Origin of the sequence: Ensifer sp. BR816, assembly GCF_000378985.1 — a bacterium.
Classification (GTDB): Bacteria; Pseudomonadota; Alphaproteobacteria; order Rhizobiales; family Rhizobiaceae; genus Sinorhizobium.
This window is the reverse complement of the sequence record NZ_KB905370.1, coordinates 4,839,880-5,061,814: the sequence shown is the minus strand read 5'-3', so window position 1 is coordinate 5,061,814 and position 221,935 is coordinate 4,839,880. Positions and strand designations below refer to the sequence as shown.

The 221,935-nt window shown below is 63.0% G+C and carries 221 protein-coding genes, 3 tRNA genes, 1 pseudogene and 1 riboswitch (2 of these 226 running past the window's edge); of the genes and pseudogenes, 103 read left to right on the top strand and 122 right to left on the bottom strand.

Annotated elements, in window-relative coordinates; translation table 11 throughout:
- A protein-coding gene (locus RHIBR816_RS0124280) for a cyclopropane-fatty-acyl-phospholipid synthase family protein (protein ID WP_026187379.1) crosses the window boundary here: on the bottom strand, positions 1-920 show its 5' portion. Its footprint begins 337 nt before the window's first position; the window shows 920 of its 1,257 coding nt (coding positions 1-920); the start codon lies at positions 918-920; its stop codon lies beyond the left edge, outside the window.
- A gap of 368 nt (positions 921-1,288) precedes the next feature.
- Positions 1,289-2,287 carry a glutathione S-transferase family protein gene (locus tag RHIBR816_RS0124275; protein ID WP_018239202.1) on the bottom strand — a complete coding sequence of 333 codons (999 nt, stop codon included), beginning with the start codon at positions 2,285-2,287 and terminating at the stop codon, positions 1,289-1,291.
- 180 nt (positions 2,288-2,467) lie between these two features.
- Between RHIBR816_RS0124275 and RHIBR816_RS0124270 the strand changes: the two genes are divergently transcribed.
- A complete protein-coding gene (locus RHIBR816_RS0124270) occupies positions 2,468-3,466 on the top strand; it encodes a glycerophosphodiester phosphodiesterase family protein (protein ID WP_018239201.1) in 999 nt (332 codons plus the stop codon).
- 29 nt (positions 3,467-3,495) lie between these two features.
- Here RHIBR816_RS0124270 and era read toward each other — a convergent pair whose 3' ends face one another.
- The 8 genes from era to rpoZ all read right to left on the bottom strand — a co-directional run bounded on the left by era (position 3,496) and on the right by rpoZ (position 10,247).
- Entirely contained in the window at positions 3,496-4,425 is a 930-nt protein-coding gene (era, locus tag RHIBR816_RS0124265; RefSeq protein WP_018239200.1) for a GTPase Era, read from the bottom strand.
- An 8-nt stretch (positions 4,426-4,433) separates the two neighbouring features.
- Positions 4,434-5,150: a ribonuclease III gene (gene rnc, locus RHIBR816_RS0124260; protein WP_018239199.1), complete on the bottom strand. Its 717-nt coding sequence runs from the start codon at positions 5,148-5,150 to the stop codon at positions 4,434-4,436.
- Positions 5,150-5,893, bottom strand: coding sequence for a signal peptidase I (lepB, locus tag RHIBR816_RS0124255; protein ID WP_018239198.1), 744 nt, complete (start codon positions 5,891-5,893; stop codon positions 5,150-5,152). The genes rnc and lepB overlap by 1 nt, the downstream gene beginning before the upstream one ends.
- Before the next feature lie 102 nt (positions 5,894-5,995).
- Positions 5,996-6,415, bottom strand: coding sequence for a holo-ACP synthase (gene acpS, locus RHIBR816_RS0124250; protein ID WP_018239197.1), 420 nt, complete (start codon positions 6,413-6,415; stop codon positions 5,996-5,998).
- Positions 6,412-6,963, bottom strand: coding sequence for a DUF2062 domain-containing protein (locus RHIBR816_RS0124245; RefSeq protein WP_245262656.1), 552 nt, complete (start codon positions 6,961-6,963; stop codon positions 6,412-6,414). Before RHIBR816_RS0124245 ends, acpS begins: the two co-directional genes overlap by 4 nt.
- A gap of 231 nt (positions 6,964-7,194) precedes the next feature.
- A complete protein-coding gene (locus tag RHIBR816_RS36410; RefSeq protein WP_018239195.1) occupies positions 7,195-7,347 on the bottom strand; it encodes a DUF3563 family protein in 153 nt (50 codons plus the stop codon).
- A 165-nt stretch (positions 7,348-7,512) separates the two neighbouring features.
- Positions 7,513-9,738 (bottom strand): bifunctional (p)ppGpp synthetase/guanosine-3',5'-bis(diphosphate) 3'-pyrophosphohydrolase, encoded by a 2,226-nt coding sequence (locus RHIBR816_RS0124235; RefSeq protein WP_018239194.1) that lies wholly within the window; start codon positions 9,736-9,738, stop codon positions 7,513-7,515.
- 104 nt (positions 9,739-9,842) lie between these two features.
- A complete protein-coding gene (rpoZ, locus tag RHIBR816_RS0124230) occupies positions 9,843-10,247 on the bottom strand; it encodes a DNA-directed RNA polymerase subunit omega (protein WP_018239193.1) in 405 nt (134 codons plus the stop codon).
- A 466-nt stretch (positions 10,248-10,713) separates the two neighbouring features.
- Between rpoZ and RHIBR816_RS0124225 the strand changes: the two genes are divergently transcribed.
- Complete coding sequence (locus tag RHIBR816_RS0124225) at positions 10,714-11,292, top strand: NYN domain-containing protein (RefSeq protein ID WP_018239192.1); 579 nt, start codon at positions 10,714-10,716, stop codon at positions 11,290-11,292.
- Positions 11,293-11,413: 121 nt separating this feature from the next.
- On the opposite strand, the gene smpB is transcribed toward RHIBR816_RS0124225, so the two are convergent.
- Both smpB and dapA read right to left on the bottom strand, forming a co-directional pair.
- Positions 11,414-11,893: an SsrA-binding protein SmpB gene (smpB, locus tag RHIBR816_RS0124220; RefSeq protein WP_018239191.1), complete on the bottom strand. Its 480-nt coding sequence runs from the start codon at positions 11,891-11,893 to the stop codon at positions 11,414-11,416.
- Positions 11,893-12,777: a 4-hydroxy-tetrahydrodipicolinate synthase gene (dapA, locus tag RHIBR816_RS0124215; protein ID WP_018239190.1), complete on the bottom strand. Its 885-nt coding sequence runs from the start codon at positions 12,775-12,777 to the stop codon at positions 11,893-11,895. The genes smpB and dapA overlap by 1 nt, the downstream gene beginning before the upstream one ends.
- Positions 12,778-13,180: 403 nt before the next feature.
- Between dapA and RHIBR816_RS0124210 the strand changes: the two genes are divergently transcribed.
- The 4 genes from RHIBR816_RS0124210 to RHIBR816_RS37230 all read left to right on the top strand — a co-directional run bounded on the left by RHIBR816_RS0124210 (position 13,181) and on the right by RHIBR816_RS37230 (position 18,454).
- Positions 13,181-15,244: a lytic transglycosylase domain-containing protein gene (locus RHIBR816_RS0124210; RefSeq protein WP_018239189.1), complete on the top strand. Its 2,064-nt coding sequence runs from the start codon at positions 13,181-13,183 to the stop codon at positions 15,242-15,244.
- 56 nt (positions 15,245-15,300) lie between these two features.
- Positions 15,301-16,200, top strand: coding sequence for an alpha/beta fold hydrolase (locus RHIBR816_RS0124205; RefSeq protein ID WP_026187376.1), 900 nt, complete (start codon positions 15,301-15,303; stop codon positions 16,198-16,200).
- Between the two features lie 128 nt (positions 16,201-16,328).
- Positions 16,329-17,354: a porin gene (locus RHIBR816_RS0124200; RefSeq protein WP_018239187.1), complete on the top strand. Its 1,026-nt coding sequence runs from the start codon at positions 16,329-16,331 to the stop codon at positions 17,352-17,354.
- Positions 17,355-17,518: 164 nt separating this feature from the next.
- The gene (locus RHIBR816_RS37230) at positions 17,519-18,454 is read left to right on the top strand and encodes a site-specific integrase (RefSeq protein WP_018239186.1); all 936 of its coding nucleotides are present in this window, start codon (positions 17,519-17,521) and stop codon (positions 18,452-18,454) included.
- Positions 18,455-18,753: 299 nt separating this feature from the next.
- Here the strand turns inward: RHIBR816_RS37230 and RHIBR816_RS0124190 are convergent, their stop codons facing one another.
- Positions 18,754-19,815 carry a porin gene (locus RHIBR816_RS0124190; protein WP_018239185.1) on the bottom strand — a complete coding sequence of 354 codons (1,062 nt, stop codon included), beginning with the start codon at positions 19,813-19,815 and terminating at the stop codon, positions 18,754-18,756.
- 656 nt (positions 19,816-20,471) lie between these two features.
- Positions 20,472-20,561: transfer RNA gene (locus RHIBR816_RS0124185), tRNA-Ser, on the bottom strand.
- Between the two features lie 212 nt (positions 20,562-20,773).
- Between RHIBR816_RS0124185 and RHIBR816_RS0124180 the strand changes: the two genes are divergently transcribed.
- From RHIBR816_RS0124180 to RHIBR816_RS0124170, 3 genes are all read left to right on the top strand, one after another.
- The gene (locus RHIBR816_RS0124180) at positions 20,774-21,127 is read left to right on the top strand and encodes a hypothetical protein (RefSeq protein ID WP_018239184.1); all 354 of its coding nucleotides are present in this window, start codon (positions 20,774-20,776) and stop codon (positions 21,125-21,127) included.
- A 227-nt stretch (positions 21,128-21,354) separates the two neighbouring features.
- Positions 21,355-21,801: a PilZ domain-containing protein gene (locus RHIBR816_RS0124175; protein ID WP_018239183.1), complete on the top strand. Its 447-nt coding sequence runs from the start codon at positions 21,355-21,357 to the stop codon at positions 21,799-21,801.
- Positions 21,802-21,884: 83 nt separating this feature from the next.
- On the top strand, positions 21,885-23,006 hold the full coding sequence (locus tag RHIBR816_RS0124170) for a pyridoxal phosphate-dependent aminotransferase (RefSeq protein ID WP_018239182.1): 1,122 nt from the start codon (positions 21,885-21,887) through the stop codon (positions 23,004-23,006).
- Between the two features lie 126 nt (positions 23,007-23,132).
- Here the strand turns inward: RHIBR816_RS0124170 and RHIBR816_RS0124165 are convergent, their stop codons facing one another.
- Complete coding sequence (locus RHIBR816_RS0124165) at positions 23,133-23,399, bottom strand: sel1 repeat family protein (protein ID WP_018239181.1); 267 nt, start codon at positions 23,397-23,399, stop codon at positions 23,133-23,135.
- A 573-nt stretch (positions 23,400-23,972) separates the two neighbouring features.
- Between RHIBR816_RS0124165 and RHIBR816_RS0124160 the strand changes: the two genes are divergently transcribed.
- The gene (locus tag RHIBR816_RS0124160) at positions 23,973-24,314 is read left to right on the top strand and encodes a DUF2147 domain-containing protein (RefSeq protein ID WP_026187375.1); all 342 of its coding nucleotides are present in this window, start codon (positions 23,973-23,975) and stop codon (positions 24,312-24,314) included.
- Positions 24,315-24,469: 155 nt separating this feature from the next.
- Here the strand turns inward: RHIBR816_RS0124160 and RHIBR816_RS0124155 are convergent, their stop codons facing one another.
- A complete protein-coding gene (locus RHIBR816_RS0124155; protein WP_018239179.1) occupies positions 24,470-25,171 on the bottom strand; it encodes a glutathione S-transferase family protein in 702 nt (233 codons plus the stop codon).
- A gap of 175 nt (positions 25,172-25,346) precedes the next feature.
- On the opposite strand from RHIBR816_RS0124155, the gene RHIBR816_RS36400 reads away from it, so the two are divergent.
- The 4 genes from RHIBR816_RS36400 (at position 25,347) to RHIBR816_RS0124135 (ending at position 27,725) form a co-directional block, all read left to right on the top strand.
- Complete coding sequence (locus RHIBR816_RS36400; protein WP_012707384.1) at positions 25,347-25,520, top strand: hypothetical protein; 174 nt, start codon at positions 25,347-25,349, stop codon at positions 25,518-25,520.
- Positions 25,521-25,531: 11 nt separating this feature from the next.
- Positions 25,532-25,705, top strand: a complete 174-nt coding sequence (locus tag RHIBR816_RS36395; protein ID WP_018239178.1) for a hypothetical protein — start codon at positions 25,532-25,534, stop codon at positions 25,703-25,705.
- Positions 25,706-25,836: 131 nt separating this feature from the next.
- Positions 25,837-26,157, top strand: coding sequence for a YnfA family protein (locus tag RHIBR816_RS0124140; RefSeq protein WP_026187374.1), 321 nt, complete (start codon positions 25,837-25,839; stop codon positions 26,155-26,157).
- A gap of 65 nt (positions 26,158-26,222) precedes the next feature.
- Positions 26,223-27,725 (top strand): AMP nucleosidase, encoded by a 1,503-nt coding sequence (locus tag RHIBR816_RS0124135; RefSeq protein ID WP_018239176.1) that lies wholly within the window; start codon positions 26,223-26,225, stop codon positions 27,723-27,725.
- A gap of 6 nt (positions 27,726-27,731) precedes the next feature.
- Here RHIBR816_RS0124135 and RHIBR816_RS0124130 read toward each other — a convergent pair whose 3' ends face one another.
- Entirely contained in the window at positions 27,732-28,688 is a 957-nt protein-coding gene (locus RHIBR816_RS0124130; protein WP_018239175.1) for a lysylphosphatidylglycerol synthase domain-containing protein, read from the bottom strand.
- A gap of 97 nt (positions 28,689-28,785) precedes the next feature.
- Here RHIBR816_RS0124130 and RHIBR816_RS0124125 point away from each other — a divergent pair, with 97 nt between their 5' ends.
- Positions 28,786-29,805, top strand: coding sequence for a glycosyltransferase family 2 protein (locus RHIBR816_RS0124125; protein WP_018239174.1), 1,020 nt, complete (start codon positions 28,786-28,788; stop codon positions 29,803-29,805).
- A complete protein-coding gene (locus RHIBR816_RS0124120; protein ID WP_018239173.1) occupies positions 29,798-31,282 on the top strand; it encodes a glycosyltransferase family 39 protein in 1,485 nt (494 codons plus the stop codon). Before RHIBR816_RS0124125 ends, RHIBR816_RS0124120 begins: the two co-directional genes overlap by 8 nt.
- Before the next feature lie 12 nt (positions 31,283-31,294).
- On the opposite strand, the gene RHIBR816_RS0124115 is transcribed toward RHIBR816_RS0124120, so the two are convergent.
- Positions 31,295-32,197 carry a diacylglycerol kinase family protein gene (locus RHIBR816_RS0124115; RefSeq protein ID WP_018239172.1) on the bottom strand — a complete coding sequence of 301 codons (903 nt, stop codon included), beginning with the start codon at positions 32,195-32,197 and terminating at the stop codon, positions 31,295-31,297.
- A gap of 128 nt (positions 32,198-32,325) precedes the next feature.
- Complete coding sequence (locus RHIBR816_RS0124110) at positions 32,326-32,796, bottom strand: Lrp/AsnC family transcriptional regulator (RefSeq protein ID WP_018239171.1); 471 nt, start codon at positions 32,794-32,796, stop codon at positions 32,326-32,328.
- A 145-nt stretch (positions 32,797-32,941) separates the two neighbouring features.
- Here RHIBR816_RS0124110 and RHIBR816_RS0124105 point away from each other — a divergent pair, with 145 nt between their 5' ends.
- Entirely contained in the window at positions 32,942-33,844 is a 903-nt protein-coding gene (locus tag RHIBR816_RS0124105; RefSeq protein WP_018239170.1) for a DMT family transporter, read from the top strand.
- A gap of 73 nt (positions 33,845-33,917) precedes the next feature.
- Here the strand turns inward: RHIBR816_RS0124105 and RHIBR816_RS0124100 are convergent, their stop codons facing one another.
- From RHIBR816_RS0124100 to RHIBR816_RS0124090, 3 genes are all read right to left on the bottom strand, one after another.
- Positions 33,918-34,805, bottom strand: a complete 888-nt coding sequence (locus RHIBR816_RS0124100; protein ID WP_018239169.1) for a proline/glycine betaine ABC transporter permease — start codon at positions 34,803-34,805, stop codon at positions 33,918-33,920.
- A 202-nt stretch (positions 34,806-35,007) separates the two neighbouring features.
- The gene (locus tag RHIBR816_RS0124095) at positions 35,008-36,006 is read right to left on the bottom strand and encodes an ABC transporter substrate-binding protein (RefSeq protein WP_018239168.1); all 999 of its coding nucleotides are present in this window, start codon (positions 36,004-36,006) and stop codon (positions 35,008-35,010) included.
- Between the two features lie 485 nt (positions 36,007-36,491).
- Complete coding sequence (locus tag RHIBR816_RS0124090) at positions 36,492-38,156, bottom strand: electron transfer flavoprotein-ubiquinone oxidoreductase (protein ID WP_018239167.1); 1,665 nt, start codon at positions 38,154-38,156, stop codon at positions 36,492-36,494.
- Between the two features lie 262 nt (positions 38,157-38,418).
- Between RHIBR816_RS0124090 and RHIBR816_RS0124085 the strand changes: the two genes are divergently transcribed.
- From RHIBR816_RS0124085 to RHIBR816_RS36385, 4 genes are all read left to right on the top strand, one after another.
- On the top strand, positions 38,419-39,708 hold the full coding sequence (locus RHIBR816_RS0124085; protein ID WP_018239166.1) for an Hsp70 family protein: 1,290 nt from the start codon (positions 38,419-38,421) through the stop codon (positions 39,706-39,708).
- Positions 39,709-39,758: 50 nt separating this feature from the next.
- Positions 39,759-40,643: a uracil-DNA glycosylase family protein gene (locus RHIBR816_RS0124080; RefSeq protein ID WP_018239165.1), complete on the top strand. Its 885-nt coding sequence runs from the start codon at positions 39,759-39,761 to the stop codon at positions 40,641-40,643.
- A gap of 242 nt (positions 40,644-40,885) precedes the next feature.
- Positions 40,886-41,065 carry a hypothetical protein gene (locus RHIBR816_RS0124075; RefSeq protein ID WP_018239164.1) on the top strand — a complete coding sequence of 60 codons (180 nt, stop codon included), beginning with the start codon at positions 40,886-40,888 and terminating at the stop codon, positions 41,063-41,065.
- Positions 41,066-41,120: 55 nt separating this feature from the next.
- The gene (locus tag RHIBR816_RS36385) at positions 41,121-41,258 is read left to right on the top strand and encodes a hypothetical protein (RefSeq protein ID WP_018239163.1); all 138 of its coding nucleotides are present in this window, start codon (positions 41,121-41,123) and stop codon (positions 41,256-41,258) included.
- Between the two features lie 67 nt (positions 41,259-41,325).
- On the opposite strand, the gene RHIBR816_RS0124065 is transcribed toward RHIBR816_RS36385, so the two are convergent.
- Complete coding sequence (locus tag RHIBR816_RS0124065) at positions 41,326-42,264, bottom strand: DMT family transporter (RefSeq protein ID WP_018239162.1); 939 nt, start codon at positions 42,262-42,264, stop codon at positions 41,326-41,328.
- A 370-nt stretch (positions 42,265-42,634) separates the two neighbouring features.
- On the opposite strand from RHIBR816_RS0124065, the gene pepN reads away from it, so the two are divergent.
- Complete coding sequence (gene pepN, locus RHIBR816_RS0124060; protein ID WP_018239161.1) at positions 42,635-45,289, top strand: aminopeptidase N; 2,655 nt, start codon at positions 42,635-42,637, stop codon at positions 45,287-45,289.
- 270 nt (positions 45,290-45,559) lie between these two features.
- Positions 45,560-47,887 carry an ATP-binding protein gene (locus RHIBR816_RS0124055; protein WP_026187373.1) on the top strand — a complete coding sequence of 776 codons (2,328 nt, stop codon included), beginning with the start codon at positions 45,560-45,562 and terminating at the stop codon, positions 47,885-47,887.
- Between the two features lie 33 nt (positions 47,888-47,920).
- Here RHIBR816_RS0124055 and RHIBR816_RS0124050 read toward each other — a convergent pair whose 3' ends face one another.
- The 13 genes from RHIBR816_RS0124050 to RHIBR816_RS37645 all read right to left on the bottom strand — a co-directional run bounded on the left by RHIBR816_RS0124050 (position 47,921) and on the right by RHIBR816_RS37645 (position 62,740).
- The gene (locus RHIBR816_RS0124050; protein WP_018239159.1) at positions 47,921-50,878 is read right to left on the bottom strand and encodes a bifunctional [glutamine synthetase] adenylyltransferase/[glutamine synthetase]-adenylyl-L-tyrosine phosphorylase; all 2,958 of its coding nucleotides are present in this window, start codon (positions 50,876-50,878) and stop codon (positions 47,921-47,923) included.
- 69 nt (positions 50,879-50,947) lie between these two features.
- Entirely contained in the window at positions 50,948-52,345 is a 1,398-nt protein-coding gene (locus RHIBR816_RS0124045; RefSeq protein ID WP_018239158.1) for a HAMP domain-containing sensor histidine kinase, read from the bottom strand.
- Positions 52,342-53,043, bottom strand: a complete 702-nt coding sequence (locus RHIBR816_RS0124040; protein ID WP_026187372.1) for a response regulator transcription factor — start codon at positions 53,041-53,043, stop codon at positions 52,342-52,344. The genes RHIBR816_RS0124045 and RHIBR816_RS0124040 overlap by 4 nt, the downstream gene beginning before the upstream one ends.
- 185 nt (positions 53,044-53,228) lie before the next feature.
- On the bottom strand, positions 53,229-54,794 hold the full coding sequence (locus RHIBR816_RS0124035) for a Do family serine endopeptidase (protein WP_018239156.1): 1,566 nt from the start codon (positions 54,792-54,794) through the stop codon (positions 53,229-53,231).
- Positions 54,795-55,112: 318 nt separating this feature from the next.
- Complete coding sequence (locus RHIBR816_RS0124030; protein WP_018239155.1) at positions 55,113-55,568, bottom strand: cytochrome c-type biogenesis protein; 456 nt, start codon at positions 55,566-55,568, stop codon at positions 55,113-55,115.
- A complete protein-coding gene (locus tag RHIBR816_RS0124025) occupies positions 55,565-57,550 on the bottom strand; it encodes a heme lyase CcmF/NrfE family subunit (RefSeq protein WP_018239154.1) in 1,986 nt (661 codons plus the stop codon). The genes RHIBR816_RS0124030 and RHIBR816_RS0124025 overlap by 4 nt, the downstream gene beginning before the upstream one ends.
- Entirely contained in the window at positions 57,547-57,999 is a 453-nt protein-coding gene (ccmE, locus tag RHIBR816_RS0124020) for a cytochrome c maturation protein CcmE (protein ID WP_018239153.1), read from the bottom strand. Before ccmE ends, RHIBR816_RS0124025 begins: the two co-directional genes overlap by 4 nt.
- On the bottom strand, positions 57,996-59,141 hold the full coding sequence (gene ccmI, locus RHIBR816_RS0124015) for a c-type cytochrome biogenesis protein CcmI (RefSeq protein ID WP_018239152.1): 1,146 nt from the start codon (positions 59,139-59,141) through the stop codon (positions 57,996-57,998). The genes ccmE and ccmI overlap by 4 nt, the downstream gene beginning before the upstream one ends.
- A 140-nt stretch (positions 59,142-59,281) precedes the next feature.
- Complete coding sequence (locus RHIBR816_RS0124010) at positions 59,282-59,728, bottom strand: lipA protein (RefSeq protein WP_018239151.1); 447 nt, start codon at positions 59,726-59,728, stop codon at positions 59,282-59,284.
- 247 nt (positions 59,729-59,975) lie between these two features.
- Entirely contained in the window at positions 59,976-61,361 is a 1,386-nt protein-coding gene (locus RHIBR816_RS0124005; protein ID WP_018239150.1) for a HAMP domain-containing sensor histidine kinase, read from the bottom strand.
- Positions 61,351-62,022, bottom strand: coding sequence for a two-component system response regulator FeuP (feuP, locus tag RHIBR816_RS0124000; RefSeq protein WP_018239149.1), 672 nt, complete (start codon positions 62,020-62,022; stop codon positions 61,351-61,353). The genes RHIBR816_RS0124005 and feuP overlap by 11 nt, the downstream gene beginning before the upstream one ends.
- Positions 62,023-62,062: 40 nt before the next feature.
- Entirely contained in the window at positions 62,063-62,314 is a 252-nt protein-coding gene (feuN, locus tag RHIBR816_RS0123995; RefSeq protein ID WP_018239148.1) for a two-component system FeuPQ modulator FeuN, read from the bottom strand.
- 210 nt (positions 62,315-62,524) lie between these two features.
- Positions 62,525-62,740 carry a hypothetical protein gene (locus tag RHIBR816_RS37645; RefSeq protein ID WP_157628229.1) on the bottom strand — a complete coding sequence of 72 codons (216 nt, stop codon included), beginning with the start codon at positions 62,738-62,740 and terminating at the stop codon, positions 62,525-62,527.
- 181 nt (positions 62,741-62,921) lie between these two features.
- On the opposite strand from RHIBR816_RS37645, the gene RHIBR816_RS38065 reads away from it, so the two are divergent.
- Both RHIBR816_RS38065 and RHIBR816_RS0123985 read left to right on the top strand, forming a co-directional pair.
- A complete protein-coding gene (locus tag RHIBR816_RS38065; protein ID WP_018239147.1) occupies positions 62,922-63,062 on the top strand; it encodes a hypothetical protein in 141 nt (46 codons plus the stop codon).
- Positions 63,063-63,191: 129 nt separating this feature from the next.
- Positions 63,192-63,527 carry an MmcQ/YjbR family DNA-binding protein gene (locus RHIBR816_RS0123985; RefSeq protein ID WP_018239146.1) on the top strand — a complete coding sequence of 112 codons (336 nt, stop codon included), beginning with the start codon at positions 63,192-63,194 and terminating at the stop codon, positions 63,525-63,527.
- A 22-nt stretch (positions 63,528-63,549) separates the two neighbouring features.
- On the opposite strand, the gene RHIBR816_RS0123980 is transcribed toward RHIBR816_RS0123985, so the two are convergent.
- Positions 63,550-64,017, bottom strand: coding sequence for a YcgN family cysteine cluster protein (locus tag RHIBR816_RS0123980; RefSeq protein WP_018239145.1), 468 nt, complete (start codon positions 64,015-64,017; stop codon positions 63,550-63,552).
- A 143-nt stretch (positions 64,018-64,160) separates the two neighbouring features.
- On the opposite strand from RHIBR816_RS0123980, the gene RHIBR816_RS0123975 reads away from it, so the two are divergent.
- The 3 genes from RHIBR816_RS0123975 (at position 64,161) to RHIBR816_RS0123965 (ending at position 67,684) form a co-directional block, all read left to right on the top strand.
- Positions 64,161-66,377, top strand: a complete 2,217-nt coding sequence (locus RHIBR816_RS0123975) for a transglycosylase domain-containing protein (RefSeq protein WP_018239144.1) — start codon at positions 64,161-64,163, stop codon at positions 66,375-66,377.
- Positions 66,378-66,555: 178 nt separating this feature from the next.
- Positions 66,556-67,143 (top strand): DUF1214 domain-containing protein, encoded by a 588-nt coding sequence (locus tag RHIBR816_RS0123970; RefSeq protein WP_018239143.1) that lies wholly within the window; start codon positions 66,556-66,558, stop codon positions 67,141-67,143.
- Entirely contained in the window at positions 67,136-67,684 is a 549-nt protein-coding gene (locus RHIBR816_RS0123965; protein ID WP_018239142.1) for a membrane protein, read from the top strand. Before RHIBR816_RS0123970 ends, RHIBR816_RS0123965 begins: the two co-directional genes overlap by 8 nt.
- Before the next feature lie 90 nt (positions 67,685-67,774).
- Here the strand turns inward: RHIBR816_RS0123965 and RHIBR816_RS34575 are convergent, their stop codons facing one another.
- From RHIBR816_RS34575 to RHIBR816_RS0123950, 3 genes are all read right to left on the bottom strand, one after another.
- Entirely contained in the window at positions 67,775-67,945 is a 171-nt protein-coding gene (locus RHIBR816_RS34575; protein ID WP_018239141.1) for a hypothetical protein, read from the bottom strand.
- Between the two features lie 293 nt (positions 67,946-68,238).
- Positions 68,239-68,520 carry a hypothetical protein gene (locus RHIBR816_RS0123955; RefSeq protein ID WP_018239140.1) on the bottom strand — a complete coding sequence of 94 codons (282 nt, stop codon included), beginning with the start codon at positions 68,518-68,520 and terminating at the stop codon, positions 68,239-68,241.
- Positions 68,521-68,700: 180 nt separating this feature from the next.
- Positions 68,701-69,465 carry an SH3 domain-containing protein gene (locus RHIBR816_RS0123950; protein ID WP_026187371.1) on the bottom strand — a complete coding sequence of 255 codons (765 nt, stop codon included), beginning with the start codon at positions 69,463-69,465 and terminating at the stop codon, positions 68,701-68,703.
- A gap of 257 nt (positions 69,466-69,722) precedes the next feature.
- Here RHIBR816_RS0123950 and RHIBR816_RS0123945 point away from each other — a divergent pair, with 257 nt between their 5' ends.
- Positions 69,723-70,799 (top strand): DUF2336 domain-containing protein, encoded by a 1,077-nt coding sequence (locus RHIBR816_RS0123945; RefSeq protein ID WP_018239138.1) that lies wholly within the window; start codon positions 69,723-69,725, stop codon positions 70,797-70,799.
- 133 nt (positions 70,800-70,932) lie between these two features.
- Here RHIBR816_RS0123945 and RHIBR816_RS0123940 read toward each other — a convergent pair whose 3' ends face one another.
- From RHIBR816_RS0123940 to RHIBR816_RS0123930, 3 genes are all read right to left on the bottom strand, one after another.
- Positions 70,933-71,289 (bottom strand): DUF1491 family protein, encoded by a 357-nt coding sequence (locus RHIBR816_RS0123940; RefSeq protein WP_018239137.1) that lies wholly within the window; start codon positions 71,287-71,289, stop codon positions 70,933-70,935.
- A 175-nt stretch (positions 71,290-71,464) separates the two neighbouring features.
- Entirely contained in the window at positions 71,465-72,445 is a 981-nt protein-coding gene (locus RHIBR816_RS0123935) for a peptidoglycan-binding domain-containing protein (RefSeq protein ID WP_018239136.1), read from the bottom strand.
- Entirely contained in the window at positions 72,417-73,982 is a 1,566-nt protein-coding gene (locus RHIBR816_RS0123930) for a HAMP domain-containing sensor histidine kinase (protein ID WP_034815639.1), read from the bottom strand. The genes RHIBR816_RS0123935 and RHIBR816_RS0123930 overlap by 29 nt, the downstream gene beginning before the upstream one ends.
- A gap of 615 nt (positions 73,983-74,597) precedes the next feature.
- On the opposite strand from RHIBR816_RS0123930, the gene RHIBR816_RS0123925 reads away from it, so the two are divergent.
- Positions 74,598-75,035 (top strand): DUF5330 domain-containing protein, encoded by a 438-nt coding sequence (locus tag RHIBR816_RS0123925; RefSeq protein WP_026187368.1) that lies wholly within the window; start codon positions 74,598-74,600, stop codon positions 75,033-75,035.
- A 240-nt stretch (positions 75,036-75,275) separates the two neighbouring features.
- Positions 75,276-75,698, top strand: coding sequence for a SufE family protein (locus RHIBR816_RS0123920; protein WP_026187367.1), 423 nt, complete (start codon positions 75,276-75,278; stop codon positions 75,696-75,698).
- Positions 75,699-75,810: 112 nt separating this feature from the next.
- Here RHIBR816_RS0123920 and mucR read toward each other — a convergent pair whose 3' ends face one another.
- From mucR to RHIBR816_RS0123880, 8 genes are all read right to left on the bottom strand, one after another.
- Complete coding sequence (gene mucR / locus RHIBR816_RS0123915; RefSeq protein ID WP_012707336.1) at positions 75,811-76,242, bottom strand: exopolysaccharide biosynthesis transcriptional regulator MucR; 432 nt, start codon at positions 76,240-76,242, stop codon at positions 75,811-75,813.
- Positions 76,243-76,648: 406 nt separating this feature from the next.
- The gene (mnhG, locus tag RHIBR816_RS0123910; protein WP_018239132.1) at positions 76,649-77,008 is read right to left on the bottom strand and encodes a monovalent cation/H(+) antiporter subunit G; all 360 of its coding nucleotides are present in this window, start codon (positions 77,006-77,008) and stop codon (positions 76,649-76,651) included.
- On the bottom strand, positions 77,008-77,382 hold the full coding sequence (locus RHIBR816_RS0123905) for a cation:proton antiporter (protein ID WP_026187366.1): 375 nt from the start codon (positions 77,380-77,382) through the stop codon (positions 77,008-77,010). Before RHIBR816_RS0123905 ends, mnhG begins: the two co-directional genes overlap by 1 nt.
- Positions 77,379-77,855: a Na+/H+ antiporter subunit E gene (locus RHIBR816_RS0123900; protein WP_018239130.1), complete on the bottom strand. Its 477-nt coding sequence runs from the start codon at positions 77,853-77,855 to the stop codon at positions 77,379-77,381. Before RHIBR816_RS0123900 ends, RHIBR816_RS0123905 begins: the two co-directional genes overlap by 4 nt.
- Entirely contained in the window at positions 77,852-79,411 is a 1,560-nt protein-coding gene (locus RHIBR816_RS0123895; RefSeq protein ID WP_018239129.1) for a Na+/H+ antiporter subunit D, read from the bottom strand. The genes RHIBR816_RS0123900 and RHIBR816_RS0123895 overlap by 4 nt, the downstream gene beginning before the upstream one ends.
- Positions 79,412-79,417: 6 nt before the next feature.
- Positions 79,418-79,795 (bottom strand): Na+/H+ antiporter subunit C, encoded by a 378-nt coding sequence (locus RHIBR816_RS0123890; protein ID WP_018239128.1) that lies wholly within the window; start codon positions 79,793-79,795, stop codon positions 79,418-79,420.
- A complete protein-coding gene (locus RHIBR816_RS0123885; RefSeq protein WP_018239127.1) occupies positions 79,795-80,214 on the bottom strand; it encodes a Na(+)/H(+) antiporter subunit B in 420 nt (139 codons plus the stop codon). The genes RHIBR816_RS0123890 and RHIBR816_RS0123885 overlap by 1 nt, the downstream gene beginning before the upstream one ends.
- Positions 80,211-82,580 (bottom strand): putative monovalent cation/H+ antiporter subunit A, encoded by a 2,370-nt coding sequence (locus RHIBR816_RS0123880; RefSeq protein WP_018239126.1) that lies wholly within the window; start codon positions 82,578-82,580, stop codon positions 80,211-80,213. Before RHIBR816_RS0123880 ends, RHIBR816_RS0123885 begins: the two co-directional genes overlap by 4 nt.
- A gap of 493 nt (positions 82,581-83,073) precedes the next feature.
- Here RHIBR816_RS0123880 and RHIBR816_RS0123875 point away from each other — a divergent pair, with 493 nt between their 5' ends.
- Complete coding sequence (locus RHIBR816_RS0123875) at positions 83,074-83,568, top strand: hypothetical protein (protein WP_018239125.1); 495 nt, start codon at positions 83,074-83,076, stop codon at positions 83,566-83,568.
- A gap of 33 nt (positions 83,569-83,601) precedes the next feature.
- On the opposite strand, the gene RHIBR816_RS0123870 is transcribed toward RHIBR816_RS0123875, so the two are convergent.
- From RHIBR816_RS0123870 to RHIBR816_RS0123860, 3 genes are all read right to left on the bottom strand, one after another.
- Positions 83,602-84,264, bottom strand: coding sequence for a hemolysin III family protein (locus RHIBR816_RS0123870; protein ID WP_018239124.1), 663 nt, complete (start codon positions 84,262-84,264; stop codon positions 83,602-83,604).
- Between the two features lie 282 nt (positions 84,265-84,546).
- Positions 84,547-84,891: a TraR/DksA family transcriptional regulator gene (locus RHIBR816_RS0123865; protein WP_018239123.1), complete on the bottom strand. Its 345-nt coding sequence runs from the start codon at positions 84,889-84,891 to the stop codon at positions 84,547-84,549.
- 56 nt (positions 84,892-84,947) lie between these two features.
- The gene (locus RHIBR816_RS0123860) at positions 84,948-85,370 is read right to left on the bottom strand and encodes a universal stress protein (RefSeq protein ID WP_018239122.1); all 423 of its coding nucleotides are present in this window, start codon (positions 85,368-85,370) and stop codon (positions 84,948-84,950) included.
- Between the two features lie 364 nt (positions 85,371-85,734).
- On the opposite strand from RHIBR816_RS0123860, the gene RHIBR816_RS0123855 reads away from it, so the two are divergent.
- The 6 genes from RHIBR816_RS0123855 (at position 85,735) to RHIBR816_RS0123830 (ending at position 94,744) form a co-directional block, all read left to right on the top strand.
- Positions 85,735-86,622 (top strand): VOC family protein, encoded by an 888-nt coding sequence (locus RHIBR816_RS0123855; protein WP_018239121.1) that lies wholly within the window; start codon positions 85,735-85,737, stop codon positions 86,620-86,622.
- A 108-nt stretch (positions 86,623-86,730) separates the two neighbouring features.
- A complete protein-coding gene (locus RHIBR816_RS0123850; RefSeq protein ID WP_018239120.1) occupies positions 86,731-88,839 on the top strand; it encodes a S9 family peptidase in 2,109 nt (702 codons plus the stop codon).
- Between the two features lie 11 nt (positions 88,840-88,850).
- Positions 88,851-89,378, top strand: coding sequence for a DUF1697 domain-containing protein (locus tag RHIBR816_RS0123845; protein ID WP_018239119.1), 528 nt, complete (start codon positions 88,851-88,853; stop codon positions 89,376-89,378).
- A 203-nt stretch (positions 89,379-89,581) separates the two neighbouring features.
- Positions 89,582-90,538, top strand: a complete 957-nt coding sequence (locus RHIBR816_RS0123840; RefSeq protein ID WP_026187365.1) for a homocysteine S-methyltransferase family protein — start codon at positions 89,582-89,584, stop codon at positions 90,536-90,538.
- Between the two features lie 124 nt (positions 90,539-90,662).
- Positions 90,663-92,168, top strand: coding sequence for a YdiU family protein (locus RHIBR816_RS0123835; RefSeq protein ID WP_018239117.1), 1,506 nt, complete (start codon positions 90,663-90,665; stop codon positions 92,166-92,168).
- 239 nt (positions 92,169-92,407) lie between these two features.
- Positions 92,408-94,744, top strand: a complete 2,337-nt coding sequence (locus RHIBR816_RS0123830) for a glucose/quinate/shikimate family membrane-bound PQQ-dependent dehydrogenase (RefSeq protein ID WP_018239116.1) — start codon at positions 92,408-92,410, stop codon at positions 94,742-94,744.
- A gap of 51 nt (positions 94,745-94,795) precedes the next feature.
- Here the strand turns inward: RHIBR816_RS0123830 and bla are convergent, their stop codons facing one another.
- Positions 94,796-95,680, bottom strand: a complete 885-nt coding sequence (gene bla, locus RHIBR816_RS0123825; RefSeq protein ID WP_018239115.1) for a class A beta-lactamase — start codon at positions 95,678-95,680, stop codon at positions 94,796-94,798.
- A gap of 227 nt (positions 95,681-95,907) precedes the next feature.
- Between bla and RHIBR816_RS0123820 the strand changes: the two genes are divergently transcribed.
- Together RHIBR816_RS0123820 and RHIBR816_RS0123815 are read left to right on the top strand one after the other, a co-directional pair.
- Positions 95,908-96,321 (top strand): helix-turn-helix domain-containing protein, encoded by a 414-nt coding sequence (locus RHIBR816_RS0123820; protein ID WP_018239114.1) that lies wholly within the window; start codon positions 95,908-95,910, stop codon positions 96,319-96,321.
- 204 nt (positions 96,322-96,525) lie between these two features.
- Complete coding sequence (locus RHIBR816_RS0123815; protein WP_018239113.1) at positions 96,526-97,029, top strand: GNAT family N-acetyltransferase; 504 nt, start codon at positions 96,526-96,528, stop codon at positions 97,027-97,029.
- Positions 97,030-97,036: 7 nt separating this feature from the next.
- Here the strand turns inward: RHIBR816_RS0123815 and RHIBR816_RS0123810 are convergent, their stop codons facing one another.
- The 3 genes from RHIBR816_RS0123810 to RHIBR816_RS0123795 all read right to left on the bottom strand — a co-directional run bounded on the left by RHIBR816_RS0123810 (position 97,037) and on the right by RHIBR816_RS0123795 (position 99,322).
- Positions 97,037-97,951: a cytochrome c gene (locus RHIBR816_RS0123810; protein ID WP_018239112.1), complete on the bottom strand. Its 915-nt coding sequence runs from the start codon at positions 97,949-97,951 to the stop codon at positions 97,037-97,039.
- A gap of 71 nt (positions 97,952-98,022) precedes the next feature.
- Entirely contained in the window at positions 98,023-98,469 is a 447-nt protein-coding gene (locus tag RHIBR816_RS0123805) for a cytochrome c (RefSeq protein ID WP_026187364.1), read from the bottom strand.
- 214 nt (positions 98,470-98,683) lie between these two features.
- The gene (locus tag RHIBR816_RS0123795; protein ID WP_018239109.1) at positions 98,684-99,322 is read right to left on the bottom strand and encodes a LysE family translocator; all 639 of its coding nucleotides are present in this window, start codon (positions 99,320-99,322) and stop codon (positions 98,684-98,686) included.
- A 134-nt stretch (positions 99,323-99,456) separates the two neighbouring features.
- Between RHIBR816_RS0123795 and RHIBR816_RS0123790 the strand changes: the two genes are divergently transcribed.
- Positions 99,457-100,170, top strand: coding sequence for a YafY family protein (locus tag RHIBR816_RS0123790; RefSeq protein ID WP_018239108.1), 714 nt, complete (start codon positions 99,457-99,459; stop codon positions 100,168-100,170).
- A 99-nt stretch (positions 100,171-100,269) separates the two neighbouring features.
- Here RHIBR816_RS0123790 and RHIBR816_RS0123780 read toward each other — a convergent pair whose 3' ends face one another.
- On the bottom strand, positions 100,270-100,872 hold the full coding sequence (locus RHIBR816_RS0123780) for a superoxide dismutase (protein ID WP_018239106.1): 603 nt from the start codon (positions 100,870-100,872) through the stop codon (positions 100,270-100,272).
- Between the two features lie 244 nt (positions 100,873-101,116).
- Between RHIBR816_RS0123780 and RHIBR816_RS0123775 the strand changes: the two genes are divergently transcribed.
- The gene (locus tag RHIBR816_RS0123775) at positions 101,117-101,527 is read left to right on the top strand and encodes a VOC family protein (protein WP_018239105.1); all 411 of its coding nucleotides are present in this window, start codon (positions 101,117-101,119) and stop codon (positions 101,525-101,527) included.
- 75 nt (positions 101,528-101,602) lie between these two features.
- Here the strand turns inward: RHIBR816_RS0123775 and RHIBR816_RS34570 are convergent.
- Positions 101,603-102,150, bottom strand: a pseudogene (locus tag RHIBR816_RS34570) (glyoxalase superfamily protein).
- A gap of 206 nt (positions 102,151-102,356) precedes the next feature.
- Entirely contained in the window at positions 102,357-103,238 is an 882-nt protein-coding gene (locus RHIBR816_RS0123765; protein WP_018239103.1) for a branched-chain amino acid aminotransferase, read from the bottom strand.
- Positions 103,239-103,396: 158 nt separating this feature from the next.
- On the opposite strand from RHIBR816_RS0123765, the gene RHIBR816_RS0123760 reads away from it, so the two are divergent.
- The 5 genes from RHIBR816_RS0123760 to RHIBR816_RS0123740 all read left to right on the top strand — a co-directional run bounded on the left by RHIBR816_RS0123760 (position 103,397) and on the right by RHIBR816_RS0123740 (position 107,579).
- Positions 103,397-104,437 (top strand): zinc-dependent alcohol dehydrogenase family protein, encoded by a 1,041-nt coding sequence (locus RHIBR816_RS0123760; RefSeq protein ID WP_026187363.1) that lies wholly within the window; start codon positions 103,397-103,399, stop codon positions 104,435-104,437.
- A 71-nt stretch (positions 104,438-104,508) separates the two neighbouring features.
- A complete protein-coding gene (locus RHIBR816_RS0123755) occupies positions 104,509-105,060 on the top strand; it encodes a phosphatase (RefSeq protein ID WP_018239101.1) in 552 nt (183 codons plus the stop codon).
- A gap of 155 nt (positions 105,061-105,215) precedes the next feature.
- Complete coding sequence (locus tag RHIBR816_RS0123750) at positions 105,216-105,878, top strand: haloacid dehalogenase type II (RefSeq protein ID WP_018239100.1); 663 nt, start codon at positions 105,216-105,218, stop codon at positions 105,876-105,878.
- Positions 105,879-105,889: 11 nt separating this feature from the next.
- Entirely contained in the window at positions 105,890-106,663 is a 774-nt protein-coding gene (tam, locus tag RHIBR816_RS0123745; protein WP_018239099.1) for a trans-aconitate 2-methyltransferase, read from the top strand.
- An 85-nt stretch (positions 106,664-106,748) separates the two neighbouring features.
- A complete protein-coding gene (locus tag RHIBR816_RS0123740) occupies positions 106,749-107,579 on the top strand; it encodes an aldo/keto reductase (RefSeq protein ID WP_018239098.1) in 831 nt (276 codons plus the stop codon).
- A 64-nt stretch (positions 107,580-107,643) separates the two neighbouring features.
- Here the strand turns inward: RHIBR816_RS0123740 and RHIBR816_RS0123735 are convergent, their stop codons facing one another.
- Positions 107,644-108,036, bottom strand: coding sequence for a DUF2780 domain-containing protein (locus RHIBR816_RS0123735; protein ID WP_018239097.1), 393 nt, complete (start codon positions 108,034-108,036; stop codon positions 107,644-107,646).
- 267 nt (positions 108,037-108,303) lie between these two features.
- Between RHIBR816_RS0123735 and RHIBR816_RS0123730 the strand changes: the two genes are divergently transcribed.
- Positions 108,304-109,857, top strand: coding sequence for a helicase HerA-like C-terminal domain-containing protein (locus RHIBR816_RS0123730; protein ID WP_026187362.1), 1,554 nt, complete (start codon positions 108,304-108,306; stop codon positions 109,855-109,857).
- 93 nt (positions 109,858-109,950) lie between these two features.
- Positions 109,951-110,163, top strand: coding sequence for an alkylphosphonate utilization protein (locus tag RHIBR816_RS0123725; RefSeq protein WP_018239095.1), 213 nt, complete (start codon positions 109,951-109,953; stop codon positions 110,161-110,163).
- 53 nt (positions 110,164-110,216) lie between these two features.
- On the opposite strand, the gene RHIBR816_RS0123720 is transcribed toward RHIBR816_RS0123725, so the two are convergent.
- The gene (locus RHIBR816_RS0123720) at positions 110,217-110,639 is read right to left on the bottom strand and encodes an organic hydroperoxide resistance protein (RefSeq protein ID WP_018239094.1); all 423 of its coding nucleotides are present in this window, start codon (positions 110,637-110,639) and stop codon (positions 110,217-110,219) included.
- A gap of 117 nt (positions 110,640-110,756) precedes the next feature.
- On the opposite strand from RHIBR816_RS0123720, the gene RHIBR816_RS0123715 reads away from it, so the two are divergent.
- On the top strand, positions 110,757-111,248 hold the full coding sequence (locus RHIBR816_RS0123715; RefSeq protein WP_026187361.1) for a MarR family winged helix-turn-helix transcriptional regulator: 492 nt from the start codon (positions 110,757-110,759) through the stop codon (positions 111,246-111,248).
- Between the two features lie 28 nt (positions 111,249-111,276).
- Here the strand turns inward: RHIBR816_RS0123715 and RHIBR816_RS0123710 are convergent, their stop codons facing one another.
- A complete protein-coding gene (locus RHIBR816_RS0123710; protein ID WP_018239092.1) occupies positions 111,277-112,038 on the bottom strand; it encodes a L,D-transpeptidase in 762 nt (253 codons plus the stop codon).
- Between the two features lie 340 nt (positions 112,039-112,378).
- Positions 112,379-113,314: a LysR substrate-binding domain-containing protein gene (locus tag RHIBR816_RS0123705; RefSeq protein ID WP_018239091.1), complete on the bottom strand. Its 936-nt coding sequence runs from the start codon at positions 113,312-113,314 to the stop codon at positions 112,379-112,381.
- 180 nt (positions 113,315-113,494) lie between these two features.
- Between RHIBR816_RS0123705 and RHIBR816_RS0123700 the strand changes: the two genes are divergently transcribed.
- Both RHIBR816_RS0123700 and RHIBR816_RS0123695 read left to right on the top strand, forming a co-directional pair.
- Positions 113,495-113,692 (top strand): hypothetical protein, encoded by a 198-nt coding sequence (locus RHIBR816_RS0123700; protein WP_018239090.1) that lies wholly within the window; start codon positions 113,495-113,497, stop codon positions 113,690-113,692.
- Between the two features lie 52 nt (positions 113,693-113,744).
- Positions 113,745-114,110, top strand: coding sequence for an MmcQ/YjbR family DNA-binding protein (locus RHIBR816_RS0123695; RefSeq protein WP_018239089.1), 366 nt, complete (start codon positions 113,745-113,747; stop codon positions 114,108-114,110).
- A gap of 3 nt (positions 114,111-114,113) precedes the next feature.
- On the opposite strand, the gene RHIBR816_RS0123690 is transcribed toward RHIBR816_RS0123695, so the two are convergent.
- Positions 114,114-114,731 carry a glutathione S-transferase family protein gene (locus tag RHIBR816_RS0123690; RefSeq protein ID WP_026187360.1) on the bottom strand — a complete coding sequence of 206 codons (618 nt, stop codon included), beginning with the start codon at positions 114,729-114,731 and terminating at the stop codon, positions 114,114-114,116.
- Between the two features lie 146 nt (positions 114,732-114,877).
- Between RHIBR816_RS0123690 and RHIBR816_RS0123685 the strand changes: the two genes are divergently transcribed.
- On the top strand, positions 114,878-115,609 hold the full coding sequence (locus RHIBR816_RS0123685; protein WP_018239087.1) for a DUF4198 domain-containing protein: 732 nt from the start codon (positions 114,878-114,880) through the stop codon (positions 115,607-115,609).
- 63 nt (positions 115,610-115,672) lie between these two features.
- Here RHIBR816_RS0123685 and RHIBR816_RS0123680 read toward each other — a convergent pair whose 3' ends face one another.
- Complete coding sequence (locus tag RHIBR816_RS0123680) at positions 115,673-116,680, bottom strand: asparaginase (protein ID WP_018239086.1); 1,008 nt, start codon at positions 116,678-116,680, stop codon at positions 115,673-115,675.
- A 71-nt stretch (positions 116,681-116,751) separates the two neighbouring features.
- Here RHIBR816_RS0123680 and RHIBR816_RS0123675 point away from each other — a divergent pair, with 71 nt between their 5' ends.
- Entirely contained in the window at positions 116,752-117,489 is a 738-nt protein-coding gene (locus RHIBR816_RS0123675) for a DUF3750 domain-containing protein (RefSeq protein ID WP_018239085.1), read from the top strand.
- 246 nt (positions 117,490-117,735) lie between these two features.
- Here RHIBR816_RS0123675 and RHIBR816_RS0123670 read toward each other — a convergent pair whose 3' ends face one another.
- The 3 genes from RHIBR816_RS0123670 to RHIBR816_RS0123660 all read right to left on the bottom strand — a co-directional run bounded on the left by RHIBR816_RS0123670 (position 117,736) and on the right by RHIBR816_RS0123660 (position 121,280).
- Entirely contained in the window at positions 117,736-118,737 is a 1,002-nt protein-coding gene (locus tag RHIBR816_RS0123670) for an NAD(P)H-quinone oxidoreductase (protein WP_018239084.1), read from the bottom strand.
- A gap of 79 nt (positions 118,738-118,816) precedes the next feature.
- On the bottom strand, positions 118,817-120,613 hold the full coding sequence (locus tag RHIBR816_RS0123665) for a GGDEF domain-containing protein (RefSeq protein WP_026187359.1): 1,797 nt from the start codon (positions 120,611-120,613) through the stop codon (positions 118,817-118,819).
- 118 nt (positions 120,614-120,731) lie between these two features.
- Complete coding sequence (locus RHIBR816_RS0123660; protein WP_018239082.1) at positions 120,732-121,280, bottom strand: HdeD family acid-resistance protein; 549 nt, start codon at positions 121,278-121,280, stop codon at positions 120,732-120,734.
- 40 nt (positions 121,281-121,320) lie between these two features.
- Between RHIBR816_RS0123660 and RHIBR816_RS38060 the strand changes: the two genes are divergently transcribed.
- The 5 genes from RHIBR816_RS38060 to betA all read left to right on the top strand — a co-directional run bounded on the left by RHIBR816_RS38060 (position 121,321) and on the right by betA (position 126,880).
- On the top strand, positions 121,321-121,473 hold the full coding sequence (locus tag RHIBR816_RS38060; RefSeq protein WP_198294155.1) for a hypothetical protein: 153 nt from the start codon (positions 121,321-121,323) through the stop codon (positions 121,471-121,473).
- On the top strand, positions 121,427-122,029 hold the full coding sequence (betI, locus tag RHIBR816_RS0123655; RefSeq protein WP_018239081.1) for a transcriptional regulator BetI: 603 nt from the start codon (positions 121,427-121,429) through the stop codon (positions 122,027-122,029). The genes RHIBR816_RS38060 and betI overlap by 47 nt, the downstream gene beginning before the upstream one ends.
- On the top strand, positions 122,026-123,561 hold the full coding sequence (gene betC, locus RHIBR816_RS0123650) for a choline-sulfatase (protein WP_018239080.1): 1,536 nt from the start codon (positions 122,026-122,028) through the stop codon (positions 123,559-123,561). Before betI ends, betC begins: the two co-directional genes overlap by 4 nt.
- Before the next feature lies 1 nt (position 123,562).
- On the top strand, positions 123,563-125,026 hold the full coding sequence (gene betB, locus RHIBR816_RS0123645; RefSeq protein ID WP_018239079.1) for a betaine-aldehyde dehydrogenase: 1,464 nt from the start codon (positions 123,563-123,565) through the stop codon (positions 125,024-125,026).
- 204 nt (positions 125,027-125,230) lie between these two features.
- Positions 125,231-126,880: a choline dehydrogenase gene (gene betA, locus RHIBR816_RS0123640; protein WP_018239078.1), complete on the top strand. Its 1,650-nt coding sequence runs from the start codon at positions 125,231-125,233 to the stop codon at positions 126,878-126,880.
- 250 nt (positions 126,881-127,130) lie between these two features.
- On the opposite strand, the gene RHIBR816_RS0123635 is transcribed toward betA, so the two are convergent.
- Both RHIBR816_RS0123635 and RHIBR816_RS0123630 read right to left on the bottom strand, forming a co-directional pair.
- Positions 127,131-127,610, bottom strand: coding sequence for a DUF6644 family protein (locus RHIBR816_RS0123635; RefSeq protein WP_018239077.1), 480 nt, complete (start codon positions 127,608-127,610; stop codon positions 127,131-127,133).
- Entirely contained in the window at positions 127,610-127,996 is a 387-nt protein-coding gene (locus tag RHIBR816_RS0123630) for a DUF6152 family protein (protein WP_018239076.1), read from the bottom strand. The genes RHIBR816_RS0123635 and RHIBR816_RS0123630 overlap by 1 nt, the downstream gene beginning before the upstream one ends.
- A 234-nt stretch (positions 127,997-128,230) precedes the next feature.
- Between RHIBR816_RS0123630 and RHIBR816_RS0123625 the strand changes: the two genes are divergently transcribed.
- From RHIBR816_RS0123625 to cysN, 3 genes are read left to right on the top strand one after another with little or no spacing between them, the layout of a single operon-like run.
- Positions 128,231-129,043: a phosphoadenylyl-sulfate reductase gene (locus RHIBR816_RS0123625; protein ID WP_371259073.1), complete on the top strand. Its 813-nt coding sequence runs from the start codon at positions 128,231-128,233 to the stop codon at positions 129,041-129,043.
- Between the two features lie 47 nt (positions 129,044-129,090).
- Positions 129,091-130,044, top strand: coding sequence for a sulfate adenylyltransferase subunit CysD (gene cysD, locus RHIBR816_RS0123620; protein WP_018239074.1), 954 nt, complete (start codon positions 129,091-129,093; stop codon positions 130,042-130,044).
- Positions 130,044-131,540 (top strand): sulfate adenylyltransferase subunit CysN, encoded by a 1,497-nt coding sequence (cysN, locus tag RHIBR816_RS0123615; RefSeq protein WP_018239073.1) that lies wholly within the window; start codon positions 130,044-130,046, stop codon positions 131,538-131,540. The genes cysD and cysN overlap by 1 nt, the downstream gene beginning before the upstream one ends.
- A gap of 248 nt (positions 131,541-131,788) precedes the next feature.
- On the opposite strand, the gene RHIBR816_RS0123610 is transcribed toward cysN, so the two are convergent.
- A tRNA-Pro gene (locus RHIBR816_RS0123610) sits at positions 131,789-131,865 on the bottom strand.
- Positions 131,866-132,155: 290 nt separating this feature from the next.
- On the opposite strand from RHIBR816_RS0123610, the gene RHIBR816_RS0123605 reads away from it, so the two are divergent.
- Positions 132,156-132,569, top strand: a complete 414-nt coding sequence (locus tag RHIBR816_RS0123605) for a hypothetical protein (RefSeq protein ID WP_018239072.1) — start codon at positions 132,156-132,158, stop codon at positions 132,567-132,569.
- A gap of 189 nt (positions 132,570-132,758) precedes the next feature.
- Here RHIBR816_RS0123605 and RHIBR816_RS36370 read toward each other — a convergent pair whose 3' ends face one another.
- Positions 132,759-132,935, bottom strand: a complete 177-nt coding sequence (locus tag RHIBR816_RS36370; protein ID WP_018239071.1) for a YegP family protein — start codon at positions 132,933-132,935, stop codon at positions 132,759-132,761.
- A gap of 152 nt (positions 132,936-133,087) precedes the next feature.
- A tRNA-Gln gene (locus RHIBR816_RS0123595) sits at positions 133,088-133,162 on the bottom strand.
- A gap of 229 nt (positions 133,163-133,391) precedes the next feature.
- Here RHIBR816_RS0123595 and RHIBR816_RS0123590 point away from each other — a divergent pair.
- Positions 133,392-133,688 (top strand): cupin domain-containing protein, encoded by a 297-nt coding sequence (locus RHIBR816_RS0123590; protein WP_018239070.1) that lies wholly within the window; start codon positions 133,392-133,394, stop codon positions 133,686-133,688.
- An 11-nt stretch (positions 133,689-133,699) separates the two neighbouring features.
- Positions 133,700-134,614, top strand: coding sequence for an MBL fold metallo-hydrolase (locus RHIBR816_RS0123585; RefSeq protein ID WP_026187357.1), 915 nt, complete (start codon positions 133,700-133,702; stop codon positions 134,612-134,614).
- Between the two features lie 112 nt (positions 134,615-134,726).
- Here RHIBR816_RS0123585 and RHIBR816_RS0123580 read toward each other — a convergent pair whose 3' ends face one another.
- Entirely contained in the window at positions 134,727-135,635 is a 909-nt protein-coding gene (locus tag RHIBR816_RS0123580; protein ID WP_018239068.1) for a DUF1499 domain-containing protein, read from the bottom strand.
- A gap of 249 nt (positions 135,636-135,884) precedes the next feature.
- Here RHIBR816_RS0123580 and RHIBR816_RS0123575 point away from each other — a divergent pair, with 249 nt between their 5' ends.
- Positions 135,885-136,274, top strand: coding sequence for a hypothetical protein (locus tag RHIBR816_RS0123575; protein WP_018239067.1), 390 nt, complete (start codon positions 135,885-135,887; stop codon positions 136,272-136,274).
- A 214-nt stretch (positions 136,275-136,488) separates the two neighbouring features.
- Positions 136,489-136,737 carry a hypothetical protein gene (locus RHIBR816_RS0123565; RefSeq protein WP_018239065.1) on the top strand — a complete coding sequence of 83 codons (249 nt, stop codon included), beginning with the start codon at positions 136,489-136,491 and terminating at the stop codon, positions 136,735-136,737.
- Between the two features lie 19 nt (positions 136,738-136,756).
- Here the strand turns inward: RHIBR816_RS0123565 and ppdK are convergent, their stop codons facing one another.
- The 5 genes from ppdK to RHIBR816_RS0123540 all read right to left on the bottom strand — a co-directional run bounded on the left by ppdK (position 136,757) and on the right by RHIBR816_RS0123540 (position 145,202).
- A complete protein-coding gene (gene ppdK, locus RHIBR816_RS0123560; RefSeq protein ID WP_018239064.1) occupies positions 136,757-139,447 on the bottom strand; it encodes a pyruvate, phosphate dikinase in 2,691 nt (896 codons plus the stop codon).
- A gap of 147 nt (positions 139,448-139,594) precedes the next feature.
- The gene (gene smc / locus RHIBR816_RS0123555) at positions 139,595-143,056 is read right to left on the bottom strand and encodes a chromosome segregation protein SMC (protein ID WP_018239063.1); all 3,462 of its coding nucleotides are present in this window, start codon (positions 143,054-143,056) and stop codon (positions 139,595-139,597) included.
- Positions 143,057-143,312: 256 nt separating this feature from the next.
- Positions 143,313-143,684, bottom strand: coding sequence for an endonuclease domain-containing protein (locus RHIBR816_RS0123550; protein ID WP_026187356.1), 372 nt, complete (start codon positions 143,682-143,684; stop codon positions 143,313-143,315).
- 80 nt (positions 143,685-143,764) lie between these two features.
- Positions 143,765-144,574 carry a DsbA family protein gene (locus tag RHIBR816_RS0123545; RefSeq protein ID WP_018239061.1) on the bottom strand — a complete coding sequence of 270 codons (810 nt, stop codon included), beginning with the start codon at positions 144,572-144,574 and terminating at the stop codon, positions 143,765-143,767.
- Between the two features lie 121 nt (positions 144,575-144,695).
- Positions 144,696-145,202 carry a DUF721 domain-containing protein gene (locus tag RHIBR816_RS0123540; RefSeq protein WP_018239060.1) on the bottom strand — a complete coding sequence of 169 codons (507 nt, stop codon included), beginning with the start codon at positions 145,200-145,202 and terminating at the stop codon, positions 144,696-144,698.
- A 90-nt stretch (positions 145,203-145,292) separates the two neighbouring features.
- Between RHIBR816_RS0123540 and mutY the strand changes: the two genes are divergently transcribed.
- The 3 genes from mutY (at position 145,293) to RHIBR816_RS0123525 (ending at position 148,261) form a co-directional block, all read left to right on the top strand.
- Positions 145,293-146,381: an A/G-specific adenine glycosylase gene (mutY, locus tag RHIBR816_RS0123535; protein WP_018239059.1), complete on the top strand. Its 1,089-nt coding sequence runs from the start codon at positions 145,293-145,295 to the stop codon at positions 146,379-146,381.
- A gap of 50 nt (positions 146,382-146,431) precedes the next feature.
- On the top strand, positions 146,432-147,094 hold the full coding sequence (locus RHIBR816_RS0123530; protein WP_018239058.1) for an HAD family phosphatase: 663 nt from the start codon (positions 146,432-146,434) through the stop codon (positions 147,092-147,094).
- 129 nt (positions 147,095-147,223) lie between these two features.
- Entirely contained in the window at positions 147,224-148,261 is a 1,038-nt protein-coding gene (locus RHIBR816_RS0123525; RefSeq protein WP_018239057.1) for a calcium-binding protein, read from the top strand.
- Positions 148,262-148,451: 190 nt separating this feature from the next.
- Here RHIBR816_RS0123525 and RHIBR816_RS0123520 read toward each other — a convergent pair whose 3' ends face one another.
- The 4 genes from RHIBR816_RS0123520 to RHIBR816_RS0123505 form a co-directional block, all read right to left on the bottom strand.
- Positions 148,452-149,582, bottom strand: a complete 1,131-nt coding sequence (locus tag RHIBR816_RS0123520) for a site-specific DNA-methyltransferase (protein ID WP_018239056.1) — start codon at positions 149,580-149,582, stop codon at positions 148,452-148,454.
- 185 nt (positions 149,583-149,767) lie between these two features.
- A complete protein-coding gene (locus tag RHIBR816_RS0123515; RefSeq protein ID WP_018239055.1) occupies positions 149,768-150,130 on the bottom strand; it encodes a DsrE family protein in 363 nt (120 codons plus the stop codon).
- Positions 150,131-150,240: 110 nt separating this feature from the next.
- Positions 150,241-150,636 carry an antibiotic biosynthesis monooxygenase gene (locus RHIBR816_RS0123510; protein WP_018239054.1) on the bottom strand — a complete coding sequence of 132 codons (396 nt, stop codon included), beginning with the start codon at positions 150,634-150,636 and terminating at the stop codon, positions 150,241-150,243.
- Between the two features lie 4 nt (positions 150,637-150,640).
- Positions 150,641-150,961 (bottom strand): NIPSNAP family protein, encoded by a 321-nt coding sequence (locus RHIBR816_RS0123505; protein WP_026187355.1) that lies wholly within the window; start codon positions 150,959-150,961, stop codon positions 150,641-150,643.
- Positions 150,962-151,032: 71 nt separating this feature from the next.
- Between RHIBR816_RS0123505 and RHIBR816_RS0123500 the strand changes: the two genes are divergently transcribed.
- Entirely contained in the window at positions 151,033-151,713 is a 681-nt protein-coding gene (locus RHIBR816_RS0123500; protein ID WP_018239052.1) for a winged helix-turn-helix domain-containing protein, read from the top strand.
- On the opposite strand, the gene RHIBR816_RS0123495 is transcribed toward RHIBR816_RS0123500, so the two are convergent.
- Both RHIBR816_RS0123495 and RHIBR816_RS0123490 read right to left on the bottom strand, forming a co-directional pair.
- Entirely contained in the window at positions 151,667-152,158 is a 492-nt protein-coding gene (locus RHIBR816_RS0123495) for a DUF1284 domain-containing protein (protein WP_026187354.1), read from the bottom strand. The two genes, RHIBR816_RS0123500 and RHIBR816_RS0123495, sit on opposite strands and share 47 nt — an antisense overlap.
- 56 nt (positions 152,159-152,214) lie before the next feature.
- Positions 152,215-152,883 (bottom strand): GntR family transcriptional regulator, encoded by a 669-nt coding sequence (locus RHIBR816_RS0123490; protein ID WP_018239050.1) that lies wholly within the window; start codon positions 152,881-152,883, stop codon positions 152,215-152,217.
- 172 nt (positions 152,884-153,055) lie between these two features.
- On the opposite strand from RHIBR816_RS0123490, the gene RHIBR816_RS0123485 reads away from it, so the two are divergent.
- Positions 153,056-153,751 (top strand): HAD family phosphatase, encoded by a 696-nt coding sequence (locus RHIBR816_RS0123485; RefSeq protein ID WP_018239049.1) that lies wholly within the window; start codon positions 153,056-153,058, stop codon positions 153,749-153,751.
- Positions 153,752-154,031: 280 nt separating this feature from the next.
- On the top strand, positions 154,032-155,138 hold the full coding sequence (locus RHIBR816_RS0123480) for an ABC transporter substrate-binding protein (protein WP_026187353.1): 1,107 nt from the start codon (positions 154,032-154,034) through the stop codon (positions 155,136-155,138).
- 103 nt (positions 155,139-155,241) lie between these two features.
- Here the strand turns inward: RHIBR816_RS0123480 and RHIBR816_RS0123475 are convergent, their stop codons facing one another.
- Positions 155,242-155,790, bottom strand: a complete 549-nt coding sequence (locus RHIBR816_RS0123475; protein WP_026187352.1) for a hypothetical protein — start codon at positions 155,788-155,790, stop codon at positions 155,242-155,244.
- A 401-nt stretch (positions 155,791-156,191) separates the two neighbouring features.
- Between RHIBR816_RS0123475 and thrC the strand changes: the two genes are divergently transcribed.
- The 4 genes from thrC (at position 156,192) to RHIBR816_RS0123455 (ending at position 162,757) form a co-directional block, all read left to right on the top strand.
- Positions 156,192-157,598: a threonine synthase gene (gene thrC / locus RHIBR816_RS0123470; protein WP_018239046.1), complete on the top strand. Its 1,407-nt coding sequence runs from the start codon at positions 156,192-156,194 to the stop codon at positions 157,596-157,598.
- Between the two features lie 18 nt (positions 157,599-157,616).
- The gene (locus RHIBR816_RS0123465; RefSeq protein WP_018239045.1) at positions 157,617-158,918 is read left to right on the top strand and encodes a pitrilysin family protein; all 1,302 of its coding nucleotides are present in this window, start codon (positions 157,617-157,619) and stop codon (positions 158,916-158,918) included.
- 315 nt (positions 158,919-159,233) lie between these two features.
- Positions 159,234-159,845, top strand: coding sequence for a GNAT family N-acetyltransferase (locus tag RHIBR816_RS0123460; RefSeq protein ID WP_018239044.1), 612 nt, complete (start codon positions 159,234-159,236; stop codon positions 159,843-159,845).
- Positions 159,845-162,757 (top strand): EAL domain-containing protein, encoded by a 2,913-nt coding sequence (locus RHIBR816_RS0123455; protein WP_018239043.1) that lies wholly within the window; start codon positions 159,845-159,847, stop codon positions 162,755-162,757. Before RHIBR816_RS0123460 ends, RHIBR816_RS0123455 begins: the two co-directional genes overlap by 1 nt.
- A 16-nt stretch (positions 162,758-162,773) precedes the next feature.
- Here RHIBR816_RS0123455 and RHIBR816_RS0123450 read toward each other — a convergent pair whose 3' ends face one another.
- Positions 162,774-163,379 carry a YqgE/AlgH family protein gene (locus RHIBR816_RS0123450; RefSeq protein ID WP_026187350.1) on the bottom strand — a complete coding sequence of 202 codons (606 nt, stop codon included), beginning with the start codon at positions 163,377-163,379 and terminating at the stop codon, positions 162,774-162,776.
- A gap of 245 nt (positions 163,380-163,624) precedes the next feature.
- Between RHIBR816_RS0123450 and RHIBR816_RS0123445 the strand changes: the two genes are divergently transcribed.
- Together RHIBR816_RS0123445 and RHIBR816_RS0123440 are read left to right on the top strand one after the other, a co-directional pair.
- Positions 163,625-164,467: a protein-disulfide reductase DsbD domain-containing protein gene (locus tag RHIBR816_RS0123445; RefSeq protein WP_018239041.1), complete on the top strand. Its 843-nt coding sequence runs from the start codon at positions 163,625-163,627 to the stop codon at positions 164,465-164,467.
- Positions 164,468-164,540: 73 nt separating this feature from the next.
- Entirely contained in the window at positions 164,541-165,026 is a 486-nt protein-coding gene (locus RHIBR816_RS0123440) for a peroxiredoxin (protein WP_018239040.1), read from the top strand.
- Between the two features lie 50 nt (positions 165,027-165,076).
- Here RHIBR816_RS0123440 and rnhA read toward each other — a convergent pair whose 3' ends face one another.
- From rnhA to coxB, 13 genes are all read right to left on the bottom strand, one after another.
- A complete protein-coding gene (rnhA, locus tag RHIBR816_RS0123435; RefSeq protein WP_018239039.1) occupies positions 165,077-165,538 on the bottom strand; it encodes a ribonuclease HI in 462 nt (153 codons plus the stop codon).
- On the bottom strand, positions 165,535-166,515 hold the full coding sequence (locus RHIBR816_RS0123430) for a homoserine kinase (protein WP_018239038.1): 981 nt from the start codon (positions 166,513-166,515) through the stop codon (positions 165,535-165,537). Before RHIBR816_RS0123430 ends, rnhA begins: the two co-directional genes overlap by 4 nt.
- 60 nt (positions 166,516-166,575) lie before the next feature.
- Positions 166,576-167,586 carry a 4-hydroxy-3-methylbut-2-enyl diphosphate reductase gene (gene ispH, locus RHIBR816_RS0123425; protein WP_018239037.1) on the bottom strand — a complete coding sequence of 337 codons (1,011 nt, stop codon included), beginning with the start codon at positions 167,584-167,586 and terminating at the stop codon, positions 166,576-166,578.
- Between the two features lie 3 nt (positions 167,587-167,589).
- Positions 167,590-167,955, bottom strand: coding sequence for a DUF1304 domain-containing protein (locus RHIBR816_RS0123420; protein WP_018239036.1), 366 nt, complete (start codon positions 167,953-167,955; stop codon positions 167,590-167,592).
- A 12-nt stretch (positions 167,956-167,967) separates the two neighbouring features.
- Positions 167,968-168,726 (bottom strand): SURF1 family protein, encoded by a 759-nt coding sequence (locus RHIBR816_RS0123415; RefSeq protein ID WP_018239035.1) that lies wholly within the window; start codon positions 168,724-168,726, stop codon positions 167,968-167,970.
- Positions 168,719-169,102 (bottom strand): DUF983 domain-containing protein, encoded by a 384-nt coding sequence (locus RHIBR816_RS0123410; protein WP_018239034.1) that lies wholly within the window; start codon positions 169,100-169,102, stop codon positions 168,719-168,721. The genes RHIBR816_RS0123415 and RHIBR816_RS0123410 overlap by 8 nt, the downstream gene beginning before the upstream one ends.
- Positions 169,099-169,596 carry a murein L,D-transpeptidase family protein gene (locus tag RHIBR816_RS0123405; RefSeq protein WP_018239033.1) on the bottom strand — a complete coding sequence of 166 codons (498 nt, stop codon included), beginning with the start codon at positions 169,594-169,596 and terminating at the stop codon, positions 169,099-169,101. The genes RHIBR816_RS0123410 and RHIBR816_RS0123405 overlap by 4 nt, the downstream gene beginning before the upstream one ends.
- 82 nt (positions 169,597-169,678) lie before the next feature.
- Entirely contained in the window at positions 169,679-170,557 is an 879-nt protein-coding gene (locus tag RHIBR816_RS0123400; RefSeq protein ID WP_018239032.1) for a cytochrome c oxidase subunit 3, read from the bottom strand.
- Positions 170,558-170,618: 61 nt separating this feature from the next.
- Positions 170,619-171,218 (bottom strand): cytochrome c oxidase assembly protein, encoded by a 600-nt coding sequence (locus RHIBR816_RS0123395; protein ID WP_018239031.1) that lies wholly within the window; start codon positions 171,216-171,218, stop codon positions 170,619-170,621.
- A 10-nt stretch (positions 171,219-171,228) separates the two neighbouring features.
- Positions 171,229-171,369, bottom strand: coding sequence for a hypothetical protein (locus RHIBR816_RS0123390; RefSeq protein WP_018239030.1), 141 nt, complete (start codon positions 171,367-171,369; stop codon positions 171,229-171,231).
- Entirely contained in the window at positions 171,369-172,325 is a 957-nt protein-coding gene (locus tag RHIBR816_RS0123385; RefSeq protein WP_018239029.1) for a heme o synthase, read from the bottom strand. The genes RHIBR816_RS0123390 and RHIBR816_RS0123385 overlap by 1 nt, the downstream gene beginning before the upstream one ends.
- A 98-nt stretch (positions 172,326-172,423) precedes the next feature.
- A complete protein-coding gene (ctaD, locus tag RHIBR816_RS0123380) occupies positions 172,424-174,112 on the bottom strand; it encodes a cytochrome c oxidase subunit I (RefSeq protein ID WP_018239028.1) in 1,689 nt (562 codons plus the stop codon).
- A gap of 20 nt (positions 174,113-174,132) precedes the next feature.
- Positions 174,133-175,017: a cytochrome c oxidase subunit II gene (coxB, locus tag RHIBR816_RS0123375; RefSeq protein WP_018239027.1), complete on the bottom strand. Its 885-nt coding sequence runs from the start codon at positions 175,015-175,017 to the stop codon at positions 174,133-174,135.
- A gap of 393 nt (positions 175,018-175,410) precedes the next feature.
- Between coxB and RHIBR816_RS0123365 the strand changes: the two genes are divergently transcribed.
- Positions 175,411-175,941, top strand: a complete 531-nt coding sequence (locus RHIBR816_RS0123365) for an invasion associated locus B family protein (RefSeq protein ID WP_018239026.1) — start codon at positions 175,411-175,413, stop codon at positions 175,939-175,941.
- A gap of 79 nt (positions 175,942-176,020) precedes the next feature.
- Here RHIBR816_RS0123365 and ribB read toward each other — a convergent pair whose 3' ends face one another.
- Positions 176,021-177,121 carry a 3,4-dihydroxy-2-butanone-4-phosphate synthase gene (gene ribB / locus RHIBR816_RS0123360; protein WP_026187349.1) on the bottom strand — a complete coding sequence of 367 codons (1,101 nt, stop codon included), beginning with the start codon at positions 177,119-177,121 and terminating at the stop codon, positions 176,021-176,023.
- A 19-nt stretch (positions 177,122-177,140) separates the two neighbouring features.
- Positions 177,141-178,238 (bottom strand): chorismate synthase, encoded by a 1,098-nt coding sequence (gene aroC / locus RHIBR816_RS0123355; protein ID WP_018239024.1) that lies wholly within the window; start codon positions 178,236-178,238, stop codon positions 177,141-177,143.
- A 514-nt stretch (positions 178,239-178,752) separates the two neighbouring features.
- Here aroC and RHIBR816_RS0123350 point away from each other — a divergent pair.
- Positions 178,753-179,013, top strand: a complete 261-nt coding sequence (locus RHIBR816_RS0123350; protein ID WP_012707100.1) for a DUF1344 domain-containing protein — start codon at positions 178,753-178,755, stop codon at positions 179,011-179,013.
- Positions 179,014-179,078: 65 nt separating this feature from the next.
- Here RHIBR816_RS0123350 and RHIBR816_RS0123345 read toward each other — a convergent pair whose 3' ends face one another.
- The 4 genes from RHIBR816_RS0123345 to RHIBR816_RS0123330 all read right to left on the bottom strand — a co-directional run bounded on the left by RHIBR816_RS0123345 (position 179,079) and on the right by RHIBR816_RS0123330 (position 182,631).
- Complete coding sequence (locus RHIBR816_RS0123345) at positions 179,079-179,663, bottom strand: histidine phosphatase family protein (RefSeq protein ID WP_026187348.1); 585 nt, start codon at positions 179,661-179,663, stop codon at positions 179,079-179,081.
- Between the two features lie 132 nt (positions 179,664-179,795).
- Positions 179,796-180,614, bottom strand: a complete 819-nt coding sequence (gene fabI / locus RHIBR816_RS0123340) for an enoyl-ACP reductase FabI (protein WP_018239022.1) — start codon at positions 180,612-180,614, stop codon at positions 179,796-179,798.
- Positions 180,615-180,818: 204 nt separating this feature from the next.
- Positions 180,819-181,865, bottom strand: coding sequence for a DnaJ C-terminal domain-containing protein (locus RHIBR816_RS0123335; protein WP_018239021.1), 1,047 nt, complete (start codon positions 181,863-181,865; stop codon positions 180,819-180,821).
- A gap of 313 nt (positions 181,866-182,178) precedes the next feature.
- On the bottom strand, positions 182,179-182,631 hold the full coding sequence (locus tag RHIBR816_RS0123330; protein WP_026187347.1) for an RT0821/Lpp0805 family surface protein: 453 nt from the start codon (positions 182,629-182,631) through the stop codon (positions 182,179-182,181).
- A gap of 139 nt (positions 182,632-182,770) precedes the next feature.
- On the opposite strand from RHIBR816_RS0123330, the gene pdxH reads away from it, so the two are divergent.
- Positions 182,771-183,391: a pyridoxamine 5'-phosphate oxidase gene (gene pdxH, locus RHIBR816_RS0123325; RefSeq protein WP_018239019.1), complete on the top strand. Its 621-nt coding sequence runs from the start codon at positions 182,771-182,773 to the stop codon at positions 183,389-183,391.
- Positions 183,392-183,397: 6 nt separating this feature from the next.
- Here the strand turns inward: pdxH and RHIBR816_RS0123320 are convergent, their stop codons facing one another.
- On the bottom strand, positions 183,398-184,450 hold the full coding sequence (locus tag RHIBR816_RS0123320; RefSeq protein ID WP_018239018.1) for a polysaccharide deacetylase family protein: 1,053 nt from the start codon (positions 184,448-184,450) through the stop codon (positions 183,398-183,400).
- A gap of 242 nt (positions 184,451-184,692) precedes the next feature.
- Between RHIBR816_RS0123320 and RHIBR816_RS0123315 the strand changes: the two genes are divergently transcribed.
- A complete protein-coding gene (locus RHIBR816_RS0123315; protein WP_018239017.1) occupies positions 184,693-185,946 on the top strand; it encodes a D-alanyl-D-alanine carboxypeptidase family protein in 1,254 nt (417 codons plus the stop codon).
- On the opposite strand, the gene RHIBR816_RS0123310 is transcribed toward RHIBR816_RS0123315, so the two are convergent.
- Positions 185,943-186,584: a TetR/AcrR family transcriptional regulator gene (locus RHIBR816_RS0123310; protein ID WP_018239016.1), complete on the bottom strand. Its 642-nt coding sequence runs from the start codon at positions 186,582-186,584 to the stop codon at positions 185,943-185,945. The genes RHIBR816_RS0123315 and RHIBR816_RS0123310 overlap by 4 nt on opposite strands.
- Before the next feature lie 155 nt (positions 186,585-186,739).
- Here RHIBR816_RS0123310 and RHIBR816_RS0123305 point away from each other — a divergent pair, with 155 nt between their 5' ends.
- Entirely contained in the window at positions 186,740-187,138 is a 399-nt protein-coding gene (locus RHIBR816_RS0123305) for a RidA family protein (protein WP_018239015.1), read from the top strand.
- 64 nt (positions 187,139-187,202) lie between these two features.
- Here the strand turns inward: RHIBR816_RS0123305 and RHIBR816_RS0123300 are convergent, their stop codons facing one another.
- From RHIBR816_RS0123300 to RHIBR816_RS0123290, 3 genes are all read right to left on the bottom strand, one after another.
- Positions 187,203-187,706, bottom strand: coding sequence for a GNAT family N-acetyltransferase (locus tag RHIBR816_RS0123300; protein WP_018239014.1), 504 nt, complete (start codon positions 187,704-187,706; stop codon positions 187,203-187,205).
- Positions 187,707-187,715: 9 nt separating this feature from the next.
- On the bottom strand, positions 187,716-189,131 hold the full coding sequence (tldD, locus tag RHIBR816_RS0123295; RefSeq protein WP_018239013.1) for a metalloprotease TldD: 1,416 nt from the start codon (positions 189,129-189,131) through the stop codon (positions 187,716-187,718).
- A gap of 70 nt (positions 189,132-189,201) precedes the next feature.
- Complete coding sequence (locus tag RHIBR816_RS0123290) at positions 189,202-190,401, bottom strand: winged helix-turn-helix domain-containing protein (RefSeq protein ID WP_018239012.1); 1,200 nt, start codon at positions 190,399-190,401, stop codon at positions 189,202-189,204.
- 133 nt (positions 190,402-190,534) lie between these two features.
- Between RHIBR816_RS0123290 and RHIBR816_RS0123285 the strand changes: the two genes are divergently transcribed.
- The 5 genes from RHIBR816_RS0123285 to RHIBR816_RS0123265 are packed head-to-tail and all read left to right on the top strand — an operon-like array spanning position 190,535 to position 195,085.
- A complete protein-coding gene (locus tag RHIBR816_RS0123285) occupies positions 190,535-191,215 on the top strand; it encodes an energy-coupling factor ABC transporter ATP-binding protein (RefSeq protein ID WP_018239011.1) in 681 nt (226 codons plus the stop codon).
- The gene (locus RHIBR816_RS0123280) at positions 191,209-191,814 is read left to right on the top strand and encodes an energy-coupling factor transporter transmembrane protein EcfT (RefSeq protein ID WP_018239010.1); all 606 of its coding nucleotides are present in this window, start codon (positions 191,209-191,211) and stop codon (positions 191,812-191,814) included. Before RHIBR816_RS0123285 ends, RHIBR816_RS0123280 begins: the two co-directional genes overlap by 7 nt.
- A gap of 32 nt (positions 191,815-191,846) precedes the next feature.
- Entirely contained in the window at positions 191,847-192,410 is a 564-nt protein-coding gene (locus RHIBR816_RS0123275; RefSeq protein WP_018239009.1) for a biotin transporter BioY, read from the top strand.
- A gap of 4 nt (positions 192,411-192,414) precedes the next feature.
- The gene (locus tag RHIBR816_RS0123270) at positions 192,415-193,911 is read left to right on the top strand and encodes a class I adenylate-forming enzyme family protein (RefSeq protein WP_026187346.1); all 1,497 of its coding nucleotides are present in this window, start codon (positions 192,415-192,417) and stop codon (positions 193,909-193,911) included.
- Positions 193,895-195,085 (top strand): thiolase family protein, encoded by a 1,191-nt coding sequence (locus RHIBR816_RS0123265; RefSeq protein WP_018239007.1) that lies wholly within the window; start codon positions 193,895-193,897, stop codon positions 195,083-195,085. Before RHIBR816_RS0123270 ends, RHIBR816_RS0123265 begins: the two co-directional genes overlap by 17 nt.
- On the opposite strand, the gene RHIBR816_RS0123260 is transcribed toward RHIBR816_RS0123265, so the two are convergent.
- Positions 195,073-195,474, bottom strand: a complete 402-nt coding sequence (locus RHIBR816_RS0123260) for a thioesterase family protein (RefSeq protein ID WP_026187345.1) — start codon at positions 195,472-195,474, stop codon at positions 195,073-195,075. The two genes, RHIBR816_RS0123265 and RHIBR816_RS0123260, sit on opposite strands and share 13 nt — an antisense overlap.
- Positions 195,475-195,488: 14 nt before the next feature.
- Between RHIBR816_RS0123260 and RHIBR816_RS0123255 the strand changes: the two genes are divergently transcribed.
- From RHIBR816_RS0123255 to RHIBR816_RS0123225, 7 genes are all read left to right on the top strand, one after another.
- A complete protein-coding gene (locus tag RHIBR816_RS0123255) occupies positions 195,489-196,457 on the top strand; it encodes a zinc-dependent alcohol dehydrogenase family protein (RefSeq protein ID WP_018239005.1) in 969 nt (322 codons plus the stop codon).
- A gap of 63 nt (positions 196,458-196,520) precedes the next feature.
- Positions 196,521-197,450 carry a histone deacetylase family protein gene (locus RHIBR816_RS0123250; RefSeq protein WP_018239004.1) on the top strand — a complete coding sequence of 310 codons (930 nt, stop codon included), beginning with the start codon at positions 196,521-196,523 and terminating at the stop codon, positions 197,448-197,450.
- A gap of 3 nt (positions 197,451-197,453) precedes the next feature.
- Positions 197,454-197,708 (top strand): exodeoxyribonuclease VII small subunit, encoded by a 255-nt coding sequence (locus RHIBR816_RS0123245; protein WP_026187344.1) that lies wholly within the window; start codon positions 197,454-197,456, stop codon positions 197,706-197,708.
- A gap of 192 nt (positions 197,709-197,900) precedes the next feature.
- Positions 197,901-198,824 carry a pirin family protein gene (locus RHIBR816_RS0123240; protein ID WP_018239002.1) on the top strand — a complete coding sequence of 308 codons (924 nt, stop codon included), beginning with the start codon at positions 197,901-197,903 and terminating at the stop codon, positions 198,822-198,824.
- 161 nt (positions 198,825-198,985) lie between these two features.
- Positions 198,986-200,899 carry a 1-deoxy-D-xylulose-5-phosphate synthase gene (gene dxs, locus RHIBR816_RS0123235; RefSeq protein ID WP_018239001.1) on the top strand — a complete coding sequence of 638 codons (1,914 nt, stop codon included), beginning with the start codon at positions 198,986-198,988 and terminating at the stop codon, positions 200,897-200,899.
- A 55-nt stretch (positions 200,900-200,954) separates the two neighbouring features.
- Complete coding sequence (locus RHIBR816_RS0123230) at positions 200,955-201,710, top strand: TlyA family RNA methyltransferase (protein ID WP_018239000.1); 756 nt, start codon at positions 200,955-200,957, stop codon at positions 201,708-201,710.
- A complete protein-coding gene (locus tag RHIBR816_RS0123225; RefSeq protein ID WP_018238999.1) occupies positions 201,707-202,954 on the top strand; it encodes a class I SAM-dependent RNA methyltransferase in 1,248 nt (415 codons plus the stop codon). The genes RHIBR816_RS0123230 and RHIBR816_RS0123225 overlap by 4 nt, the downstream gene beginning before the upstream one ends.
- A gap of 54 nt (positions 202,955-203,008) precedes the next feature.
- On the opposite strand, the gene RHIBR816_RS0123220 is transcribed toward RHIBR816_RS0123225, so the two are convergent.
- The 3 genes from RHIBR816_RS0123220 to RHIBR816_RS0123210 form a co-directional block, all read right to left on the bottom strand.
- Complete coding sequence (locus RHIBR816_RS0123220) at positions 203,009-204,100, bottom strand: mechanosensitive ion channel family protein (protein WP_018238998.1); 1,092 nt, start codon at positions 204,098-204,100, stop codon at positions 203,009-203,011.
- A 319-nt stretch (positions 204,101-204,419) separates the two neighbouring features.
- Positions 204,420-205,172 carry a crotonase/enoyl-CoA hydratase family protein gene (locus RHIBR816_RS0123215; RefSeq protein WP_018238997.1) on the bottom strand — a complete coding sequence of 251 codons (753 nt, stop codon included), beginning with the start codon at positions 205,170-205,172 and terminating at the stop codon, positions 204,420-204,422.
- Between the two features lie 69 nt (positions 205,173-205,241).
- Complete coding sequence (locus RHIBR816_RS0123210; RefSeq protein ID WP_018238996.1) at positions 205,242-207,023, bottom strand: acyl-CoA dehydrogenase; 1,782 nt, start codon at positions 207,021-207,023, stop codon at positions 205,242-205,244.
- Positions 207,024-207,207: 184 nt separating this feature from the next.
- Between RHIBR816_RS0123210 and RHIBR816_RS0123205 the strand changes: the two genes are divergently transcribed.
- Together RHIBR816_RS0123205 and RHIBR816_RS0123200 are read left to right on the top strand one after the other, a co-directional pair.
- Positions 207,208-208,197, top strand: a complete 990-nt coding sequence (locus RHIBR816_RS0123205) for a transporter (protein WP_018238995.1) — start codon at positions 207,208-207,210, stop codon at positions 208,195-208,197.
- Positions 208,198-208,358: 161 nt separating this feature from the next.
- Entirely contained in the window at positions 208,359-209,420 is a 1,062-nt protein-coding gene (locus RHIBR816_RS0123200) for a glycoside hydrolase family 25 protein (protein WP_018238994.1), read from the top strand.
- A 45-nt stretch (positions 209,421-209,465) separates the two neighbouring features.
- Here the strand turns inward: RHIBR816_RS0123200 and RHIBR816_RS0123195 are convergent, their stop codons facing one another.
- Positions 209,466-210,566 (bottom strand): hybrid-cluster NAD(P)-dependent oxidoreductase, encoded by a 1,101-nt coding sequence (locus RHIBR816_RS0123195; RefSeq protein ID WP_026187342.1) that lies wholly within the window; start codon positions 210,564-210,566, stop codon positions 209,466-209,468.
- Positions 210,563-211,807, bottom strand: coding sequence for an aromatic ring-hydroxylating dioxygenase subunit alpha (locus RHIBR816_RS0123190; RefSeq protein WP_026187341.1), 1,245 nt, complete (start codon positions 211,805-211,807; stop codon positions 210,563-210,565). The genes RHIBR816_RS0123195 and RHIBR816_RS0123190 overlap by 4 nt, the downstream gene beginning before the upstream one ends.
- Positions 211,808-211,910: 103 nt before the next feature.
- Positions 211,911-212,113, bottom strand: a riboswitch (cobalamin riboswitch).
- Positions 212,114-212,406: 293 nt separating this feature from the next.
- Between RHIBR816_RS0123190 and RHIBR816_RS0123185 the strand changes: the two genes are divergently transcribed.
- The 3 genes from RHIBR816_RS0123185 (at position 212,407) to RHIBR816_RS0123175 (ending at position 215,551) form a co-directional block, all read left to right on the top strand.
- The gene (locus RHIBR816_RS0123185) at positions 212,407-213,003 is read left to right on the top strand and encodes a DUF6656 family protein (protein WP_018238991.1); all 597 of its coding nucleotides are present in this window, start codon (positions 212,407-212,409) and stop codon (positions 213,001-213,003) included.
- Between the two features lie 79 nt (positions 213,004-213,082).
- Positions 213,083-214,057 (top strand): L-threonylcarbamoyladenylate synthase, encoded by a 975-nt coding sequence (locus RHIBR816_RS0123180; protein ID WP_018238990.1) that lies wholly within the window; start codon positions 213,083-213,085, stop codon positions 214,055-214,057.
- Between the two features lie 60 nt (positions 214,058-214,117).
- On the top strand, positions 214,118-215,551 hold the full coding sequence (locus tag RHIBR816_RS0123175; protein ID WP_018238989.1) for an FAD-binding oxidoreductase: 1,434 nt from the start codon (positions 214,118-214,120) through the stop codon (positions 215,549-215,551).
- Positions 215,552-215,572: 21 nt separating this feature from the next.
- Here RHIBR816_RS0123175 and RHIBR816_RS0123170 read toward each other — a convergent pair whose 3' ends face one another.
- A complete protein-coding gene (locus tag RHIBR816_RS0123170) occupies positions 215,573-217,882 on the bottom strand; it encodes a DUF1217 domain-containing protein (RefSeq protein WP_026187340.1) in 2,310 nt (769 codons plus the stop codon).
- Positions 217,883-218,211: 329 nt separating this feature from the next.
- On the opposite strand from RHIBR816_RS0123170, the gene RHIBR816_RS0123165 reads away from it, so the two are divergent.
- On the top strand, positions 218,212-218,778 hold the full coding sequence (locus RHIBR816_RS0123165) for a DUF6101 family protein (protein ID WP_018238987.1): 567 nt from the start codon (positions 218,212-218,214) through the stop codon (positions 218,776-218,778).
- Positions 218,779-219,217: 439 nt separating this feature from the next.
- Here RHIBR816_RS0123165 and ubiA read toward each other — a convergent pair whose 3' ends face one another.
- Together ubiA and RHIBR816_RS0123155 are read right to left on the bottom strand one after the other, a co-directional pair.
- Positions 219,218-220,177: a 4-hydroxybenzoate octaprenyltransferase gene (ubiA, locus tag RHIBR816_RS0123160; RefSeq protein ID WP_018238985.1), complete on the bottom strand. Its 960-nt coding sequence runs from the start codon at positions 220,175-220,177 to the stop codon at positions 219,218-219,220.
- A 56-nt stretch (positions 220,178-220,233) separates the two neighbouring features.
- A complete protein-coding gene (locus RHIBR816_RS0123155) occupies positions 220,234-221,046 on the bottom strand; it encodes a helix-turn-helix domain-containing protein (protein WP_018238984.1) in 813 nt (270 codons plus the stop codon).
- Positions 221,047-221,154: 108 nt separating this feature from the next.
- Between RHIBR816_RS0123155 and RHIBR816_RS0123150 the strand changes: the two genes are divergently transcribed.
- Positions 221,155-221,935 carry the 5' portion of an MFS transporter gene (locus RHIBR816_RS0123150; protein ID WP_018238983.1) on the top strand. 413 nt of this gene lie beyond the right edge of the window, so the window shows 781 of its 1,194 coding nt (coding positions 1-781); its start codon is at positions 221,155-221,157; its stop codon lies off the right edge, out of view.

The window sequence follows — 221,935 nt, the reverse complement described above, 5'->3', positions numbered from 1 at the left end:
TCCGAAAGCGCGGGGATGTAGCCGCCCGGGAAGATGTATTTCTCGATCCACGGATTGGTCGCCCAGGGCTTGTAGACCTGGCCGATCGAATGAAGCAGCATAACGCCGTCGGGTTTGAGCAATTCCTTGATCTTGCGGAAGAAATTGCCGTAGTTGCCGATGCCCACGTGTTCGAACATGCCGACGGAGACGATCCGGTCGAACTGCCGTCCCTGCAGCGTGCGGTAATCCTGCAATTCGAACCGCACGCGGTCGGAAAGCCCGCGCCTGGCGGCGCGCTCGCGCGAGACCTTCAGTTGCTCCTCGCTCAAGGTAATGCCGGTGACTTCGACGCCCGTCGCCTCGGCAAGGTACATCGCCAGGCCTCCCCAGCCGGAACCGACTTCCAGCACCTGCTGACCGGGCTCGAGCAGCAGCTTCGCGGCTATATGGCGCTTTTTGGCGCGCTGCGCGTCATCGAGCGAAATACCCGGCGGATGAAAGTAAGCGCAGGAATATTGCCAGTCCTCGTCGAGGAACAGATTGAAGAGTTTGGCGTCGAGATCGTAATGATGGGCGACATTGTAGCGGTTGCGGTTGATCGGCAACCGACTTTTCAGCTGTTGTCGCAGCACATGCCAAAAGGCGACGATGGAGTTGGCGAAGGTCGCAGCGTTTTCCACACCATTGTTCTTGATGATGGCCAGGACGTCGAAAATATCCCCCTCTTCGACCAGGACGCGGCCGTCCATGTACATTTCACCGAATTTCAGGCCGGGGTCGTGCAGTATGGCCCTTTCGGCTTCGGCATCCGTTATGCGTATGGCGGCGGGTTTTCCCGTACCATCACCCAAGAGAGCTTTTTTTCCCGATGAAAAGACAACCGTCAGAGTTCCCTTCTGGACAAGACGGCGAAGCAACTTCAGCAATCCAGCATTCATTTCCAACCTCAGCGCCAGACTTACACAGACCATGTCGGTTCTTCGCATGGAGCGGGCGGGTTCGGTCGCTTCTGGAAGGATATGCACCTTGTGAAATGGCGCCGGTTAAGTCCAGAAGCAGCGCGAACCCGCCTCCGGCAAGCCTCACGGCCTCCGGAGCGGCGGCGCCGTGCATGAAGGCGCGGGCTGCAACCGGCATGTCGTCAGGCCAGCCTCTTCGGGCTCCTATCCATCAGAACTTCCATTAACTTAGCGGTGTTCGGCGGTTAATCAATGGGGTCGTGCTGTGGCCCCTCAAGGACTTGTTTCCTTAGTACATGCTAAGGAAATCCGGTCTCCGCCAAGCGGCGCGAAAGGCGCAAGGCTCCTCAAACGCCGAAAACGCCGCGGCCACGAAGACGGCGCCGGTCATGCGGGCGATCGTAGTCGGCCGCCGGGCCGGCCGGCACGATGCCGGTTGGGTTGATGTGGCGGAGGCCATAATAGCCGCGCTTGATATCGTCGATCCGGACGCTTTCGCCCATGCCCGGCCATTGGTAGAGCTCGCGCAGGTAGTTCGAGAGGCAGGGATAGTCCTCGATCCGGCGGATGTTGCATTTGAAGGCGCCATGATAGGCGGCGTCGAAACGCACGAGCGTTACGAACAGGCGGATGTCCGCCTCCGTCAGATATTCCCCGGCGAGGTATCGGTTCCCATCGAGATGCCGCTCGAGTTCGTCGAGCATGCCGAAGAGCGCCGCGACAGCCTCGTCATAGGCGGCCTGGGTCCTGGCAAAGCCGGCTCGGTAGACGCCATTGTTCACGCGCGCATAGATCGGTTCGTTCCAGCGATCGATCGCCGCACGCAGGGCCATCGGGTAGAAATCGAGGCGGTCGCCGGACAAATGGTCGAAGGCCGTGTTGAGAATGCAAAGGATATCGGCCGATTCATTGTTGACGATGCGGCCTTCCTTCATGTCCCAGAGCACAGGCACCGACACCTTGCCGGTATAGGCCGGGTCGCTCGCCGTATAAAGCTGGTGATGGTAGCGGATGCCACCGACGCGGCGGCCCGCATCCACCGGCGCGTCATACGCCCATCCGTCCTCTCCGAGAACGGGATTCGCCACCGTGAGGCCGATGATCTCCTGAAGCCCCTTGAGGTTGCGCATGGCGATCGTTCGCGACGCCCAGGGACAGAGATAGGAGACAAACAACCGGTAGCGTCCCGCTTCGGCGGCGGATGACGGCTGGCCGTCCGGCCCGGAACGTCCGTCAGCAGTGATCCAATTGCGGAAGCGGGTCGGCTCGCGATGGAACGCACCGTCCTTCATTTCGCTTGCGGCGACGTCATCCTTGACCCATTTTCCCTGGACGAGTTGCGGCACTTAAGTTCTCCTGCGGCATTGCATTGAGCGGCACCGGCGCCTACCTCCCATTAGTGCCCATGCCGGTCAATCGTGCGCGAAGGTGACAGTTTGTTCGCAATCCGCATCAGGACGTGTGGCAGCGCACGTCCGGGGTCGCCACGAGGTCGAGCAAAGCGCGGTGCGAGAGGAGGACTTACGATGAAGAAGCTCGCCGTCATCGCTGCCGTTACGATCATCATCGCCGCCGTCGTCTGGCTCCTCAACACCTCCTATCTGGTGGCACCGCCTGCCGGCACGGCCAGGGTGCTGGCGCATCGCGGCATACATCAGGTCTTCAGTCTGGATGGGGTGGGTAATGACACCTGCACGGCTGAGCGAATCGAACCACCGCGCCACGCCTATCTCGAGAACACGATCGCTTCCATGCGGGCTGCGCTCGACAGCGGCGCCGACGTGATCGAACTGGATGTCCACCTGACGCCGGACCGCCAATTCGCAGTCTTTCATGATTGGACGCTCGACTGCCGCACCGATGGGACGGGTGTCACCGAGGAGACGCCGATGTCCGAGCTCAAAACGCTCGACATCGGCTACGGCTACACGGCGGATGGCGGGAAGACCTTCCCCTTCCGCGGCCAGGGAGAAGGCCAGATGCCGACACTCAGGGAGGTCTTCACGGCCCTGCCCCATGGCCGTTTCCTGATCAATTTCAAGAGCGAGCGGCGCGAGGAAGGTGCAACCCTTGCCGTGATGCTGCGGTTGCACCCGGAGTGGCGCAAATCGATCTTCGGTGTCTATGGAGGCAGAGCGCCGACGCAGGAGACCTTGCGGCTGGTCGGCGGGCTGAGGGGCTATGATCGGCAATCCGCCACGGCCTGCCTCGGCCGCTACGCCGCCTATGGCTGGACCGGAATCGTGCCGGATGCCTGCCGGGATACTCTGATCGTGGTACCCGCCAACTACGCGCCTTTTCTATGGGGCTGGCCCAATAGGTTCGCCGCCCGGATGCAGGCCGCGGGAAGCGAGATCATCCTGCTTGGTCCCTATCGCGGCGGCGACTTCACCTCAGGCATCGACAGCGCTGACCAGCTTCCACTCGTTCCAGAGAATTTTTCCGGCTACGTCTGGACCAATCGGGCAGAGACGATCGGGCCGCTCCTGAACAAGAGGCTCGCCGCCTCGAACGACCAGAAGTAGGGGTGTCGAGCACCGGCCAAGCCTAGGCGCTACCTCGGAAAATCGAGTCCCATTTCGCGGAAACGCTCCGGATCGTCGCCCCAGTTCTCACGCACCTTGACGAACAGGAAGAGGTGGACCGGCTGCTCCAGGATCTCGGATATTTCCTTCCGGGCGGCCGTCGATATCGCCTTGATCGCCTCCCCTCCCTTGCCGAGCGCGATCTTCTTCTGGCTGTCGCGCTCCACATAGATCACTTGCTCGATGCGTACGGAGCCGTCCTTGCGCTCTTCCCATTTTTCCGTCTCGACGTGCGACGCATAGGGAAGCTCCTGATGCAGGCGCAGGAACAGCTTCTCGCGGGTGATCTCGGCGGCGAGTTGGCGCATCGGCAGATCGGAGATCTGGTCCTCCGGGTAATACCACGGCCCTTCCGGGAGTGCCGCAGCAAGATAGTCCATCAGATCGCCGCAACCGGAGCCGGTGAGCGCCGAAATCATGAAGGTTCGTTCGAACGGAACGATTTCGTTGGCGGCGGCCGCGAGCTTCAGCAGGTCCTCCGGGCGCACCCGGTCGATCTTGTTGAGCACGAGGATCTTCGGCTGCGGAACGTCCTTGAGGCCTTCGAGGATCGTTTCGGCATCGCCCTTCAAGCCGCGCTCGCTGTCGATCAGCAGCATGATGCGATCGGCGTCCTTTGCTCCGCCCCAGGCCGTCGTCACCATCGCCCGGTCGAGCCGGCGGCGCGGCTTGAAGATGCCGGGCGTGTCCATGAACACGATCTGGGCGTTGTCATGGATGGCGATGCCACGGACGATCGCCCGCGTCGTCTGCACCTTGTGGCTGACGATCGATACTTTCGCGCCGACCAGCCGGTTCACCAAAGTCGATTTGCCTGCATTCGTCGCGCCGATCAGCGCCACGAAGCCCGAGCGGGTCGCCGTGCTGTCGGCGCCCGTAACCTGTTCCTTGTCCGTCATGGCTTCCGTCAATTTCCGGCAGACCGTCTCTGCCAAACACCTTCGCGTTCCAACAGGCGCATGGCAGCAACCTGCTCGGCTCCGCGCTTCGAGCGATCCGTCCCCGTTTCCGGCGCGATCCCATCGACCTCAACGGTCACTGTGAAGCGCGGGTCGTGGTCGGGACCGGAGCGATCATCCGTCCTGTACCTCGGCGCGACGCCGAACTTGGCGTGCGCCCATTCCTGCAATTCCGTCTTGGCGTCACGGCGTGCGCCATCGGCGCTGGCGGCGCGATCTGTCCAGTAGCGCAATATGAAGCGACGCGCCGCTTCCAGGCCACCATCGAGATAGATCGCGGCGATCAGCGACTCTACCACATCGGCCCGCACATTCATCATGTGCTTGCCGGTGATCTTCTTCACGTCCGAACCGGTACGAATGTATTCGTGCAACGACAGCTCATCCGCAACGTTGGCGCAGCTCTCGGCGCTGACGAGTTGGTTCAAACGAACCGACAGCTCTCCCTCATTGGCGTCGAGAAAGGTCTGGAACAGAAGTTCGGCGACGCACAGCCCAAGCACCCGATCGCCCAGGAATTCCAGCCGCTGATAGTTGCTCGCCCGGGCATTGCGGGCGCTGGAATGCGTCAGCGCGCGATCGAGGCGCTCCTTCTCGGAGAACTGGTAACCGATCGCGGTCTCGAGCTTCGCCCGATCCTCCGCGCTCAGCGAGCGCCCCTTCATTATTCAACAACCTTGAACAGTCGGTCGTAGCGGAGATTCGTCGGCCACTCCCAGATCTTCAGGAAGGATGTGCCGTTGCCGAGCGAGAAAAAGATCATGCTGGCGCGCCCGACCAGGTTCTCCGCCGGCACGAAACCGACGTCGAAGCGGCTATCGGAGGAATTGTCCCGATTGTCGCCCATCATGAAATAATGGCCTTCCGGCACCAGGAATTCGCGGGTGTTGTCGCCGCTGGAGTCCGGGAACTGGTCGAGCGTGTCGTAGGTGGTGCCGGTGTCCATCGTCTCGCGATAGACCGGTACGTCGCCGCCGGTATCATATTTGTCGTCTGCACGGAAAGCCCCGTCAGGGACGCGGTCAACCGGCTTGTCGTTGACGTGGAGCACGCCGTCGCGGACCTGAATGCGATCGCCCGGCAGGCCTACGACGCGCTTGATGTAGTCGATGTCCGGATTGGGCGGAAAGCGGAAGACGACGATATCGCCGCGTTTCGGCTCGCTGGCAAAGATCCGTCCGCTGAAAAGATCCGGCGAAAAGGGCAGCGAGTATTTCGAATAGCCGTAGGCGAACTTGTTGACGAAGATATAGTCGCCGACGAGCAGCGTCGGCATCATCGAGCCGGACGGAATCGTGAAGGGCTGGAAGAAAACGGTGCGGATGACCAGAGCCAAGAGCAGCGCCTGAATAATGACCTTTACATTCTCCCAGAGGGCGCTCTGGTGCGTTTCTGTCTTTTCTTCCACGCTCAGTTCTTCCTTGTCATCCTGCCGCGCAATCGAACTTATATGCTCACCGGCCTACGTCGCTTCAAGCGACCGCCGGAGCCGGCACTATCCGGCAGTGCTCTAAACCGTTCCCTCGGCGGGGGCAACCGGGAGCGCCTCGATTATCACGAAAGCTTGCGCGAGCGGGAAATCGTCGGTGATCGTCAGATGAATGGCGGCGCGATGCCCGACGGGCAGCATCTCCTGCAGACGCGCCGCCGCGCCGCCGGTCAACTGCATCGTCGGCTTTCCGCCCGGCATGTTGACGACGCCCATGTCCTTCCAGAAGACCCCCTGGGCGAGCCCCGTACCCAGAGCCTTGGAACAGGCCTCCTTGGCGGCGAAGCGCTTGGCATAGGAAGCCGCACGGTTCTTGCGCGCATCCGACTTGGCAATCTCGATGTCGGTGAAACAGCGATTGACGAAGCGCTCGCCAAATCGCGCGAGCGAGTTTTCGATGCGGCGAATGTCTATCAGGTCGCTGCCGATGCCGATGATCATGACGGGTATCCAGCTTTTTCCAGGCGCTCCCGCCGCCGCCCCTGGAAGATACGGGCGGTCTGGAAGGCAAGCGGGTAGAAGATCGCAGCGCCGGCAAGCGCAAGGGTCAGCGAGCCGACGAGCATCGGCTTGAGCACGGGTCCCCAAAGCTCGGCAAGTCGCAACTGCTCGATCAACCGGGCGATCTCCGCCGAGCCAACGCCCGGACCGGACTGGCCGGTGAGAGCGGTGCCGATCTCGTAGGCCGCCGCCAGGATCACGGGAATGGTGATCGGGTTGGCGAGGGCCGTGGTGATAACCGCCGCCACGACATTCCCCGAGAGGAGCCACGCGAGAATGACCGCAAGGACGATGTGCAGGCCGAAGAGCGGCGTGCAGGCCGAAGCGGCGCCCGCGGCCACACCGACGGCGATCGAATGGGGAGAGGAGTTCAGGCGGAGAATGCGCAGCGCAATATAGCGCGGACCGCGCGAGAAGCCCTTTCGCGGCCAGACGAATGCACGAAGCCTTTCGGAGATCGTGACCGGTTCTCGGCGCCTAAATAGCATTCTGTCGTCGTCGCATCCCGAAATCGCCCGTCGGCGCAAGACGGCCCGCCGCCTTTTGATGGGCGCAAGATAGGCGCCACACTCGCGAGGCGCAAGGCTGAGCCGCGAACCGGCGGAACAGGCATCCGAGCCATTCGGAAAATGCATGGCTCGCGACGACCTCCTCGCATTGTCCAGCCAGGCCTTTAAGTCCGCTCGGTGCTCGGATCCTTCGGACCTGCTGCCTGTGGATCAGAAGTCCTTGCGGAACAGGCCGCGATCGATCTGGCGTTGACGGTACTCGAGGTCGATGCGGTCGACCGAACCGTTCAGATAGGCGATCTCGCGCTCTGCGATGGTGGGGATGTGCAGCGCACGGGTAATTTTCTTCAACTGCTTGAACATGGCAAACCTCTTCGTTTACCTCCCGATCCGAAAGGTAATTTAGCGGTCGGTGTTCCACCAGCGTCATGATCAGCCGGCAGCCATGCACCCTGCGCATGACACGCCAGTTCAGCGCCTCTCCCCGCCCAAGAAATAGGCATATCGAGCAGAGCGACGCTCTCTTACTTATTCGAAGAGGCGCTTGACCAGCGAAATGCTCGGCAATTCCTTGAGCTGCGTCATCAGATGATTGAGCTGGCGCAGATCCCAGACCTCGAGGTCGAACTGCAATTCGCTGAAATCGGCCGCGACGCGCCCCATGGAAAGGGAGCGGATATTGACGTCGCTCGTGGCGATCGCCTGCGCAATCTCGGCCAGCGTGCCGGGCTCGTTCAGCGCGCTCACGGCGATTCGCGCCATGAAGCGGCTATTGTTGGCCTCGTCGAGGTCCCAACGAACGTCGATCCAGCGCTCCGGCTCCTCGTCGAATTTCTGCAGGATCGGCGACTGGATGGGATAGATGGTGATGCCCTTGTCCCGGTCCATGATGCCGACGATGCGATCGCCGGGGACCGCCCCGGCAGGGCTGAAATGCACCTCGGCATTGCCGGAAAGGCCGCGGATCGGCAGCGCTTCCGGCCCTTCCGCCTGCCCCGCCGCGGCGAGCTCCTTCGAACGCTCCGGCAGCTTGAAGACCATGCCGGCGGCGCTGCGCATGTTGAACCAGCCGTCGTCGGCGCTCGGCTTGACAGTGACGCGTTCGTCCTGGTGATCGGGGAAGACGGCGCGCAGCACGTCGAGCGAGGAGAGTTCGCCCCGGCCGACGGCAGCAATCGCATCCTCGACCTCCTTCTGGCCGAGCCGGTGCAGCACCGGCTTCAGCCCCTCGCGCGAGAAGGTCTTGCCGGCTCGTTCGAAGGTCCGCTCCAGAATGCGGTAGCCGAGACCCGCATATTGCTTGCGGATGGCAGCGCGGGTGGCACGCCGGATCGCCGCGCGCGCCTTGCCGGTGACGACGATCTCCTCCCAGGCGGGCGGCGGCACCTGGATGCCGGAACGGATGATCTCCACCTCGTCGCCATTGTTGAGGCGGGTGACGAGCGGCATGATGCGGCCATTGATCTTCGCACCCACGCAGGTGTCGCCGATATTGGTGTGCACCGCATAGGCGAAGTCGATCGGTGTCGCGCCGCGCGGCAGCGCGATCAACTGCCCTTTGGGCGTGAAGCAGAAGACCTGATCCTGGAAGAGCTCGAGCTTGGTGTGTTCCAGGAATTCCTCGGGATTGTCGCCTTCGGCGAGCGACTCGATCGTCCGGCGCAGCCAGGCGTAGGCGTTCGATGTCGGCGACCGCGTCGTCTCGCCCGTGACAGCGTCCCGATCCTTGTAGAGGGCGTGGGCCGCGATGCCGTATTCGGCGATCTCATGCATGCGTCTGGTGCGGATCTGCAGTTCGATGCGCTGACGCGACGGTCCGATGATCGTGGTGTGGATCGACTGATAGTCGTTCTGCTTCGGCGTCGAAACATAGTCCTTGAAGCGGCCCGGAACGACACGCCAGCGCGTATGCACGATGCCGAGCGCGCGGTAGCAGGAGGGAATGTCGTCGACCATAATGCGGAAGCCCCAGACGTCCGACAGTTGCTCGAAGGAAAGCGATTTCGACTGCATCTTGCGGAAGACGGAATAGGGCTTCTTCTGGCGACCCTTCACCTGCGCATTCTTCAAGCCTTCGGCCTGCAGCAGTTCGCTCAGTTCCTCCTCGATCTTCTTGATCAGGCCCTCGTTGCGCTGCGAGAGCTCTTCCAGTCTCCTGGTGACGGTCTCGTAGGCCTCAGGATTGATATGGCGGAAAGCGAGGTTCTCGAGTTCCTCGCGCATGTCCTGCATGCCCATGCGTCCGGCCAGCGGCGCATAGATGTCCATCGTCTCCTCGGAGATGCGGGCGCGCTTTTCCGCCGACATATGGTCGAGCGTGCGCATGTTGTGCAGCCGGTCCGCGAGCTTCACCAGCAGCACGCGGACATCGTCCGAGATCGCGAGCAGAAGCTTGCGAAGATTTTCCGCCTGCTTGGCCTTCTTGGTGACGAGGTCCAGCTTCTTGATCTTCGTCAGCCCTTCGACGAGCGCGCCGATGTCCTCGCCGAAGAGTTCGTCGATCTCCTGCCGCGTCGCCGTCGTGTCCTCGATCGTGTCATGCAGCAGCGCAACGGCGATCGTGGACTCGTCGAGGTGCATCTCCGTGAGGATCGCCGCCACCTCGAGCGGATGGGAAATGTAAGGATCGCCGCTTGCCCGCTTCTGCTGGCCGTGCTTCTGCATGGCATAGACGTAGGCCTTGTTCAGCAAGGCCTCGTTCACGTCGGGCTTGTATTTCTGCACGCGCTCAACGAGCTCGTATTGGCGCATCATCCGCAGGCGGCTCCATGACAGTCGGACAAACAAAAAGTGCGCCAATCATATGAGTGGCGCACTGCTTCGAAAACACGTTTGGAACGATTGTTCGCGAACGGATCTCAGTAGTCGTCGCTCTTTTCCGGAGGCACCAACCCTTCGATGCCGGCCAGCAGTTCCTCTTCGGACATGCGGTCGAATGTCAGCGCCTCCGGCTGGTCTTCATCTTCCGGCACCTCCGCGAAAGCGGCGGTTTCCGACTGGGCGATCGCGGCCGCGTCCGGCTCGGGCTCGTCCACTTCCACATGCTTCTGAAGGGAATGAATCAAATCTTCCTTAAGATCGCCGGGCGAGAGGGTCTCATCGGCGATTTCACGCAGGGCAACGACCGGATTCTTGTCGTTGTCGCGGTCGATCGTAATGGGGGCGCCCTGCGAAATCAGGCGGGCGCGGTGGCTGGCAAGCAGAACGAGCTCGAAACGGTTTTCGACCTTGTCGATGCAATCTTCGACGGTGACGCGGGCCATGGCCTTGTCCTTTGCGAGAGCGCGGCGGCTGCCGCGGCATGATTAACGACACGAAACCGGAACGCCGCAACAGGACGGCACTTGCAGCTCCGATTTCTGGAATTAGCCGCCCGGATACAATCAAAACAGCATAAGTTCAAGTTTTTCCTGCATCCCTCGCTCACATCATTCCCAGCCTCATGTTAGAATACGACGTATCCGCGACGGGATCGAAGGATACACATACGGATTGTATTTCAGGAGACAACAGCCAAAAACTCCACCAGCAATCGTAAATTGAAGTGTGGATGAACTGGAGCAACTGCTAAAACTTGCTATATGCACCGTACGCCGCTTGGATTAATGCGTGGCATAACTTACATTATTTGCAATATCAGCAATTATTAATGTAATGCACCTATTTTCTGCGCAGCCTTCCGCCGGGGCGGTTTGGTATAATGTGCAGGGCATGGAAAAGGAAATTACGATGTTCGATCCTCGCGAAAAAATCGCTCTTTTCATCGACGGTGCCAATCTTTACGCCGCGTCAAAGAGCTTAGGCTTCGACATCGATTACCGAAAGCTGCTGAAGGCGTTCCAGAAACGGGGTTACCTGCTGCGCGCCTATTATTACACCGCACTTATCGAGGATCAGGAATATTCCTCGATCCGCCCGCTGATCGACTGGCTGGACTATAACGGCTACAAGGTCGTCACCAAGCCGGCGAAGGAATTCACCGACTCGCTCGGACGGCGCAAGATCAAGGGCAACATGGACATCGAGCTGGCGATCGACGCCATGGAGCAATCCGAAACCGTCGATCATCTGGTTATCTTCTCAGGCGACGGCGATTTCACCACGCTTGTCGAGGCGCTGCAACGCAAGGGACGCAAAGTCTCCGTCGTCTCGACGATGTCGACGCAGCCGCCGATGATCGCCGACGACCTGCGCCGCCAGGCCGATCATTTCATCGATCTGGCCACGCTCAGGGGCGAGATCGGCCGCGAGCCGTCCGAACGCGTTCCACGCCCGGCCGAGCCCGTCTCCAATGATGCCGAGCTTTAATAGACACCAGCCGGATCCCGTATAGTCTGGCCCCGCCCCGTCGCCAGTGGCGGGGATGCTGCGATTGGCCCGTTGATGGCTTTCACACCGCGGTGGAAAAAAATGCGACGCTGTGGCCGGCTCAGCCGCGTTCCTTCAGCAGCCGGTTCTTCTGCCGGTTCCAATCGCGCTCCTTGGACGTCTCGCGCTTGTCGTGCAGCTTCTTGCCCTTACCGAGCGCCAGTTCCAGCTTCGCCCTTCCCCGCTCGTTGAAATAGATCTTCAGTGGAATGAGCGACATGCCTTCGCGATTGACCGCGCCCTGCAGCCGATTCACCTCGCGCCGCGACAAGAGCAATTTGCGGCGGCGCCGGGTTTCGTGGTTGAAGCGATTGGCCTGGAGATATTCAGGCAGATAGGAGTTGATCAGCCAGATCTCGCCGCCCTCGTCGGTCGCGTAGGATTCCGAAATATTGGCCTTGCCCTCGCGCAACGACTTGACCTCCGTGCCGGTCAGAACAAGACCGGCCTCGTAGGTGTCGACGATCTCGTAGTTGAAGCGGGCCTTGCGGTTCTCCGCCACCACTTTCCTGACCGCGCGTTCGCTGCCCTTGGGTGCCATCAGTTCATCAATCCCGCATTTCTCAACGCCGAATCGATCGCCGCTTCGGTCGCCGGCTCGAGCGTCGGCAGCAGCGGCGAGCGCACGGTACGGCTCATCCGCCCGAGGCGATGGAGCGCATATTTTGCGCCGCAGAGGCCGGGTTCGATGAAGATGGCCTTGTGAAGCGGCATCAGCTTGTCCTGATATTCCAGTGCCTTGGCAAAGTCGCCGGCAAGGGTTGCCTCCTGGAATTCGGCGCAGAGGCGCGGCGCGACATTCGCGGTCACGGAGATGCAGCCGACGCCGCCATGCGCATTGAAGCCGAGCGCCGTCGCGTCTTCGCCGGAGAGTTGGACGAAATTCTTGCCGCAGGCCATGCGCTGCTCGGAGACGCGCTCGATCCTGCCCGTCGCATCCTTGACGCCGACGATTGTCGGATAGGCCTTTGCCAGTGCGGCCATGGTTTCGACGCTCATGTCGACCACGGAGCGACCGGGAATGTTGTAGATGACGATCGGCAGCTTCACGCTTTCGGCAATCGCCGCATAGTGAGCGAAGAGGCCCTTCTGCGTCGGCTTGTTGTAGTACGGGGTCACGACCAGGATGGCATCCGCGCCGGCCTTTTCGGCGTGCTGCGCCAGTTCGACGGCCTCGGTCGTGTTGTTAGAGCCGGCGCCGGCGATAACCGGCACGCGCCGTGCGGCCGCCTCGACGCAGAGCTCCACCACCTGCTTGTGCTCTTCATGCGACAGGGTCGGCGATTCACCGGTGGTGCCGACCGGCACAAGGCCGTGGCTCCCCTCTTTTATCTGCCATTCCACATGCGCGACGAAACTTGCCGCGTCCACCGCGCCGGTGGACGTGAACGGGGTTACGAGTGCGGGAATGGAACCCTTGAACATGCACAACTCCTGACGGCTGAAGGGGCAAACATGCGCCCACGCTTTGGCCGCAATCGACGGTTAGAAACTGCCGCACCATAATCATGTGACATGGCCGCGGCAAGCGTCGGACAGGCGCATTTCCTGCCAGTTTCCCTGCAATTCGACCGCGCGAGGCGCGTCGCTCCGCAGAGGCAAGCCAGGGATGCACGAGGACCGGCCATTTGCCGGCGATTGCAGCGATGACGGATGTCCGCTAACTTTTCGCTAGTGAATCCGGCAGCTAGCGCGTCGGCCCGAAAATCGGAATCGATTTTCGGAGAGCGCGATGCGTAGGTCAAAAGTGTTACCGCGTCCTTTGCGCGTCTGAAAAGACGCGCGGCGCTATAAAGAAGTTGAGAGAAACGGGGAAGCACGGGGCTTGATGCGCGGACCACTCTTTCTGCCTGTCGCCGCCATTTTCGGTGTCGCGATGCTGGCGTCCTCCGCCCTTGCAACTGAGACCCGCATCCCCGTGCCGACGAACAGGCCTGGTTCGCCCGCGCCGCCTTCGATCGTGGCCAACGAAGTCACCAGCGCCATTCGGGCGGCAATCGCACCGGTCGCGACAGATTTGAAGACCGGTCTCGATGCGCTGTCCGATCGTAACCCAGCCGAAGCAATCGCCATCCGCAACCGCATGGGTGCGGGAACGCTCGACCGGCATATCCTCACCTGGGCACTCGCGGTTTCCGGGCAGAAGGACATTCCCTCTTACGAAATCGCCGAAGCGCAGCGCGAGCTACAGGGCTGGCCCGGGCTGAAGGCGCTGCGCGCCCATTCCGAGCGCGCGCTTTACCGCGAAAATCCGCCTCCGGCAGACGTCATCGCCGCCTTCGGCTCGAGCCGGCCGGAAACTGCAGAGGGAACCATGATTTTCGCCCGCGCCCTTGTGGCCGAGGGACGAGGTGACGCGGCGGCGCTTCACCTGCGCGCCCTATGGTGCAAGGAGGCGCTGGACAAAGAGACGGAAACAAAGATCCTTTCGGAATTTCCCTCCTTGCTTACGGCCGTCGACCATAGGCATCGCATGGAGATGCTTCTCTACCGCAGCCGCGTCGAGCAGGCGCAGCGTTTCAGCGAGCTCGGCAAGGCGCAATCGCTTTTCAGGGCCTGGGCCGCGGTCATCCGCGGCAGCAGTAAAGCCGAGGCGCTGATCGCGGCGATCGACCCGTCCTGGCGCAACGATCCCGCCTATCTCTTCGTGCGCATCGAGTCTCTGCGCAAGCAGGAGAAATTCCAGGAGGCGGCAGCGCTTCTCGGCCGGGCACCGAAGGATGGCAATGCCTTGGTCGATGCCGGCGAATGGTGGACGGAACAACGGATCATCAGCCGGGGTCTGCTCGACAAGGGCGACTTCCGTGGAGCGTACCGCGTTGCGGCCCATCATGCCGCAACCCAGTCGACCGACATCGTCGATGCGGAATTCCACGCCGGTTGGTACGCACTTCGCGGACTGGAAGATCCGGCGATCGCCGCGCGTCACTTTCGCAAGATCCTGGAGACGTCCATCCGGCCGATTTCGGCGTCGCGGGCCTGGTATTGGCTGGGACGTGCCGCCGAGGCCGGCGGCCCTGGGAGTTCGGCGGAGTATTTTGCCAATGCAGCCCGCTATCCCGGCACATTCTACGGCCAACTCGCGTCGGCGCGGCTCGGCCGCTCAACCCTCAGCGTTGCCTATCCCACGCCAACCCCGGAGGACCACGCGCGACTGGAAGGCCGCGAGGCCGTACGCGCGATCGAACGGCTGGAAGCCGCCGGCCACGGATGGCGCGCGGAGAGCCTGTACCGGGCGCTCGCCGAGGAACTGACCAGCCCCGGCGAGCTTGCGATTCTTGCTGTACGGGCCGAGAAGGCGCGCAACCACCAACTGTCCCTGCAAATCGGCAAGATCGCGTTCGGCCGTGGCATCGATGTCGCCGCCCTCGCCTTTCCGATCGGCGTCATCCCCTCGGACGCCAATATCAGCGGCGCCGGCAAGGCACTTGCCTACGCGATCGCACGCCAGGAAAGCGCCTTCAACCCGACGGCTGTGTCGGCCGCCAATGCCCGCGGTCTGTTGCAGCTGTTGCCGGCGACCGCAAGGGGCGTCGCCGGGCGCTACGGCCTTGCCTATTCCAAGGACCGCCTGACGTCGGATGCCGGCTACAACGCAACCCTCGGCTCGCACTATCTCGGCGAGCAGATCGACAGCTTCGGCGGTTCCTACATCCTGACCTTCATCGCCTATAATGCCGGACCCGGCCGCGTGCCGGAATGGCTGGCGCGCTACGGCGACCCACGCGGCAAGCCGATCGACGAGGTGGTCGACTGGATCGAACGCATTCCCTTTCAGGAAACGCGAAACTATGTCCAGCGGGTGATGGAGAATTACCAGGTCTACAAAACCCGGCTCGGGCAGCAGGCGGATATCGTCGCCGACCTAAGAATGGGTCGCAATCCTTCCTAACCTTCCGATCTATCGGTAAGAAGCAATCTGGCAATGTGGGGAAGCGAGGTGGGGCCATGCGAGAGCATCCGGCGGAGGGGGAACAGATGTTTCAGGAGCATTATTTCCGCTCCACGGACGGATTGAGACTTTATGGCAGATGCTATGGCAGTGAGGCCCTGCGGCACGAGAAGAGGTCACCGATCGTCTGCCTGCCGGGATTGACGCGCAATAGCCGCGACTTCCATGGCCTGGCCGCCTTCCTTGCCTCGCCTCGCGGCGGTGCGCATATTGTTGTCACCTTGGACTATCGCGGTCGGGGACAATCGGACCGCGACAATGACAAGAGCCGCTACGCGATCGCCGTCGAGGCAGAGGACGTCGTCGCGGCCTGCACCTATTTCGGCATCGACAAGGCGACGCTCGTCGGCACGTCGCGGGGCGGTCTCATCCTGCATCACCTCATCACGGCGGCCCCTGCCCTCATCGCCCGGGTCGTGCTCAACGACATCGGGCCGGTGATCGAGATCGAAGGACTGCTGAAGATCAGGGACTACCTCAATGCGTCGGAGGCACCGGGTAGCAGGTCGGAGGCACCAAGCTTCCTCCGGCGCGTCCACGGAGCAGACTTTCCCGCTCTTGGCCCCCAGGATTGGCGAGAGATGGCCGAAGCGATCTATCGTGACGATGGCGGCATTCCGGTCGCGGATTTCGACCCGGCGGTCGCAACGCCGCTTCGGGGTCTCACCGCGGAAAGCCAGCTCCCGCATCTCTGGCCGCAATTCGAAGCTTTCGCCGGCCTGCCGATGATGGTCGTCCGGGGCGAGCATTCGCGGCTGCTCAGCGAGACTACTGTCCGCGAGATGGCGCGGCGTCACCCCGGCCTGGTCACCGTCACCGCGATCGGCCAGGGCCATGCGCCGCTCCTGCATCTCGATGGGCCGCGGCAGGCGATCAGCGCCTTCCTCCAGGGTTAGCGAACCCAATGCCTGTTGCGGCGACGGCCCCAGTGCCGCCGCTTGACGCGCTTGCTCCCATGTATGTCTCCAGATAGCAACGGCCGCGGTCAGCGTAGGAAATTTCCAATTCTGACTGGAGGTCAGAAATGAACATCAAGAGCCTTCTTCTCGGCTCCGCTGCTGCGCTCGCAGCAGTATCCGGCGCCCAGGCTGCCGACGCGATCGTCGCCGCCGAGCCGGAGCCCATGGAATACGTCCGCGTCTGCGATGCTTTCGGCACGGGCTACTTCTACATCCCGGGCACGGAAACCTGCCTCAAGATCGGCGGCTTCATCCGCGTTCAGGGCTCGTTCGGTCGTGACGCTGCTGACAGCCGCTGGGAAAACCCGGCTCAGTCCACGTCGGACTGGGATGTCTTCTCCCGCGCCTATCTCTCGTTCGACGCCAAGAGCGACACGGAATACGGCACGCTCACCGGCTTCTTCGCTGCTGAATTCAACGCCGACAACGACTCTGACGAAGGCGACAGCCTGATCGACGTCGACGAAGCCTACATCCAGCTCGGCGGCCTGAAGGCCGGCTTCTTCTACAGCTGGTGGGATAAGGGTCTGAACGGCGAAACTGACTCGCTCGGCAACAACACCGAGTTCAACTCGATCGCCTATCTCTATGACGGCGGCACCTTCCAGGCCGGTATCTCGATCGACGAACTTGAAGCTGCTACCACCAAGGCTAACGGCGTTGGCGTTGCCGGTATCGTCTCCGCTACGCTTGGCGGCGTAAGCTTCGACCTGCTCGGCGGCTTCGACACGGAACTGGAAGAAGGCGCGATCCGCGCTCTGCTTTCTGCTGACCTCGGTCCGGGCGTCTTCCAGGCTGCTGCGATCTGGGCATCCGACCCGAACGCTTACTGGGCTGCTTCCGAGTGGACCGTTGCCGCTTCTTACCGCTTCAATGCGACCGAGAAGTTCGCGATCACCCCCGGTGTCCAGTACTTCGGTAGCCTGCAAGACGGCAACGACTTCGGTGACGACGACGCGTGGCGCGTTGGTGTAACGGCTGACTACAAGATCACCGAAGGTCTCGCGACCCGTCTGTCGGTTCAGTACCAGGACGAAGACAACGGCGACGACGAAGTTTTCGGCTTCCTCCGCCTGCAGCGCGACTTCTAATCTGATTGAGTGTCAAGCCCGCAACTCTAAGAGTTGCGGGCTGTTGCCGTTATGCAACATATACGTGCCGCCTAGCTCATTGAGATTGCTGAAATATAAGCGCTGGCTTGAACTCCAGCGGTTTCTTGGTCCATTCGCAATGGGGCGGGAAGGAAACAGCAAGCATGACTGCAAGGGCCGAAAAATCACTGGTTGACTTTGGTTTCCCGGACATAGGTTCGGGATACGAGGTCAACTATTGCTTCGGCCAGCAAGGCCCGACGGGCGTGGTCAAGGATACCTCGCTCGCCGAGTTGTTTCATCGTTACGCCGACATTCTGTGGGACGACGGCCATCACAAGTACAATGTGAAAGCCTTCATCGGCGAACTCGACGAAATTCTTCTCGGCGCCCGGTTTTCCGCCTTCTCGCAGGACCTGCTCGACAATCTGATCGGCGCATTACGCAAGCGCGGCAACAGCAACGCGACCATCAATCGAAAGATGGCGGCGCTAAGCAAGCTGCTGCGGAAAGCGTACAAGATGGGCGAAATCCATAGTCTGCCGGAGTTTAGGCGTCAAAAGGAGAGAGCTGGACGCCTGCGCTTCCTGGAGGCCGATGAAGAGGAAGCGTTGTTCCGGGAAATCGGCATCCGTTCCGAATGCTTTTTGCAGTTCTCGATATTTCTGGTCGATTCAGGCGCTCGCCTTGGCGAGGCTATAGGCCTCAAATGGAACGACATTCACGAGGGCCGGGCAACATTCTGGATCACGAAATCAGGACGCAGCCGCACTGTCCCGCTGACCGCGAGAGCAAGGGAAGTCCTGAACGCCCTCGCAGGCAGATCTGCGGGGCCTTTCAACGCCATTGATCCGCAAAAATTCCGGGCTGTCTGGAATGCGGCCAAGTTGGATGCGGGGCTGGGCGAAGAAGAAGACATCGTTCCCCACATTCTAAGACACACCTGCGCCTCTCGACTGGTGCGCGGCGGCATCGATCTCCGAAGGGTTCAGATGTGGCTCGGCCATCAGACGCTGACGATGACCATGCGCTATGCACATTTGGCGACGCACGATCTGGACATGTGCGTACCCGTGCTCGAACGCCATCTAGCCAGCTAAGCACTGCACGAGCTGATCAGACCGCCCTGCCTCGGACGGAATCGCGCTGGTCCTTGCCCTGACTCACCGACAACAATTGCCCCGATGAAAAGATGCGGCGTGTCCAAACTCACGTTGCTTGTAGGCGGACAAGGCTAGCTGCAACGCTTTGAATTGCTGCATGTTTTTGTCTTGGACCGACTCCGATCCAGGAAGCTGGTTGGGCGCGGCATCTCCAACGGCGCTCCATTGCCGTCCCCTAAAACAAAAAAGCCCGGCTCAAGAGCCGGGCTTTTCCTACTGACCGAGGTCAGGTCAGATTAGAAGTCACGCTGCAGACGCAGGAAACCGAAGACCTGGTCGTCGCCGTTGTCTTCATCTTCGTACTGAACCGACAGACGGGTCGCGAGACCTTCGGTGATCTGGTAGTCAGCCGTTACGCCAACGCGCCATGCATCGTCGTTACCGAAGCTGGTGAACGAGTCTTGCAGGCTACCAAAGTACTGAGCGCCGGGGGTGATTGCGAACTTCTCGGTTGCGTTGAAGCGGTAAGAAGCAGCAACCGTCCACTCGGACCGTGCCCAGTAAGCGTTCGGATCGGATGCCCAGATGCCAGCCATCTGGAAGACGCCCGGACCGAGGTCAGCCGAGAGCAGAGCGCGGATCGCGCCTTCTTCCAGTTCCGTGTCGAAGCCGCCGAGCAGGTCGAAGCTTACGCCACCGAGCGTAGCGGAAACGATACCGGCAACGCCAACGCCGTTAGACTTGGTGGAGGTACCTTCGAGTTCGTCGATCGAGATACCGGCCTGGAAGGTGCCGCCGTCATAGAGGTAGGCGACCGAGTTGAATTCGGTGAAGTTTCCGAGCGAGTCGGTTTCGCCGTTCAGGCCCTTATCCCACCAGCTGTAGAAGAAGCCGGCCTTCAGGCCGCCGAGCTGGATGTAGGCTTCGTCGACGTCGATGAAGTCGCTGTCGCCGGAGTCGGTGTCGTTGTCGGCGTTGAACTCAGCAGCGAAGAAGCCGGTGAGCGTGCCGTACTCGGTGTCGCTCTTGGCATCGAACGAGATGTAAGCGCGGGAGAAGACATCCCAGTCCGACGTGGACTGATCGAGGACGCCATTGCCATCGTTGTCGAAGTCTTCGTTGTTGTAACGGCTGTCGGCAGCGTCACGGCCGAACGAGCCCTGAACGCGGATGAAGCCGCCGATCTTGAGGCAGGTTTCCGTGCCCGGGATGTAGAAGTAGCCGGTGCCGAAAGCGTCGCAGACGCGAACGTATTCCATGGGCTCCGGCTCGGCGGCGACGATCGCGTCGGCAGCCTGGGCGCCGGATACTGCTGCGAGCGCAGCAGCGGAGCCGAGAAGAAGGCTCTTGATGTTCATTTCTGACCTCCAGTCAAAAGTTTCAAACGGGTCTGGGTTTCTTTGCTGAAGGACAGCGTTCCCTGCCCCATCCCCAACGTTCAAGAAGTCGGACGATCAACCGCCCTTGCTTCCGGAGTTGAAAATACAAAACCGAGAGGGGCGCGCAATGTCCAACTTGTCAGATCAACTCCTTTGCGCTGCCCTTCCCTGATCCCTGTTGCTGAAACGACACAAAATCGCCCCAGACGGCCCGAGGGTGTTAACAAACCATTAAGAAAATCCTTTGGCCACGGGGGGTTAGCGTCGGCGTGCGACACAGCTTTTGTTTCAGAAAGAGGCAGAAAAGGGCCCAAAACGGGGGCAAAACCGGGCAACGGGGCTGTCAGACGCCGGCTTTGTACCGGCGCCAGCCCGCCTGGAAATCGGCTCGGCGGTCGAAGCCGAAGCTTTTTTCCAGCGATTCCCAGAGAATCAGCGGTCGGGATTCGCGATTGCCCGGAGCAAGGATGCAGTACCCCGGGGGAATCTGATTTCAGCCGGGCAATGGCGTTTGGAGGCAGACATTTCGACGGCGTCACCCTGGAAACGTTTCGACCCGCGTAGGTAGAAATGCCGGAGCGATCCTTGCGGTCGACGTGGTCGGCAACCTCAGACGATCTCGGCGAAATCGAAAATGGCGGAGAAGAAGGGATTCGAACCCTCGATACCGTTTCCGGTATACTCCCTTAGCAGGGGAGCGCCTTCGACCACTCGGCCACCTCTCCGTTAGCGCCTGACTAGTGGCAGCGCGCCATCAATGCAAGATTTTTTTGTCGGATTTCAGGAAATCCCGCCATTTTCGTCATGGCTGCGCGGGCGGCGTCCAACGGCGTCGCGGCAAGGGTGAAGCAAGTCGGGTCGTGGAGTGTGGCCCGTGCCTCGCCGCGAATTTGCTGGCATGCGGTGCGGAGATGACAGCTATTTCCCGGACCCTGCCATGTCGATGATCATGCATCTCGCGCAAGGAAAGCCCGGCCAGTCGGCCGTTGCCTATCCGCATTTTCATATAGAGCGCCCCTGCCCCATTCTCGTCATCGGCAGTCAGTTGAAGGCGAAGACCAAATATCACGCCCTTCTCCGGCACATATCTATCTGTGGCGCCTTGCTCGACTTCAACGCCGCAGTCCTTCTGCCGAGACACTTTTTTCTGGAGATCGACAGCGTCCAGGAGGAGATCGGCTGTGCCGAGGTGTACCGCAACGGCGCCGAGCTCGGCGTGCGTTTCAACATGCTGCTGGCGCACGAGTTTCTCAGCCGGCTGATTCGAGTCCAGTTCTCGAGCGGGCTCTGAATGCGCCCAGCTACTGGTCGAATTGCGTTCATTCGATTCTTATTGAATATCTTCAAGCGATTGCAAGATTGCTGAGGGAAACTGATGCCCGACCTTCCAGACGCCTCGCCGTCCTCGGAAGGTACCGGCAAATGATTTGCCTGAATCTGGCGAAACTCCTTTGGGCTCGGCAAGCGGGAAACCGCACGGCGCCCCTCGCGAGTACCGCGATCACCGGAGCATGACGCATGCTGCAGTCGACCATGTATTCGCTTGCCCCATCGCTGCTTTACGAGCGGCGCTACGAACGTTTCGCGATCGGACATGCCGCAACGCTTATGTCCGTGCGGCCAGCCCTTGGCGGGGTGTCGATACACGCCTGCAAAATGATCGATATCTCACGCGGTGGAGCGAGTTTCTCCGTCAGCACGACGATCGGCCTGTCTCAGCACTATTATCTCCATATCGTGGGCACAAATTTCCGGATCGGCTGCGCCGAGGTTCATCGCAGGGACAACCGCATAGGGGTGCAATTCATCAAGGCCATCGACGAAACGTTGCTGCACCAAATCGTGCGCCACGAATTCTTCACCGGACAGGCCGGCAACGTTAAGACTGCTGGAACCGGGCCGGGCGCCGGCCGTCTTACCCCGCCGCGGCCGCCGGTTGCCTTGCCGCGGGGTGGCAGACCCTGACCGATGCGCCTTTTGCGCATTCCGTTCGCCGTTTCAATGCGATAAGTTCCGCGGCGCTTTCGAACGGAGCTCAGGTTTTCCAAATGTCCGCATTCTCGCGTTTCACGCCGCTCATCCAATCCCTGCCTGCCACGATTCCCTTTGTCGGCCCGGAAGCGATCGAGAGGCAGCGCGGCCGCGAAATCGCCGCTCGCATTGGCGCCAACGAGAGCGGATTCGGGCCGGCCGGTTCCGTGTTCCTCGCCATCCAGAAGGCCGCCAGCGAGACTTGGAAATATGCCGACCCCGAAAATTACGACCTGAGACAGGCGCTGGCGGCGCATCTCGGCACATCGCCCGCCCATATTGCCGTCGGCGAGGGAATCGATGGTCTGCTCGGGCAGATTGTCCGCCTCGTCGTCGAGCAGGGCACGCCGGTGGTCACTTCGTTCGGCGCCTATCCGACCTTCAACTATCACGTTGCCGGACATGGCGGCCGGCTCGTCACCGTACCTTACGTCGACGATCGCGAAGACCTCGATGGCCTCCTCGCCGCGGTCGAGCGCGAGAAGGCGCCGCTCGTCTATCTTGCCAATCCCGACAATCCGATGGGGAGCTGGTGGCCGGCCGAGCGCGTCATCGCGTTCGCGGCCGGCCTGCCCGAAACGACGCTGCTGATCCTCGACGAAGCCTATTGCGAGACGGCCCCGCCCGAGGCGCTGCCGTCGATCGAGAGCCTGATCGACCGGCCGAACGTCATCCGCACACGCACCTTCTCCAAGGCCTATGGCCTCGCCGGCGCGCGCGTCGGCTATGCGCTGGCAACGCCCGGGACCGCACAGGCCTTCGACAAGATCCGCAACCATTTCGGCATGAATCGAATCGGTGTGGCCGCGGCGCTCGCCGCGCTTTCCGATCAGCAATATCTGAAAGACGTGACACAGCGGATCGCGGCGTCGCGCAACCGAATCGCCATCATTGCGCGTGGAAACGGGCTTCTGCCGCTACCCTCGGCGACGAATTTCGTCGCCGTCGACTGCGGGCGGGATGCAGCCCATGCCCGGGCGATCGTCGACCGGCTGATGAGCGATCACGGCATCTTCATCCGCATGCCGGGCGTCGCGCCGCTCAATCGCTGCATCCGGATCAGCACCGGCCCCGACGCCGAGATGGAATTGCTCGAGGCCGCCCTGCCCGTAGTTCTCAAGAGCTTCGCCGAAGGCTAGCTGGACCGTAGCGGCCTACTGCATGTTTCCTTAAATCGTAACCGATTTAAGGAAACATGCAGTAATTCAAAGTGCTACAGCGTCCTTTGTGCGTCTGATAAGACGCACGGCGCTGTAGACGGCATTTCAGTGCACGGTCATCCATTCGCGTGCAGCGCGCAGGGCAGCGGCAAGATCCGTCTTGCTCATTGTCGCCGCAAGGTCGGCGCGGAGATCGGCGGCGCGGTCCGAGCCCTTGATGGCGGCGATGTTCAGCCACTTGTGGGCGGCGACCAGATCGACCGGCCGGCCGCGGCCGGTCGCATAGGCAAGTCCCATTTCGCAAAGAATGTCGGCCCGGTTTTCGCCACCCATTGCCGCATCCGACGTGATCTCGAAGTCAAAGCGTGCCATTGTCTTGTCCCTGTCGTTCTTTGTTGGTTCAGCCGAAGCGGCACGCCCTTGGGGCGCACCGAGCTTCAGTTGCTGCTTTGTTGTCCCTGTTTCACTCTTGCCTCTTGGCGGGCTTTCCGGTGACGCGCCGTCTTTTGCGGCGTCGGCATCGGCTGATTTGGCGGGGTGTCGTCTCCGCTCGTCTTATGGGTTCGAGTATGCCCGGTGGCTTTCAATGCACGCTTAAAATGCATGCTTAATTTGACACAAACAAAGTTCAAACACTTGGTAAACTTGGGTTTTCGTTAAGCATCGGAGCGCCTGCAGCGGCGGCAGTCCGGCTCAAAATTTACGGAAAATTCAATCTCGGATTTCAACCAATCGCTAACCAAATACAAACTTGCCTTGTCGACCGCTGCAGAGTTTTCGCAGCCAAACCGGGTTTGCGAGATGGTCATTTTCGCGGTGCGTGGCTTATTTACCTTTACGTACGCGTAAGCTACTGTGCGGCGCTCGGCCGACGAGGAGGTCGCCGATACGAAAAATCCAGATCGCGGGCGGCTGGCGCCGACCGTCGCCAAGGGAGGACATTGAATGATTCGAACTTTGCTCGTCAGCGCGGCGCTCAGCTTAGGAGCCGTGGGAACGACCTTTGCCGCCGAACCGATTGTCGGCAACTGGAAAACAGCGAGCGGAGCCACGGCCGAAATCGCCCCGTGCGGCGGAGCCTTCTGCGTCACGCTGAAGACGGGCAAGCACGCCGGCAAGCGCATCGGCAACCTTGCCGGAACCGATGGCAGCTACAGCGGCGATATCACCGATCCGGAGAACGACAAGACCTATAGCGGCTCGGGTTCGGTCGACGGCAATTCGCTGAAGATGAAGGGCTGCGTGCTGAAGGTGCTGTGCAAGTCGCAGACCTGGACGCGGCTTTAGCGCATCGGCCCGAAAATCGGAATCGATTTTCGGAAAGCACGATGCGTGGATTCAAAGTGCTACAGCGTCCTTTGCACGTCTGAAAAGACGCGCGGCGCTGTAGCTCTTCCAGAATTGCGCGAGGGCGGCCTGCCGCGACCTCCCTCGCGTTCATTTCAGCGAGCGCGCTGCCCGAACAGGATCTTCTGCGCTTCCTTGTCTTCGGCAAGGCTCTTCTGCCGGGCCCGCTCTTCCTTGCCGACCTCGATCCCCTTCTGCACTGCGCTTCGGGCGAGCATCGTGTCGAACCAGCGCTTAAGGTTCGGGAAATCGTTGAGATCCTGGCCCTGGTTCTCATGCGGAATCACCCAACCGATTGCCGCCATGTCGGCGATCGAATAGTCGTCGGCGAGGAACGGCCGATCTGCCAGCCGTTTGTTCATCACGCCATAGAGGCGGTTCACTTCATTGGTGTAGCGGTCGATTCCGTATTGGATCGTCTCCGGCGCATATTGCCGGAAATGATGGGCCTGCCCCGCCATAGGGCCTAACCCGCCAACCTGCCAAAAGAGCCATTGCTCGACGTCGGCACGGGCGCGCTCGTCCGCCGGATAGAACTTCCCGTATTTCCGGCCGAGATATTGCAGGATCGCACCGGATTCGAAGATCGCGATAGGTTCGCCGCCCGGCCCGTCCGGATCGACGATGGCCGGCATGCGGTTGTTTGGCGAGATCCTCAGGAAATCCGGCGCGAACTGATCGCCCCGGCCGATATTGATGTACTTGACCACATAGGGAACGCCGAGCTCCTCCAGCATGATGGTGATCTTCCAGCCGTTCGGTGTCGGCCAGTAATAGAGCTCGATGGGAGCGGGCATAGCAGGTCTCTCCTGAGGTTGCGGGCACACAGACGTAGGAACGGACTCCGGCGCCGGCAAGACCGCGTCGCTCAAGATGAACGGCAGATGAACGGGCATCTCAGCAAGAATTCAGTTTGGTTGTGCGAAAAGACGCTCAATCGATTTGAACGCGCTCCAGCCCACGGACGGAACAATGGACATTCTCGCTCGCCGCCTCACCATCATCAGCCTGTTGATGGTCGTCTTCGCCATGTCGCTCGCCGCCGCCGTCGGCGCCGATACGGAGCGTCGCCGCCAAAACACCTATATCGGCTCTCTGACCGACTGCACCGCGCACACCGCGCAATATTGCCAAGCCAAGCTGTAGGGAACGCTCAAATGACCGCCCTCGTCGCTTCGGCCATCCTCTCGCTTCGGCTCCTGATGCTCACGGGCCTGCTGATGGCACCGATCGGGGCGCTCGCTTACAACAAGGCCACCGGCGCCGGCATCGGCAGGCATGGCGCCGGCCTCGTCCTCTTCGTCACGCTGCAGCGCCAGGCGATGAGCTGATCGTCATCGGGGCCGACCGAGGCTGAAATTCTGGCGCGCCCACGCCGCAGAGGGGCCGGAACCGAAATTTCCTCTTGCACATGTCGTGACTCTTCGCTCCCTTCCGGATCGAAAGGTCCATCATGATGCCCCTGCCCGCATTCGCTTTATATTCAATCGCCGCGCTCGCCGAAATTGCCGGATGTTTTGCCTTCTGGGCGTGGCTCCGGCTCGGCAAGTCCTTTTGGTGGCTCGTTCCCGGAATGGGGTCGCTGGCGCTCTTTGCCTGGCTCCTGACGATGATCGATGTGCCGGCGGCCGGGCGCGCCTACGCCGCCTATGGTGGCGTCTACATTACCGCTTCGCTCGCCTGGCTCTGGCTCGCCGAGGGCGTGCGGCCCGACCGCTGGGACCTGACCGGCATGGCCGTGGCGCTCGTCGGCGCGACGATCATTCTCGCCGGGCCACGCTGAACGGCCTGAAATCGAACTCCATATCTTGTCGTTTGCTTGTCAGATGTCGCAGCCTATAATGCGCCATGGACACACGAATCTCTTCAAACTCTATCCTCTCCGTCGCCACCCCTGAAGCCTTCGAGCCGCAAACCTTCGATGATCCGGCTGCAGCCGTCGATTGCTTGCAGGCCCTTTACGAGCGCAACACCCGGTTCCTCTGCGAGGCTTTCGAGGGGCTGGGCAAGAACGGCCGGTCGCTCACGCGTTTCCGCGCCTGCTACCCGCAGGTGAGCATCGAGACGAGCAGCTTTGGCCATGTCGATTCCCGGCTTTCCTTCGGTTATGTCAGCGCGCCCGGCGTCTACACGACGACGATCACGCGACCGCGACTCTTCCGTCACTATCTGAAGGAGCAGTTCGGCCATCTGATGCGCAATCACGGCGTCGGCGTCACCGTATCGGAATCGTCGACACCTATCCCCCTGCACTTCGCTTTCGGCGAGAACGCCCATGTGGAGGCGTCGGCGGCCGAGACGATCGACATTCCGCTGCGCGACCTCTTCGATGCGCCCGACCTGACGACGACGGACGACGAGATCGCCAACGGCTCCTATGAGCCCGGGCCGGGCGAGCCCTCGCCGCTCGCACCGTTCACGGCGCAGCGCATCGATTATTCGCTGGCCCGTCTCAGCCACTACACGGCAACCAGTGCTACGCATTTCCAGAACTTCGTGCTCTTCACGAACTACCAGTTCTATGTCGACGAGTTCTGCGCCTGGGCACGCCAGCAGATGGCCGAAGGCGGCAACGGCTACATGGCCTTCGTGGAGCCCGGCAACATCCTCACGCCGGCGGGCGCCGACAAGCCCGAGACCGACTATACGCTCGCCCGCCTGCCGCAGATGCCGGCCTACCACCTGAAGAAAAAGGGCCACGGCGGCATCACGCTCGTCAATATCGGCGTCGGCCCATCCAATGCCAAGACGATCACCGACCATATTGCCGTGCTGAGACCGCATGTCTGGCTGATGCTCGGCCATTGCGCCGGGCTCCGCAACAGCCAGCGGCTCGGCGATTACGTTCTGGCGCACGCCTATATGCGCGAGGATCACGTGCTCGACGACGATCTGCCGGTGTGGATCCCCCTGCCCGCGCTGGCGGAGGTTCAGGTCGCCCTGCAGGATGCGGTGGCGGAAGTGACCGGTTATCAGGGCTACGATCTCAAGCGGATCATGCGCACCGGCACGGTCGCGACGATCGACAACCGCAACTGGGAGCTGCGCGACCAGCGAGGGCCCGTCAAGCGCCTCTCGCAGGCCCGCGCCATCGCGCTCGACATGGAATCGGCGACGATCGCCGCCAACGGCTTCCGCTTCCGGGTGCCTTACGGAACGCTGCTGTGCGTTTCCGACAAGCCGCTGCACGGGGAATTGAAGCTGCCCGGCATGGCGACGGCCTTCTACCGCACGCAGGTGAGCCAGCACCTGAAGATCGGCATCCTGGCACTGCAGAAACTCGCCGCCATGCCGCCGGAGAAGCTGCATTCGCGCAAGCTCAGAAGCTTCTACGAGACGTCGTTCCAGTAGGGCGCGTCACGGCTTCGGCCGCAACACCAGCGAAAGCAGCGTGCCGGCCACGGCCGAGACAATGATGAGCAAGTGGGCATTGACGCTGGCGCGCCCCAGGGTCTCGAGCGCGGCCTTGCCGCCGGCGGCGCCGAAGGAAACCGCCCCGGCAACGATCGCTGCCGCATAGGTGCCGACACCGGCGGGCGCGTGCACGGGAAGAACCGAAGAGAGCTCTCCCCCAAGCGCACCGCCGAACGCGGCGGCAAGCGGCGCGACGCCCATGATAGCGAGCACCCACGCGAGCACCGCGACCTTCACCCCCCAGTTCAGAATCGTCATCGCCGAGGCGCGCAGGAACGCCGGTATATTCGCCGGTAAACCCGCCTCGATCTCGTCGACATGGTGCATGAACTTCGCCGGTGCGACGCGGCGCAGCCAGCGAAGAATCCTGGCCTTGAGCAGGAAGAATGCGAGCGGCGCGACGAATGCCAGAGTCCAAACCAGCCATGCGACCATCTGATTGGCGCGGCCGATGACCAGCCCTACCGCCGCGACGGTGAGCAGCGCATGCAGGTCCAACAGCCGCATGACGAGAAGCGCCGACGTTCCGCGCAGCAGCGGAACGCCGAATTCGGCGCGCATGAGCAGCGGAAAGCTCGTCTCGCCGGCCCTGAAGGGCAGCATGATATTGAGAAGATTGTGGACCTGCGTCACGCGAAAGAGCGACAGGAATTGGCCGGCGGTCTGCTCCGGAAAATAGTCGTAGATACGGTAGCAGCGGACGACGTAGGTCGAGATGAGAAGACCGAGCGCGGCGAGCACGGACGAAAAACCAATCTCGGCCCATTGCCGCAACAGGACCGACCATCCCCAGACCCACTCGACGAAGACGGCATAAGCCGCTATGGCCGCCGCGGAAATCAATGCCATGCGGTGGCGCGCGAGCCACAGGCGCCGGCTGAACTGCCAGTCCGAATTCATGAGATACCGATTTCCTGTACGGAGCCACGCAATTGAGCGTTGGTTATCACCGTTAACTGTGCAAGAAAACCGGCGACGGCATATCGGAGACACCGCCTTGACACACATAGAAGAACCTCTGACGGCATCGACAGGCGTCAAGGAGGCGATCGAACTGTCCATTGTCGTGCCGGTGTTCAACGAGGAGGACAGCGTCGGGCCCCTCGTTACCCGCATCCGGGAGGCCATGGCCGGTTTCCATCGATCCTGGGAATTGATCCTGGTGGATGACGGCAGCACCGACCGGACCTTGCCGAATGCCCGCAACGAGCTTCTACGGTCGGACCTGAACTTGAAGATCATCGAGCTCCAAAAGAATTTCGGCCAGACCGCGGCCATGCAGGCCGGAATCGACGCCGCCTCCGGCCGGCTGATCGCGACGCTCGACGGTGACCTGCAGAACGACCCAAACGATATCCCTCATATGGTTGCCGCGATCGAGGAACGCGAACTCGACCTCTTGGTCGGGTGGCGGCAAAACCGTCGGGACGGCCTGCTGCTCAGAAAAGTTCCCTCATGGTGCGCAAACTTCCTGATCGGCAAGATCACCGGCGTGAAGCTTCATGATTACGGTTGCAGTCTCAAGGTCTATCGCAGCGCGATCATCAAGCAGGTCAAGCTGATGGGGGAGATGCACCGCTTCATTCCGGCCTGGGTCGCCGGCGTCGTGCCGAGCAGCCGAATCGGCGAGATGCCCGTAACGCACCACGCCCGGCACTTCGGCGCGTCGAAATATGGTATCTCGCGCACGTTCCGTGTGATCCTCGACCTGCTCGCCGTTCTGTTCTTCATGCGCTACAAGGCGCGCCCCGGCCACTTCTTCGGCTCGATCGGGCTTGCGACCGGGGGTTTCAGCGCCCTCATCCTGCTCTATCTTGCGATCGACAAATTCATCTTCGGCAATGACATCGGTGCCCGACCGATGCTGATCGTCGGCGTCATGCTGTTCCTGTCCTCCGTCCAGCTCATCACCACCGGCATTCTCGCGGAAATGATGGCACGTGCCTATTTCCGCGACGACGATACGGCGAGCTACATCGTTCGCCAGGTCTTCGGGCAGGACCAGCCGCATGCGTGACATCGTCGACCGGCGGCCGAACCTGGTGTTCATCGCGCTGGCCGGCTATTTCCTGCTGTGTATCGCGCTCCGTCTCGCCGCCTCGCCTTCGCTCGAGATCGACGAGGCGGAACAGGCCTTCCTGTCGCAATTCCTGCAGCTCGGATACGGGCCGCAACCGCCGTTCTACAATTGGCTTCAATACGGGCTGGCGCAGTTGATCGGCACGTCGGTCGCGACAATGTCCATGCTCAAGAACGGCCTCCTGTTCCTGTGCTGCCTTTTCTACGGCCTCGCGGCGCAGCTCGTCCTCAAGGACCGGCGCCTGTCGGCGATCGCGATGTTTGGCGTCTTGAGCCTGCCGCCGGTTTTCCTGCTCGCGCAGCGCGATCTCTCCCATACGGTTGCCGCGCTCTTCGCCGTTTCGCTCTTCCTCTACGGTTTTCTGCGGACGCTGAAGCGCCCGAGCCTCTTTTCGTATCTGTTGACGGGCGTCGCCGTCGGCATCGGCGTGATCTCGAAATATAATTTCGTCCTCGTGCCGATCGCTGCGATCCTCGCGGTGCTTCCCGAACCCGAGCTGCGCAAGCGCATCTTCGATTGGCGCATCCTGGCGGCGATCGGCATTGCCGGCGTCATCGCCCTGCCGCATGGATTATGGGTGTTTCAGAATCTCGACGATGCGTCGTCGGGCACATTGAACGAGATGAAGGAACGTGAGGCAGAGGGGCGCCTGATGCAGGCGTTTCACGGCGTCTTCGCACTGGCTTCGGCGACGATCGGCGGCAGTCTCGTTACCCTGCTCGTCTTCGGCCTCGTCTTCCGCGACAAGGCAGGGCCGATCTGGCAGGCGGAAAGCCAATGGACCCGCATCCTGGGGCGCATGATCGCGATTTGCCTTCTCGGCGTCCTGCTTGTCGTTCTCGGCGTGGCTGCGACCCATGTCCGCGAAAAATGGCTGGTTCTCTTTCTGGTCCTGCTGCCGCTCTATCTCTGCCTCAAGGTCGAGGCGGCGAAGATCGATCCGGCACCGGGCTTCAGACGCTTCGTGCCGCTGATCGCATGCATTGTCCTGGGCGCTCTCGTCGTCGTTTCCGCCCGGGCCGTGGTGCGCCCCTGGTTCGGCGACTATTCGAAATTGAACATCCCCTACGCGGCCTTTGTCGAAGAGGTCGTGAAAACCGAAGGCCGGCCGCCTGCGCTTGTGCTGACCAACGACCGGCAGATTGCCGGCAATATCCGGACGCGGCTTGCCGACGCTTCCGTCGTGATCCCGCATCTTTCGGGCATGCAGGCGGCCGACGCCACGAAGCGGCCGCTGCTGGTCGTCTGGCGTGATGAAGCAAACCCGGCCCCGCTTCCCGCCACGCTGAACGAGGCTCTCAAGGCATCCGGCGTCGCGGAATCGGCAGTGAACCCGCGCAAGCTTGAACTGCCTTATATCTATGCGTCCGGAGCGGATCGTTACGGGTTCAGCTATATCTGGGTGGGCGATTAGGCTGCGCGGACGCTATTCGGCGCCGACGAGCAACTTCAGTTCGCCCGGGTGGACGCGGAGGGCGACATCGCGTCGCTGGATCGGCAGCAGCTCGCCGTCGATGACACAGTTGATCTTGCGCTCGACCTTGGGAAAATGCAGATCGACCGCCAACGCGCTCATCTCGGTGATCAATGGGCTGGCCCGGAATCGGCCGCGCAGAATGTCGGAAGCGAGCTTTGCGACGCCCGCAGGGCTTAGCGGTGGGGCCGTGTAGAAACCGAGGTGCCCGGCCGTCACATCCTCCGCATACATCAGCGTTGCATGGCCGAAATGGTTGTTCGAAACCGAAATCTGCGACACGTGGCGGAGCTCGCGGTGACCGTCGGCATCGAACTCGATCTCGAAATCCGGGGGGTTGAAGATCACGCCGACGGCAGCGCGCACGCTGGCGCCGATCTTGCCGGGGCGCGAGGCGAACTTGTAGGATTCGCGATAGCGCACCATGCGGGCATGCAGTCCCATCGAAAACTGATGCACGAAAGCCCGGCCGTCGGCGCTGCCGATATCGCCATCGATAATCCGGCCGTGGGCGAGGACCTCGGGCACCTTCCAGATATCGAGCGGCAGTTTCAGGGAGCGGGCGAACAGGTTCATCGTTCCCGCCGGTATGACACCGAGCGGCATGCCGGTTCGCCAGGCAACGCCTGCCGCGGCGGAGATCGTGCCGTCGCCGCCGCCGGCGATGATCGCATCGAGGTCATCGCGCCGGCAGGCCGCCTCCAGCGCCCGCGGGATATCGCTCGCAGCCACCACGGCAATTTCAATCTCATGGCCGGCAGCGCGAAAGACCTCCTCAACCCTGCTGCCATAAGCGTCCATATCCGTGGTGCGGAAAGTACCCCCATCCTGATTGAAGATGGCCTTGACCCTCAAGAATTGCCCTTTCTGTCCAGAAACCTTTCAGCTCCTGAGATAAGCGCAGCGGCGGGGGATTCCAGAGGACGCGCTCAAAGACTTTCGCCGACGGTCCCCGGCGGACCGCAACGGTCCGGTACAGTTGCTTAGAGGGAAGGCAGCTTCAGGGGGCCGGCGGTCTTGATCGTCCGGATGGCGAAATTCGAGCGAATGTCCGTTACCCCCGGCAGGGTCAGCAAGGTTTCTGTAAGCAGCCTCTCATAGGCCGATAGGTCCTCCACGACCACTTCGGCCAGGAAATCCGCGTTGCCGGAAATCAGGAAGCAGGAGACCACCTCCGGTATGGTAAGCAACGCCTCCTGCTGCTGCCGCGCGTTTTCCTGGCTGTGCTGGCCGACCTTGATCTCGACGAAGACCGTCAGCCCCAGCCCGACCTCCTTGCGGTCGATATCGGCGCGGTAGCCACGCAGCACGCCCGACTTCTCCAGATTGCGGATGCGCCGCAGGCAGGGGGATGGCGAGAGATTGATTCGCTCGGCGATCTCGACATTGGTCGCGCGTGCATCCTCCTGCAGGACCTTGAGGATGGCGATATCGAATTTGTCGAGTTTTGGCATAATAGAATTACTTCCAACAATCGATTGGCAGAACATTGCTCAGGATATCTCAATCGAGGCACAGATAGCAAGGACATGCCACCGGCTTCAGCGCTAGGTTCACTCATCCGAACATACCTCGCCACGAAGTTGGAGGAACAGGACAATGGTTGCACTGACACTCGATCGCCATTCCGAATCGCCCGCCGCCGGCTATGCCGGTGCCTTTGTCACGGTGATGATCTGGGCAGGCTGGATCCTCGCCACCCGGCACACAGCAGGAACCAGCCTCGGCACCATCGACCTCGGGCTCATTCGCTATGGGATACCGGCGCTGGTGCTCGCTCCGGTCTGGCTGAAAACGGGTCTCATCCCGAAGGGCTTGCCACTGACGCTTCTCGTCCTGATGGTCGGTGGATCGGGCGCCCTGTTCTTCCAGGTGGCGGCGTTCGCCATCCATGCGACGCCGGCGGCCTCGGTCGGCGTGCTGCTCGGAGGCTCGATGCCGCTCGCGACGGCAATCATCGGGGTGACGCTGTTTCGGGAGCGTCCGGACCGTATGCGGATCCTCGGCTTTGCGGCGATCATCATTGGCATGGCGATCCTGCTTGTTCGCAGCCTCGGCGCCGCGGACGCGCCGGTCTCAGCCGGTTACCTGCTGCTGCCTGCCGCCGCCGTGCTCTGGGCGACCTATACGCACGCCTTCCGCCGTTCGGGCCTGAACCCGCTTGAAGGCGGCGCCCTCATCGCCGTCTGGTCGTTCCTCATCCATGTCGTCCTGGCGCTCGTCTTCGGCAGCACGCTGCAGAGTGTCCCCACGCCGGAGATCGGTCTGCAAGTGATGAGCCAGGGCGTTTTTTCCGGTCTGATCGCGACGCTTGCCTACGGCCTCGCCGTCCAGCGTCTCGGCGGCACGCAGGCGGCTGCCTTTACGGCCCTGACGCCGGTGCTCGCAGTGATTGGCGGCGGCATGCTTCTTGGCGAGGCGATCGGCCCGTTCGAGATTGCCGCAGCTATCATCACGGCCGCGGGCGTCGCGCTCTCGACCGGCATCTTTTCGCGCGCATAGCTCGCCCACAGGCAAACGGCCCGGGACGATGGGTCCCGGGCCGCTGTTCTTTTCCGCAATCAGCAGTCCCGTGTCAGCCGTGAACGATTTCACGATGCCGCTGCAGGCGGCGGCCATAGGCCTGGCTGACGCGGTCGAAGATGATCGCGATGCCGACGATGGCGAGGCCGTTGAAGATGCCAAGCGTGAAGTACTGGTTGGCGATGGCCTTCAACACCGGCTGGCCGAGACCCTGGACGCCGATCATCGAGGCGATCACGACCATGGCGAGCGCCATCATGATGGTCTGGTTGATGCCGGCCATGATGGTGGGCAGCGCCAGCGGCATCTGCACGTTCTTCAGCTTCTGCCAGCTCGATGAGCCGAAGGCATCCGCCGCCTCGAGGACATCCTTGTCGACCAGACGGATGCCGAGATTGGTCAGACGGATCATCGGCGGGATCGCATAGATGACCACGGCAATCAGGCCGGGCACCTTGCCGATGCCGAGCAGCATCACGACGGGAATGAGATAGACGAAGCTCGGCATCGTCTGCATGACGTCGAGCACCGGATTGACGAGGTTCTGGACGCGGTCGGAGCGCGACATGAGGATGCCGAGCGGAATGCCGATGGCAATGGACAGGACAGTACAGACGAAGATCATCGAGATCGTCTTCATCGTGTCGTCCCACATGTCGAAGTAGCCGATGAGGAGCAGCGTGCCGACGGCGCCTGCGACGACCTTCCAGTTGCGGCTGGCGAACCAGGCGATCAGGCCGATTAAGATCAAGATGATCGGCCAGGGCGTGCGCGTCATGAAACGCTCGGCCTCGATCAGGAAGAACTGCAGCGGATTAAAGAAGGCTTCGATGCCATCGCCATAGGCACGCGTGAATGTGCGGAAGCCTTCGTCGATCGCCTTCTTGAGCTCTCGAAGGCTATCGTCATTCATATGCGGAAATTTGGTCAGCCATTCCATGTCCTGATTCCCCTTTGCAATCGTTCAGGCGGCGCGTCGTTGTTTTTCTTGGCTGCCGCCGACTTTCAAACGCCCAGTGCGCTGTAAACAATGAAACTGCGCAATCTTATTCTCAAACCGACACGCAGTGAACGAATTCCTGCACGCGGCGAAATGAAAACGGCGCGCCGGTATGCGCGCCGTCCGTTGACGAGAGTGTCGATCAGAGGGCAGCCTTGACCTTCTCAGCGACCTCCGGCGAGACCCACTTGGTCCAGATGTCCGGGTTCTCCTCGAGGAAGTGCTTGGCGCCTTCCTCGCCGCTCGCCTGGTTGTCCGTCATCCAGGCCATCAGCTTGTTGACGGTGTCATTCTGCCAGGAGCGGGCCTTGAGGTATTCCATGACCGGGCCGGCACGATCGGCGAAGCCCTTCGTCACAAGCGTCTGGACCTTGTCCTTCGGCCAGTCGTTCTTCTTCGGATCCGGGCAATCGGCGACCGTGTTGCAGCGCTTCCACTCGGCCGCGTCAGCCGGCACGCCGTGGTCGAGCTTCACCATCTCGTATTTGCCGAGCAGTGCCGTCGGGGCCCAGTAATAGCCGACCCAGCCCTGCTTGCGCTCGTAGGCCTTGGCGATCGAACCGTCGAGGCCGGCGGCGGAGCCGGTGTCGACGAGCGTGAAGCCAGCGGCTTCAGCACCGTACGCCTTGTAGAGCTGCGTCGTGACCACCGTGCCGCCCCAGCCTTGCGGACCGTTGAAGACGGCACCCTTGCTCGGATCTTCCGGATCCGGGAAGAGTTCCTTGTGCTTCAGCACGTCGTCGATCGTCTTGATATCGGGATTTGCATCGACGATGTACTTTGGAACCCACCATCCCTGGACGCCGCCGTCCGACAGAGAGAGCGTAGTGCCGACGATCTTGCCCTCTTGAAGACCGCGATTGACGACGTCCGGCAGCAGGTCGACCCAGCCTTCCGGAGCGATGTCCGGCTCGCCCTTTTCGATCATCGAGGTGATCGTCGGCACGGTGTCGCCGACGACGAGCTCGGCGCTGCAGCCATAACCTTCCGTCAGAATGAACTTGTCCACATTCGCCAGCACTTCGGCGCTCTGCCAGTTCATGTTGGCGATCGTCACATCGCCGCACTCCTGCGCCGATGCGGCGCTGCCGAGGCCGAAGAGGCCAACGGCGAGGCATGTTGTAGCAAGAAGTTTTTTCATTTTCGCTTCCCTCTGTTTTGACGGTGTATCCGTGACGAACTGCCAGCCTCACCGCGGCAGCGGACAGCAAATGGATCAGCCCCTCGTCCGGTCCAGAGACCGGATGACGGTCTTCGTCGCCATCAATTCAATACTCCCAATCGATGGCTCGTGTCATTGCTATCGAGTCTCGGAGGGAAGCGCTTGCCCATTTGCGTCAGGGATCGCGTTCATTGTTTTTTTTCGCAAAATTATGCAATTGAACGCGTTGGCGGCAAAACTTCACCTGCCGCTCGGACATGGATGCACGGTCCGGCGCGCCAGTGCCCAGACACGTGCCTTGGCCTTCTCAAGGATCCTCCCCAGCGGAGACTCATGTTCGGCGTTCACCGGGATGCTCCTGGGCGAATCCGTACGGCCAGCCGCCGAACACTACATGTTCGGATAGACCGGGCCTTCGCCGCTCTTTTCTCCGGCGGGGGTCCGTGCGGCCCGCCTCCCGAACATTACATATTCGGATAGACCGGGCCTTCGCCCCCTTGTGGCGGCACCCAGTTGATGTTCTGGTTCGGGTCCTTGATGTCGCAGGTCTTGCAGTGGACGCAGTTCTGGGCGTTGATGACGAAGGTCGGCTGGCCGTCCTTCTCCACCCACTCGTAGACCCCGGCCGGACAGTAGCGGCTCGACGGGCCGGCATAGACGTCGTATTCGGAGCGCTTCTGCAGCTCCGGGTCCTTGACCTGCAGATGCACCGGCTGGTCTTCCTCGTGATTGGTGTTCGACAGGAACACCGAGGAAAGCCGGTCGAAGGTCAAGACGCCATCCGGCTTCGGATAGTCGATCTTCTGGTGCTGTGCCGCCGGCTCGAGGCTCTGCGCGTCGGTCTTGCCGTGCTTCAGGGTGCCGAAGAACGAGAAGCCGAACAGCGTGTTCGTCCACATGTCGAGGCCGCCGAGCGCGACGCCCACCGCCGTGCCGAACTTCGACCACAGCGGCTTGACGTTCCTGACCTTCTTCAGGTCCTGGCCGATGGCGCTGTCGCGCCAGCCGCGCTCGATTTCGATCGGCTCGTCATTGGCGCGGCCGCTAGCGATCGCATCCGCCAGCTTCTCGGCCGCGAGGATGCCCGACAGCACCGCATTGTGGCTGCCCTTGATGCGCGGCACGTTGACGAAGCCGGCCGAGCAGCCGATCAGCGCGCCGCCGGGGAAGGAGAGCTTCGGCACCGACTGGTAGCCGCCCTCGGTGATCGCTCGCGCCCCGTAGGAAAGCCGCTTTCCGCCCTCGAAGGTGCCGCGGATCGCCGGATGGGTCTTGAAGCGCTGGAACTCCTCGAACGGATAGAGATAGGGGTTCTTGTAGTTCAGATGCACGACGAAGCCGACGGCGACTAGGTTGTCCTCAAGGTGGTAGAGGAACGAGCCGCCGCCGGTCTTCATGCCGAGCGGCCAGCCGAACGAGTGCTTCACCAGGCCTTGCTTGTGGTTCTCCGGCTTGACCTCCCAGAGTTCCTTGAGGCCAATGCCGAATTTCGGCACGTCGCGGCCCTCGTCAAGCCGGAACTTGGCGATCAACTGCTTGGCGAGCGAACCGCGCACGCCCTCGCCGATCAGCGTGTATTTGCCGAGCAGCGCCATGCCGCGGGCGAAGTTCGGTCCCGGCTCGCCGGACCGTTCGATGCCCATGTCGCCGGTGGCGACGCCGATCACCGCGCCGTCGTCGTTGTAGAGCACTTCGGTTGCGGCAAAGCCCGGATAGATCTCGACGCCGAGCGCCTCGGCGTGGGTCGCCAGCCAGCGACAGACATTGCCGAGCGAGACGACATAGTTGCCGTGATTGTTCATCAGCGGCGGCATCAGAAAATTCGGCAGGCGGATCGACCCGGCCGGCCCCAGGAACAGGAACTGGTCGTCGGTGACTTCGGTCTTGAACGGATGGTCCGGCTCGTCGCGCCAGCCGGGCAGCAGCCGGTCGATGCCGATCGGATCGACGACGGCGCCCGACAGGATATGCGCACCCACCTCGGCACCCTTCTCCAGCACGACGACCGAAAGCTCCGGATTGACCTGCTTCAGCCGGATCGCCGCGGCAAGACCGGCCGGCCCCGCTCCAACGATCACCACGTCGAATTCCATGCTCTCGCGCTCGGGGAGTTCTTGTCGCTCGGTCATTTTCGCGTTCTCCAGTCTTGCCGTTCTCCGCCGGCTCCGTTCCCAGCAAATCATCCCGTCATGACAAATGCCGCAAACCTTGTCGAGCCGGGATGCGACAGACTGTCTCTGCTTTTGCGCATGACTTTATGCATTTACCATCATCGCATATATTACTTGTACGTAAACGTAAATAAAATCCGAGACCGAAACCTGCCGGTTGCTTTTGCAGCGCTCGCATGTAAGGAGGCCCGCCCCCGCCTGACATCGCAAGGAGACAATCATGGCGTCGGCCCTCGGCCTTGATTTCGGAACGACCAACTCCGTCCTTGCGCTGGCGCAGGGCGGTTCGACCCGCTCGCTTTCGGTGGAAAGCGCCGCCGGCAGGTTCGACACGACACGGACGGCTCTTTCCTTCATGAAGCAACACGGCCCCGTTCCCCCGAAAATCGAGGCGGGACAGGCGGCGATCCGCGAGTTCATCGACAATCCGGGCGAATGCCGTTTTCTTCAGTCGATCAAAACCTTCGCCGCGAGTGCGCTCTTTCAAGGCACGCTCGTATTTGCGAAGCGGCATGAGTTCGAAGACCTGATGTACAGCTTCCTGGGCCGCCTCAGGGACTATGCCGGAGACGAATGGAACAGCGCGTCGCAGCGCCTCGTCGTCGGTCGTCCGGTACAATTTGCCGGTGCAAGTCCGGACGAAAGGCTGGCCCTCGATCGCTACGGCCGCGCGCTTGCCCGTTTCGATTTTCCGGAGATCCACTATGTCTATGAACCGGTTGCGGCCGCTTTCTACTTCGCCCGCCAGCTAGAGCGCGATGCGACGGTGCTTGTCGCCGATTTCGGCGGCGGGACGACGGACTATTCGATCATTCGTTTCGAGAGCCACGGCGGGCGCCTGGTCGCAACGCCGGTCGGCCATTCCGGCGTCGGCGTTGCCGGCGATCACTTCGACTTCCGCATCATCGACAACATCGTCGCCCCGCTCATCGGAAAGGGGAGTCTGTTCAAGAGCTTCGACAAGCTGCTTGAGGTCCCGTCGAGTTACTACGCCAATTTTGGTCGCTGGAATCAGCTCTCGATCTTCAAGACGCTGAAGGACTTCGCAGAACTGAAGAAGCTTGTCCGCACGAGCCTGGAACCGGAGAAGCTGGAGGCTTTCGTCGACCTGATCGACCACGACGAAGGCTATCCGCTGTATCAGGCGGTCTCGGCCACGAAGATGCGGCTGTCGCAGGAGGAGGAAACCGAGTTCTTCTTCGCGCCGCTTGGCGAGCGCTCGCGGCGGACGGTTCGCCGCCAGGATTTCGAGGCCTGGATCTCGCCTGATCTCGCCCGCATCGAGGCCGCCCTCGACGAGGTGCTCGCAACAACGGCGACTGCGCCGGCCGATATCGACAGGATCTTCCTGACGGGCGGCACGTCCTTCGTGCCCGCCGTCCGCCGGCTTTTCGACAATCGCTTCGGCGAGCAGCGGATCGAAAGCGGCGGAGAACTCCTGTCGATCGCCCACGGGCTCGCTCTCATCGGCGAGAGGGAGGATATCACGACCTGGACGATTGCTGCGTAAATGTCCGGCCCCCTGCTGGACCGCGTTGGCCGATCTGTTAAATTCCGCCCATGATCTCGGCCAACGACCTTTCCCATTCGGAACTCGCCGCGCTTCTCGCTTTCCATGCGGAGGCGGGCGTCGAATGGTTGCTTGAAGACGCGCCCGTCGATCGACTGGAGGAATTCGAAGCGATCAAGGCCAAACGCGTCGACGTGGGGGCTGTGCGCAAAGTTCAGCAGGCCGCCTCGCCGGAGACGCAGAGCGGTCGACGCTCGCAGGCAACGCCCGGCAAGGCCCGGGACGCCCTTCCCGCCGCGCCGGCAATCACTCCGCCGGCGGTCGCAATCCCAGACGAGCAGGCGATCAGCGAGGCGCGATTCGCCGCCGAAAGTGCGCGATCTCTCCCAGAACTGCGCACGGCAATGGAGGCGTTTACCGGCTGCAACCTCAAGAACAGCGCCCGCAACCTCGTTTTCGCGGACAGTCGCGGCGCGTCCGGTATCATGATCGTCGGGCCGATGCCCTATGCGGAAGACGACCGGGACGGCCAGCCCTTCGCCGGCAGACACGGCGATATGCTCGAGCGCATGCTCTCCGGCATCGGCCTTTCGAGGTCGGACGTGCTGCTCGGCAATGTCGTGCCCTGGCGGCCGCCCGGCAACCGCGTGCCGAGCGGACGGGAGGCCGACATCTGCCGTCCCTTCATCGAGCGGCAGATTGCACTCGCCGAGCCCAGGCACCTGCTCCTTCTCGGCAATTTCACGGCCCGCTTCTTCTTCGGCACCAACGAAACGATCCATCAGACGAGAGGGCAATGGCGCGAGCTTGCCGCCGGCGGCCACATCGTGCCGGCGCTGGCGACGCTGCATCCCCAGGACCTCATCACCGCGCCGGTCAACAAGCGTTTCGCCTGGCAGGATCTCCTCGCCTTCAAGGCCCGGATCGGGGGCTGACGCGCCTCGCTCCTACTGCATGTCTCCTTAAATCGATCTCGATTTAAGGACAAAGACATGCAGCAATTCGAAGTGCTACAGCGACCTTTGCGCGTCTCATAAGACGCGCGGCGCTGTAGGTGAAGGAAAAATGAACAAAGCCATGCAATTTGCGCAGGTCAGCGCCGCGTTTTGATGCGTTGCAAAAGTCATGCTGCATCGCAATATGGAGCAACGGGAGGAATGGATTAAGGAATTGAACCATGACTGCCCGTTTTCGTCCGATTCACAGCAGCTTCGAGACGCTTCGTCAGGCCCGCGTCGCTCTGCGGACGCCGTACAATAGCTTTGGCGCTGTCGCCAACGAGCAACTGACGGCCATCGGCCTGGCCCACACCACATGCCGTCCGGCCCAGATCTACGCCGATTTCATTCAGCGCTGATCGGTAGGCGCGTGGAGCGCAAGCTCCGCGCCATCCGGCGGCATCGGAAACGATCATGACCATTCGCAGCCTGTTTGTAACGCTCTCCGACATCGGCACGGCCATCCGCGCTTCGCGCGAGTTCAGCCGTCTGAGCACGACCGAGGATCCGCGGCGCGCGCACCGCGTCGTCAGTTCACTGCTTCCGAACTGAGCCCTGGAGCGCCCCTCTTCATCAATCGAACGACCGAAGCCGGACCCCCGGTCCATCGGATTGGGCTTCAGCCCTGCGGCGTAACGTGCTTGCGCGCCCCCTTCCGCTCAAGCCCGAGCCGGTGTTCGCGGAAGATGATGAAGATACCCGCTCCGACAACGATCACCGTGCCCGCCAGCATGGCCGACGTCGGCACGTCGCCGAAAAGGAAATAGCCGATGACGATGCCGAGCACGATCGACGTATATTCGAAGGGGGCGATCGTTGACATGTCGGCGTGGCGATAGCTCTCCGTCAACAGGATCTGGGCGACACCCCCGCAGAAGCCGGCAAGCATCAGAAGCAGGAAGGACGTCCACGATATCGGCGACCAGCCGAAGGGAAGCGTCGCCAGGGAAAACACCGCCGCGGACAGCGAGAAGTAGAGAACGATGGTATGGGTACGCTCGGTCTGCACCAGCCTGCGTACCAGAACCATCGCAACTGCTCCGAGCGTCGCCGAAAGCAGGACCGCGACCGCGCCCAGCGCCTCCGACGCGCCGAATCCTCCTTCATCGAGCAATGTCAGACGCGGCCAGGTGATGATCAGCACGCCGATGAGGCCGATGAACACCGCCGACCAGCGGTAGAGCCGGACGATCTCGCCTAGAAACAGGGCCGCGAAAGCGACCGCCAGCAGCGGCATCGCATAGCCGATCGCAATCGCCTCCGGCAGCGGCAGGTGCACGAGCCCGTAAAAGCCGCAGCTCATCGAGAGAATGCCGACGAAGCCACGCACGACATGCCCCACGACATTGTCCGTCCGGAAGGCGTCGCGCACCTGCCCGCGACAGGCCAGGAAGCCGAGAATCGGCACCATGGCGAAGGCAGATCGATAGAAGGTGATCTGCCCCGTGGCGATGCCGCTGCCGGCCGCCTTGATGCAGGTGGCCATGCCAACGAAGACGATCACGGACAGGACCTTGAGCAGAATCCCCTTCATGGGGTTGTGAATATCGGCATCCATGGGGGCGTTTCGAAATGTCACCGGCGAGCGGGGCGGAAGGAAGGACACGGCGCAGCCGCGGCAGGATGGCACCACTCTAGCGGTACGGCGCGGCATGTTGGATCAATTTTCTTGATGGGCACGGGATTTTCGTGATGGCTTAGCTCCCGCATTGCCGTTGACGAGTTGCTTTAGCGCTCACGAAAAAACTTGTGGGATTTAGTTCTTGTTAGTGACGCTTCGTTAAACCTGCGCTTCGGGGGCGGGAAATCGAGGTGTTCGCTGCCGAAGTGCGGTCGACGGCATTGCAAGCACAAAATCTCGCTCCTGGCCTTTTCACCATCACAGGCGCCCTCTAACTTATGAGCGGAAGGCGCAAGCGGGACTGACCATGCGGACAAATACTGGCCAGATCATTCATCTGGAAGACTACCGGCCGACCGATTTCGTTCTCGAAAGAGTGGACCTGACGTTCGAACTCGACCCCAAGGAGACGAAGGTCGAGGCGCGGCTCATCTTCCACCGCCGCGAGGGCGTCGACGCCTCCGCCCCGCTGGTGCTTGACGGCGACGAGCTAACCATGACCGGCCTGCTGCTCGACCAGGAAGAACTGCCGGCTACGCTCTACGACGCGATGGACGACACGCTGACGATCCGCGGCCTGCCGGAGACGGCCCCCTTCGAGATCACCGTGACGACGCTCTTGTCGCCGGAGACGAACACGAAGCTGATGGGCCTCTACCGCACGAACAGCGTCTATTGCACGCAATGCGAGGCGGAGGGCTTCCGCCGCATCACCTATTTCCCCGACCGGCCCGACGTGCTCGCCGTCTATACGGTCAACATCATTGCCGACAAGGCGACCGCCCCCCTCCTCCTTTCCAACGGCAACTATCTTGGCGGCGCTGACATGGGCGACGGCCGGCACTTCGCCGCCTGGTTCGATCCGCATCCGAAGCCGAGCTATCTCTTCGCGCTGGTCGCCGGCGACCTCGGCGTCGTCGAGGACAGGTTCACGACCGCCTCCGGCCGCGAGGTGGCGCTGAAGATCTATGTCGAACATGGCAAGGAGCCGCGCGCGGCTTACGCGATGGACGCACTCAAGCGGTCGATGAAGTGGGACGAGGAGGCCTTCGGCCGCGAATACGATCTCGACATCTTCATGATCGTCGCCGTGTCCGACTTCAACATGGGCGCCATGGAGAACAAGGGGCTCAACGTCTTCAACGACAAATACGTTCTCGCGGATCCGGAAACGGCGACGGACACGGACTACGCCAATATCGAAGCGATCATCGCCCACGAGTATTTCCACAACTGGACGGGCAACCGCATCACCTGCCGCGACTGGTTCCAGCTGTGCCTCAAGGAAGGGCTGACGGTCTACCGCGATCACGAGTTTTCGGCGGACATGCGCTCGCGCGCGGTCAAGCGGATCGCTGAGGTGCGTCACCTGAAATCCGAGCAGTTCCCCGAGGATGCCGGCCCCCTCGCCCACCCGGTTCGCCCGACGAAATATCGCGAAATCAATAACTTCTATACGACGACCGTCTACGAGAAGGGCTCCGAAGTGACGCGGATGATCGCGACCATTCTCGGGCGCGACCTCTTCAAGAAGGGCATGGACCTCTATTTCGACCGCCATGACGGCCAGGCGGTGACCATCGAGGACTTCATTCGCTGCTTCGAGGACGCGAGCGGACGCGACCTTCGGCAGTTTTCGCTGTGGTATCACCAGGCTGGAACGCCGCTGGTGACCGCCTCCGGATCCTATGACGCGACGAAGCAGACCTACAGCCTGTCGCTGGAACAGACGGTGCCTGCGACTCCGGGTCAGAGCGCCAAGAAGCCGATGCATATCCCGCTCCGCCTCGGGCTTCTGCTCGAGAACGGCAGCGAGGTCATGCCGCCGGCCGTCTCGGGCGCCGACGTCACAGCCGACGTGGTGCATCTGACGGAGCGCAAGCAGACCGTTGTCTTCTCCGGCATCCCATCTCGGCCCGTGCCCTCCTTCAATCGCGGCTTCTCGGCGCCGATCAACCTGCAGATCGAGCAGAGCGCGGAAGACCGCGCGCTCATTGCACGCCATGAAGTCGACCTCTTTGCCCGATGGCAGGCACTGAATGCGATCGCGCTCGACAATCTGGTCAAGGCGACGGCGCAGGCCCGCGACAGCCAGCCGACGACCAGCGACGATGCCCTCATAGACGGGCTTCTGGCGGCTGCGGGCGACGAACGGCTGGAGCCGGCGTTCCGCGCACAGGTCCTCTCGCTGCCGAGCGAAGCCGACATCGCCCGGGAAATCGGCCGCAATAACGACCCGGATGCCATCCATTCGGGCCGACAGGCGATCCGTTCGGCCATTGCCGCGTCGGGCAAGCAGATCTTTTCGCGCTTGCTCGCGGAGATGGCGCTGTCCGGCCCGTTCCGGCCCGACGCTGCAAGCGCCGGCCGGCGGGCGTTGCGCAACGCCGCCCTTTCCTATCTCGTCTATGGCGACGAGCAGCCTGAGAAAGCGGTGAGCGCTTTCCGCTCCGCCAACAACATGACCGATCTCAGCCAGGCGCTGACGCTGCTTGCTCACCGCTTTCCGGACGCGCAAGAGACGCTCGATGCGCTGGACACGTTCAAGAACCGCTTCGCGGACAATGCACTGGTGATCGACAAATGGTTCGCCATCCAGGCGACGATCCCGGGCGCCTCGACCCTCGACCGGGTCAAGGCGCTGATGTCCGACCCGCACTTCAACGCCAGCAACCCGAATCGCGTGCGCTCTCTCGTCGGCACCTTCGCTTTCTCCAACCCGACGGGTTTCAACCGTGCGGATGGCGAAGGCTACCGTTTCCTCGCGCAGCAGATCCTCGATATCGATCCCCGCAATCCGCAACTCGCGGCGCGGATCCTGACATCGATGCGGTCCTGGCGGTCGCTGGAACAGGTGCGCGCAAAGCATGCCCAGGCGGCCCTCAAGGAAATCGCCGGGGCCGCCAACCTTTCCGTCGACGTCAGCGACATCGTCGACCGAATGTTGAACGACGGGGCATGAGTTCGGCACGCGCCGCACTCCCAACAGCCTGCTCCAGGTTTCCTCAGTTCGGCGCTGGAGAGCTATGACTTTCCAACGATGAAAATTGGTTAACAAATCTTTACCCCTGCCTCTAGACAAGGCGAATCGCCCTGTGATTCATTGAGTCAGATTCGGGCGAGCGGCGCACCGAATCACCGAAGCGTTCCAATCTCACAGGATGTTTCGGATTGAGAGGATCACAGCGTCCCTTCGCATCCACATGCGGGACGCTCTCGAGGACGGCAGACATTGGGAAAGATAGCGGACGCGCGACGGGGAAGCGCAGCCGACGGGCGGTTGCGACTCAAGTTCCCGGGCCTTTCCGGGCTGGAACGGGCGCTCATCGAGAGGGCGAAGGTGCTTGCCGAGCCGGCATCGCGCCGGCTTGCGCGGGCCGAGCCCGTTCTCAAGCGCTCAATTCCCATCCTCATCATCGCCTTCCTACTGCTCGTGGCCGTTTCGCGCATGTCCGGCATCATGGACGAGCACGCCCGGATGGAGGCGAGCTCACGCCGGACCGTCAGCCTCGCGGCGACGGCGGCGACGGCGGCGTTCCAGGCCGATGGGTCGGAACTCTTCGCAGACGGGCGGCGGTGGGAAACCGAGCGCCGGCTCGCGGAGTTTCTGCCTACCGAGCTCCTCGACGCCGGCATGTTCCTGCTGACAGTACGCCGGGACGGTCGAATATTCGCGAGCACACAGGATGGCGCACACTTCATCGGACGCACGCTGACGTCGGTCGCTCCCGACGTCGCTTCGCTGCAATATTACGGCGAAGGCTCCGGCGCGATGCGGGCGACAATCGATGGAGTCGAACACCTGGTGGCCCTGATGCAGCTGCCGGCTTCCGCAGGCGTCGTCTTGGCGGCAACGCCCGTCGCCCGGTTCGAAGCCGCCTGGCGTGACGATGTCTCGCTCAACGTCACACTCTTTGCCGGAATTTCGGCAATCCTGCTCGTCGTCCTTTACGCCTACTATATCCAGGCGAAGCGCGCACGGGACGCCGATTCCGTCTTCGCGGAATCGAACCTGCGCGTCGAAACCGCATTGTCGCGCGGCCGTTGCGGGCTTTGGGATTTCGACCTCGCCAATCGACGCCTGTTCTGGTCCGGCTCTATGTACGAGATGCTCGGCATGCCAGGCGGCAGCAGCGTGCTGTCGTTCGGCGATGCGGCGCGGCTCATGCACCCGGAGGATCGGGGCGTTTACCGCGTGGCGAGGGCGATCGCCAAGGGCAACGAGCGCCAGATCGACCAGGTGTTCCGCATGCGACACGCAGACGGCCACTATGTCTGGCTTCGGGCCCGCGCCCAGGTCATCCGCACGGTTTCCGGCCGGACGCACCTGATCGGCATCGCCATGGACGTCACCGAGCAGCACCGGCTCGCCCAGCGCTATGCGGAGGCGGACCAGCGGCTGACCGATGCAATCGAGTGCACGTCGGAAGCTTTCGTGCTGTGGGACAAGCACGACCGGCTGGTCATGTGCAACACCCACTACCAGCAGGCCTACCAGTTGCCGGACCACGTGCTCGTGCCCGGCACCGAACGGGTGGTGGTTCATGCGGCGGCGGCGAGGCCGGTGATCGAGCGGCGCGTCGCCGATCCGGATCGCGGCAACCACTCGCAGACGAGCGAGGTGCAACTCGCCGACGAGCGCTGGCTGCAGATCAACGACCGCCGCACGCGCGACGGCGGCCTTGTCTCGGTCGGGACCGATATCACGCTTCTGAAGCGCCATCAGGTGCGCCTGCGCGAATCCGAGCGGCGGCTGATGGCGACGATCGGCGATCTTTCGGCTTCGCGCATCACGCTCGAGCGGCAGAAGGCCGAGCTCTCCGTGGCCAACGCAAACTATCAGGCGGAAAAGGAACGGGCGGAGGGCGCAAACCGGGCGAAATCGGAGTTCCTCGCCAACATGTCGCATGAGCTGCGCACGCCGCTCAACGCCATTCTCGGTTTTTCCGAAATCCTGCAGAATCAGATGTTCGGGCCGCTCGGCTCTGAGAAATACCATGAGTATTCGCGTGACATCCACGAGAGCGGCAAGCACCTGCTCAACGTCATCAATGACATACTCGACATGTCGAAGATCGAAGCCGGGCACATGCGCATCACGTGCGAGAGGATCGACCTCGCGCCGCTGATCGAGGAAACACTTCGCTTCACCACGATACCGGCGGAGCAGAAGAACATCCGGGTGGTCCAGGAGATATCCTCGGGTCTCACGATGTTCGCCGACCGGCGCGCCATGAAGCAGATACTGCTCAACCTGCTGTCGAACGCCGTCAAGTTCACCAATGAAGGTGGGCGCATTGCGCTCAGGGCCCGCAAGGTCCGTGGCGCGGTCACGCTGACAATCGCCGATTCCGGCATCGGCATTCCCCGGCATGCGCTGGAGAAAATCGGTCATCCCTTCGAGCAGGTGCAGAGCCAGTATGCCAAGAGCAAGGGCGGCTCCGGATTGGGGCTTGCCATCTCCCGGTCGCTGACGCGCCTCCACGGGGGCCGGATGAAGATCCATTCCGCAGAAAACGTCGGCACGATCATCTCGGTGCGAATTCCTGACCTCGCCTGAGTATGCCGGCGGCGGCGAGCCGCTTGAGCTAGACTAGCCCGATAGCACCGTCTGGAAGATGCCGCGCACAGCCTTCGAGTAGCGGCGTATGTCAGCCTCGAGGTGTTTGAGGTCCGGGTAATCGCCGGCCCGGCAGACGAGATCGACGAGACCGGCAGGCGCGTCCTTCGGGGCGAAATCGCCGTCGATGCACAGCCTGACGATCTGCGAGACTTCCGTAAAAAGCGCCAACGCCTCGACCGCGGTGTCGAGATCGTTCGCATTCATCAGTGCAGTACCGAGCCCCTTCAGCGCCTCCATCGTGTGCGTTCCGGCAGGCGGCGGCGCCACTGCCTTTGCCGGGGCCACGAGCGTCAAGTATTGGGCGATGAATTCGATATCGACGAGCCCGCCCGGAATAAGCTTGAAATCCCAGATATCGCTCGGCGGCTTTTCCTTGTCGATAAGGTCGCGCATCTCCTCTACGTCCTTGCGGACCTTCGTAACGTCGCGCTTTCCAGACAGGATCTCGGCAAAGATCGCTTCCGCGTCATCGATCAGGCCTTCATCGCCGCAGATGCATCGGGCGCGCGTCAGCGCCAGATGTTCCCAGGTCCAGGCCTCCTCACGTTGATATTTGGCAAAGGCGGTGACGCGCGTCGCAACGGGACCCTTGTTGCCCGAGGGCCGGAGCCGCATGTCAACATTGTAGAGAATACCCTCGGCTGTCGGGGCGGAAAGAGCGGCGATCAGCCGCTGCGTGACGCGTGTGAAATAACGCATCGGATCAAGCGGCTTGGAACCGTCGGATTGATGGATCTCGCTGTCGTAGTCGTAGAGCAGGATGAGGTCGACGTCGGAGCCGGCCGTCAGTTCGCGGCTGCCGAGCTTTCCCATGCCGACGACGGCGACGCGGCCGCCCGGGAGCCGGCCGTGCACGGAACGGATCTCCTCCTGAACAGCGTCCAACGCAGCGGCGATGATCAAATCGGCGAGGTCGGTGAAGGCCCTTCCCGCCTGCAGGCCGGAGATCGTGCCGGTCAGCAACCGGATGCCGATCAGGAAGCGCTGTTCGGCGGCGATGATGCGCAGGCGATCCAGCACCTCCTCATAGTGGTGGGCGCCGGCGACGAAATTGGCGATCCGCGGCGCCAGATAGTCCCTCGTCGGCAGTTCGGCCAGCAGGCCCGGGTCCAGCATGCCGTCGAAGACGTGCGGTCTGGCAGCGATGATATCCGCCAGGCGGGGCGCAGAGGACATGATATTGACGATCAGCGACAACAGCCCCGGATTGCTGCCGAGCAGCGAGAAGAGCTGGATGCCGGCCGGCAGCCCGGAAAGGAACTGGTCGAAGCGCAGCAAGGCCTCATCGGCGCGCCGGCTCTCGCCGAACACCCGCAGAAGCTCCGGCGTCAATTCCGTCAGGCGTTCGCGTGCCTCGACGGACTGCGTCGCCCGATAGCGCCCGTAGTGCCACGTGCGGATGATGCGGGCTATGTCGGACGGACGCTGGAAACCCAGCCTTTTCAGCGTTTCGAGCGTGTCCGGGTCGTCATGCTGGCCGGTGAAGACCAGATTTCCGGTCTCGGCCGAGAGCTTTGCCTCCTGCTCGAAAAGCTGCGCGTAGCGTCGCTCGACCGTCCGCAATACGCGCGAAAGCTCCCTGGAGAAGGACGCCGTGTCTTCGAAGCCGAGCATAGAGGCAATGCGCCTGAGCTCACCCTCTGTCTCGGGCACAAGGTGGGTCTGCTCGTCATGCACCATCTGGATGCGGTGCTCGACGTCGCGAAGGAACCAATAGGCGTCGATCAGTTCGTGCGCCGTCGAGCGATCGATCCAGCCGCTCTCGGCCAGCACGTGCAGCATCGCCTCGGTTTCGCGCAGTCGAAGCGCTGGCATCCGGCCGCCGGCAATCAGTTGCTGCGTCTGCACGAAGAATTCGATCTCACGGATGCCGCCGCGGCCGAGCTTGACATTGTGCCCCTTGACGGCAATTTCGCCGTGACCCTTGTGGGCGTGAATCTGCCGCTTGATCGAGTGAATGTCGGCAATTGCCGCATAGTCGAGATATTTTCGGAAGACGAAAGGCGTCAGCTCCTTCAGGAAGCGTTCGCCCGCCAAAAGATCGCCGGCAATCGGCCGCGCCTTGATGAAGGCCGCGCGCTCCCAGTTCTGGCCCCTGCTCTCGTAGTAAAGCATCGCCGCCTCGACGGGGATTGCGAGCGGGGTCGAACCGGGATCGGGCCGAAGGCGCAGGTCGGTGCGGAACACGTAGCCGTCACCCGTCCGTTCCTGCAGGATGCGGATGAGCCGCCGCAAGAGCCGCGCGAAGGTCTCCGTCGCCTCGTCGCGACTGACGAGGATGTCGGACTGCGGATCGTAGAAAATCACCAGGTCGATATCGGAGGAATAGTTGAGCTCGCAGGCACCGAGCTTGCCCATGCCGAGCACCACGACGCCCGAGCCGACACTCGGCGCGGAGCAATCCTCAAGGACGAACTTGCCGCTTTCATGCGCGCCGAGCAGCAGGTGGTCGATCGCCGCCGACACTGCTGCGCCGGCGAAGTCGCTCAGCCAGCGCGTCGTTTCGCGGCCGCCGAACTGCCGCGAGAGATCGGCGAGTGCGACGGCGAAGGCAACCTCGCGCCGTGCCCGCCGCAGCCGCGACATGACCTCGGTATCCGGCAGGGCCCTTTCTGCCGCCTCGCCCCGCCAGGCCAGCCGCGCGGCATCGATCCGGCTTCGCAGGAATCCCGGCAGGCTCTCGGTCAGCAGCGCCTCGAGAATGGCGGGGCTGCTGGCGGCAGTGTCACGCAGAAAGGGAGAGAGCGCAAAGGCGGCAAGGATGAAATGCTTGAGCGGCGCATCGGAGGCGAGAAGCTTCGCGATCGGCTCGCTTCCCTTTGCCATATCCTTGAGAACGGAAAGAGCGACCTTGACGTCGGCCTGGCTCGACGGGCGGATCGGCACCGTCTCGATATCGGACAACCGCTTCTCGGTCGCGTCCACCATCGGTCTTCTCCTCCCTTGCGGATCATCGGGATCGGCTTGGTCCAACCGGACATTGCCCCGGCTGGTGTATCAGTTCGCGCCCGCCGGGAAAACCATGCGTACCGTCAGTCCCTTTCCATCCGGGTCCGTCGCCGAGAGATCCAGTGAGCCATGGTGCATCTCCACCACGGCCCCGACAAGGGAAAGGCCGAGACCGGTGCCGGGCTTGGTGCGGCTCTCGTCCAGCCGCACGAAACGCTTGACCACCTCGCCGCGCATATTGGCGGGCACGCCTGGACCGTGATCGGCGACCGTCAGGACGACGCTGCCGCGGCTTTCCTTCATGTCGACCCGAATGAGCGGATTTTCCGCTCCCTCCGCATATTTGATCCCGTTGTCGATCAGGTTCCCGAGCGCCTGGCCGATCAGCTCGCGGTTGCCGGAGATCACCACCTTGGGCTGGATGTCCGCCTCCAGGCGGAGGGCGCTTTCCTCGGCGACCGGCTGATAAAGCTCCACGCAATCGGCGACGATGCCGGACAAATCGACCTCGCTCATCTCGGCAACGGCGGAGCCTGCCTCGACGCGCGAAATCATCAGCAGCGCATTGAAGGTGCGGATCAGCTGGTCGGATTCCCCAATGATTTCCTCGAGCGCGCCGTTCTGGTTGCCACCTTCCTTGCTGGCAAGCGCCGCTTCGGCCTTGTTGCGCAGCCGGGTCAGCGGCGTCTTGAGGTCGTGGGCGATATTGTCGGAGACCTGCTTCAGGCCCTCGTTCAGCTTTTCGATCCGTCCCAGCATGGCGTTCAGCGATTCCGACAGCCGGTCGAACTCGTCGCCCGAACCGCTCGCCGGCAGTCGCTGCGAAAGGTCTCCCCCCATGATCTTGGTGCTCGCCTCCGACATCCGGTCGATGCGCCTCAAGGCGTTGCGCCCGATGGCGAACCAGATGACCAGCGCGCCGAGCCCCATGATGCCGAGCGCCACGACCAGGGCCTGCCGCACGAGAACGCGAAACTTTTCCGGTTCCTGCAGGTCGCGGCCAACGAGTATCCGGAGACCGTTGTCCAGAACGAGGACCTGGGCGAGCGCGACATGGTTGTCCGCCCGGTTTTCATCCGTGAAGCGCTGGTAGCGGAACGGCTCGGATGTCCAGCCCTCGCCGTCGAGCAGGCCGGGCTCGAGGCCAGCGACATTGCCCGCGAGAATATCGCCGCTGGGGCCGGCAATAACATAGAGGTTTGCGCCCGGCTGACGGGCCCGCCGCTCCAGCGAACGAAGCAGGCCGTTGACGCCGGCACGCTCGTAGATGCCCTCGATCTGGGCCGCCTCGACCGCAATCGCCTCACGCGTCTGCTGCTGCAGGAGGCGCTCGGACATGCCGGTGACGTAGAAAACGAGGAAGACGGCGCAAAGGGAGAAAAGGACGAGATAGAGCGCGGAGAGCCGGACCGCGGTCGTCCTGAACAGAACGCCGAACTTGCTCATGTCTCAGCGGTCCGCTCGTCCTTGATCATGTAGCCGGCGCCGCGAACGGTCCTCAGCAGCGGCGGGTCGAAATCCTTCTCGATCTTGGAGCGCAAGCGCGACACATGCACGTCGATCACGTTGGTCTGCGGGTCGAAGTGGTAGTCCCACACATTCTCGAGCAGCATGGTTCTGGTCACGACCTGGCCGGCATTCTTCATCAGATATTCGAGCAGCCGGAACTCGCGCGGCTGCAGCAGGATTTCCTTGCCCTGGCGGCGGACCGAATGAGACAGCCGGTCCAGTTCGAGGTCGCCGACGCGATAGACCATGTCCTGGTCCGGCGTTCCCTTGCGCCGGCCAAGCACTTCCACACGCGCCAAAAGCTCGCTGAACGCATAGGGTTTGGGGAGGTAGTCGTCGCCACCGGCACGAAGCCCGGTCACCCGGTCATCGACCTGGCCGAGGGCCGAGAGGATGAGGACCGGCGTGTGGACGCCCCGGCGCCTCAATTCGGTGATCAACGACAGGCCGTCGCGGCGTGGCAGCATACGGTCCACGACAAGCACGTCGTAGGCGTTCTCGCTCGCCATGAACAGGCCGCTTTCACCGTCGCTGGCGTGGTCGGAAACGATGCCCGCTTCGCGGAACGCCTTCGCCAGATAGGCGGCGGCCTCGAGATCATCTTCAACAATCAGAATCTTCATACGGCTGACCATAGTCCCGGACCTCTGTTCGTCTCAACCGGTTTCGGTTTGCTTTGCAGGCCGAACGCTGGGTTCGGCCGGAACAGAGGACGCCGCGAAATCGCACGATGTCGCGGCGCCTCGTCGTCGGCCAGGACCCGGGCGGCGAGTCCTAGAGCTCGCCTGCCCGCTCCCGGTGTCTTGCTGTTTGCCGCGCCTCAGCCCTGAGCGATCGGCAGTGCGACGAAGCGGCTGCCCTCGTCGGCCTCGATCTGGAAGAGCGCCTTGCTGCGCCCTTCCTTCTTGGCGTTGTTGATCACCTTCAGGATGTCGTCCGCCGATTTCACTTCCTGATTGTTGACGGAGACGATCTTCTCGCCCTCCTTTAGGCCGCGATCGGCGGCATCCGAGTCCGGATCAACCGACGCGATGGTGACACCCTTGCCGTCTTCCGCGGGGCTGACTTCCAGGCCAAGATCGGCCAGTGCCTCTTCGCTCGCCTGACCCTGGTCGGTCTGCTCGTCACTGGTGTCCGGCGCGGTAGCCTTGGCCTCTTCCGGCAACGTGCCGATCTCGAGCTTGACGCTCTGAGACTTGCCGTCACGCCAGAGGGTGACCTCGGCAGTGGCCCCGGGACGCATCGTCGCGACCCGCCGCGCGAGGTCGCGCGGATCCTTGATCGGCTCACCGTTGAGAGCGGTGACGATATCACCCTTCTTGATGCCCGCCTTTTCGCCCGGCGAACCGGTCTGCGGCTCGATGACAAGCGCACCGCTCGCTTCCGAGAGCCCGAGCGATTCGGCAATATCTTTCGTCACCGGCTGGATCTGGACGCCGAGCCAGCCACGGGAAACCGAACCGTCCTTGATGAGGGAGTCGACGACATCCTTCGCGACCGACGCGGGGATTGCGAAGGCAATGCCGACATTGCCGCCCGACGGCGAGAAGATCGCCGTGTTGATGCCGACGACTTCGCCGGAGAGATTGAACGTCGGGCCGCCGGAATTGCCGCGGTTCACCGCCGCATCGACCTGCAGATAGTCGTCATAGGGGCCGGAGCCGATGTCCCGGCCGCGCGCCGAGACGATACCGGCCGTCACGGTGCCGCCGAGACCGAAGGGGTTGCCGACGGCGACCACCCAGTCGCCGACCCGCACCCTGTTGTCGTCGGCGAAGCTGACATAGGTGAACTTGCGGTTGGCGGCATCGACCTTGAGCACGGCAAGATCGGTGCGGCTGTCCTTGCCGACGAGCTTGGCGTCGAGTTCCGTTCCGTCGTTCATGATGACCGTGAAGGCGGAGCCATCGGATACGACGTGGTTGTTGGTGACGAGGTAGCCATCCTCGGTGATGAAGAAGCCGGAACCCTGGGCTCTCGGACGCAGCCGACCTTCGCCATGCGGACCGCGGCGGTCACGCCAGCGATCGGCTCTGTCGCCGTCGCGCGAGCCGGGACCGCCGAATTCACGGAAGAAGCGCTTCAGCGGATGGTCGTCGGGCAGGTCCTCAAAACCGCGGCCACCGAAGTCGAAGGTGAAGTTGCTTTCGTCGTTGGACGCCTGTTCGCGCGCCTGGACCCGCACGGAGACGACAGCCGGAGAAACTGCGTCGACGACGTTGGCGAAGCTCGGAACAGACGGGGCCTGGACCTTGACCGCCTCGGCGAAGGACTGGGTGATCTGCGCCGGCAGGCCGGTCGTCAGCATGACCGCAGCAAGACCGGCAATCGTGGAGGTCTTGAGAACGGTCTTCAGCGACGGACGCGGAGTTTTGATCATGGACATTCGTTTTGCCTTCTCTGTTGCATGAAGCCGCCGAGCGGTGGGCAGCTTCGAAACCTTGACCACGAGCGGTATTCGGAGGACGATCGTCCGGAACCCGCTCGCCTGGCTGTGACTGGAGGAACAGCCGATAACGAAACGTGTAACGGATGGGACCTTACTGAGTTCTGTCCGGAAGATGAATTTTTGGTAATGTTCCGGCAGGGTGGAAATGGGCCGCGGATGCTCGGGCCACGGGGTTGCCCCGCCGGCGCGCAGCCGTTCGCTCAACCAATTGAACGGATTGTCTTTTTTGAAGCTCCCGACCGGGTTGGAGGAACCTTACGGCCGAAGCAGCTTGTCCAGCTTTTGCTTTTCCTCGTCGGAAAGCGGCGCGCCGGCGGGCCGCGCGCCGCGCCGGCGGGCGGCGACGACCAGGGTGACCGCGCCAAGGACGAGCAGCACGACCGGCATGCCCCAGAGAACCAGCGTCTTGGCCTCGAAGCGGGGGCTCAGCAGCACGAATTCACCGTAGCGCGAGACGACATAGGCGACCACCGCCTCGTCGGTATCGCCCTCCTTCAGCCGTTCGCGCACGAGCAAGCGCAGGTCCTTGGCGAGTTCGGCATTGGAATCGTCGATCGACTGATTCTGGCAAACCATGCAGCGAAGCTTGGCCGAGATCGCCCGCGCCCGCGCCTCGAGAGCCGGATCGGCAAGCACTTCGTCCGGGTTGACCGCCAAGGCTGGCGCAATGGATGCGAGGCAAAGGAAGAGTGCGACAAGAACGCGGATCATTCGGCGGCTCCCGCGGCAAGCCGTGCCGTCCTCGCGCGCGACGGGGCGCCCACCCTCAGGCGCCGATCGCTCAGGGAAACGATGCCGCCCGCCATCATGACCAGAGCGCCGCCCCAGATGCAGAGGATCAGCGGCTTCCACCAGATGCGCACCACGATACCGCCGCCGGTCATTTCGTCGCCCAGCGAGACGTAAAGCTGACTGAAGCCGAACGTCCTGATCCCGGCCTCCGTCGTCGGCATGCGGCGCGCCGAATAGAGGCGCTTCGACGACCAGATCTCCGTTACCCTCACGCCGCCGCGGCTAACAGTGAAGTGACCGGTGTCCTCCGTGTAATTTGGCCCACGGCCCTGGCGCATGCCATCGAAGCGCAAGCTGTAACCACCGGCATCGACCAGCATTCCGGGCTTCATCTCGACGACGGTTTCGGTCTCGTAGGCCGTCACGGCGACTGTGCCGATCAGCGTGACGCCGAGGCCGATATGCGCAAGCGCCGTGCCGAAGGCCGAGCGCGGCAGACCCAGGAACCGCCGCAGAGCGACGCTTGCCACCACCTTGCCGAGGCCGGAGCGAAGCGCGACATCGGTCAGCGCACCGAGGATCAGGTAGACGCCGAGCCCGATGCCGAGAACGGCGAGAACGGGGCCACCGTTCTTGGCATAGTATACGGCGGCCGCAAACAGCAGGCCGGCGCCGACGGCGGCGAAGAGGCGCTGGGCGGCAGCGGCAAGGTCGCCGCGCTTCCAGGCCAGCAGCGGACCGAAGGGGACCGCGAACAGCAAAGGCAACATCAACAGGCCGAAGGTCATGTTGAAGAACGGCGCGCCGACCGAGATCTTGTCGCCGGTGAGCGCCTCGAGCACCAATGGATAAAGCGTGCCAGTGAGGACCGTTGCCGTCGCCGTCGTCAGGATCAGGTTGTTCAGGACGAGCGCGCCCTCGCGCGAGATCGGCGCGAAGATGCCGCCGGACTTGAGATGGGAGGCGCGGAAGGCGAAGAGCGACAGGGCGCCGCCGATGAAGACGACAAGGATCGCCAGGATAAAGACGCCGCGCGTCGGATCGGTCGCGAAGGCATGGACCGAGGTCAGCACGCCCGAGCGCACTAGGAAGGTGCCGAGCAGCGACAGCGAGAAGGTCAGGAGCGCCAGCAGCACTGTCCAGATCTTCAGCGCCTCGCGCTTTTCCATGACCAGCGCCGAGTGCAGGAGCGCCGTCCCGGCGAGCCAGGGCATGAAGGAGGCGTTTTCGACCGGATCCCAGAACCACCAGCCGCCCCAGCCGAGTTCGTAATAGGCCCAGTAGGATCCCATAGCGATGCCCGCCGTCAGAAACGTCCAGGCGGTCAGCGCCCAGGGCCTGACCCAGCGCGCCCAGGCCGCATCGATCCGGCCCTCGATCAGCGCTGCGATCGCGAAGGAAAAGCAGACGGAGAAGCCGACATAGCCGAGATAGAGCAAGGGCGGATGGATGGCGAGACCGACGTCCTGAAGTACAGGGTTCAAATCCCGGCCCTCACCTGGAGCCGGCACCAGCCGGGCGAAAGGATTGGACGTCAGCAGGATGAAGAGCGTGAAGGCTGCGGCGATCCAGGCCTGAGCCGCCAGCACGTTCGCCTTCAGGGTTTCGGGCAGGTTGCGGCCGAAGCTTGCGACCAGCGCGGAAAAGAAAACGAGGATCAGCAGCCACAGAAGCATCGAGCCCTCGTGATTGCCCCAGACGCCGGAGATCTTGTAGATCAGCGGCTTCAGCGAATGCGAATTTTCCCAGACGTTCCGGACCGAGAAGTCGGAGGTTACATAGGCGAAAGTCAGCACCGCGAAGGAGAAGGCGACGAGCAGGAAGGAGACGATCGCCGCGCTGCCGGCCAGCTCCACCAGGGCGCGATCATCGCGCCGCACGCCGATGAGCGGCAGCACCGACTGGATGAGCGCGGTCGCGAGCGCCAGCACCAGCGCATAGTGTCCGAGCTCGATGATCATTGAATGTTTTCCTTCCCGCCAAGCGTGACGCCCTGGGCCTTCAAGCGGTCGGCCACGTCCTTCGGCATGTAGGTCTCATCATGCTTGGCGAGCACCGTGTCGGCAACGAAGACCGGGCTGCCCGCGACGAAGGCGCCCTCCGCCACGACGCCCTGGCCCTCACGGAAGAGGTCGGGAAGAATTCCGGTATAGGTCACCGGCACCGCCGCGAGCGTATCGGTCACGCTGAAGGTGACCGTCTTGCCGTCGCCTCGCTTCACCGAACCCGCTTCCACCAGCCCGCCGAGGCGGATGCGCGTGCCCGGCTTGAGATCCGCCTTTGCGAGGTCTCCCGGGACATAGAAATAGGCCACGGCCTGGCTGAAGGCGAACATGACCAGGAGGACGGCGACCATGAGGAAGCCGACACCGCCGCCGATAATTGCTAGCCGTTTCTGCTTCCGGGTCATTCCTGCGCTCCGCCGCCGTCAATGCCGAGTTCACGGCCGAGAGCCACCAGTTGCTTGCCCTCGTCGCCGCTGGCCGGAAAGGCCTGCAGCCCTTCGCGTAGGGCATCCTCGGCCTTGTCTCTTTGATCGAGGACAACATAGGCACGGATCAAGCGCATCCAGCCCTCGAAGTTCTTGGGATTCTCCTTCAGCCGGCCGGCAAGACCGTCGACCATGCCGCGGATCATCGCCTGACGATCGCCGGCACTCATCCCCTCTGCGGCAGCGATGTCGTCGGATGTCGGATTGCCGAGCTTTTCGCCACCAGCACCAGGCTCGCCGGAAGAAAGCTCCGCAATGTGCTGGTTGACCAGCGGCAGCCACGGCGCACCCACGGGTGACGTGCCGGCGAGTTTGCGGAAGGCAGCGAGCGCATCGCCCATCTTTCCTTCCTGCTTGAGACCAAGGGCGAGATAGAACTCCGAGCGCGGGTCATTGGCATCGAGAGCCAGCGCCTTCTTCAGGGCATCCTGCGCTGCCGCCGTCACCAGACCGCCGGACTGTACAATCAGGGCCTCGGCATAGCCGCCCAATCTGGCTGCCGTCGGTTCGAGCAGCCGGATCGCCCGGTCATAGGCGGCGACCGCGTCGTCCACGCGGCCGCTGCGCATATAGATCGGGGCGAGCAGGTCCCAGCCCGCTCCGTCGTCGGGGTTGAGGGCGAGATGGTTTTCGGCTTTGGCGATCAGAATATTGATGTCCTCGCCGGGATTGGCGAGCCTCGCCGCCAGGGGCTGCGCCGGCACCCCCGGACTGCCTGTCGTCAGGTACAGACAGAGGCCGACGGCTGGCAGACAGAGGAGAATGAACGCCTGTGCCAGGCGGGTCGATCCAAGCCGCCTGGATGCGCGATCCGTGGTCGATGCATCGGCGGCACTGGCGGCAATCAACCGGCGTCCGATTTCTGCCCTCGCCTGCTCCGCGTCTTCGCCGCTGATCAACCCGGCCTCGCGATCTCTCGTCAGTTCGTCGAGCTGGTCGCGGTAGACCTCTATGTCATGACTGTGAGGAGACGGAAGGGACGGCGCCGCCCGCATCAGCGGGAGGACAAGCGCGACAGCGACAGCCGCCGTCAAGATGGCGACAAGAATCCAGAACAGCATGGAAGCGAAATACTATGAGGTTTGCCGCTTTCCAACTCGAAAACCGAAAATGACGGAGATTTGAGGCGTTTCGCCGCAAGGCAAACATTGCCGCTCCGGCAAGTGCGGCACGGACGACGGCAGCCCGCGGCGTGCTGTCCTCAGGTCAGCGGCGACCACGTGCCATCGCTGTTGCGGCAAGCGGCGCCGCGCGCCGTCGACGACTGGCCCTTCACGGCCACCGTATGGCTGTACTGACGGCAATTCTGAGAACCGACCTGATAGGGGGCGGCAGCAACAACCGAGCCGCTGACTCCGCGTCCTTCCCAAGCCACCGGCTGGCCGCCCGGGGCGGCCTCGAGCGCTCGATACTCCGCTTCGAGCGCGCGCTGGCGGTCGGACTTGCCAAGTTCGATATGGCCGAGGCGTGCGATGACGCCGCCCTGCAGGGCCTCGATATAGGCCGCCGATGACGCTCCGCCCGCCGCGGCTGCGCCAAGACTTGCGGCCGCACCGCCCTGCGTGCCCGACGTCGTCCCGCAACCGGCGAGGGCGACGGTCGATGCGACGACCACGATCCTGCTGCCCAAGGCGACGGCCCGCCCCATTTCTGCGTTAATCCTCATGATACGCGACAACTCAACCCTCATTGACCGGTCGCCACGCGCATCTCGGCAATCGCGATGAAGCGGCGGCACTTGCGAGTTTCTTTTTGCACCCCCGGCCTCACTAGGCAACCGCGCCCCGCGCCGCAGCGGGCATTTTCGACGGCTGGTGTGACCGCCGGATCACGAATGGCGGCTGACGACTGGCCGATCTGAACGGAAGACGCTGCTGACTTTTCCTCATTCCAGGTTAGACCGCCGCCGGCAGGACGAGCTTGGCCCTCAAGCCTCCCTCGTCGCGTCGACTGAGTTCGACACTACCCTGATACTCACCGACGATCTCGCTGACGATCGACAGTCCCAGCCCGGTGCCGGGCTTGCTTTCATCGAGCCGCTTGCCGCGCTTCATCGCCAATGTGATCTGATCCGGATCGAGCCCCGGCCCGTCGTCGTCAATCCTGAGCACGATCCACTCGCGACCGGATTGCTTGCTGCGCTCCTGTTCGGCGGCGGGCTCGACGCTGAGCACAACCTGTTCGCGTGCATAACGCGCGGCATTCTCTAGCAGGTTGCCGACGGTTTCTTCGACATCCTGCTGCTCCATGGCGAGCACCAGCCCGGGCGGGTTGACCGACAGGCTGAACTCCATGTCCGGGTTGAGCCGCCGCATCACCCGGACGATCCTTTCGAGCGCCGGCTGAGCCTCGGTTCTCGCCAGAATGGAGCCGCGCTGGGCCGCGATCCGGGCGCGGCTGAGATAGGTCTGGACCTGCGTCTGCATTGCGTCCGCCTGCGTCCGGATCAGTTCGCCGTGGGGGACCTCGAGAACGCGCGCCTCGTTGAGGAGCACCGCGATCGGCGTCTTCAGGGAGTGAGCGAGATTACCGACCTGCATGCGGGCACGCTCGACGATGCGGCGATTGCTGTCGATCAGCGCGTTCACCTCATTGGCAAGCGGCTGAATCTCGCGCGGGAAAGCGCCGTCCAACCGCTCGCTCTCGCCCGTGCGGATCTTTTCGAGCGAGCGGCGCACCTGGTCCAGCGGCCTGAGGCCGAAGAGAATGGTCAAGGCGTTCACCCCAAGACCGCCGAGACCGAAAATGGAGAGCGCGATCGTCAGGTTGCGGGTGAAGCGGTCGATGTCCGCTTCGAGGACGTCGCGGTTGCCGGCAACCCGGAAGCGCGCCGTGTGACCCTGGATGTCCAGCACCACTTCGGTTTCCGCCACTTCGACCTCGTTTCCGAACGGATCCTCGGTCGTGTAGAAGCGCTCGTAGCGAATGTCGAAGGGAACCTCGTCGACGCTGACGATCGGCAATTTGGCGGAACCGAGCGACGTCGACAGCAAGGGCGGCGTATCGAATTCACCGATCGGCTCGACGATCCAGTACCAACCGGTCTGCGGCTGGGAGAAGCGCAGATCGCCAAGCTGGGGACTGCCGGCCAGGGCGGCCTTTTCGTCGACGGAGATCGAATTGATGACGTTGTAGAGCTGGGCGCGCAGCAGGTCCTGGAAGCCCCGTTCGGAGCCCTGCCGGTAGAGCGCCGAGATGACCACTCCGATCACGACGAGGGCAACGACGGCCCAAACGGTCGAAACCGCCAGAACGCGCGCCGTGAGGGATCTAATGGCCATTGCCGGGTGCTTGCATCCGATATCCGAGACCGCGCACCGTCTCGATCAGGTCGTTGCCGATCTTCTTGCGAAGGCGGCCGATAAAGACCTCGATCGTGTTGGAGTCGCGGTCGAAGTCCTGATCATACATGTGCTCGACAAGCTCGGTGCGCGAAACCACCTGCCCCATGTGGTGCATGAGATAAGAGAGCAGCCGGAATTCGTGGGACGTCAATTTCAGCGCGACACCGCCGACGGTCGCCTTCGAGCCCTTGGTGTCGAGGCGGACCGGTCCACAGACGATCTCGGAACTCGCATGTCCCGCCGCGCGGCGGATCAGCGCCCGGATGCGCGCCAGCACCTCCTCGACATGGAAAGGCTTCGCGACATAGTCGTCGGCGCCGGCGTCGATCCCTGCCACCTTGTCGCTCCAGCGGTCGCGGGCCGTCAGAATCAGTACCGGCATGGTCTTGCCGTCGGCGCGCCACTTTTCCAGCACCGTGATGCCGTCCATTTCCGGAAGGCCGATATCGAGGATTATCGCATCGTAGGGTTCCGCGTCGCCGAGATAATGGCCTTCCTCTCCGTCGAAGGCCTGGTCGACGACGTAACCGGCTTCCTTCAGCGCTTCGGCCAGTTGCCTGTTCAGATTGACGTCGTCCTCGACTATCAGGATGCGCATCGTGCTTCCACTTCCCTTTGCTGACGGGCGCCGCAGATGCCTACATCGGCACCTTGACCGTCACTTTCTTCGGCCGCCCTCCATTGCCCGGGATTAGCACGGTCACGACGCACTTGCCATCGGCTGTCGGTTGGGCGGAGAGCAATTCGCCGCCGGTCTCGGCAACCACTTGCGCCGCCGCAGCGCTGCAATCACCCGCCACGCGGACAACAACCGTAGGCACGTCAGCAGCAGGCAGCGAAAACCCTGCGAGGCCTGCGGCGAGCGCGACTATGGTCACTGATGAAGACATGAACGCACTTTCGACTTGGGAAGATCATGGCAAAATCATTAGCCGATAGAGGCTGAATGGCAAATGAATGTCCGCCGCGACGGCCGCGACATCCCGTTGCAGGCGCCGGCGCGCCCGAACCCGATTATCCACCGGAGATTGCAGCCATGGCGAGGCCGGCCGCGCCTCCCGGGGCATTGAACGGGTCAGGGGTCCGTTAAGATCTATGGATCATACTGTCGGAGGAACGGCGCGGCTTTCCATGAAGCTGGAGCCGATTCGCGATTCAACCGAGTTGCATGGAAGCATTTGCTCAGAAGTTGATTCCGGATCGTCGGAAGTCGCGCGAGCTAACTCGAAAGGCGAGTCCGGCTCTGCTCCCAACCCTTTGAAGATGATTGCATTTGGACTTCCACCCTGGGTGCCGAAACGCTCATCGAAGGTCATGTCTCATCGCGCGCAAATCCACCGCCCCCCGGAGCCGACAGGAAAGCGCGGTGTGGATGAGTTGACAATTAATCGATTTAAAGATTTTTCAATCGTTTAAATAGTTTAACCCCATGATTTACAAAGTATTTGCCGTATGAAATGGTCCGGCAATCGTAATCGTCTCGCCTAGGAGGACCGGATGCAGACACTCGCGAACAAGCCGCCCGTATCATCGCAGTCCAGAATTCCACAGTCGCTGCTCGACCGCTTCGAAAGCGAATGGCGCGATATGCGCGCGGCCAGCGAAACTGCTCACAAGCCGGTTCCGCCTGCAGAATGATTTCTCTCTCCCGGCGGTCATTCGCCGGGACTGAATAATCCCATCCGCTTGAAAACATTGCCTCGCGCCCGCTAGCCGGCGGGGCGCGAGGCTTTTTGTCAATTGTCGATTTCGTGCTACTCTTTTCGGATGCTGACCGAAGAAATCGAAAAGCTGGCACTTAGTCTTCCGGGGACGCAGGAAAATGCGCACTTCGGAACGCGCGACTTTCGGGTGGGCAAGCGCATCTTCATGACCCTGCCGGAGGCCGGCCGCGCCGTCTTCAAATTGACGCCCGATCAGCAGCGCATGCTGCTCGAAACGGAGCCGGCGGTCTGCGCCGCAGTGCCCGGCGGCTGGGGCGCGCGAGGCTGGACATCACTCTACTTCGTGGATGCCGACGAAGAGCTCATCCGTCAGTCGCTGGAGACGGCGTGGAGGAATGCCGCCCCAAAGAGCCTCGTGCGCAAAAACGGCGGTCACTAAGCGGTCACTGAAAAGCGCCGAACTACCCCGCCGGTTCGAGGCCCACTTCCAAGGGCCAGGTTACCAGATAGTCTTCATAGTCTTCGATGTCGATGCCGTCTTCGGCAACGGCGCGTCCGCGCACGGAGATCCCCGCCGCATGCACCGTTTCCGGATCGCCGGAGACGAGCGGGTGCCACCAGTAAAGGTCACGCCGCTCGGCAACCAGACGATAGCCGCAGGTCGGGGGCAGCCAGGAGATTTCCCGCACCGCCTGCGGGGTCAGTTGGACGCAGTCGGGGACGGTTGCCTGCCGGTTGTCGTAGTCCTTGCATCGACAGCTCTCGCCGTCGAGCAGCGTGCAGCGGATCGACGTCCAGGCGATCTCGCCCGTGTCCCAATCCTCCAGCTTGTTGAGACAACAGAGACCGCAGCCGTCGCATAGGCTTTCCCATTCGGCGTCGGTCATCTCGTCCAGGGTCTTCGTCTTCCAGAAAGGCATTTCGCCCATCGCGTCACACTTTCGTCACTTCCACGCCGGCATGGAAACTTTGCAGAAAATTGCCGGTTTTTTAAGGCCGACGGCGCGATATGCAAGTAGATTGGAATTTCGCGCCGTGCAAATATCGTCGTGTGGCAAGGAAGCTTCGGGACATGAACGCCGTGCAGGAACCGGGGAAAGAGGAAAATCGGCCGAAGAAGCGACACTTCTTTCTGCGGATCGATTCCTGGATCGACTCGACCGTATGGAATGCCGGCTTTCGCCTGGCGGAATGGTGGGAAGACACCACCATCTTCTTCCGTCGCTTTCGCATGCGCGGCTGGAAACGAGCGCTTTTCGAAGTGCTCGGAGAAGGGATGACCTGGGGCACCGCCGGCGCCGTGCTGATGCTCGCGCTTGCGCTCCCGGCTTTCGAGGAAACCAAGGGCAACTGGCGGGCCCAAAGCGACTTTGCCGTCACCTTTCTCGACCGCTACGGCAACGAGATCGGCCATCGCGGCATCATCCATGAGGATTCCGTACCGATCGACGAGTTGCCGGATCACCTGATCAAGGCGGTGCTGGCGACGGAGGACCGCCGCTTCTTCGATCACTGGGGCATCGACTTTCTCGGCCTGTCGCGCGCCATGACCGAGAACGCCCGCGCCGGCGGCGTGGTTCAGGGCGGCTCCACGCTGACGCAGCAGCTCGCCAAGAACCTGTTCCTCACCAACGAGCGGACGATCGAACGCAAGATCAAGGAAGCCTTCCTCGCCGTCTGGCTCGAGTCCAATCTCTCGAAGAAGGAAATCCTCCGCCTCTACCTCGACCGCGCCTATATGGGCGGCGGCACTTTCGGAGCCGCGGCGGCGGCTCAGTTCTACTTCGGCAAGGCGATCACCGATATCGATCTCGCCGAGTCCGCCATGCTGGCCGGGTTGTTCAAGGCGCCGGCGCGCTACGCGCCGCACGTCAACCTGCCGGCGGCACGCGCCCGCGCCAACGAGGTTCTGTCAAACATGGTCCAGGGCGGCCTGATGACCGAGGGCCAAGTGCTCGCCGCCCGCCTCAACCCGGCGAGCGTCATCGATCGCGCCCAGGTCAAGGCACCGGACTTTTTCCTCGACTGGGCCTTCGATGAGGTCCAGCGCATTGCCGCCCCCTTCGCGCAGCATTCGCTCATCGTCAGGACGACGATCGACATGGGGCTGCAAGCGGCGGGCGAGGAATCGATCGAGTCGAGCCTGAGGCAATACGGCGAAAGCTACAAGGTCAAGCAGGGCGCCCTGGTCATGATCGAGAACGGCGGCGCGGTACGCGCCATGGTCGGTGGCCGCGACTATGGCGAAAGCCAGTTCAACCGCGCCACCCGGGCGCTGCGCCAGCCCGGCTCCTCATTCAAGGTCTATACCTATGCGGCGGCGATGGAGAAAGGCATGACGCCCGAGACGGTGGTCGTCGACGCGCCGATCACCTGGCGCGGCTGGTCGCCGCAGAACTACGCGCGTAAGTACGCCGGCCGGGTCACCTTGATGAATGCTCTGGCAAGGTCGATCAATACGGTTCCGGTACGCCTCGCCAAGGACAAGCTCGGCACCGAGATCATAGCCCAGACGGCCAAGAGAATGGGCGTCGAAACACCGATCCGCACAGACAAGACCATGCCGCTCGGCACGTCGGAGGTGACGGTGCTCGATCAGGCAACGGCCTACGCGGTCTTTCCCGCCGGCGGCTTGGAATCCCGACGCCACGGCATCAGTCAGATCCTCAATTACGACGGCGATATCCTCTACGACTTCGGCCGCGACGCACCGCCGGCGCGGCGGGTTCTGAGCGAACAGGCCATCTCGTCGATGAACCGAATCCTCACCCAGATCCCCGTCATCGGTACCGGCCGCAAAGCCGCGCTCAGCAACGGGATCGTGACAGGCGGCAAGACGGGGACGACGCAGGCCTATCGCGACGCCTGGTTCGTCGGGTTCACCGGCGACTACACGACAGCCGTATGGTTCGGAAATGACGACTACACGTCCACCGAGGAGATGACGGGAGGCTCCCTGCCCGCGATGACGTTCAAGCGGCTGATGGATTATGCCGAACAGGGGATTGAGCACCGCGCAATCCCGGGGATCGAGGCTCCGCCGGCCGAACCGCAAAAGGAGCCGGAGGCCGTCGCGGAGGCCGCGCAGGATGAAAACGCCTTGCCGCCGCTTGTCCGGCCGCGATCGCTGTCTGCCGACGTGACCCGCCTGTTGAAGTCGATCGGCAGCGCCTTCGAACGGGCGTCGCCGCTGAAGCCCAGGGAAAAGGTAGGTGGCCGGGTTGCGGCGCTCGAAGCACCCGACGGAACGCCAGTGACGCCGCGGGTGACAGATGCCGCCAAGAATTGAGCTCGCAACGACAAATCCGTTCTCTGGCGGCCACGAGCCCCGTGCGGCTTGCCAGGCGCGCTGCAGCGCTTTGAATTGCTGCATGTTTTTGCACTTGAATCAGCTATGATCCAAGAAACATGCAGTAGCCATCGCCGCACAACCGCTTCACTGCCGCCAGGATAAACGAGAGCTCCCCTTGTTCCGCGTTCCCCTCCTCGTCGCCCTTGCACTTCTCATCGCCTTCGGCGGCGGCATCACGTCGGCCATATGGGCACTCAAGGCAACCGTCGGCTTCGGATCGATCGCGATCGGCCCTTGGGTGGCCTTCCCCGAAGCGCAAACCGTCGCGGCTGATCCCTATGCAAAAGCGCACCGGGCGCGTGCCGGGGAATTGCTCTATGGCGGCGCAGAAGGGCTGAGGTTCACGGCCGCCACCGACGATTCCGGCGCGCGCCTTTCGGCCGCCTGCTCCTATGACATTTCCGGGATCACGCCACCCGCCCGCTTCTGGACACTCTACGCCGCGACCTCCGACGGCGCCACGCTGCGACCGGGATCCGAGATACCGTCGGCGATCAATTCGTGGACAGTGCTGCGCGCCAAGGACAGCGGCTTCGTCATTCACGCCTCGCCGATCGCACAGCCGGACAATTGGCTCGCCATCCGCCATACGGGAAATTTCCAGCTCGTCCTGACCCTGCTGGATACGCCAACGGCGGGCTCTTCCGGGCTGATCGACCTCGCAATGCCGAAAATCGTCAAGACGGGCTGCGGGAATGCGTAGAGCCCTGTTCACCCTTCTCGTCGGGCTCGTCGGCGCCGCCCTCCTGCACATCGTCATCATCCTTGTCCTGCCGCAGTTTACCGGCCGCGACGCCTATACGCGTATCCTCGGTCTCCTCGAGATGGACAGTTTCTTTCCGCTCGCGGCCGAGCCGGGTCCGACCGGGCTGGACAATAGCGACCCCTTCCTGCGCACCGCCGTCTGCAGCTTCTCGGTCGAGGATGCGCCGGCGCGGTTCATTGCGCGTGGCACCGTGCCGTTCTGGTCGCTGTCGATCTTCGACAGCGGGTCGAACGAAGTCTTCAGCATGAACGACCAAACCGCCGTCAACGGCGATCTCGATCTCGTCGTCGCCACGCCGATCCAATTGGTCGACCTGCGCAAGTCGCCGCCGGAGGCGCTCGCGCAATCGATTATGATCGAAATGAAGGACGCGGAGGGCTATGCCGTCCTGCGCACGCTGGCGCCGCTCGACAGTTTCGAAACGCAGGTCCGCGATTTTCTCACCGAATCGAGCTGTGCTCCGTTCCGTCGCCAGTAGCCAGAACGAGGGGAATTGGAGAGGAAATGGGTGCGCGTCGCCAGTAGCTTCATCGGCGAGCCCGCTTGCGAGACGATTGCGCCGGTCCGGCTACTGCTTCTTGACCTGTCGTCCTGTCGGAGCGGTTGGCTGCGGACCGCGCCCGTCGAGGCGTTCGTAACGGATGCCGGTAAAAAACAACACTTTGGCGCTGGCCGCGGCAATGGGGCGCCTTCGCGGCACCTTGACCTTGCGGTCCTGCAATCTGATTACGTCTGCCATGCTCGTCTCCATACATTCATGAGACGGATGAACACAGATTTCACCCTGCCCGATTGCGGGCCGGCGCATTCCCGGAAAACCCGGACAGACGCGCCTTTCTCAACTCACTCCTTCTTCCGGTTCCCCTCCCCGGATGTCGTCCGTTTCAGTGCACATCAGATGCGGATCAATAATAGCTTGCTGAATGCGATTGAGCCATAGCCCGGTTAACCCTATCTTAATCCAGACCATGGGTCCTTAACCAAGCGCAATTGCCAATTCTGGTGGTGTGTGAGTGCGCGCAGAAGGTGGCCTCAGCGTCTCGCGAACAGGCCGAACAGGAATGCGACACCCGCTACGGTCAGCAGGGTCGAAATCGGATCGTCACGAACACGCTCCCGCAGCCGTTCCGTCATCAGTTCCGCTTCCCCCTGGACGACCGCTTTGGCGCCGCTGCCGATGGCCGAAACCGTCTCCGTCAGCCGCACGATCTCGGCCCTCAACTCGGCGACCTGGGCCTGCAATTCGATCTGGGTGTCTGCCGCAGTCTTTTCCGCTTCCATAGTGCCCACCGCTGCCAGCTTTTTTTCCGCCATTGTCTCCGCTCCCTTAGCTATCGCGCGAAGTCAACGCGTCGAAAAAGGATTGGTTCCCGCAAGACTCCGGCAAGGCGGACAAGAAAAAAGGCAGGCGGCAATCGCCGCCTGCCCTTCCGCAAACCATGGTCGGAGCAGCCGCGAGGGCTCGCGCGCCGCTCCGCCGGACTCCACGGTCCCTCAGTCGTTTTCACAGGCGAAATCGCCGAAAACGCATTTCGGCACCGTTCTGACTTCCCCGTCGCGTCGCAACTCGCGCAATTGGCGGGACCGCTCTTCCTTGCGATCACCCTGATAGTTCTCTGCGGAACCGCCTTCCCAGTTCTCGTCGCGGCGCCGGTCCCGCCGCTCCGGACGTTCACGCTCCCGCTCGCGTCGCCATTGCTGCCGTTCCCGGGCCTCTTGCCTCTCTCTCGCCTGTTGACGTTCCCATTCGCGGCGGTCCTGCTCGCGCTCCCATTCGCCTTCTGATGCTCGCCGGCTTTGCCGCTGGCGACCCTGTTCTTCGCGCTGCCACCGCCAATCGCGATCCTCGGCCCAATCGGGCCCGCGGCGCCAGCGGTCGCGGTCACGATAGAAATCGCGGCCCCGATAGTTGCGGTCCCAATAGCGATCGAACTCGAAGACGACCGTCGGGATTCCGAGCGGACGATAGTATTCCGGCTCCACATAGACGCGGTTGCTGCGATAGAGCGCCTGCACATATTGTCCGGCCACCCATCCGCGACCGTCGTAAAAGGAAACGTCGCACCAGGGCCGGTCGGCCAGGCATCCATGGATTTCCACCGATTCACCCACCGGTATGATCGTGACGGCAGGGTAGCGGGTACTCGGGCCCGAGCGCATGTTGACATTGGCGGTGGCAAAGCCCTCCGCGGCTTCGGCAACCAAGGGCATGAGCGCGAGGGCACACACGGCCGCCACCCGCAGGAACGCTTTCTTCACGGACACTTCTCCCATAGGAAGGCCACTGGCCCTCTGCTTCGGCGGGCCTTATCGCCCTTCACCGTCGAATGAGGAATAGGGCCGCATATGGAGTTTTTAAGGCTGAGTTCGCCGCGTCGCGGATGAACAGCGGCCGATCGCATCGATCCGCCATGTGGATGCCGCAAGCCTGAATAAAGCCTCAAGGTCCATAGTTAATGCTACGCTAACGATTTCGATCTAATTTTTGAGACGTGTGCCGTTCCGAGCCATCGGCAATGGCGTCATGCTTTTTGCATCTGGGATTTGTCGTGACGAACCGGTTTCGTGAGTTGGAAAGGCCGCAGACGGGCCGGCTGAAGGACGTCGTGCTGATGGCGACCGTCACCGGCTTCGAGAGCCTTCGCATCCCGCGCAAATCCGACTTGAAGCAGTTCGCCGAGCTCTTCGAACCGCTTTTCCTCGGTTCCAGCAACGAGGCGCGGCGGCAGGCTGCCGCTGCCCTATCGCAATGCGCCCATGTGCCCGAATCGGTCGCGCTGCTCATCGGCAGCATGCCGATCTCGATCGCCGCGATCTTTCTCACCCGGTCGAAAGCGATCCCGGATCGGACGCTGATGTCGATCATCCGCCAGCAGGGCCCCGCCCATGCCAATGCGATCGCGCATCGGGAGGATCTTTCGCCGTCGCTTGTCGATGCGCTCGTGGAACACCGGCAGCTGACTGCCGCCGCACCGCCCGCCGACATATCCGTCACGGCCGCCCCGTCCCCACCGGCACCGGCCGACGGTCGCCCCTCATCCGAGCGCGTGGCCCGGGAAAACAAGCTGCGCGAGGAGATCAGGGCGCTGGCGCGCGCTGGCGCCCAGCCTCTCCGCCAAGGGGCAAGCCTCCAGCCGATCGACGATCTCCATCAGGCGCTGCTGATGCGGTTTGCCCGCAACGGCGAGGCGATCCTGTTCGCGACGGCGCTTGCCGACGCCCTGGCGGCAAGCGGCGCGCTTGCCGAAAGAATCCTTCTCGACGTTTCCGGCCAACAGCTCGCCGTCACACTTGCGGCGCTCGACTTCCCCGCTGCAGATCTGGCCGTCCTGCTCCTGGCGCTTTACCCGCATCTTTCCGACAGGTCTGGCACAGGCAACCGTGCCGAAGCCTTGATCAGGAGCCTCGACCGAAAGACAAGCGTCGAACGCGTGGAAGCGTGGCTGCGCGCCGACGGCGACGCAAGGCCGATCCGCCACGAAACCCATCTCGCGGAAAATCGGGCCCCCGATTCGCGTCGGCAGGAGGCACGCGCCGCGCCTGGCATTCCCGCGGGTGCGGCACAGCCCAAGCGGACCACCGGGCGAAAATAATATGCCGCCTCCTGCAGCGCCGTGCGTCCTTTAGGACGCACAAAGGACGCTGTAAGCCTTTGAATCTACACATCGCGCTTTCCGAAAATCGGGTCCGATTGTCGGGCCGATGCGCTAAGGGCGGATTTCGCCTTCAACGGCTGGCGTCCGTATCCGCAACCACATGCAACAGATCGCCGCAATCGTCGAGCTCGATCTCGACGATCCAGCAATCCGGGTCGAAGCGGATTTCCGACGACAGAGCGCCATCGATGACTTCCGCCTGCGCGTCCCGCAGCCGAACTTCGAACTTGCGGAGACTATCGGTTTCCTCCTCGAAGAAGCTCTGCGGCGCCGGCGCATAGAGCGTCTCGGTCCCGAGGCGGGTGCGCTGGCGAATGAAAAGCGCCCCGGCTTCCTCCGCTCCTTTGCGCAACACTGCCGCATAACCGCCGCCCGCGAAAACGCGGCGCAAGAGCGAGGCGACGAAGATGTGGGTTTTGACGCGCATTCCAGGCAGATACACGCGCACTGATCGATATGCAAACGACCGCCCTGCAGCGCCGCGCGTCTTGTCAGACGCGCGAACGTCGCTGTCGCTTTTTGAAATGCTGCATGTTTTAACTTTAAGTCGGTACGATTTAAGGAAAGATGCAGTAGGGGCCGTCGCCGCAATCCTTACGGATTTATAGCGCGCCGATTTCCTTCAGCTTCTTGAGAACCTTGCCGTTCGGTTCGCCGGTCTGCGGAAGCCGGTAGTGCTTCTCGAAATGGCGGATCGCCGCCCGGGTCTGATCTCCGGCGACGCCGTCGACGACGATGTCGGCGTAGGCGAGGTTGCTCAGCCCCTTCTGGATATTCATGACAAGTTCGCTCGATGCCGGGATCTCGGCAGGCGGAATGAGCGTTGTATCCCCCTCCGCGGTGCGGATCGCGGCGGCGACCGGATCGATCTCCGCGGGCACCGATTTCGGGTCGGCATAGGGGCGGCTGCCCGGCGCTGCAAGGGCGGTTTCGGAGCCCTTGGCTGCCCGGAGCACGTGAAGGAGATCGGCGTTGGCCATGCCGGTTTCCCTGCGCCCGGCGCGCTTTTCGAAGCGGAGGATGGCGGATGCGGTCTTCGGACCGTTGCGGCCGTCCGGCGTGCCGTCGTAGAGGCCGAGCCGGGCCAGTTCCTTCTGGACGTCTGCGACAAGAGCCGACGGCAGGGCAGCGCCCACGTCCGCCGAGGTCTCCGCCGACCGCAGCGCACGTAGCTCCGAGGAACCCTCCTGCCCGGCGACCGTCTCCTGGTCCTGTTCCGCCTTCGCTTCGCCTTCGCGCTCGATCACGAAGGTCGTCACCTTGCGTGGTTCGACGGCCTCGCCGTTGGCGGCCGCCAGGCGCTCGGCAACCTCGGGGCCTACCAGCGGAACCCGGGTGCGCAACAGCGGCGAGGGATGCGTACCGGGCTGATACCACATGGCGTTCGCCGCCACGAAGCTGAAGACAACGGCGAAGGCCGCCGATCCGCCTGCTCCCAGCGGATGGTGCCCAATCAACCGGCCGGCCAGCACGGCGCAACGGCCGAGGCCCTGGCCCGCGAGCGCCAATCCGCGCAACGCGATGCCCTGCCGCGACCGCCCGCCCCGTTTCCGGTCAGGCTGTTTTCGCTTGCGCGGCGCCATGTCCCCTTTCCTCGATTGTTCGTTTGGTAGCCTCTGTCTGCAATTCGCACGTCTTTTCGTCGCGCCCCTTCAGCCGCGGCGGAAATTCCACTCTCGCGCCGGCGCTCACCTGCTCCGGTTTGTCAATGCCGCAGCCGTCCCGCGGTATCGACACGACGACAACCGTTCCCTCGCCTTCCGAGCTGCGGATCGAAATCGTGCCGCCATGCAACTGGACGAGCCCCTTGACCAGCGACAGGCCCAGACCGGTGCCCTCATAGCGGCGCGTATAGTCATTTTGAATCTGGACGAAAGGTTGGCCGAGCATTTCCAGCTTCTCTTCGGCAATACCGATGCCGGTATCGCTGACGGTCAACTTCAACATCGCGCCGTCGATTTCCGCATCGACCGTGACGAGGCCGCCCTTGTCGGTGAACTTCACGGCATTGCCGACGAGATTGATCAGGATCTGCTGGAGGGCCCGTTGGTCGGCGTTGATTTCACCCACCGACCGGGTCACGCGGCTTGTCAGCCTCACGCCCTTCTCACGCGCCTGATGCGACAGCATCGCTTCACAGGCGGCGACCGCGTCCGCGACCCGGAAAGGCTCGGGCACGAGCTCGTAGCGGCCGGCCTCGATCTTGCTCACATCGAGCATCGTGTTGACGACGGAAAGGAGATGCGTGCCGGAACGGTGAATCAAGGAAACATATTCGCGCTGCCGGTCATTCTCCAGCTTGCCGAAATATTCGCCGGAAAGAACATCCGAAAAGCCGAGAATGGCATTGAGTGGCGTGCGCAACTCGTGACTCACAGCCGCGAGGAAACGCGTCTTCGCATCGTTGGCCGATTCGGCATGCGCCGCCTTCGCGGCGACTTCCGCCCGCAGGCGGGACTCGTCAGAAACATCGCGGGATTGGGCGATGATCGCCATCAGACGCCCCTCGGCATCGCGAAGGGGCGTCATCTCGCAGCGCATGTGCACGAATTGCGGAGCATCGGCAGAAGCCGACGGACGCTCGATGCGGATATCGACCGCCGAGCACTCGCCGTCCTGGCGCAATGCATCGATCGCCTTCAGGAAGCTGATGCGGTCGGATATATGAATTTGTTCGATCAAGCCGCGTCCGCGAGGGTCGCGCATCAACTTCAGGTGGCCGGGGGCGTCGCGCCCGTGAACGGACAGCACGTGGCCACGCGGGTCGTGAACGGTGACGAGACCGGCGAAGAGATCATAGGCCGCGGAGAGATCAGGCAGATCAGTGACGAGGGACGGCTCCGCCTCCGCGGCCGCCGGCACCATGCGGTGCGCCGCAAGGCTCGCTGCTGCCGCAAGCAGTGAAGCCGACGCCCAAAGCGCCGTCCCGACCGGTAAGGCCACGGAAACCGGCAAGACCGCCGACAGGGCCAGCGGCACGATCGGCAGTGCCGTCAAGGCGACGGCGACGAGGGGACGCAGTCGTTTGAAATCATGGCGTTCCGCAACGCGGCCGGGCGGGCGTCGCGGCAGCCATGCAGCGGCGGCTTCATCCATGCGGGATGCCCAATTGCCAGCCATGTTACGCAATACGCTCACGCTTTGCCCTGCCACCTTTATTCTTCTTGCGAGGCAGATTCGCAGTCCTTGCGCGTTTCGCAAGCAGGTAGAACGGACCGCCTCGTGATGGTCCGAATCTCGCATCCCCGGCTTAATGAAAGAATAAACGCGCTTGCCGCGTGGGCCCGCGAAATGGGTGAAAATTCCCGTTTCGAGGCAATTCCGATGAGCTTCGTCCGTTGTGGTTAACGGCGCGTAAGCAGCGGATTTCGGTGGATTTTCTGCTTCCTGTTAATGATTTGGGCAGAGCGCGCCGGCGGCGGTGTCGCGCCACTCGGGCCTTGCGCCGCACAGCCTGCCATGAACCTTAACGGTGGTCGTTAAAATGCGGGATAAACACCCACCGACCATGCCAGAATCGACCAGTTCGCTAAAATTTGAACCAAATCCCGGCATTTCTGGAAAACCGGTCTTGTGATTCCCGTTCTACCGTCGACGACAGAAGACACCCGACGTGCTGCGACACAGCCACCGGGCGCAGGACAACAAAAGGCGTTGGCGATAGAGGGCATGCCGAAGACACCAAATCCGGGCTCGAAATTCGGAGGCGGCGGCCTGATAGAGGATGGGCAGAACATGTGGTTTCTCGTAAAGGCGACGTTCTGGTTTTCGCTAGTGCTCGTATTGCTCCCCTTCCTCGACCCGTCGAGCAGCGCCAAGCTGGAAAACGGGCCGAAAGTGGAAATCGGCGACACCTTCTCCGCGGCCAACGAGGCCTTTCAATATATCAGCGCGATCTGCATCCAGAAGCCGGACGTCTGCGAGAAGGGTGGCGAAACATTCGTCGCCCTCGGCCACCGTGCCCGCGAGGGTGCGCGCATCGCCTATGAGTTCCTGGACAGCCAATTTGCCGAAACCGAGACCGGAGCGCCCGACGCCAAGGTCATGACCGGCACCGTGCGGTCTGCCGAGACCCTCCCATCCGGAGAGCCGGCGAATGAAGCCATGCCGGTTTTCAAGCGCACGCCCGTCCCGGAAAAGCGTCTCGATCCCAAGGCGGCTGCGACCAACTAGACCGGTTCTGCCAGTAAGCCCACTGCCAACTGTGCCGTCGCAAAGGCTCTCGCGCCTCGCGGCGGTTTTTGTTCGAGCCCTCGGCCGAACGGAATCCCATTAAGCCATGAGCTGTTCTCTTTGCGGCCCGTATCCCCTATATGAATGGTGAACAGCATCCCGTGCCTGAATTGGCGCGGGACGGAGAGCAAGGCGCGGCGACCGGCAGTCGATCGCCAGAGCGCCACATTCGGATCAGCCATGGTTTCACTTGATCAGATCATCGACGATTTCGCCTTTCTCGAAGAGTGGGAAGATCGCTACCGCTACGTCATCGAACTGGGCAAGAGCCTGCCGGAGATGCCGGAAGTCTCAAGGACCAGCGAGAACAAGGTTCAGGGCTGCGCCAGTCAGGTTTGGCTGGTGACCCGCACGTCCGGTGATCAGGACGACCCGGTCCTGACCTTCGAGGGAGAATCGGACGCGCACATCGTCCGCGGCCTGGTGGCGATCGCGCTTGCGATCTTTTCGGGCAAGCGCGCCTCGGAGATCGCCAGGATCGACGCACTCGATATCTTCGGCAGGATCGGCCTCATCGAGCATCTGTCGTCGCAGCGCGCCAACGGTCTGCGCTCGATGATCCGGAGAATCAAGGGCGAGGCCGAGACACGCCTGCCCGCGTGAGATCGGCGCACCCACGGTCGGCCTGATCGCCAAAAAGCCGGACTGAGACAGCCCGGCTTCGACCTCAATATCAATGCGCAAGGCTTGCCCGGCCAGTTGCCGGGCGACCCGTCTATTTGCCGCGGCGCTTGCGACGCTGACCCAGCCCCATTTCCTTAGCGAGACGCGAGCGGGCCTCCGCGTAGGCCGGTGCCACCATCGGATAGTCCGCCGGCAGATCCCACTTCTCGCGATACTCTTCCGGCGAAAGATTGTGGTGGGTCATCAAATGGCGCTTCAGCGACTTGAACGTGCCGCCACATTCGAGGCAGGTGATCTGATCATCCTGCACGGACTTGCGAACGGAGACCGCCGGTTTCGGTTTTTCGACCGGAACGACCACCGGCGCGGGAGCCGTCGTGTTGTTGAGAGCCGAATGGACATCGGCTATCAGCGTCGGCAACTCGGCAACCGGAACCACATGGTTGCTCACATAGGCGGCAACGATTTCCGCCGTCAGCTCAACCAGGAGTTCGTTGCTCGCACCGAGCGTGTTCTCACTCATTTTTTTCTCCTATCGGAATCCAGCAACAAATCCCTGAAACAAGGTTTCAGGAGGGAGGATATGCCAAAATGCCGCCGAACAGCGCTTGCCGCCTTGGAACTGAGCGATAGCCGCCACGGGAGCACCGCTCCGCTGCAACATCAAGGCTCGAATCGCGACAGCGAAACCCGTCACCAAGGCGCCGAACCCATCGGCGCCTCAAAGCAACGGAAAAGAATCACAACTCAAGCTGGAATTCCAGTTCAAAGTATTGATCACAACGACACTTTGCGGTTACTGGCTTAACACTGATCTGCAAAATGTCAAAACATAATTTTTGTCAATGAGCAGCATATCTATTTCAGGTCACTAAATTTGTCCGCTGTGGCGGAATTGTCCCGAAATACAGAATCAGAAATGGCGCCAATCAATGCCGCCGTGGCTCTTCCTTTTGTGGCAGCTGATCTATAACCGATTGTTTCGTCATCCTGTAACCCGCCTGATGAGCGGCTTTCGCCAGCAAATGAGCCGAGATCGGCGCCGTCAGCACCAGGAATACGAAACCGGCAAGCGCGCGCACGAAAATGGCGGGATCGAGCGAGTGCAACCCGGCGGCGACCAGCAACAGGCCAGAACCGACGGTGCCCGCTTTCGAGGCCGCGTGCATGCGCGTGTAGAGATCCGGGAAGCGAAGGAGGCCAAGCGCCGCGAGCAGCGAAAAGCATGCGCCAAGCACGATGAGGACGGCCACCAGAATTGTGATTGCGGCGACGACAAACGTGCCCATCAGCGCCCTCCCCGGCGTTTGCGACGGGCCGCTTCGGGAGCCCGGCCCCTCTTCATGGCTGGTTTCGGTGCGGTGGCGCCCTCTCCCGCTTCCGGCGCGAGGCCGTGTGTCAGGATGAAGCGCGCGAAGGCGACAGTTGCGAGGAAGCCGACGAGGCCGAGGGCGATCCCTATGTCGATATAGAGATTGAAGCGGGTCTTTATTGCAAGAACCGCAATGAACCCGATCGCGATCGCGACGAGCATGTCGAGGCCGAGCACCCGATCCGGCAAGGTCGGACCGCGAATGATGCGCAGCATCGTCATCAGCAAAGCGAGTGAGAGGAGCAGGAGCGCAAGGCTGGTCGCGCCTGCCAGGATCGTCCCGGCCATCATCGTTCGAAAGCCTCCCGAATGCGCCGCTCGAAGCCGCGTGCAATGTCCTGGCGCAACGCCCCCGGATCGGCGCAGTCGAGTGCGTGGACGTAGAGGGTCTTGCGGTCCTCGGATATGTCGACGGAAAGCGTGCCGGGCGTCAGCGTGATGAGATTGGCAAGGAGCGTGATCTCGAAATCGCTCTTGGCGGTCAGCGGATAGGCGAAGATCCCGGGCTTCAGGCCCATCCGGGAGCGCAGGACGAGAATGGCGACCTTGACCGCCGATACGGCGAGTTCCTTGAAGAACAGAGCCGCCAGCAGCGCCAGCCGCAAGGGTCTCAGCGGATAGGTGACGGGCTGCAGCTCGCGCCGGATCAGCCACAGGGACACAGCGCCGACAGCAAAGCCGAGCGCCAGGTTCGCCGGCGTGAAACTGGCGCTGATCGCACCCCAAATGACGGTGAAAATCAGGTTGATCTGCAGGAATTTCATCGCGGGCCGCCTTCCGGGAAGACCGAGTTCACGTAGGCCGACGGCTCCGCGAGCCCCGCTGCGGCGTCCTGGATTATCGCCAGCAGCGGCTCGGGATAAAGGCCGATCAACAAGGTCAGCCCGGTGAGCACGGCCAGGGGGCCGAATGCCGCAGGCGACAGCGACACCGCCTCGCCGTCCGCATGCGCGGCCTCGCGCCAGAACACCAAAAGGAAAACGCGGCCGGTGACGATCATTGTCAGGAACCCGGCAAGAAGAAGAGCAGCGGCGAGCCACCAGGCGCCGATATCGAGAGCTGCCTTGACGAGCATGACCTTCGGCCAAAAACCGGAAAAGGGAGGCAGGCCGGAGACGGCGAAACACAGCATCAGGGTAAGAGCGGCAAATCCGACATGCCGGCGGTAGAGGCCGGCGAGCGCCGCAATCGAGGAACTCGCGCCGAGACGCATGGCGATCCCCGAGGCGAAGTAAAGCCCGGTCATCACGAGCATGGAATGCAGCGCATAGAAGATGGCACCCCCAATGCCGCCCGGTCCGCCGACGGCGATACCGGCGAGCATCGAGCCGATGCCGGAGACGATGAGGTAGCCGAGAATGCGGCGGAAATCCGTCTGCGCCAAAGCGCCGAGCACGCCGACGATCATCGTCAGTGCCCCGGCGACCGCGAGGATGAAGCTAAGTTCCTCCCTTTCGACCGGGAAAAGCATGACCATCACCCGCACCAACGCATAGATGCCGACCTTTGTCAGCAGGCCCGCAAAGAGCGCGGAGACGGCGACGCGCGGGGTATGATAGGACGCCGGCAGCCAGAAATTCACCGGGAAGGCGGCCGCTTTCATGGCAAAGGCGAGCATGAACAGGCCCGTGAGCGTCATCAGCGGCGCGCTGTCGCGCAGCGCCTCGGCCCGAGTGGCGATATCAGCCATGTTGAGCGTGCCGAAAACGGCGTAGAGATAGCCGGTCGCGATCAGGAACAGCGTCGTAGCGACGAGATTGAGGAAGCCGTATTTCACCGTGCCGTCGATCTGCTCAGGCTCGGAACCGAGGACGAGAAGGCCGAAGGACGAGATCAGCAGCACCTCGAACCAGACGTAAAGATTGAAGATGTCGCCGGTCAGAAAGGCTCCCGAGACGCCCGCCATCAGCAACATCAGCAGCGGATAAAAGCCGTAGCGGCGGCCGCTGTCGTTGATATCGGCAAGCGAGAAGACGCCGGCGACCAGCGCTACAAGCGCCGCGGCAAAGGCGAAAAGCGTCCCGGTCAGGTCGGCGGTGAAGGCGATGCCGAAGGGCGGCAGCCAGCGTCCCATCACCATGGTCAGCGGACCGTTCTCGGCGACCGCCTTGAGCAGCAGCCCATCGATCAGCACGAGCCCTGCAAGGCCGATAATGGCAATTGCCGGATGGATACCGATCCGGCGGCGCAGCATGACGAGCAGCGCACCGATCGCCAGGCACCAGGCGACCGGCAGGATCACCAGCCATTCGGCGGCCGTGGGCGGCGCGCTGACGAGCGCAGCGGAAACATCGACGAACGGGGAGATCGAAGCGGCCATTGAGGGTCAATATCCAAGCGGAGGGAGCGGCTCGTCCGCCGGTTCGGCAACGCGCATCTCGTCCGTATTGTCGGTCGCAAGGTCGCTATAGGCGCGCCAGGAAAGAACGAGCAGGAAGGCAAAGAAGGAAAAGGAAATGACGATCGCCGTCAGGATCAACGCCTGGGGAAGCGCGTTGGCCGCCGGAGCAGCCAGCGATTCGGCCCCTTCGGGGATGATCGGCGGCACCTCCCGCGTCAGCCGACCTCCCGTGAAGATCAGCAGATTCACCCCGTTGCCGAGCACTGCGACACCCAAGAGCACGCGAATGATGAACTTCGAGAGCATGAGATAGACGGCAACGGAAAAGAAAATGCCGACGAGCAGGGCAAACCAAGCCTCCATCACTCCCCTCCCCGCTCTTCGAGCGACAGCGCGATCGAACTGATGGCGCCGACGACGACCAGGTAAACGCCGCTGTCGAAGAGGAGCACGGTCGACAGCGGGACTTCGAGGCCGAAAATCGCCGGATAGATCCAAAGCCCGGTCATGAACGGGACTCCTGCGAAGAGCGCGATCAGGCCAGCAGAGGTGGCTGCGAGGAGCCCCGCCCCGGCGATTGCCATCGGATGAAAGAAGATAGCCCGCCTGACCGTTTCGACACCGTGCGCCATGCCATAGATCGCCAGGGCCGAAACGGCGATCAAACCGCCGATGAACCCGCCGCCCGGCTCGTTGTGGCCACGCAGCAGCACGAAGATGGAGAAGAGCATCATCAGGCTCGTCAAGACCGGGGCGAGCGTGCGGAAGATCACCGACTTCATGCCCGTTCCTCCACCGCCGTTTCATCCGCCTCCGCGACCACGGCGCGCTTCAGCGAACCGGCCCTCAGCCGCACCAGCGCCAGGATCGCAAGGCCGGTAATCATCACCACGGCGATTTCGCCGAGCGTGTCCGTGCCGCGGAAATCGACGATAATGACGTTGACGACATTCGCCCCGTGCGCAACCGACTTCGAATAGAGGTTGAAGAAGTCCGTGAGCGACCGGTCGAAGGGTACAGCCGTGACCCTCAGCAGAAACAGGGCGAAGCCGAGGCCGCAGGCAAGCGCGATCGTCGCATCGCGCGCTTTCTCCGGCAGCGGCCGGTGATCGGCGGGCGAGAGCCGCAACCGGGTCATCACCAGCGCCAATACGACGACGGACAGCGTTTCAACCATGAATTGCGTGAAAGACAGGTCCGGGGCGCCGTAGAGCAGGTAGATGACGGCGACCGCGAAGCCTTGAATGCCGAGCGAGACGATCGCGGTGAGGCGGTCGGAAGCGACGACGACGGCGAAGAGCCCGCCGACGGCGATCGCGATGATCGCAAGCTCGTGCACCGGAACGTCCGCGGAGAAGAAGGGAGCGCGCGGGAACTCACCGTATAGGAGCGGTATTGCCAAGAGAACGATCGCCACCAGCGCGAAGGTGGCGGTCATATAGACGTCGAAGCGGCCGCCTTGCAGGCGCCGTGTCACAGCGACTGCAAGGCGCACGAGGCCACGCAGGAACTGGTCGAAGCCCCGGTCCGGCCCCCAGCCGATGTCGGCGAGGATTGTCACCATCGCCGCGCGCAAGCGGGCCAGATTGAGGTAGAAGGCGACGCCAAGCGCCACCGTCAGCGCGGAGAGCGCCAGCGGCAGACCGACATGCGGCTCGAGCGATATTTCGACGGTCCTTGGCTCGCCGGCGATTGCCGAGGCGGTGGGCGACGAGACGAGCCGATGGGCGAGACCGGAGAAGAGCGCGATGGAGAGCCCCTTGAGGGCGAGAACGGCCGGGCCGATCCAGAGAAGCGGCGGCGCCTCATGAACATGCTTCGGCGCGTTCACGCGCGGTCCCAGGAAGGGCTTCAGGGCGACAGCGAAGGCGACGGCAAACATCAGGGCGTTGCCGAGGACAGTCAGCATCGCAAAGAGCGCGGAGCGCAAGTTCGACGCGGAGAAGGCCGAATAGAGTTCCTCCTTCGCGAGGAATCCGAAAAAGGGCGGCAGACCACCCATGGAGAGCGCAGCGGCAAGGGCGATGGCGAAAGTGAGCGGCATCGCCGAGCGCAGGCCGCCGAGCTTCGTGAAGTCGCGCGATCCGGTTTCGTGATCGAGGATGCCGGCGACCATGAACAGGGCGCCTTTGAAAAGCGCGTGTGCCACAAGATAGAGCGCGGCCGCCTCGACCGCGTGGGGCGAGCCGAGCCCAATCGACATCACCAGCAGACCGAGTGAGGCCACCGTGGTATAGGCCAGCATCAGCTTCATATCGGTTTGGCGCACCGCGAGCGCCGCCCCGATCACCAGCGTCGTCACGCCGAAGAGCGGCAGCAGGAGCTGCCATTCCGGAGTTCCGCCAAGGACCGGATTGAGACGCATCAACAGATAGACGCCCGCCTTCACCATCGTCGCCGAATGCAGATAGGCCGAAACCGGTGTCGGCGCCTCCATGGCATTCGGCAGCCAGAAGTGAAAGGGAAACTGGGCCGACTTGGTGAAGGCGCCGCCGAGGACCAGCAGCAATGCGGCGAGATAGAAGGGGCTCTCCTTCAACTCGGAACCGAAAGAGAGAAGCAGCGAAAGCTGCGTGACGCCGCTGACGTTCCAAAGGATCAGCAGCCCGGCGAGCAGCAGAAGGCCGCCTCCGCCCGTCACGACCAGGGCCTGTAACGCGGCGCGCCGAGCGGCCTCGCGGGCGTGGTCGAAACCGATCAGCAGGAAGGAGGCTATCGACGTCAATTCCCAGAAGACGAAGAGCATCAGGAAACTGTCGGAAACGACGAGCCCCTGCATCGACCCCATGAACATCAGGATGAAGGCGAAGAATCGGCCCTGTTGCGGGTGGCCTTTCAAATAGCCGCCCGAATAGAGGACGATCAGCGCCCCGATGCCGGAAATCAGAAGCATGAAGGTGAGCGACAATCCGTCGATCAGCCAGGAAAAACTGACATTGAAGGACGGTATCCACGTATAGCCGCCGGTCACGATTTCGCCGCTCGCGACATCCGGAAGAAAGCGCAGGAAATGCAAGAAGATTGCCGCGGGAGCAATGGCCAGGACCCAGGCGGCATTGTGCCCGAGGAGACGGGTCAGGCCGGGTGCGACAAGGGCCGCAGCGAAGGGAAGGGCGAGCGCCAGAAATGTCAGTGCCGTGACATCCATCGCTTGGCGTGCTCCTTTCCCCTTTGATCATCTGGTCAATTTGATATCGGACATAGAAGAAGGCCCGGTTCGTCTCAAGAGAAATCGGTTGGAGTCCCAGTCAAGTGGGCGGTTATACTGTGCAAAGGCAGCAAAGCTGCCGCCGAGCGCCACGCATCGGCGCCGGCCGCCAGCGGCTGCCGTTCACTGTTCGCCGCAGGGCGGCGTGTCCTGTTCCGCCGGGAACAGATAATGCGTGGCGGCGGGACTATCGAATTCGTGGTAATCCGGAACGGCCAGAGAAGGCAAACGCGCTATCTCAGAGCCGTCGTAAGGGCCCTTTACGCATCCCGCGAAAAGGGCCACTCTCCTACGGCGCCGCGCGTCTTATCAGACGTGCAAAGTCGCTGTAGGATTTTGAAATGCTGCATGTTTCTGTCCTAAATCGGCTACGCTTTAAGGAAACATGCAGAAGGCAAAGCGGCAGGTAAGTAACCGAAGGAATGCTCTGCGCATGCGCCGCGTCATATTTGCATTCGCTCTCCTCTTTGGGGCCGTCCTGCCCGCTGCCGCGCAGGACGATTGGCACCCCTATTCCAATCCCCAGTTTGGCTACACGGTCGAGATCCCGCCGGGCTTCGAGATGCACCAGCAGGCCGACAACAACGACGGCGCGAGTTTTCACGCCGACGACAATGGCGCGACGCTGATCGTGTTCGGAACGCACCCTCCAGCCGGCGATTTCGAGACAGACGTCTCGGATCGGATCGGCTACGAGAAAGACGACGACTGGCGAATCCTCTACTCGCGGGTCACGCCCGCCTGGGCGAGCTTCTCGGGTGCCCGCGGCCGAGAGGTCTTCTACACGCGGGCGATCGCGCTCTGCGATGGCAGCGCCGCCTATTTCCGGCTGCAATATCGCAAATCGAAGCTGACAAGCTTCGACGGCGTCATCTCGCGCATGGCGGCGGCACTGCGCCCCTCGGATAGTTGCCAGCCCGCTGAGTGAGTGGGTAGCCTTCCGCTTACCGGTTCGCTCCAATCAGGCGGCGGTCGCACCGCTGATGCAACTGAGGACGGCGGAATAGTGCACGGCCGAGCCGGCAACGACGAAGCCGTGCCAGATCGCGTTCTGGAAGCGCAGCCTCTCCCAGACATGGAAGACGATGCCAATCGAATAGATGATGCCGCCAATGAGGACGAGTACCAGGGTCGTCGCATTGAGGGCGGCGAAAAGCGACTTCGCGGCCAGAACGCCGCCCCAGCCCATGGCGAGATAGAGAAGGATCGCCAACCGGTCGAACCGTCCCGGCAGGAGGCATTTGATCGAGATGCCGAGAAATGCGACCGCCCATATGCCGATGAGCATCCAAAAGAGGAACGGATCATCCCAACCGCGCTGGAGAAAGGGCGTATAGGTTGCAGCGATCAGCACGAAAATGGCCGAATGGTCCAGGCGACGCAGGAGCCACTTCGTCCGGCAGACGGGATAGAGGTTGTAAAGAAACGATACCGACAGGGTGAGGATCAGGCCCGCACCGTAGACCCAGGCAGCGGCAAGCTGTCCCGAAGTGCTCCAGACCGTCGCATAGAATATCAGGACCGTAACGCCGACGAGCGCGGCACAAAGGCCGATGCCGTGGACAATCCCATCGGCAATCAGTTCCGACCGGTCATAGGTCCATTTGAACTCGCTGATATCCACGCGGCCCCTCCAGATCCCGCATCGATTCCGATATCGGCACCCTGTCCTCGAACCGCAGTGATCTGGTCGAACCAACTCGCGCCCACCGCGACCCCTTCCGACGGATCGAGCAATCGTGCCATAGAGATCATTGTCGGCAAAGCGCCTGTTTGGGGCGAAAGGATCAATTTCTGCAACGCATTACAACAATTCGCGGACGCCGCCGCGCGAGACGCATCCGGTTCGACGGACATGCCTCCGGCCGGGCGCCGGAGCCGATGCGCGCGACAGCGAAAACCGCCCTCATCTGGTACGGGAAGCCACCTCCGCGGCACAGGTCTGGCAGAGCGGCGCGTGCGGCACGGCGTGCAGTCTCTCCTGCGAAATTGGCTCCCCACAGCGCGCGCAGATCCCGTATGTGCCGGCCGCAATCCGGTCGAGAGCCGCATCGATGGCGCGGATCTCGCCCTGGCCAGCGAGCCCCAGCCCTTCGAGCACTTCATCGTTTTCCCGTTCTGTGACGCGATCCGGCACGTCGGCATTCATCGGCTGGTCCAGATCTTCCTCGATCTTCACCAGACGGCCGTAGAGTTCGTCCTTGCGGCGCAGAAGCTTGTCGCGGAAATCATCAAGCGCGTATTTGTCCATCATGGGGCTCCCTTGGGTCGCGGCACGGCGAGGCCGCACCGCATTCTTCTTGTTGATTAGCGGTCGACGAGAACGGCACAGGGGCAGTGGCTGACCACGCGGCTGGCGGTCGACCCGATGAAATAGTCGATCAGGCCCGGACGGTGCGACGCGATGATCACGAGGTCCGCGTTCTCTTCCTTGGCGAGCGCGTTGATGGTGCCAGCCGCCCCGCCGGTGCGGATTTCAATCCGTCCGTTGATGCCGTGCTTGGTCTTCAGCGCCTCCAGAGTCTTGACCGCATGCCGGCGCGATTCCTCGATCATCTCGAGCGGGAAATCGACGATCATGTAGCCCTGTGCGTAAGCGTTGAGATCCTCGACGACGTTGAGGAGGATGATCTCCCCTCCCTCGTCGATCAGTTTCTCGGCGATACCGAGAACGGATTCGCCGTGTTCGAGCTGATCCATCGCGATCGGGACGATGATTTTCCTGTACATGCAGATACGCTCCTTCTGTTGCGTTCCCGGTCGCCGGCTGGAAAACGAGGCGTTCCTTCGGACCTGAGGGCGGACCTGGGCGGGATGCCCCATTCCACATTTTTCGCGCCCTTGGGCCGAAAGTGAGCGGAGGCGACGATGCCGACCATGATCGAAATCAAATCGGCTGCCGCCAGGCGCTCGCACCATCCATGATGAGGTAGCGCGATGACCGCGACCGTCAACGTTCATCGAACACAACATCAAGTAATATAATAGCTTTCCCGAACGCCTTCACGTGCTCATATTGGGCTACAGTGCAGCGCGCCATGGCCGGTACGAGTGCCGGGCGCGCTCCCGAAAGGCGTAGCTCAAGGAAAAGACGATGCAATCGCAGGCTGTGACCAATCTTCCCGAAGACCACGCGGTGTCGATGCCCGCCTATGTCGACCGGGCGCATCTCGTCGTCCAGGACCTTTCGATGGTCTCGGCCTGGTATCAAAAGATGCTCGGCCTCGCTTCGCTCGAGACAAGTGCAAGCGGAGAAACGCTTGGGGTCGCCGGAAGGCCGCTGTTGACGCTGACAACGGGCGCGGACGCGACAAGGGCGCCGCGCAACGCGCCCGGTCTCTTCCACACGGCGTTCCTCGTGCCCGACCGCCGGGAACTGGGGCGCTGGCTCGCCCATGCCGCGAGCACGGGCGTTCGCCTCCAGGGCGCCTCCGACCACCTCGTCAGCGAAGCGATTTACCTCGCCGACCCGGAGGGCAACGGCATCGAGGTCTATCGCGATCGGGCGCGCAGCGAATGGCGCTACGAGGCGGACGGAACCGTGGCGATGAACACCTTGCCGCTCGACCTGCAGTCGCTTTATGACGAGGCGCCAAAGGAAGCTTGGGACGGCCTTGCCGACCGCACCGTGATCGGCCACATCCATCTGCAGGTCTCCGACATTCCGCAGGCGGATGCCTTCTTCCGCGACGTCCTCGGCCTCGATCTGATGGCGCGCTACCCTGGAGCAAGCTTTTTCGCCACCGGCAAATATCATCATCACGTGGCTGCCAATATCTGGAATTCGCGAGGAGCGGCGAAACGCCAGGCCAAGATGACCGGGCTCTCCGACTACACCATCCGCTTCCGGGACACCGATAGGCTCGCGACGGCAATCCGCAAGCTCGACGAGCTCCAGGTCCCCGTGCGCGAGGAAGGCGGCATCCATCGTCTCACCGATCCGTGGGGCATCGGCCTCAATCTCGCGGCTTCGGCAGCCTGATCCCTTGAACCGCAATCCGTCGCTCTGTCCGATGGCGCTTTCCGCTTGATCGCCGCCCGGGCGCTCTCTATCTCATGATCTCCCACCCATGAGATCCCGGAGAGCCCCTTGTCCGTTTTCAAGAACCTGCCCGCCGCGCCCGTCGCTCGTAAGAAGCCGCTCACGGATACGCGCCACGGCATCAACCGGACCGATGACTACGCCTGGCTGAGGGCCGACAACTGGCAGGCGATGTTCAAGGATCCGTCGATCCTCGACCCGGAGATCCGCCGCCACCTCAAGGCGGAGAACGAGTACATGAACGCCGCGATGGCGGACACCAAGGATCTGCAGAAGGCGCTGTTTGCCGAAATGCGCGGCCGCATCAAGGAGGACGACTCCTCCGTGCCGATGAAGGACGGCGCCTTTGCCTATGGAACGTCCTACGTGAAGGGCGGCGAGCATCCGCGCTATTTCCGTATCCCGCGCGACGGCTCGGCCAGTGACGAGACGATCCGAGAGGTGCTGCTCGACGGCGACAAGGAAGCCGGGGGCAAGGCTTACTTCCGCATCGCCGGCCTCGACCATTCGAGCGACCATACCCGCGGCATCTGGGGCTATGACGACAAGGGATCGGAATATTTCACGCTGAGGGTGCGCGATCTTGCGACCGGTGAGGACCTTGCCGACGTGGTCGAGAATACCGGCGGCGGCGGCGCCTGGGCGCCGAACGGCAAGAGCTTCTTCTATACCGTCCTCGACGAGAACCACCGGCCGTCAAAAATCTACCACCATGTCCTCGGCACGCCGCAGTCTGAGGACCGGCTCGTCTATGAGGAAATGGACCCCGGCTTTTTCATGTCGGTCGGCGGCTCACTGCTCGACGACTTCATCTATATCGACATCCATGATCACGAGACCAGCGAATACCGGCTGCTTTCGACCAAGGATTTGACGGCCGAGCCGCAAATCGTGGTCAAACGCGTTACCGGTCTCGAATATTCGATGACCGAGGGCGGCGAGGTCTTCTACATTCTCACCAATGCCGACGGCGCCAAGGATTTCAAGATCATGGAAGCGCCGGTGGAAGCGCCGCAGAAGCAGAACTGGCGCGAGGTGGTGCCGCACCGCCCGGGCACGCTGATCCTCAGCCACATGGCCTATGCCCGCCATCTCATCTGGCTGCAGCGCCGCGAGGGGCTGCCGGAAATCGTCATTCGCGACCGGGAGACCGGTGAGGAACATGCGATCGCCTTTGCCGAGGAAGCCTATTCGCTGGGGCTCTCGGGGGCAGCCGAATACGACACCGACGTCATCCGCTTCTCCTATTCGTCGATGACGACGCCCTCGCAGCTCTTCGACTACAACATGGCGACGCGCGAGCGCACGCTTTTGAAGACCCAGGAAGTGCCCTCCGGCCACGATCCCGACGACTACGTGACCCGCCGTGTCTTCGCCCCGGCTTCGGACGGTACCGAAGTTCCGGTGACGCTGCTCTATCGCAAGGACACGCCACTCGATGGGTCTGCCCCCTGCCTGCTCTACGGCTATGGCGCCTACGGCATCACCATTCCGGCCAGCTTCAACACCAATTGCCTGTCGCTTGTCGACCGCGGCTTCGTCTATGCCATCGCCCATATCCGCGGCGGCAAGGACAAGGGCTTTCAATGGTACGAAGACGGCAAGATGGCGAAGAAGGTGAATACCTTCAAGGACTTCATCGCCGCCGCCGACTATCTGAATCAAGAGAAGTTCACATCCTACGCCAACATCGTGGCCGAAGGCGGCTCTGCCGGCGGCATGCTGATGGGCGCAATCGCCAACATGGCGCCGGAAAAGTTCAAGGGCATCATCGCCGCCGTCCCCTTCGTCGACGTCCTGAACACCATGCTGGACGACACGCTGCCGTTGACGCCGCCGGAATGGCCGGAATGGGGCAACCCGATCGAGAACAAGGAGTTCTACAGCATCATTGCCGACTACTCACCCTATGACAATGTGGATGCCAAACCTTACCCGGCCATCCTGGCGCTCGGCGGCCTGACCGATCCGCGCGTCACCTATTGGGAACCGGCGAAGTGGGTCGCCAGGCTGCGGGACAAGACGAGCGGCAGCGAGCCGATCCTGTTGAAGACCAACATGGATGCCGGGCACGGCGGTGCCTCCGGACGCTTCCAGCGGCTGGAGGAGATCGCTTTCGAATACGCCTTCGCCATCAAGGTCGCCGGCAAGATGTAGGAGGACCACCTGTGCCGGTCTATGTCGCACTGCTGAGGGCCGTCAATGTCGGCGGCACCGGCACGCTTCCCATGGCGGAGCTGAGGTCTCTCTGCGAGGGCCTCGGCTTCGCCGACGTCAAGACCTACATCCAGAGCGGCAACGTGCTCTTCCGCTCCGAGCTTGCCGAAGGCGAGGTTCAGACGAGGCTCGAGAAAGCGCTGACGGCGAAGATGGGCAAGACGCCCGGCGTCTTGCTGCGCAGCCGGCGTGACCTCGAGGCGGTCGCAGCAAAGGCGCCGTTTCCGGACGCCAAGCCGAATTTCCTGCTCGTCGCATTTCTCCCGGAAGCACCCGCCGCGGACGCGCTCGACAAGCTCGTTGCACCGGATGGAGAAGAGGTGAAGATCGACGGGCGGGAAATCTATATCCACTATCCGAATGGATCGGGTCGGTCGAAGCTCAAGCTGCCTGCGCTGAAATCGGGCACGGCGCGCAATCTCAACACCGTATGCAAGCTGGCGGAACTCGCCGCGGCTCTAGAGGGCGAAGGCGCCTGAGCGGCCCCGCGGGCCGGGCCGCTACAGCAGCCGTTCCCCTGTCGCCTCAAATCCTACGGCAAGTTCCGAATGTAACATCGGTATGCGGATAATTGCGCAATAGTGCGCGCCGAGCCCGTTATTTTAGCAAATAATAAAATAGCGGAATTCTTCGACCTCGTGCCGGAGCGTCGGCAAAGAAGGAGGGAGCGATGCAACACGAAATCTCCAAATACCGACACAACCTGCCGCTTCTACGGGGCGGCACTTTCCTCAGTGACGGCGGCATGGAAACGGCGCTGATCTTTCACGAGGGAGCCGATCTGCCGCATTTCGCGTCTTTCGTCCTCCTGTCGTCGCCGGAGGGCCGCCGGCAATTGTTGCGCTACTACACGCGCTATCTGGAGATCGCGCGACGCCACGGCACCGGTTTCGTGCTCGACGCGGCCACCTGGCGGGCCAATGCCGACTGGGGCGAGCAACTTGGCTATGACGCCGAGGCGCTGAGGCAGGTCAACCAAGACGCGGTCTACCTGCTCACCGAACTTCGCGCGCAATACGAGCGGCCGGAGGCGCCGATGATCTTCAATGGCGTCATCGGTCCACGCGGTGATGGCTACAAGGCCGGCCGGATGAATGCGGCCGAGGCCGAGGAATATCACGCCGCCCAGGTCGCCGCCTTCGCTGACAGCGAAGCAGACATGGTCACGGCGGTCACCATGACGAATATCGACGAGGCGATCGGCGTGGCACGAGCAGCCAGGAACCACGGCATGCCCTGCGCCATCTCTTTCACGGTCGAAACCGACGGCCGGCTCGTGACGGGGAGTACCCTGCAGGAAGCGATCGAAACGGTGGACGCGGAAACCGAAGGCTATCCGCACTACTACATGATCAACTGCGCACATCCGAGCCATTTCGAAGGCAGTCTCGATCAGGGACGGGCCTGGGTGCGGCGGATCGGCGGCATCCGCGCCAACGCCTCGACGAAGAGCCATGCCGAGCTCGATGAGAGCGAGACATTGGACATAGGCGATATGAACGATCTCGCGCGGCGCTATCGCTCGCTCACCGGCCGCTTGCCGCATTTGCGCGTCCTGGGCGGCTGCTGCGGCACCGACCACCGCCACATTGCGGCGATCTGCGAGGCCTGCCTGCCAGCGCCGGCGCTCACTGCCTGATCGCCGGAAAACTCCTCCCGCCCCTGCGGTGGGAGGAATATCCCGACCCTCGCGAAACATGGACCGCTCGTGTAGAGTTGTCGGGAAAGGGCGGCCCGTGGTTTGGCAGGGTCGCTGGAGTGTGATGAACGACGTATCGCCGCAATCGGGACCGAAGAAGGCCCCGTTTCCCTTCGACAACAGCTATGCGCGATTGCCGGCGAATTTCTCCGCCCGGGTCGAGCCGACGCCCGTGGCGGAGCCTTGGCTGATCAAGCTCAACCGACCGCTCGCAGAAGAACTGCGCCTCGACATTGCAGCGCTCGAGCGCGACGGCGCAGCGATCTTTTCGGGCAACGCGGTTCCGCCAGGGGCGGAGCCGCTCGCCATGGCCTATGCCGGGCACCAGTTCGGCACCTTCGTCCCGCAACTCGGCGACGGCCGCGCCATCCTGCTCGGTGAAGTGGTCGACCGCAGCGGCAAACGCCGTGACATCCAGCTCAAGGGATCGGGTCAGACACCCTATTCGCGCCGCGGCGACGGTCGTGCAGCACTCGGGCCGGTGCTGCGCGAATATATCATCAGCGAAGCGATGCATGCGCTTGGCGTGCCGACCACCCGTGCGCTTGCCGCGACGGTGACGGGCCAGGCCGTCTATCGCGAACAGATCCTCCCCGGTGCCGTCTTCACCCGGGTCGCGGCCAGCCATATCCGCGTCGGGACGTTCCAGTACTTCGCCGCACGCGGCGACATGGACTCGGTGAAGGCGCTGGCCGACTACGTGATCGACCGCCACTACCCGGAACTGAAGACCAACGACAACCCCTATCTCGGCCTTCTCAAGGCGGTGTCGGCTCGCCAGGCGGCACTGATTGCGCGCTGGCTGCACGTCGGCTTCATTCACGGCGTGATGAACACCGACAACATGACGATTTCCGGCGAGACGATCGACTTCGGACCCTGCGCCTTCATGGACGCCTACGATCCGAAGAAGGTCTTCAGCTCGATCGATCAGTTCGGACGCTACGCCTATGCCAATCAACCGGCCATCGGCCAGTGGAACCTCGCTCGGCTTGCCGAAACGCTCGTGACGCTCTTCGACCCTACCGCAGACATTGCCGTCAACCTCGCCAACGACGCGCTTGGGGAATACGGAACGATTTTCCAAACCCATTGGCTCGACGGCATGCGCCGCAAGATCGGGCTTTCGACGGCGGAAGATGGTGATCTGGAACGCATACAGTCGTTCTTGACGCTCATGCACAAGGGAAATTCAGATTTCACGCTAACCTTCCGGCGCCTCGCCGCTTCTGCGGAGGACACGCAGGCCGACGGGCAGCTTGCCGCTCTTTTCGCCAATCCGGAGGCGCTTTCCCCCTGGCTCGCGGATTGGCGCCGCCGGCTCGAACGCGAGGCGTCAGCACCGGCCGAGCGGGCGAAGGCGATGCGGGACGTCAATCCCGCCTTCATTCCACGCAACCACCGCGTAGAGCAGGCGATCGATGCAGCGATCCGTGACGCCGACTTCTCGCTCTTCGAGGCGCTCCTCGATGTCACCTCGAAACCTTACGAGGACCGCCCCGAACAGGCCCGCTACGCCGAACCGCCGAGCCCCGAAGAAGAGGTGCAGCAGACGTTTTGCGGTACCTAGCCCGCGCGTGCCCTAACTCATAGCGGGCAACATATTTTCGCGGACCCCTGAATTGCAACCATTGAAAGGCATCCGTGTCGCTTTAACTCTTCAGGCGGCACTGCCAATCGCCCGCCCCCAGAGACGGAACGATCGCGACCTATGCCGCGGCGAAATCGTCCCCTCTTTCAGGCCCATTGGGGTCGGCCCGCAGATCGGTCGCGCCGCTCGCACGCTCTTCGTCTCGGGAGTCCGAATTGATGCCCATTGTCCTGACGGCCTTTTTCTTCGCACTGATCGGTCTCGCGCTCGGTGCGGGAGGGGCGAGGCTCATCTGGCTTGGCGGCAGTCCGTACTACCTCATCACCGGCCTGGCATTCCTGCTCACGGGATTGCTGCTCTTCCGCAAGAATGCCGCGGCGCTCTGGGTTCACACGCTGGTTATCCTCGGCTCGCTCGCCTGGGCCGTTTGGGAAGTGAGCTTCGACTGGTGGCAGCTCGGCCCGCGCGGCGGCGTCATCATCCTCTTGGGTTTCTGGCTGCTGACGCCCTGGATCCGGCGCCCACTCGGTTTCGTCAGCCCCTCGGGCGATCGCTACAGCGCCGGTGCCTGGCCGCTTGCGCTTGCCAGCCTGATCGCGATCGGCGTCGCGGTCTACGCCATGACGCGGGATATCCATGACATTCGCGGCGAGCTGCCGACCGACATCGTCACCGCCGCCCCGAATGTCGGAGGCAACGTGCCGACCGGCGAGTGGCACCACTACGGCCGCACACTCTACGGCCAGCGCTATTCGCCACTCGCCCAGATCCACCGGGAAAACGTCACCACCCTGAAGGTCGCGTGGCAATACCAGACGGGGGACGTGAAACTTCCGGATGACATCGGCGAGACCACCTATCAGGTGACCCCCTTGAAGGTGAAGGACACCCTCTATCTCTGCACACCGCACAATTGGGCGATCGCGCTCGACGCCGCAACGGGCAAGGAGAAGTGGAAATATGATTCGAACTCCGGCCTGAACCCTGACCGCCAGCACCAGACTTGCCGCGGCGTCACCTATTGGGCGGATCCATCGGCTGTCCCCGGCGGCCCTTGTGCCGAGCGCATCTACCTGCCGACCTCGGACGCCCGGCTGATCGCGCTCGATGCCGCCAACGGCACGATCTGCACCGGCTTTGCCGACCAGGGCGTTCTGCACCTCGAACAGGGCATGCGCTACAATCCCGCCGGCTATTACTATTCGACGTCGCCGCCGGTTGCCGCTGCCGGCAAGATCATCGTCGGCGGCGCCGTCAACGACAATTATTCGACCCAGGAACAGTCCGGCGTCATCCGCGCCTTCGACATCAATACCGGGGCGCTCGTCTGGAACTGGGACAGCGGCAATCCCGATGAGACGGCACCGCTGCCGCCCGGTCAGTTCTATACGACGAACTCGCCGAACAGCTGGTCGGTCTCCTCCGTCGACGAAGGTCTCGGGCTCATCTATATCCCGCTCGGCAACCAGGTGCCCGATCAGCTTGGCATGGGCCGCAGCCAGCATGTGGAGAAATATTCCTCTTCGATCGTCGCCCTCGACATCAATACCGGCGCGGTTCGCTGGGTCAGGCAGACCGTGCATCACGACCTCTGGGACATGGACGTGCCGGCACAGCCGGCCCTCATCGACATAACCAGACAAGATGGAAGCGTCGTTCCGGCGCTCGTCGGGCCGACCAAGCAGGGCGATATCTATGTGCTCGACCGGCGCAGTGGAGAGCCGATCATTCGGGTCGAGGAAGTGCCCGCTCCCGGCGGCGCGATCGCCGAGGATTTCACAGCCCCGACCCAGCCGGTCTCCGGCCTCACCTTCATGCCGCCGCCGCTTCGGGAGCGCGACATGTGGGGGATTACCATGTTCGACCAACTCGCCTGCCGGATCGAATTTCTCTCGTTGAAGTATGAAGGGCGCTATACGCCGCCCTCGCTCGAAGGAACGCTCGTCTACCCCGGCAATTTCGGCACATTCAACTGGGGCTCGGTCGCCGTCGATCCGGAGCGCCAGGTGATGTTCGGAATGCCCACCTATCTCGCCTTCACCTCGCGGCTCGTCCCGCGCGAAGAGATCCCTCCCAAGGGCGAAGGCGAAAAGGGCAGCGAACAAGGCCTCAACCGCAACGAGGGGGCGCCCTACGGTGTCTACATGGGTCCGTTTCTCGGCCCACTGCAGATACCCTGCCAGGCGCCGCCCTGGGGTTATGTCGCGGGCGCCGATCTCCGGACCGGCAGGACCGCCTACAAGCACAAGAACGGCACGGTCTACGACATGACGCCGCTGCCGCTTCCTTTCCGGCTCGGCGTTCCGGGTATCGGCGGTCCGATCGTCACCAAGGGCGGCATCGCCTTTCTCGGCGCAACGGTTGACAATTTCCTGAGGGCCTATGACCTCACCACCGGCGACCAGCTCTGGCAGGCGCGGCTTCCGGCCGGCGGCCAGGCAACCCCGATGACCTATATGGTCGGCGACAAGCAGTATCTGCTGATGGTCGCGGGCGGGCACGGCTCCGTCGGCACCAAGCCCGGCGACTATGTGATTGCCTACACACTGCCCTGATAACCGCCGGCTGCCGCGAGGCCAAGCGCCCCGCTCGGCGCCGACCAAGCCTCAGACCATGCCAGCGACAATCTTGCCGACTTCAGCAAAGACCGGATTAAGCTCTGCCGGCTTCACCGTCGCCTCGCCGGTATAGACGCTGATCAGGATCGGGCCGCGACCCTTCGGCACCGCAAAGGCAATATCGGAGACGGCGCCGGTCGAACTCGTGCCGGTCTTGTCGCCGATCCGCCAGTCCCCCGGCAGGCCGGCGCGCAGACGTGCATCACCCGTCGTATTGGCGACCATCCATTCGACAAGCTGCTGGCGCGAGCCTTCCGACAGGACCGAGCCGAAGGCGAGCTTGCCGAGCGTTTCGAGCATCGCGGCCGGTGTCGTCGTGTCGCGCGGATCGCCGAATTTGGCTTCGTTGAGATCCGGCTCCGTCCGGTCGAGGCGCGTCGTCTTGTCGCCGATCGACCGCAGCCAGGCGGTCAGGCCGGCCGGACCGCCGAAGCTTTCGAGCAGCAGGTTCGCCGCGGCGTTGTCGCTGATGGTGATCGCGGCGTCGCAGAGTTCCGCCACCGTCATGCCATTGCCCCCCGCATACTTCTCCGTCACCGGCGAATGGGGGAGCAGGACGTCCTTGCCGAAGGTGATCCGCCGCTCAAGCTTTTCCTCGCCGCGGTCGACTCGGGCGAGCGCGCATGCCGCCGCAAGCGCCTTGAAGGTCGAGCACATGGCGAAGCGCTCGGTCTGCCGGTGGCCGAAGGAGATGTTGGTCTCTGTGTCGAGCACGGCGACGCCAAGGCGCCCGCCGGTGCGCTTTTCGAGCGCGGCGAGCCGGCTCGTGACGTCATCATCCGTTCCAGCAGCAGCCATTGTCGGCGCTGGCACCATCAAAGCAGGATAGAGCAGCGCGGTTGCCGTCAGCATCGTGCGGCGAGTGATCGACATGTCATTCCTCCGTGCAGTCGGCGCATCTGCAGCCGACATGACTAAATTATTGATATCGAATATTAATTTCGCGCCATCGCGGACGCTTTGATTGGCTATTCATGGAATGTGGCAGCCTTGTGCTCGACCAAGCACGCGTGCCGGGATCGACGGTTCCCCGGGTTAGCGCCTTGATGCTGGCTCCGGCGAACATATATAGCTCCAGAACCTATAGCTATGGAGTGCACGTGTATTCGATCGGTGACCTCTCGCGGCGAACGGGCGTGAAAATCCCAACGATCCGCTACTACGAGCAAATGGGGCTCATCGCGGCGCCGGAGCGTTCGGAAGGCAACCAGCGGCGCTACGAGAAACGTCAACTCGAGCGCCTCGCCTTCATTCGCCACGCGCGCGATCTGGGCCTTTCAATCGAGGCGATCCGTGATCTTCTGGCGCTCAGCGAACACCCCGAACGACCCTGCGGCGAGGCGGATCGCATCGCCAACGAACATCTTGCCACCGTACGGGAGAAGATCGCCCGCCTTACGAAGCTGGAGCAGGAACTGGAGCGGATCGTCGCCCGCCACGGCGATCACACGATCGGCGACTGCTACGTCATCCGGGCGCTTGCCGACCATTCCTTGTGCGAGAGCGAGCACTGAGGCACATGCAGGTCGCGAAATGCCCGTTGACAAAGGCACGGAAATGAACAATCTACGCGCATGATAAAGAACGCACCCATTTGCCGCGCGTATTTTTGGCTGTTCCGATAGGAGCGGCCTGCTGATCATATTCAACAAGGCCGCCATCAGGCGGCTTTTGTTTTTCACGGCACCTGATGGCGGCAACACCATGAGGAGCCGAGAATGCTGCAGACCGCCACCCCTACCCTCCATCCCATACCGACCGTCAGAGCGCCGATGGTGACGATCCGCTGCGCCAAGCCGCGCGATCTTCCGGAACTGCGCGAGATGATCGCCGAGCTTGCCGCCCATCACGGCGACGCGGCTCCGCTCACTTCGGAGCAGCTGGAACGCGACCTCTTCGGCCGCACCCCCTGGATTACCGCCCTCGTCGCCGAGGCCGGCGGCAAGCTGATCGGATACGCGATCCTGGTTCCCCAGTACCGGGCGGCCGAGGGCGCACGCGGCATGGACCTGCATCACCTCTTCGTTCGCCCCGCCCATCGCGGTACCGGCATCGGCCGTCATCTGGTCGCCAAGGCCCGCGAACAGGCAAAGATGGCCGGCTGCGATTACCTGGCGGTCAGCGCCGCCACCGGCAATTTCCAGGCGCATCGTTTCTACGAGTCGGAGCGTTTCGTGCCGCGGCCGGTGACCGGCATGCGCTACATGCAGAAGCTCGGCTGAACCGAACCTATGACGGAGGCAGCGCCTTCAGATAGGCGGCGATCGCCTCGCGGTCGGACGCGGGAAGCTTCGCCATGTTCTTCTGGACGTCGACCATGGAGCCGCTTACCGTATCGAATTCCGGCGTGAAGCCTGTTTCGAGGTAGGAAGCGATGTCGGAGGCGCTCCAGCTGCCGATGCTCTTGGAGCCGGGCGTGATGTCGGGAATCCGCCCCTCGCCTTCCGGGTTCGGGGCGCCGGCCAGCCATCGATCCTTTTCGAAACCGCCGAGCGCGTTGCGCGGGGTGTGGCACTCTCCGCAATGGCCCGGGCCTTCGACGAGATATTGCCCGTGGGCAAGCTTGGCATCGGCCGTGTTGACCTCGGCGCGCGGCGCGTCCGTGAGGTACAGAAGCTTCCAACCGCCGAGCGCAAGGCGGACATTGAACGGGAAGGGCAAATCATGCGGCGGCGCCACATTGGCGCTTTTCGGCAGCGTTTGCATAAAGCCCCAGAGATCGTTGACGTCCTCGACGCTCATCCGCGCATAGGAGCCGTAGGGGAAGGACGGATAGAGGTGTTCGCCATTCTTTCCGACGCCGCGCGTCATGGCGTTGCCGAACTCGGCGAGCGTCCAGCCGCCGATCCCGGCCGTCTCGTCGGGCGAGACATTCGGGGGGAAGAAGGTCCCGAAGGGGCTCTTCAGCGGCCGGCCACCCGAGAGCACCAGCCGGGCGTCGTCCTGAGCGCCGGTGGCCGCATGGCAGCTCGTGCAACCGCCGGCCCAGAAAACCCGTTCGCCGTTGGCGAGATCCGGCTCGCCGACACCCTCCCAATGCGCGGCGTCCCAGGGCTTCGGCTTCGCCAGCCACCAAAGGACGCCACCACCGGCAAGCGCCAGAATGATCAATCCAGACACGAGCCTTCGTGCGCGCCGGCCCATCACCTCTCCTCAGGCTGCAAGAAGCAGAAAGAATGCGCCGGTCGGACCGGCGCAGAAGCGAACGGCCTGCGTCACTCCTTTTTCAGGCGGTAACTCTCATGACAGCTACCGCAATCCTTGCCGAGGATGCCAAGCGCGGCGCCAACGCCGGCCTGGTCGGCGGGCAGTTCGGCGAGGAATTTTTCGGCATCGCTGCCGAGCTTGGCCGCCTTCGCCTTGAAGTCATCCATGTTCTGCCAGATCTTCGGGCTCGCCTCGGTCTCCATGCCGGTTTCCGACCCGGCCGGGAAATGAGTCGGGAAGATTTTCACCGTCTCGCTGATCGTCGTCAGCGACGCCTTGACGATCTCCTGGTCATAGGGCTTTTCACCCTTGGCGATCCCGCTCAACGCGCCGGCGGCCTGGCCCACCTTCTTCATCAGCTGCTGGCGGACCGCCTGCGGCTCATCCGCGGCAGTGACGGCGGTCACACCCAAGCCCGCGAGGACGGCCGCAAACATGAAAGCTCTTATCTTCATCATGGTCTCCGGTCTTTCGAACCCGCTCGCGCGGCTTCCAGTTGAAGGCGCCGGCATGATGGCATTTTGGCTTTGCGACGAAAGTAACATTTATTTGATGTGCTTGTCATTTCAGCATAATTCGCCGCGCTATACCTGGCGGCGCGACGGAATTTCCACGATCATCTAACATGAATATCATAGTCATGTTATTTACTTGAGCCGGTGCAAGAACTCAGGGAGTACCGCTCCAGCCCTGCCAGACGGTAAAGACGGCGATGGCTACGAGCAGCAGGCCCGCGCCACGACCGATGGCAATTGTGGTGCCCGGGCTGCCGACCAGAAAGTCGCGGCCGCGGCCGGCCGCCAGCGCCAATCCTCCATAGACGGCAAGCTGCGTCACCGCGATCATCAGCGCCATCACCGCAGCCTGCGACCAGACGGGACCGAATTGCGGCTTCAGGAATTGCGGATAGACGGCGAGCATGAAGAGATAGGCCTTCGGATTCATCAGGCTTGTCAGCGCCCCCTGTCGAAAGCTGGTCCAGCGGGAGAGCTTCGCCGCCGCCTCGACTCCGCCGATGGTGATGGAACTGCGCAGCAGCGAAAAGCCGATCCAGGCGATGTAGGCCGCGCCGGCGACGAGGAGCACGTTGAAGAGCTCCGGCACCAGATGCAGCAGGACGCTGACGCCCAGCGCAGCATAGAGCGTGTGCAGCACGCCGCCCGCCATGATACCCGCCGTCGCGGCGAGCCCGGAGCTGCGCCCGCCGGTGATCGCATTGGCCAGCACGAAAACCATGTCCATGCCCGGAACGATGATGATGCCGAAGAGAAGGGTGAAGAAGAGCCAGAGATTTTCTGCGTAGGTCATGTCAGTTGCTCATCGCGATTTGATGGAAGTGCGGATCCGGATCACCAATTTTTCAATCCGTTGTCACGTGGTATAGCTCTGCCCAACTGACAGGGTTCTGTCAGGAGCGTTTCGACTTCGTGGAGTTTTTTGCCATGCGCAAGGCAGCGCGGCTTTTCGAGATCATCCAGCTATTGCGGCTTTCCCGGCAGCCGATCACGGCCGCCGAGATCGCCGAGAAACTCGAGGTGACGCCACGCTCGATCTATCGCGACATCGTCGCCCTGCAGGCGATGCGCGTGCCGATCGAAGGCGAGCGCGGCCTTGGCTACATCCTGAGGCCGGGCTTCGACCTGCCGCCGCTGATGTTCTCGATCGAGGAGACGGAGGCGATCGTCCTGGCGCTCGCGCTGCTGGCGCGCACCGGCGACGAGGAACTGAAGAGCGCGGCCCAGCGCGTCAACCGGAAAATAACCGGCGCCGTGCCTCAACCGCTGCGCCAGGTTTTCCAGTCGCAGGCGCTGCACGCCTGGGGCACGGTCGCCGCGCCGCCGCCTGCGGTCGACCTCGCCATGATCCGGCGCGCGATCCGCGACGAGCAGAAGCTGGCGCTCGACTACCGCGACGAACTCGGGCGGACGACGGAACGCACGGTGCGGCCGCTGGCGCTGATCTACTATTCGGAGCATGCAATGATGGTCGCCTGGTGCGACTTGCGCCAGGATATCCGCAACTTCCGGGCCGACCGGGTGGAGCACTGCGAAGCGGTCGGGGCCTTCTTCCGCGGTGAAGGCGAAAGGCTCAGGCAATTGTGGATCGCCGGGTGGAAGACGAACACGGTGCGGCCGCTCGAAGTTGCAGGTGCGTAACGTTGCCTCATCCGGCCTGCCGGTCACCTTCTACCTGGAGGTCCGAAATGAAAAGGCCCGGCGCAAGCGCCGGGCCGAGCTTCCGTAGTCACCAACCGGTTACTTCGACGCCGCCTCGTACATTTCGAGGACGTAATCCCAGTTGATGAGATTGTCGACGAAAGCCTCGAGATATTTCGGGCGGGCGTTGCGGTAGTCGATGTAGTAGGAATGTTCCCAGACGTCGACGCCGAGGATCGGCGAGGCGCCGTGCACGAGCGGATTTTCGCCGTTCGGGGTCTTGGAGATTTCGAGCTTGCCGTTCTTGACCGACAGCCAGGCCCAACCGGAGCCGAATTGGCCGGTACCAGCGGCAATGAAGTCGGCACGGAACTTGTCGTAGCCGCCAAGATCGGACTTGATGGCTGCGTCGAGCTTGCCCGGCAGGCTGGTGCCGCCGCCGCCCTTCTTCATCCACTTCCAGAAGTGGATGTGGTTGTAGTGCTGGCCGGCATTATTGAACAGCGGCTGGTTGGTGCCGTAGGACTTCTTGACGATTTCCTCCACCGAAAGGTTCGAAAGACCGGCTTCCTCGGCGAGCTTGTTGCCGTTCGTCACATAGGCGAGGTGATGCTTGTCGTGATGGTATTCGAGCGTCTCGCGCGACATGTAGGGCGCGAGCGCATCGTAGTCATAGGGAAGGTTCGGCAATTCGAAAGCCATTGTGGCATCTCCTCTTGGCATTGGATTTCGTGACGGAAATCTGTGAGCGGGAACATAGGCACCGCCTTGGCGCGAGGCAACCGATGGGGTGCCAAAATTTCCCTAAGCCGCGCAAAATACTTTCATTGCGGCCATGGGTTACCGCGTCAGGGCCGAATGGCGACGCGCAACCTTCTTGGCCTCTCTTCGTTTAGTATCGGGCGCGGGCTACATCTGCCGGTGCCGGCCGTAGTGGAGAAAGCCAATGGAATTCCACCAGGGACGATTGATCGATCACGTGCATCTGCGCGTCCAGGACCTCGCCGTCAGCAAGCGTTTCTATCAGGCGGTGCTTGGCGCGCTTGGCCACCGGCCCACCTACGAGACAGATGCATTTTTCGCATTCGACGAGTTCTTCGTCGACCAGGCCGATGGCTATCTGAGCCGCGTTCACCTCGCCTTTCAGGCCGCCGACTGGGACGCCGTGCAGCGATTCTACGATGCGGGCTTGGCAAATGGCGGTACGGACAACGGCGCACCCGGCGAGCGCCCCTATCATCCGGGCTATTACGCCGCCTTCGTCCTGGACCCCGATGGCAACAATGTCGAGGCGGTCCATCACGGGCCGACGACACGCTCCGCCGCCGACGTAATCGTCCGTCCGGTCGAGCCTTGACGTTCGATCGCGGGGTTTCGAGTTCGGGAGGCACGCGCCGGACATCGCCGCGCGCCCCCCGACTGGATCACCGGCCTACCGCGCCTTCAGTTCCATGAAACGGATGCGATTGTTGAACGGGTCGATGACCGTCACCTCGAGCCGCGTTCCCTCGTCCTCGAGGCCGGGCCGCATGTAGCGGTGGTTCTTGGCCAGCAGTTCCTTGTGTGAAAGGCACGAATGCCCGTCATGTAGACGCACATGTTGCCGCCTGGGGTCGCGTCTCCCGCATGTTCGGAGAGATGCAATCTCAGTCCGTTGCGCGAGACCTGCGTGTAAAGCGGGAAATCGTCGCCGTAGCGGTGCTCCCAGTCAACGCTGAAGCCGAGGAAGCCGAGATAGAATTCCTGCGCCTTTGCAACGTCGAAGATACGAACGATCGGCACTGCCTGCTCGAATTCGATCTCGCGGTCTGCGGCGGCGCCCGCAGCTTCGATCTTCGCCGATAGGATATTCCAGGTGGCGAGCCCGAACTGGCGGGCGACGATTTCGAGCGCCTCGCTGTGGCTGACCGTCATTTGGTGGTCGGCAAGGGTCTCCCGCAGGGCCTTCGCCATGGCCTTGGCATCGCGATAGTCGCGCATTTCCGTTTCCTCGTCACGGCGAAGTCTTCATCAGCGCCCGCATTACCAACGCCTTCGCCCGACTGTTTAAACGGTGAGCAAGGATCAGAGGAGGCGTTCGCCATGCCCCTTGTCAGGACGCGAGCTGCTGGCCGCCTCCGGCCAGTGCGCAACCTAGCCGTTCGAGCCGCCCTTGTCAGCCGGTAACTTGCGCCTTGAAAGTGGTCCTAAACATCACCGCTCGAATGCGCCCAGTCCATGTAGAGATCGCGTGCCTTGGCCGTGATCGGGCCGGCCTGCAGGTCGCGATCGTCGAGACGGGTGACCGGAACGACCTTCGAATAGTTGCCGGTGGTGAAGATCTCGTCGGCCGCCTCGAAATCGGTCATCGTCAGCGTGGATTCGACCACCTCGAAACCGGCCTCGCGCAAGAGGCCGATGACGCGCGAGCGGGTTATGCCGGCGAGGAAGGTCCGGTTGGCTGCCGGCGTGAAGACGACGCCGTCCCGGACCATGAAGATGTTGGAAGAGCCGGTCTCGGCGATGTTGCCGAGCATGTCGCGCACCAGCGCATTGTCGAAGCCGCGCGAGCGCGCTTCCTGGAGGATGCGGGCATTGTTGGGATAGAGGCAGCCGGCCTTGGCATCCGTCGGCATGCATTCGAGCGTCGGCCGGCGGAAGGGCGAAAGCGTCAGTGCGGATCCCGCATGGCCGTTGCCCATCGGCGCCTCGAACAGGCACAGCGCGAAGCGCGTCGATTCCGGATCGACCGCCACGACGCTCCAGGAGCCATGCTCGCCCCAATACATCGGCTTGACGTAGATTGCCGTCTTTCCGTCGAACTTCTTCACACCCTCGAAGGTCAAGGACTCGATGTCCTCTGCGGCCATGGTGGGCTTCAGGCCGAGCGCCTCCGCCGATCGGTTGACGCGCTGGCAATGGAGGTCGAGGTCCGGGGCGATGCCGTCGAACCAGCGGGCGCCGTCGAACACCGTCGAGCCGAGCCACATCGCGTGCGAGGTCGGGCCGATCAGTGGCGGGTTGCCGGAAAGCCATTCGCCGTCGACATAGGTCCAGGTGGTGGATCGGGGGGATGTATCGACGGCCATCGGACTCTCCTCTCGTCTCGCTGTGCGCTCCACCTGCTCTAGCCGGAAAAAGCAGCATCAGGGTGAATGGGTACATCAAAAAATGTCATGGCGTCCATTGTGGAGCCTCCCCGCACCGCGTGCCAGAATAGCGAAACAGAAATGGAGACCGATCGCCGATGAAAGCGATGTATTACGAAGCCTTCGAAAAAACGCCGGAAATCCGGACGCTGCCCGATCCGAGCCCCAGCGAAAACGGCGTCGTCATCAAGGTCGAGGCGACCGGTCTCTGCCGCAGCGACTGGCACGGCTGGATGGGCCACGACCCGGACATCCGCCTGCCGCACGTTCCCGGCCACGAACTGGCGGGAACGATCGCCGCCGCCGGGCGCGGCGTTCTGCGCTACAAGGTCGGCGACCGGGTGACCGTGCCCTTCGTTTCCGGCTGCGGGCGCTGCGGCGAATGCCGCTCCGGCAACCAACAGGTCTGCGAGGCACAGTTCCAGCCGGGCTTCACCCATTGGGGTTCCTTCGCCGAATATGTGGCGCTCGACTTCGCCGACCAGAACCTCGTGCACCTGCCGGAGAGCATGGATTTTGCCACGGCCGCCAGCCTCGGCTGCCGCTTCGCCACCTCCTTCCGGGCGATCGCCGACCAGGCTCGCGTCCAAGGCGGCGAATGGGTGGCGGTGCATGGTTGCGGCGGCGTCGGTCTTTCGGCGATCATGATCGCCGCGGCGCTCGGCGCCAATCCGATCGCCATCGACATTTCCGAGGAAAAGCTCGCATTTGCGCAGACGCTCGGCGCGGTCGCCGCGATCAATGCGCGTGAAACGGATGACATCGCCGCCGCGGTCAAGGAGATCACCGGTGGCGGCGCGCATGTCTCGATCGACGCGCTCGGCTCGCCCGTGACCTGCTTCAATTCGATCAAGAACCTGCGCCGCCGCGGCCGCCATGTGCAGGTCGGGCTGATGCTCGCCGAACATGCGACGCCGCAGATCCCGATGGCGCAGGTGATCGGCCACGAGCTCGAAATCTACGGCAGCCACGGCATGCAGGCCTGGCGCTACGACGCGATGCTGTCGATGATCGTCGCCGGTAAGCTCGAGCCGAAGCGGCTGATCGGCCGCGAAATCTCGCTGGAAGAGGCGGTCCCGGCGCTGGTGACCATGGACCGTGCGACGGACCTCGGCATCAATGTGATCACGCGGTTCTGATCCGGGATTCCGATCCTCCCGCCGCACTGGTATCCTCTGATCCGAGCAGGACGAATCAAGGAGGTGTCGTCATGGCGCTTGCGGCTCAGGCCACGGAAGGCGAACTCTACCGGCCCGTTCTCGGCACCAATGCGGCCCATTCGAGCGGCTGGCCGGTGCGGGTGATCGTGAGCTCGCAGACGGAGGCACGGCACAACCGTGCGCACTGGGCGCCGACGCATCTCGTCTCGATCCGTGCCCCTGCAACGCGCCTGCTTTCGATGATCGAACTGCCGCCGGAGCGGCATCTGGAGCTCTATTTCGGCGACACGATCGATCCGGATGCGCCGGATGCGGCGCGCGCCGAGGCGATCGAGGCGACCTTCGCCTTTGTCGACGGGCTGCCGGAGGACGCCCAGCTCTTGATCCACTGTCTCAGAGGCATCGGCCGCTCGACGGCGCTGACGCTCGGCATTCTGGCGCGCTACATGGAGCCGGAAGAGGCCGCGGCCGCGCTCCACGCGCTCCGCCCGGAGGCAAAGCCGAACCGCCATGTGGTCGGCCTCTGCGACACTTGCCTGGGCCTCAAGGGCAAGCTCGCCAAACAGGCACTGCGTTTCCCCACGAAGGTCTGGAAGGGCTGAGCAGCACGGCGGCAACCGTTTCATTGTGCGGCGCACAAAAATCTGACATGATCCCATAAAACAAAATGGAGAAGCGGCGCGTCCTTCGTCGCAAGAGCATCGTTCGGCAGCAATAGGGAACGCCCCGCCGACGATGGCAATGACGGGAGAGTTCAATGTCTCATGCGGCCTATGTCTTCGATGCCTATGGCACGCTTTTCGATGTCCACGCGGCCGTGCGCCGGCACGCCGAGGCGATCGGCCCGGACGGCCAGGCCTTTTCCGAGCTCTGGCGCGCCAAGCAGCTCGAATATTCCTGGGTCCGCTCGCTGATGGGCGCCTATGTCGATTTCTGGCAATTGACCGAGCAATCGCTGGACTACGCCTTCGCCCGCTTTCCCTCCGCCGACCCGAAGCTCAAGAAGCCTCTGCTGGACGCCTATTGGGCGCTTGACTGCTATCCGGAGGTTCCGGCGGTGCTCAAGGGGCTGAAGGAGCGCGGCGCCCGCATCGCCATCCTCTCGAACGGCTCGCCGGCGATGCTGGCATCGGCCGTCAAGAATGCCGCCCTCGACATCATCATCGACGACGTCTTCTCGGTCGACACGGTCAAGACCTTCAAGACGGCACCGGCCGTCTATGACCTGGTGACGACGCAGTACCGGCTTTATCCGCATGCGGTGTCGTTCCAGTCGTCGAACCGCTTCGACATTGCCGGTGCGACCAAATTCGGATTCCGCACGGTCTGGATCAACCGCGCCGATATGCCGGACGAATACAAGGACCACGGCCCGTCACTCATTCTGCCTTCGCTGGAAAGCCTGCAATTCGGCATATAAGGAGCGCCACCATGGCCTGGTCGGCAGCGCAGTATGTGAAGTTCGAGGACGAACGGACGCGGCCGGCGCGCGATCTCCTGGCGCAGGTCCCCGATCTGCCCGCCGGTCCCGCCTTCGACCTCGGCTGCGGACCGGGCAATTCGACGCAACTCATTCTGGAACGCTTTCCGAGCACCCCGCTGGTGGGCATCGACGGCGATGAGGACATGCTGGAGGCCGCCCGCAAGCGGCTGCTCGGCCTGCGCTTCGAAAGGGCCGATCTGACGGCCTGGACGCCGCCGCAAGGGGCGGCGCTGTTCTTCGCCAACGCCGTGTTTCAATGGCTGCCGAAACATATCGACCTCCTCGAGCGGCTCGTCGACGCGCTGGCGCCCGGCGGCACCATGGCCGTTCAGATGCCCGACAATCTCGACGAACCGTCGCATCTGCTGATGCAGGAAACGGCGGAAGAGCGGGCTTTCGCCGGGGCCTTTCACGGCCGGGCAATCCGGCGGGTGCCGCTGCCGTCGCCCAGGACCTATCTCGAACGGCTGGCCCCGAAAGCGGCGAAGGTCGAAGTGTGGCACACGGTCTATTACCATCCGCTCGCCAGCGCGAATGCCATCGTCGAATGGGTGAAAGGCACTGGCTTGCGCCCCTATCTCGACGCGCTGCCCGCTAACCGGCGCAAGGATTATCTTGCCGCCTATGCCGAGAAGATCCGCAGGGCCTATCCGGCGATGGCCGACGGACGCGTGCTGCTGCGCTTTCCCCGCCTGTTCATCGTTGCCGTCAAGGCGCGCTGAACCGTCCCCGCCTTGAAGGCGCGACCGGCCGCGACAAGTATAGGAGCATGTCTCTTCCGCCGCGACCTTCATCAAGGAGCCTTCCATGCATGCAGTCAATTCGAACGGTGCCAACATCCCCGCCCTCGGTTTCGGGACTTTCCGCATGTCGGGAGCCGAGGTGCTGCGCATCCTGCCGCAAGCCCTGGGGATCGGTTTTCGCCACGTGGATACGGCGCAGGCCTATGGCAACGAGGCGGAGGTCGGGGAAGTTATCGATCGATCGGGCATTCCGCGCCCCGACATCTTCCTGACGACGAAGGTCTGGATCGACAGATATCGGCATGACGATTTCATTGCCTCGGTCGACGAAAGCCTTCGAAAGCTCAGGACCGGCTACGTCGATCTGCTGCTCCTGCACTGGCCCGGCGGCAGCGACGTGCCGATGGCAGAACGCATCGGCGCTCTGAACGAAGTCCACAAGGCGGGCAAGGTGCGCCATATCGGCATCAGCAATTTCAACACGGCGCAGATGGACGAGGCCGCGCGCCTCAGCGCGGCGCCTATTGCGACGAACCAGATCGAATACCACCCCTATCTCGACCAGGCGCAGGTGCTGCAGGCGGCCCGACGGCACGGCATGTCGCTCACGGCCTATTATGCCATGGCCAACGGCAAGGTGCCTACCGAACCCCTGCTGAACGACATCGGCGCCCGCCACGGCAAGACCGCGGCGCAGGTGGTGCTCCGATGGCTCGTGCAGCAGCAGGATGTGATTGCACTCTCGAAGACCGCCACCGAGACGCGGCTCAAGGAAAATTTCGCGATCTTCGATTTTGCGCTGACGCGCGAGGAAATGGCGGCAATCCGCGGGCTCGCGCGCCCGGACGGGCGGATCGTCAACCCGGAGGGCCTTGCGCCGGTGTGGGATGCGTGAGGTGAGAACAACGAGTGCTGCCCCCTCTGACCGATAGGCCAGAGGGGGTTTAAAACTTGCGGGCTCAGACGAACTGGCTGAGGCCCGGGACGGAGGCGACCACCTCGTCGACGACCTCCTCGCCGGCCCTTTCCTTGGCATAGGCGATGGTTTCCCTGGCGAGACCGGTGATCTCGCCCATGCCGAGGCCCTGGCTCATCAGTTGCTGGCCGAGCGCCATGACGCCGCCGCCGCCGATCGCCGACATCAGTCCGCCGAGCAGGCCGCCGCCATTGCTGCCTTCGCCATTGTATTGCGCGACCAGTTCTGTTGCGCCGGGGATCGCCTCGATCATCCGGGCGACCGGGCCTTCGGCGGCTTCGCGCTGCAGGAAGCCGAGAATCATGCCCACTGCCTTTTCGGCCGTCGCGGCATCGATACCGACATTTTCCGCCACGCGCGTAACCAGTTCACTCATGGAATTCTCCTCGTGTATTTTTGACGTTGACGTCAAGGTAAAATATCGCTTCCGAAATGACAATAGCACCGGAACAGCTATCCGTCCCGTGTCACCACATCCAAGGCTGAACGGCTCGCGGAGACCCGTCCCACTTTCAACCCGTGTTGCCGCGTCGCAGTGCACGGCCTATAACAGAGGAGAGCAATATTTCGATGACTGACTTTGCACGATATTCGGCAAATGCCCGGTTCCATTGACAAAATCGATTCGACGGAGAGGAATGCCATGCAGCAGGAAGGCAAGCTCTATATAGGGACCAGCCGCAAGCCGGACGATTCGATCAACAAGCCCGAATATCTCGAACTGAAGTTCGGCAACCGCCACGGGCTCGTCACCGGTGCCACCGGTACCGGCAAGACCGTTACGCTGCAGATCCTCGCCGAGGGTTTCTCGAACGCCGGCGTCCCCGTCTTCTGCGCCGACGTCAAGGGCGATCTGTCCGGCATCGGCGCGATCGGCGAGGCCAAGGACTTCCTCGTCAAGCGCGCCGAGCAGATCGGCCTTTCGCCCTATGAGTTCCAGGAATTCCCGGTGATCTTCTGGGATCTCTACGGCGAAAAGGGCCACCGGGTCCGTACGACGCTTACGGAGATGGGGCCGCTTCTCCTATCGCGGCTGATGAATGCCAGCGACGCCCAGGAGGGCGTTTTGAACATCGCCTTCAAGATCGCCGACGAAGGCGGCCTGCCGCTCCTCGACCTGAAAGACCTGCAGTCGCTGCTGAACTACATGGGCGAGAATGCGAGCGAGCTCTCGAACCAGTTCGGCTTCATCTCCAAGTCGTCCGTCGGCTCTATCCAGCGCGAGCTCTTGATCCTTGAACAGCAGGGTGCTGAACACTTCTTCGGCGAGCCGGCGCTGAAGATCACCGATATCATGCGCACGACGAATGACGGGCGTGGCGCCATCTCGGTGCTCGCCGCCGACAAGCTGATGATGAATCCGAGGCTCTATGCGACCTTCCTGCTCTGGCTCCTGTCGGAGCTCTTCGAGGAACTGCCGGAGGTCGGCGATCCGGACAAGCCAAAGCTGGTGTTCTTCTTCGACGAGGCGCATCTCCTCTTCAACGACGCGCCGAAGGTGCTCGTCGAGCGCGTCGAACAGGTCGTCCGGCTGATTCGCTCCAAGGGCGTCGGCGTCTATTTCGTCACCCAAAACCCGCTCGACGTGCCGGAGACCGTGCTCGCCCAGCTCGGCAATCGTGTCCAGCATGCGCTGCGGGCCTATTCGCCGCGCGAGCAGAAGGCGGTGAAGACGGCGGCCGAGACGTTCCGCCCCAATCCGGATTTCAACTGCGCCGAGGTAATCACCAATCTCGGCACCGGCGAGGCGCTGGTCTCGACGCTGGAAGCCAAGGGGTCACCGTCGATGGTCGAGCGCACCTTGATCCGGCCGCCGGCCTCGCGCCTCGGTCCGCTGACCGAGGCCGAGCGGCAGAATGCTTTGAATGTCAGCCCGGTGCGTGGGCTCTACGACGAGGACTTCGACCGGGAATCGGCCTACGAGATCCTCGCCAAGCGGGCCGAAAAGGCGGCTCAAGCCGCCGAGCAGGCCGAAGCGCAGGCAACCGAAGAGCAGACCGGCCGCAGCCGCTGGACCCTGCCGGGCTTTGGCGACGATGCGGAAGAGGCGGCCCAAGGCCGCCAGTCCCGGCCGCGCTCGTCCGGCTACCAGCGCGAAACGATAGTGGAGGCTGCGATGAAGTCGGTCGCCCGCACCGTCGCAACCCAGGTGGGCCGGGCGCTGGTCCGTGGCATTCTCGGCAGCCTGAAGCGATAGTCAGGCGCCAGAAAATCGCTGTGGCACTTTGAATGCTGCGTGATTATTTCGGTCGATTCCGGTTTGAGGAATCATGCAGCGAAAGGGCCAGCCATGGACGTCAAGGATTCGAACGGTGCCATCCTGAAGGATGGCGACAACGTCACTCTGATCAAGGACCTGAAGGTGAAGGGCACCTCGACCACGCTGAAGCGGGGCATGCTGGTGAAGGGCATTCGCCTGACGGACAATCCGGACGAGGTCGAATGCCGCGTCGAGAAGGTCAAGGGGCTGGTGCTGCGCACGGAATTTCTCAGGAAAGCCTGAGAATGCAAGATGAAGCCCGCCGTTGCGGGCTTCATCATATACTCAGCATATCGTCAGGCGACCGACAGTTTCACGTCGACATTGCCGCGGGTCGCATGGCTGTAGGGGCAGACGATGTGGGCCTTCTGGACCAGGTCCTCGAGCACGGCCTTGTCGACGCCGGGTGAAGAGATCTCAAGCGCCGCATCGATGTAAAAACCCGTGCCGTCGTCACGCGGACCGATGCCAACCGTGCCTGTCACCTTCGTGTCTTCCGATAGCTTTACCTTCTCCTTGCCGGCGACGAACTTCAACGCGCCGAGGAAGCAGGCGGAATAGCCGGCGGCAAAAAGCTGCTCCGGGTTGGTGCCGCGTGCCCCATCGCCGCCAAGTTCCTTCGGCAGTGTGAGGGTCACGTCAAGAACGCCGTCGGCGCTCTTGGCCTGGCCGGCGCGGCCCCCGGAAGCGGATGCAGTGGTGCGATAAAGAATGGGCATGGCGATTCTCCTTCCTTGGTTTTCCCTGTCGATGGACATTTGATAGCGCAAAATTAAATTGTACGCAAATTAATTTTGCAAATTGCTTTTGGTCCGTGAATTTGCGACAATACCGGGATGACAAACAAAGCGGTAAAATCTGAAGATGCATTGCCCGACGAGGCGCTGGCCCTCGGGCAGCAGCTGTGCTTTGCCGTCTATTCCGCCACGCACGCTTTCAACCGAGCCTACAAGCCGCTCCTCGACCGCTTCGGGCTCACCTATCCGCAGTATCTCGTGCTCTTGGCGCTCTGGCAACGGGACGGCATGACGGTGAAGCGGATCGGCGAGGAACTGGGGCTCGATTCCGGAACGCTTTCGCCGCTCCTGAAACGGCTTGAGGCGGCAGGCTATGTCAGACGGATGCGTGACCCGGCCGACGAAAGGCAGGTCATCGTCAGCCTCACGGAGAACGGCCGGCGGCTGAAGACCGAGGCGTTCAAGATTCTTGCTGAGATCGGCAGGGCGACGGGATGCAGCCTCGAAGAGGTCGGCGAACTGCGCGACACACTGCATCGGCTGACGCAGCGGCTCGCCGACAGTCAGGCCGAGGGACCGGAAGCCGGCTGACCCGTCAACAGCGCGCGGTTCGTCGCCGTCAGACGACGAGAATCGGCGCCTTTCCGCGTACCCGGCTGTAAAGATCGATGACGTCCTGGTTGATCATGCGGACGCAACCGGAGGAGACGGCCTTGCCGATCGACTGCCATTCCGGCGTCCCATGAACGCGATAGAGCGTGTCCTGGCCGTTCTGGAAGATGTAGAGCGCGCGCGAGCCGAGCGGATTGTCGAGTCCCGGCGGCATGCCGCCGTTGTCGGCCGAATATTTGGCAAGCACCGGCTGGCGGGCAATCATAGAATCCGGCGGCGTCCATTTCGGCCACTTCTGCTTCCATTGGATGACCCCGCGCCCGGACCAGGCGAAGCCTTCGCGGCCAAGGCCGACGCCATAACGGGTGGCGCTGCCGCCAGAGCCGATCAGATAGAGATAGCGATCCGCCGTATCGACGACGATCGTGCCGGGCGCCTCGCCGAAGGGATCACTGACCTCCTGACGGTAGAAGCGCGGGTCGATCTGGTGGTAGGGCACGGCCGGAATGAGAAAGCCGCCGTCCTCCGCCTGCGCGTAGATCTGGCCATAGTAGGCATCCTGTGGCGGCAGACCGGTCAGCGGCTCTTCGACCATACCCGGCTCGACCCAGCGGCTCTCGAGGGCCGGATTGCGGTAGATCGGCATCGTTTGCTGGCGAAAACGGTCGGTGTTCATCGAGGACGTGCAGCCCGCAAGGCCGGCGGAGGCGATTGCAAGCCCGGATGTGCGGAGAAACTGGCGGCGGGAAAGGACGGGCAGCGATGACATCGAACTCTAGTGGGTTTGAGTGCAGCGAGGAAGGCGAGCGGCGCGACGCGCAATTTGCGCCGTCCCGCTCCTTGCAACGAGATCACGATGATCTTTCGTCGAAGCAAAAGCCATCCCGGTGATCGATATCGGCAAGTCGGAGCAGGACGCAAGCTAAAACCGCCCGACGATCTCACTCCAAACTTGCATTTACGGCTCGAGCCGCGCTTGCGCCAGTGATAAGCAATCACGATTGTGGCACCGCACATTGCAACCGCGAACGCGTGATACGGCCAGCCAGAAAACTCTCTGAGACAAACACCCGCGCGCAAGGCCTGGCTGGTGCAATCGCATCGGGCCCTCAAGGCGACAATGGAGAAGCGGCTGTGGGGGGCGTAACAGCAGCGAGCTGCCGCATCCCCTCCTCCACCTCTTCGCGTACCCACCGCTTGAAGGCGAGCGCCGCCTTGCTTTCGCGCCGTGAGGCGGAGGTCACGAAATAGTGCCCGAAGCCGGTCCGAGCGCGGATCCCGAACGGGGCCACGAGGCTGCCCTTCATCACCGCATAGCCGGCGAGCGTCTGCCAGGCGATCATCACGCCCTGGCCGGCAATGGCCGCGTCGAGCGCCAGCGACGCATCGTTGAAGGTGTGGCGCACGGTCATCTCGGCTCCGGACAGACCGACCGTCTTCAGCCACACCTCCCAGGAGAACATCGCGTGCTCGTCGATGACCGCCGGCAGCGTCAAGATGTCGGCCGGCTGGCGCAAGCCCGCGGCCAGCGCCGGCGAACAGACCGGAAAGACCTCCTGCTCCAACAGCAATTCGGCGCGCACGCCCGGCCAGTGCCCCGCGCCGACGCGAATGGCAATGTCGACATCGGAGGTGTCGAGGTTGACGAGCTTCGTGGTCGCGTCAATTCTCAACCGGATCTCCGGATGGCGGTCGGCAAAGCGGTTGAGCCGGTAGACCAGCCAGCGCGCCGCAAAGACCGGCGCCACCGAAACCGTCAACACCGATTCATCGCGGCGCCGCGCCTCGGCCACCGCTTCGGCCAGTTCTTCAAAGGCGCTCGAGAGCCGCACCAGCAGCAAGCGGCCCGCCTCGGTCGGCACCAGTCCCCGCGGCAGGCGCTCGAACAGCGCCCGGCCGAGCTGCGCCTCGGTCTTGGCAATTTGCTGGCTGACCGCGCCGGGCGTCACGCCGAGTTCGTCCGCCGCGGCCGCAAGCGACCCGAGCCGCCCGGCCGCCTCGACGGCGCGCAGCCCGTTCAGGTGGATCGCGTTGAGGTCCTTCATATAGTTTTTCTAAACCAGCAACGTCGCAATCTCAATTGAAAACTCGTCCTAACGGGAGGATGCTGATTGTAACACGTCTGGATCAATGAGGAATTTTTTCGGTAATTCAACGCATTGTCGCCGGCTTCCATTGATCCGAGCGTATCCACGGCGTCGTGGCACACCGAATGGAGGTCCGCCATGTCGAAGCTTTTCTCTATTCTGAGGCTGGTCGCAGCGGGGCGCGACAGCCAAGCCGAATCGTCCGCAGTCTGGCTGCGTGATCCGCTCCAGCATCCCGATCTCGCCCGCATGGCGGAGCGCGAGCTGGCGGACCTGCCGTTTCCCGGATGGCCATGGCCTCGCGCGGCGGCGATCAACACTTGCGACGGGGCCTGATCACGGCCAAAGTTCGGGTGCAATCCCGCTTCTGGCAAACGATGGCTCACCGATGATGCAGGAGATCGATAGAGGCTTTGAGCGCGTCAGGCGCCTTGCCGAAGCGGCCGGGCTGCCGGAACTTGCCGTCGGCACCTCCTACGGCACGCCGGCGCTGCTCGTCAAAGGCAAGAGCTTCACACGGATGAAGGACACCGAGACGCTTGTGGTGATGTGCGCGCTCGAGGAGAAGGAAATGCTGATGGAGCTCGATCCGTCGCTCTTCTTCGAGACCGACCACTACAAGGGCTGGCCGGCCATGCTGGTGCGGCTCGCCGTCATTGACGATCAGGCACTGACGCAGAGACTGATCGCCGCCTGGCGGGAAAAGGCCCCGAAGCGGCTGGCGGCGCAATTCGACGCCACCGGTTCGCGCTGATCCTTACGCCCGCACCACCGCCAGAACCCTGGAGACTGCCGGCCGCTCGGCCATGCGATTGCGGTGGTCGAGGATCTTCGGGAACTGCACCGGATCGACGCCGTCGCCCTCGAGCCAGCTTGCTATGGTGAAAAGATAGGGATCGGCGACCGAGTAGCCCTCGCCCATGACAAAGGGACCTGTGAACAACGTGTCTTCGATCAAGGCGAAGCAATCCGCCATGTTCTTCGCAACCTTCGCCTTCATCGCCTCGTGTGCGGCCGGATCGTCCGCCCAGCGCGCGCCACGCCGGGCGTGCGCGTGGGCCACATGCACCGTCGAGCAGAGATAGCTCAGGAAGGATTGCAGCCGTGCGAACTCGAAGGGGTCGTTCGGTGCGAGCCGGGCACCCGGGAAGACCTGAGCGATGTAGGTGAGAATCGCCGGCGTTTCGGTTAGCGTGCCGCGGTCCGTCACCAGAGCGGGAACGCGGCCCTTCGGGTTGATGGCGAGATAGTCGGGCTTCGTCTGCTCAGCTTTCGAGAAGTCGATACGATGGACTTCATAGGAAGCGCCGGCCTCCTCCAGCGCTATATGCGATGCAAGCGAGCAGGTCGCGGGCGTATAAAACAGTTTCAGCATCATCATGCTCCTACATCGGGATGCTCAAGCGGCGCGGTACAGAGTCGCTGATAGCGAAGCAGAAGAGATGAAATCACAGCAGTTGACAAGGTCCGGAATTCGCCGCTATCTGGAATTGTTACGTTATAACATTTAAGGAGTTACTGATGCAGAAACTAGCCTGCCTATTCGCCGCGACGGGCCTCATACTCTCGACGGCGGGCCCTGCCCTTTCACACGGCGCCTGGGTCGCGGAGCGCTGGGGGGAGTTTGCCGTCATCTATGGTCACGGCGCCGGTGACGATGGCTACGACCCCGCCAAGGTCATCAGGGCGACGGCGACCGCCGAAGACGGCACCGGGAACAAAGTGAAGGTCGAGCGCGCCGCAAACCACGTTCTCCTCAAGCCGGAAAGCGAACCGGCGCTGATCGCGCTGGAATTCGACAACGGCTTCTGGAGCGAGGATGCCAATGGGAAATGGCTGAACAGGCCGAAGAGCGAGGTGCCCGGCGCTCGCCGGGCAATCCATACGATCAAGAACAGCATCGCCCTGATCCATGCCCACGACACGCTGCCGGCCTTCCCGCCGCAGCCGCTTCAGATCGTGCCGCTCGACAATCCGATCGGCCTGAGACCGGGCGAGACCTACCGCATTCAAGTGCTCTTCGAGGGCAAGCCGCTCGAGGGCAAAGAGGTCATGCTCGACTATGTCGGCCTTCCGGAACTCGTCTCGGCGAAGACCGACGCCAAGGGCGAAGCGGAAGTGGCCCTGCGCAATGCCGGGCTGAACGTCTTGGCCGTCAGCCACGACGTGCCGCTCGAAGGCAGCAGTGCGGCAGACGAGACCGGCTACACGGCAACTCTGACCTTCGTTGGGGAGCCGCACGTCGACGAGTAGTCGCGCAGTCCGGCGGGAGATCCGCCGGCACCACCTTACTTCGCCCGCTGATCATGCGGCATCCTAGGAGGCGAAGGCTTCCGTTACGCGGACGTCGCCGACATGGATGCCGTTCCAGTTGCTTATCGAATGATTGGCCAGCGCCATCAAGGCGGCCTGAACCTCTTCGTCGTCGGTGAAGAAGCGGGCAAGCGTCGCCGCGACCATCGATTCGGCGGCGCGGGTCGTACCGTCCTCGCACTTGACCGCGATGCCGATGCCCTTCTCCGGGACCACGGCGCAGAACACCCCTTCGGCGCCGGTCTTGGCGAAGATGCGCCCGGGTGCGGCCTTCATCAGCCGCGTGCAGGTGCGATCGGTGCCGGCGACATAGAAGGGTTCGGCCATGCAGGCCGCAATCAGCCGCTTCGAGGCCCGCGCCCGCTCCGCCGCCAGTCCCGCGCCCGTCGCCATCCGGGCAAAGCCGTGGGCGAGGCCCTTCATCGGCGCGGCATAGGTCGGTATCGAGCAACCGTCGACACCGCAATTGTCGCGGGTAAGAAGCGCGCCGGTGAGGCCTTCCATGATGCCGCGAATCTCCTGCTGGATCGGGTGATCGTAGCCGGCATAGCCCTCGACCCCGGTGCCGGAATGGCAGCAGGCGCAGACGAAACCAGCGTGTTTCCCGGAGCAGTTGTTGTGCAGCGCGCTCGGCTTTTCGAGGGTGCGAGCCTGGGCGATCAGGTTCTTCTGATAGAAGGACCAATGGACGCCGCATTCGAGCACGCTGCCATCGCGGCCGGCGGCGGCCAGCATCTCGGCAGCGAGCGCCACGTGTTCCGGTTCACCGGAATGCGAAGAACAGGCAAGTGCGAGCGCCTTGTCGCCGAAGCCGTAGGCGTCCGCGGCACCGCTTTCTATGAGCGGCAGGGCCTGCATGGCCTTGCAGGCGGATCGGGGGAACACGGCCGCCTCCGTCTCGCCGAGCGCGAACAGCGTCTTGCCGTCGCCGTCGACGGCGATGACCGCGCCGCGGTGGCGGCTTTCGACCAGATTTCCGCGCGTCACTTCGACCAGAACGGGATTCGACATGTCTTGCCCTCAATTTTCCAAGTTTGGGCTATGCATCTATCAGGAATCCACCGGCAGAAAAGACATTGTCGATGAAAATCCTCCGCAGGCTGCTGCTCGCCTTCGCCGTCATCTACCTGCTTCCGGCGCTTGCCTCGGCAGGGCTATGGTATTTCAAGGAGCGGCCGCAGAGCTGGCGCGACGCGGACTGGTCTTCTGCTCACATCCTGCCGGAGCCATCGGCCAGTCCGGAGGCGGCGATCTATGTGTTCTCGGCAACGACCGGCGGCATGAAGGGCGCCGTGGCGAGCCACGCATGGATCGTCACGAAGGAGGAAGGCGCTTCCACATACGACCGCTACGAAAAGGTCGGATGGGGCAAGCCGGTCCGCAAGAACGCCTATCAGGCCGACGGCCGCTGGTATTCGAACGAGCCGCGCATCGTGACCGTCGTCACAGGCGAGGAAGCGAAGCGGCTGATCCCGAAGGTCGAGCAGGCGATTGCCGCCTATCCCTATTCGACGCGCGGAGCCTACCGTCTCTGGCCGGGACCGAACTCCAACACCTTCGTCGCCCACGTGCTGCGGTCGGTGCCCGAACTCGACATTGTCTTGCCGCCGAATGCGGTCGGACGCGACTATCTGCCCGAAGGCAAGCTGTTCCACATCGACGCGGACGGCCGCGACCTGCATGCGACGCTCTATGGCGTCGCCGGCATTTCGGCCGGCTGGCGCAGCGGGCTGGAACTGCATTTCATGGGGCTGGTGGCCGGCATCGATATTGCCCGGCCAGGCATAAAGATACCCGCGATCGGCCGGGTCGGTATTTGACTGAAAATGGAAAAGGGCCGCGCTAGCGACCCTTCCATGAGTTTTGGCCTGTGTAAGGCTTGGGCTCTAGAGCCCGGAGGAAGGTGGCGGTTTAAGCCGAGGGCTGCCTCGACTCCTTCACTTCTCCCATGCCTGTCACGAGGTCCGAAATCTCATTAGACATTGGATCACCTTCCTTTCTGTTGTTGCCGATGGTCACAAGGTAGGCGATTTCCACGGCAATACAAGGGCGACCATCGTCTTATATCACGCGACCGTCATCACGATTTTTCCGATATGATCCCCCTCTTCCATCAGGCGGTGGGCATCAGCAATCTCTTCAATGGGCAGAACGGCGTGAATGACCGGCGCCACGTCGCCCGCTTCCAGAAGCGGCCAGACCCGAGCGGCAAGTCCGTCGCGGATCGCCCGCTTCTCCTCGGCCGTACGCGGCCTCAAGGCGGACCCCATGACGCGCAGCCGCTTCGTCAGAATCGGAGTAATATTGGCGTCCTCGACGCGCGCGCCCCCGAGAAACCCGATGACCGACAGGCGTCCATCCTTGGCAAGCGAGGCAAGGTTGCGGCCGAAATAGCGACCGCCGACCATGTCGAGGATGACATCGACGCCGCGACCGCCGGTCGCTTCGAGCACCACCGCCTTGAAATCCTCCTCGCGGTAGTTGATCGCCCGCTTCGCGCCGAGCGTCTCGCAGGCCGTACATTTCGCGGCACTGCCGGCGGTGGCGAAGACCTCGGCACCGAAGGCCCTGGCAAGCTGGATCGCCGTCGTGCCGATGCCGCTCGAACCGCCGTGAACGAGGATGGTCTCGCCGGCCTTCAGGCCCGCCATGTCGAAGACATTGGCCCATACCGTGAAAAAAGTCTCGGGCAGCGCGGCCGCCTTGGCGGCGTCGTAACCTTTCGGCCAGGGAAGCGCCTGTGTCGCCGGCACCGTGCAAAATTCGGCATAACCGCCGCCATTGGCAAGCGCACAGACCTTGTCACCGATCGCGAAGCCCGCAGCGCTCTCGCCGAGGTCGACCACCTCGCCGGCGACTTCAAGACCGAGAACGGGGCTCGCGCCGGGCGGCGGCGGATAGTCGCCCTTGCGCTGCAGGACGTCCGGCCGGTTGACGCCGAAGGCCTCGACGCGGATCAAGATCTCGCCGGGCTTGAGCTCCGGCAGCGGGCCACGCGCCAGAACCATGTTTTCCGCGCCCCCCGGGCTCGGTAGGTCGACATAGGTCATTTCCGTTGGAAGGGTCATGGCGGTAATCCTCGCAAGGGCATATTGCGTATACCTATAGCCCGCCAGCGGCTCGGAAAAGGCCCGTTACCGAATGCCCTTATTGCCGGGTGACCAGTTCCAGCACCAATCCGCTTTCACTCGCCTTGGCGCACGCCTTGATCTCTGCAATCCTCTTGCTGACCGTCTGGCTGTCGGAAAGGATGAAGCCCTGCGGAAGCACAAGGACAGCGATGGAACAGCGCATCAGCGGAAAGTCTTTGGCTCCGCCATCGCGGTCATACCCGCTGATCCGCCCCGCTGCCTGGTGTTCCGACGAATAGAGCTGACGGACGTCGGAGCGGAAATCATTGATGAGGCGCATCAGGAGGGCGCGAAGTTCCGCTTCGCTCGGTCCGCTGAGACCGACGAAGAAATCGTCGCCGCCGACATGTCCGAGGAATTTCTCCTCGCCGATGAAATGGCGCCGCAGGAGCGCGGCGAACAGGGTGATCGCCAGGTCTCCCTTCTGAAAGCCGTAGGTGTCGTTGAAGGGCTTGAAGTCGTCGAAATCGCAGTAGCAGAAATAGCGCGTCTCATCGCCGTCGAGGATGGCGTGCTGGACGTGATCGCGGATCGCCCGATTGCCCGGAAGGCCGGTCAGCGGGTTCTGCTCCTGCGCCAGTTTCAACTGTTTCTCATTGATGATCTTCAGGAGCGACGAAGCCGACAGAATGCCGGCGTAGCGCATGTTCTCCGTCAGGATGACGCAATCGCTGCCATCCATGCCGGCAAAGATCTTCAGCATCTCGTCGGCCGGTGTATCGAGGTCGGCGATCGGCGCTGGCGTGACGAAGTGCGAGATACGGCGCTGGTAGATACGGTTCTTCAGCAGATCGCGGCCGAAGGGGTGATAGATCATCTCCTTCACATGGTACTCGTGCAGGATGCCGCGCGGCTCGCCATTGGCATTCAGCACCGGAAAGAAGGCCTGGCGCGGATTGCGCCGGAAAAGATCGAAGACGGAATCGAGATCGTCGCTTTCCCTGACCGTCGGCAACTGTTCGATCTCCTTGCGGATCAGGATGCTGTCCAGTGTGGACGAGAGCCGCCGGACGCCGCCGGACTCGAGATGCGGATAGACCGGCTGCAGCTCATTCAAGTGCGTCGTCGGGCGGGCAATGAAATAGCCCTGCATCAGATCGCAGCCGAGATCGCGACAGACCAGGAACTCGGCTTCCGTTTCCACACCCTCGGCGATCACCCGCGTGCCGAGCGCATGCGCCATATTGACGCCGTGGCGCAAGAGATGGCGCTTGCGCGGATCCCTGTCGATACCGGAAACAAAATGTCGGTCGATCTTCACATAGTCGACCGGCTGGTCGCACAGCAACTTCAAGCCATTGAAGCCAGCGCCGAAATCGTCGATCGCCAGTTTGAAGCCGGCAAGCCGCAATTGCCGGACCAGGGCCGAAAAATCCGGCATCTTGCCGCCGTCGAAACGTTCCGACAGTTCGAAGCAGAGCGAGGACGGGGCGATGTTGGCGCGCTTCAGATGATTGACGAGCCGCTCGACCATATCCCCCTCGCCGCCAACCAGCCTCGAATCGAAATTCAGGAAAAGCGTGCGCGCGGCGAAATCCGGCAGCGTCGAAAAGGCTGCGACGGCGCGGCTGTTGATCAGATGTTCGAGGGCGAGCAATTGCCCGGCGCCTTCCGCCTTGTCGAGCAGTTCGAGCGGCGAGGAGAACCCCAGGCGCTCGAAACCGCGGACCAACGACTCGTAACCAAACACCGCGCCGGTGGTCGCCTCCACAATCGGTTGGAAGGCGTTTTCTATGACAAGCTTTGCGAGCGTTACGATCTGATCATCACCGAAGCGACGAAGCGACAACAGTTCTGCAGGGGCGGCGGACATGCCGGACTCCAGGATAGGACGGACGGACCGGCGGCCAGCATCGGCGGCAAGCGTCAATGAAAGCTTTCGCGAATGTGAAAGTTTTATGAAGCCTGGGCAATATCTCTCTGCGCCCCGACTAACTCTTCACGAGTACGCCGAAGGCGATCAGCGCCAGTCCCTGCATGACGAGATCGACCGCGAGAAACAGGCCGAGGATCCACAGACTGTTGACCGGCCAGCCGGCGGCGATGACAAGACCGGCGATGAGCGTCACGAGACCGCCGATGACGATCCAGCCCCAGCCGCCGAGCGGGCTGAGCCTGAAGCCGACCCAGATCCGGAAGGCACCGGCAACGATCAGGGCGATCGCCATGAGAATGGTCAGGATCGACGAAGCGAGCAGCGGATTGATGAAGGCGAAAAGGCCCGCTGCCGCATAGAGACCACCGCTCAGCACCCAGTAGAGAAAACCTCCCCAGTCCTTCACCTGATAGGCGTGAGCGAGATTGAGCAAACCGCCGATCAGCATGATGAGACCGACATAGTAGACTGACGCCGCCGTCGCCATTAGCAGATTGCCGAAGGCGATACCGCCGGCCATGATCAGCAGCACGCCGAGCGCCACGAACCATCCCCACTTTCCTGCCACGGTCTGCCTTCCGATAGGTTCGAACGCGTTGGTCATTTCAACCTCCAGTCCTGGCGAGGAGCACAGGCGCTGCCTCATGATTGAGCCGGATTTCCAGGCAAAAAGAAAGGAAAAAGCGTACGGTTTTTTATTGATTGATGCATCAATCAAAAATATGATGACCGCCGTCGGAGGAGGTCGAAATGCCGAAGGTCGGGATGGAGCCGGTGCGCCGCAAGGCGCTGGTTGACGCGACGCTGCGTGTGATCGGCGACCAGGGGACGGTTGCCGTCACCATGTCCGACATCGCCCGGACAGCCGGTGTCTCGCCCGCGCTCGCGCATCATTATTTCGGCAGCAAGGAGCAACTCTTGATCGCGACGGTCCGCAGCCTGCTCCGGCAATTGCGTCAGGATGCGGTCGTCGAGCTGAAGGCGGCGGCAACACCGCGTGAAAGGGTGAGCGCTCTGGTCCGCGTCAGCTTCCGGGCCGATCAGTTCGCGCCGGACACGGTCGCCGCCTGGCTCGCCTTCTATTCGGAAGCGCAGCGCTGCGAGGACGTTCGGCGCCTGCTTGTCGTCTACGCACGGCGGCTGCGCTCCAATCTGCTCGCCAGCCTCAGGGCGCTCTGCCCCGCCGATGACGCGGAACGCATCGCCGAGGGCGCGGCTGCGATGATCGACGGACTTTACATCCGGCAAAGTCTGAAATCGGCGCCGATCAGCATCGAGGCTTCGATCGCCCTGACGGAAGACTATGTAGCCACCCATCTTGACCAGCTTCGCCGCCAAGGACGGGCACCATGACCGCCAGACCCAATATCCTGATCATCATGGTGGACCAGTTGAACGGGAAGCTCTTTCCCGACGGGCCCGCGGACTTCCTGCATGCGCCAAACCTGAAGGCGCTGGCAAAGCGGTCGGCCCGCTTCCGCAACAATTATACCTCGTCTCCCCTTTGCGCCCCCGCCCGCGCGTCCTTCATGGCCGGGCAGTTGCCGAGCCGCACCCGCGTCTACGACAATGCAGCGGAGTACCAGTCCTCGATCCCCACCTATGCGCACCACCTGCGCCGCGCCGGCTATTACACGGCGCTCTCCGGCAAGATGCACTTCGTCGGGCCGGACCAGCTGCATGGTTTCGAAGAGCGGCTGACGACCGACATCTATCCGGCCGATTTCGGCTGGACGCCGGATTATCGCAAGCCCGGCGAGCGCATCGACTGGTGGTATCACAACCTCGGCTCGGTCACCGGGGCCGGCGTCGCCGAAATCACCAACCAGATGGAATATGACGACGAGGTGGCGTTTCTGGCGAACCAGAAGCTCTACCAGCTTTCTCGGGAGAACGACGATCAGGACCGCCGGCCCTGGTGCCTCACGGTCTCCTTCACGCACCCGCACGACCCCTATGTGGCACGCCGCAAATTCTGGGATCTCTACGAGGACTGCAAACACCTTCAACCGGAAGTGGGCGCCCTCCCCCCCGAAGAGCAGGATCCGCATTCGCAGCGCATCATGCATTCCTGCGACTACAAGAACTTCGAGCTGACCGAGGAAAATATCCGCCAGTCGCGCCGCGCCTATTTCGCCAATATCTCCTATCTCGACGAGAAGGTCGGGGAACTTGTCGATACGCTGACGCGGACCAGGATGCTCGACAAGACGCTCATCCTCTTCTGCTCCGATCATGGCGACATGCTCGGCGAACGCGGCCTGTGGTTCAAGATGAACTTCTTCGAAGGCTCGGCGCGTGTGCCGCTAATGGTGGCCGGACCCGGCGTAGCACCCGGCCTGCATCTGACGCCGACATCGAATCTCGACGTGACGCCAACGCTTGCCGATCTCGCCGGCATCTCGATGGACGAGGTGAAACCCTGGACTGACGGCGTTAGCCTGCTTCCGATGATCGACGGGGCGGAGCGCATGGAGCCGGTGCTGATGGAATATGCGGCCGAGGCTTCCTACGCGCCGCTCGTCGCGATCCGCGAAGGCAAGTGGAAATATGTCCACTGCACGCTTGATCCGGACCAACTCTACGACCTCGAGGCCGATCCGCTGGAACGCACAAATCTCGCGGAAAATCCGCGCGGGCCGGTCGATCAGGCGACCCTCACCGCGTTTCGCGACATGCGCGCCGCGCACTGGGACATGGAGGCCTTCGACGCCGCCGTGCGCGAAAGCCAGGCACGGCGCTGGGTGGTCTACGAGGCGCTGCGCAACGGCGCCTATTACCCCTGGGATCACCAGCCGCTGCAAAAGGCATCCGAGCGCTACATGCGCAACCACATGAACCTCGACAATCTCGAGGAATCCAAACGCTATCCGCGAGGAGAATGAGATGAAAGCCCAACCGAAAGCCTCGCACTTCATCGACGGCGAATATGTCGAGGATACCGCCGGTACGCCTTTCGAGAGCATCTATCCCGCCACTGGCGAAGTGATTGCCCGGCTGCATGCGGCGACGCCGGCGATCGTCGAGAAGGCGATCGCCGCCGCCAAGCGAGCTCAGCCGGAATGGGCGGCAATGAGCCCGACGGCGCGCGGCCGCATCCTGAAGCGCGCCGCCGAGATCATGCGCGCGCGCAATCGCGCGCTTTCCGAGCTCGAAACGCTCGACACCGGCAAGCCGATCCAGGAAACGATCGTCGCCGACCCGACCTCCGGCGCCGACGCTTTCGAGTTCTTCGGCGGCGTCGCGGCGGCGGCGCTTAATGGCGACTATATCCCGCTTGGGCAGGATTTCGCCTTCACCAAGCGGGTGCCGCTCGGCGTCTGCGTCGGCATCGGCGCCTGGAACTATCCGCAGCAGATCGCCTGCTGGAAGGGCGCCCCGGCGCTGGTGGCCGGCAATGCCGTGGTGTTCAAGCCGTCGGAAATGACCCCGCTCGGAGCGCTGAAGATCGCCGAGATCCTGATCGAAGCCGGCCTCCCGAAAGGCCTTTACAACGTCATCCAGGGCGACCGCGCCACGGGGCCGCTGCTCGTCAACCACCCCAACGTCGCCAAGGTTTCGCTGACCGGCTCGGTGCCGACCGGCAGGAAAGTCGCAGCGGCTGCCGCGGCCGAACTGAAGCACGTCACCATGGAGCTCGGCGGCAAGTCGCCATTGATCGTCTTCGACGATGCCGATCTCGAAAGCGCCATCGGCGGTGCCATGCTCGGCAATTTCTACTCGACCGGCCAGGTTTGCTCCAACGGCACCCGCGTCTTCGTGCAGCGGAAGATCAAGGAAGCCTTCCTGACACGGCTCAAGGAACGCACCGAAGCGATCGTCATCGGCGACCCGATGGACGAGGCGACGCAGCTCGGGCCGATGGTGTCGAGGGCGCAGCGCGACAAGGTGCTCTCCTATGTCGAGACGGGAAAGGCGGAAGGCGCCCGGCTCGTCACCGGCGGCGGCATTCCGAATGCGGTCAACAGCGAAGGCACCTATATCCAGCCGACCGTCTTTGCCGACGTTACCGACGCAATGACCATCGCGCGCGAGGAGATCTTCGGGCCGGTGATGTGCGTGCTCGACTTCGACGACGAGGCGGAGGTCGTCGCCCGGGCGAACGCCACCGAGTTCGGCCTCTCCGCCGGTGTCTTCACCGCCGACCTCACCCGTGCCCACCGGGTCGCCGACCAGCTCGAGGCCGGCACGCTGTGGATCAACGCCTACAATCTCGCACCAGTCGAGATCCCCTTTGGCGGCTCGAAGCAATCCGGTTTCGGCCGGGAAAATTCGCTTGCGGCGCTCAACCACTATACCGAGCTCAAGACCGTCTATGTCGGCATGGGGAAGGTGGAGGCGCCTTATTGAGCGAAAGCCCCTCCCCAACCCCTCCCCACGTGGGGAGGGGTTAGCAGGCCGCCTACGCTCTGGACCAGCACCGTCGTCTTCGCGGCAACGGCCCTGGAGAACGGAGCGCGGCAGGGTAAGCCCCTCCCCCTTGTGGCGAGGGGTTGGGGAGGGGAACGCCGCAAGGGGCATCCGCAGGCATCTACGCAGAAGAAAGACACTCGCATGCAGGCAGATTTCGTCATCATCGGTTCCGGTTCGGCAGGCTCGGCGCTCGCCTATCGCCTGTCGGAGGACGGTAAGAATTCGGTCATCGTGCTGGAGTTCGGCGGCACCGACATCGGCCCGTTCATCCAGATGCCGGCGGCGCTCGCCTGGCCGATGAGCATGAACCGCTACAATTGGGGCTATCTTTCCGAGCCGGAGCCACACCTCAACAACCGGCGTATCACCGCGCCGCGCGGCAAGGTGATCGGCGGTTCCTCCTCGATCAACGGCATGGTCTATGTGCGCGGCCATGCGGAGGATTTCAACCGCTGGGAGGAACTCGGTGCCCAGGGCTGGGCCTATGCCGACGTGCTTCCCTATTTCAAGCGGATGGAACATTCGCACGGCGGCGAGGACGGCTGGCGCGGCACCGATGGCCCGCTGCATGTCCAGCGCGGCCCGGTCAAGAACCCGCTCTTCCACGCTTTCGTCGAAGCCGGCAAGCAGGCCGGATTCGAGATGACCGACGACTATAACGGCTCCAAGCAGGAAGGCTTCGGGCTCATGGAGCAGACGACCTGGCGTGGCCGGCGCTGGTCGGCCGCTTCCGCCTATCTGAAGCCGGCGCTGAAGCGTCCGAATGTCGAGCTGATCCGTTGCTTCGCCCGCAGGATCGTCATTGAAAACGGCCGCGCCACCGGCGTCGAGATCGAGCGCGGCGGCCGCATCGAGGTGGTCAGGGCGAACGGCGAGGTGATCGTCTCGGCCTCTTCCTTCAATTCGCCGAAGCTGTTGATGCTTTCCGGCATCGGCCCGGCCGCTCACCTGAAGGAAATGGGCATCGAGGTGAAGGTCGACCGCCCGGGTGTCGGCCAGAACCTGCAGGACCACATGGAGTTTTATTTCCAGCAGGTCAGCACCAAGCCGGTCTCGCTCTATTCCTGGCTGCCCTGGTTCTGGCAGGGCGTCGCGGGTGCCCAATGGCTGTTCTTCAAGTCCGGCCTTGGCATTTCCAACCAGTTCGAGGCCTGCGCCTTCCTGCGGTCGGCGCCGGGCGTCAAGCAGCCCGACATCCAGTACCATTTCCTGCCGGTGGCGATCCGCTATGACGGCAAGGCGGCCGCCAATACGCACGGCTTCCAGGTGCATGTCGGATACAACCTGTCGAAGTCGCGCGGCAGCGTTACGCTGCGCGCCTCCGACCCGAAAGCCGATCCGGTGATCCGCTTCAACTATATGAGCCATCCCGAGGACTGGGAGAAGTTCCGCCATTGCGTGCGCCTGACACGCGAGATCTTCGGCCAAAAGGCCTTCGACCAATATCGCGGTCCGGAAATCCAGCCGGGCGAAAAGGTCCAGACGGACGAGGAGATCGACGCCTTCCTGCGCGAGCATCTGGAGAGCGCCTACCACCCGAGCGGCACCTGCAGGATGGGTTCAAAGGACGATCCGATGGCGGTGGTCGATCCGGAAACGCGGGTGATCGGCGTCGACGGCCTGCGCGTTGCCGACTCCTCGATCTTCCCGCACGTCACCTATGGCAATCTCAACGCCCCGTCGATCATGACCGGCGAAAAGGCCGCCGACCATGTTCTCGGCCGGCAGCCGCTCGCCCGCTCCAATCAGGAGCCCTGGATCAACCCGCGCTGGGCAGTGAGCGATCGTTAGAGCCGAATCCGATCAGATTGGAACGGCAGGGTGAGGCACCCCCCTCTGCCCTGCCGGGCATCTCCCCCACAAGGGTGGAGATTGGCAAGTGGCAACGTCCCGCCCCCAAATATCCAATGCATAGACTTACACGTGCTTGATTTCGGCATACGCCCGCTGGCGTGGGGCAGAGCCGCGCTTCCAGCCAATCTCCCCACCTGTGGGGGAGATGCCCGGCAGGGCAGAGGGGGGGTGCCTTCGATGGCAGCAACTACTCCAGCAGGAAGCCGATCCATCGGCCGGCGACGACGGCACCGGTCCAGACCATTATCGACAGCAGCGCCGAGAGGCGGACCCTGAGCGAAATCGGTCCACCCTTAACCGCGGCGCGCCACTGCGGCGTCAGATGCAACAGCGCCGCATTGGTGACCCCGAGGGCGAGCAGCGTCACCTTGGTCAGAAACGCGGGATTCTCGGCGTATTCGAGCGGATTGACGCTGAAGAGACCGAAGCCGGTGACGATCGTCAGCGCAACGCCGACGGCTGCCGCGTGCGAGAGGTACGGCCCGACCACCGCGACCGGCACCTTCCTGAAGAAGCCGATCAGCCTAAGATCCAGCGGCAGGATCGCGCCGATGAGGATCCCGAACGACAGGATATGGGCGGCGTTGACGAAGATGTAGAGGGTCGCGGAACGCCGTATCGCCAGGGCGAAGGGAAGCGTCCCGATCCAGGCCAGCACCTCTTCCATCAATTCGTCTGTATGCGTTCCGGATAGATGTCATAGACCTTGCCGGCCACCGTGATCCTCACGGCCTTCATCCGCTTCTCGCTGCGATCCAGCGAGCGGTTGCCGAGCGCGACGATCGGGTCGCCGACCTTGGCAACGCCCTCGACGAAGCCGGAGCGCTCGGTCAGCCGGGGATTGCCGAGTTCGACCAGCCAGATGCCGTCATTCTTCGTTTCGACGTTCAGCGTCGGATGCGGCGGCGCCATCGAAATCTCCCGGATCGTCCCGGAGAGCTCGATCTGGTCGGCCTCCGCCCAGGACCAGCCGTGATGAGCATAGGCGCCCGTCACCAGAAGCAGACCGAGGACGCTTCCAAGGACGACGCGACTGGATAAGGACTGGATCATCTCCGTCTCCCTTCATTTCTCCCGCATTGATCCATGCACAAGCTGGGGCAGACAACGCGAAAGGATAGGGCCTTCAACAATTCTTGAACAGGCAGCCCCTCGCCGCTGGCGGAGGAATGCATCTTCGCCCTTTCCTCCAGCCTGAGATAATCTACTAAATTACTAGGTTTTCTTAGAACTTTCTGGATCAGAGAGATATTTGCTCTGATCCTTGAGCAATAGAAATCCGTTTTTCTGTCCTTTGACACAAACGGCTGCGATATTCCGTGCAAATTGCAACAGGATGCAGCCATGACGACGCAATCCCTCGAAGCGGAAGCGAAGGCCCTGAACGACAGGCTCGAGAGCCTCGATCTTGCCGGACGCCTGGCGCTCGTCGCGGGCCTTGAAGGCCGGGCCGTCTTCACGACGTCGCTCGGCATCGAGGACCAGGTCATCACCGCCGCGATCGGCATCAATCGCCTCGACATCGAGGTCGCGACGCTGAAAACCGGTCGGCTCTTCAATGAAACGGTCGCCCTCATCGAGGAGACTGAGGAAGCCTACGACATTCGGATCAAGCGCTATCACCCGGAAAAGGCCGATATCGAGACCTATGTAGCGCAGTACGGCATGAACGGCTTCTACGAGAGCGTCGAAGCCAGGCATGCCTGTTGTGGCGTGCGCAAGCTCAGGCCGCTTGCGCGTGCTCTCGAAGGGGCAAGCTACTGGATCACCGGCCTGCGCCGCGGCCAGTCCGGCAACCGTGCCACGACGCCCTTTGCCGAAGCCGACCCGGAGCGCGGTCTGATCAAGATCAATCCGCTCGCCGATTGGGATATCGAGACGATCCGCGCCCATGTCGCCGCAGAGGCCATTCCCGTCAACCCGCTGCACGACCGCGGCTATCCGTCGATCGGCTGCGAACCCTGCACGCGTGCCATCAAGCCCGGCGAGCCCGAGCGCGCCGGCCGCTGGTGGTGGGAGAACGACGAGAAGCGCGAATGCGGCCTGCACGTGGCCGAAGCCGCCTCCTCCATCATCCCGAACGCGAGCAGCGCCGCCTGAGGGCGGACGCCGCAGCCAAGAGACAAATATCCTCCCCGGAGTTCGAAATGCCCCACACCCATCCGGAAACGGAATTGCATAACCCGCAGAGCACGAAGCCGCCGCTCGATCCGCATCTGAAGGCGCTCGAAAACGAGGCGATCCACATCTTCCGTGAGGTCGCCGCCGAATTCGAACGCCCGGTCATGCTCTATTCGATCGGCAAGGATTCGTCCGTGCTGCTGCATCTGGCGCGCAAGGCCTTCTATCCCGGTCGCGTCCCCTTCCCGCTCCTGCATGTCGACACCGGCTGGAAGTTCCGTGAGATGATCGCCTTCCGCGACGAGATGGTCGAAAAATACGATCTCGACCTCGTCGTGCACACCAATGCCCGCGGCGCGGCCGAGAACGTCACGCCGTTTACGCACGGCTCGGCGCTCTATACCGACATAATGAAGACGGAAGCGCTGCGCCAGGCGCTCGACGCCGGCCAGTACGACGCCGCATTCGGCGGCGCACGTCGCGACGAGGAAGCGAGCCGCGCCAAGGAGCGTATCTATTCCTTCCGTACGCCGGACCACCGCTGGGACCCGCGCAACCAGCGCCCCGAGCTCTGGAACGTCTATAACGGCATGATCCGCAAGGGCGAGAGCGTGCGTGCTTTCCCGCTCTCCAACTGGACCGAGGTCGACATCTGGCGCTACATCCAGGCGGAAGAGATCCCGATCGTGCCGCTCTACTTTGCGAAGAAGCGTCCGATCGTCGAGCGGGACGGCATGATGATCCTCGCCGAGGATCCGCGCCTCGAGCTGCTTCCGGGCGAGGCAAAGCGCGAGGAGGTCATCCGCTTCCGCACGCTCGGCTGCTTCCCGCTGACGGGGGCGATCCGCTCCAATGCGACGACGCTCGACGACATCATTTCCGAACTCGAAACCGCGACCGTCTCCGAACGCCAGGGCCGCGCCATCGACCGCGACCAGGCCGGCTCGATGGAAAAGAAGAAACGCGAAGGATATTTCTGATGACCGCACCGGCAATTGCGACCGCCGCCTTGGACGAAACCGCCGTCGCGCATCCCCTGCAGGAGACGGCGCGGGTTGCGCGTGATTCCCGCCCGCTGCGCCTCATCACCTGCGGCAGCGTCGATGACGGCAAGTCGACGCTGATCGGCCGCCTGCTCTGGGACACCAAGGCCGTCAAGGAGGACCAGGCCGCTAGCCTGCAGCGCGATTCCAAGGGCAAGCAGAACGATCTCGGCCTGCCGGACTTCGCGCTGCTGCTCGACGGCCTGCAGGCCGAGCGCGAACAGGGCATCACCATCGATGTCGCCTATCGCTATTTCTCGACCGACAAGCGCTCCTTCATCGTCGCCGACACGCCCGGCCACGAGCAATATACCCGCAACATGGCGACCGGCGCCTCGACCGCCGACCTCGCCGTGCTGCTGGTCGATGCGCGCGTCGGCCTGCTCGAACAGACCCGCCGGCACGCGACCATCGCGACGCTGATGGGCATCAAGCAATTCGTGCTGGCTGTCAACAAGATCGACCTCACCGACTATGACCGCAGCCGCTTCGAGCAGATCTCGCACGAGTTCAAGGAACTGGCGCTGTCGCTCGGCGTCCGCCAGGTGACCGCGATCCCGGTCTCGGCGCTGAAGGGCGAGAATGTCGTCTATGACGGCCGCGCTTCTATGCCCTGGTACGAGGGCCCGACGCTGATCGAGGTGCTGGAACTCGCAACCACCCGCTCGGCCCAGACGGTCGGCTTCCGCCTCCCGGTGCAGCGCGTCTCGCGCCCGGGCGAAAGCTTCCGCGGCTACCAGGGCACGGTGGCCGGCGGCTCGGTGAAGCCCGGCGATTCGGTCGTCATCTTGCCGTCCGGCATGGTCGCCAATGTGACCAAGATCGTCACCTTCGACCTGGTGCGTAACGCCGCCGTCGCCGGCGACGCGATCACGCTCGTGCTCGACCGCCAGGTGGATGTCTCGCGCGGCGACCTGATCGCGGCGATCGACAGCCAGCCAATGACCGGCCTTGCCTTCGACGCCCAGCTCGTGGCGCTGCAGGCGGAAGGCATCCAGCCGGGCAAGCGCTATTGGCTGAAATCCGGCAGCCGCCGCCAGCGCGTGCAGGTGCAGCCGATCAGCCAGCTCGACTTGAAGTCCGGCAAGTGGAACCATGCCGACGAACTGCCGATGAACGCCATCGGCAAGGTGCATCTCAGCTTCGACGAGCAGGCGGTCTTCGACGCCTACGAGCAGAACCGCACGACCGGCGCCTTCATCCTGATCGACCCGGACACCAACAACACGGTGGCGGGCGGCATGATCACCGCCAAGCGCGCCGCCATCGGCGGCATCCATACCGAGGACAGCCGCGTGATCCTGTCGCTGCCGGCCGACCTCGCGGACCAGCTGATGGCGACGGAAATCTTCGCGGGCCGGCGGGAAGAGGCCGAAGTCCGCCGCGTCACCGCCGCCAAAGCGATCGAAATCATCGACACGATCGACGAGTGAGCGGAAATTCAGAGACGTGAAAGAGGGGCCCGTCGTGGCCCCTTTTTTCATGCGCCGTTTGCGACCGCCCTCGCAGGGTGACCGCCAAACCGTCGTGGCTGCCCCACAGTGCCGCGTCGTGCGGCGAGCGGGCAAACAGAACGGTCGCCTGGAAGGGTGAGCGCGCCGCCGGCGATCTTTGCGTCGCGCGGAGTCGTCCGCTCATAAAAGCGGGGATCGATAATGGCTAGCTAAGTGATTGATTTGGCTGGTCGGAGTGGCAAGATTCGAACTTGCGACCCCCACGTCCCGAACGTGGTGCGCTACCAGACTGCGCTACACTCCGTGACCAGCGGCGCCTCTATAGAACAGCATTTTCGTTTTCACAAGCGCCTAACTCAAAAAAGAACGCCGCCTCGTCCAAAAAAACCGGCCGCTGAAGGGCGCGTCCGGCCCTCGCCCATGCGTGGCAATAGGGCGTTTCTGCAACGCTTCGGATTTTCCTGATTCGCAAGGTCGCACACCGATTTTCTTTCGTCGCTTTTGGCGCTAGAGCCTCGCGGGAACGCAAGGAAATCCGGGGGACTCCGGCCTTCCGCGCCGAAGAGCTTGAGCACTGACCAAAGGGACAGAAACATGAATTTCCGCATGATGACGGCGGCCGGCCTTGTGCTGGTCCTTGCCGGCTGCACGACGACGACCGGGGTGGCAAAAAACGCCGTCGAGAAACGCTGGCTCGGTCAGCCGGCCGGCGCCTTCTTCGCCCAGTTCGGCCCACCGCTTTCCGACGCCGAAGCCGGCAGCAACACCGTCTATAGCTGGAAAGGCGGCTACAAGACCCGCAGGATCCCTGCCGAATACGAAAAGACCGCCGACGGCAAGCGCGGCAAGCGCATCTCGGCTGCCCGCACCGAATATCTGAGCTGCGCCGTCCAGCTCACCGTCTCCTCCGACTACGTCATCCGCTCGATCCGCATCGCCGGCGACCGCAAGCGCCAGGGCGCCCCGAGCTGGTGCGAGGAATTTTTGGGCGGCGCCAAGGCGGAGTGAGGCGGCGCACGGATTTCATCACCCGTTGAAAAAAGCCGGCGGGTTTTCTTGCGGGCGTTAGCGGAAGTTGTTGACGATGAGCGGCTGGGGCGAGAGCCAGCCAAGGCGACGGGGCCGGCGCCTTGGTCGCACGAACACAAGGCCCGCCGACGGAGATCGGCGGGCTACTTCGTTCAAAATTGCCGCGCCTTAGCTATTGTCCTCGACAGGCGCGTCCGGGCCATTCTTCTTGATAGAATCAATGGCGTTCTGGGCGCTGGCCTTGCTCGAGTAACCTTCGGTCGCAAACAGCACTTCGTTGTTGTATTTGAAGCGAGCACGAAATTCGCCAGCTTTGTCTTTGTAGATCTCGAATTTGTGGGCCATGGATTCCCCTGATGCAAGAATGTTTGAGCGAACGTAGCGTGTCAGTTGCAGGCGGCTTTGGCAAGGGGCGAGCCATTGACGCAGCGGCGGCGTGAACTGCCCCAACGGTTGGACAACCTGGGATCGATATAGGCCGTTGATGAAATGAAGAGTGGCTGGGGCGCCTGGATTCGAACCAGGGGATGGCGGTACCAAAAACCGCTGCCTTACCGCTTGGCTACGCCCCAACTTATGCTGGCGAGGCATCCGCTCGCCAGATCGAGCGCCTGATTAGCAAAGCTCGTGCGCCCTCACAATGCTTAACTTCGCTTGTCGCGCAGATTTGTTGCCCAGCCGGATTGAGTCGATCAGTCGGCCTTTTGGTGCAAACACCGCTGATCGCGACAAAACCGGTTGGCGAACTCTTTTCCTCTCGTTTGCCTTCGGCCTATTGTCACCCGGCAAAAGGAGACTTCGATGAGCCAGTTTCGCGCCCGCCCGCCGGCCGTTCCGACCGTTCTGCTCGATGATGCCGTCGTGCGCATCATCCGTTGGGATTTCGAACCCGGCGCCGATACCGGGCACCACGTCCACGGGCTCGGCTATGTCGTGGTGCCTATGACGGACTGCCAGTTCCTGCTGGAAGAGGCTGGCAGCAGCCGGAGGGTCGATGTCGACAAGGGCGCCGCCTACCGGCGCGAGGCAGGAGTGGCGCACAACGTCGTCAATGCGGGTAGCGCGCCGATGTCCTTCATCGAGATCGAATACAAATGAAGGCGAGACGCATGCAGGGACCGGAATTCAACCTCGATTTCAAGCCCGCTTATGGCGAGGCGGTGACGGTGGCAGACGGCGTCCAGCGCATCACCGTCAACAATCCCGGCCCGTTCACCTTTCATGGCACCAACACCTATATCGTCGGCCGACGCTCGGTCGCCGTCATCGATCCGGGGCCGGATGACGAGGCGCATTTTCGTGCACTGATGGCGGCGCTCGAAGGGCGCGAAGTGACGCATATCGCCGTCAGCCACACGCATCGCGACCACTCGCCCCTCGTCCGCCGGCTTAGCCAGGCGACCGGCGCCATCGTTGTCGGCGAAGGGCCACACCGTGCCGCCCGCCCCCTGCACGCCGGCGAAACCAACCCCTTCGCGGAAAGCTCGGACACGGAATTCATGCCCGATATCGCGCTTCACGACGGCGGCCGGATCGAAGGCGACGGCTGGAGCCTGGCGGCGGTCGCCACGCCGGGACACACCGCCAATCACATGGCCTTCGGGCTCGACGGCACCGGCATTCTCTTCTCCGCCGACCATGTGATGGCGTGGGCGACGAGCATCGTCGCGCCGCCGGACGGCGCCATGGCCGACTACATGGCCTCCCTCGACAAGCTGCTCCTACGCGACGACCGGCTCTACCTGCCCGGCCACGGCGGCCCGGTCAGCGAGCCTCCCGCTTTTCTGAGGGCGCTGAAGGCGCATCGCAAGATGCGCGAACGCGCCGTGCTCGAACGGCTGCGCGCCGGGGACCGGAAGATCCCGGACATGGTGAAGGTGATCTACGCCTCGACCGATCCGCGGCTGCATGGCGCGGCGGCGCTCTCCGTGCTCGCCCATATCGAGGATCTGATCGAACAGGGCCGCATCGAGACCGACGGCCCGCCGTCGCTCCTCGGCGAATACCGACCGGTCGCCGGATGAGCGGGCTTACAGGGCCGCGCGTCTTTCAGACGCGCAAAGGACGCTGTAAGACTTTGAACCTACGCATGGTGCTTTCCGAAAATCGATTCCGATTTTCGGAAAGCACCATGCGTTAATCGCCCGCAATCCCCAGAAGCTCCGCGTCGAGCGCGCGCAGGAACTCTTCCGCGAACTTGGCGCCGAGGCCGAGATCGTGTTGGCCGTAGCGTGAGGCGACGCGCAGGTCGACCAGCGTCGTCTCCGCCTCCTCGCGAAGCCGGATCAGTACGTCGAAGCGGAAGCCGACGATCAGCGTGCGCCATTCGCCCTGCAGCACGATATCAGTGGCTTGCCGCCCGGATATTACGCCATCGATATCGGGCGCCGGGCGTGTCGCCGGAACGGGAATGGCCTCCGGCTCCCCGTTCGTGTCCGCCCCTGAGCCCCGGCCAACGGCGAGATCCTCGAGATCGGCGCGGGCATTCTCGACGCCGAGTTCCGCAGTCGTGCCGATTCGCGTCTCTTCGACGACCTTGCGAACGCCCTGGAACACACGGTCGAGGGCGCCGTCGTAGCGCCGCCCCGTGAGCCCCGGATAGGCGACGATCTGGGCTTCGCGATCCTCAGGCGTCACGATCGGTCGGCGCTTGATCCAGCTCTCCTCGGCGACCGGCGTCCTGATCCAGGGCGGCGGCGTCACCGAATCGGTACTGACATCGTAGATCGCCGGTCGCGTCAGATATTGCACCACCCCGTAGCCGAAGAAGCCGAGCGGAAGCGCCGCGTAGAAGAGCGCCGAGACGGAGGCGGTACCGCCGATTGCCGCCACCCGCCAGAGGCGCGTCAGGCCGACGGCCGCAAGCAGGACTGCGATCAGGGCGAAGGCAACGGCGAAACCGGCGAGCGCCAGAAAATGCGGGGTCGTCAGGGGGCCGAAGCGGTGCGCGGCGAGCGACAGCACGAAGATCAGGAAGCCGATGCGGGCGAACCTTCGTGCCCAGTGGGCGGCATAGGAATAGGGACGCTCGTACCGGACCATCATGAAACGGAATCAATCCCCGCGGCGAACAGACCTCGTCTTCTTAGACCATGGCCGTTTCGGTGGGAACCACCGGGCTTCGCACGCACTGAATTCGTCCGAAAATCTATGAGCGCAGCAGTTGTACTTCTGCCGCAAATTCGCCATTCTCGTTAACGAGTTATTTCAGTTCAATATTCGACCGGGTACCGACTTCAAGGGTACCGACGGCGCCTTGGGGACTTCAGGCGCGGCAAAAGACGGAGAGAGATCATGACCGCATCGGAGACACGTTCGGAAAGCACCGTCGCGACCCCGCCGCCTTCCGGCGCAGATACTGCCCTTCCCATGGCGTTGCTCGAACTTGAACTCTCCCTTGACCGCTTTTCCGGTAACAAGGACGATTTCTCGTCTTTCGTCCGCACGGTGGCCGACGATATCGGCGGCGAGTTCCTTTTCGTCCTGCCTGCCTCCGGCCTCGTCGATGATTGCCTCACTATTGCCGTCCTTCGCCATGGCCAGACCGACGGCGCGACGCCGACAATTCTTTTCGTCTGCCTCGACGAAGATGGAAGCACGATCCGCGTCGAGCAGCCGGGCGACCGCACCGCCGGCCTCACCAGCTTCGCCGAATCCTTCGTGGGCGTGCTTGAGCGGATCTGAATCTCTACTGCATATTTCCATGGGTGCGTCTGACAAGACGCACAGAGCTGTGATGGCCATCGTGCAGCGGACGCATGCTATTCTTGTTTCCGTTGAATCGCATCTGCTGACCTATACTTATGTGTCCCTCCCCGCCTGCAATTTCGCTGCGCCGAGGACGAACCGCCGCGCCGCCGATCCCTGTCCGCAAGCGAGCGCCGATCAGGAGGCATGAATGGCCATGATGACTACGAGACTGCTGACACTCGCCGCTCTAGGTTTAGTGCTTGCCGGGTGCCAGACGATGACCGCGCAGGAGCGGCGCGCAAGAGACGAAACGACCTGCGCCTCCTACGGCTTCCGCCGCGGCACGGATGCGTTTGCCACCTGCCTGCAACGCATTGAACTCGACCGTCGCGCCGAGTCGCGGGCCTTCCGCTACGACAACGACTTCGTGATGCGCAGGCCGTACTATTGGTATTGACCCGGATTGAGGCAAGCCTTCAGCTCGCCGCCAGCGCCTCGACGTTGCCACTGCCGTTGATCGCTGCCTGCGCGGCTGCCAGCCGGGCGATCGGCACGCGGAAGGGCGAGCAGGAAACATAGTCGAGACCGGCATCCTCGCAGAAGCGGATCGAGGCGGGGTCGCCGCCATGCTCGCCGCAAATGCCGAGCTTCAGGCCGTTCTTGGTGCGGCGCCCGCGTTCGGCGGCAAGCTGGATCAGTTCGCCCACGCCGTCGAAGTCGAGCGAGACGAACGGATCCTGCTCGATGATGCCCTTCTGCTGGTAGGTGGCGAGAAACTGGGCAGCGTCGTCACGCGAAATGCCGAAGGTCGTCTGGGTCAAGTCATTGGTGCCGAAGGAGAAGAAGTCGGCCGCTTCGGCAATGACGTCGGCCCGCAACGCGGCGCGCGGCAGCTCGATCATCGTTCCCACCAAGTAGTCGATGCCGATGCCCGCCTCGCCGATCACTTCCTTGGCGACGGAATCGATCCGTTCCTTGACATAGTCGAGTTCCGAGCGCAGCCCGACGAGTGGCACCATGATCTCGGGAACCACCGGCGCGCCGGTCAAACGCGCTGCCTCGACGGCCGCTTCGAAAATCGCACGCGCCTGCATCTCGGCGATTTCCGGATGCGAGATGGCGAGGCGGCAGCCGCGATGGCCGAGCATCGGATTGAATTCGTGCAAGGCATCGACACGCTGGCGCAGATGCATGGCATCGAGCGACAGGACGCTGGCGACTTCGGCAATTTCCTCGTCGGTCTTCGGCAGGAATTCATGCAGCGGCGGATCAAGAAGGCGGATCGTCACGGGCAGCCCGTGCATGATCGAGAAGAGTTCGACGAAGTCCGAGCGCTGCATCGGCAAGAGTTTTGCCAATGCCGCACGCCGGCCGTCCTCGTCCTCGGCAAGGATCATCTCGCGCATCACATTGATGCGGTCGTCTTCGAAGAACATGTGCTCGGTGCGGCAGAGGCCGATGCCTTCCGCTCCGAAGGAGCGGGCGGCGCGCGCATCGGCGGGCGTCTCGGCATTGGTACGCACCGTCATGCGACGGCTTTGATCGGCCCATTGCATGATCTTGCCGAAATCACCGGAAAGCTCCGGCTGCAGCATGGCAATCTCGCCCTTCAATACCTGCCCGGACGATCCGTCGATGGTGATCACGTCGCCCTTCTTCAAGGTCACGCTCGCCGTGATCAGCTGTTCGGCGCGCTGATCGACGCGGATATTGCCGGCGCCGGAAACACAGGGCGTGCCCATGCCGCGGGCGACGACCGCGGCGTGACTCGTCATGCCGCCGCGCGTCGTCAGGATGCCCTGTGCAGCATGCATGCCGTGAATGTCCTCCGGGCTCGTCTCGACGCGAACGAGAATCACCTTGCGTCCCTCCTTGACGGCGTGCACCGCTTCCTCGGAGGTGAAGACGATCTCGCCCGTTGCCGCTCCCGGCGAGGCCGGCAGCCCGGAGCCGATGATATCGCGGCGGGCGTGCGGGTCGATGGTCGGATGGAGGAGTTGATCGAGCGAGGCGGGGTCGATGCGCGCTACCGCTTCTTGCTTCGAAATCAGCCCTTCATCGGCCATGTCGACGGCGATCTTCAGCGCTGCCTTGGCAGTCCGCTTGCCGGACCGGGTCTGCAGCATCCAGAGCTTGCCGCGCTCGATGGTGAATTCGAGGTCCTGCATGTCGCGGTAGTGGCGTTCGAGCGTTTGGCAGATCGTCTCGAACTCGGTGAAGCCCTCCGGCATCAGCTTTTCCAGCGACGGCTTGTCCGAGCCGGAGGCGATGCGGGCGGCCTCGGTGATGTTCTGCGGCGTGCGGATGCCGGCGACGACGTCCTCCCCCTGGGCATTGACCAGGAACTCCCCGTAGAGCTCCTTTGCACCGGTCGACGGATTGCGCGTGAAGGCGACGCCTGTTGCCGACGAGTTGCCGAGATTGCCGAACACCATCGCCTGGACGTTGACCGCCGTGCCCCAGGCGGCCGGAATGGCGTGGAGATGGCGGTAGGTTATGGCCCGCGGGTTCATCCAGCTCGAAAAAACGGCGCCGATCGCACCCCAGAGCTGGATCTCCGGGTCCTGCGGAAAGGGCTCGCCGAGCACCTCCTCGATCGCCTCCTTGTAGCGCGCGATGACATGCTGCCATTCGACGGCGGAAAGCTCCGGATCCTGCTCGTGGCCGAGCCGCGCCTTCTCTTCCTCGAGGATCTCCTCGAAGATCTCATGATCGACGCCCATCACGACGTCGCCATACATCTGGATGAAGCGGCGGTAGCTGTCCCAGGCAAAGCGCGCGTCCCCGGCATCGTGTCCGAGGGCGTGCACAGATTGATCGTTGAGGCCGAGATTGAGGACGGTGTCCATCATGCCGGGCATGGAAGCGCGGGCGCCCGAACGAACGGATAGCAGCAGCGGATGATCGGTATCGCCGAAGACGCGGCCGGTGATCTCTTCCATTCTGGTTATGCCGTCGCGCACCTGCTCGCGCAGGCCCTCCGGCATCATTCGGCCGTTGTCGAAATAGCTGTTGCAGGCATCGGTGACGATCGTCAGGCCAGGGGGCACCGGAAGGCCGAGATTGCACATTTCGGCAAGGTTAGCCCCCTTGCCTCCAAGCCGGTTGCGATCCCCCGCACTGCCTTCGGCCTTGCCTCCGCCGAAGGTGTATACCCATTTCGTCATGCCTGTTCTCCACCCAGAAACAGTTTCAATGACGATCTACAGTATATGTTTCAGGCTGAAAATGCACTCGGCGAAGATTTTTGCTGCAGTGCATCAAAAATGCACCGGCCGTCGCCGCATGTCCGAACTTCAAAACGCGGCAGCCGTTCAAACCGCTTCGCGCAAGCGCTCGGCCGTCTGCAGATCGACGGAAACAAGCTGCGAAACGCCCTGTTCGGCCATGGTGACGCCGAACAGCCTATTCATGCGGGCCATGGTGATCGGGTTGTGGGTGATGATGATGAAGCGCGTCTCGGTCGATGCGGCCATTTCATCCATCAGGTTGCAGTAGCGCTCGACATTGTGGTCGTCGAGAGGGGCGTCGACTTCGTCGAGCACGCAGATCGGCGCCGGGTTGGTGAGGAAGACGGCGAAGATCAGCGCCATCGCCGTCAGCGCCTGCTCGCCGCCGGAAAGCAGCGTCATCGTCTGCGGCTTCTTGCCCGGCGGACGGGCGAGGATTTCGAGGCCGGCCTCCAGCGGATCGTCGCTCTCGATCAATTGCAGCTCGGCGGTGCCGCCGCCGAAGAGATGGGTGAAGAGCCGCTGGAATTGGACATTGACCACGTCGAAGGCGGCAATCAGCCGTTCGCGTCCCTCGCGGTTGAGGTTCTGGATGGCGCTCCTCAACTTGCGGATCGCCTCGATGACATCGTCACGCTCCCTAAGGAGTGCCGCGAGCCGTTCGGAGAGTTCCTTTTGTTCCTCGTCGGCGCGCAGGTTGACGGCGCCAAGCCGTTCACGTTCGATCTTCAGCCGCTCGAGCTCGCGTTCGACGGCGCGTATGTCCGGCAGCGCCGCGTCGACGGCCAGTCCCGTCAGGCGCATCGCCTCGTGCGGCGCGCAGGACAACGCCTCCAGAATGCGCGCCTCGATCTCGACGCGACGCTCGCGGGCCGAGACGAGCCGCTCCTCGGCCCGGCCGCGCTTTTCGCGCGCTTCGGCAAGTTCCGAAAGCGCGGTCGCCGCGAGGCGATCGGCGTCACGCTGGCGGGTCTCCGCCTCGGCGAGGATGTCGGCTGCCTGCCGGCGCGCGGCCTCCGCCTTCTGCAACTCGTTCATCAAGGCGCGGCGCTTGTCGTCGAACTCGTCGGGCGCATCGACAAGTTCCTCGACCTCCTCGCGGGCCTCGGCCTCGCGATCGCGAAGCGTCGCGATATGCTCTTCGGCGCTCGCCGCACGTGCTCGCCAGGTCTCGCGCTCCGCGGCAATCGCCGTCAGCCGGCGCAGCCGCGCCTCGTTTTCGCGCGCGAGGCCATCATGCGCCGCTCGCGCTTCAGCGACTGAGGCCCGGTCCGTGGCAACATCCGCCGTCCGGCTGCGCAGCCGCAGTTCCAGTTCCGAGAGGTCAGGCGCCTCGGCAAGCGCATCGTTCGCGGCCTCGATCTGCTCGGCCGCTTCTTCGACCTGGCCCTCGAGCTGAAGCTTCGTCTCGGCGAGCACGGCGCGGCGGCGCGCAAGGTCGCCCGAAGCACGTTCGGCCGCGGCAAGCGCGTCGCGCGCCTCTGCGAGCTGCCGGGAAATCATCCGCTGGGAATCGCGCGAAAGCCGCAGCCGCTCGTCCTCGGAGCGGATGCGCGCGGCGGTGGCGGCGAGATTCTCCTCCGCCTGACGCAGGGCCTCGCCGGCATCCTCGGCTTCCGCCTCGAGCTCGGAAAGGCGATTCTTCTGGGCGAGCCTCAAGGCAGCGGTGCTCGGCGCCTCCGATCCCGTGACGTGGCCATCCCAGCGCCAGACAGCACCCTCCTTCGTCACCAGCCGCTGGCCGGTGCTCAAGAGCGGCAGCAGGCTCTCCGCCTCCGCTTCGCTTGCGACGATGCCGATCTGGCGCAGTGTGCGGCCCAGTGCCTCCGGGGCACTGACGTAATCGCTTAGCGGCAGGGCGCCACCGGGCAAGGCAGGGTCGTCCGTGTGGTTACCGGGCATGCGCCAGTGGGCGGCGGCCGCCTGCTCCAGGGGCGAATCGAGGTCGTCGCCCAATGCGGCGCCGAGCGCCGTCTCGAAGCCGCGCTCGACCTTCATGTCCTCGACGACTGCCGGATAGGTGCTGGTGCCCGAGGCCTCCAGCATCCGCCGGATCGTACGGGCCTCGGTCTCGATGCCGTTCAGCCGCGCGCGCGCCTGATCGACCGGCGGGCGGGCCGCCGCTTCTTCGGCTCGGGCTTCGGCAAGGCTTTCCTCCACGGCGGCGACGACCGCCTCGGCCTCCTCCAGCGACGCTTCCGCCGCCTCTACCTGTCCCTGCTTCTCGTGCGGGTCCGGAAGCGCCGCCATCTGGCGGTCAAGGCCTTCGAGGTCGCGCGCCTGATCGGAGAGCTGGCGGGCAAGGCGTGCCTGCCGATCGGAAAGATCCCGCAGTGTCCTGTCGAGCTGGTTGCGCGCGGCTTGCGCTTCGGCCCGCTCAGCGGTCAGCCGGGCGAGATCGGCTTCGCTGCCGGAAAGCCTTTCGTTGGCTTCCTCCAACCTTTCGCGCGCCTCCGCCGCACGGTCGTCCGCCTCGGCAAGTACGTCGCGCAGTTCCTCTTCCTCCTGGTCGAGGCGGGCGAGAATGCCGGCATTGTCGGCAACGAGCCGCTCCTCGCGGGCAATATCCTCGGCAAGCTGCGAGAGCCGCCGCTGCAATTCGTCGCGGCGGCGCAGGATGCGCCCTGCATCCTCTTCGAGCTGCGCCCGGGCGATCTGCAGGCGCTGCAGCGCCGCCGCAAGTTTCGCCTCGTTCTCGCGTAGTTCCGGCAGCTTGAGGCTCGCGATTGCCTGCTGCTTGGCCGCCTCCATCTGCGCCTGCGCCTTTTCGGCGACGAGCGCGGTGATCTGGTTCAACTGGCTGGTCGCCTCGGCTTCGGCCTCCTTCGCCTGCACCCAGCGGATGTGGAGCAGGATCGCCTCGTGCCTGCGGATTTCCGCCGACAGCATCTTGAAACGGTTGGCCTGGCGCGACTGGCGTTTAAGGCTTTCGATCTGGCTCTCGAGCTGCGAGGTGACGTCGTCGAGCCGCTCGAGATTGGTCTCCGCCGCCTTCAGCCGCAGCTCGGCCTCATGCCGGCGTGAATGCAGACCGGAAATGCCGGCTGCCTCTTCGAGCAATTGCCGGCGCGCCTGGGGCTTTGCGGCGATCAGCTCGCCGATCCGCCCCTGCCCCACCATCGACGGCGACCGGGCGCCGGTCGAGGCGTCGGCGAAGAGCAATTGGACGTCCTTGGCCCGCGCCTCCTTGCCGTTGATCCGGTAGACCGAACCCTGCTCGCGTTCGATCCGGCGTGTCACCTGGATCTCGTCGCTGTCGTTGAAAGCGGCGGGCGCCGTGCGGTCGCCATTGTCGAGATAGAGCCCGACCTCGGCGGTATTGCGCGCCGGCCGGTTCCCCGACCCCGAAAAGATCACGTCGTCCATGCCGGAGGCGCGCATGTTCTTGTAGGAATTCTCGCCCATCACCCAGCGCAGCGCCTCGACGAGGTTAGACTTGCCGCAGCCGTTCGGGCCGACGACGCCGGTCAGCCCACGCTCGATGATGAATTCCGTCGGTTCGACAAAGGACTTGAAGCCGAGCAGGCGGAGCTTGTTGAATTTCATGGGGCGCAATTCCCCCCTCTGCGATGTGCGGCGACCGCGCTGCACCCCCCTCTGCCCTGCCGGGCATCTCCCCCGCAAGGGGGGAGATCGGCTAGACGCATGGGCTTCCGCGACATCAAAGCCGAATGTGCCGAAAGCCCCACTAAGAATGACCCGTGCGACAGGTATTTGGTCGAGCGGGACATCGCCACTTGCCGATCTCCCCCCTTGCGGGGGAGATGCCCGGCAGGGCAGAGGGGGGTTAGCCACGAGCGCATCACGCGAATGTCCCCTTCCCGATAACCCGAACGATGTGCTCGCACACATTGTCGATGTCGCGCAGCACGTCGTCATTCCAGAAACGCAAGACGGTCCAGCCCGCAGTCTCCAGGCGAAGCGTACGGTGCCGATCGTAATCGGCATCGTCCGATCTCGCATGCTGCGAGCCGTCGACTTCCACGATAAGTCGATGTGCGGGGCAAGCGAAATCGACGATATAACCCGTGACCGGAACCTGCCGGCGAAAGCCGAGGCCCATCAGCCGATGCGCGCGCAACTCGTTCCAGAGTTTCACCTCGGCATCCGTCATCACGCTGCGCATGCGGCGAGCATTGGAGCGAGTTTTCGGCGGAACGTCAGTGTGAGGCATGGCCAAACCTCACGGGTTCCCGAACATAAAAAACGGGCGCACGGCCGCGGCCGTCGCCCGTTGTCAGGAAAGGCGAAGGATCAGAGCTTGCTGTCGATGAGGGCCGACAGAACGTCAACCGACATGTCCCCCGAATAATGCTCGCCATTCACGAAAAAGGTCGGCGTCGATTTCACCCCGAACTCCTTGGCGCCGCGCTGCATGACTGCGTTCACATCATCCAGAAGTTTTTGGTTCGTCAAGCAGGCCTCGAAGCTCTCCTGTGTAAAACCGGCGAGTTTCGACATTTGCAGCAGCGCATCGCGACCGTTTTCCGCGGCCGCCCACTGTTCCTGCTGCTTGAACAGCATGGAGATCATCGGGAAATACTGGCCTTCCGGTGCGCAGCGCGCCAGCATGAAGGCGGCCGCGGCGCGCGGGTCGAACGGGAACTCGCGCACGATGAAGCGCACCTTGCCGCTGTCGACATATTTTGCCTTGATGGCGTCGAAGGTCTCGTTGTGGAAGTTGGCGCAATGCGGGCAGGTCATCGACATGTATTCGACGATCGTCACCGGCGCATTGGCTTCGCCGAGCGCCATTTCCGGCAGCGCGCCGGGCTCCATCAGCTTCGTCACGTCGATGCTGCCTTCCGCCTGCGGCAGTTCGGCCTTGGCAGCCGGGGTGGATTCCTGCGCGACCTCGGTGCCGGCGGGCTTCGCCGGGCTGGCGGCAGGCGTAGCGGACGTCGAAGCGGTGGTCGTTGCATCCGCGCTCGCCGACGTTTCGGCCGGCGCCTTAGAAGCCGCCTCCTTCTGCTCATCACTGCAGGCTGCAAGCACCAGGGCGATCGCCGCGATGGCGACGCCGCTCAGCAGGCGTTTCGGAAGGCTCGTTTCGGAAGCGGACATGGACAGGACCCGTGTTCTATGAGGGGAAATTGAAGTGCGATTTCGATAACTTGCTCAGTGCAAGGCGACAAGGGGCAGTGTTTCAACTGAATTCAAAGAATTGTGACCCCTTGATGGTGAACTACTTGCGGCGCTGAGACAGGACCGCCGTGCCGAGCCGCTTCAGTGCGGCCTTGAGCGCCTCGCTTTCGATGCCTGCGACCATGGTGTCGAGCCGACGCGCCGGTTCGCCGGTCAGGGGCCGCGGCCGCCGGTACGGCTTGGGCGGCGGTGCGACAGGCTTTTGGACGATCCGCAGCTGGCCGATCGCATGGAAGCCGAAGAAACCATTGATGCGCTGGATCAGTTCGCCCTGGGCATGGGTCAGGAAAAGCGCCCTCGCGCCTTCGCAGGCAACCGTCAGCACGCCGGGCTGGTAGCCGCCATCGCTGCCGATCTCCGAGGCGCGGCGCGGCCAGGCGATCTTTTCCGGCCGCGTGCAATCGGCAAAATCCGATCCGGCAATCTCGTCCCAGGAGCCGAGCAGCATCGTGTTGATGCCGGCGCGCTTGGCCAGCACCGGATCGATCAGCCCGTTCGCAACCTCGCTGATCTGCACAACGCCCTTGCGGGACTTCGCTTCACTCACCGGAACGACTTTCTGTTCGCAACTTCGATCGAGCCTTGAAGCTCGGGCGGGCGTCGGCCAAGTATAGGCTGGAAAAGGACTCCCCGGCAAATGACGCTGAACACCATGAGGGCGACCGACGCCGCTCCCCTTCTCTTCGACTGGTACGATCGCCACCATCGCGACTTGCCGTGGCGGGTCTCGCCGCCGATGGCGGCGCGCGGCGCGATTGCCGATCCCTACCGCATCTGGCTCTCCGAAGTCATGCTGCAGCAGACCACCGTCCAGGCGGTCAAGGCCTATTTCGACAAGTTCCTGACGCTGTGGCCGAAGGTCGAGGATCTCGCTGCCGCCGAGACCGAGGAGGTGATGAAGGCCTGGGCGGGGCTAGGCTACTATGCCCGGGCGCGCAACCTGAAGAAATGCGCCCAAGCGGTGGCCTACGAACACGGCGGCCGCTTTCCGGATACGGAGGAAGGACTGAAGGCGCTTCCCGGCATCGGCGACTATACGGCCGCCGCGATCGCGGCGATCGCCTTCAATCGACAGAGCGCCGTGCTCGACGGCAATGTCGAACGGGTGATTTCCCGTCTTTACGCCATCGAAACGCCGCTGCCCGCCGCCAAGCCGGAGATGCGCCGGCTCGTCTCGGAATTGACGCCCTCCGACCGGCCCGGCGATTTCGCGCAGGCGATGATGGACCTCGGCGCCACGATCTGCACGCCAAAGCGGCCGGCCTGCTCCCTCTGTCCTTTCCGCTCCGGCTGTCGGGCGCTGACTGTCGCCGATCCCGAGACATTCCCGCGCAAGGCGGCGAAGAAGGAAAGACCGCTGCGCCTCGGCGCCGCCTTCGTCGCCATCGACAATTCCAACGCCGTCTATCTGCGCAAGCGCGCCGAGACGGGCCTCCTTGGCGGCATGACGGAGGTGCCCGGCACCGATTGGACGGCGCGGCGCGACGGCGAGACATCGATCGAAGCGCAGCCCTTCGCGGCTGGCTGGGAATCCTGCGGCACGGTCACCCATGTCTTCACGCATTTCGAGCTTCGCCTTTCGGTCTACCGCGCCAAGGTCGCGAACGCGGTGGCGGGCGGCGAGGGCTGGTGGGAGCCGATCGCGTCACTCAAGGCGCAGGCGCTGCCGACCGTCATGAAAAAAGCAATCACCCAGGCTATACCGCACGCGTTCAAACCCGTGTAAAGCAAGGCGCCTCACCGGCCAATCGCCCAGTTCTTGTTCAGGAATTGCCAATGAGCAGCATCGACATCCGCCACATCGTCTTCGACATCGGCAAGGTGCTTATCCACTACGATCCGCAGATCCCCTACTCCCGGCTCATCCCGGACGAGGTGGAGCGCGACTGGTTCTTCGCCAATGTCTGCACGCACGACTGGAATATCGAGCAGGACCGCGGCCGTTCCTGGGAGGAAGCCGAAGCGCTGTTGATCGAGGAGCATCCGGAACGGGAAGAGCATATCCGCGCCTTCCGCCGGTACTGGCACGAGATGGTGCCGCATGCCTATGAAGATACAGTCGCGCTGATGGAAAGCCTGATTACCGGAGGCCGCGACGTGACGATGCTGACCAATTTCGCCTCGGATACTTTCCGCGAGGCGCAGAAGCGCTTTCCCTTCCTGACGCTGCCGCGCGGCGTCACGGTTTCGGGCGACGTCGGCCTGATCAAGCCGGATATCGAAATCTACCGGACTCACGCCCGCACCTTCAGTCTCGACCCCGCGGCGACGGTCTTCATCGACGACAGCCTGGCCAATGTCGAAGGCGCCCAGGCGGCCGGCTGGCATGCCGTGCACTTCGTCGATGCCCAAAGGCTGAGGGCCGATTTGGCAGCCTATGGCGTGCAACCGTCGGACGTGCTTGACGGTGTCGGTCCGGCAGTGGCGACCCAAGCCTGACAGCGCGATCCTGATCGCCGAACCGGCCAGCGAATTCACGAAATCGCCGCAATCGGTTCACCCGCCATTCAGCTTCGCTGCTCCATGATCCGCGTTAGATTTCAACGCCTTCGATGAAAAGGTCGAGCAATGGTCACGCGCATCTACGGTACGAACTACGCCGATATCCTCAAGCAGAACAGCTATATCGAGGTCGAGATTTATGGCTATGACGGCGACGACGACATTTACCTGAACAGGACCGACAGCTATGGCGGGTACAACTATGTCGATGCGGGCTACGGCAACGATCTCGTGGTGAACTATTACGAAGGCGGCAACGACATTTACATGGGCGCCGGCAACGACATCTATGTCGCCGACATCCGGGCACGCGACACCAGTTCCTACGATGTTGTCTATGGCGGCAGCGGTAATGACCGCTTCGAGATCGACGGCTATGCCAGCGACTACTATGGCGAGACCGGCAACGACACCTTCCTCTCGGCCGGCTTCAACAACTACTTCAACGGCGGCACCGGCATCGACTCGATCAGCTACCAGTTCCAGGACGACTGGAGCTCGGAGCGCGGCAAGGGCGTCACGATCGACCTCGGCTACAAATATGCGACCACCGGCAGCGGCCGGCGCGAGGACCTGATCAGCATCGAGAATGCCACGGGCACGAACTACGGTCACGACGACATCACCGGCAGCTCGGTCGCCAACACGCTGCGCGGACTCGGCGGTCACGACATTCTCGAGGGCCTCGCCGGCGACGACTTCCTCGACGGCGGCAGCGGTGACGACGATCTCTATGGCGGTTCCGGCGCCGACATCCTGCGCGGCGGCACCGGCTTCGACTATCTGGTCGGCGGCACCGGCACCGACAGTTTCGATTTCAACGCGATCGGCGAATCGGTGGTCGGCTCTCGCCGCGACGTGATCACCGACTTCCACCGCTCCGAGTTCGACGTCATCGACCTTTCGACGATCGATGCCGACACCACCTGGAGCGGCAACCAGAAATTCACCTTCATCGGCAGCAGCGCTTTTTCGGGAGACGCCGGCCAGTTGAACTTCCGCTCCGGCGTTCTCTCCGGCGACGTCAATGGCGACGGCAATGCCGATTTCCAAATCAAGGTGAACGGCGTCACCAGCCTGCGCGTCGACGATTTCTTCCTCTGAGATACTTGTTCCTCGGAATACTTGGCATTCCATGCAAGGCCCCGTAGCACATCGCGGCGGGGCCTTTTGCATTCCTCATACAAACGCCCGGAATCCTCGTCGGATTCCGGGCGTTTAAAGCACTCATTCCGGGACTGAAGGTACAAGACCGGAAGGAGCGCTTATCGAAGACCCAAGCGGAACTGGTTGATCAGTTCAGTTTTGCCAGGTCATTTCGAATGACGGATCTGAGTTCGTCGATGGGCTTCAGGGTCTTCCCTTCTTCGAAATGCCAGAACGTCCATCCATTGCAGGCGTCGAGCCCCTGGACCTTGGCGCCGAGGCGGTGGATCGAGCCGGCCTCGCCGCCTGAAGCCAGCGTGCCGTCGGCGCGGACAATCGCGCTGTAGCGGCGCTTTGCGTCGGTCAGCACCGTGCCGGGCTTGATCAGTCCGCTTTCGATGAGCGTGTTGAACGCCACACGCGGTTCGGCCTTCTTGCCGGTCATGACCGAAAGCGTCGCCTTGCCGAGCGGCTGGACCGCGGCGATGCGCGCGGCGGCTGCATCAATATAGTCCTGCTCACGCTCGATGCCGACGAAATGGCGGCCGAGGCGCTTGGCGACGGCGCCGGTCGTACCGGAGCCGAAGAAGGGATCGAGAACGACGTCGCCGGGCTTGGTCGAGGCCATCAGGATGCGGGCGAGCAGCGCCTCCGGCTTCTGCGTCGGATGCACCTTCTTGCCGTCGTCGCCCTTCAGGCGCTCCGAACCGGAGCAGATCGGGAACAGCCAGTCGGAGCGCATCTGCACGTCGTCATTGGCCGCCTTCATCGCCTCGTAATTGAAGGTGTAGCCCTTCGCCTTGGCATTCGGCGACGCCCAGATCAGCGTTTCATGGGCGTTCTGGAAGCGGCGGCCCTTGAAGTTCGGCATCGGATTGGTCTTGCGCCAGACGATGTCGTTGAGGATCCAGAAATGCAGATCCTGCAGGATCGCACCGACCCGGAAGATGTTGTGATAGGAGCCGATCACCCACAGCGTGCCGGTCGGCTTCAGCACGCGGCGGCAGGCGAGCAGCCAGGCGCGGGTGAATGCGTCATAGGCCTCGAAGGAAGCGAACTGGTCCCATTCGTCGTCGACCGCATCGACCAGCGACTGGTCGGGCCGATGCAGCATGCCGCCGAGCTGCAGATTGTAGGGCGGGTCGGCGAAGACGACGTCGACCGAATTGTCGGGAAGCGCGTTCAGCGCGGCCACGCAATCCCCCTTGATGATGCTGTCCAGCCAGCTCAGCGGACGGGCGGCACGGGAGATATCGGCAAGCGAAAAAACTGAAGACATGGGCAACTCGCAAATACGCTTACTCGGGACTGACTATACGCTTATGGTTACCGAAGATGGTTACCAAAGCCTGAAGGTCGTCCAGGAAAATTTGCGGCATCGCAAATGCCGTCGCACTGCCTACAGAGACCTTCACCCATTGGCAGAGGGCTTGTCGCGTTCGCGCGGCATCGCATCGGAATGACTCAGTAGCTGATCACCTTGTCGCTCTCGGCAATCAGTTGCACTAGCTTGTTGGGAAACCCCGGCACAGCACCCCGCAAAATAATGTCGTCGGGTGCAATGTTGCGGGCCTTGGCAGACATGCCTGAGAAGTAAATCTCGGCTGTTGCGGCATTGATTGCCTCGAAATGGTCAGAAAGCTTTCCGGTACCGAGCCCTTGTACGCTTGCCGCACTGTCGGCAGTGAGGAGACTCACACCGTCTCCGGCGACGAACAGAGCCAGTTGATGGCCCTCTTCAAGGACGGCTCTAGCGACAAAGAATGCAAGAGCCGCCTTTGTCGGGTCGCTCGGTCCCACGGTCACATGCACGAGTATCTTGGCCATGATCACCTCCGTGGAACGACAGAGTAGCACCTTTATGCCGCGGCAAAAGACACTGGATGACAACCAGGTTGTATTGAGAACCCGCAAAGCGTTCCGCCGCAATAAAAGTATTAAAGCGACCTTTGCGCGTCCGATAGACGCGCAGCGCTGTGGGTGGCTCTGGCTTCATGCCATCGCCGGCTGTCCGCGGGTGCCTCGTGGCGGTCGTTGAGGCCGTAGTCCCGAACCACCGTCGCGATCCTCAGCCGGTAGTCGGCGAAGACGCCGTTCCTACCCGCCGCCTGCGCCGCGCGATGGTCCGCACCGTTGCGCCAGGCCTTCACCGCCTCCTCGTCCCGCCAGAAGGAGAGCGACAGCAGCTTGTTCGGATCGGCCAGGCTCTGGAACCGCTCGATCGAGATGAAGCCGTCGATGTCGTCGAGCAGCGGACGCAGATCGGCGGCAAGGCCAAGATAAGCTTCGCGCTTGCCCTCGGCCGGCACGACTTCGAAAATCACAGCGATCATCGTGTCACTCCTTTCCATGCGGCAGCGAGACGTTCTTCAGGAAGATGCGGTCTTCCCTGAGGATGAATCGCTCGCGCCGGGCGAATTCGTAATTCTCGCGGCCGAGCGGATCGGCGGCGAGCCGGGCTCGATAGGCTTCGTAAGCGGCAAGACTCTCGATATTATAAACGCCATAGGCGGTCGTCGCCGAGCCTTCGTGCGGTCCGAAATAGCCGATGAGGTCGGCGCCGCAGCGCGGGATGGCCTTCCCCCAAATTTCGGCATAGGTGGCGAAATCCTCCTTGCGGAACGGATCGATCTCGTAGCGGATGAAGCAGGTGAGCATGAGTTTCTCCTTGTTGACGATCTCGATCATGCCCGCTTGTCCCGTCCGGATGCTTCGATTACGATCGAAGTATGAAGGAAGGTCCCGACATTGCCCTGATCGGATCGTTGATCGGCGATCCGGCCCGCGCCAACATGCTGACCGCGCTGATGGGCGGGCAGGCGCTGACGCCGACGGAGCTTGCGGCGCATGCCGGCATCACCCTGCAGACGGCAAGCTCGCATCTCGCCAAGCTCGAGGCCGGCGGGTTGCTGACGCAGCGCAAGCAGGGACGGCATCGCTATTATGCCTTGAGCGAGGACGAGGTCGGGCTGATGCTCGAAAGCCTCATGGGCTTTGCCGCCAGCCGCGGCCTGACGCGGCACCGGCCAGGACCGAAGGATCCGGCGCTGCGCAAGGCGCGCGTCTGCTACAACCACCTCGCCGGCGACTATGGGGTGCGCCTGCTGGACAGTCTTGTTGCCGCCCGGCAGATCGAGATGATGGGTGACGACCTTGCCCTGACCGATGCAGGCCGGGTCCGCGTCGAAGCGCTCGGCATCGACTACGCCATGCTCCAAAAATCCCGCCGGCCGATCTGCCGCACCTGCCTCGACTGGAGCGAGCGCCGTTCGCATCTCGCCGGCTCGCTCGGCGAGGCGCTGCTGACGCTCTTCATCGACAAGGGCTGGGCAAGACGCGAAAAGGACAGCCGCGCCGTCCGCTTCAGCGACGAGGGCGAGAAGGCTTTCCTGGACCTCTTTCCGCTATAGCTTCTTCGGAAGCGGGCGACGCACATTCGGCCTGAACGAGAGTTCCGTCGAAGCCGTCATGCGCGATGCGCGTGCAGAGCCCGGACCATTCGCATTCGTCGCATGCGGCACGGGTCAGACCGGCCGCAAAGGCGGCACGCAGGGCATGCAGGCGCTCGCCGTCAAGGTTGAGGACAGAACCGGCCTTCAGCGAGACGCCAAGCCGATCGGCAGTTGCGGCCAAGGCCCACTCGTCGCGGTCGCGAACGCTACGGTTGCGGCAATGGGCTTCGGGGCGATCCAGCATCGGTGCGCAGATCTCGTCCGGCCCTTCGACGATTTCGATATCCTCGCCTGCCGAAAGGCGCTCGGCAATCCGGCGGAAGTTCTGCGTGAAGGCGGGCGTGTAGCCCTCGCCGACGAAGGTGAGCAGACACAGGAGATGATGTCCCCGAAGACGAACCATCAGAACATGGCCACCCCGTTTTCCAACTTGCCGCAGGAGTTTACGTCAATAAGGCCTTAGCCGACGATCGAAAAAGCGTCGCGGATTTCGCCGCCTGCGGTCTTGATGGGCGTCTTGCCGATCCAGCCGACATGGCGCTCGAGTATCGTCGCAGCCTCTTCGCCCCTTCCCTGGCGCAGGGCCGCCAGGATCGCGCGGTGGTCGTGATCGGTGCGCGCCTCCCAGCTGGAGCGCCAGGCGGAGAAGAGGAAACGGGCACTTGCCGCATGAAGATCGTCGATCGCGGCAAGCAGGCGCGGCATGGCACAGGGCTCGAGGATCAGGCGGTGGAACGCACGATTTGCCGCCTCCCAGCTGCGCACGTCGCGGGATCTGTCCGCGGCCGCCGTTGCCGCCTCGGCGCGATCGAGAATGGCGGGTGCCAGATGCGGTATGGCATGGCGGAGCGCCAGCACCTCGAGCGCCGCGCGCATCTCCGCCACCTCGCGCACTTCCTTGAGATCGAAGGACGCAACGCGCACGCCCCGGCGTGGCTCGCTGACGGCAAGCCCTTGCGCCTCCAGGCGCCGGAAGGCCTCGCGCACCGGCACGTGGCTGGCACCGAACTCTTCGGCGACGTGATCCTGACGCAAGCGCTCGCCCGGAGACAGGGCGCCCGAGATGATCCTCTCGGCAAGCGCCCGGCTGATCCGGCTCGCAAGCGTGTCGTCGTGTTCCTTCTTCATGCGCTACAGATAGAGGCGCGGCCGCGGCCTGTCGAGCAAGGCGCACCCTCTGCAGGACGATTTCCAAAGGTTGAGCTTTGTTCTGCCATCGTATAAATCTGCCGCGGCCCTATTTTCACGCCGCACTTCAGCCTCCTCCCCTGGCAGCGGCGCCGTTTCCCAAGGACGCAAAATGATCGGTATCGACCTCATCATCTTCGACTGCGACGGCGTTCTCGTCGATTCGGAAATCATCGCCTCGGAAGTGCAGGCGGAACTGGTGAGCGAGGCCGGCTATCCGATCAGCGTCGAAGAAATGAATGAGCGCTTCGCCGGCCTGACCTGGCGCGACACGCTTCTGACGATCGAAAAGGAAGCCAGCATACCGCTCTCCGCGTCGCTGATCGATCGGGTCGACACCATCCTCGACAAGCGGCTCGCCCGCGACGTCAAGATCATCGAGGGCGTCAAGCCTGTACTGATGCACCTCACCCTGCCGCACTGCATCTGCTCGAACTCCACTTCCGCGCGCCTGGCGACAATGCTCGGCAAGGTCGGCATCAGGGATCACTTCGGCAAGCATATCTATTCGGCGCGCGACCTCGGACCCGACCGGGTCAAGCCGAAGCCGGATATCTTCCTGCACGGCGCCGCCCAGTTCGGCGTCGACCCGTCCCGCGTCCTCGTCATCGAAGATTCGGTTCATGGCATCCATGGCGCGCGCGCCGCAGGCATGCGTGTCGTCGGTTTCACGGGCGGTTCGCACACCTATCCGTCGCATGCCGACAAGCTGACGGATGCCGGTGCCGAGACCGTCGTCTCGCGCATGGCGGCGCTGCCGGGCGTCATCGCCGCGCTTGCCGAATGGTCCGAGTCTCTCACGGCCTGATTCTCCTCGGCCACGGGTCCGATCGCGCTTTGTGCCGGTGATCTGCGCAAGAGGGGCCATGACCCGCGCCCGGCCGACGCGCGAAGGCGGCATGCCGCATGTCAGACGCACGGCCCTCCTCCAAGATTCAGCGACTTTTCGGACGGCCTGCGAGGGCTATATCAAGACCGACCACTGCATCCTCCCGCAAGTCGGAACCGATCTCGGGACAGCAGTTCAAGGTGCTGCAGCGGCCCTCGTGCATCGGCGCTGCAGGCAATATTCCCAAGGAGGAAACGCGATGCGTCTTTCACTAATGACCGGATTGACCCTGGCGGCCGGCGTGGCATTTGCGCCGCTCGCCCATGCCGACATCACGCTCGGCGTTATCACCCCGCTCACCGGCCCGGTTGCGGCCTTCGGCGAACAGGTGAAGAACGGCGCCGAGGCAGCGGTCGAAGCCATCAACAATGCCGGCGGCATCAAGGGCGAGAAGGTCGTCATCAAGATCGTCGACGACGCCGGCGAACCCAAGCAAGCCGTCTCCGTCGCCAACCAGCTTGCCGGCGAAGGCGTGCGCTATGTCGTCGGGCCGGTGCTTTCCGGCACGGCCATGCCGGCATCCGACGTGCTCGCTGAAAACGGAATCCTGATGGTCACTCCCACTGCGACCACGCCGGACCTCACCACCCGCGGGCTCTGGAACGTGCTGCGCACCTGCGGCCGCGACGACCAGCAGGCCGTCGTCGCCGCCGACTACGCGGTCAAGAACCTCAAGGACAAGCGCGTCGCCGTGCTGCACGACAAGGGTGCCTACGGCAAGGGCCTCGCCGACGGCTTCAAGGCGGCGATCAATGCAGGCGGCATCACGGAAGTCGTATACGAGGGCTTGAACGCGGGTGAGAAGGACTTCAACGCCATCGTCACACGCCTCAAGTCCGAGAATGTCGATGTCGTCTATTTTGGCGGCTATCACGCCGAAGCGGGCCTGATGATCCGCCAGATGCGCGACCAGGGCGTAAACGCGCAACTCATCGGCGGCGACGGCCTCTCCAATACCGAGTTCTGGGCGATCGGCGGAAACGCTGCCGAGGGGACGATCTACACCAATGCCAGCGACGCCACCCGCCACCCGGCCGCCGCCCCGGTGATCGAGGCGCTCAATGTGAAGAACATCCCGGCGGAAGCCTTCACGCTCAACGCCTATGCCGCCGTCCAGGTGCTCAAGGCTGGCATCGAGAAGGCGGGCTCCGCCGAGGATGCGGCCGCGGTTGCGACCGCGATCAAATCCGGCGAAGCGATCGACACCGTCATCGGCAAGCTGACCTATGGCGAGACCGGTGACCTCACCTCGCCGAGCTTCTCGCTCTACAAATGGGAAGCCGGCAAGAGCGTCGCTGTGGAGTAAGTCTGTTCTGACAGGCGGAAGCGCCGGGGCTAGACCCCGGCGTTTGTTTCCAAGCGCTGGACTCGGACGACATCTGCCTCCGCGCGGACTCCCGCGACGCCTGCTACTGTTTCTTCTTCGCCGGCCCCTCGTCGAAGCCAACGAAGATCTTGGCATCTGATCCGGCTCCGGCCGGCAGGGTGACATTGGCCTTGGTGAAGATGAATTGCGTGTTGGTGCTGCCCGGCGGGACTTCGACCGGGAATTGCGTCAATTCGGAGTAGAGCGTCTTTTCGCCGTCGGTCGCTGCCACACGGATCGGCATCGTCAGCTTGCCCGGGCCACCTGCGGGACCGGCCACGACACGGCCCTGGGCGACCACCGTCACCGTCAGGGAGTCGGCACTCTGCACGCACTGCCGCGTGGTGTCGGCAAGCGACGCCTGGTAGACCACCTTGGTCGGATCGTCCTTGCCGCCCTTCGCATAGGTGCGATAGGAGGCCGTACCGTCTCTCAGCGACACGGGCGGGCATGCCGCCTGGATCACAGCGGGAGTTGGCGCGGCCGCGCTGCCGCCCGCTTCGATGGCGCCGCCGTCCTGCGTCTTGGTACAGCCGGCGACGGCCAAAAGGACAGACATTACGAGAAGATGGCGAGACACATTGCCAGACACGTTGCACAACCTCTACTGAACCGGTGAAACTTCCAGACCACGGCAGTTGCGGCCGATGGGCCAAAGCTGTCGCGATCCCCTCTGCGCCTGAAGCAGGAGCCCATGCACTAGCCCCTCCTCCTCCAGACCGACGATGGCCTTTCTCGGCCTTCGGGCATCGTCTATAGCAGCGGCGAATCGAAAAATCGACCGGTCGGCCGTCGCAAGCCCCAATTTCCGGAATTTGGAAATTTGCCATGGTGACAAGAATGGCCGCGCGATTTTCGGCGAATTCGAACAAATAGGTGCCCGGGCGGCAGTTCTCCCTTAAAGGATACGCAACGCCGGCATGATAGCGCCGGTTAGGAACGCGGGCCGTCGGCCTACATGGCCGCTGTAACTTTGAGATGCGGTAACGAAGGATGAAGAAGGTGAAGTATATTTCGACGCGGGGGGAAGCAGCGCCCCTTGGTTTCTGCGACGCTCTCCTGGCGGGACTTGCCCGTGACGGCGGCCTCTACCTGCCGAAGGAATGGCCCACCTTCTCGAAGAAGGAAATCCGGGCGCTGCGCGGCAAATCCTATCAGGAAATCGCCTTCACCGTTCTCGAACCCTTCATGAACGGCGAAATTCCGGCGGCCAAGCTCCGCGGGATGATCGACGAGGCCTACGCCACCTTCCGCCATCCGGCCATTGCACCGCTCGTCCAGACCGGTCCCAACTCTTTCGTCGCGGAACTCTTCCACGGTTCGACGCTCGCCTTCAAGGACGTCGCCATGCAACTGCTGGCGCGTCTCATGGACCACGTGCTTGCCGAGCGCGGCGAACGGGCGACGATCGTGGGGGCCACGTCCGGTGACACGGGAGGTGCCGCGATCGACGCCTTTGCCGGCCGGGACCGAACCGACATCTTCATCCTCTTCCCGCACGGCAAGGTTTCGCCGGTGCAGCAGAGGCAGATGACGACCGCCGGTGCGTCGAACGTGCATGCGATCGCCGTCAAGGGCAATTTCGACGATTGCCAGAACCTCGTCAAAGCCATGTTCAACGACACGGCCTTCCGCGACCGCGTCAAGCTCTCGGGCGTCAACTCGATCAACTGGGCGCGCATCATGGCGCAGATCGTCTACTATTTCACGACGGCAATCGCGCTCGGCGGTCCGGACCGGAAGATCTCCTTCACGGTGCCGACCGGCAATTTCGGCGACATCTTCGCCGGCTATGTCGCCAAGCGCATGGGCCTGCCGATCGACAAGCTGGTGATCGCGACCAACGAGAACGACATTCTGGCGCGCACGCTGAAGACCGGCCGCTACGAGATGCGCGAAGTCAAGGCGACGACCGCGCCCTCGATGGACATCCAGATCTCGTCCAACTTCGAGCGACTGCTTTTCGAAGCCTATGAGCGCGAGGCTTCCAAGGTGCGCGCCGCAATGGCGAGCCTCAAGCAATCCGGCTCCTTCGCCATCGATGAGGGCGCGCTGAAAAAAATCCGCAAGGAATTTCGCGCCGGCCGTGCCTCGGAAAAGCAAGTGGCCGCGACGATCCGCGACACGTTTGAGAAATCGGGCTATCTCCTTGATCCGCATACGGCAATCGGCGTCTCAGTCGCGGCCAGGCACGAAAAGCCGGCGGCACCGATGGTGACGCTCGGGACCGCCCACCCCGCAAAATTTCCCGACGCGGTAAAATCGGCAAGTGGTATTGACCCCGCGCTTCCAACGTGGCTTGCTGATCTCATGACTAGGGCGGAGCGTTTCGATATCCTTGATGCGGAGCTGAAAAACGTCGAAACCTTCATCGGCGAGCGTACCCGCGTTCGGGACTAGAACGAACGAAAGACACGGATGATGAAAGTTGAGTGCACCCGGCTCCCTTCCGGGCTGACGGTGGTAACCGAGCGGATGCCGCATCTGGAAAGCGTGGCGCTCGGAGTCTGGATCAAGTCCGGCTCGCGCAACGAAACCGTGAACGAACACGGAATAGCGCATCTGCTGGAGCACATGGCTTTCAAGGGGACGAGACGGCGCAGTGCCCGTCAGATCGCCGAAGAGATCGAAAACGTCGGCGGCGAGGTCAACGCCGCCACCTCCACCGAGACGACCTCCTACTATGCCCGGGTGCTCAAGGACCACGTGCCGCTGGCGGTCGACATTCTTGCGGATATCCTCACGGAATCGACCTTCGACGAGGAGGAGCTTCGGCGCGAGAAGCATGTCATCCTGCAGGAGATCGGCGCGGCCGACGACACGCCGGACGACGTGGTCTTCGACCGCTTCGCCGAGACCGCCTACCGCGACCAGACTGTCGGCCGGCCGATCCTCGGCACCCCCGAAACGGTGATGTCGTTCACGGCGGACCAGATCCGGCAGTATCTCGGCCGCAACTATACGACCGACAGGACCTTCATCGTGGCCGCGGGCGCAGTCGAACATGACGCGATCGTGCGCCAGGTCGAAGAACGCTTTTCCGCCCTGCCGGTTTCGCCGCTTGCGTCTCCCGTCCTCGAGACGGCACACTACACCGGCGGCGACAGCCGCGAGAGCCGCGACCTGATGGATGCGCAGGTGCTGCTCGGCTTCGAAGGCAGGGCCTACCACGCCCGGGATTTCTACTGTTCGCAGATCCTTGCCAACATCCTCGGCGGCGGCATGTCCTCGCGCCTCTTCCAGGAAGTGCGCGAACATCGCGGTCTCTGTTATTCGGTCTATGCCTTCCATTGGGGCTTCTCCGATACCGGCATCTTCGGCGTCCACGCCGCAACCGGCGGAGAAAACCTTCCCGAACTGATGCCGGTCATCATCGAGGAGCTGCGCAAGTCCTCGACGAACATCGATCAGCAGGAAATCGAGCGTGCTCGCGCGCAGATCCGGGCGCAATTGCTGATGGGGCAGGAAAGCCCGGCGGCGCGCGCCGGCCAGATCGCCCGCCAGATGATGCTCTACGGACGCCCCATTCCCAACGACGAACTGATGGAACGTCTGTCCGGGATCACCATAGAACGGCTGACCGACCTCGCCGGCCGGCTCTTCTTCGATACGGCCCCGACACTTTCGGCGATCGGTCCCCTCGAGCAACTCGCTCCGATGAGCGATATCGTGTCGTCGCTGAACATCAAGCCCGCAGCCGTCCACGCCCTCGCAGGCTAGACTTAGCACCTGCTGGAGGCGCCTCGCCTCCGGGTCTAGGTCAGGGTGGACCCTGAACCCAGCGAATGTCGTTGCAGGATTGGGCGCAAGCGCCCGCGAGACCCGTGATTTTCTCGCATATCGCCAAAATCGGATTCGATTTAGGCGTTAACTTGTGCAACGCTCCACAATGACACAGCGCCTTCGAAATCGTTGAATGATGGCGCGATCCGGGCTGAAACCTCGGCCCGGCTGCGTAAGTTGAGCCGAGCGGGATGAGAAAAAGCGTGAAGCGACCTCCGCCCGCAGGCATGCGAGTTTGGCCCGGAGGCATATATGGCACGATCGGTTTTTCGGTTCCTGTCACGGCAGCCCGAATCGGTCGAGATCGCCAATAAGGACTACATTCTTCGCCTGCCCCGCTATTCCGATTATCGGCAATGGTACGAATTGCGCAGCGCGAGCCGCAGCTTCCTGGAGCCGTGGGAGCCGACCTGGCGGACCGACGAAATGACCGAGGGCGCGTTTCGCAGCCGCGTCATCCGCAACGAACAGGAATATGCTTCCGGGCAGGCGGTGCCCCTGTTCCTGCTGCGCAAACCCGACGAGACCCTGCTCGGCGGCCTGACGATCGGCCATATCCGCCGGGGCGCGGCGCAGAATTGCATGATCGGATATTGGATGGGGCAGAAATATTCGGGCCAGGGCCACATGTACGAGGCGCTGAAGCTGACGATCCCCTACATCTTTTCGACCCTCGAGTTGCACCGTATCGAAGCAGCCTGTATTCCAGAAAACGCTCGGAGCATTCGGCTCCTTGAAAAGGCCGGCTTTGAGCGCGAAGGCTACTTGAGACAGTACTTGAAGATAAACGGCCAGTGGCGCGATCACCTGATGTTTTCGCTTCTGTCCGCGGATGCCGTACCGAACAGGAATATGCCCCTTTGATGCCCCTGACCCGCAAGCCGTTCGCATGGCCAGCCGCAAGGCTGACGGCCTTTCTGGTCGCATTTCTCGTCTTCCTCTTCGGCGTCGCGGGGGGCGTCGCCCATGCCCTCGAACCGGTGAAGATCTCGCGCGAAGATACTGCGCTCGACCTGACGACGACGACGGAGATCTATTCCGGACGGGGCGAGGCTTTCCAGGTTTCCACCGCTCCCGGAACCGACGGCATCGTGCGGCGCATCGAGGTCCGGTCGAGCACGGAGAACCACCAGGGCGACTGGGCCGTCTTCGCGCTCGCCAATGTTTCCGAAGAACAGCTCGAGCGAGTGATCGTCGCGCCGCATTTCCGGCTGGTCAATTCGAAACTGTTCTGGCCGGACCTCGGCTCGCAACGCGTGCTGTCGATCACACCGAGCGAGGGTTTCGCGCTCGACCGGCAACCGAGCGACGAGGCTGACGTTTTCCGTATCACGCTCAATCCCGGCGCCGTCATCACCTTCGTTGCCGAACTTGCGACACCGGAGCTGCCGCAGATCTACCTCTGGCAGCCGGACGCCTACAAGGACACGGTCAACGCCTTTACGCTCTATCGCGGCATCGTGCTCGGGATTGCCGGGTTGCTCGCGGTGTTCCTGACCATTCTCTTCGTCGTCAAGGGCACCTCGATGCTGCCTGCGACAGCGGCACTCGCCTGGGCCGTGCTTGCCTATATCTGCGTCGATTTCGGCTTTCTATCGAAGCTGATCAGCGTGACGGCAGATGACGAGCGCATATGGCGAGCCGGAACGGAAGTCTTCCTGGCGGCGGGCCTGGTGATCTTCCTCTTCACCTATCTCAACCTGAACCGCTGGCACCAGCATCTTGGCTATGCGACGCTCGCCTGGATCCTCGGCCTGGCTTTGCTGTTCGGCGTCGCCGTCTACGATCCGGCGATTGCGTCGGGCATCGCGCGGCTTTCCTTTGCGCTGACGGCGACGGTCGGCATCGTGCTGATCGCCTATCTCGGCTTCAACCGCTACGACCGTGCCATCCTTCTCGTCCCGGCCTGGCTGCTGATCCTCGTCTGGCTTTTCGGGGCGTGGCTCGCGGTCACCGGGCAGCTCGCCAACGACATCGTCCAGCCGGCGCTTGGCGGCGGCCTGGTGCTGATCGTCCTCCTGATCGGCTTCACGGTGATGCAGCACGCCTTTGCCGGCGGCGCCTACCAGCAGGGCCTCTTCTCGGACCTCGAGCGGCAGGCGCTGGCGCTGACCGGCTCGGGCGACACCGTCTGGGACTGGGACGTGGCGCGCGATCGCGTCGTGACGATTCCGGATATTTCGCATCAGTTGGGCCTGTCGCTCGGCACCATGAACGGCCCGGTCCGCAACTGGGTACCGCGGCTGCACCCGGATGACCGCGACCGTTTCCGGGCGACGCTCGACGTGCTTCTCGAACACAGGCGCGGCCGGTTGAACCATGAATTTCGCGCACGGGCAGAGGACGGCCACTATCACTGGCTGTCTATCCGGGCACGGCCGGTGCTCGGCGCCAATGGCGAGATCATCCGCTGCGTGGGCACGATCGTCGACATCACCGAACAGCGCAATTCGGTCGAGCGGCTCTTGCAGAACGCACTCCTCGACAACCTGACGGGCCTGCCGAACCGGCAAGTGTTCCTCGACCGCCTACAGGCGATCCTGCTGATGTCGGACGGCACCACCGCGACGCGGCCGACGGTTCTCGCCATCGACATCGACCGCTACAGGCAGGTCAACGACCTGCTTGGAATCGCAGCCGGCGACAATATTCTGATTGCATTGACGCGGCGGTTGCGCCGGCTGCTGCGCCCGCAGGACACGCTCGCCCGGCTCGGCGGCGATCAGTTCGGGCTGATCCTCATGTCCGAGCGCGACCCGGCGAAGATCGCCGATTTTGCCGATGCCATCAGCAAGGCGATCATGGTGCCTCTCAACTACGGCAACCGCGAGATCAACCTCACCGCCTCGATCGGACTGGTATCGTGGCTCGATCAGGAGCAGAGCGCCGCAAGCCTGCTCGACGATGCCGAGCTTGCGATGTTCCGCGCCAAGAAAGAGGGCGGCCATCGTGTCGAACCCTTCCGGCCAGCCTTCCGGACATCCGGATCGGATCGCCTTCAGCTCGAAGCGGACCTGAAGCGGGCTATCGAACGCAAGGAACTGTCGCTCGTCTACCAGCCCATCGTCCGCCTCAGCGACGCGGAGGTCGCCGGTTTCGAAGCGCTGATGCGCTGGGATCATCCGAAGCGCGGCAGTATTTCGCCGACCGAGTTCATCCCGATCGCGGAAAATTCCGACATCATAAACCAGCTCGGCATGTTCGCCTTCGACCAGGCGACGAGCGATCTCTCCGAATGGCAGGTCCAGACCGGCGATCTGCCGATTTTCGTCTCGATCAATCTTTCGAGTGCGCAGCTCCTCAACAGCGGGCTCTATGACGATGTCCGCGCCATCCTCAACAAGAACCGCTGCGATCCTGCCAAGGTGAAGATGGAACTGACCGAATCGCTGGTGATGGAAAATCCGGAACAGGCCCGGCTCGTGCTCGAAAAGCTGAAGGAATCGGGACTACGGCTCGCCCTCGACGATTTCGGCACCGGCCATTCCTCGCTTTCCTACCTGACCCGTTTCCCCTTCGACACGATCAAGATCGACAAGGCGCTGGTTCGCGACCCGAGCGACAAGCGCGGTGTCGTGCTGCGCTCGGTGATCGCCATGGCGCGCGAACTGGACATGCGGGTCGTTGCCGAAGGCATCGAGTCGGAGGAGGATGCGATCCAGCTTGCGCAGATGGGCTGCGATTATGGCCAAAGCTTCCTGTTCGGCCCGCCCGTCGGCCCGGAGTCGATCCTGCGGCTCCTGAAGGAGCGATTTCCACTCATGAAGCGAGCGTAATCGGGGAAGCCTTCGATCAGGCGTGGCCGGCGTCGGGGGAGAGCATTGCCGACGAGATGCCCATCAGCGCCAGCGCTCGGTCGTATTTCTCATCGAGGTCGCGGCCGAAGATCAGCTCTTCGCGCGCCGGGCAGGTGAGCCAGCCATTGCTGACGATTTCGTTTTCGAGCTGGCCCGGTCCCCAGCCGGCATAGCCGAGCAGCATCGTGGCCTTGAGGGGCCCCTCGCCGCGCGAAATGGCCTTGACGATGTCGAGCGTCGCCGTCAGGCAGATATCGTCGCTGACCGGAATGCTCGAATCGCTCAGATAGTCGTCCGAATGCAGGACGAAGCCACGGCCAGTCTCGACGGGGCCGCCAGCCTGGATCTGGAATTCGCGCGCTGCCGAAGGCAGCCGGATCACTTCGTCGGAATCAAGCAGTTGCAGGTGCAGGAGCACGTCGGGAAAGGTCAGCCGTTGAGGCCGGTTCAGCACGAAGCCCATTGCCCCGTCTTCCGAGTGGGCGCAGACGAAGATCACCGTGCGGGCAAAATTGGCGTCGAACATGCTGGGCATGGCGATCAGGAACTGACCGTCAAGGAAGCCGCGTTCGCGTATCTTCTGCTGCATTTTTGTCGCCATAACGAAGACAGCCTACCAATTCGGTACGAAATGAAAAGCGTCTCTACGTCGCGCCGGCCTGAATTTGCACGCGCGACGCTCTTTCGCGTTGCTTTCGATCTCCAGCGAACAAAGACAATCTGGCCGCAAGGTTGGAACCCAAAACGGGCGGCATCCGTCACCCGAAATCGCCGATCAAGCAGATATGATCGCCGACCTCTCGCGGGCGGCTGGAGACGGATGCTGAAACGCGCTAGTGCTAGCTCATGACCAGACGCCGAACCAGAAAGAAGATGGCCCAGCGCCTCGCGAAGGCAAGCCTTCTCGCCGCTATTTTTTTGCCGGTCCCGTCGCAGGCCGCCACCAGTGCATGGGTGACCTCACCTGGCGGCGCGATCCGCCTCGTCGCCTCCCAGCCGAAACCGGACGGCTCCATTCCCGCGATTCTCGAAATCAAGCTCGAACCGGGCTGGAAGACCTACTGGCGCGATCCCGGGGCGAGCGGAATACCGCCGCAGATCACGCTCGATCCGGCCGGCGGCGTCGCGCTGGAATCGATCCGGTTCCCCGCACCGAAGACCTTTGGCGAGGGACCCGGGCGCTATGTGGGCTACGACAGCTCAGTTGCCTTCCCGCTTGCGCTCAGACGGGTAAGCGGCGAAAAGGACCTGGCGGTCCGCGTTTCCGTGTTCCTCGGCGTTTGCCAAGACATCTGCATTCCGTTTCAAGGGACACTCGATCTGGCGCTCAAAAGCGGCGATTTCGACAATCCTCTGGACAGTGTCCGCATTGAGAAGGCTGTCGCATCGCTTCCGGAGCCGCCTTCCGAGGACTTCAGGATCGCGAAGGCAGATTTCGACGAGGATGCTGGCATCATCCGCCTTGACCTCCGGCTGCCGCAAGGCGCAGGCAAACCGGAGATCTTCCTGGCCGGCCCCGCGGGTCTCTCCTTCGGAGCACCGGTCGCGGGCGATCCGGCGGGCGCCGAGCGGCGCATCGACATTCCGGTGAAGCTCGCCGGCAAGGAGCCGACGATGGCCGGCAAACCGATCACGCTCACCGTGCGTGCCGGCGCTCGCAGCATGGAAACCACCCTTGCCTTTGACTGACGCGCTCCTATAGTCGCTCGCAGGCGCGGCACGCCCCATTGCCGAGCCGTGAGTTGAAATCGAGGAGAGAAATGTGACCATCGCTGTCGGAGACAAGCTGCCCAACGCAACCTTCAAGGAAAAAACCGCCGACGGCCCGGTCGAGATCACCGCCGACCAGCTGTTCGCGGGCAAGCGCGTCGTGCTTTTCGCCGTGCCGGGGGCATTTACCCCGACCTGCTCGCTCAACCATCTGCCTGGTTATCTTGAGAACCGCGATGCGATCCTCGCCCGCGGCGTCGACGATATCGCCGTGGTCGCCGTCAACGACCTGCATGTGATGGGCGCCTGGGCAACGGCGTCGGGCGGCATGGGCAAGATCCATTTCCTGTCCGACTGGAACGCCGCCTTCACCAAGGCACTTGGCCTGGATATCGATCTGTCGGCCGGCACGCTCGGCCTCCGCTCGAAGCGCTACTCGATGCTGGTCGAGGATGGCGTGGTCAAGGCGCTGAACGTCGAAGACTCCCCGGGCCAGGCGACCGTTTCCGGCGCGGCAGCCATGCTGGAACAGCTTTGATTTTGAGATAGTGTCAACGGGGCGGGCCTGAGCGGGCCCGCCTTCACTTGTCAGAGCGCAGCATTCGTGCGGCGTGTTTTCTTGAACGGCTCCATGCCCTTGCGCGCAAGCTCATCGGCACGCTCATTCTCCGGATGGCCGGCGTGGCCTTTGACCCAGTGCCAGGTCACCTGGTGGCGGTCCCTCGCCTCGTCGAGAGCCTGCCAGAGTTCGCCGTTCTTAACCGGCTTCCTGTCGCCGGTCTTCCAGCCGTTGCGCTTCCAGCCGTGGATCCATTTCGAGATGCCGTCCATGACATATTTGCTGTCGGTGTGCAGATCGACCTCGCAAGACTGCTTCAGCGCGTTCAAGGCCGAGATGGCGGCCATCAGTTCCATGCGGTTGTTGGTCGTTTCCGCCTCGCCGCCGGACATCTCCTTTTCCACGTCGCCGTAGCGCAGCACCGCGCCCCAGCCGCCGGGTCCGGGGTTTCCCGAGCAGGCGCCGTCGGTAAAGATGTCGACGTGCTTCATTGCGAGGCCTCGTCGCGCCTCAGGCCGTATTCGGCGCTGGAGACGACGGCGCGGTGGAAGCGCAGCTTCGTCAAGTATTCGAGCGGGTCTTTCTTGACCACCAGCGCGCCGGGCGGCGTCATCAGCCAGTCGTAGAGCCGCGTCAGGAAGAAGCGTAGCGCCGAACCGCGGGCGAGCAGCGGTAGGACTGCGACCTCCTCGGCCGTCAGCTTCCGCACGCCTTCGTAACCGGAAAGCAGGGCCATGCCTTTGGTGATGTTGTAGGAGCCGTTCTTCTCGAAGCACCAGGAATTCAGGCAGGTAACGACGTCGTAGGCGAAGAAGTCGTTGCAGGCGAAGTAGAAGTCGATGAGACCGGAAAGGCGGTCGCCCAGAAAGAAGACATTGTCCGGGAAGAGATCCGCATGGATCACGCCTTCCGGCAGCCCCTTTGGCCAGTGCGCTTCCAGATAGGCGAGCTCCGCTGCGATTTCTTCCCTCAGCCCGGCTTGCACCTCGTCGGCGCGCGCTTCCGAATTCCGCCAGAGTGGCCGCCAGCCGCCGACGGACAGCGCGTTCGCGCGCTTCAAGGGGAAACCTTCGCCGGCCCGATGCATCGAAGCGAGCGCTCGGCCGACCTCGCGGCAATGCTGCGCCTCCGGCTTCCTCAACCACATGCCTTCCAGGAAGGAGATGACGGCGGCCGGCCGGCCGGACAGGGTGCCGAGAAGCGCGCCATCATCCCGCGGCAAGGGCAGCGGGCAGGAGAGCCCTCTTTCGGCGAGATGATGCATCAAACCCAGGAAGAACGGCAGGTCGTCGGCATTCACCCGCTTCTCGTAAAGCGTGAGGATGTAGGCACCCTTGGTCGTATGGAGGAGGAAGTTCGAATTCTCGACGCCTTCGGCAATACCCTTGTAGGAGGTCAGCACCCCCACCTCATAGGCCGCGAGAAAGCGGACCAACTCATCTTCCGTGATATCGGTGTAAACTGCCAAGGTCGCTACTTTCGGAGACAGGATCCAAGGGGTTGGCGCGGAACGTTTTCTCGTTCCGCTCTATTCGCCGTTGACGAAGGCCATGTCGGCGGCGGTCAGTTCGACATGGCGGAGCTCGCGATTGACGAGGAAGTTCTCGTTTTCCTCGACCGTGTCGGCGAGCTCGACCTTCGCGTGATAGCGTTCGCGGAACGCCTCGATGATCTCGTTGACGATCACCTCCGGCGCCGAGGCCCCCGCCGACAGACCGACCGTCGCGATGTCGCCGAGGGTATCCCAGTCGATCTCCGAGGCACGCTGCACCAGCACGGAATGCCTGGCCCCCGCCCGCAGCGCCACTTCGACGAGCCGCTTGGAATTGGAGGAATTGGGAGCACCGACGATCAGGAACAGATCGCAGCCGGGGGCGGCCTGCTTGACCGCTTCCTGCCGGTTGGTCGTGGCGTAGCAGATCGAATCGGCTGCCGGCGCCGTCAGGTTCGGAAAACGCTCGTGCAAGCGCTTGATGACCCCTGCGGTATCATCGACGGACAGCGTCGTCTGCGTGACGAAACCGAGGTTATCCGGATCGGGCGGCACATAGACATCGGCGTCCTCCACCGTCTCGACGAGGGAGACCGCCCCCTCCGGCAGTTGCCCCATCGTGCCGATGACCTCCGGATGTCCGGCATGGCCGATCAGCACCACATGCCGCCCAAGCCGGTGGTGGCGCATTGCCTGCTTGTGGACCTTCGAGACCAACGGGCAGGTGGCGTCGAGATAGAAGAGATTGCGCTGATCCGCGTCGGCCGGCACGGATTTCGGCACGCCATGGGCGGAGAAGACGACGGGCTGCTTGCGGTGCTCCGGCGGGATCTCGTCGAGCTCCTCGACGAAGATCGCTCCCTTGGCCTCGAGCCCCTCGACGACGTAGCGATTGTGCACGATCTCGTGGCGGACATAGACCGGGGCGCCGAATTCCTTGAGCGCCAGCACGACGATCTGGATGGCCCGGTCGACGCCGGCGCAGAAGCCACGCGGCCCGCAGAGACGTATGGTGATCGGGGATTTTGCTGCCGGGGGTGAGGCCATGGGTCAGGACGCCAATAGAACGAACAGGAGCGCAAGCATTGCCGGTCCGCCCTGCACGAGCAGAATGCGAGGCTTGACCGACCATGCGCCATATATAGAGGCAACGATCACGCACACAAGAAAGAAGACCTTCAACTGCAGGGCAAAGGCCGCTTCGGGCTGGAGCAGCGACCAGAGCAGGCCTGCGGCCAGGAATCCGTTATAGAGCCCCTGATTGGCGGCAAGCACCCGCGTCGTCTCGGCCCGCTCCGCCGTCATCCGGAAGACCGCCCGCCCCTGGGGTTTCGTCCAGAGGAACATTTCGAGCACGAGGAAGCCGACGTGCAGCAATGCGGCAAACGCTATCAGGATAGCGGCGAGAATACCCATTTGTCCCCCGATTCACTTTTCGGAATAGTCTCTGCGTCGATGGCGAAAAGCATACGCGCCGCAAACCACAACCAATGCTCCCGCAAGCCCATACCAGGTGAGCGCATATTGGAGATGGTTGTTTGGCAGGTCGAACTGCGTCACGCCGCCCATCGGAAGGCCGCCCGGATTTTCGGAAGAGTCCGCGTCAAGGAAGAATGGAACGACACGGTCCGCGGCGATGCCGGCGGCGCGTGCCATCGCATCGAGATCCTTCCAGTAGAAAATGTTCTTGGCGATGTCGTTGTCGGGCACCAGCGACGACGGTTTTTCCGAAAGCCGCGGGCGCGCCAGGCCATCGATCGTCACTGTTCCGGCAACCTGTCCCTCGGCACGCGTCGCGGCCTCCTTCATCTCGAACGGCACGAAGCCGCGATTGACGAATAGGGCGCGGCCGTCCGCGAGCATCAGCGGCGTGAACACGTAGTAACCGGTCCGGCCTTCATGAGTGGCGAAGAAGTGCCGCTCCTTGCCGTGGTCGTAGACGCCGGAAACGCGCGTGGCGCGATAGTCGATGTCCTCTCCCGTCGCAGCAATGGCCTCGATCTCCCCGAGTGAGGCCGGCGGCGCCGAGCGTCGTTCGGCAATGGCCGCGATTAAAGCTTCCTTCCAGTATAGCCGCTCCACCTGCCAGGTGCCGAGCGAGACAAGCACGACGAAAGCGATCGCGACCGCTGCAAAACCGGCAATCCGACCGAGAGGGCCGCGCGGGGCCGACCGAACCTCAGCCACGGTCGATTTCGCCCGATCGCGCGCTGTTGCGATATTGGAGGTTGATGAGCAGGCCCTTCAGCATTCGTGTGAGAGCAAGGCTGAATGCCGTCGCCAAGGGTATCCAGAGCAGGAAGTGCAGCCACAGCGGCGGATTGAGGCTGACCTCCATCCAGAGCGCCGCCCCGAGCACGACGAAGCCGACGATGAGGATGACGAAAACGACGGGGCCATCGCCGGAATCGGCAAAGCGGTAGTCGAGCTCGCAACTCTCGCAGGCCGGTCGGACCTTCAGGAAACCGTCGAAGAGATGGCCCTGGCCGCAGCGCGGGCAAAGTCCCCTGATCCCGGTCGTGATCGGGTCTACCGGCGGGTACAGCGCCTTGTCGTCATTCATGGATTGATCTCGATCGCCGTGCTGTTCGGAACCATGTCCCAGATTTCGTCCATCTCCGCATTGGTAACCGCAATGCAGCCGTCCGTCCAATCGAACATCTGCGTCAAAAAGGCGAGCCAGCCGAAATAGTTGGGCTGACCATGGATCATGATCATGCCGCCGGGATCGAGGCCCTTCGAAGCGGCCGCCTCCCGGTCCTCGGGTGCCGGATAGGAGATGTGTATCGACCGGTAGAAGCTGCTCGCGTCGTTGCGCCAGTCGAGAACGTAGCGCCCCTCCGGCGTCCTTCGATCGCCTTCGCGCACCTTGTGCCCGACGGGATTGCCGCCGAGCGCGATCGGAAATTCGCGCAGGAGCCGTTCGCCTTGGAAGAGTTGCAGCACACGGCGTTCCTTGTAGACGACAACCTTATCCGCAGTTTCGTCGGCCAGGGCCGAAAGCGGCGGCGACAGTAGGAGTGCGGCAGCGAGCGGTAACGAAAAGGTGCTTTTCATCGTCCAACCATGCAATCGTCGTGAACAAAACGGGGCGGCTGCCTCGCAGCAGCCGCCCCGTTTTCACAGTAACGAACCCGTCTTAGCCGTGCGCGATCGGCGCGCCCCAGCCACCCCAAATGTAGATGGAGAAGAAGAGGAACAGCCAGACCACGTCAACGAAGTGCCAGTACCAGGCTGCCGCCTCGAAGCCGAAATGATGCTGCTGACTGAAGCCGCCGCCGAGCGCCCGGAACAGGCAGACCAGCAGGAAGATGGTCCCGACCAAAACGTGGAAACCGTGGAAGCCGGTCGCCATGAAGAAGGTGGCGCCGTAGATCGAATCGCGGAAGGCGAACGGCGCGTGCGCGTACTCATAGCCCTGGACGAAGGAGAAGAGAACGCCGAGCAACACCGTGAGCGTCAGACCGTAGACAAGCCCCTTGCGGTCGTCGTGCAGCAGAGCGTGGTGCGCCCAGGTGACCGTCGTGCCGGAGAGCAGCAGGATGACGGTGTTATAGAGCGGCAGGTGCCAGGGATCGAGGACCTCGATGCCCTTCGGCGGCCAGACGCCGCCGGTATAGGCGGCGCGAGCGGCCTGGATCGGTTCGCCGGCAAACAGGCTCGCATCGAAGAAGGCCCAGAACCAGGCGGCGAAGAACATCACCTCGGAGGCGATGAACATGATCATGCCGTAGCGCAGGTGCAGCGAAACGACTCGGGTATGGTGCCCCTCACGGCCTTCCCGGATGGTATCCGACCACCAGCCGAACATCGTGTAGAGAACGATCGCCAGACCGATCGCGAAAACCCACGGATTGGCGAGTTCCAGGCCGAACAGCTTGAACGAACCGCCGGCAACGTAGCGCATGAGACCGACGCCGCCGAAAGCCATGACGAAGGCGCCGATGGAGGCGAGCAACGGCCACGGGCTCGGATCGATGATGTGGTAGTCGTGATTCTTCTGATGCGCTCCGGCCATGTCAGTAATCCCCGATGGTCCTCTCTTGTGCCCGTCCGGCATAGCCGAAACGGACCTCATGTCAAAGTCTGTTCTCAGTTTCCTCGTCCTTCGCCGCGGCCACCGGTTTCGACGGCTCGCGCGGATAGAAGGTGTAGGATAGCGTCAGTGTCTTGATGTCTTTGGTCTCGACCGGCTTGACGATCTCCGGATCGACGAAGAAGACGACGGGCATCTCCATTTCTTCACCGGGTTCGAGCGTCGTTTCGGTGAAGCAGAAGCATTGCACCTTGTTGAAATAGGCGCCCGCCGCCATCGGCGTCACATTGAAGGTGGCCTGGCCGGTCGTCGGCTTCGACGAAAGGTTCTTGGCACGGTACATGACCTGCACGGTCTCACCGATCCTGACGTCGATGTCACGCTGGACCGGCGTGAAATCCCATGGCAGGCCCGGCCCGACATTGGCGTCGAAGGTGACCTTGACCGTCTCGTCGAGAATGACGTCCGAGGCCTGCTCGACCCGCTGCGTCGTGCCGTTGTAGCCCGTTACCCGGCAGAACATGTCGTAGAGCGGAACGGCCGCATAGGCCATGCCGACCATGCCGGCCACGAAGGCAAGGCAGGCGCCGACGATGACGCCGTTGGCGCGTTCCTTCCGGGCTTTTTGCGGGGTGTCCGTCATGCGCCGCACCTCAATGGGCCATGCCGCCGCCGAACTTGATCAGCGTGACGACATAGAACAGTGCGACGAGCCCCGCGAGCACCAGGCCGAGCGCGATGTTGCGGCCGCGGCGGGACTTCTTCTGGGTTTCGCTGAGCTTGACGGTTTCCATCAGATAATACCTCCGGCGTTCAGCCAGACCTGCGCGATCACGTAGTCGACAAGCAGGGCTGAGAAGATCGCGAAAAGATAGGCGATCGAGAAAGCAAAGAGTTTCTTGGCCGGCAGCATCCGCTTGTCGCCTTCGGGCATGCGCAGCACGGCGAGCGAATACCAGACAAACCCCAGGCCAAGGACCGTGGCAAAGGCTCCGTACCCAAGGCTCGCAAAGCCGAGCAGGGTGGGACAGATGCCGCTCAACGCCGTCAGAAGCGCGTAGACGACGATCTGCCGCTTGGTGGTCGCCTCGCCGCAGACGTTCGGCATCATCGGCACGCCGACGGCGCCGTAGTCGCCCATCTTGAACAGCGCCAGCGCCCAGAAGTGGGCGGGCGTCCAAAGGAAGATGATGAGGAAGAGCACGATGCTTTCGACCGACACGCCGCCGGTCACGCAGGCCCAGCCGATCATCGGCGGGAACGCGCCGGCGGCACCGCCGATGACGATGTTCTGCGGCGTCGAGCGCTTCAGCCACATCGTGTAGATGACCACGTAGAAGAAGATCGTGAAGGCGAGCAGCCCGGCTGCGAGCCAGTTGACGGCGAGCCCGAGGATGATCACCGAAAACGCCGACAAGGTGAGGCCGAAGCCGAGCGCCTCCTGCGGCAGGATCTTGCCGGCGGGAATGGGACGCTTGGCGGTCCGGCTCATCACTGCATCGATATCGGCGTCATACCACATGTTCAGCGCACCGGAGGCGCCGGCGCCGATGGCGATGCAGAGAATGGCGATGAAGCCGATGAAGGGATTGATGGAACCGGGCGCCAGCACGAGGCCGGCAAAGGCCGTGAACACGACGAGCGACATGACGCGCGGCTTCAGGAGCTCGAAGTAATCGCGCGCAGAGGCCTCGGACAGGCGCGGTGCGCCTTCCATGCCGACTGCCTCGTGATTGTCGATGAGCGTCATGTCTCTTTCCCGATTCTGCTGCGGCCGGACAGGCCGCATCATGCCGGAAGGCCGGCGGGGAGAAGCCGCCGTAACCGGCGGCTCCTGTTCGTTGTCCGTCACTTGATCCGCGGGAGCTGTTCCCACTGGTGGAACGGCGGCGGCGAGGAAAGCTGCCATTCGAGCGTATTGGCCCCCTCACCCCACGGATTGTCGCCTGCGACGCGCTTCTTCGCAAAGGCCTCGACGACGCCGAAGAGGAAGATCAGCACACCGACGGCCGCGATGTAAGAGCCGTAGGACGAAACCAGGTTCCAGCCGGCGAAGGCATCCGGATAGTCGATGTAGCGTCGCGGCATGCCGGCAAGGCCCAGGAAGTGCTGCGGGAAGAAGATGAGGTTCACGCCGACGAACATCACCCAGAAATGCAGCTTGCCGAGGAATTCGGAGTACATGTAGCCGCTCATCTTCGGGAACCAGTAGTACCAGGCCGCGAAGATCGCGAAGACGGCGCCGAGCGACAGGACGTAGTGGAAGTGAGCTACCACGTAGTAGGTGTCGTGCAGGGCGCGGTCGAGGCCGGCATTGGCCAGCTGAACGCCGGTGACTCCGCCGACGGTGAACAGGAAGATGAAGCCGATTGCCCAGACCATCGGCGTGGTGAAGCGGATCGAACCGCCCCACATCGTCGCGATCCAGGAGAAGATCTTCACGCCCGTCGGAACCGCGATGACCATCGTCGCGAAGACGAAGTAGCGCTGCGTCTCGAGCGACATGCCGACCGTGTACATGTGGTGCGCCCACACGATGAAGCCGACGGCGCCGATGGCGACCATGGCGTAGGCCATGCCGAGATAGCCGAAGATCGGCTTGCGCGAGAAGGTCGAGATGATGTGGCTGACGATGCCGAAGCCCGGCAGGATCAGGATGTACACTTCCGGGTGTCCGAAGAACCAGAACAGGTGCTGGAACAGGATCGGATCGCCGCCGCCTTCGGGCGCGAAGAACGTCGTGCCGAAATTGCGGTCGGTGAGCAGCATGGTGATGGCGCCAGCCAGAACCGGCAGCGACAGCAGGAGCAGGAAGGCGGTGATCAGAACCGACCAGGCAAAGAGCGGCATCTTGTGCAGCGTCATGCCCGGGGCGCGCATGTTCAGGATCGTCGTGATGAAGTTGATGGCACCGAGGATCGACGAGGCGCCGGCGATGTGCAGGCCGAGAATCGCCAAATCCATGGCCGGTCCCGGCATGCCGGACGTCGAGAATGGCGGATAGATCGTCCAGCCGCCACCGGCCCCGTAAGCGCCCGCCGGACCTTCGACGAACATCGAAAGCAGCACGAGCAGGAAGGCCGGCACGATCAGCCAGAACGAGATGTTGTTCATGCGCGGGAAGGCCATGTCCGGCGCGCCGATCATGATCGGCACCATCCAGTTGGCGAAGCCGCCGATCAGCGCCGGCATGACCATGAAGAAGATCATGATCAGCGCATGCGCGGTCGTGAAGACGTTGAACATGTGCTTGCCGCCGTCGATGGCAGCATCGCCCTCGAAGCCGTAGACCATCTGCGCCAGGCCGTGGAAGATCTGGATGCCCGGCTCCTGCAATTCGGCGCGCATGAAGACCGACAGCGTTCCGCCGATGAGGCCGGCGATGATCGCGAAGATCAGGTAGAGCGTGCCGATGTCCTTGTGGTTGGTGGACAGGAACCAGCGCTGAAAGAAGGTCAGCGGCTTGTGCGCGTGGTCGGCATGGGCATGATCGGAATGATCATGCCGTTGATCGTGGTGAACGGCTGTTCCAGCCATGGGTCGAGCTCCCCTTCCGATTACTGTGCGGCGTTTGCGGCGACGTCAACGGCCTTGGCCGCGCCGTCGACGGACGCCATGAGCGCCTTGTTCGCCTCGCCGAGATTGGTGGCGGCGGCAGCGAGCCAGGCGTCGTATTTTTCCTGCGGGACCACGCGGATGGCGATCGGCATATAGGCGTGATCCTTGCCGCAGAGCTCGGAACACTGGCCATAGTAGAGGCCTTCGCGGTCCGCTTTGAACCAGGTCTCGTTAAGGCGGCCCGGAACGGCATCGATCTTCACGCCGAAAGCCGGCATGGCGAAGGCGTGAATGACGTCGGCCGCGGTGACGAGGAGACGGACGGTCTTGCCGACCGGCACGACGACTTCGTTGTCGACGGCGAGCAGGCGCGGATAAGCGGCCTTGTCTTCCTTGCCGAGACCTGCGCGATCCTCATCCTTCAACAGCAGGCTGTCGAAGGAAAGCGGGCTCTCGCCGACTTCATACTCGTAGGACCAGTACCACTGGTTGCCGGTCGCCTTGACGGTCAGATCCGGATTCTGCGGCGGCGTGAGCTGCTCGTTGAGAAGCTTGAAGGAGGGGACGGCCAGGAACAGCAGAATGATCACCGGACCGACGGTCCAGATGACTTCGATCAGCGTATTGTGGCTGGTCCGCGAGGGGACGGGATTGGCGCCTTCGCGGAACTTCACGACGACGATGATCAGCAGCAGGAGGACCAGGAGGGTGATCGGAATGATGAACCACAGTGTGTATTGTTCAAACCACGTGATTTCTTCCATGATGCCGGTCGCGGCCGACTGAAACCTCGTCTGCCAGTCGACAGGCTTGTCAGCGAAGGCGCTCGAAGCAAAGAGCAGACAGGCAAGCGCTGCCAGAACTGCATAGGCCTTGTTTTTCACAATTACGTCTCCCCAATGCGCTTGATCAGGATCAAACCCGGAACGCAGAATCCCTGCGATACTGGAAGCGCTTCAAACCACAGTTTGACCAGCGCCGCAACATCTGTGCAATGAACCTCGTGCGGCATTTTTGCACAAAGCCAAGTTTTCTCGCTGCCCCCTTCGCGCGGTATCAAAGATTGTGCTAGAGCGCCGGTCCGTGCACGGCCTACGCCGCCACATCGAGGCTCCCGTCCACAGGCGGCCGGCTCAGGCAAAACGTCGAGAGCGCCTGATACGGCGAGAGAGAGCCCAATTTCGGCCATATGCCGCTGGAATGTAAGAAGCAGGGCTTTTCATTTATATCTGCGCACTTCAAGAATAGCCCGAATGATTCGACGTTTTGAGGTTTACATGGGCCTGTCCCTCTTCTCCCGGCTGCCCGCTTTGATCGCGCTCGGAATTGCCGCCTTCGTCTTTCCCGCCGCAAGCATGGCGCAGCAATCCGCCGCGACACCCGGGACGGTAAAGTCGAACCACGGTGCCTGGTCGATCGTCTGCGATCAGCCGGCCGGCGCCTCGGCCGAGCAATGCGCTTTGATGCAGAACGTGATCGCCGAGGACCGGCCCGAGGTCGGGCTCTCCGTCGTCGTGCTCAAGACTGCCGATCGCAAGGCGAAGATCCTTCGCGTCCTGGCACCCCTCGGCGTACTGCTGCCCAACGGCCTCGGCCTGAATGTCGACGGCAAGGACATCGGACGCGCCTATTTCGTTCGGTGCTTCTCCGACGGCTGCTATGCCGAGGTCGTGCTCGAGGACGAGCTCTTGAAGACGATGCGCGCCGGCGCGACGGCGACCTTCATCGTCTTCCAGTCGCCGGAGGAAGGGATCGGCATTCCGGTCGACCTCAAAGGTTTCGGCGAGGGCTACGATGCACTGCCGTAGTTTCCTTGAGTACCCAATGAAATGAAAAAGCCGCGCTCCTTTTGGGTGCGCGGCTTTTTGTTGGCTGGCGGTGCCGTCGCTAAAGGATCTCGGTCGCGGCGATCTTGATGCCGAAACCTTCGAGGCCGACATAGTGGCGCTCCCGCGAAGAGAGCAGGCGGATGGAGGTGATGCCGAGGTCCTTGAGGATCTGCGCGCCAAGACCGATTTCGAGCCATTCGCTCTCGCGCGCCTGTGCTTCCGTATGGGCTTCGCGTTCGTGCTTGCCCTTTCGCGCAGTCTGCGAAACGCCGACGCCGACCGAGCCCTCGCGCAGATAGACGATGATGCCCCTGCCCTCTCCAGCGATGCGCTTCATGATCTCGTCGATCTGGCGATCATTGCCGAAGACGTCCGCGCCGACATTCTCGAGGTGAAGGCGGACGGGAATGTCGACGCCGTCGCGGACATCGCCGAAGACGACGGCAAGATGCTGCATCGGATCCCAGGGCAAAGAATAGGTGTGGCCCTTGGCCTTGCCATAGGGTGTGTCGATGTCGAAGCTGTTGGCCTTCTCGATCAAGGTCTCCTTGCGCTGCCGGTAAGCGATGAGATCGGCGACGGAGACCTGTTTCAAACCGTGGGTCTCGGCAAACGCGTCCACCTGCGGGCCGCGCGTAACCGTGCCGTCGTCATTGACGAGTTCGCAGATAACGCCGATCGGCGGCAGGCTCGCGAGCTTGCACAGGTCGACGGCCGCCTCGGTGTGGCCGGAGCGCATCAACACGCCGCCCTCACGCGCCACCAGTGGGAAGATGTGGCCGGGCCGCACGAAATCCGCCGCCCCAACATTCGGATTGGCAAGGTTTCTAACCGTCAAGGTGCGATCGTCGGCCGAAATGCCGGTGGTGGTGCCATGCTTGAAGTCGACGGAAACCGTGAAAGCGGTGGTGTGGGCGGAATCGTTCTCGGCGACCATCGCATTCAGATTGAGGCGTTTCGCCTCGTCGCGCGGCATGGGCGTACAGACGATGCCCGAGGTGTGCCTGACGATGAAGGCCATCTTCTCGGGCGTGCAGTGCACCGCCGCGACGATCAGGTCGCCTTCGTTCTCGCGCCCGCCATCGTCGGTGACGACGACGATCTCGCCGGCCTCGAAGGCGCGAATGGCATCGACGACGCGCTTCTGGTCATAGGACATCTTCATTCTCTCCAGAAAATTACTTCAGCCGGCCGGTCTGGCCCCGGTCGCGCAGATAGTGATCGGCAATCGTGCAGGCAACCATGGCCTCGCCGATCGGCACCGCCCTGATCCCGACGCAAGGATCGTGGCGACCCTTGGTGCGCACGTCGACCTCGTTGCCGTCGCTGTCGATCGAACGGCGCTCGGTCAGGATGGACGAGGTCGGCTTGATCGCGATGCGAGCGACGATCGGCTGGCCGGTCGCGATGCCGCCGAGAATGCCGCCGGCATGGTTGGAAAGGAAAACAGGCTCGCCATCCGGACCGATGCGCATCTCGTCGGCGTTCTCCTCGCCGCTCAGCTCGGCCGTGGCAAAGCCGTCGCCGATCTCGACGCCCTTGACGGCATTGATCGACATCAGGTTCGAAGCGATGTCCTGGTCGAGCTTGGCGTAGATCGGCGCACCGATGCCGGCCGGCACCCCTTCGGCAACGACCTCGACGACGGCGCCGATCGACGAGCCGGCCTTGCGGATGCCGTCGAGATACTCTTCCCAGACGGGAACGATGGCCGGATCCGGCGCAAAGAACGGATTGTTGTTGACCTCGGCCCAGTCCCAATTGGCCCGATCGATCCGGTGCTTGCCGATCTGCACCAGCGCGGCGCGGACGACGAGGCCCGGCACGACCTTGCGGGCGATGCCGCCGGCCGCGACGCGCGCCGCCGTCTCGCGTGCCGAGGACCGGCCGCCGCCGCGATAGTCGCGAATGCCGTATTTGACGTCATAGGTGTAGTCGGCATGGCCCGGTCGGTAGCGCTTGGCAATCTCCGAATAGTCTTTCGAGCGCTGGTCGGTGTTTTCGATCATCATCGAGATCGGCGTGCCCGTCGAGATCATCGTCTCGCCGTCCTCGTCGAGCATCACGCCGGACAGGACCTTCACCAGATCATCTTCGCGGCGCTGGGTCACGAAGCGCGACTGGCCGGGCTTGCGCTTGTCGAGCCAGGCCTGAATTTCCGCGAGCGTGAAGCGAATACCGGGCGGGCATCCGTCGACGACGCAGCCGAGCGCCGGCCCGTGGCTCTCGCCCCAGGTGGTGACGCGGAAGAGATGACCGAAGGTATTGTGCGACATGACGGCTACCGAGTTCAGGATCCAAGAGATCGGACAGGACGACACAATCTCTGGGGATCGATTCTAATCGAGTCAGAGCAGAACGCGAACCATGTCGCATTGCTTCAGACGCTGCGCCAAGGCGCGTGCCCTCTCTTAGTGGAAAGCGTTCGCTGGGGAAAGAGCATCCGCTGTTGCGCGGAAACCTGCGGCAAGAATAACCAGCGCGGCCGATTACTGACGCATCATCATCCGGATTGCAGCGACTGCGGCCTGGACTTCAGGGCTGGCCGTCGTGATGTTTCTTTGGAAAACCTCGTGAAAGCGGCCTTCAGCAGGGCTTGCGCCAGCTCGTTCCCCTTTCGGCGACTTGCAATGGGCGCGGAGCGCGTTCACTCTCTCGTTCGCCGAAAACACGTCCGGTACGAACAGCTAAAATCCTAAAAAACCATGGCAAAAATGAACTTTTGCCACAATCGGGGATCAAAGGGTGATGACAAGAAAATTCGCAGAATCATGGAAGAGGGCAACAAGGATGCGATTTGTCATTGCTACGCTCATGGCCACCGCAAGCTTGCTTTCGCCGCTTTCGGTTCATGCGGAAAGTGCAGACGTCGAAGCCGTGATCACCAATATCGACACCGAGCAGTTGAGCCTCTCGCTTGACGACGGCAAGAGCTACCAGGCGCCCGAGGAATTCAATTTCGAAGGGCTCGAAGCCGGCGTGAAGGTCCTCGTCTTCTATACCGAGGTCGACGGCAAGCGCGTCATCAATGATCTGGAGATCGTCCAGTAGGCCAGGCGGCATCCCGACCCGTATGCGTCGGAGGGACATTTCCGCTATTTCTCGATACGCTTAGTCTAAAGCCAGCTGATCGAACCATCGACGATCTTCAGCAGCCGGTCCTGCGGGATGGCCGCCGCCGCCGCCTCATCCGGCTCCATCTCCCCGAGCAGCTTGAACAGGGTACGAATTACCCCGCCGTGGCTGACGCAGACGGTGGGTTCCCTCACATCTTTCAGCCAGGCGCCGACGCGCCAGGACAGGATTTCGTAGCTTTCCGCATCCGCCCCGGGCGGGATGAAATCCCACTTCGCCACCCGCCTTGCGGCAATGCGCTCGGGCACGCGGCGCTTCAAGGCTGCGAGTGTAAAGCCCTCCCAGGCACCGAAGGAAACCTCCTTCAGCCGCTCGTCGGTGCGATAGGCAAACGGATCGAGCCCTATGGACCGCCTGAGACGCTCCATGGTTTCGCGCGTACGGCCGAGCGGACTGCTGACGAAATCGAACCTGGCCGCATCGCGCCCGAGGATCTCTCCCAGCGCAACGCCATTGCCGGTCGCCTGCTGGCGGCCGGTTTCATTGAGGGGAATGTCCTTCTGCCCTTGGAGACGGCTCTCGGCATTCCAGTCCGTCTGGCCGTGGCGAACCATGTAAATGAGCACAGTGTTCACTCCGGATGAGGCGGCCGCCTATAGTGCTTCGCCTCAGGCGCCAAGGATGCCGTCGTGCCTGGACCGTGGCACGACCTCAGATCGAATTCGATCCGAGGTCATGCGGTTGCAGGCAAGAAGCACTCAGTCCTTCAGGACGGAAATGTCCGGGGCGTCGACCGCCTTCATGCCGACCGTATGATAACCGGAATCGACATGGTGCACCTCGCCGGTGACACCGGTCGACAGGTTTGACAGGAGATAGAGCGCCGAATTGCCGACTTCCTCGATCGAAACTGTGCGCTTCAGCGGCGCGTTGTACTCGTTCCACTTGAGGATATAGCGGAAGTCGCCGATGCCGGAAGCGGCAAGCGTCTTGATCGGACCGGCCGAGATGGCGTTGACGCGGATGCCGCGGTTGCCGAGATCGACGGCGAGATAGCGCACGCTTGCTTCAAGCGCCGCCTTGGCGACGCCCATGACGTTATAGTGCGGCATCACCTTCTCGGCGCCGTAATAGGTGAGCGTCAGCATCGAGCCGCCATCATTCATGATGCGCTCGGCTCGCGCCGCGACGGCCGTGAAGGAATAGACGGAAATATCCATCGTGCGGGTGAAGTTGTCGCGGCTCGTCTCGAGATAGCGACCCGTCAGTTCGTCCTTGTCGGAGAAGGCGATCGCGTGCACGACGAAATCGATCTTGCCCCATTTTTCTTCAAGCGCCGAAAAAACGCCGTCGATCGTGGCGAGATCGGTCACGTCGCAATGGCCGGCCATGAAGGCGCCGAGTTCCTGCGCCAGCGGTTCGACACGCTTCTTCAGCGCGTCGCCCTGCCATGTCAGCGCGATTTCGGCGCCGGCTTCCGACAACGCCTTGGCAATGCCCCACGCAATCGAGCGATTGTTTGCAACGCCCATGATGACGCCGCGCTTGCCATTCATCAGACCCGATGCCTGAGCCATGGAATGTCCCCAATACTGTCTGCCTGGTCCGGCCGAGGCCGATGCCAGTTTTCCGAATGTCGATGGCGCCGCACCACGCCACCAAAGATGGGTGCGGCAAAATGTCGAGCATTGCCTATGGCATAGCCGCCAGAGCGGTTCAAGCGCGGTGCGGATCAGGAACTGTTAGTCCCCGTAATATTGGTTCAGCTTGTCAGAAAACCGTTACAAATAGAGGCCGTCGCGCTGCGACCGCATCAGGTCCGTGACCTTGTCGTCGGGCTTTTCATGCAGCACCAGGCGCAATTCGACGAGGAGATCGCCGCTTTCGCCATTCGCTCCCTTCAATCCGCTGCCGGGAATTCGGATGACCTTGTCGGATCCCGACCAGGCCGGCACCACGACCGTGGCGGCGCCGCTCGGCGTTTCGATACTGGTCTCGCAGCCGAGGACCGCGTCTTGCAGGCCCAGCGGCAGGCTCGTCACGAGGTCGAGACCCTGGGTGCGAAACGGCCCATCCTGACGAACACGCAAGGTCGCAAGCACGTCGCCACGAGTCATGCCGGCGACACGGTATCCCTGCTCCTTCAGGCGGATGACCTGCCCGTCGGTGGCGCCAGGCGGGATTGCTACCTTCACCGTTTCGCCATCCGGAAGCTCCACCGCGACGCGCGCCCGGTTCACCACCTCGTCAATACTGACGGACAAATCGACAACCAGATCCGGGACCTTCTCCGCCGTCTTTGTCATGCGGTCGCGAATGCGCCGGACGATTGCCGCGACCAACTCCGTTCCGGGCGCTGCAAGTCGTCGAACCGTTGCCTCCGGCTTTGTCGGCTCCTGTTTGGTATCTTCCGTGAGTTCCGGTTTCGCCTCGGCAGCGGCGCCAGCCTTCTCTGCAGCGCGCGGCGCATGAGCCTTGGTGCCGGATGTATTGGGCTGCGGATCGAGGCCGAAGATGCGCGAGACCGCCTCCTCGGCGCTCTCCGCGCCGACCGGCTCCTCGGCCGGTTCCGGGGCGCGCATCTTCTCCTTCATGGCTTCCATACGGCGCAGCTCCGCCTCACGCCGCGCGTGGTCGTAGCGGTTCCTGCGGGCCGGATCGCGCAGCAGTTCATAGGCCCTGCCGGCTTCGGCAAAGCGTTCTGTCGCCAGAGGATCGTCCTGATTGTGGTCCGGATGGATCGCCTTGGCGACGGACCGCCAGGCAGCCTTGATTTCCTCCTGCCCGGCGTTGCGGCGCACGCCGAGGATTGCATAGGGATCGCGCATGACTTCTCACCGCATTCTTGAATGTCCGCCCTTCGCGGCGGATCGGCTTACGCGTTACATCGGCAGCCCGTGATGAGCCGCTCCTCTCAATCGCGATGATCCGGGGAAGTTGCTAAATAACGGTTAGCCGGCTCGCCGTGGCGCTCCTGCAGGTTTCCTTTGAAGCGTCGCCGATTCAGGCGGAGAAACATGCAGTATTTCAAAGCGTTACAGGGATCTTGCGCATCTGATGAGGAGGCGCGGCGCTGTTATGGATCCGGGCCGTCCAGCCCGGCCGTCCGTGCCTTTGCGGGAATGTGGTTAACCGGGGATTTCAGCTTTGCGGGCCGAAACTCGTCAAATACCACTCGCCATTCTCCAGCCGGCAGGTTCTGCCGTCGAACTTGGCGATGCCTTCAAAGGAATGGCGCGTGGTGATGAACCGGCGGCAAAGCACGCCGGAAGCGCTGTCTTCCTCAATACTGCTGATGACGCCGGCGCTGCCTGACGTGGCATTGGCCCAGGGAATGGCGCTGCCGCCCTCAGTGATTTCGGCAGAGGAAACGGCATTGCGCACCGCCACCGCGTCGGAGAGACCGTCCGACGTCTTGGCGACCGGCACGGTCCCGGTTGCGACGGAACGATCGACGCTCGAGCCTCCGAAGAGATCGAGACCGCCGCCCATGCACCCCGGGAGCGCGAAGACGGTCAGGCATAAGGCCGCACCGCGCAGCACCGCAAAGGAAAAATCCTTCTTGCCATCGATCCACTTTGCTATGTCTTGCACGGCAATCCTGTCAGACTCGCCAGAGCCGAAACGCAGCCCGATGAAGCGCTGGCAGGCTCTGACAATTTTCGATGCGGAAACACCAATCGGGCTCATCCCGACGCGTTCCCGCGCCAGACACACGGCATAGGAAGGCAATATGACCGCGAACGAGTTAACAACCGGTGACTTCACAGACGCAGACGAGCCCTTTTCCCTCTTTGGCACATGGTTGAAGGACGCCGAGAAAAGCGAGGTGAATGACCCCACCGCTGTCGCCCTTGCAACCGTCGATCCCGATGGACTGCCCAATGTGCGCATGGTGCTGCTCAAGGGATTCGACGAAAGCGGCTTTGTCTTTTACACAAATTTCGAGAGTCAGAAAGGCCGCGAGCTTCTGGCCACCCGCAAGGCGGCCATGTGTTTCCACTGGAAGTCGCTGCGCCGCCAGGTTCGCCTGCGCGGCCCGGTGGAAATCGTCACCGACGCAGAGGCGGATGAGTATTTCAAGAGCCGGCCGCGCGGAAGCCGCATCGGCGCCTGGGCGTCGAAGCAATCGCGCCCGCTCGAGAGCCGCTTCGCGCTCGAGAAGGCGGTCGCCGAATTCACCGCGCGTCACGCCATCGGCGAAATCCCGCGCCCGGACTACTGGTCCGGTTTCCGCATCCGGCCGACCTCGATCGAATTCTGGCATGACCGACCATTCCGGCTGCACGACCGCATGGAGTTCCGTCGCCCCGTGCCGGAAGGGGGCTGGGAGAAGGTGCGGATGTATCCCTGAGGAGGCCTATCGCGCCCCGAGCCGCCAGAATGGAATGCCGGAAGCCAGGGCGGACACATGTCGCTCGCTCTGGAAATGGCCGTTCAGCGAAATCCGGGGCACGGCGTGAAGGTTGACGCCGCGGCAGAGTGTGCCCGGTTCCGTCGTGACCGCAACGGCAAAGCCGAGTTCCGCGGCCAGTCGATGGTCGCGGCTCGAAACCGTCGGCCGGTGGCCATAGGGATAGGCGAAGGTCAGCGGATGCCTGCCGGTGATCGCCTCGACGCGCGCGGCGGACGAGGCGATTTCCCGGCGGGCCTCGTCGTCATCGAGCCGCGCCACCGCCCGATGGCTGATCGTGTGCGCACCAAGGCTCGCGAGCGGGCTTGAGATCAGGGCGCGAAGGCCGCCTTCGTCAAGCGTCAGTAGCTCGGTGATGGTAAGGGGGTCGATGCCGTGCTCGAACGCAGCATCGTTCAGCGCCGCCACGGCGCTCGCCTCGTCGGTGCCACGGATATGGGCTGCGATGCGACCGAAAGCCGCCTGCTTCTGCAAAGACGTGCCGCTCGGAACCAACACCGCACCATCGCCGAAATCGAAGCGGAACTCGCGGCTGGCCGACAGCAGGTCGGCAAGCGTTTCCCACCACAGCGTGTGGCTGCGATCGACATAGCCGGCCGTGACGAAGACCGTGAAGGGAACGCCGTGCCTCTCGAATACGGGCAGTGCCCATTCGAGATTGTTGCGGTAGCCGTCGTCGAGCGTGAAGCAAGCGAAGGGCCGGTCGTCAGCCGAGCCGAGGCATTCCGGCAACGCTTCGAGTGCAACGAAACGGTAGCCGGCGCGCTTCAATGTCAGGATCGTCCTATCGAGGAACGCCGGGGTGATTTCCAGATGGGCGTTGGGATCAAAGGTCCGATAACGCCTGGGGCGGACATGATGCAGGGTAAAGACGGCGCCGCGACCGCGCGCCTCGCCCAGCAAACCTGTGCGCGCAAGGACATGCGCGGCCTCGAGCCCGCCGGCAATTGCGGCTCGCCTCAAATGGTGGCGAACCATCATGGCGAGCGAGTCTTTCATCTTTCTCCGCTGTCCCGTACTGGCTTGCGCACGCGCATTCAGCCGCCCGCTCCAAGTGCCGAAGCTTTACGCCGCCTCTGTTAAGCCTTGCTGAATCGGTCCCCGCTTTCACCAAAAGTCGGGGCAAGCGTTAAAAAAGGGCTGCCTTTATCGATTTTCGGCCTTAATGTTACGACAAATCCACGGCCGTCACGTCCTGATACACTTCGCACGCGAGAAGCTACGCGGTCCAAGGGGGAATCATGAAGAACTTGCAAATTGCCCTGGCGGCGATCGTAGCATTCGTCGCTGCCACCGCATCGGCTTTCGCTGGCAACGCTTCTCTCGTCATGGACGCCCGCAGCGGCAGGATCCTCTCGTCCGAGAACGCTGACGAATTGAACTACCCGGCGTCGTTGACGAAGATGATGACGCTTTACCTGACCTTCGAAGCGTTGCACCGGGGCGAGATCAGCTGGCAGACCCGCGTGCCGATGTCCAAGGAGGCGGCGCGCAAGCCTCCGACCAAGCTTGGCCTCAAGCCCGGCGATGCCATCACCGTCGAGGAGGCCGTCTATGGCATGATCATCCATTCCGCCAATGATGCCGCCGCGGCGATGGCGGAAAAACTCGGGGGCTCGGAGGCCGCCTTTGCCCAGATGATGACGGCGAAGGCGCGCCGGCTCGGGATGACCCGCACCGTCTTCGTCAACGCCTCCGGCCTGCCGGCAAGCCAGCAGGTGACCACGGCACGCGACATGGCAAGGCTCGGCATTGCGCTGATCAGGGACTTTCCAAGGGAATACCGGCTCTTTTCGGCACAGAGCTTCAATTTCCGCGGCCGTGTAATCCGCGGCCACAACAAGCTGATGTATCGCTACGACGGCATGGACGGCATCAAGACGGGCTACACCAACGCCTCCGGCTTCAATCTCGTTAGTGCGGTCAGCGACGGCAACCGCCGTGTCATCGGCGTCGTGCTCGGCGGACGGACCGCGAAAAGCCGCGACAACAAGATGGCGGCGCTGCTCGATCAACACCTGGGCAGGGCAACGGCGCCGGCGGACGGGCCGACGATCGCCGCGGCGAAGCCGCTCGACACGGCCCAAGTGGCGAGTTTGCCCGGCGTGTCGCTCTATGCCGAACCCAATCGCGCGGGAAAGAACGCGAGCGCAGCCCTCATGGCAGCATCGCCTGCTGCCGTCGTTCCGGCGGACCGACCAACCGCGATAGTGGAATTCGCGAGCACGGAAACGGAGGCCGGCGCCTACTGGCAGATCCAGATTTCAACGGCGGCCTCGGCGGACGCCGCACGCAAGATTCTCGTCGAGGCGCAGTCCGCCGGCGGTGCGGCCCTGCTCGGCGCATCGCCGCACACTGAAGTGGACGGCAGCGGCTCCACCAAGCGCTACCGCGCCCGCTTCATCGGCTTCGCCAGCCGCGAGGCGGCCGCTTCTGCCTGCAGCATCCTCAAGAAACGGTCCTACGACTGCCGGCTGCTCCCCGGCCGGAGCTAAGATCCAGGCGCTTTTTCCAAGCGATGCGCACAGTCATCGGCAGCGCTCGAAGGCTCCAAAAGCAGCCCCGCCGCAAGAGAACGGAAAGCGTCCACGGCTTTCGGCAGCACATCCGGTGGGTTGTCGCTTGCGGCGACCCAGAGAGCGGCATTGAGCGCCGCACCACTGAGAAGCCGGGCGGATGCTTCCGCGTCAAGTGGCTTGACGATGCCCTGCGCAATAAGGAGTTCCATAGCTCTCTTCGTAACTTGTAGGCAACTGTTCTGGCTGGGCCATTGCGACGGATCACCCAACACAGCAGGTCCATCGAGAAGAACAATACGTTGCACTTCGGGGTCAAGCGCCATCTCTATATAGGCCGCGCCCTCGGCCAGTAGTCCGAGCCACTCATTGCCCTCACGTGCGCCGATCTCCTGCGCGCGGGAAGCCATCTCCGAGTCGATCTGCTCGACAACCGCCGCAAGCAGCCCGCGCTTGTCCCCAAAATTGTGGTAGAGCGCACCGCGCGTCAAACCTGCCTCGGCGGTCAAGTCGTCCATCGATGCCGCGGAATATCCCTTTTCAGCGAAGGCCTTTCGTGCAGCCGCGATCAATTTGACCCGGTTCTCCTCCATCGTTTCGCTGCGTCTCTTCGCCATTTCGTACCCACAATTTCACATACGACTCGTACATAGACTTGACATACGACGCGTATTTGAATATTTCACATACGTTCCGTATACCAAAATGGCGCTGGCTTGTGAAGCATGGACCGCGCTCATTGGCTCTCTAAATGATCCCAAAGGAAATCAGAATGACCCAGCGCGAAGCAATCTTTCCTGCAGACAGGCACGCACTTTATGAAGAGCATGGATATTCCGCCGCCATTCGATCCGGCGATCTCTTGTTCGTTTCCGGACAGGTTGGCAGCCGTCCTGACGGAACTCCCGAACCCGACTTCAGGCGCCAGGTCCAGCTGGCATTTGAAAATCTCAAGTCGACGCTGAGCGCAGCGGGTTGCACGATGGATCACATCGTGGACGTGACGACCTTCCACACTGATCCAGAAAACCAGTTCGGAACCATTATGGAGGTCAAACAACAGATTTTCAGCAACCCGCCGTACCCAAATTGGACTGCGCTCGGGGTAAACTGGCTCGCTGGCTTCGACTTCGAGATAAAGGTCATCGCCCGTATTCCGGCAAAAACCTGACAGGATATCGCGCGCTTCCGTCGCACGGGTGCTCCCGCAAGAGTGTCGTGATGCTTCGGGGCCTCTAAAATCGGCGAACGTAGAATTTCGTATCGACGCCCATGACCGGAAAGCGCGCCGGCAGGTCGTGCCTGGCGACTTCGATAAAGCCGCTCTTTTCGTAGAACCGGTGGGCGGCGAGGAACTTCTCGGTGGTCCCGAGATAGATCGATCTTATCTTCCGCCGCTCCGCATGGGCAACGAGTGCATCGAGCAGGCGGGCGGCCACGCCGTGTTCGCGGCCGCGAAAGTCGGACGCGACGAACATCTTGCGCAGGGCTGCCTCCGCACCTCCGATTTCCTTCAGGGCAACCGTGCCGACGATGCTTTGGCCAATAGCCGCAACCCAGAAGTCGCCGTCGCCTGTCTGATAGAATTCGGGGATCCCCCGGAGATCCGGCTGATCTTCGGCGGTGATGGCAACGCCGAATTCCTCACGCTGTATAGGCAGGATGAGGTCAATGACCGCCTGCTCGTCCGCCGCCGAAAAACGCCGGATTTCCAGAATATCGCCCGACTGCCCGATCATCCCGCTCGCCTATGCCTGCGTGCCGCCGACGGTGACCTGGTCCATCCGGAGATGCGGCTGACCGACGCCGACAGGCACCCATTGGCCGCCCTTACCGCAATTTCCGATGCCGGTGTCGAGTTTCATGTCGTTGCCGACCATCGTCACCCGCTTCATCGCATCCGGTCCGTTGCCGATCAGCATCGCGCCCTTGACCGGTGCCCCCACCTTGCCGTCCTCGATCAGATAGGCTTCGGTGCAGCCGAACACGAACTTGCCTGAGGTGATGTCCACCTGGCCGCCGCCGAAGGAAACGGCGTAAATGCCCTTCTTCACCGAGGCGATGATTTCATCGGGCGTGCGGTCGCCGGCGAGCATGTAGGTGTTGGTCATGCGCGGCATCGGCACATGGGCATAGCCCTGGCGGCGGCCATTACCGGTCGGCTTCATGCCCATCAGCCGCGCATTCTGCCGGTCCTGCATGTAGCCGACGAGCTTGCCGTCCTCGATCAGGACGTTGTAGCCGGAGGGCGTGCCCTCGTCATCGATCGAGATCGAGCCGCGCCGCGCTTCGATCGTGCCGTCATCGACGACGGTGACACCCTTGGCGGCCACCTGTTCGCCGAGGAGGCCGGCAAAGGCGGAGGTCTTCTTTCGATTGAAATCGCCTTCGAGGCCGTGACCGACGGCCTCGTGCAACATCACGCCCGGCCAGCCGGAAGCGAGCACGACATCCATGGTTCCTGCCGGCGCATCGATCGCCTCGAGATTGACGAGCGCCTGCCGCAACGCCTCGTCGGCACCGCGCTTCCAGTTCTCTTCGGTGATGAAATCGCCGAAGCCGCGCCTGCCGCCGATACCGAAGGTGCCGGATTCCTGCCGTTCGCCCTCGCCGACCACGACCGAGATATTGATGCGGGTCATCGGCCGCACGTCATGAACGCGATGTCCATCGGCCCTCAAGATGTCGACGACCTGCCAGCTTGCGGCGATCGTCGCGGTCACCTGCCGGACCTTGGGCTCCTTGGCGCGCAGATAGGCGTCGATTTCCTGGAGCAGCGTCACCTTCGTCTCGAAGCTCGGCTCGCCGATCGGGTTTTCATCGCCATAGAGCTTCTTGTTGGTGCGCTGCGGGGCAGCGGCATAGGAGCCGGAATAGCCGCGGGTCACCTGCCCGACCGCTTCCGCGGCCCGTTTCAATGCCTCTAGCGACAATTCTCCTGCATGCGCGTAACCGACAGCTTCGCCGGCGACGGCCCGCAGGCCAAAGCCCTGATCGGTGTTGAAGCTGCCGCCCTTCAGACGGCCATTGTCGAAGGAGAGCACCTCCGCCTGGGCGTGTTCTAGGAAGAGTTCGCCGTCGTCGGCGCCCGAAAGCGTCTCGGAGAGAACCTTGCGGACCGTCGCCTCGTCCGCATCGAAGAGGCTTATGAGGTTGGTGTCCATCGTTCTGCTCCGCGTCGTGAAGAATTCCTCCCATTTAGGAAGCCCGACGCCGCAAGCCAAGAAAAATCGGTCAGGAGAGATCGGCGTTCCAGCCTTCCAGCAGATTGACCTCTCCGACGCCGGTGAAACGGGCGATCCGATCGAGTTCGGCCATCAGCTTCTCAATGCGGCCCGACGCCGGCTTGACGCGCTCTTCGAGCCACAGGCGCTTTACGTCGAGGCTGCCGCGCTTGCGGTCGGCCTTCATGTCGATCCGGCCGATCAGCCGATCGCCTTCGAGAAGCGGAAAGACATAATAGCCATATTCGCGCTTCGCCTCGGGAACGAAGACTTCGATCCGGTAGAAAAAGTCGAAAAGGCGTTCGGTGCGGTTCCGGTCACGCAACAAGGGATCGAAGGGGCTCAACACGCGAATGCGCGCCGGCGGGTCGGGAATATCGGGCAGGTTGTCCGGAAAGCCCGCGAAGGCATAGGACGGCCGCGGCTTGCCGCCATTGGCAGGCTCAATGACGATTTCGCAAAGCTCGTCGCGATGCGCGGCGACCCAGGCCTTCGCCTCCTCGGGTGAGACGAGATCCCAAAAGGCGGCGATCTCCCCGTGCGTTGCAAAGCCGAGACGTTCGAGGGCGTTGCGGCAGGCCCAATCGATAAATTCAGGATGGCTCACATCGCCGTCGTAGTGATGCGCCGGGATCACCCGTTCGGTAAGATCATAGACCTTCTGGAAATTGACGCGGCGGGCGATCGCCAACCGGCCCTGGCGCCATAGCACCTCAAGCGCCGTCTTCGACGGGTGCCAGTTCCACCAGCCGCCCGATTCGTGATGATCCTCCTTCAGCTCGCGCGCCATAACGGCGCCGCCGCTGGCGATCCGCTCATAGGTTTCCTCGCAACCCGCATCGAAGCCGTCACCGCGCCATTTGCGCCAGCGCTCGCTGAGCGTATCGCTCTCCCATTTGAAGCGATGCTTCCAATAGACGAAGAAGGCGCTCGGAATGATCGAGGCGTCATGGGTCCAGTGCTCGAAGAGCTCGCCATCCTCTTCCAGCAATTCGCTCAAATGCTCGCGGCGATAGGTCTGGTTGCGGGAAAACAGGATCTGATGATGGGCACGCTCGACGGTGCCGATGCTGTCGACCTGCACGAAGCCGATATCGTGGATCAGCCGCAAAAGGCCATCCTTGCCGAGGGCGCGATGCGGCGCGGCCGAGAGACCCTGCTTGGCGAGGAAGATGCGTCGGGCGTCGCGGTTGGAGAGGCGAATCGTCATGGGCAAGAAGATAGGCTTTTATTCCCATATTTCAAATGCGATCTAACCATAAAGCAATCAGGCAAAGGCTGCATTGCCCTTGCCGATCGAGTTGCCCTATAGAGCCACCACGACAACTGGACGAGGATCAAGATTGAACATCCGCTTCACCGATTGCTCGGTCCGGTTCGGCGAGCGGGTAGCGCTTCACCCGCTGACGCTTGCCCTCGACGAACGGCGGATCGGCATCATCGGCCTCAACGGCTCCGGCAAGACGACCTTCGCGCGGTTGATCAACGGGCTCGTCAAGCCGACGACGGGCCACGTTTTGGTCAATGGGCTCGATACGGTGAAGAACGACCGGGCGGTGCTTGCCGAGGCGGGGTTCATCTTCCAGAACCCGCAGCATCAGCTGATCATGCCCATCGTTTCCGACGACATTGCCTTCGGGCTCAAGAATCGCGGGCTGCCGGGCAACGAGATCTCCTCTCGAACGGATGCGGTGCTGGCCCGCTTCGGCGTCAGCCATCTGGCGCGCCGGCGGGTGCACGAGCTTTCGGGCGGGGAAACGCAGCTTGTCGCCATGGCGAGCGTCGTCGTCACCGGCCCGAAAATCCTGATCCTCGACGAGCCGACCAACCAGCTCGACCTGCGCAACCGCCGCATGGTCGCGGCAACGATCGATGCGCTCGACGAGGACACGATCGTCATCACCCATGACCTGGGGCTGGTCGAAGGAGTTGAGCGTCTTCTGCTCTTTCACGAGGGCCGTCTCGTCGCCGACGGCGGCCCCGGCGAAACCATTCGGCGCTACCACGAGGTGGCCGGATGCTGACGAGCCTCTATGTGGAAGGACAGAGTTGGTTCCACCGGGTGCCGGTGCGCCTGAAGCTCATTGCACTCCCCGTCCTGAGCGTGGCGCTCTTCACGACGGACGCGCCGCTCCTGCTGCTGCCAGCCTTTCTCCTCTGCGGCGCGCTCTACCTTTCGCTCGGTATGACGGCGCGCGACGCCTTTTCGCGTGTCGGCTTCGTCCTGTTCACCATCCTGGTGCTTGCCGCCGTCAACCTATTCCTGGTCCCGCTGCCGCAGGTCGCCGCTCTTGTCTTGCGGCTGACAACCCTCGTGCTCTTTGCCGCCGCGGTCACGGCGACGACGACGATCGGCGCCTTCATGGACGAGATCACCATCCTGCTGAAGCCGCTGGAGCGTCTGGGGCTGCTGTGGGCGGCCGATGTCAGCCTGGCGCTCGGCCTCGTGCTGCGCTTCGTCCCGGATATCTTCGCCCGCTATCAGGCAATCAGCGAGGCCCATCGCGCCCGCGGCCTGCCAATCCGGCCGATGACGATCATCGGGCCGCTGATTATCCTGACACTCAAAGATGCGGATACGATCGCCGCGGCCATTGACGCGCGCGGATTCCGTCGCCAATAAATTCGCGCTTTCTAATAAAAGGGTAGGACCACATGAACACCAGAGACCTCGTCCTCATTGCGCTCTTTGCCGCGATCGTCGTCGTGCTCGGCCTCATCCCGCCGATCACGCTCGGCTTCATCCCCGTCCCGATCACGGCGCAGTCGATGGGCGTCATGCTGGCCGGCTGCATCATCGGCGCCAAGCGCGGCGCGTTTTCCTTCCTGCTGTTCATCCTGCTGGTCGCGATCGGCCTGCCGGTGCTGTCCGGCGGTCGTGGCGGACTTGCCGTCTTCGCCGGTCCTTCGGGCGGCTTCATCCTCGGCTGGTCGGTTGCCGCCTTCGTCACCGGCCTGATCGCCGAGCGCTTCGTACATCCGGGAAATTCGGAAGCCCGTCAGTTCGTCGGATTTTTCCTCGCCTCCGTAATCGGCGGTATCGTCGCCCTTTACGCGATCGGCGTGCCGTGGCTCTCCGCGGTTACCGGTACGCCGCTCATGACCGCCGCGACCGGTTCGCTGGTGTTCATTCCGGGCGATCTCCTCAAGGCGGCAATCGCCACGCTCGCGGCCCGCGCCGTCTACGCCGGCTATCCGCTGCTGCCGGCCCGCGCCTGACGCGATGCCGCTCGCAGGCGCCATAGCGCGACATGCGGGCGAGCGCCCGCACGCACCGGCTTTCCGCATGGAGGGCCGGGTTTTCACATATGGCGGGCTTGTCGCGGATGCGTGCCGGATTCTCCACGCGATCGAACAAGCGGCCCTGCAGGCAACAGAGCAAAGCGTCCTTTCCGGCCGCGTCCGGCTGATTGCCCTTGAACCCGGCAATCACCCGCTCTTTGCCGCAGCCTTCATCGCCGCGACATCGGGCGGTAATTGTGCCGCACTCATCGATCCGCACCTGCCGGACTCGACGCGCCAGCGGATGAAGGAGAAGTTGCGGCCGGAAATCGTCATCCGGGCTGATGGCGATCTCTTGTACCTGGACGTACCCTCGACGCGACAAACGCATTCGCTCGATGCTTTCGACGGTTCGTCTCCAATCCGTATCGGCGACGGCGCCGAACCTTTTCTCGTCGTCTTCACCTCCGGCAGCACCGGAGAACCGAAGGCGATCATCCGCGACCGCCAGTCCTGGCGCCTCAGCCTCGAGATCGGCCAAAATTTCTTTGGCATAGGACAGGAAACGACGACCTATGCACCCGGACCGCTGGCGCACGGGCTGGCCCTTTACGCCCTGGTCGAAAGCCTTGCGGCCGGGGCCGAATTCATCGGCGCCCGGCATTTCGAGCCGCGCCAGGCGCTCGATATTGTACACGGCGCCAAGGTGAAACGCCTGGTGCTGGTGCCGACGATGCTCAGGCGGCTTTGCGATGAGGCGGAAGGTGCCCAGGTGATCTGCGTCGAAAAGATCACCGTCGCCGGTGCCAAGCTGACGCCGGCGGACCGCAGCGCTGCAGCACGCAGCTTCCCCGCGGCCGAGGTGATCGAATATTACGGCGCATCGGAGCTCGGATTCATCACCGTCAACGGCGCGCACGGGCATCATTCCCCGACTGCCGTGGGCAAGGCATTTCCGCGCGTTCGCCTCGCCATTCTGGACGATCGCGGAAATAGCCTGCCGCCGGGCGCGACCGGAACGATCTTCGTCCAAAGCGCGCTGATATCGGATGGCTACATAGTCGGCGGCGACAATGTCGGTTTTCGACGCCATGGGCGGCTCGCCACCGTCGGCGACCTCGGATTTCTCGACGAGGACGGCACCCTGCACCTCCTTGGCCGCGCCGGCGGCATGGTGCTTTCCGGCGGCAACAATATCTATCCCTCGGAGGTCGAGAGCGCGATCATGGCTGCGGCCGGCGTCCAGTCGGTGCTGGTCTTCGGCCTCGATCATCCGGATCTCGGCAGCGAGCTTGTCGCGGTCGTCCAGCCGAACGATGATAGGTTCGAGCGTGAGGCGCTGCAGCGTCATCTTGCTGACGCCCTGCCGCGCTACAAGCATCCACGAAAGGTCTGGCTCTGCCGGGAGATGCCGATGACCGCTTCCGGCAAGATCGCGGCCGGGCAATTGCGGCAGTGGATCGCGGAGGAGAACGGTGCCCTTGAACGCCTCTTCTGATCCCACCCGCGTACCGGTCGTCATCGCGGCGCTGCGTACCCCGATCGGCCGCGTCAACGGCGGTCTCGCCGCGATCGAGCCGGCAAGCCTTGCCGCCCTTCTGATCGATCGCATCGTCTCGGACGTCGGTATCGACCGGGAGATCGACGACGTGCTCCTCGGCAATGCCGCAAACAGCGCCGGCAACCTGGCGCGTCTCGCCGCCCTCGAGGCCGGCCTGCCGGTTGCTATCCCCGGCGTCACCGTCGACCGCCAATGCGGCTCCGGGCTCGAAGCGATCATCCTTGCAGCGCGGCAGATCCAGGCCGGCGCCGGGCAATACTATCTCGCCGGAGGCACCGAAAGCGCCAGCCGCGCCCATATCCGGCTTCGCCCGCCGCTGGCGCGCGGCGAGGAACTGCAGCCGGTGAAGCGCGCGCGGATGGCGCCCGATGTCATCGGCGACCCGGACATGGGTGTTGCGGCGGAGAACGTCGCGATGGCCTGCGGGATTTCGCGCGAGCGCCAGGACCGGTTCGCGCTTGAAAGCCACCGCCGTGCCGTGGCTGCCCAGATGGAGGGCCGCTTCGGACGCGAGATCGTGCCCGTCGGCACACCGACCGGCCTCGTCGCCAGCGACGAATGCCCCCGGGCCAACGCCTCGGCCGAGACGCTCGCCCGGCTGAAGCCGGTCTTCGTCAGGGACGGCACCGTCACAGCCGGCAATGCCTGCCCGATCAATGACGGCGCGGCGGTCGTACTGGTGACGTCGCTCGCCGAGGCTAGGCGGCTTGGCGTGTCCTATGCCCTTGAATTCCTCGATGCGGCGACGGCGGGCGTCGATCCCAACCTGCTCGGCCTCGGCCCGGTGCCAGCGATGGCGAAGCTTCGTGCCCGCAATCCGGCGCTTGACGTCGACAAGGTCGACTTCATCGAGTTCAACGAGGCGTTCGCCTCCCAGGTTCTCGGCAGTCTCGATCCCCTCGGCATTTCGGCGGAGCGCGTCAATCGCGATGGCGGCGCGATCGCGCTCGGCCATCCCTATGGAGCCTCCGGCGCGATTCTCGTCGTCAGGCTGTTTTCGCAGATGCTCGCCACAGCGACGGACAGCGAGGGGCTGGCGATGATGGGTGTTGGCGGCGGCATGGGCGTCGTCGCCCATTTCCGTTCGCTGAGACTGGATCACACCGCATAGGCGGGGAGCCAGTCGCGCGTCGCGGCGGGCAGCGGCACCGGCTGATGGCGCGCAGGATCGACAGCGACCCAGACGATTTCCACCTCCGCCGCCAGATGCGCGCCTGCCTCGACGCGCACGGCAAAGCTCACCGAACTGCCGCCGATCTTCGCCACGGACACCGTCAACCGCGCCGGCTCGTCGAAGCGCAAACCGCGATGGAAGAGGCAGGCGGAGCGGCGCACCAGATAGGCCGGTTCGTTGTTGATAGGTGGCCGATGCCGCCAGAGGTTAGCGAGCGCCGCCTCGGCATGCGCGTAGTAGGCCGCATTGTGCATGTGGCCATGCATGTCTATATCGCGAAATGGAATACGGATTTCCGTGACATTTTCCCGCTCTGTACCGTCCATGCGAGACCCCTTACATGCGCTCCACTCTCGTTAGACAGTTTGGCGATCCCGAACAAGTCATCGAGCTTGTCGAGACCGGCCGTACCGAGCCTGCGCCGGGCGAGGTCGAGGTCGAAATCTCGCTTGCGGCGATCAATCCCTCGGACCTGATCCCCGTCACCGGCGCCTATCGTGCCCGCACCGAACTGCCCTTCGTGCCCGGCTTCGAGGGCGTCGGCACCGTCAGCCGGGTCGGAGCAGGCGTGCACCAGCTGAAACCCGGAGACCGGGTGGTTCCGATCGGCGCCAGCGGGCTGTGGCAGCAGTTCCTCGTCCGCCCGGCCGAATGGTGCTTTGCCGTGCCGGACGATGTGAGCGACATGCAGGCGGCAATGAGCTACGTCAACCCTCTGACGGCGCTGCGACTCGTCGAGGCGCTGCGCACGCATTTCGGTTCGCTTGAACATCGCAGCGTCGGCGTGACGGCGGCGGGCTCGGCAATCGGCGGCATGCTGATGAAGCTGCTGGCGCTGGAAGGCTCGGCGCCCACGGCGATCCTTCGCAGCGACAAGAGCCGCCACCGTCTCGGTGAAGGCTACCCGATCATCGTGACCGACGGCGGCGGCGTTCCGGCCGGAACGAGGTTCGACGCAGTGCTCGATGCCGTCGGCGGGACGCTCGCCGCCGGGCTGATCAGCCGCTCCATCTCGCCGGGCGGCACTTTCATCCAGTACGGTGCGCTGAGTGGGGTTCCGGTGCCGCAGGCGGCGATCGCCGGCCGCCCCGACGTTCGCTTCGCCTTTCTGTGGCTGCGGACCTGGGTCCATTCCGCCGGGCGCGAAGCCCTCGAGGCAGCCTTTGCCCGAAGCTTTGCAGGCCTTCGCGACAGGCTGTTCGCGAGCCCGGTCGCGGCAAGCTACCCGTTGAGCCGGCTGGACGAAGCCTTGGCGCATCAGGCCGATCCGCTCCGCAACGGCAAAATCCTGCTCGATCCGCGCTGTTGAAAATTTCTGGTTTTGCGCTTGCGGCCATGGATTTTGACGGGCCCGCGCACTAGCTTTGCGCGGATGACCACGCATCTCTATGAAAATGCTCTCTTCCAGGAACACAAAGTTCCGGACGGGCACCCGGAGCGGCCGGATCGGCTGAGGGCGCTGAACCTCGCGCTGGAGCATCCGAATTTCGCGCCGCTCAAGCGTATCGAGGCGTCGAAGGGCAGCGAGGACCTGGTGCTGCTTGCCCATTCCGAGCAGCATCTCAGGTCGATCACCCGGGCGATACCGGACGAGGACATCAATCAGATCGAAGCCGATACCTATGCGAGCCCCTCGAGCTTCGAGGCGGCGCTCACCGGCATCGGCGGTGCCGTTGCCGCCATCGACGCGGTGTTCGCCGGAGAAGCCGACAACGCGTTCATCGCGGCCCGCCCGCCTGGCCACCACGCCGAAAAGAACAAGGCGATGGGCTTCTGCTTCTTCAACACGATCGCGATCGCCGCGCGCCATGCGCAGAAGGCGCACGGCGTCGAGCGCGTTGCCATCGTCGACTGGGACGTGCACCACGGCAACGGCACCCAGGACATCTTCTGGAACGATCCGTCGGTGCTTTTCTGCTCGACCCACCAGATGCCGCTCTATCCCGGCACCGGCGCCAAGGAAGAGACGGGCGTCAAGCACAATATCGTCAATGCGCCGCTCTCCCCCAACAGCGGCAGCGAGCATTTCCGCGACGCCTTCCGTAGCCGCGTTCTCGCCGCTCTCGACAATTTCCGCCCGGACCTTGTGCTGATCTCCGCCGGTTTCGACGCGCACTACCGCGATCCTCTGGCACAGATCAATCTAGTGGCAGAGGATTTCGACTGGGCGACCGGTCGTCTTATGGAGGCCGCCGGTAGGAGCGCCGGCAACCGAGTGGTCAGCATGCTCGAGGGCGGCTATGACCTGCAGGGGCTCGCCGAATCGGCCGGCCTGCACGTACTGAGATTGATGAGAGGGTAATTGATGAACAACAACAATACGCAGCCGGACGTCTCCGCCCTCTCCTTCGAACAGGCCGTCGAGGAGCTGGAGCGGATCGTCTCCGCGCTCGAGCGCGGCGACGTCGCGCTCGACAAGTCGATCGAGATCTATGAGCGCGGCGAGGCCCTGAAGAAGCATTGCGAGACGCTGCTGAAGGCCGCCGAGGACCGCATCGAGAAAATCCGCCTGGATCGAAACGGCAAGCCGCAATCGGTGGAGCCGCTCGACGCGGAATAGTGAGCGCGTCCGGGAACCGTCGGGAGTCGCCCCTCATCCGGCCTGCCGGCCCGGGTTAATCCCGCGGAGAGGGGCGGGCCCTCCGTTGGCATTGCCGCCCAAAGGCGGGAAACGCTGCGTTCGCCGATGTCCGATAGCGGGTGAGAGGGATCGTCGCTACTTTCACACTGCCCACCAACCGGAGTAAGCGTCATGTCCTTCTTTCCTGGTCCCGATCCGCTCGCCGGCGACAAGCCGGCCTGTGACGCCATCGAGCATCTGATCATCCCGCGCACCAGCGACATCGGCGGCCTAGAAGTGCGCCGGGCGCTTCCGACGGCGCGGCGCCGGCTCGTCGGGCCGTTCATCTTCTTCGACCGCATGGGACCGGCGCTGCTGCGCGCCGGCCAGGCGATCGACGTGCGCCCGCACCCGCATATCGGCCTGTCGACGGTCACCTATCTCTTCGATGGCGAGATCAAGCACCGCGACAGCCTCGGCACAGAAATGGTGATCCGCCCCGGCGACGTGAACCTGATGACGGCGGGGCGCGGCATCGTGCATTCCGAGCGCTCGCCGGAAAACCAGCGCGGCCATGACCGCTCGCTGTCCGGATTGCAGACGTGGCTGGCCTTGCCCGACGACAAGGAAGAGATCGACCCGGACTTCGCGCACACCGAGGAACGCATGCTGCCGCATCTGGCCGACGGCGGCGTGCGCGCACGAGTCGTCATCGGCCGATTCGAGGGCGCCGCCTCGCCCGTCTCCGCCTTCACCGATACGATCTATGTGGATCTCGCGATCGAGGCCGGCCGCAGCGCTCCCTTTGCTGCCCAATGGGAAGAGCGCGCCATCTATATTCTCTCGGGCGAAGCGATCATTGCAGGCGACCATTTCGCCGACAACCAGCTTCTCGTCTTTCGGCCCGGCGACGAGATCACCATCACCGCGGGGCCGTCCGGCTGTCACGTGATGCTCTTCGGCGGCGCGGCGCTTGGCTCGCCGCGGCATATCTGGTGGAACTTCGTGTCCTCGTCCAAGGAGCGTATCGACAAGGCGAAGGAAGAGTGGCGGAGTGGCCGCTTCGATATCGTTCCGGGGGACGCGCAAGAATTCATCCCCTTGCCGGAAGGCTAATTTTTCGTTGGGGTCTTGGTTGGCGACGCAGGAAAGCCTAATTTTTGCATTCAACGAGGATTGCGTCTAAACAGCCATCCTGACGGAACTCATCAACAATTCGCGCGCCCCCTCTGGCGCGCACGAGGCACGAGAGCGTGACACAACTGCCAACAAATCCGATGCCAGCGACCCCGTTGCTCGACCAGGTCGATGTCCCCGACGATCTGAAGAGGATCGACGACAAGGACCTGCCGCAACTGGCAAGCGAACTGCGCGCGGAAATGATCGATGCGGTGTCGCGCACCGGCGGCCACCTCGGCGCCGGCCTCGGCGTCGTCGAACTGACGATCGCCATCCACAAGGTCTTCGACACGCCGCATGACCGGCTGATCTTCGATGTCGGCCATCAATGCTATCCGCACAAGATCCTCACCGGGCGCCGCGATCGCATCCGCACGTTGCGTCAGGAAGGCGGTCTTTCCGGCTTCACCCGGCGCGCCGAGAGCGAATACGATCCCTTTGGCGCGGCGCATTCGTCGACCTCGATCTCCGCCGGCCTCGGCATGGCGGTCGCAGCCGATCTCGACGGCAAGAGCCGCAACGTCATCGCCGTCATCGGCGACGGCGCGCTGTCGGCCGGTATGGCCTATGAGGCGCTCAACAATGCCGGTGCGCTCGATGCCCGCCTGATCGTCATCCTCAACGACAACGACATGTCGATTGCCCCGCCGACCGGTGCGATGAGCGCCTATCTGGCGCGGCTTGCCTCCGGGCGGACCTATATGGGCATCCGCGAAGTCGGCAAGAAGCTGACCGCCTATCTCGGCAAGACGGTCGACCGGGCGATCACCCGCGCCGTCGAGCATGCACGCGGCTATGTCACCGGCGGCACGCTCTTCGAGGAAATGGGCTTCTACCATATCGGCCCGATCGACGGTCACTCCTTCGACCATCTGCTGCCGGTCTTGCGCAACGTCCGCGACAATGCGCGCGGACCGGTGCTGATCCATGTTGTGACACAGAAGGGCAAGGGCTATCCGCCGGCCGAGGCCGCCGCCGACAAATATCATGGCGTCAACAAGTTCGACGTGATCACGGGCGCCCAGGCGAAGGCAAAGCCGAACGCGCCGGCTTACACGTCCGTCTTCGCCGATGCGCTGGTGCAGGAGGCTAGCCTCGACGACAAGATCGTCGCGATCACCGCCGCCATGCCGTCCGGCACCGGGCTCGACCGCTTCGCGGCCGTGCATCCATCGCGCTGCTTCGACGTCGGCATTGCCGAGCAGCACGCCGTGACCTTCGCCGCCGGTCTTGCCGCGGAAGGATACAAACCCTTCGCGGCGCTCTACTCGACCTTCCTGCAGCGTGCCTATGACCAGGTCGTGCACGACGTGGCGATCCAGGGCCTGCCGGTGCGTTTCCCGATCGACCGCGCCGGCTTCGTCGGCGCCGACGGGCCGACCCATGCCGGCTCCTTCGACACGACCTATCTCGCCTCTCTGCCGGGTTTCGTGGTGATGGCGGCGGCCGATGAGGCGGAATTGAAGCACATGGTACGCACCGCCGCGGCCTATGACGAAGGCCCGATCTCCTTCCGCTATCCGCGCGGCGAAGGCGTCGGCGTGGAGCTTCCCGATCGGGGCGAGATCCTCGAGATCGGCAAGGGGCGGATCATCAAGGAAGGCACGAAGGTGGCGCTGCTTTCCTTCGGAACGCGGCTCGCCGACTGTCTTCTGGCTGCCGAGGACCTGGATGCCGCCGGCCTCTCGACGACGGTCGCCGATGCACGCTTCGCCAAGCCTCTCGACCAGGCGCTGATCCGCCGGCTTGCCCGTCACCACGAGGTGCTGATCACCATCGAGGAAGGCGCCATCGGCGGTTTCGCCAGCCACGTGCTGCACTTCCTGGCTGACGAAGGCCTGCTCGACGGCGGCCTCAAAGTGCGGCCGATGGTGCTGCCGGATATCTGGATGGAGCAGGCAAAACCCGAATCCATGTATGCGCAGGCCGGCCTCGACCGGACCGGCATCGTATCGACCGTTTTCAAGGCGCTCGGCCAGAAGCAGTCGGTGGGTCTCGGCGCGGCCGGCTAGAACACATCTTGCCGAACGCCCTTGCAATGTATCGCCCGACGGGCGATGACGGCCAATGTCCGATAGCAAGCAAAGCATGATCCGCCTCGACCAATTGCTCCTGAACAAGGGCCTGGTGGCCAGCCGCGCCCGGGCGCGGGACGCGATCCAGCGCGGCACCGTCAAGGTCGACGGTCGCACCGTGACCAAGCCGGCTGCCAGCTTTGGCGAAAGCGCGGCGATCACCATCGACGATCCGGCGCAGGCCTATGTCTCCCGCGCAGCGCTGAAGCTCGTTGCCGCGCTCGATCATTTCGGCTTCGATCCGGCAGGTCTGACCTGCCTCGACGTCGGCGCCTCCACGGGCGGCTTTACCGAGGTGCTGCTGAAGCGCGGCGCAGCGCATGTGGTGGCGGTGGATGTCGGCCACGGGCAGATGCATCCGCGCATCGCGGAAGACCCACGGGTCACCAGTATCGAAGGGCTGAATGCCCGGGCGATGTCGGCGGACGATATCGACAACCGGGCCATCACCTTCATCGTCTCCGACGTCTCGTTCATTTCGCTCAAGCTGGCGCTGCCGCCGGCGCTGTCGCTGGCCGAGCCGGGCGCCAACTGCATCCTGCTCGTCAAGCCGCAGTTCGAAGCCGGACGCGACGCGATCAGCAAGGCCGGGCTCCTCAAGGATCCGGAGAGTGCCCCGACTGTCGCGGCCGAACTCGAACGCTGGCTAGTGGAGGACATGGGCTGGCAAAGCCATGGCCTCGTCCCCTCGCCCATTGCCGGCGGCGACGGCAACAGGGAGTTTCTGCTTGCGGGGCTGAAGCGATGAGCACTGAGATCGTCACCATCAGCCGCCTCGGCGCCCAGGGCGACGGCATCGCGCAGACCGAAGCCGGCCCCGTCTACGCGCCCTTCACGCTGCCCGGAGAGACGGTCGCGCTGGCCGTCAACAAGACGCATGGCACGCTGATTTCACTGAAGGAGGCTTCGCCGGAGCGGACCGAACCGAAGTGTCGGCACTTCGGCCCGGACGGCATCAACGGTACCTGCGGCGGCTGTACCCTGCAGCACGCCTCCGATCCGCTCTACCACGCCTTCAAGCGCAATCTCGTCATCGACGCCTTGAAGTCGAAAGGCCTGACCCCAGAGGTGGCGCCGCTCGTGATCGCGCGGCCCGGTGAGCGCCGGCGCGCGGTGTTCACGGCCCGGCGGACCGAAAAGGAACTACTGCTCGGTTTCAACCAGGCACAGAGCCATCATATCGTCGCGATCGGCGAATGTCCGATCACCAGCCCGGGCATCGTCTCGCGGCTCGCGACCATCCGCAAGATCGCGGCGGCGATGGCCTCAGGCGCCGAGCCGTTCCGGATCACCGTGCTCGAGACCGACACCGGTCTCGACCTTGCCTTCGAAGACATCAAGCTCGGCGATCGGCAACGGCGATCGACCGTCGAGGCTGTTCTGGGCGTACGAGGCATCGCCCGCGTCAGCCTGAACGGCGAGATCATCATCGAACCGGTCAAGCCGCTGATCGATTTCGGCGGCGTGTCGGTGTCGCCGCCGCCCGGCGCCTTCACCCAGGCGACACGGCCGGCCGAGGAAGCGATGGCGAAACTCGTCCTCGACCATCTCGGCAAGGCGAAGCGCGTGGCCGATCTCTTCGCGGGGGTCGGCACCTTTGCGCTTCGGATCGCCCGGACCGGACGAGTGCATGCCGTCGAGGGCGAGGACAAGGCGCTGAAGGCGCTCGACTTCGCGGCGCGCAATACGCAAGGGCTGAAGCCGGTGACGGTCGAGAAGCGCGATCTTTTCCGCCGGCCGATGATGGCGCAGGAGCTGAAGGTCTTCGATGCCGTCGTCTTCGACCCGCCGCGGGCCGGCGCCGAAGCGCAATGCCACGAACTCGCCCGCTCGGGCGTGAAGAAAATCGCCGCGGTCTCCTGTAATCCGGTGACGCTCGCGAGAGACCTCTCGATCCTCGTCGCCGCCGGCTACCGCATTGCATCGGTGACCCCCATCGACCAGTTCCTCTGGTCGGCGCATGTCGAGGCGGTTGCGACGCTGGAGAAGTGATTTCTCATCGGCCGCTGTTCATCCGGCCAGATGCGACTCGTGGCGTGAGGAAGCTCACCTCAAATTGCTCTTCGGAAACAGCACGCGATCAGGTTTTGCATTCATTCGCGCCAGCATTTCCTTGATCAAGCGTGTTTTGGTGCGCCCCGCTTCCTTCGGCGGGACGAGGTAACGTACGATGGCCTCCAGCCAGGTGTTTTCGCTGACGCGAAAATGAACCACGGGATGCTCCTTCACTTCGAGTTCGTCCACCGGCGTTTCCGACAGGATGTGCTTATAGACCTTCACCTTCTGGCTCATGATGTCGCCGATCTCCTCCTCCACGACCTCTCTCATGGTTCGCGCCACAAATTCCAGATCGCTTTCATAGGCGAGTTGGAACTTGATTTCGTTCCAGACATAGGGAAACAGCGGCCAGGAATAGTTGAAGACCGGCGTGTCAAACACGGTGGAATTCGGAAACTTGATAATGCGGCCGCTCGGATGATCAGTCCAAAGATACTCGCCGCCGAATTCCCATAACGTCGTGTCGAGATAGCTGACATCGATGACATCGCCATGAGCATCGCCGATGCGAATGCGGTCGCCGACGCGATAGGGCGCCCTGACCAGAATATAAATCCAGGCGATGAAACTGGAGATCGGCATTTGCAGCGCAAAGCCGAGAATTAGAGAAATCAGGCCTAGCGAAACGACCGCGCCGTACCAGTTCACAAACAAGACTGAAATGGCCACGAAGACGATGGCGACGACGACGACCAATCGAAAAATGCGTTTCAGGTTGAAACGCGCAACACGATTGGGAATTCGGCCAATGAGAAAGATCTCAACGACATTCGCCACGGTCAACATAGTGAAAATGAGAAGGCCGCCCCTGACGTAATTCAGCACGCGAAGGCGCGAAGGCGCGTCAAGCCACTCTAAGCGCCAGTTGATCAGGACTTGGATGCCAAAAAGCAGCAAGGCAGCGCCAGCGAACCCTACCGTGCACCAGATGTCTTTCTTGCGAAGGCTGAAGCGGAATTCTTTCTCGGGCTTCTTCGCCTTCTGTTGCATGGTTTTTGGATCAGCAGTTTGTTGCGCGGCCCGTTCGAGCCGGGAAAGGGTCTCCTGTTCCTTGTCGCTTTCCTTGTCCCGTCGTTCCATGGGTTCACCCCGCGGTGGCCATCCACGCCCAGCCAGTGCCTTCTCGTTCCACGACGGCGGCATTCCGGTGATGCCTCGCCATATGGCGAACTTTCAAATGGACGGTCCGGGCAAACCCGTCATCGTTCGCAGACCTATGCTTGATCAAATTCGGCATACGGTAACTCCATCATTAAACACCAAATATGGGCAGTTGCCTCTAGGCATTCCAAATGTGGAGCATTGCCGAGCCGATGGCTACCGGCCGCGATAGGTCCGTGGCATGACGAAGTTGCTGCAGTGGCTCAACAAACGTGCAAGTTCGTGAGCGCGCGGCGCCTCACCTCCGCATGAAGGCCTCGAATGCGGCCCGCGCCTCGACGCTCTTCAACTGCGCGGCAAAATGCCCGGCCTCCTCGTCGATTCGCGCGAGGACGTCGTTCCGGTCGCCGCGGATGAGATCGCGGGCGATGCGCAGTGCCTCGGGCGGTTTTTTCGCGAGACGTCCAGCAAGCGACAGCGTCTCCTCGTCGACGGCGTTCTCGTCGACGATCTTCCAGATCAACCCGGCCTGAAGGGCGTCGGCCGCTTCGAGCGGCTCGCCGGCAGCGAGCAGCGCGAAGGCGCGCTGATGGCCCATGATGCGCGGTGCGATCAGGCTCGAGGCCGCCTCCGGGACGAGCGCCAGATCGACGAACGGCGTCCTGAACACCGACCGGGCGGAGGCGACCGTCAGGTCACAATGGAGATGGATCGTCGTGCCGATGCCGATCGCCAGACCGTCTACCCCGGAAACCACCGGCTTCGTCGCGCTCGCCAGGGCCCGAAGGAAATCAAGAACCTCTCCTCCCATGCTCCCGCCCATGGCGAAGGCAAGAAAATCATTCATATCGTTGCCGGCCGAGAAGCAGCCTTCCGTGCCAAGAAACGCGGTGACGCGAATGTCCGGGTCCGATCCGGCAACCGTCAGCGCAGTCGTCATCTTCGCGTACATCTCGCGCGTGATGGCGTTCTTCTTTTCGGGCCGGTTGAAGCGGATCACCTGTACGCCGGGATAGGCCTGCGGACGTTCGACGAGCACATGGTCGGTCATGGGATTTCCTGTTTGCTTGAGATGCGGGCCGCGGGCGGAAAACCGCACGCACTTTTTCGTCATCCCGCTCTAATCGAGAATGGCGCGGGCGGCAGCGAGGCTCTCGGCGCCGCTGACGACACGATCCTTGAGCGCCGCCGTTTCGGCGAGCAGATTTTCCGCGGCGAAGCGGCAGAGGGCGATGCGCGCCTCCTGCTTGCCGTCACCGGCTTCCGCCAGGCCACCCTTGGCAAGGTATACACCGGTCAACGCAAGTCCGAAGAGGCGCTGATAGGCGGTCGCGCCGGCAAGCGCATCGACTGTTTTTCCATCACCGAGCGCGGCAAGCAGCCATTCGGTTGCCTCGGAGAGATCGTCGATCGATGCCTCGAGGCGCGTGGCAGTCTGGCCGAACTCCTGCCTGTTCTGAGCCGCAACTGCTTGAGCGACTTCGCGAAGTTCGCCGATGAGGCCGCGCACATGGCCGCCTTCGGAGAGCGGCAGCTTGCGGGTGACGAGATCTATCGCCTGGATGCCGTTGGTGCCTTCATAAATCGGCGCAATGCGCGCGTCGCGCAGATAGCGGGCCGCACCGGTTTCCTCAATGAAGCCCATGCCGCCATGCACCTGAATGCCCATGGAGGCGACGTCGACGCCGGCATCGGTGGCGAAAGACTTGGCGATCGGCGTCAGCAGGCTCGAGCGCTCCTGCCAATGGCGCGCTGCCTCGCCCTGGTTTGCATGCGCCATGTCGACGGCGTGCGCGCAGGCATAGGCGATGGCGCGCGAGCCCTGCGTCAACGCCTTCATCGTCAGGAGCGTGCGGGCGACATCCGGATGCTCGATGATCGGGCTCATGCCCGCGCCGTTCCAGCCGGGCGCCCGGCCCTGGGTGCGTTCCCTGGCATAGGCGATCGCTTTTTGAGTCGCTGCCTCGGCAATCGCCACACCCTGCATGCCGACGGCAAGCCGGGCGTTGTTCATCATCGTGAACATGCAGGCGAGCCCGCGGTTCTCCTCGCCGACCAGATAGCCGATCGCGCCCTTCTCGCCGCCGAACTTGCCGTCGCCATAGATCATCGTGCAGGTCGGCGAACCATGAATGCCGAGCTTGTGTTCGAGCGAGTGGCAGAAGAGATCGTTGCGGGCGCCGAGCGTGCCATCCTCGTTGACGAGGAACTTCGGCACGAGAAAGAGCGAGATGCCCTTGGTGCCGGACGGCGCATCCGGCAGTCGCGCCAGGACGAGATGGACGATGTTATCGGTGAAGTCGTGCTCACCCCAGGTAATGAAGATCTTCTGGCCGAAGATGCGGTAGCTGCCGTCTGCGCAGCGCTCGGCGCGGGTCTTGAGCACGCCGAGGTCGGAACCGGCATGCGGCTCGGTCAGGTTCATCGACCCCATCCACTCGCCGGAGACCATCTTCGACAGGAAGGTCGCCTTCAGGGCATCGGAACCGTGCCTGTCCAATGCCTCGATCGCGCCCATGGTGAGCGTCGGACCAAGCGCGAAGGCCATGGAGCCACTGTTCCACATTTCCATGGCGGCGACATGCAGCATGTGCGGCAGATCCTGGCCGCCGAAGGCCTCCGGCGCCGTCAGGCCGTTCCAGCCCCCTTGAATCCAGTTGTGGTAGAGGTCGCGCCAGCCTTCCGGCGTTTTGACCGCGCCGTCGACGAGCCGCGATCCCTGCCGGTCGCCCACATCGCCGAGCGGCGCCACCGCGTCGGTCGCAAAGCGGCCGGCTTCCGAAAGGATCGCATCGACGAGATCCTCGCCGAGTTCGCCGAAGACGCCCGCGCTCATCGCATCGGCCATGCCGGCCACATGCTTCAGGGTGAATGCGATCTCGTCCACCGGTGCCTTGTACATGGTTCTCCTCCTCTTGCGGCCGTAGACGCAGACGCGCTTCAGCTTCCTTCATGGGCCGCACCCTATTTGTTTTTACGTAAACGTCAACGTCAATTCCATCCAACCCGAGCGACGAGAGCATGTAACAAAACTGTCATCAAGGGCGAATAGAAGCCGTTGTGATGGCCCTCTTGACGGCGCTCCAATGAACCTGATTTCTCCCGAGATACCGGGCCTCGTCTGGGCCTATCGCTTCCTGCCGGGAGAAAGCCGTTGCCTTCGCATCGCGACGGATTCACCCGTCGACAGCCTGCAAGGCGGCGACGGGTGGGTCTGGCTGCACCTGGCGCTGAGCGATGCGCGCACGCCCGCGCTGATCGAGCGCATCGGCAATCTTCCGCCGGCGGCGATAGCGACCCTGACCAGCCATGATACCCAGGCGGCGATCACCGTTGCCGAGGACGTCGTCTACGGCACGCTCGTCGATTTCGAACGGACCTTCGACACGATGACGAAGACGATCGGCTGGCTGCACTTCGCGGTCAGCGACCGGATGATCATCACCTCACGACTGCATCCGCTGAGAAGCATCGACCGCGTCAAGGCGGCGGTCGAGAAGAGCGCCAAATGTGGCCGGCCGATCGATCTTTTCGAAATGCTCGTTACCGAGTTCCAGCGCACGTTGATCACGCTGGTGCTTGAACTGACGGAGGAACTGAACGTCATCGAGGACGGCGTCTACGGCGAAACGGGACATCGCCAGCAGCCGGGGCTGGCGCCCTTGCGCCGAACCGTGGTGCGGCTGCATCGGCATCTGAGGACGATCCTCGCCCTGCTTCGGCGCGCCGGCGCGTCGGAGGAGGACGAGGTGCCGCCGGGCTTCATCGATGTCGCCGAGCGGCTTTCCGATCGGCTTGAGGCGGTCGATCGCGACGTATTCGCGCTTCAGGAGCGCGCCAGGCTGCTGCACGAGGAGATCGACAGCAAGATTTCCTCGGAGACAAACCGCCACCTTTACATCCTGTCACTGATGACCGCCTTCCTGCTGCCGCCGACACTGGTTACCGGCTTCTTCGGGATGAACACGGGAACCCTCCCCTTCTCCGATGGTGGCGGCACGCTCTATGCCGGGCTGATCATTGCCGGCTCCATGGGACTGGCCTGGCTCATCCTCAAGCGCGTCGGCATCCTTTAGACCCGGCACCACCAAGCCGCCGCGTCGCTCATTGCAATCCAGAGCCGAATCGCGAGGCACTTTACCGCCAAGAGTCAGTGTACAGGCGCGTCGGTCTCGCGCAGATTGGCTGAGGGGCTGAGATTTACGACCCTTTAACGCTAAGTCGGCAATCTCAGAGAATGGAAAAGCGGGGAATCTCGATCTCGGGGATGATCTTGCGCCTGGCGGCCTTCGTAGGCCTGACCTTCGCGGCGGTGCACGCACGCGCCGTTGACGTCGAGCCGTGGAAAGCGCGGCAGAACGCGATCGTCGTCGATGCCTACGAGTTGAACAGCATCGATTGGGAAGCGATGCTGAAGGACAAGCGCATCGCCGGCTTCATCGCGAAAGCCTCGGACGGCCTTCCGGAAAGCTACACCTGCACCGGCGATCACGGCGGAGACACCGTCGCCCACTGCAAGACGATGTGGCGAAAATATGCGGTCAGTCGGGAACTCTATCAGACGCGCCGGATGATCGCTCGCTCCCAGGGCCTGCTTTGGGGCGCCTATCACCTGGCGCGACCGGGCAATCCTGTCGATCAGGCCAATCACTTCCTCGATTATGCGGAGCCGCGCGAGGACGAATTGATGGTCCTCGACCTCGAGGGGATCGATTCCGAGAACTACATGTCGCTCGAGGACGCTGCGATCTTTGCCGGCCACATCAAGGCCCGCACCGGCCGCTACCCCATTCTCTACACCAACCACATCACCGCGAAACAGATCGCCGCCAACCGCTCCCAGCACCGGCTGCTCTCCCGCCTGCCACTCTGGTACGCGCGCTACAAGCCCGACATTCGCAACGTCTTTCCGATGGGCAACTGGGATGGCTATGCGCTGTGGCAGTTCTCGTCGTCACATAATTGCGGGAAGAAGCGCTGCCCCTATCGCGTGCCGGGAACGCTGAGCGACATCGACGTGAACGTCGCCGCAATGTCTGTTTCGGAGTTGAAGAAAGTATGGCCGCAAGGCGCGCTGCTTCCGGAAAAAGCGCCGATCGTCACCGTCATCGCCTCCGCGAAGGCGGGCACGGCACCTGCAGCCAGTGCGGCGACCTCCATCCCGCTCGCAGAACCCTTGCTCATCAGCCGGGCCGAGGCCGAGAGCGGATCGGGCACCGGCGTCGACGGAACGGTCACCGGTGCGATCAGCGTCAGGGCTGCCGAGGCGCATCTGCCCAACCAGCCAGCGCGTCGCTGAAGGGGCAGCCGGCTTACCACGGACTGATCCTTCAGTGCAGGATTGCTACGCCTCGATCTGAACGTCGCCGAGCGGCCGCGAGCAGCAGGCGAGGATATAGCCCTCGTCGATTTCGTCATCGAGAATGCCGCCATTGTGGTTCATCTCGACATCGCCGGCGATCTTCAGCACGCGACACGTGCCGCAGATGCCCCCCTCGCAGGCAGCACCGATCCTGACGCCGTTCGCGCGTGCCGTCTGCAGGATCGTCTGGCCGGGGACGGTCGAGACTTCCTTGCCGCTCATGGTGAAGGTTACCCGCGCCGCCTCGGCTTGAGCCCCGGCGACCGGTCCGGCACGAATGGCGAGTTCCTCTGCCGCCGGAGCGGCGGCCGGCTGGAAGCTTTCCTGGTGGTAGCGGGCCATGTCGAAACCGGCCCCCTCCAGCATCTCCCGGACGCCCCGCATGAAGGGCTCGGGACCGCAACAGAAGACCGTTCGCTCCAGAAAATCCGGCGCGAGCAGCGGCAGCTTCGTCGCGTCGATGCGGCCGCGCAGGCCGTGCCAGCCGTGTCGTGCCTCGTGGCCTTCCACCAGAAAGCCGAGATTGAGCTGTGGCATCTGGCGCGCGAGGATCTCAAGCTCCGGCTTAAACAGAAGATCCTCCGGCTGCCGGGCGCAGGAGATGAAAGTGACATCCGTTGCCGGCGCGCAATCCGCCATCCAGCGGGTCATCGACATCATCGGCGTGATGCCGGAGCCGGCCGAGACGAACAGGTATTTTTCGCCCGGATGGCGAACGAAGCTGAAATCGCCGAGCGGCCCGAGCGCCTTCAGTGTCATGCCCGGCTTCAGATTGTCGAACATCCAGCGCGTGCCGATACTGTTCGACTGCGCCTTTACGGTGACCGCAATCGAAAGCGGGCGCGACGGCGACGAGGACAGCGTATAGGTCCGCATGACCGGCTCCTCCCCGACGGGGAGCTCGAGGGTCACGAACTGCCCGGGCAGGTAGCGGAACCAGGCCGGCCTGTCGGACCGGAAGGTGAAGGTCATCACATCCGCGGTTTCGGCGACCGCGGAGACGCATTCAAGCAGATACTGGCGATCTTTCCAGGGATGAAGCTCGTCGAAATGGTGGAAGGAGCGGGCCATTTCCATGGTCATGCCACCCGTGAGAGAGGCGCGGCGCCGCCGGGCAGGCGGTCCTGCATGTAGCGCGAATACCAGTCGACGAACTGCATGACCCCGCCCTCGTGTTCGGCCGAATAGGGGCCCGGCTCATAGGCGGGCGACCGGATGCCGAAAGCATTCTCCTCGACGATCTGTCGGTCCTGGTCGTTCGTCTCGGTCCAGACATGCGTCAGGTCCTCGAGCGTATAGTCGACCCCCTCGACCGCATCCTTGTTGACGAGCCATTTGGTCGTGACCTGCGTCAGTTCCGGCCCGAGCGGCAGCACTCGGAAGGTGATCGCATGGTCGCCGAGGATGTGGTTCCAGGTCGTCGGATAGTGGAACAGCAGCAGCGTGCCGATGCCGCTCGCGCTTATGCCGGCAGAGAGCGGTTTGCGGACGGCCTTGTCGCCGGACATCGTATAGCTCTCGGCGCCGTTGATCAGCGGCATTCTCGTCATGCGGAATTGGCCGGTCGAGCCGATCCTGAAGGCGCTCGGCAGTCCCGCCACCTCGCATCTTTCCCAATGGGCACCGATTTCCGGGTCGTCCATCGCGCCCTGGACGCCCGTCACGGTCGGCGCCTCCGGATAGGTGCGGCAGAGTTCCGGATGGTTGGCGGCACAGTGGTAGCACTCGCGGTTGTTCTCCCAGACGAGCTTCCAATTACCCTTCTCGACGATCGTGCTTTCATAGGCGACCTTGGTTTCGCCGAGCCGATGCGGCGCGAGATAGCCGGTGACAGTCTCGCGGAACGGCTGGAAGTCCATCGGCTCATCGGCGAGGCTGATGAAGATGTAGCCGCCGACCGTTTCGCAATTGACCGGCTTCAGGCTGTGCTGAGACGGATCGAAGCCCTCCGGCATCTGCCGAGCGAAGAGCAGCCTGCCGTCGAGTTCGTAGGTCCACTGGTGATAGGGACAAACGAGCTTGGCCGCGGAGCCTTTGTGCTGCGTACAAACGCGCGAGCCGCGGTGGCGGCACGAATTGTGCAGAGCCCGGATAGAACCCTGGCGGTCGCGCACGATGACGATCGGATAGTCGCCGACCTGCAGCGTGAAGTAATTGCCGGACCGCGGGATTTCGCAGTCGTGGCCGACGAAGAGCCAATCCTTGTACCAGATATGCTCCAGGTCCTGACGGTAATAGTCCGCGTCGGTATAGAAAGCCCGGTCGAGACTGTAGCCCTCACGACGCGTCTTCAGCTTGCGCAGCATATCGTTCTGAATGTCCATGCCCATGTCCTCGTTAGCCCTGTTTCGGACAGGCAGGACAGGAACCGCGCCGGAGAGATGCCGTGCGCCATGGCTCCGATCCGGCTGCCCGCCGCAACCAGTTACGGTCGTTTCGCTTCAAGGCTGGTTTCCGGGCTCTGGAGCGGCCCGAAGGCCTTGCCCGGCGCCTTCCCGGACAATGTCCAGTGGCTTTTTGCCGCGGCTTTCGCTCCACCACCGTTGCGGGGGCAGCGCCGGAGTTTGACCGGCTTCCCAATTCTCCGCTCCTCCCTGCGAAGAAGCGGCACCTTGAGCACTCCGAATCTAAGCGGCCAGATGGGCTCGGCAATTGCCGGTGAGCGACATTCCGTTCCAGAAAGACGACAGAGATTTTCGCCGCTGGCGCGTTGGAAGTCTTGTGGCATTTTCTATAATAAACAATGTGATAGATGCATTTTCCGGAAAGTCGCGCTTTTTTCGGAATGGCATCCCGGCCGCGAAGATCACGGGCCATTTTGCGACATAAAGCGATGCACGGCGCCCGAAATACTCCGTTAACCATAGTGATTTAGCGTTCGTTGGCGGTGCAATCCGTTCAGCGACAGGTGACGCAGAGGTCGATGGCAAAGCTCAGATATTACGACGCCGGCAAGGCGCAGGCGGCGACGCCGAAAACGGCGGTCCACACGGAGTTCCTGCGCACCGGGCGAATTGACCGACGCCGCCCGTGGTTGCCCGAGCAGCGCCGCTACATGACGCATGAGGAAGTGGCAGAGAGAACCGGACAGAGATTACAGACGGCGGGAGAGACGACCCATAGGCGGATCAACGGCTTCCATGCCTCCATCCAGTTTCCGAGGATGATCTTCCACCGGACACTCGCCGACAGTCCCCATCTCGGCTATTGCCATGTGACCGCTGCGCGGACCCATCTCGCGCGATCACGAGACGTCACCTGGGCGTTTTATTTTGCCAACTTCTTCTCCGACCTCGGCGACGAGACGCACTTCTTCGAACGTATACAGACAAGCTACTCGCGCATGTATTTCGCCGTCGCCATTCAACCCGGCACCGAAGAGGGGCGGATGGTCGTCGATCGCAATGTTCGGGGTAACGGTCTGATCTTCCGGACGCAGGACCCGAAGGTGGCGCTCAAGAACGTCCTGATGCTCGGCGCACGCGACGAAGCGCTGCGGCGCATCATTCGCAGCCTCTGACGCCGGTCATCGACAAAGAAAATCGTTCTGTTTTCCCTCCTCCTCCGTTAAGGAAGCGACGGAAAGGATCAGTAACGCCATGGCCGAAGTCATCGATACGCGCAGCGAACCGGATCGGGCGATCGAAACGGCCTGCGCGGTGCTTTCCGAAGGTGAGCCTGTCGCGATCCCGACGGAAACCGTCTACGGCCTTGCAGCGGACGCAACGAGTGCCGATGCGATCAGCCGTATCTACGAGATGAAAGGCCGGCCCCGTTTCAATCCGCTGATCTGCCATGTCTCGGACATGGGAATGGCCGAAGCGCATGTAATATTCGACCCGATTTCCAGGCGGCTTGCGGAAGCCTTCTGGCCCGGACCGCTGACGCTGATCCTCACGCAGCGACCCGAAAGCACCGTGCACGCGCTTGCCTCGGCCGGCCTCGACACGCTCGGGATCCGCATGCCTGAAGGTTTTTCCCGGCGGGTGATCGCGCATTTCGGGCGCCCGCTGGCGGCGCCGAGCGCCAATACGTCCGGCAAGATCAGTCCGACCAGCGCCGTGCATGTGGAGGCGGACCTCGGCTCGAAACTGAAGCTTATCCTCGATGCAGGCCCCGCCGAAATCGGCCTCGAGTCGACGATCATCAAGGTCGACGACGGCAGGATCCGGCTGCTTCGACCGGGCGGTCTCGACGTCACCGAAATCGAGGCGCTCACCGGTCTTCCTGTTGAAAGGCCGGAAACGGCTGGGGCGACGATCGAGGCACCGGGCATGCTCGCCTCGCATTATGCGCCGTGGGCCGCGGTGCGGCTCAACGCCGAGGACGTCCGCCAAGGGGAGGCGCTGATCCGCTTCGGCGGCAAGGTACTGCCCGGCGAGAGTAGCGCGGCGATCGTGCTCGACCTCAGCCCTGCGGGAAATCTCAGGGAAGCGGCCGCCAATCTTTTCGACTATATGAAAAAGGCGGATGCGAGCGGCGCTCGAACCATCGCTTTCGGGCCAATCCCTAGCGAAGGCCTCGGCGAAGCGATCGTCGACCGGCTCGAACGGGCCGCGGCTCCGAGGGTCTGACCGGAAGCGCAAGACCTGTGCAGCCCGGCTGTTTCGGCAATATAAATCGCAGGCAGGGACATGAGCACAGCAATTCCTTCTCCCGAACTGATCGCCTCGTTCACGGACATCGTCGGCCCCGGCCATGCGCTGACCGGGCCGGCGGAGACGGCGCCCTATCTCGTCGAATCGCGCGGGCTTTACCGCGGCACGACTCCGCTCGTGCTGAAGCCCGCTTCGGTCGATGAAGTGTCGCGCATCCTGCGGCTCGCCAGCCAGACCCAGACGGCGATCGTGCCACAGGGCGGAAACACCGGCCACGTGGCCGGCCAGATCCCGCGCGAAGGCAAGGCCGACGTGGTGCTCTCGCTCGAACGGCTGAACCGCATCCGCGATATCGACGCGGTCGGCCATGTGATCGTCGCCGACGCCGGCTGCATTCTCGCAGACATTCAGAAGGCGGCGGACGACGTCGACCGGCTGTTCCCTTTGTCGCTCGGATCGGAAGGTTCGGCGCGGATCGGCGGCAATCTCTCGACCAATGCGGGCGGCACCGCCGTGCTTGCCTATGGCAACATGCGCCAGCTCTGCCTGGGGCTGGAAGTCGTACTGCCGACGGGAGAAATCTGGGATGGCCTCCGGCGGCTGAAGAAGGACAATACCGGTTATGACCTGCGTGATCTTTTCATCGGCGCGGAAGGCACGCTCGGCGTTATCACCGGCGCCGTCCTGAAACTGTTCCCGAAACCGCGCGGCCATCAGGTCGCCTTTGCCGGCTTCGCAAGCGTTGAGGATGCGCTCGCTCTCTTCGACCGGGCATCGAGCCTCTGCGGCCCCGCCTTGACCGGCTTCGAGCTGATGCCGAGGCTCGGCATCGAATTCACCACCCGCCACATACCGGGCGTTCGCGACCCGATGGAAACGACCCATCCCTGGTATGCGCTGATCGATGTTTCCACCGCGGACGCCGCCGAGAGCGCCGAGCGGATGCTGCAAAGCCTGCTTGAGGCGGGCATCGCCGACGGCCTCATCGAAAACGCCGTCATCGCCCAGAGCGAAGCGCAGCGAAAGGCGCTGTGGCACATGCGCGAAAGCATGTCGCCGGCGCAGAAACCCGAGGGCGGCTCGATCAAGCATGACGTCTCGGTGCCCGTGTCGAGCATTCCCGCGTTCATGGCCGAGGCGGACGCAGCAGTCATGACGGCGATCCCCGATGCGCGCATCTGCGCCTTCGGCCACATGGGCGACGGCAACATCCACTACAACATTTCCCAGCCGGTCGGCGCGGACCGCGAAGCCTTTCTGGCCCGCTGGCGCGACGTGAACGCCATCATTCATGCCATAGTGCTCAAATACAATGGATCGATATCGGCCGAACACGGCATCGGTCAGTTGAAGCGCGACGAACTCGCGGCAATCCGCTCGCCGATCGAGATGGAGCTGATGCGACGGATCAAGCACGCTTTCGATCCGGCCGGAATCATGAATCCCGACAAGGTGCTCCGGCAGGATTGAGGCGGAAAGCCGCGCCTCTCCCTACCCGCCCATCCTCAATTGCGACAACGTCAGGAGCGTATCGGCACTGATACCGACGCTGCTGCCGCTGCTCGTGAGCACCGACACGGCCGGATCGACTTCGGTATTGTTCTCCAGATCGTAGAGCACGGCGAAGCGCGCCAGCAGCTTCTTCAGTTCAGCCGGGTCGCTCAGCGTTTCAAGATCGAGATTCTTTTCGACGACTTTTGCCTGCTGGTCGATGTCCATCGAGCTGAACTCGTCGGGCAGGCTGAAGATCGTGCGGAACACTTCGGCAAGCGCATCGTCGGCGAGGAGATCGTAGGCGTCGACGAGCGAGCCCGCCTTCCGCTCGAAATAGAGCGCGAGGCGGACACCTTCGTTGTCCTCGCCCGCCTGCTCTTCCAAGGTCTGGCGCAGATATTGATCAAGCGTCTCGTAAAGCCCGTTGCGCGTGACGATGACATCCTTGTCCTCGCGCAGCACGTTTCCATCGCTGTCGAAATTGAAGGAGGTAACGAGCGAGATATAGGCGGCGGAATTCTCCTGTTCGTTGATGACGCTCTTGGGGTCGTCGAGATCGGAGGTGAATATCTCGCGGAGAAAATCGGCGGTCACGCCCTCCGGGTCGATGCCGTTCGCCTCGAGCGCAATGGTGACGAGACGCGTGTCCGCCAGAAATTCGTCGAGCGAGGAAAGCTTGGCGACCTCCGCCGTATAATATTCGCCTTCCTCCTGGGCCTTGGTCTTGTCGTCCTCCGACCCAAAACGGGACTTGATGACGATGTAGTTCTTCGCGGTTTCCTGAATCTGCGTTTCCGATTGGGCCAGCGCCGGCGCGCCGATTTCGCCCTCTGTCGTAAAGTTGAACAGTTTGGCGAGCGTCAGGTATCGCTCATCCTTGAGGGTGTAGACGAAGCTTTTTGGGTCGGTAAGGTCGCTGGTCAGAACGCGCTTGATGGTGCGTGCGCTTGCCGTGTCCGGATCCAGGCCGACGGCCTGAAGGGCGAAATCATAGATCGAAGCGGAATTGATGAAGTCGTCGACGGACGTCATGCTGGCGACGGCGGTCTTGTAGGCGCTGACCGCCTTCTCATCCGCTTCATCGTCCTTGTCGTTATAGCGCGTCATGTAGCGGCTGGAGGTAAGCGCCATCTGGGCTGCGGTCTGCGCATTGTCGCCGTCGGCCAGCGCCCCGTCCTCCTCAAAATTGAAGGCATTGGCCAGCGCGAGGTAATTCTCGTCGCCGCCGCCGATCGTGTTGACGTAGCTGTCCGGGTCGTCCGGATCGCTTGTCAGGATGTTCTTGATCGTCGCAGGCACGATCGTCACACCGGTGAGGTCGAAGGCGGTCCTGATATAACTGTAGAGTCGCTCATCGGCGGTAAGCTCGGCGACGGTCGTGATGCTCGCGATCTTCTCCTCGAAATAGGCCTTGTTCAACAACGCCGCCTGTGACGTCACGCGGGAATTGCTGGAGACATAGAGTTCGTTGACGGCCTGCGTGTTCTCGTCAGTCTGCGCCGCACCGGCGGTCGCCGTGCCGTCGGCGCCGAAATCGAATGCCGCGGCCAGGTCGAGATAGTTGTTGAGCGTGGAAATGGAATTCGCGTAGGTCGTTATCTTGCTCTCGAGTTCCGCCTCTTCCTCGTCGGTGAGACCGCCTGCAGTCAACTGCGCCTCCGCCGCCGCTTTGGCGGTCTCGAGTTCGGAGAGCTTCGGAGCAATCACGGTATTCTCGTAGCTGCTCGCATCGCCGGAATTGCTGGAGAGCACGCTGCGGAGCGTCTGGCGGGAATAGGTGTTCTCGTCGATACCGAAAGCCGTGAAGACGTAGGCCCTCAGCCGGTCGTTGTTGAGGAGCTGATCGACGCTGGTGATCTTGTCGATCATGACATTGTAGTAACGGGTTTCCTCCTTCTGGGTCTCCGCAATATTGAGAATGCTCGTATCGTAGAGTCCGATGATCTCGTCGAGTTGTGCCTCCGTCTGCGAGACGGCGGTGCCGCCACTGAAGCTGTAGGCAAGAGCGAATTCCCGATAGCGGTCGTCCGTCAGCTTGTTCGCAAAGCTGTTCTCGTCGGAGAGATCGCTTTCCAGCACTTTTCGCATGAAGGCGACCGAATCGATCATTTCCTCCAGGCCAAAAGCCTTCATCGCGTAGGAATAGAGACGGTAGTCGTCGAGGAACGCGTCGACCGAACTCACATTGCCGATATTGTCCTTGTAGTATTGCGTATCGCGCGCGACGAGCGTCTGTTCCGACACGCGTTTCAGGCTGACCTTCATGTCCCGCGTGATGAGATTATAGTCGAGATAGGTCGAAACCATGCGCGCCGCCCTGCCAACAAGGATCGGGGACAGCCGGAGTCGCGACATCCCCGAAGTCTCTTCATATCGCTTGAAGCTGGCGCAACAGGCTTGTGCGTGGCTTTTCCGCCGACCGCCCGCAGACCCGCAAAATGCCGGCAATCTTGTTGACGAAAGAGAAACCTTGCCGCCTCGGCTTTTGCTAACCATCGGAGGACGCAAAGTTTTTTTAACCGCGATTTTTAAGTCGTCCGGAAGAGGGGCCGCCTATCCTCCCGCCCATAGAGGACGAAAACGTCCCGAGAAGAAGACCGGGAACCGGCTCTCAAGGAAAACAAGGGCGATAAAAAATGCGCAACACACTCTCTCAACCGGCATGGGCCGGAAATACGCTGCGGCTCGATCCGAAGCGTTTTCCGCAACAGGCGTCCTACGTCCTGCGCGGCGATGTGGGCAATGTGAGCATCAGCCTCGACCAGCGTGGCGCTGTCCTTCGCAAGGTGTTACCATCCAGCGGCCTGCCCCTTTCGATCGCCTTGCCGGCGCGAGCATTCAAGGGCGTGGCGGCGCGAGCCATCGACCATGGCGACGGAGAGGTAACTGTGACGCTGGAGCTCCATCACGACGATCCGGATCTTTGCATCCCGCTGCTCGTTGCGCACGATCTTTCCGACATAGCGGCCGACTGGCGTGCCTGGGCGGAGGCCTACCGCATCCCGATGCTGATGGTCGAAGCGGACGGCGTTGCCCGGCCGCTCGAAGAACATCTCGGTGAAATCCGCACCGCCCCGGTAAAACCGCGCCGGCGGCACTCCTTCTTCGCCGAGCGCCGGCCACGCTTCCTCGTGCGCCGCTCCACCGGCACGCTCGGTGTGCATATGAAGATCGACGGCCGCGAGATCATCGCCCGGCACTGACGCGTGCCGCACTACATCGTTCTCCAGTGCAAAAGCCGGCCAATCCCTGCGGCCGGTTTTTGTTGTTGCGCGGACACGACGCGGACCCGGCGCCGTGGGTGTTACGGTGGAAACAGCAGCCCCGCCTTCATCCTGCCACAAGCGGTTCATAGCCGAGGCAACGAATGAAGGAGATACCGATGCGCAAGCACCTGCTCGCCCCCCTCTTCGCCCTTTGGGCCGCTTTGCGTGGGCGCAATAGCGTCAGACGGCGCAAAGCCGACGCCGAACCGAGCTGGGCTTAGCGCATCGGCCCGAAAATCGGACTCGATTTTCGGAAAGCTCGATGCGTAGATTCAAAGACTTACAGCGACCTTTGTGCGTCCTAAAGGACGACGGCGCTGTAGTCGCGCATCACACGAATTCAACTCGGCATCCTCCGGATCCTCCGGAGGATTCTTCATATCAAGCGCAGGAGAAGCGCGAGCACGAGCCCGGCGAAGACGATCAATCCGACGACACCGTTGAACTTGAAGAGCGCCAGGCACTGCTCAGGGTCGCGAATGTTCAGCACCAGGATCTGATAGCCGAGCATGACAGCCGCCACCACAAGCCCGAGATGGGCGAAGAAGCCGGCGCCCGCCGCCAGGAATGCAAGAAACATCAGAAGTACGGTCAATCCGTAAAGGCCGATCAACCAAGGCCGCGGATTGTCGCCGAAACGGCGTGCCGTCGAACGGACACCGATCAAGGCATCGTCCTCCCGATCCTGGTAGGCATAGATCGTGTCGTAGCCGATCGTCCAGGCGATTGCCGCGGCGTAGAGGAGGATGGCGGCAAAGGACAGCGACCCGAATTCCGCCGACCAGCCCATGATGGCACCCCAGGAAAATGCCAGCCCCAGGAAGAATTGCGGCCAGTCGGTGAAGCGCTTGGCGAATGGATAGACGGCGACCAGGCCCAGCGAGACGATGCCGAGGAAGACGGTAAAGGCGTTGAACTGCAGCAGGATGACGAGACCCAGCAGCGCCTGCAGCACCATGAAGGCCTTCGCCTGCGCGCGTGTGACCCGGCCGGACGGCAGCGGCCGCGAACGGGTGCGCGCCACCTCCATGTCGATCTCGTGATCGACAAGGTCGTTATAGGTGCAGCCGGCGCCGCGCATGGCGATGGCCCCGGCAACGAACAGAAAGACATGGAAGAGGAAACGAGCCGGGGAGAAGCTGCCGAGTGCGGCCGCGGTTCCCGCCGCCAGCGCGGCCGACCAGAGGCATGGCCACATCAGCAATTGCCAGCCGATCGGCCGGTCCCAACGGGCGAGTTGCGCATAGGGCCAGAGCGCCTGCGGCAGCGCGCGGTAGACCCAGTTCTTCGACGGTGCATCGTGCACGCGGCCGGAATCGACGGATGAGTTGTTCATGGTCCCTGTTTGGCCCCGCTTAGCCAGCCGGTCAAGCGTCCCGATGATCCGTTCAGTCAGACATCGCGACCGCGCAGATAAAGGCTCGGCGGGGCACCCAGCATGCGGCGGAACATGGTGGTGAAGGCCGCCACATTCTCGTAGCCGGCATCAAGCGCGACGGTGGTGATGGGCTCGCCATCGGCAATGCGCGGCAGCGAGGCGAAGATGCAGGCCTGCTGGCGCCAGGTGACGAAGCTGATGCCCGTCTCACGGCGGAAGAACCGGGTGAAGGAACGCCGGCTGATACCGAGGCTGTCGGCCCATTGATCGATATTGGCACTGGCGGAAGGTGCCTCCAGGAATTTCCGGCAGAGGCCGGCGAGACTGCGCTCCTGTGGAAATGGGAGGCCAAGCGGACGCTCTGCGAGGCGCGGGATCTCTTCGAGCAACAGGTCCATGATCAGCTGCTCGCGCCGATCGCACGACGTTTCATTCTCGATACGGACGAGTTCGTCGATGAGGCTGCCGGCCAGCGCCGACACCTCCAGCACCAGGGGCCGGCGCGCTCGACTCATTGCCGCGATGTAGATCGAATGCATGCGAACGTCGCTGACCATCTCGGCCGAGTGCTCCATTCCGGCAGGGATGAGCAGGGCATGGCCGGGCGGGATCATCCATCGCCCGTCTGCCGTGTGCACGAGGACCACGCCGGAGCGGGCCCACCAGAGCTGGGTCCGGCTATGGCTGTGCCACGGCACGATCAGCCCGCAGCCATAATCCCGTCCGATCGCCAGGACGGGCGCATTCGCCTTCTCGATCCACTCTAGATTTCTGAAGTGATCTGCATCCGGCAGTTCCGGCAGGTAGTGACGGTCGAAACTCTCCATATGGCCCACTCGCGAAAGAAATCGACCAAATCACAAAAGCAGGCCAGCGGCAAGGCGTTTACAGATGGATGAAAGGCTCCGAAGCGGGCCGTTCGGAAGGAACACCTCATGTCTTCGGTCACGGCTGGTAGCATCAATCCGGAAAAGACGGCCTTCTCCGTCATTCTTGCCGTCAGCTTCTGCCACATGCTGAACGACATCATGCAATCGCTGCTGACAGCGCTCTATCCGCTGCTCAAGGCGAACTACGCGCTCGACTTCGTGCAGATCGGCCTGTTGACCTTCACCTTCCAGGTCACGGCGTCGATGCTGCAGCCCGCCGTCGGGATCGTCACCGACCGCTGGGCCCTTCCCTACACCTTGCCGGTCGCCATGCTGTCGACCTGTTCGGGGCTCCTTCTTCTCGCCCATGCCGATCACTTCTGGATGCTTCTGCTGGCGGCGAGCCTGATCGGCATCGGCTCGGCGATCTTCCACCCCGAATCGTCGCGCGTCGCCCGGCTCGCCTCGGGCGGCCGCCACGGGCTCGCGCAATCCCTATTCCAGGTCGGCGGCAACGCCGGCAGCGCGCTCGGCCCGCTCCTTGCCGCCTTCATCGTCCTGCCCTTCGGCCAGGGCAGCCTAAGCTGGTTCTCGGTGGTCGCCGTTACCGGTTTCTTCGTGCTGTCCTGGGTCAGCACCTGGTACGTGCGGCATCGCCGCTCGACCATGAGCCGCGCCGTGCCGAGCCGGACCCTGCCGCTGCCCAAGGCCCGCGTCCTCTGGACGGTCGCGATCCTCGTCCTGCTGACGGCGACGAAGAACGTCTATCTCGCCAGCGTCTCCAGTTATTTCACCTTCTTCGTCATCGAAAAATTCGGCACCAGCGTGCAGCAGGCGCAACTGATGC

Bases quoted from the DNA above. Each gene is read 5' to 3' on its own strand.
- RHIBR816_RS0124120 (WP_018239173.1), top strand. From the start codon at position 29,798: ATGCGTGACATCGTCGACCGGCGGCCGAACCTGGTGTTCATCGCGCTG.
- RHIBR816_RS0123720 (WP_018239094.1), bottom strand. From the start codon at position 110,639: ATGCCCATTCTTTATCGCACCACTGCATCCGCTTCCGGGGGCCGCGCC.
- RHIBR816_RS0123900 (WP_018239130.1), bottom strand. From the start codon at position 77,855: ATGAAATTCCTGCAGATCAACCTGATTTTCACCGTCATTTGGGGTGCG.
- RHIBR816_RS0124210 (WP_018239189.1), top strand. From the start codon at position 13,181: ATGCGCGGACCACTCTTTCTGCCTGTCGCCGCCATTTTCGGTGTCGCG.
- ppdK (WP_018239064.1), bottom strand. From the start codon at position 139,447: ATGACGAAATGGGTATACACCTTCGGCGGAGGCAAGGCCGAAGGCAGT.
- RHIBR816_RS0123205 (WP_018238995.1), top strand. From the start codon at position 207,208: ATGAACCTGATTTCTCCCGAGATACCGGGCCTCGTCTGGGCCTATCGC.
- thrC (WP_018239046.1), top strand. From the start codon at position 156,192: ATGAAGAAGGTGAAGTATATTTCGACGCGGGGGGAAGCAGCGCCCCTT.
- RHIBR816_RS0123485 (WP_018239049.1), top strand. From the start codon at position 153,056: ATGATCGGTATCGACCTCATCATCTTCGACTGCGACGGCGTTCTCGTC.
- RHIBR816_RS0124130 (WP_018239175.1), bottom strand. From the start codon at position 28,688: ATGAATTCGGACTGGCAGTTCAGCCGGCGCCTGTGGCTCGCGCGCCAC.
- RHIBR816_RS0123630 (WP_018239076.1), bottom strand. From the start codon at position 127,996: ATGATCCAGTCCTTATCCAGTCGCGTCGTCCTTGGAAGCGTCCTCGGT.
- RHIBR816_RS0123715 (WP_026187361.1), top strand. From the start codon at position 110,757: ATGACAAACAAAGCGGTAAAATCTGAAGATGCATTGCCCGACGAGGCG.
- RHIBR816_RS0123410 (WP_018239034.1), bottom strand. From the start codon at position 169,102: ATGAATGACGACAAGGCGCTGTACCCGCCGGTAGACCCGATCACGACC.
- RHIBR816_RS0124065 (WP_018239162.1), bottom strand. From the start codon at position 42,264: ATGGATGCCGATATTCACAACCCCATGAAGGGGATTCTGCTCAAGGTC.
- RHIBR816_RS0123450 (WP_026187350.1), bottom strand. From the start codon at position 163,379: ATGGCGACAAAAATGCAGCAGAAGATACGCGAACGCGGCTTCCTTGAC.
- RHIBR816_RS0123190 (WP_026187341.1), bottom strand. From the start codon at position 211,807: ATGGACATTCAGAACGATATGCTGCGCAAGCTGAAGACGCGTCGTGAG.
- cysN (WP_018239073.1), top strand. From the start codon at position 130,044: ATGACCGCACCGGCAATTGCGACCGCCGCCTTGGACGAAACCGCCGTC.
- RHIBR816_RS36370 (WP_018239071.1), bottom strand. From the start codon at position 132,935: ATGGCCCACAAATTCGAGATCTACAAAGACAAAGCTGGCGAATTTCGT.
- RHIBR816_RS0123210 (WP_018238996.1), bottom strand. From the start codon at position 207,023: ATGTACAAGGCACCGGTGGACGAGATCGCATTCACCCTGAAGCATGTG.
- RHIBR816_RS0124040 (WP_026187372.1), bottom strand. From the start codon at position 53,043: ATGGTCAGCCGTATGAAGATTCTGATTGTTGAAGATGATCTCGAGGCC.
- RHIBR816_RS0124180 (WP_018239184.1), top strand. From the start codon at position 20,774: ATGTCGATGATCATGCATCTCGCGCAAGGAAAGCCCGGCCAGTCGGCC.
- RHIBR816_RS0123985 (WP_018239146.1), top strand. From the start codon at position 63,192: ATGCTGACCGAAGAAATCGAAAAGCTGGCACTTAGTCTTCCGGGGACG.
- RHIBR816_RS0123805 (WP_026187364.1), bottom strand. From the start codon at position 98,469: ATGAAGATAAGAGCTTTCATGTTTGCGGCCGTCCTCGCGGGCTTGGGT.
- RHIBR816_RS0124030 (WP_018239155.1), bottom strand. From the start codon at position 55,568: ATGATCCGCGTTCTTGTCGCACTCTTCCTTTGCCTCGCATCCATTGCG.
- RHIBR816_RS0123660 (WP_018239082.1), bottom strand. From the start codon at position 121,280: ATGACCAACGCGTTCGAACCTATCGGAAGGCAGACCGTGGCAGGAAAG.
- RHIBR816_RS0124200 (WP_018239187.1), top strand. From the start codon at position 16,329: ATGAACATCAAGAGCCTTCTTCTCGGCTCCGCTGCTGCGCTCGCAGCA.
- RHIBR816_RS0123740 (WP_018239098.1), top strand. From the start codon at position 106,749: ATGCATGCAGTCAATTCGAACGGTGCCAACATCCCCGCCCTCGGTTTC.
- RHIBR816_RS0123270 (WP_026187346.1), top strand. From the start codon at position 192,415: ATGCCGCTCGCAGGCGCCATAGCGCGACATGCGGGCGAGCGCCCGCAC.
- RHIBR816_RS0123215 (WP_018238997.1), bottom strand. From the start codon at position 205,172: ATGACCGACCATGTGCTCGTCGAACGTCCGCAGGCCTATCCCGGCGTA.
- RHIBR816_RS0123155 (WP_018238984.1), bottom strand. From the start codon at position 221,046: ATGGAGAGTTTCGACCGTCACTACCTGCCGGAACTGCCGGATGCAGAT.
- RHIBR816_RS0124050 (WP_018239159.1), bottom strand. From the start codon at position 50,878: ATGGTGGACGCGACCGAGAAGCGGTTGTCCGATATCGAGACGGTGCCG.
- RHIBR816_RS0123465 (WP_018239045.1), top strand. From the start codon at position 157,617: ATGATGAAAGTTGAGTGCACCCGGCTCCCTTCCGGGCTGACGGTGGTA.
- RHIBR816_RS0123455 (WP_018239043.1), top strand. From the start codon at position 159,845: ATGCCCCTGACCCGCAAGCCGTTCGCATGGCCAGCCGCAAGGCTGACG.
- RHIBR816_RS0123525 (WP_018239057.1), top strand. From the start codon at position 147,224: ATGGTCACGCGCATCTACGGTACGAACTACGCCGATATCCTCAAGCAG.
- RHIBR816_RS0123665 (WP_026187359.1), bottom strand. From the start codon at position 120,613: ATGTCCGCCGCCCCTGCAGAACTGTTGTCGCTTCGTCGCTTCGGTGAT.
- RHIBR816_RS0123530 (WP_018239058.1), top strand. From the start codon at position 146,432: ATGAGCAGCATCGACATCCGCCACATCGTCTTCGACATCGGCAAGGTG.
- RHIBR816_RS0123335 (WP_018239021.1), bottom strand. From the start codon at position 181,865: ATGCGCGATCCCTATGCAATCCTCGGCGTGCGCCGCAACGCCGGGCAG.
- RHIBR816_RS0124170 (WP_018239182.1), top strand. From the start codon at position 21,885: ATGTCCGCATTCTCGCGTTTCACGCCGCTCATCCAATCCCTGCCTGCC.
- RHIBR816_RS0124235 (WP_018239194.1), bottom strand. From the start codon at position 9,738: ATGATGCGCCAATACGAGCTCGTTGAGCGCGTGCAGAAATACAAGCCC.
- RHIBR816_RS0123865 (WP_018239123.1), bottom strand. From the start codon at position 84,891: ATGGACAAATACGCGCTTGATGATTTCCGCGACAAGCTTCTGCGCCGC.
- RHIBR816_RS0123980 (WP_018239145.1), bottom strand. From the start codon at position 64,017: ATGGGCGAAATGCCTTTCTGGAAGACGAAGACCCTGGACGAGATGACC.
- RHIBR816_RS0123735 (WP_018239097.1), bottom strand. From the start codon at position 108,036: ATGAGTGAACTGGTTACGCGCGTGGCGGAAAATGTCGGTATCGATGCC.
- RHIBR816_RS0123505 (WP_026187355.1), bottom strand. From the start codon at position 150,961: ATGCTCACCTGCTTCATCCGCTACGAGATCGATCCGTTCCGCAAGGAG.
- RHIBR816_RS0123385 (WP_018239029.1), bottom strand. From the start codon at position 172,325: ATGACGCTCATCGACAATCACGAGGCAGTCGGCATGGAAGGCGCACCG.
- RHIBR816_RS0123405 (WP_018239033.1), bottom strand. From the start codon at position 169,596: ATGAAAAGCACCTTTTCGTTACCGCTCGCTGCCGCACTCCTACTGTCG.
- RHIBR816_RS0123975 (WP_018239144.1), top strand. From the start codon at position 64,161: ATGAACGCCGTGCAGGAACCGGGGAAAGAGGAAAATCGGCCGAAGAAG.
- feuP (WP_018239149.1), bottom strand. From the start codon at position 62,022: ATGCGCATCCTGATAGTCGAGGACGACGTCAATCTGAACAGGCAACTG.
- RHIBR816_RS0123775 (WP_018239105.1), top strand. From the start codon at position 101,117: ATGGAATTCCACCAGGGACGATTGATCGATCACGTGCATCTGCGCGTC.
- RHIBR816_RS0124005 (WP_018239150.1), bottom strand. From the start codon at position 61,361: ATGGCCATTAGATCCCTCACGGCGCGCGTTCTGGCGGTTTCGACCGTT.
- RHIBR816_RS0123905 (WP_026187366.1), bottom strand. From the start codon at position 77,382: ATGATGGCCGGGACGATCCTGGCAGGCGCGACCAGCCTTGCGCTCCTG.
- smc (WP_018239063.1), bottom strand. From the start codon at position 143,056: ATGAAATTCAACAAGCTCCGCCTGCTCGGCTTCAAGTCCTTTGTCGAA.
- RHIBR816_RS0123930 (WP_034815639.1), bottom strand. From the start codon at position 73,982: ATGGCTGGCAATTGGGCATCCCGCATGGATGAAGCCGCCGCTGCATGG.
- cysD (WP_018239074.1), top strand. From the start codon at position 129,091: ATGCCCCACACCCATCCGGAAACGGAATTGCATAACCCGCAGAGCACG.
- RHIBR816_RS0123225 (WP_018238999.1), top strand. From the start codon at position 201,707: ATGAGCACTGAGATCGTCACCATCAGCCGCCTCGGCGCCCAGGGCGAC.
- RHIBR816_RS0123880 (WP_018239126.1), bottom strand. From the start codon at position 82,580: ATGGATGTCACGGCACTGACATTTCTGGCGCTCGCCCTTCCCTTCGCT.
- rnc (WP_018239199.1), bottom strand. From the start codon at position 5,150: ATGAAGGGGCGCTCGCTGAGCGCGGAGGATCGGGCGAAGCTCGAGACC.
- RHIBR816_RS0124155 (WP_018239179.1), bottom strand. From the start codon at position 25,171: ATGCCCGCTCCCATCGAGCTCTATTACTGGCCGACACCGAACGGCTGG.
- RHIBR816_RS0123200 (WP_018238994.1), top strand. From the start codon at position 208,359: ATGGAAAAGCGGGGAATCTCGATCTCGGGGATGATCTTGCGCCTGGCG.
- mnhG (WP_018239132.1), bottom strand. From the start codon at position 77,008: ATGGGCACGTTTGTCGTCGCCGCAATCACAATTCTGGTGGCCGTCCTC.
- RHIBR816_RS0123585 (WP_026187357.1), top strand. From the start codon at position 133,700: ATGCAGGGACCGGAATTCAACCTCGATTTCAAGCCCGCTTATGGCGAG.
- RHIBR816_RS0123700 (WP_018239090.1), top strand. From the start codon at position 113,495: ATGTCGAAGCTTTTCTCTATTCTGAGGCTGGTCGCAGCGGGGCGCGAC.
- RHIBR816_RS0123885 (WP_018239127.1), bottom strand. From the start codon at position 80,214: ATGAAGTCGGTGATCTTCCGCACGCTCGCCCCGGTCTTGACGAGCCTG.
- RHIBR816_RS36385 (WP_018239163.1), top strand. From the start codon at position 41,121: ATGACCATTCGCAGCCTGTTTGTAACGCTCTCCGACATCGGCACGGCC.
- RHIBR816_RS0123675 (WP_018239085.1), top strand. From the start codon at position 116,752: ATGAAAATCCTCCGCAGGCTGCTGCTCGCCTTCGCCGTCATCTACCTG.
- RHIBR816_RS0123940 (WP_018239137.1), bottom strand. From the start codon at position 71,289: ATGCGCGTCAAAACCCACATCTTCGTCGCCTCGCTCTTGCGCCGCGTT.
- RHIBR816_RS0123195 (WP_026187342.1), bottom strand. From the start codon at position 210,566: ATGACCATGGAAATGGCCCGCTCCTTCCACCATTTCGACGAGCTTCAT.
- RHIBR816_RS0123245 (WP_026187344.1), top strand. From the start codon at position 197,454: ATGAACAACAACAATACGCAGCCGGACGTCTCCGCCCTCTCCTTCGAA.
- RHIBR816_RS0123680 (WP_018239086.1), bottom strand. From the start codon at position 116,680: ATGTCGAATCCCGTTCTGGTCGAAGTGACGCGCGGAAATCTGGTCGAA.
- RHIBR816_RS0124225 (WP_018239192.1), top strand. From the start codon at position 10,714: ATGTTCGATCCTCGCGAAAAAATCGCTCTTTTCATCGACGGTGCCAAT.
- RHIBR816_RS0123565 (WP_018239065.1), top strand. From the start codon at position 136,489: ATGGCCATGATGACTACGAGACTGCTGACACTCGCCGCTCTAGGTTTA.
- tam (WP_018239099.1), top strand. From the start codon at position 105,890: ATGGCCTGGTCGGCAGCGCAGTATGTGAAGTTCGAGGACGAACGGACG.
- RHIBR816_RS0123310 (WP_018239016.1), bottom strand. From the start codon at position 186,584: ATGGCGAAGAGACGCAGCGAAACGATGGAGGAGAACCGGGTCAAATTG.
- RHIBR816_RS0123395 (WP_018239031.1), bottom strand. From the start codon at position 171,218: ATGACGGACACCCCGCAAAAAGCCCGGAAGGAACGCGCCAACGGCGTC.
- RHIBR816_RS0123545 (WP_018239061.1), bottom strand. From the start codon at position 144,574: ATGTCCGCTTCCGAAACGAGCCTTCCGAAACGCCTGCTGAGCGGCGTC.
- RHIBR816_RS0124045 (WP_018239158.1), bottom strand. From the start codon at position 52,345: ATGAGCAAGTTCGGCGTTCTGTTCAGGACGACCGCGGTCCGGCTCTCC.
- smpB (WP_018239191.1), bottom strand. From the start codon at position 11,893: ATGGCACCCAAGGGCAGCGAACGCGCGGTCAGGAAAGTGGTGGCGGAG.
- RHIBR816_RS0123580 (WP_018239068.1), bottom strand. From the start codon at position 135,635: ATGATGGTCCGGTACGAGCGTCCCTATTCCTATGCCGCCCACTGGGCA.
- RHIBR816_RS0123760 (WP_026187363.1), top strand. From the start codon at position 103,397: ATGAAAGCGATGTATTACGAAGCCTTCGAAAAAACGCCGGAAATCCGG.
- RHIBR816_RS0123795 (WP_018239109.1), bottom strand. From the start codon at position 99,322: ATGACCTACGCAGAAAATCTCTGGCTCTTCTTCACCCTTCTCTTCGGC.
- RHIBR816_RS0123830 (WP_018239116.1), top strand. From the start codon at position 92,408: ATGCCCATTGTCCTGACGGCCTTTTTCTTCGCACTGATCGGTCTCGCG.
- RHIBR816_RS0123300 (WP_018239014.1), bottom strand. From the start codon at position 187,706: ATGATCGGGCAGTCGGGCGATATTCTGGAAATCCGGCGTTTTTCGGCG.
- RHIBR816_RS0123550 (WP_026187356.1), bottom strand. From the start codon at position 143,684: ATGCCTCACACTGACGTTCCGCCGAAAACTCGCTCCAATGCTCGCCGC.
- RHIBR816_RS0123175 (WP_018238989.1), top strand. From the start codon at position 214,118: ATGAGCACAGCAATTCCTTCTCCCGAACTGATCGCCTCGTTCACGGAC.
- RHIBR816_RS0124190 (WP_018239185.1), bottom strand. From the start codon at position 19,815: ATGAACATCAAGAGCCTTCTTCTCGGCTCCGCTGCTGCGCTCGCAGCA.
- ribB (WP_026187349.1), bottom strand. From the start codon at position 177,121: ATGTCCTATGACCAGAAGCGCGTCGTCGATGCCATTCGCGCCTTCGAG.
- RHIBR816_RS37230 (WP_018239186.1), top strand. From the start codon at position 17,519: ATGACTGCAAGGGCCGAAAAATCACTGGTTGACTTTGGTTTCCCGGAC.
- RHIBR816_RS0123810 (WP_018239112.1), bottom strand. From the start codon at position 97,951: ATGGGCCGGCGCGCACGAAGGCTCGTGTCTGGATTGATCATTCTGGCG.
- RHIBR816_RS0123815 (WP_018239113.1), top strand. From the start codon at position 96,526: ATGCTGCAGACCGCCACCCCTACCCTCCATCCCATACCGACCGTCAGA.
- RHIBR816_RS0123250 (WP_018239004.1), top strand. From the start codon at position 196,521: ATGACCACGCATCTCTATGAAAATGCTCTCTTCCAGGAACACAAAGTT.
- RHIBR816_RS0124035 (WP_018239156.1), bottom strand. From the start codon at position 54,794: ATGTCCATGATCAAAACTCCGCGTCCGTCGCTGAAGACCGTTCTCAAG.
- RHIBR816_RS0124175 (WP_018239183.1), top strand. From the start codon at position 21,355: ATGCTGCAGTCGACCATGTATTCGCTTGCCCCATCGCTGCTTTACGAG.
- RHIBR816_RS0123275 (WP_018239009.1), top strand. From the start codon at position 191,847: ATGAACACCAGAGACCTCGTCCTCATTGCGCTCTTTGCCGCGATCGTC.
- RHIBR816_RS0123230 (WP_018239000.1), top strand. From the start codon at position 200,955: ATGTCCGATAGCAAGCAAAGCATGATCCGCCTCGACCAATTGCTCCTG.
- RHIBR816_RS0123895 (WP_018239129.1), bottom strand. From the start codon at position 79,411: ATGGCCGCTTCGATCTCCCCGTTCGTCGATGTTTCCGCTGCGCTCGTC.
- RHIBR816_RS0123170 (WP_026187340.1), bottom strand. From the start codon at position 217,882: ATGGTTTCGACCTATCTCGACTATAATCTCATCACGCGGGACATGAAG.
- aroC (WP_018239024.1), bottom strand. From the start codon at position 178,238: ATGTCGCACAATACCTTCGGTCATCTCTTCCGCGTCACCACCTGGGGC.
- rnhA (WP_018239039.1), bottom strand. From the start codon at position 165,538: ATGAAGCACGTCGACATCTTTACCGACGGCGCCTGCTCGGGAAACCCC.
- RHIBR816_RS0123515 (WP_018239055.1), bottom strand. From the start codon at position 150,130: ATGGCCAAGATACTCGTGCATGTGACCGTGGGACCGAGCGACCCGACA.
- RHIBR816_RS0124010 (WP_018239151.1), bottom strand. From the start codon at position 59,728: ATGGGGCGGGCCGTCGCCTTGGGCAGCAGGATCGTGGTCGTCGCATCG.
- RHIBR816_RS0123240 (WP_018239002.1), top strand. From the start codon at position 197,901: ATGTCCTTCTTTCCTGGTCCCGATCCGCTCGCCGGCGACAAGCCGGCC.
- RHIBR816_RS0124090 (WP_018239167.1), bottom strand. From the start codon at position 38,156: ATGACCGAGCGACAAGAACTCCCCGAGCGCGAGAGCATGGAATTCGAC.
- RHIBR816_RS0123945 (WP_018239138.1), top strand. From the start codon at position 69,723: ATGGCGTCATGCTTTTTGCATCTGGGATTTGTCGTGACGAACCGGTTT.
- RHIBR816_RS0123220 (WP_018238998.1), bottom strand. From the start codon at position 204,100: ATGGAACGACGGGACAAGGAAAGCGACAAGGAACAGGAGACCCTTTCC.
- RHIBR816_RS0123280 (WP_018239010.1), top strand. From the start codon at position 191,209: ATGCTGACGAGCCTCTATGTGGAAGGACAGAGTTGGTTCCACCGGGTG.
- RHIBR816_RS0123185 (WP_018238991.1), top strand. From the start codon at position 212,407: ATGGCAAAGCTCAGATATTACGACGCCGGCAAGGCGCAGGCGGCGACG.
- RHIBR816_RS0123365 (WP_018239026.1), top strand. From the start codon at position 175,411: ATGGGCCTGTCCCTCTTCTCCCGGCTGCCCGCTTTGATCGCGCTCGGA.
- RHIBR816_RS0123500 (WP_018239052.1), top strand. From the start codon at position 151,033: ATGAAGGAAGGTCCCGACATTGCCCTGATCGGATCGTTGATCGGCGAT.
- RHIBR816_RS0123165 (WP_018238987.1), top strand. From the start codon at position 218,212: ATGCGCAACACACTCTCTCAACCGGCATGGGCCGGAAATACGCTGCGG.
- dxs (WP_018239001.1), top strand. From the start codon at position 198,986: ATGCCAGCGACCCCGTTGCTCGACCAGGTCGATGTCCCCGACGATCTG.
- RHIBR816_RS0123390 (WP_018239030.1), bottom strand. From the start codon at position 171,369: ATGGAAACCGTCAAGCTCAGCGAAACCCAGAAGAAGTCCCGCCGCGGC.
- RHIBR816_RS0124025 (WP_018239154.1), bottom strand. From the start codon at position 57,550: ATGATCATCGAGCTCGGACACTATGCGCTGGTGCTGGCGCTCGCGACC.
- mucR (WP_012707336.1), bottom strand. From the start codon at position 76,242: ATGAGTGAGAACACGCTCGGTGCGAGCAACGAACTCCTGGTTGAGCTG.
- RHIBR816_RS0123855 (WP_018239121.1), top strand. From the start codon at position 85,735: ATGCAATCGCAGGCTGTGACCAATCTTCCCGAAGACCACGCGGTGTCG.
- RHIBR816_RS0123710 (WP_018239092.1), bottom strand. From the start codon at position 112,038: ATGTCATCGCTGCCCGTCCTTTCCCGCCGCCAGTTTCTCCGCACATCC.
- RHIBR816_RS0123690 (WP_026187360.1), bottom strand. From the start codon at position 114,731: ATGCTGAAACTGTTTTATACGCCCGCGACCTGCTCGCTTGCATCGCAT.
- betC (WP_018239080.1), top strand. From the start codon at position 122,026: ATGACCGCCAGACCCAATATCCTGATCATCATGGTGGACCAGTTGAAC.
- RHIBR816_RS0123695 (WP_018239089.1), top strand. From the start codon at position 113,745: ATGATGCAGGAGATCGATAGAGGCTTTGAGCGCGTCAGGCGCCTTGCC.
- RHIBR816_RS0124085 (WP_018239166.1), top strand. From the start codon at position 38,419: ATGGCGTCGGCCCTCGGCCTTGATTTCGGAACGACCAACTCCGTCCTT.
- RHIBR816_RS0123445 (WP_018239041.1), top strand. From the start codon at position 163,625: ATGACCAGACGCCGAACCAGAAAGAAGATGGCCCAGCGCCTCGCGAAG.
- RHIBR816_RS0124105 (WP_018239170.1), top strand. From the start codon at position 32,942: ATGGTTGCACTGACACTCGATCGCCATTCCGAATCGCCCGCCGCCGGC.
- RHIBR816_RS0124075 (WP_018239164.1), top strand. From the start codon at position 40,886: ATGACTGCCCGTTTTCGTCCGATTCACAGCAGCTTCGAGACGCTTCGT.
- RHIBR816_RS0123255 (WP_018239005.1), top strand. From the start codon at position 195,489: ATGCGCTCCACTCTCGTTAGACAGTTTGGCGATCCCGAACAAGTCATC.
- betI (WP_018239081.1), top strand. From the start codon at position 121,427: ATGCCGAAGGTCGGGATGGAGCCGGTGCGCCGCAAGGCGCTGGTTGAC.
- RHIBR816_RS0123420 (WP_018239036.1), bottom strand. From the start codon at position 167,955: ATGGGTATTCTCGCCGCTATCCTGATAGCGTTTGCCGCATTGCTGCAC.
- RHIBR816_RS0123260 (WP_026187345.1), bottom strand. From the start codon at position 195,474: ATGGACGGTACAGAGCGGGAAAATGTCACGGAAATCCGTATTCCATTT.
- RHIBR816_RS38065 (WP_018239147.1), top strand. From the start codon at position 62,922: ATGCAGACACTCGCGAACAAGCCGCCCGTATCATCGCAGTCCAGAATT.
- betB (WP_018239079.1), top strand. From the start codon at position 123,563: ATGAAAGCCCAACCGAAAGCCTCGCACTTCATCGACGGCGAATATGTC.
- RHIBR816_RS0123520 (WP_018239056.1), bottom strand. From the start codon at position 149,582: ATGTCTTCAGTTTTTTCGCTTGCCGATATCTCCCGTGCCGCCCGTCCG.
- RHIBR816_RS0123635 (WP_018239077.1), bottom strand. From the start codon at position 127,610: ATGGAAGAGGTGCTGGCCTGGATCGGGACGCTTCCCTTCGCCCTGGCG.
- RHIBR816_RS36410 (WP_018239195.1), bottom strand. From the start codon at position 7,347: ATGTTCAAGCAGTTGAAGAAAATTACCCGTGCGCTGCACATCCCCACC.
- tldD (WP_018239013.1), bottom strand. From the start codon at position 189,131: ATGGACACCAACCTCATAAGCCTCTTCGATGCGGACGAGGCGACGGTC.
- RHIBR816_RS0123605 (WP_018239072.1), top strand. From the start codon at position 132,156: ATGAATTTCCGCATGATGACGGCGGCCGGCCTTGTGCTGGTCCTTGCC.
- RHIBR816_RS0123750 (WP_018239100.1), top strand. From the start codon at position 105,216: ATGTCTCATGCGGCCTATGTCTTCGATGCCTATGGCACGCTTTTCGAT.
- ctaD (WP_018239028.1), bottom strand. From the start codon at position 174,112: ATGGCTGGAACAGCCGTTCACCACGATCAACGGCATGATCATTCCGAT.
- RHIBR816_RS0123920 (WP_026187367.1), top strand. From the start codon at position 75,276: ATGGTTTCACTTGATCAGATCATCGACGATTTCGCCTTTCTCGAAGAG.
- RHIBR816_RS0123180 (WP_018238990.1), top strand. From the start codon at position 213,083: ATGGCCGAAGTCATCGATACGCGCAGCGAACCGGATCGGGCGATCGAA.
- RHIBR816_RS0123480 (WP_026187353.1), top strand. From the start codon at position 154,032: ATGCGTCTTTCACTAATGACCGGATTGACCCTGGCGGCCGGCGTGGCA.
- bla (WP_018239115.1), bottom strand. From the start codon at position 95,680: ATGTCGATCACTCGCCGCACGATGCTGACGGCAACCGCGCTGCTCTAT.
- RHIBR816_RS0124100 (WP_018239169.1), bottom strand. From the start codon at position 34,805: ATGGAATGGCTGACCAAATTTCCGCATATGAATGACGATAGCCTTCGA.
- rpoZ (WP_018239193.1), bottom strand. From the start codon at position 10,247: ATGGCCCGCGTCACCGTCGAAGATTGCATCGACAAGGTCGAAAACCGT.
- RHIBR816_RS0123495 (WP_026187354.1), bottom strand. From the start codon at position 152,158: ATGGTTCGTCTTCGGGGACATCATCTCCTGTGTCTGCTCACCTTCGTC.
- RHIBR816_RS0124205 (WP_026187376.1), top strand. From the start codon at position 15,301: ATGCGAGAGCATCCGGCGGAGGGGGAACAGATGTTTCAGGAGCATTAT.
- RHIBR816_RS0123490 (WP_018239050.1), bottom strand. From the start codon at position 152,883: ATGAAGAAGGAACACGACGACACGCTTGCGAGCCGGATCAGCCGGGCG.
- RHIBR816_RS0123685 (WP_018239087.1), top strand. From the start codon at position 114,878: ATGCAGAAACTAGCCTGCCTATTCGCCGCGACGGGCCTCATACTCTCG.
- RHIBR816_RS0123400 (WP_018239032.1), bottom strand. From the start codon at position 170,557: ATGGCCGGAGCGCATCAGAAGAATCACGACTACCACATCATCGATCCG.
- RHIBR816_RS0123510 (WP_018239054.1), bottom strand. From the start codon at position 150,636: ATGATCGCTGTGATTTTCGAAGTCGTGCCGGCCGAGGGCAAGCGCGAA.
- era (WP_018239200.1), bottom strand. From the start codon at position 4,425: ATGACGGACAAGGAACAGGTTACGGGCGCCGACAGCACGGCGACCCGC.
- pepN (WP_018239161.1), top strand. From the start codon at position 42,635: ATGCGGACAAATACTGGCCAGATCATTCATCTGGAAGACTACCGGCCG.
- RHIBR816_RS0123575 (WP_018239067.1), top strand. From the start codon at position 135,885: ATGACCGCATCGGAGACACGTTCGGAAAGCACCGTCGCGACCCCGCCG.
- ccmE (WP_018239153.1), bottom strand. From the start codon at position 57,999: ATGACCCGGAAGCAGAAACGGCTAGCAATTATCGGCGGCGGTGTCGGC.
- RHIBR816_RS0123730 (WP_026187362.1), top strand. From the start codon at position 108,304: ATGCAGCAGGAAGGCAAGCTCTATATAGGGACCAGCCGCAAGCCGGAC.
- ubiA (WP_018238985.1), bottom strand. From the start codon at position 220,177: ATGAACAACTCATCCGTCGATTCCGGCCGCGTGCACGATGCACCGTCG.
- RHIBR816_RS0123860 (WP_018239122.1), bottom strand. From the start codon at position 85,370: ATGTACAGGAAAATCATCGTCCCGATCGCGATGGATCAGCTCGAACAC.
- RHIBR816_RS0123935 (WP_018239136.1), bottom strand. From the start codon at position 72,445: ATGGCGCCGCGCAAGCGAAAACAGCCTGACCGGAAACGGGGCGGGCGG.
- mutY (WP_018239059.1), top strand. From the start codon at position 145,293: ATGACGCTGAACACCATGAGGGCGACCGACGCCGCTCCCCTTCTCTTC.
- RHIBR816_RS0124245 (WP_245262656.1), bottom strand. From the start codon at position 6,963: ATGCTATTTAGGCGCCGAGAACCGGTCACGATCTCCGAAAGGCTTCGT.
- RHIBR816_RS0123305 (WP_018239015.1), top strand. From the start codon at position 186,740: ATGACCCAGCGCGAAGCAATCTTTCCTGCAGACAGGCACGCACTTTAT.
- RHIBR816_RS0123290 (WP_018239012.1), bottom strand. From the start codon at position 190,401: ATGACGATTCGCCTCTCCAACCGCGACGCCCGACGCATCTTCCTCGCC.
- ccmI (WP_018239152.1), bottom strand. From the start codon at position 59,141: ATGCTGTTCTGGATTCTTGTCGCCATCTTGACGGCGGCTGTCGCTGTC.
- RHIBR816_RS0123790 (WP_018239108.1), top strand. From the start codon at position 99,457: ATGCGCAAGGCAGCGCGGCTTTTCGAGATCATCCAGCTATTGCGGCTT.
- RHIBR816_RS0123955 (WP_018239140.1), bottom strand. From the start codon at position 68,520: ATGGCGGAAAAAAAGCTGGCAGCGGTGGGCACTATGGAAGCGGAAAAG.
- RHIBR816_RS38060 (WP_198294155.1), top strand. From the start codon at position 121,321: ATGATTGAGCCGGATTTCCAGGCAAAAAGAAAGGAAAAAGCGTACGGT.
- RHIBR816_RS0123350 (WP_012707100.1), top strand. From the start codon at position 178,753: ATGCGATTTGTCATTGCTACGCTCATGGCCACCGCAAGCTTGCTTTCG.
- RHIBR816_RS0123835 (WP_018239117.1), top strand. From the start codon at position 90,663: ATGAACGACGTATCGCCGCAATCGGGACCGAAGAAGGCCCCGTTTCCC.
- RHIBR816_RS36395 (WP_018239178.1), top strand. From the start codon at position 25,532: ATGACCGCCCTCGTCGCTTCGGCCATCCTCTCGCTTCGGCTCCTGATG.
- RHIBR816_RS0123320 (WP_018239018.1), bottom strand. From the start codon at position 184,450: ATGAAAGACTCGCTCGCCATGATGGTTCGCCACCATTTGAGGCGAGCC.
- RHIBR816_RS0123925 (WP_026187368.1), top strand. From the start codon at position 74,598: ATGTGGTTTCTCGTAAAGGCGACGTTCTGGTTTTCGCTAGTGCTCGTA.
- RHIBR816_RS36400 (WP_012707384.1), top strand. From the start codon at position 25,347: ATGGACATTCTCGCTCGCCGCCTCACCATCATCAGCCTGTTGATGGTC.
- RHIBR816_RS0124135 (WP_018239176.1), top strand. From the start codon at position 26,223: ATGGACACACGAATCTCTTCAAACTCTATCCTCTCCGTCGCCACCCCT.
- RHIBR816_RS0123890 (WP_018239128.1), bottom strand. From the start codon at position 79,795: ATGGAGGCTTGGTTTGCCCTGCTCGTCGGCATTTTCTTTTCCGTTGCC.
- RHIBR816_RS0123965 (WP_018239142.1), top strand. From the start codon at position 67,136: ATGCGTAGAGCCCTGTTCACCCTTCTCGTCGGGCTCGTCGGCGCCGCC.
- RHIBR816_RS0123590 (WP_018239070.1), top strand. From the start codon at position 133,392: ATGAGCCAGTTTCGCGCCCGCCCGCCGGCCGTTCCGACCGTTCTGCTC.
- RHIBR816_RS34575 (WP_018239141.1), bottom strand. From the start codon at position 67,945: ATGGCAGACGTAATCAGATTGCAGGACCGCAAGGTCAAGGTGCCGCGA.
- RHIBR816_RS0123780 (WP_018239106.1), bottom strand. From the start codon at position 100,872: ATGGCTTTCGAATTGCCGAACCTTCCCTATGACTACGATGCGCTCGCG.
- RHIBR816_RS0124095 (WP_018239168.1), bottom strand. From the start codon at position 36,006: ATGAAAAAACTTCTTGCTACAACATGCCTCGCCGTTGGCCTCTTCGGC.
- RHIBR816_RS0123670 (WP_018239084.1), bottom strand. From the start codon at position 118,737: ATGACCCTTCCAACGGAAATGACCTATGTCGACCTACCGAGCCCGGGG.
- RHIBR816_RS0123725 (WP_018239095.1), top strand. From the start codon at position 109,951: ATGGACGTCAAGGATTCGAACGGTGCCATCCTGAAGGATGGCGACAAC.
- RHIBR816_RS0123460 (WP_018239044.1), top strand. From the start codon at position 159,234: ATGGCACGATCGGTTTTTCGGTTCCTGTCACGGCAGCCCGAATCGGTC.
- RHIBR816_RS0124165 (WP_018239181.1), bottom strand. From the start codon at position 23,399: ATGGCACGCTTTGACTTCGAGATCACGTCGGATGCGGCAATGGGTGGC.
- ispH (WP_018239037.1), bottom strand. From the start codon at position 167,586: ATGGCCTCACCCCCGGCAGCAAAATCCCCGATCACCATACGTCTCTGC.
- fabI (WP_018239022.1), bottom strand. From the start codon at position 180,614: ATGGCTCAGGCATCGGGTCTGATGAATGGCAAGCGCGGCGTCATCATG.
- RHIBR816_RS0124160 (WP_026187375.1), top strand. From the start codon at position 23,973: ATGATTCGAACTTTGCTCGTCAGCGCGGCGCTCAGCTTAGGAGCCGTG.
- feuN (WP_018239148.1), bottom strand. From the start codon at position 62,314: ATGTCTTCATCAGTGACCATAGTCGCGCTCGCCGCAGGCCTCGCAGGG.
- RHIBR816_RS0124080 (WP_018239165.1), top strand. From the start codon at position 39,759: ATGATCTCGGCCAACGACCTTTCCCATTCGGAACTCGCCGCGCTTCTC.
- betA (WP_018239078.1), top strand. From the start codon at position 125,231: ATGCAGGCAGATTTCGTCATCATCGGTTCCGGTTCGGCAGGCTCGGCG.
- RHIBR816_RS0123315 (WP_018239017.1), top strand. From the start codon at position 184,693: ATGAAGAACTTGCAAATTGCCCTGGCGGCGATCGTAGCATTCGTCGCT.
- RHIBR816_RS37645 (WP_157628229.1), bottom strand. From the start codon at position 62,740: ATGACCTTCGATGAGCGTTTCGGCACCCAGGGTGGAAGTCCAAATGCA.
- RHIBR816_RS0124270 (WP_018239201.1), top strand. From the start codon at position 2,468: ATGAAGAAGCTCGCCGTCATCGCTGCCGTTACGATCATCATCGCCGCC.
- acpS (WP_018239197.1), bottom strand. From the start codon at position 6,415: ATGATCATCGGCATCGGCAGCGACCTGATAGACATTCGCCGCATCGAA.
- RHIBR816_RS0123875 (WP_018239125.1), top strand. From the start codon at position 83,074: ATGCGCCGCGTCATATTTGCATTCGCTCTCCTCTTTGGGGCCGTCCTG.
- dapA (WP_018239190.1), bottom strand. From the start codon at position 12,777: ATGTTCAAGGGTTCCATTCCCGCACTCGTAACCCCGTTCACGTCCACC.
- pdxH (WP_018239019.1), top strand. From the start codon at position 182,771: ATGACCGCGAACGAGTTAACAACCGGTGACTTCACAGACGCAGACGAG.
- RHIBR816_RS0123705 (WP_018239091.1), bottom strand. From the start codon at position 113,314: ATGAAGGACCTCAACGCGATCCACCTGAACGGGCTGCGCGCCGTCGAG.
- RHIBR816_RS0123765 (WP_018239103.1), bottom strand. From the start codon at position 103,238: ATGGCCGTCGATACATCCCCCCGATCCACCACCTGGACCTATGTCGAC.
- RHIBR816_RS0123755 (WP_018239101.1), top strand. From the start codon at position 104,509: ATGGCGCTTGCGGCTCAGGCCACGGAAGGCGAACTCTACCGGCCCGTT.
- RHIBR816_RS0124110 (WP_018239171.1), bottom strand. From the start codon at position 32,796: ATGCCAAAACTCGACAAATTCGATATCGCCATCCTCAAGGTCCTGCAG.